Raw genomic sequence first — 230686 nt, forward strand, 5'->3', positions numbered from 1 at the left:
CCAAACTGCTCGGCCTGTTGGTGCCGGCCGGTGTGCTGGAACGACCGCTCGCGCAGCGTCTCGCCGCGCTCCTGCCCGTGGCGCTCCTGGCCGCTCTCACCGCCCAGCAGACGTTCGGCGACGGGCAGCACCTGGCGCTGGACGCCAGGGGCGCGGGGCTGGCAGCGGCGGCGCTCGCACTGGTCCTGCGCGCGCCCTTCCTCGTGGTCGTAGGGGCGGCCGTGGTCGTCACAGCAGGGGTACGAGCCCTGGGCTAGACACCGCTGAGCACGTCTGAGGCGCGAGTGAGGCAAGTCGGTAAGGGGCGCGGTCTTATAGGGCTGCGCCCCTTACACACTTAGCCTTGATCCACCGATCTGATGGCTGTGGATGACTCTTCGAGAAACAAGGAAGTGCCTTGTGACCTGCGATGATGGGAGTTCTTGAGGCTTTCAGCACGCACGATCGGCAAGGCACTTCCGAGATGCAAGTTTCCCATACTCCAGCGGCGGCCTCCGCTGCGTTCGATGACCCGAATCTGGTCGCGCATGCCGGGCTGGTTCCGGTGATGCGGCTGGCCGAACGGTGCGGGCTGTCGGGCCTGGTGACGCAGAAGGTGAAGCTGAGCGGGACGAGGAACGGCGCGGGTGCGTCGGCGGACGCCAAGGTCAGCAGCATCGTGGCCGGCATGGCGGCGGGCGCGGACAGTATCGACGACCTCCATATCCTGCGGCACGGCGCGATGCTGGCCCTGTTCCGGGGGGTCCGTGCGCCGTCCACGCTGGGCACCTTCCTCCGTTCGTTCACCCACGGTCACGCACTCCAACTCCACGCTGTCCACCGCAGGTTCCTCGGTCAACTGGCCGCGCACGCCCCGCTGCTGCCCGGCGCCGGCGACAAGGCGTTCATTGATGTCGACTCCACCCACAAGCGGGTCTACGGCCGGGCCAAGCAGGGCGCCGAGTACGGCCGGTTCAAGGGCATCCGCACCCTGCACCCCCTGCTCGCCACGATCTGCACCCTGCATTCCCGGCCGGTGATCGCCACAGTACGGATGCGCCGCGGCAAGGCAGCCGATTCCCGTGGGGCCCCGAAGTTCGTCAGTGAGGCGCTGGCCACCGCCGTCGAGGCGGGCTGCACCGGCACCCGGATCCTGCGAGCGGACTCGCAGTTCTACAACGCCGGGGTGATCTCCGCCTGCCGCCGGGCCGGAGCCCACTTCTCGATTACCTGCGGGATGAACCCCTCCATCAAACGGGCCGTCCTCGGCATTCCCGACCAGGCCTGGCAGCAGATCACATACCCGACCGCGGTGCCCGATCCCGCAACCGGTGAACTCATCTCGGACGCCGAAGTCGCCGAGATACCCGCCTACACCGCCTTCGCCAGCCGCACGAAAGCGGAGCGGGTCACCGCGCGGCTGATCGTGCGCCGGGTCCGTGACCTGGCCAAACCCGCCGTTGTGGGTGAGCAGGGCGAGTTGTTTCCCGTCTGGCGCTACCACCCGTTCTTCACCGACCAGCCCGCACAAACCCTCCAGGCCGAACGCGAACACCGCCACCACGCGGTCATCGAGCAGGTCATCGCCGACAGCAAAGCCTCCGCCCTGGCCCACCTGCCCTCCGCACACTTCCACGCCAACGCAGCATGGCTCACCCTGTGGGCGATGACCTACAACCTGCTGCGGGCCACCGGCGCACAAGCCTCCGCCTTCCACGCCAGGGCCACCACCGCCACGATCCGCACCCACCTGGTCCACGTTCCGGCCCGGATCGCCCACTCCGCCCGCCGCATCACACTGCACCTACCGCACAACTGGCCCTGGCAGCACGCCTGGACACACCTGTTCTCCACCGCCCACGGACCGGCCGGCTGATACGAACAGCCCCTGCCCGCCCCGCCCGCAAGGGCCCGACCGGAACCGAACCGTGGAAAAGCTGGGCAGACCAGCGGACACAACCTGCCCTCACCCGACCACCCGACCCCAAGCCGATCAAAAGACCACTCTCAAACCACGTCGGTGGATCAAGGCTTAGGCGCACGTTCTCAGCCCAGGCTGCGTCCATGGGCCCGCAGTGTCAGGAGTGCCTTGAGCGTCACGATGGGCCGCCCCTCCAGAGCCGTCCCCGGCGCCCACTGCCGCCAGTTCACCGGCCAACCGCCGTCCGACTGCTGCTCGGCCGCGAGATGGTCGAGCGAGCGGGCCAGCTCCTCGTCGGTGAACCAGCTGCGGGCGAGCGAATCGGGCGTGCGGGCGTAGTCGTAGGGGAAGTGCTGCTCGCCCGGTGCGTATCCGGCAGCCACCGGGTACTCCGCGCGCCGCTCCGGATCCAGTACGGCGAGCCGCTGCTCCCGCACCAGTCGCCCGAGCCGGCAGGCCGCCGCCTTCGCACGGGCCCGGTCGGGGGCGCCGTCCAGGAAGGCGAGCGCCGCCTCGATCTCGTACGGATGCGACCGGTCCAGGGCGTCGACCGCCGCCCAGCAGAAGTCGGTCGCCCGGAACAGCCAGGCATGCCACACCGCATTGCGGTGCAGGAGCCCGACGACGGGTCCGGTGGCCAACAGCTCCGCGGGCGGGCCGTCGACGATCGGGATGAACGGTGCGGCCGGATAGCCGCGCTGTGACGGCAGGAGAGCGGGCAGCGCCCCCTCCTTCGTGGACACCTCGGTCAGGAAGCGACAGATGCGCTCCACCCGCGGCCCGTCGCAGCGGCCGATGGAGTCGAGGACATTGAGCGCGTGGGCAGTGTGCAGTGGCTGACTGACGGGGCCACGCAGATCGGGTTCTAGAGCGTGCCCGTATCCGCCGTCCTCATTCAGATAGGCGGCGAGTGCGGTCTCCACGGCGTCCGCACTTCCTTTCAGGAAGTGATGCGCGAACCGCCGCTGTTCTAGGACACGGGCCGTGAGCCAGATGAACTGCTCGGCACGGTTGAGGGGACTTGCTCCGGTTCCAGCCATGGACCGACCGTAGGGCGGTAAGCGCTCTCGGCAGGACGTAGCGGCCCGGCTGCACTCTCAGGAGCGGGATACTGAGGTCATGCGGTTGACGATTTTCTGGGAACGGATGGCGGACCACTTCGGCGCTGGGTACGCCGATTCCTTTGCGCGCGATCATGTGATGGCCGAGCTCGGCGGGCAGACGGTGCACCAGGCGCTGGCCACCGGCTGGGACGCCAAGGACGTCTGGCGGGCAGTCTGCACGGCAGTCGACATCCCCGCCGACAAGCGCTGACCCACGGCTCGTCAGCGGCCGGACCTGTGCTGTTGTCCGGGGCGGGCGGCTGCTTGTCACAGTCGTAGGCGAGACTGGAGCGGTGTCACCGACAGACGAGACAGCCCAGACCAGGACACCGCTCACCCAGCCCACCCCGGCCGCCCCGCCGACCGCGCCGTCCGGCACCGGGCCTGCCCGCATGCCGGCGTGGCTGCCGCGCGCGATGGTGCTCGCCCTGGCGCTCTACGCCTGTTTCAGGCTCGGCAGCTGGGCGTTCGACCAGCTCATCGGGCTGCTCATCAATGTGCTGATCGCGTTCTTCCTGGCGCTTGCCATCGAGCCCGCGGTGAGCCGGATGTCGGCGCGCGGCATGCGCCGCGGCTTTGCCACCTTCCTGGTCTTCCTCGTGGTGCTGATAGCCACGGCCGGTTTCGTCGCGCTGCTCGGCTCGATGCTCGCGGGCCAGATCGTCGACATGGTCGAGGAGTTCCCGAAGTATCTGGACTCGGTGATCAACTGGGTCAACCAGAACTTCCACACCGAGCTCTCCCGGGTCGAGGTCCAGGACAGTTTGCTGCACTCGGACTGGCTGCAGAAGTACGTCCAGAACAGTGCGACCGGAGTGCTCGCCATCTCCACCACTGTCCTCGGCGGCCTGTTCCGTCTTCTGACGATCTTCCTGTTCTCGTTCTACTTCGCCGCCGACGGCCCCCGGCTGCGGCGGGCCCTGTGTTCCGTACTGCCGCCCACCAGGCAGGCCGAGGTGCTGCGGGCCTGGGAGATCGCGGTCGACAAGACCGGTGGCTACCTCTACTCGCGCACCCTGATGGCACTCATCTCCGGGATCGCGCACTACATCCTGCTGGTGATCCTCGGCGTGCCGTACGCGCCCGCGCTCGCGATCTGGGTCGGCCTGGTCTCCCAGTTCATCCCCACGATCGGTACGTATCTGGCGGGCGCCCTGCCGATGCTGATCGCGTTCACCGTCGACCCCTGGTACGCGCTGTGGGTGCTCGGCTTCGTCGTGATCTACCAGCAGTTCGAGAACTATGCGCTGCAGCCCAAGCTCACCTCCAAGACCGTCGACATCCATCCGGCGGTCGCCTTCGGATCGGTCATCGCAGGTACGGCGTTCATGGGGGCCGTGGGTGCGCTGATCGCGATCCCGGCCGTCGCCACGCTCCAGGCGTTCCTCGGCGCCTACGTCAAGCGGTACGACGTGACCGACGACCCGCGGGTGCACGGCCGCCACCAGCAGCGTGGTGAGACGGCGCTCACCCGGCTGCGCCGGTCCTGGCGGACCGCCGAGAGCAGCGAGGCACACGGTGGACAGGGCACGACTCCGGAGCCGGAGACTCCGGAGCGCGCCTGACCACTTCACCCCTGGGGCCGTCCCGGCGACAGCCCGTCACGCCGGCCGGCCGGGTCCTGGATCTGCGGACCCTGTTCCCCTCTCGGGTTCGCAAGGGCGTGCCGGTCTCAGGTGTCCCGTCTTAAATGATCTGGTTCGGAGCCGGGCCGCTGACGTGCGGCGACAGTTCAGTTGAGACATGAGGGTGCCGGGAATCCCGGGTGATGTGGTCCTGGCTGGATGGATGCCGGATGCTGTCTCAGCTGATCTGGTCCGGCTCTGCTGTTTCGAACTGGAACCACGCCTGGGTCGGCAGCCACGACTGGTAGTCCCGGAAGATCCTTCCGAGGCCGTCGGACTGTTCTCGCGCGTCGAAGAACCCGCTGAGGAGGCGGTGGAGCGTGGTCACGGCGGCGGTGTCGGCCTGCTGGGTGAGGGGGTGGGCCCACCCCCTCACCGCCCGACTGACAACGGTTCCGGAACCCAGCGGGGCCGAGACCAGATCTGCCGTCAGTTCGTGCCGCCGGAGCAGGTGATAGAGCACCGGCAGCACCGCCGACCGGTCTCCGACCCGCTCAGCCCCGGTCGGAAGCCGCCGTGGTTCACCGAACACCTCCCGCAGCCGGTCCGCCACCGGCGCCCGGCAGCAGCGCGGATGACGGTAGCGGGCCAGCCGGCGCAGATTCGCCCGGAAGGGCTGCCTCAGGTCTCCGACCAGCCAGAACTGCCACCCCACCGACTCACAGATCCGCGCGGTGAACGCGAAGACCGCCGCGGCTTCCTCGTCGACCAGGTTCTCGGGCCGGACATCGACGACCACAGCGGTCCCGCCGGCCGGCCGCGCGAAGTAGTCCGGAGTGTGCTCGCGATCCCGTCCGCCATTCGGCCAGACCAGGCGGAACGGCTGGGAGGCCAGAGCCACGATGGCGGGATCGAAGTCCAGAGCCATTGCCGCGTTCCGCTCCACCCACGATTCATAGCCCACCAAAGACCGCGAGGTCGCCGCCCAATAGTCGCCCGTGAAGTTCTTCTGCCCCTTGAGCGTGGTGAACTTCCGGACCGGTGAGGCCAACTCGAAGGGCCCAACCCGATAGCCGCCCTCGGGCCTGCACTTGGCCGTGGACCCACCGGGACCGAGAGGTCACAGCCCCACCGAAGAGGGCCGCGGAAGGAATGGTCCTCCAATGAGTGCACCGAGCATCGGCAGCGCCGCCGTTTTCAGCCCGGAGGTCCTGCCAGGGCCTTGAACGCAGGGCGCAGTACGGCGGCGATGCGGTCGGCTGGGGCGCCACGAAGAGCGGCCAGGCGGAGGAACTGGTGGCCGATGGTGACGCCCAGCAAGGCGGTGACGAACAGTGCGGCGCGCAGCTCGGGGTCCTCGGCTGCGGGCAGGGAAGCGCTGACGCTGTCGATCTGCCGATCGAGAGTGACGCGGACGTGATCGGCTGCTGCCGGGTCGGTGAGCATGGAGCGCATCATCGCCAGCGTGCCCTCGGGAAGGCCGCCGAGCTTGAGGTCGAGCGTGGCCAGCAGCTGATCGACGAGCGCGTCGGTGTCAGTGGTTGCTGGCAGTACGGGAATCGCCTGCACGGCTTGGGTGAAAAGCTCGCGCTTCGAGCCGAAGTACTGCATGACCAGCGCCGGGTCGACGCTCGCCGCAGTCGCCACGGCACGGATGGTGGTGCGATCGAATCCCTTCTCGGCGAACAGCTCCCGGGCGCTGTCGAGGATGCGCGCCTCGGTCGCTCGGCGGCGGTCGGCGCGGGACTGGCGAGGAGTGGACACCGATTCACTCTACAGCCGTTGACTGAACTTCCAGCCGATCCTACGGTAAGTGGGTCAACAAGTGTTGAGTGAATGGAGGCGTCAGTGCCGCATGTGGATACACCTGCTGTTCGCACCCCTCGCGAGGTGCTGAACCGCTACTACCAGGCCATGCTCGACAAGGCCCCGGACGATCTCGCCGATCTCTATGCCTTGGACGCGGTGCACGAGTTCCCGTTCACTTCTCCTGGTTTCCCTCCGCGTTACGAGGGACGCGAGGCAGTGCGCGCGGGATACCGGGCGGCCTGGGGCGCAAGCCCCGTCCAGGTGCAGGAGGTCAGGAAGATCGCGGCCTACGAGACCGCCGATCCGGAAGTGATCATCGCCGAGCACGTCGTGGTAGGAAAGCTGCCGACCAGGCGCACCAACTTCACCGTCCCCGGTCTTTTGATACTCCACATCCACAGCGGACTGATCACGCGGGCCCGCGACTACATGGACAGCTCGGGAGTCGCCAGCGCCAGAGGATGAAAGCCGGACTGATACCAGACTGATAGGGGCGGACCGGCTCACCTGAGACCCAAGGTGAATCGGACCAGATCCCTTGAGACGGGACCGGTCCCTTGGAGGCGGGACATCAGGGGGCGTGCCGGTGCGGCGGACTCATCAGGGCTGTTCTGTGCCGTCGAACCTTGAGCGTGTGCCATCGATGGCCTGGGCGACGTTCGCTGTCATCGTCGCGAGGTCGACCTGCAGCGGGGGGAGGTCTGTCGCGGCACCGCAGATCCAGCGCACTCGCTCACTGCCCGGTTTGGCCCGGGCGACACCGATGGACGCCAGGGCGGGGTCGATGCCGACGACCTCGATCCCGCGGTCAGCCAACAGAAGTGCGAACACCCCTGTGCCGCAGCCGATGTCCAGTACTCGGCGCGCCTCGAACTCTTCCGCGATCCAGAAGTATGCGTCGATATCGCTGCGGCCGGGGTCGAGCAGATCGTAGATCGCGGCGAGCCGTGGATGCGCGAGGCAGTCGCCAGCCATGCGGCCGGACGTTTGCAGAGCCGGGTCCGAACAACTACCGAGTTTCGCTGACAGTTTTGAGGCGCGCTGTGAGAGTGGCCGGCGGCATCCAGACGTCGTGGTGGCCGACGAGGTCGCGCCATGTCTTTGTCGCGCCATGCCTCTTTGGGAGTCATTTGGCCGCAGAACCCGCGCCAAGAACAAGCAAAGCTGTTCTGAAGGACCAGCTCAAAAGGCCCTACCCGGGCGCGCGAGGGACGACCCCGTCCATGTCGGAATGCCGCACGTCGTGCCCCGACGGGGGCATGGTGTGCAGTAGCTCCAGTCGGCGCTGGACGGCTTCGACCGCCCCGGGACGTCGGCCAGGTACGTGGCGGCGCAATGAGACCAGGAGCGGGCCGAGTTCCCGGGCTCGCTGCGGGTCGAAAAGCTCCTGCCACTGGTGGTGGGCGCGGTCCACGGCGTCTTCTACAGTGGGGTCGCCCGGGGGCTGTTGCCGGGCAAGGCGGGCGTTGGCGGCAGCCATCCACAGCTCGCAGCTGAGCGCCGGATCGTCGGCGAGACGGGCGAGGTCGGCTCGGACCTCCAGCCAGTGGGTGGCCTGTACGGAGTCCGCGCCGTGGGTACGCAGAGCCCATTCCTCCCACATGGCTGCGAGCGACGCGGCCTCGCCGTGCCGCCCGGCACGGGTGGCGGCAATGATCGCCGGTAGCGGATCCTCTTCGGCCACCTCGGTGCTTACCGAAACCGGAGCCGGCGCAATTGGAACAGGTGCAGGCTCCTTGTGTGGCCGGTTCGGTACCTGGACAGCCGACGCCGCAGGGGTGGGGACGGCTGTGTAGTCGACGGCCAGGAACAGCGCGTCGTCGGGTCCGGCCTGGGCGGCGGCCTGTTCGTGGAGCTGGGCGAGCGGCGGGTTGAGGCCGCTGCGCCAGGTGGTGGCGAGGGCCTTCAGGTAGGTCGGTTCCGCGATTCGGCGGCGGGGCGGCGGGGTGACGCGGCCGTATACGCGCATTCCGTAGCCGAGAGCGAGACCCTCGGTACGGAGCTGCTGCCAGGCGTCCGGGGCGGCGACCACGTCAATGACGACGGTGGTGGTGCCCGGTCGGCGCAGTTTGAGTTCGCCGGCCAGCCAGTGCCAGGGCAATCCGGTGTAGCGCAGGGTGGTCGGTGTGGTCCGGGCGAGTGCGAGGTGGAGCAGGCGCTGCTTGCGGTCGAGGTGGAGTTGTCCGGTGATGTAGAGGGAGAGCGGGCCGGGTGCAGCGGCTGCGGCGCGGATGCGGGTGAGGACGGTCTGCGGGTCGGTCGGGTCGGCGAGTTCAACGATGGTGGCCGCCGTCGTGCCGGTCAGGATGCTGGTCGGGACCGCCGCGAGCGTGGGCAGGACGCTGGTTGCGTCGATGAGACAGTGCTTGCCGGCCGGGGCTGCCGCGATCAACAGCGCGGTCCCGGATGCCGTGTCCTCCCCGTTGATCATCACAACAGCACCGTAGCGGCTGCCAGGCTTGTGAATGTAACCAGCGGCCGCCTGGCCTGTCCGCGGCCGTCACGGTCTGCGGGTGTTCTCAGCCATCGCATGCAGGGAGCCGGGCAGTCTTCTCGGCAAGTGGCGTGTCGTCGCGTGAGGAATCTGATGATCTGCGGCAGCAGCCCTGTCCAGGGCGCCCGCGCATCGTCCACTGGAGAGTAACCGTGCACGACACCATCACTCTTGATGACGATCCCGACCTCGCACGCCTGGTCGATCTCATCGACATCCTTCCGCGTCCGGATGTGCCGGGCTTCCGGGGCGACGGTGATCACAGCATCGGGGCCACGATCGGGGACTGGCTCAATCGGGGACAGGCTCAAGGGAATTCTCAGTGGCAGCGGCAGAGGGCGAGCGACAGATGTCCGACTACCTCGCCGTCTATGTCCCGAAGTGCCTCGGGCGCGGCAACGAATACATCTCTGTGGAACAGATCACGCGCTACCTGACCGGGGTCCGTGGCCTGCCTGCCGCCGGCCACGCATGGGTGGAGGACGCCACACGTACCGCATGGATCCTGGTCAACCGTTACAGCCTCCCGAGTCGGCGCGGCACTCGCTCCCCAGGGTCGACCCTGGATCGAAAGCTGAGTATCGCTGCCGCCGCGGGCCGCACGGCTCGGTTCCTCCGTGGGCTGTGAGCCGTAAGGCAGGTGGGATCCTTCAGGGCTGGTCGGCCCGGTGCGGTGCGCTTGACAGTAAAATCGAACATCCATTCTCATGGGAATCTGGCCGGGTTTTCCCGGGCCCGACCGTGGAGTTGTCCACAGGCCGGGAGGACGTCGAGGCCCATTGTCAGTGGCAGGGGTTAGCGTCTTTGACGTGAAGCGATCGACTCAAGCAAATCGGGTGGAACCCATGGCAGGAACCGACCGCGAGAAGGCGTTGGACGCCGCACTCGCACAGATTGAACGGCAATTCGGCAAGGGCGCGGTGATGCGCCTCGGTGAGCGGCCGAACGAGCCCATTGAGGTGATCCCCACCGGGTCGACTGCCCTCGACGTGGCTCTCGGCGTCGGCGGCCTGCCGCGCGGCCGTGTGGTGGAGGTCTACGGACCGGAGTCCTCCGGTAAGACGACGCTGACGCTGCACGCCGTGGCGAACGCGCAGAAGCTCGGCGGCTCGGTGGCCTTCATCGACGCGGAGCACGCCCTCGATCCCGAGTACGCGAAGAAGCTCGGCGTCGACATCGACAACCTCATCCTGTCCCAGCCGGACAACGGTGAGCAGGCGCTCGAAATCGTGGACATGCTGGTCCGCTCCGGCGCCCTCGACCTGATCGTCATCGACTCCGTCGCGGCGCTCGTGCCGCGCGCGGAGATCGAGGGCGAGATGGGCGACTCGCACGTGGGTCTGCAGGCCCGCCTGATGAGCCAGGCGCTCCGCAAGATCACCAGCGCGCTCAACCAGTCCAAGACCACCGCGATCTTCATCAACCAGCTCCGCGAGAAGATTGGTGTGATGTTCGGCTCGCCGGAGACCACGACCGGTGGCCGGGCGCTCAAGTTCTACGCCTCGGTGCGCCTCGACATCCGCCGGATCGAGACGCTGAAGGACGGCACCGACGCCGTCGGAAACCGGACCCGCGTCAAGGTTGTGAAGAACAAGGTCGCGCCGCCCTTCAAGCAGGCCGAGTTCGACATCCTCTACGGCCAGGGCATCAGCCGCGAGGGCGGCCTGATCGACATGGGCGTGGAGCACGGCTTCGTCCGAAAGGCGGGCGCCTGGTACACGTACGAGGGCGACCAGCTAGGCCAGGGCAAGGAGAACGCCCGCAACTTCCTCAAGGACAACCCCGATCTCGCCAATGAGATCGAGAAGAAGATCCTTGAGAAGCTGGGTGTCGGGGTAAGGCCGGATGCCGATGCCGCCGAGACGGGTGCGGATGCGGCGGGCGGCGCCACGGCTCCGGCCGACAGCGCGAAGTCGGTGCCCGCTCCGGCCGGCAAGAGCAAGCCGGCCAAGACCGCGGCGGCCAAGAGCTAGACCATGACGCGTCGTACGGAGTGGCCGGTCAGTGCCGATGACCATGGCGCCGGTCCCGGTCCCGAATTCGCCGCCGGACACACGGCCGGATCCGAGGGCGCGTACGAGCCGGAGGCCGGTCCCGGTCACGGCGGCTCGGGCGCCGGATTCGGCGACGGGGCGGGGCGTCGTGCCCGTTCCCGTTCCAGGAGCAGCGGCTCCCCTTCCTCGTCGAGGGCCGAGAAGGGGGAGCCGCGAGACCCGGTCGAGCAGGCGCGCAACATCTGCCTGCGGCTGCTCACCGGGACCCCGCGCACCCGAAAGCAGCTCGCGGACGCCCTGCGAAAGCGGGAGATCCCGGATGAGGCGGCCGAAGAAGTGCTGTCGCGCTTCGAGGACGTCGGGCTGATCGACGACGCCGCATTCGCGGACGCCTGGGTGGAGTCCCGGCATCACGGCCGAGGGCTGGCCCGCCGTGCTCTCGTCCGTGAGCTGCGCACCAAGGGAGTGGACTCCGCAGTGATCGACGAGGCCGTCGGGCAGCTCGACTCCGATCAGGAGGAGATGACCGCCCGTGAGCTGGTTGAGCGCAAGCTGCGGTCCACTCGCGGCATGGACCGCGACAAGAGGCTGCGCCGCCTCGCGGGCATGCTTGCCCGCAAGGGGTACGGGGACGGAATGGCCCTGCGCGTGGTGCGTCAGGCGTTGGAAGAGGAGGGCGAGGACACGGAAGGCCTGGACGAGCCCTTCTGACCGGCGGTTCCGGCGGACGTTCGTGCGGGGCGGCCGGTACGCGGGGCGGCGGGTGCGCGGGAGGCTTTGCGCGGCGTGGCGGGTATGTGGGACGACGTTCGTTCGGGGCGTCGGACACACCGGGCGGTCGGTACGGGGCGGCGTTCGCGCGGCGCGGAGGGCACACGCGCGGGACTCAGGAGCACGGTTGCGGGGTGCCCGGGTGGGAGGGCCTGGGGCAGCGGGTGGGTGGGACGGTGGCCGAAACCGGTGCCGTCGCCGAAGGAACGGGCGAGAACCGAATCCGTGGTTCCGGTGCCGCCCATGCCATCGCGCGCTTGGGTGAGCAGCGGTCGCCCGAGCGCCGGGACAACCGATTCGAGCCCCTGCCGTGCCATGGCCGGGCCTTCAGCCGGACGGGGAGCACTGGGTGGTGTCTGCAGCGATGGACGAGTGAGTCACAGAGCTCAGCGGTGCGTCGTGTTCCCCGTGAAGACATGTAGATTCTGGAGAGCAGAATCGAGGTTCGCCTTGGACAAGCCACTCAAGACGCCACCGCCGTACGCGATCACCAGCGTCGATCACGCACTCAGGGCGGCGGCCATGCTGCAGATGGAAGGCGGCCAGACGGTCACGCAGGTCGCCGAGCGGCTGGGGGTGGCCAGGTCCACCGCGCACCGGCTGCTGGCCATGCTCGTCTACCGGGACTTCGCCGTGCAGGACGAGCACCGGGTCTACCGGGCGGGCCCGGTACTCGAGCTGGCCGCGCACTCCCAGTCGCAGGTGTCCCTGCTGCGGGCTGCCGCACTGCCTCACCTGCACAGACTGGTTGATCTGCTGGACGAGACGGCGAACCTGACCATCCGCACGGGCGATACGGCCCGGTTCATCGCCAGCGTCGAGTGCACGCAGGCGCTGCGCGTCGGTTCCCGGGAGGGCATGGTCTTCCCTGCCCACCGCACGACCGCCGGACTGCTGCTCCTTGCCGGGCTCTCCGAGTCCCAGCTGGACGAGGTGTATGCCCCCGAGCGCTACCGCGACCGCCCCGGGGACCGCCCGGACCTCGCGGCGCTCCGCGATGAACTCGCGCGCGTGGGCCGCAGCGGGTTCGCCGTGAACCAGGAGCGCTCCGAACGTGGACTGATCGCCGTGGGAGTCCCGGTGCGCGGCGCGGACGGCACTCCGCAGGCGGGTCTGTCGATTTCCCTGCCCGGTGTGCGCTACGACCCGCACCGGCTCCGGTCACTGGTCGCGGTCCTCGACGCGGCGGCGCGTGCGCTGGAGGCCGACCTGGCGGTGGTGTGAGGGTCTCCCGGCACGTCGGTCACCCGGGCACGTCGGTCAGCCCCAGTTCCGTGCCACGTAGTCGGCATCGGCGGCACCTGCACCAACTGCGTAGTACTCGACGATCAGAGCGCCGCGCCTCTACAAGGCGCCGCCCCGTCCGAACCCGCCGTCGGCGTCACCTCGGCCCTGGCGCACGCGGAAGCCGACCTCGTCGTCGAGAGCAGCGGACTCTTCGACCGGATCCACTACTTCGGCCTCGGCGCCACCGTGGCAACCACCGTGCTCATCGAGTGCAAGGGCGTGAAGACCGAGATCATCACCACGTGAGGTTTCCACGACGCGGTCGTCGCCCAGCAGCCGTCCGTTCTGAAAGCCGTGTCGGGCCGGCCGTTGTGGCCGAGGCCAACGACTGCAACACCGGCATCCACCTGCCCGGCGGCGAGATCGCCGCCCTCGGCCCGCACATCGTGTTCCACACCGGCTCCATGGCACCGGTCGTCTCGCACATCCTCCTCGGCCCGGAAGGTCGTCGCCCGCCTTGAGCGGATCAACGGCGACGCCCCGGGCACCGGCGACGCCCCGGGCACCGGCGACGCCCCGGGCACCGTCATCGGCCGGTTTGCCCGTGGCCATGACGGACCGACCACGTTCGGCGCGCCGGGAGTTCCGCGCGACAGTGTGCGCGCCCTGGCCGAACGGGTCGCCCGCCAGGCCCGGTTCGAACCACCTCCGGAGGCCGGTGCGCTTGCCCGGCTCCTCGCCGGCGCCTGGCGAACGACGGCGCGGGCCGGAACCACGCATGGTGCTTCCGGCCCGCGCGAAGCGGTCGACCGGACAGGGGACGGACGAAGCCCGCACGGGCGGGCCGGGCACCGTCCGTCGGCTTTCAGTGCTGCGGGCCCGTCGAGGCGCGCCGGAGGCCGGCCGTCGCGATGACGGCGCCCAGCAGGCAGAGCACACCGGTGACGGTGACGGCCGTGTGCACACCGTTCATGAACGCCTGGCCGCTGCCTTCCACGACGGCCGCCCGGAGCCGGGCGGGCATGTCGGGCGAGACCGGAGCGACCCCCATCGCCACCGCGTCCTTGGCCGCCGCCATCCCGGCAGCCACACGCGCCGGGACGCCCGCCGCGGTCAGTTCCCCGGTGAGCGTCGAGCCGACCCGGCTGCTGATCAGCGAGACGAGAACGGACGTCCCCAGCGCGCCGCCGATCTGCAGGGCGGTGGCCTGGATGCCGCCTGCCACGCCGCCGTCCTCGACGGGGGCCTGACCGACGATGGCGGCGGAGGAGGCGGACATCACCATGCCGACACCGAGGCCGAGCGCGACGAACGGCGGCCACATCGTGGCGTAGGAGGAGCCGGTGTCCCAGGTCAGCATGGTGAAGGCGGCGGCGGCCTGGAGCAGCATGCCCAGCGGCATGGAGAGCCGGGGCCCGAAACGGGCGGTCAGCGCGGCCCCGAGGGGAGAGGCCACCAGGGAGGCGAGGCTGAGCGGCAGGGTGCGCACACCGGCCTCGACGGGGGTGAAGCCCCGCACGTTCTGCAGGTAGAGCATCACGAAGAAGATCAGGCCGAGCATCACGAAGAAGTTGAGCGCGGTGATGACCGTACCGGTGGTCAGCGCGCGGCTGCGGAACAGCCGCATCGGCAGCAACGGGTGCGCGACACGGGTCTCGAACCAGCCGAAGGCGACCAGGATCAGCACACCCGCGACGACCGACCCCAGGGTGCTCGCCGAGGACCAGCCCCACGTCTCGCCCTTGACGACGCCGTAGATCACGCAGAGCAGACCCAGTGCCAGCAGGACAACGCCGACGACGTCGAAGCGGTGCCGGCCGGTCGAGTTCTTGCTCTGCGGTAGCACCGCGGCGCTGACCAGCACCGCGATCACGCCGATCGGGGCGTTGATGTAGAACACGGACTCCCAGGTGACGTGCTCGATCAGCAGGCCCCCGACGATCGGCCCGAGCGCCGTCGAGACCGCCGAGACCATGGCCCAGATGCCCACGGCCATACCGAACTTGCGCGGCGGGAACACCGCACGCAGCAGGCCCAGCGTGTTGGGCATCAGCAGACCGCCGAAGAAGCCCTGTGCCGCCCGGAAGGCGATGACGCCCTCGATGGAGCCGGACAGACCGATGGCGACCGATGCCAGGGTGAACCCGACGACACCGACCACGTAGTACGTACGCCGTCCGAAGCGGTCGCCGAGCTTGCCGCCCAGAATCAGCGAGGCCGCGAGGGCGAGCAGATAGGCGTTGGTCACCCACTGCAGGTCCGCGGTGGACGCCTTGAGTGCGCGACCGATCTCCGGGTTGGCGATCGCCACGACGGACGCGTCCAGCTGGACCATGAAGAGGCCGAAGGCGACCGCGAGGAGGGTCAGCCAGGGGTTGGAGCGCCTGCCGCGGGGCTGCGATGCCTCCGGTGGGCAGGCTGCGGGCAGGGATGAGTGATCCACGGTGGTGGACGGCATGAAGGTGCCTTGTCTGTCGGGAGTGCGGTGGGAACCGGAGTGCTACGGGAGACGTGCTACGGGAAACACGGAAGGGTGGAACGCGTTGCGCCCGGCCCGCCGGGGCGGGCCTGTCTCCGGGCACGGGAGATCCCCACGGGCACGGAGACAGCCGTGCGCGCGGTCGGTCGCATCCCCCGGCAGGGGATCGCGGGGTTACTCGGCGGCGGGCACGGGGCGCAGGTGACGTGCGAGCGACGTCAGCGCGCCGAGGGCCGAACCGAGTGCGTCCATCTCACCGTCGGTGAGGGACTGGAGGGCCTGGGACATGTGGGCGCCCTCGAGGCGCCGGACCTCGGCCAGCTCCCGCCGTGCCCTCGAGGTCGGATACAGATGGGCGATCCGCTTGTCCCCGGCGTCCCGTCGACGCTCCAGCAGTCCCTGCTCGGTGAGCTGGGAGACGAGGGCGCTGACGTTGTTCGGCCGCATCAGCAGGGCGTCGGCGGCCTGGCGCACGGTGGCGCCCTCCTGCTGCGATACGAAGCGCAGCAGCGCGAGTTGCCCCTCGGGCGGCTTGGGCTGCGCGAAGTCCTGGGCGACCCGCCGGTCGAGAGCCCGGTTCAGCGCGGGCAGGCACGCCGTGAGCACAGTGGCCACACGGTCGAGGTCCTGGGTGGACGCGCGGAAATCGGACATGGCCCGAATAATAGATCTGAAAATATAGGTATGTCAAAGGATGTTTCTGCCCGCAGTGCTCGTGCGGCGGCGGGCGGGCTCCTGTGATCCTGGAGTCCCCCCGGCCGGTGTTGCGGGTGGTGCTCAGCGGCCGACACCGCCCCGGTGGACATCGCCCGGGTAGGTGTCGCCCCGGCAGGCGCTGCCCAGGCCGACGCCGCCCCGGTGGGCGTCGGCCCCGGGGCGGCGTCGGCTGCCGGACGGCCCCGCGGTCCGATCAGACTTCGGCCGCGGCCTGCTCGGGCGCGGCGGCCTTGCTCCTGCCGTCGGCGCCCGAGGCGGCACGGGTCGCCGGGATGACGCTCGCGATGACCGCGGCGACCAGCGCGATGCCGCAGCCGATCATCAGGCCCGTGCGGAAGCCGCTCTCGGAGGTGAAGCTGTGTCCGCCCATGGTGACCGTCATCTGGGAGAGGACCACACCCATCACGGCGGCGCCGACCGAGGTGCCCAGTGAACGCATGAGGGTGTTGAACCCGTTGGCGGCGGCGGTCTCGGAGAGCGGTACCGAGCTCATGATCAGCGCGGGCATCGACCCGTAGGCGAGGCCCACGCCGCTGTTGATGACCATGAGGGCCAGCATGAGGCCCCACGCGGAGCCCATGAGGACGAGCGACAGGCCGTACCCGGCAGCCAGCACCAGGACACCGCTGATCAGGGTGAACTTCGGGCCGCGGGCGTCGGTGAGCTTTCCGCCGAACGGCGAGACGATCATCATCATGATGCCGCCGGGTGCCATCCACAGGCCGGCGGCGAGCATCGACTGGCCCAGGCCGTAGCCGGTGGCCTGCGGGAACTGGAGCAACTGCGGCACGACCAGCATGCTCGCGTACATGCCGAAGCCGACGAAGATCGAGCCGACGTTGGTGAGCAGCACTCGGGGGCGGGCCGTGGTGCGCAGGTCGATCAGCGGCTCCCGCGTGCGCAGTTCCCAGGCGCCCCAGGCCAGCAGGATCACGACGGCGGCGGCGAACAGTCCGAGGGTCGTCGCCGAGGCCCAGCCCCAGTTGGCGCCCTTCGACACGGCGAGCAGCAGGCAGACCAGTCCGGCGCCGAGTCCCACCGCGCCGAGGGCGTCGAAGCGCTGACCCTTGGCGCCGGCCGGGACGTCGGGGATGACGAACCAGATCGCGACGGCGATCAGCACGGCCAGGACGGTGGAGCCCCAGAACAGCACCCGCCAGTTGGCGTACTGGGCGACTGCCGCGGCGATCGGCAGGCCGAGCCCGCCGCCGATGCCCATGGAGGCGCTCACCAGCGCGATGGAGGAGCTGAGCTTCTCCGCCGGGACCACGTCGCGCAGCAGGGCGATGCCCAGCGGCACCATGCCCATGCCCATGCCCTGCAGTCCACGCCCGATGATCATGGGGACGACGGAGGAGGCGAGGGCGCAGACCAGTGAGCCGGCCACGAGCGGCACGGAACACGCCAGGAGCATGCGGCGCTTGCCGATCAGGTCGCCGAGGCGGCCGGAGATCGGTACGCAGATCGCCCCCGCCAGCAGGGTGACGGTGATCACCCATGCCGCGTTCGACGGAGAGGTGTGCAGGATCTGGGGCAGCTCCGCGATGAGCGGCGTGACCAGTGTCTGCATGATCGCGGCAGTGATGCCGGCGAGGGCCAGCGTGGCGACCACACCACCGGTGCGCGCCGTGGGCTGGGGGGCGTCCATTCGGGACTCCATAAGTGAGGGGCTGCCGGGCATCATTCGCTCGCCCGGAGCCAAAAGTAAACATTTGCTTACCTAGACGCTAGGGCAGGCGGGGGAGTGAGGTCAACATCTGTTTACACGGCGGTGCGGGCGGTACCGTTCGAGCAGAGAGAGGACAGCCATGAAAGCCAGCAGTTCCCAGGCAGCTCCCGCACCCCTGGCGCCGACGGACAACAGCCCACCGCCCTCCCGGCGAGGTGCCGGCGCCAGGACCCGCGGGCTCCTGCTCGACTCGGCCCGCCGACGCTTCGCGTACGACGGATACGCGGCCACGACGGTGCGCGACATCGCCGACGACGCCGGTGTCAACGTCGCGCTCATCAACCGTTACTTCCAGTCCAAGGAAGGCCTCTTCGAGGCCTGTCTGAAGGCGGTCATCGACGAACTCGTCCACGCGACGGGCGCGGTGGCCGACCTGGACCAGATTCCGGAGATCATCGTCAGTCACACCGCTGGCGTGCTCGCCACGGACGGTCCCAGGGGCGCCCTCCTGCTGCTGCTGCGTTCCTCCGGCGACGAGCGCACCGAGCAGATGCGTACCGGCCTGCTGCGCACGTTCAGCGAGCGGCTCGCCTCGGCGGCCGGCTGGCGGCCCGAGGATCCCGACGGTGACGGACTCCTCCTGCGGGCCCAACTCGTTCTGTCCGTGGCCTTCGGCATCACAGTGCTGCGCGCTTCTCGCGGTCTGGAGCCGCTCGCGTCCGCCACGTCGCAGGACCTCACGGGGCCGCTGCGCGATCTGGTCGACGCGCTGCTCACCGGTCACTGAGGCGCGGCGCCGCGTCCCGGTCACGGGCCGGGCCGCCGCTCCCTCGCTCCCTCGTCGAATGCCGTGTCCGGGGCTCCGTGGGGACGCCTCACTGCCCGGCGCGGGCGGCGCGGGCGATGGTGGCGTCGATCAGCGCGAGCGCATCCGCCGCGGTACGGCCCGGGCAGCGGTTCCACGGTCCGATCAGACCGGTCCAGCCCCGGGACCGGAGTTCGGCGACGAGCCAGGCGCCCGCCCGGTCCACGGTGCCGAGGGAGCCGTAGCCCATGCGGTGGGCGGTGAGCAGGGCGCCGCAGACGCACCGGGCGCCGCGGGCGTTGCGGAGCCGGTAAGGGGTGTTCTGCCAGCCCCACTCGGTCAGGATCTGCCGTGCGTAGGCGAGATGCGTGGAGGGCCGCACCTCGGGCTGCCCGATGCGCCGCCAGGAGTGGAGCCGGTCGGGGAGGATCGCGCCGAGCCGCCCCGGGAGGGGCCGCTCACGCGGGGCGGTGGCCGGCAGGGCGCGCACGGACTCGGCGATGAGCTGATCGACCGGCACGGACAGCAGGTCGCGCCAGTCGGCCGACTGACGGCCCGTCGGCCGATCCGCGAGGCCGGGGGAGGAGGGGGGCACGGGTTCGGCGGCGGTGAGGTCCCAGCCGGTGACGATCTGCTGCCAGGCCTCGGTGTCGTGGAGGCGAGCGGCCTGGGCATCGAGCTGGTCGGGGGTCAAGGTGGGCGTCGGCATGGGTGCGAAGTCTCCGTCACGTCGGTCCTTGGCATTGAGCCGAATGTCCGTCGGGTACGGAGATTGCTCCACCGGAGCGTGGCGTTCGGGTGGGTCGGGGCGGAATTGGGGCACCGGCGAGCGGGCAGGGGATCCGGGCCCCGCACCCCGCACCCCGGAGCCCTGTGGTGGCGAGTCAAGGGAGGGCCGGGCCTGCACTACGACGGTGCGCCCACCCGCACCCGGAGCGGATGCTCCCGTACGACGCGTGCAATCCGGGCAACGCCCATAGCCGGAGGGGGCAGTTCTCGGCGCCGGAGCAGGCCGTTCTCAGCCGGATGCTCCGCCGCCGACCACGTCCGTCCCGCAGTCCGTCCCGCCGCCGGCCCCGTCCGTCAGGCCTCGACCGGAAGCCCCGCCGCACGCCACGCCTGGAATCCGCCGATCACATCGGTCGTCCGGTGCAGCCCCAGCTGACGCAGGGACGCGACGGCGAGGCTCGACGCGTAGCCCTCGTTGCAGACCACCACGACCTGGAGGTCGTGGCTCACCGCCTCCGGGGCCCGGTGGCTGCCCAGCGGGTCGAGGCGCCACTCCAGCTCATTGCGTTCGACGACCAGCGCCCCCGGAATCAATCCGTCCCGTTCCCGCAGCTCCGCATAGCGGATGTCCACGAGAAGCGCCCCGTCCGCGGTGGCGGCGAACGCCTCCCGCGGGCCCACCCGGACGAACCCGGCCCGGACCCGTTCCAGCAGTTCGTCGATCCCGACCGGTGCCGTACTACGCCGAGGGCTGTCGCTCACCGCCAGTCCTCCGGCCGTTCGACCTGTTCGAGACGGAGCACCGCACCGGTGCGGCTGTAGCGCCGGATCTGCGGCAGCGGCGGGTAGTACGCATGGACGGAGACGGCGTGTTCCGTGCCCGATTCGTTCAGCACCTCGTGGACGTGGTGCCGGCCGAACGCCCTGCCCTGGCCGGTGGCCAACTGCCGGGAACGGTCGATGCCTTCGGTGAGTTCGAGCGTCTTCCAGCCGTCGGTGGGCAGCCGGGCGGCGAGCGACAGCTCCTTGAGGGTGCCGGCCGCGGTCGTGAAGGCGCCGATCGAGTCGGCGTGGTCGTGCCAGCCGGTGCCGGTGCCCGGCGGCCAGCCGATCAGCCAGGCCTCGCTGCCGCCCGGCCCTTCGAGTTGGACCCAGGTGCGGCCTTCGGGATCGAGCGGGAGCGAGGCGATGATCGTGGCGTCGGCGGCGACACGGCGGACGAAATCGAGCAGCTCCGCAGCCGTCGGACCGGAAGCACCATCGGCGGCGGAGGACATGCGTACAGAGGGTGACGAAGGGGCAGACACAGAGACCGTCCTGATGAGGGTTCGCGTGGACGCACGGCCGTGCGGCAGAGCGGACGGCGTGGCAGGAAGAGGCGATTCAGCAGGACGGGCGACACACGCAGCCCGCGTAGCGGACGAGGTCCATATGGACCCTCCGCCACAGGCGCACATCGGTGTCGATCACGTTCCGGAGTACACCATGCACGTCCGCATCGGTCAATTGATGCCCGCAGTCCGGTCGGAGCGTACGGAGGTGCGCGCCGCCCCGCCCCGCACCGCGTCCGCCGCCGCGAAGAGCTCCCGCGGTCGTACCCCGCCGAACGACGCCACGAGATGACCGTCCGGCCTGATCAGCAGCACGGTGTGGGCCGACGCCCCCGGATAGCTCTCGGCCACCAGCAGCTCACCCTTCACCGGCAACGCGTCGACAGCGGCGACCAGCCGCGGCATGACGCCGGCGCTCATCCAGTGACGCCGGTCCCACACCCCCGTACCGGGGGCCACCAGGACCACCAGCAGGTGTCCCTGACCCAGCCGCTCGCGCAGCCGCACGGTGGTGCCGTCCGGAGCCGTCACCCGCACATCGGTGACCGGCGCACCGGGGGGCGTACTCACAGAGGTGTGCGCCTCGGCGCGTGGGGGCGCAAGGGGCGAGTGCGAGTACGACGGGGGCGCACCGAGGGGGCCACAGCCCAGATGTCCGTCGGTGAGCAGCGAGTCGTGCCCCCGTGCGCTCCCCGGGACCAGGGTCCGCAGACCTCCGCCGCCACGCAGTATCGGCAGCGACTGGTCCGCGGCGCGCAGCCGTGCGGCGACCGCGGCCCGGCGCTCGGCCTGGTAGCTGTCGAGCAGTACGTCGGAGGCGCCGTGGTGCCAGGCCTGGGCAAGCTTCCAGGCCAGGTTCTCGGCGTCCCGCAGCCCCTCGTCGAGTCCCTGGGTGCCGAGCGCGCCCAGCAGATGGGCGGCGTCCCCGGCCAGGAAGGCCCGGTCGGCCCGCCAGCGCAGGGCGAGCCGGTGGTGCAGCGTGTACACACCCGTGTCCAGCAGTTCGTACGGCGGTGTCTCGCCGCACCAGCCCGCCAGGGTGTCCCGGATCCGGGCGATCAGGGCGTCCGGCGTGACGAGCTCGCCGCGCGGCGGCAGCAGCCAGTCCAGTCGCCAGGCGCCGTCCGGCAGCGGCCGTGCGGTCACCTCGGCGCCGCCGGTCCGCCACGGGGGCAGCCGGTGCAGTACGGCCTGTCCCGGCCAGGGGAGCTCGGTGCGCAGCGCCGCGACGGCATGCCGCTCCACCGCCGTACGCCCGGGGAAACGGATGTCGAGGAGCTTGCGTACGGTGGACCTGGCGCCGTCGCAGCCCACCAGGTAACTCCCGCGCCACCAGGTCGGGTTCGGCTTCCTGGTGTGCACCGTGACCCCGGCCGGGTCCTGCTCCAGCGTGTCGATCCGGCTGTACGGGGCCACCTGCACCAGTTCCTGAGCGGCCACCGCGTCCCGCAGCCCGCGCGTGAGGACGTGCTGCGGCAGATGAATCGGGGCAGGCAGCGGATCGCCGTCGGGGGAGTCCACGCCGAGCGCCAGCTCACGCACCACCTGCTTGCGCCGCATGGACCGCCAGCCGGACCACCGGATGCCCTCGTGCCGCAGCGCCTTGCAGCCGAGCCGTTCCACCAGGGCCGCGGTGTCCTCGCGCAGCACCACCGTACGGGCCGGACGCGTCTCGTCCCTGGCCGGATCCTCGTCGAGAAGGACGGAGGGGACGCCCTGCGCCGCGAGAGCGAGCGACAGCGTCAGGCCGACGGGCCCGGCGCCGACGACGATCACCGGATCCACGACGAGGCTCCTCGAATGCGTGCAGGCAATGCAGGCGAAGGGAGCGAAACGGGCTTAGGGGGCGGAGGAGATGTGGCGGCGGGGGCTCGGTGCGCGATCACAGAACGTATGCAACCTACTGCCGGTGCTTGCGTCAAGCGACCCCGGAACGCGGCGAGGGGCGGTGGCGGATGTGCCACCGCCCCTCGGGGACGCAGATCGACGAGCCGTCAGACGGCGCGTCCGTCATCGACGACGAGCGCCGGAGCACCGATGGTCTCCAGACCGCCCCCGGGCCCGGCACCGACCACTGCACCCGTGCCCTTCTTCGTACGCCGGAGCCACCGCTCCAGCCAGCTCGCGAACGATGTGAGTGCGAAGTTCACGGCGACGTAGATCACGGCGACGATCGTGAAGCACGCAATGGTGTTCGCGCCGTAGTTCGCGCTCATCGGACGGACCGAGGACAGCAGCTCGGGGAAGGTCATCATGGCGCCACCGAGTGCGGTGTCCTTCACGATGACGACCAGTTGGCTGACGATCGCCGGCAGCATGGCCGTCACCGCCTGCGGCAGCAGCACGAACACCATGGTCTGGCCCTTGCGCATCCCGATCGCCTTGGCCGCGTCGGTCTGGCCCTGCGGCAGGGAGTGGATGCCGGCCCGCACGATCTCGGCGAGCACCGAGGCGTTGTAGAGGACCAGGCCCGTCACCACGGCGTACAGCGGCCGCGAGTCGCTGCTGATGTTCGTGTATTCGGAGTACACCGCATTCGCGGTGATCATCAGGATCAGTACCGGGATGGCGCGGAAGAACTCCACGACCACGCCGGCCGGAGCCCGCATCCACCGATGGTCCGAGAGCCTGCCGATCCCGAACAGGGCACCGAGCGGGAGGGCGATGAGCAGGGCGAAGAAGGCCGCCTTGAGCGTGTTCTGAAGGCCCGGCCAGATGTATGTCTCCCAGGGCTGGGAGCTGGTGAAGAAGGGCTTCCACTTGATCCAGTCCAGCTGGTGCTTGGCGGCGAGGCCGTCGTACACCCACCACACCACGGCTGCGGCACCCAGCACGAACAGCACCGTGTACAGGATGTTGCGCTGCTTGGCGCGCGGCCCCTGGGCGTCGTAGAGGACGGAAGTCATCGCTTCACCGCCACCTTCTTGCTCACCCAGCCGAGGATCAGGCCGGTCGGGAGGGTCAGAACGATGAAGCCGAACGCGAAGACCGCGGAGATGAGCATCAACTGGGCCTTGGTCTCGATCATTTCCTTCATCAGGTACGAGGCTTCGGCGACCCCGATCGCGGAAGCGACCGTGGTGTTCTTCGTCAGCGCGATCAGCACGTTGGACAGCGGGTTGACGACCGCGCGGAACGCCTGCGGGAGGACGATCAGCCGCAGCACCTGGGTAAAGCTCAGCCCGAGGGCACGCGCTGCCTCGGCCTGGCCCACGGGCACGGTGTTGATCCCGGAGCGCACGGCCTCGCACACGAAGGCGGCGGTGTAGGCGATCAGGGCGACTACCGCGAGCCGGAAGTTGATGGTCTTGAAATCGCTGGCACCGAGGCTGATGCTCAGGGTCTGGAAGAGACCCAGCGACGAGAAGACGATGATCACGGTCAGCGGAATGTTCCGGACCACATTCACGTACGCGGTAGCGAAGCCGCGCATCAGGGGGACCGGGCTGACCTTCATGCCGGCCAGCAGCGTTCCCCATATGAGGGAGCCGAGGGCCGAGTAGACGGTGAGCTGCACCGTCACCCAGAAGGCCCCCAACAGGTCATAACCTTCAAGAAAGTCGAACACGATCTCCCGCGCTTCCGCGTGTAGGAGGGCATGGCGCGCCGCCGTTCACGGACGGCGCGCCGGGTCAGCCCTGCTTCACTTGACGATGTTGCCGATCTTCGGGGCCTGCTCGTTCTTGTAGTTCGCCGGACCGAAGTTGTCCTTCACGGCCTTGTCCCAGGAACCGTCCGAGACCATCTTGGTGAGCGCGTCGTTGATCTTCTTCTTGAGGTCGGCGTCGCCTTTCTTCAGGCCGATGCCGTAGTTCTCGTTGCTCATCTTGAAGCCGGCCAGCTTGAACTTGCCCTGGAACTGCTGCTGCGACGCGAAGCCGGCGAGGATGGAGTCGTCAGTGGTCAGCGCGTCGACGACCTTGTTCTCCAGGCCGGTCAGGCACTCCGAATAGCCGCCGAGCTCCTGAAGATCGGCCTTCGGAGCCAGCTTGTCATGGACGTTCTGCGCCGAAGTCGAGCCGGTGACCGAACACAGCTTCTTCTTGTTCAGGTCCTCCGGCGACTTGATCGAGTCGTCGTCGGCGCGGACGAGGATGTCCTGGTGCGCCAGCAGGTACGGGCCCGCGAAGTCGACCTTCTGCAGCCGCTCGTCGTTGATCGAGTAGGAGGCGGCGATGAACTTCACGTCACCGCGCTCGATCGCCGTCTCGCGGTCGGCGCTCTTGGTCTCCTTGAAGACGATGTCCTTGGCGTCGTAGCCGAGTTCCTTGGCGACGTACGTGGCGACATCGACGTCGAAACCGGTGTACTTGCCGTCCGGCGTCTTGAGGCCGATACCGGGCTGGTCGATCTTGATGCCGATCGAGATCTTCTTGCCGCCGCCCGAACCGCTCGAGCCGCTGTCCTTGTTGTCGGAACCACAGGCGGTGGCGGTCAGGGCGAGGGCGAGCACGGCGGCCGAGGCGGCGGTGACCTTACGAAGCTGCATGGTGAAATTCCCTAGAATTGACGCGATGTGAGAGATCGGCCGGTCCGGAAACCGGCGGTGAAGGATCAGTCAGTGGTGAAGGATCTTCGACAGGAAGTCCTTGGCCCGGTCACTGCGCGGGTTACTGAAGAACTGGTCGGGCGTGGCCTCTTCGACGATCTTTCCGTCCGCCATGAAGACGACCCGGTTCGCCGCCGAGCGCGCGAAGCCCATCTCATGGGTGACGACGACCATCGTCATGCCGTCCCGGGCGAGCTGCTGCATGACCTCCAGGACCTCATTGATCATCTCCGGGTCGAGCGCGGAGGTCGGCTCGTCGAAGAGGATCACCTTGGGGTCCATCGCCAACGCGCGGGCGATGGCCACGCGTTGCTGCTGACCACCGGAGAGCTGGGCGGGGTACTTGTCGGCCTGCGTCGCCACACCCACCCGGTCCAGCAGCGAACGGGCCTTGTCCTCGGCAGCCTTCTTGTCCGTCTTGCGGACCTTGAGCTGGCCCAGCATCACGTTTTCGAGCACCGTCTTGTGCGCGAAGAGATTGAACGACTGGAAGACCATGCCGACATCGGCACGCAGCTTGGCCAGCTCCCGGCCCTCCTGGGGCAGCGGCTTGCCGTCGATCGATATGGCGCCCGAGTCGATCGTCTCCAAGCGGTTGATCGTGCGGCACAGCGTGGACTTCCCGGACCCGGAGGGCCCGATGACGACCACGACCTCGCCACGGGCGATCGTCAGGTCGATGTCCTGGAGCACATGCAGCGCGCCGAAGTGCTTGTTGACGTTGCTCAGTACGACAAGGTCGTTCGCCGCGGGTGCGGCGTCCTCGGCGCCCTTGGTCACTGAAACTCCGCTCATCGGCTTCATGCTCCGTCCTCCTCGGTTGGGAAGGACCCTAGTGACGCGGTGCGACCAGCGTCATTACATCTGAGCGGAAATTGAGGATAACGATCCGGCTGCAACCGGACACTCCGTGTGAAGGGGGCGGCAGGTGAGGTACCCGGGGCGTACCGGGTGGATAACAGATGGCTCCATGCAAGGGGCGGGCCCTTGACTGACGTACCCGTCATCGGAGTGGATGCCCTGGTACGCCATGACGTGAAACACCTCGGAACGGGGAAGTGACGAAGGGCGTACGAGAAACCGCACCGACGTCGCACCTTCGGAAAGGGGGGTCATGAGACTGTTGCTCGTCGAGGACGACAACCACGTCGCGGCCGCCCTGTCCGCGATCCTTGCCCGGCACGGCTTCCAGGTGGTGCACGCCCGCAGCGGCGAGGAAGCGCTGCGGGCCCTGCTGCCCACGGACACGGAGCCCTTCGGCGTCGTGCTCCTCGACCTGGGGCTGCCCGACCAGGACGGCTACGAGGTGTGCGGGAAGATCCGCAAGCGCACGGCGACCCCGGTGATCATGGTGACCGCGCGCGCCGATGTCCGGTCGCGGATCCACGGCCTCAACCTCGGGGCCGACGACTACGTGGTCAAGCCGTACGACACCGGCGAGCTCCTCGCCCGGATCCACGCCGTCAGCCGCCGCAAATCGGCCGGCGAGGACACCGTGCCCACGCCCGCCGCCGCTCTGCGCCTCGGGCACGTCCACCTCGAGCTGCCCACCCGCCGGGTCAGCATCGACGGCTGCGAAGTCCAGCTCACCCGTAAGGAGTTCGATCTGCTCGCGCTGCTCGCGCAGCGCCCCGGTGTGGTCTTCCGCCGGGAGCAGATCATCAGCGAGGTGTGGCGCACGAGCTGGGAGGGGACGGGGCGCACGCTCGAAGTGCATGTCGCGTCCCTGCGTTCCAAACTGCGGCTGCCCGCACTGATCGAGACGGTGCGCGGGGTCGGCTACCGCCTCGTCGCCCCGTCCGCGTAGAGGCGTACGTCCCAGGTGCGCACCCGGCTGCTTCCCCTGCTCATCATTCTCATGGCGAGCGTGCTGCTCGCCCTCGGCTTCCCGCTGGCCGTCAGCGTCGCCGCCGCCCGGCAGCAGAGCGTCGTCATCGACCGCATCGATGACACGGCACGCTTCGCCGCGCTCGCCCAGTTCATCGCCGAGCGGACCCCCGGTCACGAAGAGCGGCGCCGCACCCTGCGCAGCGAACTCGAGACGTACGCATCGGTGTACGGCATCCGCGCCGGTGTCTTCTACCGCGACAACAGCGCCATGGCGAAGGCCCCGGCCACCTGGCAGCTCCCGATCGAGGGGGAGGGGAGAGAGGCCTTCAAGGAGGCGCTCCTGGGGCGGCGCAGCCACGATCCGCCGCAGGTCTGGCCCTGGCAGCGCGGCAGGATCGTCGTCGCCTCACCCGTCGTACGGGACGGCGATGTCGTCGCCGTCGTGGTCATCGACTCGCCCACCGACGAAATGCGTGCGCGTACGCTGCGCGGCTGGTTGCTCATCGCGGCCGGCGAAGCGGGCGCGATGCTGGTGGCGGTCGGCGCGGCGATCCGGCTCACCGGCTGGGTGCTGCTGCCCGTACGGACCCTCGACGCGGCCACCCATGACATAGCCAGCGGCCGGATGAGGTCCCGAGTCGTGGCCTCCGGGGGGCCTCCGGAACTCAGGCGCCTGGCCCGTTCGTTCAACGAGATGGCCGACAACGTCGAGGATGTGCTGGAGCAGCAGCGCGCCTTCGTCGCCGACGCCTCGCATCAGCTGCGCAACCCCCTCGCCGCGCTGCTGCTGCGGATCGAGCTCCTCGCGCTCGAACTCCCCGAGGGCAACGAGGAGATCGCCTCCGTGCGCACGGAGGGCAAGCGCCTCGGCCAGGTTCTGGACGACCTGCTCGACCTGGCGCTGGCCGAACACGCCGCGGCCGACCTGCAGCTCACGGACATAGGCGCGCTCACCGCGGAACGCGTCGCGTCGTGGCGGCCGGTCGCCGAGGAGAAGGGAGTCCGGCTCAGGGCGGACGGCTCGTCCGCCCTGACGGCCTGGGCGGACCCCATCGCACTGTCGAGCGCCCTCGACGCCATCATCGACAACGCTCTGAAGTTCACCCCGGCCGACGAAGAGGTCCTCGTCACGGTCGCCGCCGGTCCTGATGACGTCACGGTCGTCGTCGCCGACCGGGGACCGGGCCTCACCGCACAGGAAATGGAGCGCGTCGGCGACCGTTTCTGGCGCAGCGCCCAGCATCAGAACGTGCAGGGTTCCGGCCTCGGGCTCTCCATCTCCCAGGCCCTCCTGGCCGCGTGCGGCGGCACCATCGGCTATGCGGCCCACGAGCCGCACGGGCTGCGAGTGACGGTGTCGGTGCCGCGCCGGGGCCCACAGGGCTGAGCGGGCGGGGAAGCGACCGACGGCGCTGGGATCAGGGCCTCGGCGCGGGGATCAGGGCTTGACCGAGCGGTAGTAGCGCTTGGCCCCCTCGTGCAGCGGCAGCGGGTCGGTGAAGATCGCCGTGCGCAGATCCACCAACTGGGCAGCGTGCACCTCGCGCCCGATCCGGTCCCGGCTGTCGATCACGGTCCGGGTGAACGCCTCGGTCATCGCCGGATCCGTACGGTCCGTGGTCACCAGCACATTGGCTACCGCCACCGTCGGCACCGCCTGTCCCTGCTGTGCCTCGTGGTACGCGTCGGCGGGCATCATGGCCGACCGGTAGTAGCGGGCGGACCCGCCCACGGCCTGTAGCTCCTTGACCAGCGCGGCCTCCAGCGGTACCAGCCGGATCGCGAACCGGTCCGACAACTCCTGCACTGCGGAAGTGGGCAGTCCGCCGGACCAGAAGAAGGCATCGATCCGGCCGTTCTCCAGCTCCTCGGGCATGGTGTCGATGCCGTTGGGAACCGGTGTCACATCGTTCGTGGGATCGAGACCGGCGGCCGTCATCAGCCGGTCGGCGACCAGCCGTACGCCGGAACCCGGCTGCCCCACCCCGACGCGCCGGCCGATCAGGTCCGAGACCTTCCGCACCTTCGAGTCCCGGGGCACGACCAGTTGTATGTAGTCGTCGTACAGCCGCACACAGCCCCGCAACCGGTCCGCGCCGGGCCCGCCGTCGCGCAGATACGTGGCGAGGGCATCGGCCGTGGCGATGGTGAAGTCCGCCTTCCCGGTCGCCACCCGCGCGATGTTCTGCTGCGAGCCCTCGCTGGTCTGCAGCCGTATCGACACCCGGGGCAGGTCCTTGGCCAGGTCCCCCTTCAGCCGCTCGCCGTAGCGCTGGTAGACCCCGCTGCGTACGCCGGTGCTGAAGGTCAGAGTCCCGCTCGGCGCGGGTTCCCCGAGCGGGAGCAGCCACCACAGCAGCAGCCCGAGCACGACGACGAGGGCGGCGCACGCCTGCAGAGCGCGCAGCCGGCCGATACGGGACAGTGCCTGGAGCATGGCGGCGATCCTGCCAGCCCGTCCCGGCGATGACCAGGGCAGGACCCCGGCGGTCCGGGGCCGCGGCCTCCGTACCGGGGCCAGGAGGCCGTGCCCCCGGCCGCCGAGGTGTTCATCATCGCGGCCCGGCCGGAGCCCTTACCCTGGACGGGTGAGCGGCAACGACGTGGCTGGTGGAGTAGTGGACGGTTTGAAAACGTACGAGGTGCGCACCTACGGGTGCCAGATGAACGTCCACGACTCGGAGCGGCTGTCCGGGCTACTGGAGGACGCGGGTTACGTACGTGCCGCGGAGGGCTCCGACGGCGACGCCGACGTCGTCGTCTTCAACACCTGCGCGGTCCGGGAGAACGCCGACAACAAGCTCTACGGCAACCTCGGCCGGCTCGCCCCGATGAAGACCAAGCGCCCCGGCATGCAGATCGCCGTCGGCGGCTGCCTGGCACAGAAGGACCGCGACACCATCGTCCAGCGGGCCCCCTGGGTGGATGTCGTCTTCGGTACGCACAACATCGGCAAGCTGCCCGTGCTGCTGGAGCGCGCCCGCATCCAGGAAGAGGCGCAGATCGAGATCGCCGAATCCCTGGAGGCCTTCCCCTCCACGCTCCCCACCCGTCGCGAGTCCGCCTACGCGGCGTGGGTCTCCATCTCCGTCGGCTGCAACAACACCTGCACCTTCTGCATCGTCCCGGCGCTCCGCGGCAAGGAGAAGGACCGCCGCACCGGCGACATCCTCGCCGAGATCGAGGCCCTGGTCGCCGAGGGCGTCTCGGAGATCACCCTGCTCGGCCAGAACGTGAACGCGTACGGTGCCGACATCGGCGACCGCGAGGCCTTCTCCAAGCTGCTGCGTGCCTGCGGGAGGATCGAGGGCCTGGAGCGGGTCCGCTTCACCTCGCCGCACCCCCGTGACTTCACGGACGACGTGATCGCGGCCATGGCCGAGACGCCCAACGTGATGCCTCAGCTGCACATGCCGCTGCAGTCGGGCTCGGACACCGTCCTCAAGGCGATGCGGCGTTCGTACCGGCAGGAGCGCTTCCTCGGCATCATCGAGAAAGTGCGCGCCGCGATGCCGGACGCCGCCATCTCCACCGACATCATCGTGGGCTTCCCCGGCGAGACCGAGGAGGACTTCGAGCAGACGATGCACACGGTCCGCGAGGCGCGCTTCGCCAACGCCTTCACCTTCCAGTACTCCAAGCGCCCCGGAACCCCGGCCGCCGAGATGGCGGGGCAGATCCCCAAGGAGGTCGTCCAGGAGCGGTACATGCGCCTGTCCGCCCTCCAGGAGGAGATCTCCTGGGAGGAGAACAAGAAGCAGGTCGGCCGGACGCTGGAGATCATGGTCGCGGAGGGCGAGGGCCGCAAGGACGGCGCCACCCACCGCCTCTCCGGCCGCGCCCCCGACAACCGCCTGGTCCACTTCACCAAGCCGGACGAGGACGTGCGTCCCGGCGATGTGGTCACCGTCGAGATCAGCTACGCCGCCCCGCACCACCTGCTCGCCGAGGGCGCCCCGCTGGGCGTACGGCGGACCCGGGCGGGCGACGCGTGGGAGAAGCGCACCGCCACCGAGGCCGCCAAGCCGGCCGGAGTGATGCTGGGCCTGCCCGGTATCGGCGCCCCGGCGCCCCTGCCTGCCGCGACGGCTCCCGGCTGCGGCTGCGACTGACACCGACGGGGGGACGGACGCGGCGGCGGGAAAGGACCGCAGAGGCGCGGGACGGGCGACGGCGGGAGACGGGCGCGTCGCCGTCGCGCCCAGCCAGTACGCTGCCCACCATGCTTGTCGCCGCCGCTGTCTGCCCCTGCCCGCCCCTGCTGGTACCCGACGTCGCCGCCGGTGCCGCCCCCGAGCTCGACGCGCTGCGGGACGCCTGCGCCGACGCCCTCGGCGTGCTCGCCGCGGCCCGGCCCGACCTGCTGCTCGTGATCGGGCCCGCGGACCTCGCGGGCCGAGGACCGCACCGCGAGGGAGCCACCGGCTCCTTCAAGGGCTTCGGAGTCGATCTCGACGTGCGGCTCGGGCGCGACCGCGGAACCGTGTCGGACCGGCCCCTTCCGCCGTCCCTGGCCGTCGGCGCCTGGCTGCTCGCCCGGGCACGGTGGGCCGAGGCGCCGGTCGAAGGGCTCGGCGTGGGGGAGCCGCTCGAAACCGACCGCTGTACGAGTACGGGGCAGGACCTGGCCGCCAGGGCGGAACGGGTGGCGCTGCTGGTGATGGGCGACGGCAGTGCCTGCCGCACGGTCAAGGCCCCCGGCTATCTGGACGACCGCGCCGAGGCGTTCGACGCGGCGGCCGCCCACGCGCTGGGCACCGCCGACCCCGGCGCGCTGATCGCGCTCGACGCATTGCTGGCGTACGAGCTGAAAGCGGCGGGCCGGGCACCCTGGCAGGTGCTCGCGGGCGCGGGTGAGGGGGCGGGCCTGCGCGGACAACTGCTGTACGAGGACGCCCCGTACGGCGTGGGCTACCTGGTCGCCACCTGGTCCTGACCGCCCGCCCGGACTCGCACCCGGGCGGATACGGACGACGGCCGTGCAGCGTCAGCGCTACACGGCCGTGCGTCGGATTTGATTCGGTTTGTGGTCACGAGGCGGGCGGCGTGCCGCCTTCGTCGTTCTTGGCGCCACTCTCGTCGTGCTTGTGGGTCAGGCGCTCGACTACGTCCTTGGCCTTCTTCGTGCCGGACTCGATCTTGTCGCTGTACTTGCCCTTGGTCTTTTGGTCGACCGTCCGTGCGGCCTTGTCGAGTCCCTGGTCGATCTTGTCCCCGTGCTGATGCGCGAGGTCGCCGACCTTTTCCTTGGCGGGGCTCAGCTTCGCCTTCAAATTGTCCAGGAAGCCCATCGGGCACCTTCCCTGCTGGGGGACTAGGGCGGGCGTCCTCCTGCGGCCTCGCTGCCGGCCGCCTCGTCGGGCAGCCCTGGGGGCGAACGGCAAACCGTGAAAAAACGCCCGTATTCACTTACGAATTCTACTGGTATCGCCAAAGATCCGCGCCGTTCGGAGCGGAGGCGGGGCGGAGGCGGAGCGGCGACGAGGCGGAGGTGGGGTGGCGACGGGGCGGAGGCGGGGCGGAGGCGGGGCGGGAAGGCCGAACGGCCCCCGTTCGCAGCCGGTCACGTCACTCATTCGGGAAGAGGCCCAGAGGTTTGCGAGACTGGGGCGGTGAGAAGTTCAGCTCCCGCACCGCGGGTCATCACCGTCGTCGGTCCCACTGCAGCCGGAAAGTCCGATCTGGGGGTATTTCTTGCTCAGCAACTCGACGGCGAAGTGGTCAATGCCGACTCCATGCAGCTCTACCGGGGGATGGATATCGGCACCGCGAAGCTGACGCTCTCCGAGCGCGGAAACGTTCCGCATCACCTGCTGGACATCTGGGACGTCACCGAGACCGCCAGTGTCGCCGAGTACCAGCGGCTGGCCCGGGCGGAGATCGACCGGCTGCTCGCCGCAGGCCGCACCCCCGTCCTGGTCGGCGGTTCCGGACTCTATGTGAAGGGCGCCATCGACGCCCTGGAGTTCCCCGGCACGGACCCCGGCGTCAGGGCCAGGCTGGAGGAGGAACTGGTCGAGCGCGGCTCCGGGACCCTGCACGCCCGGCTCGCCGCCGCCGACCCCGAAGCGGGCCGGGCCATCCTGCCGAGCAACGGCCGCCGCATCGTCAGGGCCCTCGAAGTCATCGAGATCACCGGCAAGCCCTTCACCGCCAACCTCCCCGGTAACGATGCGGTGTACGACACCGTCCAGATCGGCGTCGACGTGGCCCGCCCCGAACTCGACGAACGCATCGCCCTGAGAGTCGACCGGATGTGGGCGGCCGGACTCGTGGACGAGGTGCGCGCCCTGGAGGCGCACGGTCTGCGCGAGGGGCGCACCGCATCCAGGGCGCTCGGCTACCAGCAGGTGCTGGCCGCACTGGCCCAGGAGCGCACCGAGGACGAGGCGCGCGTTGAGACCATTCGCGCCACCAAGCGATTCGCGCGCCGTCAGGACTCATGGTTTCGCCGTGATCCGCGGGTCCACTGGCTCAATGGCGCCGAAGAGCATCGCGGGGAACTTCCGCACCAGGCGCTGGCGTTGGTCGAACGAGCGGTTACAGCCTGATCACGTGATGGCATCGGGAGGCCCTGCCCGTCATTTCGGCGACCGGGAGCGTGCCATCATCGAGCATCGATCGACCAGTGGAGTCCGAGTTGGGAGGGCGCGTGGCGATGGAGGCCGGCCCTCGCGACACAGAACAAGACGCACCGGACGCGCTGCATGATGCAGGAAGCTTGAGCCCCGACGGGCCCGATGAGCTCGAAACGACCCCCGAGGTCGAGGTCGAGCTCAGGCCCGCGCGGCGTCTGCGTATCTGGCAGCTCGCGCCGATCGTCATGCTCGCCGCCGTGGGATCGCTGATGTTCGCGTTCCCGTTGGCGTTCGAGTTCGGCGACGGCGGCGCGGTCGTCGCCATGCTGGGCCTGCTGATCAGCTGCTGCGCCGCGGGCTGGGGCATGATGGCCGCCCGCCGTGTGGGATACACCTGGCCCGGGCTGTCGCAGAAGGGCTCGGGCGAGAGATCCGACTGGCGCGTGATCGCCCTGTACGTCGCCGTGTGCGCCGCACTGGTCGCCCTGGCCATCTGGCGCGTGGCCCGGCTCCGCTGACGGACGCCGCGGTCCCGGCGACCGACGCTGCGGTCCCGGCGACCGATGCCACCGCATCGCCGGTGCGACGCCCGGCCGCTGTCCGGTGCCCCGTTGTCCGGCCTCTCCCTCATGCCCCGCCCCACAGCCCGGTCTCGTCGGCTGTCGGTGCTGCCTCGTACAGTTGCCCTGTGAGCACCTCGCAGATCGCCTTCCTCAAGGGGCACGGCACCGAGAACGACTTTGTGATCGTTCCCGACCCGGACAACGCCGTCGACCTGCCCGCGCCCGTCGTCGCCCGCCTGTGCGACCGCCGGGCGGGTATCGGCGGGGACGGGCTGCTGCATGTCGTACGGTCCGCCGCGCACCCGGAGGCACGGGCCATGGCGGACGAGGCCGAGTGGTTCATGGACTATCGCAATGCCGACGGCTCGATCGCCGAGATGTGCGGCAACGGCGTGCGGGTCTTCGCCCGCTATCTGCAGCGTGCCGGGCACGTCGAGGAGGGCGACCTCGCCGTCGCGACCCGCGGCGGTGTGAAGAAGGTGCACCTCGCCAAGGGCGGCGACATCACGGTCTCCATGGGGCGTGCGCTGCTTCCCGAGGACGGCGTCACGGTCAGCGTCGACGGCCGCGGCTGGGCCGCCCGCAATGTGAACATGGGCAATCCGCACGCCGTCGCCTTCGTCGACGACCTGGCGCACGCCGGTGATCTGCGCTCCGTACCGCCGTACAGCCCCGCGACCGTCTACCCCGACGGCGTGAACATCGAATTCGTCGTGGACCGCGGACCGGGCCACGTCGCCATGCGGGTCCATGAGCGCGGCTCGGGCGAGACCCGCTCCTGCGGGACGGGCGCCTGCGCCGTGGCCGTCGCCGCGGCCCGCAGGGACGGCGCCGACCCCGCGGAGACCGGCACTCCGGTCACGTACACGGTCGATCTGCTCGGCGGCACCCTCGTGATCACCGAGCGGCCCGACGGCGAGATCGAGATGACCGGCACCGCCGTGATCGTCGCCGAGGGCGTGATCGAGCCGGCCTGGCTCGAATCATTCAGCGGCTGAGGCATGCCGGGGCGTGCGAGCCCGGCATGATCCAAACGAGCGGCCCCGGAGCTTCGCTCGAATGGGTGATCCGTTTCACGCTGAGCGAGAGGCGGACTCCGCCACGTGGTGGGCTCGGTAGCATCAAGCACCGGCCCGGAGGCGCGACCGCACCTTCCCACCGCCGGTCGACGTCGCCGGAGGTGCCCCATGAGTGCAGAGGCCACCAACCCAGGTGCTCCCATCCGCAGACGGGGCCGTCCCCGGATCGATTTCCGCAGGCTCGGCCGCGTCGCGCTGCTCGGCCCGGTCTCCCGCGACCGGCTGCCCGACGCGATCGGCCATGTCGCCGAGGCCCACCGGGCCCACCACCCGGATGCCGACCTCTCCGTCCTGCACCGGGCCTACGTACTCGCGGAGTCCTCGCACCGCGGGCAGATGCGCAAGAGCGGCGAGCCGTACATCACGCACCCGCTCGCCGTCACGCTGATCCTCGCCGAGCTCGGCGCCGAGACCACGACACTCACCGCCTCGCTGCTCCACGACACCGTCGAGGACACCGAGGTGACTCTCGATCAGGTGAGGGACCAGTTCGGCAAAGAGGTCTGCTACCTCGTCGACGGCGTCACCAAACTCGAGAAGGTCGACTACGGAGCAGCGGCCGAACCCGAGACCTTCCGCAAGATGCTGGTCGCCACCGGGGACGACGTCCGGGTGATGTCGATCAAGCTTGCCGACCGGCTGCACAACATGCGCACCCTCGGCGTAATGCGCCCCGAAAAACAGGTCAGGATCGCCAAGGTCACCAGGGACGTGCTGATCCCGCTGGCCGAACGGCTCGGCGTGCAGGCACTCAAGACCGAGCTGGAGGACCTCGTCTTCGCGATCCTCCACCCCGAGGAGTACGAACACACCCGCGCGCTGATCGCCGCCGCGTCTGCGCACCCGGACGCCTCTGGTGCCGCGGGCGCCCAGGACCCGCTCGCAGCCATCACCGAGAACGTCGGGGCGGTGCTGCGGGAGGCCGGCATTCCGGCAGAGGTCCTCATCAGGCCGCGCCACTACGTCTCCGTGCACCGGGTCAGGATCAAACGCGGCGAACTGCGCGGCACCGACTTCGGCCGGCTGCTGGTCCTCGTCGGCGAGGACGCCGACTGCTACGCCGTACTCGGCGAACTGCACACCTGCTTCACCCCGGTGATCTCCGAGTTCAAGGACTTCATCGCCGCCCCCAAATTCAACCTGTACCAGTCACTGCACACCGCGGTCGTGGGCCCCGACGGGGCGGTCGCCGAAGTCCTCATCCGCACGCACCGGATGCACAAGGTCGCCGAGGCCGGCGTCATCGCCCTCGGCAATCCGTACGCCGCGGACAGCGGCTCCGGGCCCCAGACCGCCGAACCCGCGGACGGAGAGCGCGCCGACCCGACCCGCCCCGGCTGGCTCTCCAGACTCCTCTCGTGGCAGCAATCCGCCCCGGACTCCGACACCTTCTGGACCACGCTCCGCGCCGACCTCGCCCAGGACCGGGAGATCACGGTCTTCCACACCGACGGCGGCACGCTCGGTCTGCCCGCCGGAGCCAGCTGTGTCGACGCCGCCTACGCGCAGTACGGGGACGAGGCACACGGCTGCATCGGTGCCCGGGTCAACGGCCGGCTCGCCACCCTTGGCACCATCCTGAGCGACGGCGACACCGTGCAACTGCTGCTCACCGAGGACATCGGTTCCGGCCCCTCGCCCGACTGGCTCGACCACGCCCGCACCCCCGCCGCCCGCATCGCCATCACCGGCTGGTTCGACGCCCATCCCGAGGACGCCCCGAGTCCGCACGGCAACAGGCCCGCGGCGCCCAGGACACCCGGACCACAGCCCCAGACAACCGCCGGTCCCGGCGGCGACAGGCCCGGGGTCCGCGCCGCGAACGCCATGGTGGACCGGCTGGACGCCACCGTACGTCTCGCGGGCTGCTGCACCCCCGTACCCCCCGACGCCGTCACCGGTTTCGTCGTGCGCGGCGGCGCCGTCACCGTGCACCGGCTGGAATGCCCCTCCGTCTCCCGGATGCAGTCCGTCGGCCGGGTTCCGGTCCCGGTGACCTGGGGCGACGCGGCCGGATGCCGGGTCACCCTGGTCGCCGAGTCCTTCGGACGGCCCCGGCTGCTCGCCGACCTCACCGAGGCGATCGCGGCGGCGGACGCGGCGATCATCTCCGCCACCGTCGAACCACCCAGCGAACAGCGCGTGCGGCACACCTACACCTTGCAGCTCCCCGACGCCGCAGGGCTGCCGGCGCTGATGCGCGCGATGCGTGAGGTACCCGGGGTGTACGACGTGAGCCGCGCCAAGCACCCGACAGCCACCGTCTGACTCCCCGTCCGGCTCCGCCGTGCAGCGCCATCTGCCGCGGTGATCTCGTTCGAGTGGCGCGGCGCGCGCCGCACCTGCCCGGGTGGGAGTCGCTGGTAGCGGTAGTTCATGCCGTTCATCTCCCGCCGTCTGCGGGCCGCTCTGCTGGCCACCGCATCGGCCACCCTCGTTGCCGCCGCCCTCCCCTCACCCGTGCCGCTCGGCATCGGCGATCCGCTCTTCCCGCACCTCGGCAATCCCGGGTACGACGTCCTCTCGTACGACATCGGACTGACCTACCACGGCAGCAACAGCAAGCCGCTGGACGCCGTCACGACGATCGACGCGCGGACCACCGAACCGCTGGACCGGATCAACCTCGACTTCACCCGGGGCACGGTCCATACGGTCGAAATCAACGGTCTGCGCGCCGACTTCGCCGTGGCGGACGAGGACCTGGTCATCAAGCCGCCCGCCCGGCTCCCGGCCGGAGTGCCGCTGCACATCACCGTCCGGCACACCAGCGACCCGCGCGGCGACCGGGACACCGGCGGCTGGCTGCGCACCGCCGACGGACTGGCCATGGCCAATCAGGCCGACGCCGCGCACCGGGTCTTCCCGAGCAATGACCACCCCGCCGACAAGGCCTTCTTCACCTTCCGGATCACCGCGCCCAAGGACCTCACGGTGGTCGCCAACGGCCTGCCCGCGGGCACGGTCCGGCACGGTGCCGACACCACTTGGACCTACCGGACCGAACACCCCATGGCCACCGAACTGGCCCAGGTCACCATCGGCCGTTCCACCGTCCTGCGACGCACCGGGCCGAACGGACTGCCGGTGCGTGACGTGGTGCCGAGCGCCGACCGCAAGCAGCTGGAACCCTGGCTGGCCAAGACGCCCGCTCAGCTGGAATGGCTGGAACAGCAGGTCGGCCGCTACCCCTTCGAGACGTACGGACTGCTGGTCGCCGCCACCGACACGGGCTTCGAGCTGGAGACCCAGACGCTCTCGCTCTTCGAACGGTCCCTGTTCACCCAGACCGCCTACCCCGAGTGGTACGTCGAGTCGATCATGGTGCACGAGCTCGCCCACCAATGGTTCGGCGACAGCGTCTCCCCGCAAGCCTGGTCCGATCTGTGGCTCAACGAGGGACACGCCACCTGGTACGAGGCCCGCTACGCCGAGGAGCACGCCGGCAAGGCACTGGAAGGCCGCATGCGCGAGGCGTACACCAAGTCCGACGGCTGGCGCGCCGCGGGCGGACCGCCGGCCCGCCCCGACATTCCGGCGCCCGGACAGAAGCTCAGCCTGTTCCGGCCGGTGGTGTACGACGGCAGCGCACTGGTCCTTTACGCGCTGCGCCAGGAGATCGGCGAGAGCGCGTTCGACCGCCTGGAGCGGACGTGGGTGAAGAAGCACCGCGACTCGAACGCCGCCACCGTGGACTTCGTCCGGCTGGCGTCACAGACCGCGGGCCGCGACCTGACCACGTTCTTCGACGGCTGGCTGTACGGCGCGAAGACCCCGCCCATGCCGGGGCACCCGGACTGGCAAAGCGCCGAACCCGCCGGACAGCGGTAAACCCGAGTGACGGGCCCCGCGGACCATGCCACTATCGTCGGGTCGCCGCGGCGGCCCCACCGTGGATTTCCGACAGCGGGAATCATCGGGAAAGGTCACGCGTTGTGACTGATGTAACGGACTTCCATCGACGTAAGGATCCAATGACCTCCTCTTCTTCCCTTCCCCAGGACGCGCAGGAAGCGCAGAGCGCTACGGAGAATGTCACCGAGAGCCTCACCGAGAGCCTTCGGGCCGACGCCCTGATGGAAGAGGACGTCGCCTGGAGCCACGAGATCGACGGAGAGCGGGACGGCGAGCAGTTCGACCGTTCGGAGCGCGCCGCGCTGCGGCGTGTGGCGGGACTCTCCACCGAGCTCGAGGACGTCACCGAGGTCGAGTACCGGCAGCTGCGCCTGGAGCGTGTGGTGCTGGTCGGCGTCTGGACCTCGGGGACCGCGCAGGACGCGGAGAATTCCCTCGCGGAGCTGGCCGCACTCGCGGAGACGGCGGGCGCCCTGGTGCTCGACGCCGTGTTCCAGCGCCGCGACAAGCCCGACCCGGCCACCTACATCGGCTCGGGCAAGGCCTTGGAGCTGCGCGACATCGTCCTCGAATCAGGGGCCGACACCGTCGTGTGCGACGGCGAGCTCAGCCCCGGCCAGCTGATCCACCTGGAAGACGTGGTCAAGGTCAAGGTGGTCGACCGGACCGCCCTGATCCTCGACATCTTCGCTCAGCACGCCAAGTCCCGGGAGGGCAAGGCACAGGTCTCGCTGGCACAGATGCAGTACATGCTGCCGCGGCTGCGCGGCTGGGGTCAGTCGCTCTCCCGTCAGATGGGCGGCGGCGGTTCCAGCGGCGGTGGCGGAATGGCCACCCGTGGTCCCGGTGAGACCAAGATCGAAACGGACCGGCGTCGGATCCGCGAGAAGATGGCGAAGATGCGCCGGGAGATCGCGGAGATGAAGACCGGCCGCGACATCAAGCGCCAGGAACGCAAGCGCAACAGGGTGCCGTCGGTCGCCATCGCCGGCTACACCAACGCGGGCAAGTCCTCGCTGCTCAACCGGCTGACCGGTGCGGGCGTCCTCGTGGAGAACGCCCTGTTCGCCACCCTGGACCCGACCGTGCGCCGGGCCGAGACGCCGAGCGGCCGGATCTACACCCTGGCCGACACCGTCGGGTTCGTACGGCATCTGCCGCACCACCTCGTCGAGGCGTTCCGCTCCACCATGGAGGAGGTCGGCGAATCCGATCTGATCCTGCACGTGGTGGACGGCTCGCACCCGGTGCCGGAGGAGCAGCTCGCCGCGGTGCGCGAGGTGATCCGCGACGTGGGCGCGGTGGACGTGCCCGAGGTCGTGGTGATCAACAAGGCGGATGCGGCCGATCCGCTGGTGCTGCAGCGGCTGCTGCGCATCGAGAAGCACGCGATCGCCGTCTCGGCGCGTACCGGAGCCGGCATCGACGAGCTGCTCGCCCTCATCGATTCGGAGCTGCCCCGGCCCTCGGTCGAGATCGAGGCGCTCGTGCCGTACACCCAGGGTGGACTCGTCTCCCGGGTGCACGCCGAGGGCGAGGTGATCTCCGAGGAACACACGTCGGAGGGCACCCTGCTCAACGCCCGGGTCCATGAGGAACTGGCGGCTGAGCTCTCCTCGTTCGTCCCCGTGGCGCCCTGACGGCAAGCGCGGTACAGCTCAGTACGGACCGATGGCCCGCTCCCCTCGTCGGGAGCGGGCCATCGGTCGTTCGGCCTTCCGGCCCCCGGCGGGCAACTGTCGCGCAAGGGGCTCCGACGGACCGTCACCGTCACCCGGACCGGCCCGGGTGACGGTCCGTCGTCACTGTCCCGCGTACTTCTTGCTGACCGATTCGTAGACGCCCTTGGCTTCCTTGCCGAAGCGCGGCCCGGCCAGCCAGCCTGCCGTCACCGGGCCGATAGAGGTGTTCGACACCAGTGCGGGCTTGCCGTCCTGGCCCGCCGCGACCCAGCCACCACCGGAGGCACCGCCGGTCATGGTGCAGCCGATGCGGTACATCGTGGGGTCCTGCGCGGCCAGCGAGAGCCGGCCCGGCTTGTCGGCGCACTGGAACGCCTTCTGACCGTCGTACGGCGGAGCGGCCGGGAAGCCGGTGGCCGTCATGCCGGCGATCTCCGGCACGGCCGGGGCGTTGAAGTCGACGGGCAGCGCGGAGCCGACCGTCTCCTCCAGGGACTTGCCCGTCGAGCCCTTCTCCGGCGTGACGTGCAGCACCGCGAAGTCGTACGGGGCGCCCTGCCCGCCGACCGAGGAGCCCTGCGAGATCCACTGGTCGGACGCCTGCGCCCACTGACCCCACCACACGCCGTAGGGCGCGATCTCCTGCTTGCTCGCCTTCTCCAGCTCGGCGGTCGACAGACCGCTGTTGTTGTACGAAGGCACGAAGGCGATGTTGCGGTACCAGCCGCCCTTCTTGCCGGCGTGCACACAGTGTCCGGCGGTCCACACCAGGTTGGACTTCCCTGGGTGCGCCGGGTCCTTCACCACGGTCGCGGAGCAGACCATGGAACCCTCGGGGCTGTCGAACAGCAGCTTCCCGGACTCCGCGGCATTGGCGTGGTACGGCGTCCGTACGCCGGCGGCCTGGACCGGCGCGGGCGTCGGGTCCGTCACGCCCGCATCGCCCGAGATGTCATTGTCGACCGGCTTCTCCGGCGACTTGTCGGCCTCCCGCATCCGCTCCGGGTCCCAGAGGCCCTCGATGATCGGATTGACGAAGTCCTTGGCCTCGCGCAGCCACTTGTCCCTGTCCCAGTTCTTCCACTCGCCGTTCTTCCACTGGTCGAGGTCGATCCCGTGTTCCTTGAGCCGGTCCTTCAGATCGTCCGGAATGGTGATCTTGCCGTGCGAGGACGCGTCGGCCGGAGCGCTCGGCTTGTTGCCGGCATTGTCCTCGTCGGGCCCGCAGGCGGTGGCGGTGAGCGCGAGGACCGCGGCGACCGCGGCCACAGCGAGCGCCGAGGAACGCGTGCGGCCTGCGCTCCCCCGACGGATGGCGGGAACTGGTCGAATGAGTCGCATGTGGTGATCCCCCTGGGACTTCGTAACTCAAGGCTTCTTTACTGCACTTCGGCAACGCTCCGAGCCATCTGCTCCGAACGTCCGGCGGACATCCGAAACACTGTCCGAGCCTTCCGTGCGGCCCCCACTATGCCGGTGCCGATGGGGACGGTACGCAGCAGGGCCATGGTTCCGCCCCCGCAAGGATCTTCGGATTTACCCGTGATCCACCGCGACCGGCGTCGTTGGTACGTGCGAGGGACTCGAGGACAGCGTTCATCCCCGTAGTCCGTCCGTACGCCGACGAACTGACGTGCAACGCAACTGTTACAGCAGGAGGACCAACAGCCGTGGCCGTGACCGAACCAGCTCCGGTGGCAGTACCGGCGGTGCACGAGGGGATCCTGCGCCGCCAATCGCTGCGCGAATCCGCCGCCCGTACCTACGCGCGCTCACTGCCGATCGTGCCGGTACGGGCCCGTGGGATGACGATCGAGGGTGCGGACGGGCGGCGATACCTCGACTGTCTCTCCGGGGCAGGCACCCTGGCGCTCGGGCACAACCACCCGGTGGTCCTGGAGGCGATCAGGAAAGTGATCGACTCGGGTGCACCGCTGCACGTGCTCGACCTCGCGACCCCGGTCAAGGACGCCTTCACCACGGAGCTGTTTGCCACCCTGCCGCGGCAGTTCGCCGACAACGCCCGGATCCAGTTCTGCGGACCTGCCGGTACGGACGCCGTGGAAGCGGCGTTCAAGCTGGTCCGTGCCGCGACCGGACGCAGCGGACTTCTCGCCTTCACCGGCGCCTACCACGGGATGACGGCGGGAGCCCTGGCCGCTTCGGGCGGCGCCGAGGACGTACGGGTGACGAGGCTGCCTTTCCCGCAGAACTACCGCTGCCCCTTCGGTATCGGCGGCGATCGCGGCGCGGAGACGGCCGCCCGGTGGACCGAGAGCCTCCTGGACGATCCCAAGGGAGGCGCACCCGCGCCGGCCGGCATGATCCTCGAACCGGTGCAGGGGGAGGGCGGCGTGAACCCCGCCCCCGACGACTGGATGCGCCGAATGCGCGAGATCACCGAGACCCGGTCCATCCCCCTGATCGCCGACGAGGTCCAGACGGGCGTCGGCCGCACCGGTGCCTTCTGGGCGGTCGAACACAGCGGGATCGTGCCCGATGTGATGGTGCTCTCCAAGGCCATCGGCGGTTCCCTCCCGCTCGCGGTGATCGTCTACCGTTCCGAGCTCGACACCTGGCAACCGGGCGCCCACGCCGGCACCTTCCGGGGCAACCAACTCGCGATGGCGGCCGGTACGGCCACCCTTTCCTTCGTGCGGGAGAACCAGCTCGCCGAGCGCGCCGCGATGCTCGGCGCCCGGATGATCGCACGCCTTCAGGTACTGGCCACGGACCACCCGTCCATCGGAGACGTCCGCGGACGGGGCCTGATGATCGGAGTGGAACTCGTCGACCCCGAGGCCGCCCCGCAGGGCGGCAGCCCCGAGCCGCCGCCCGCCCCGGCCCTCGCCGCCGCCGTCCAACAGGAATGTCTGCGCCGCGGGCTCATCGTCGAACTCGGCGGACGCCACTCGACCGTCGTGCGGCTCCTGCCGCCCCTCACTCTCACCGACGAACAGGCAACAGCGGTCGTGGACCGCCTCGCCGACGCCCTGGCAGCCGCCGAGCGTCTGCCGCACCGCAGGAACACGACCGGGTCGATCCGCTGACCCCGGACACCATCACAAGGAAGACCGCCGTGAACCCCACCCCCGCGCCCCAGGCCGACGGCCCTCCCCCCACCCAGCAGCGAGGACAGGACGCATACACCGGCAACCTCGTCGTCGAGCACACCACCGTGCCGCGCCAGAAGGCGGCACCGCACGACGAGCGCTACGCCCCGAAGTGCCCGAACACCGGCGCGGCACCCGCCGATCTCCTCGACCATCCGGATCCGCTGCGCGCCGCCGACACGGCGGGTGCCGAGAACCTGCTCCGCTGCTGGGTCCGGGAGAGCGACCTTTCCCGGCCGGCCGGGGACACCCTCCGGATCCCCCTCCCCGCAAGCGGAACCGCACTGCTCGTCCCCGTCGTCTACTGGTCCGCGACGGGCTGGCACCGCTTCGGCACGCCTGTCCTGGAGGGGGCGCCCGAAGGAGCGCCGACGGCCGACGCCGTCACGGTCGCCGCTCTCCTGGGGCGCGAGGCCGACCACCACGAAGGCGCCGACTTGGTGGCCCGGGTCGCCGACTCGGTACGGCGGACCGCCGGCTTCATCGCCGAACGGCGCCGCACTCCGGACGCTCCGCCGGAAGCGGACTTCTTCCTCACCGCCGAGCAGTCACTTCTCCTGGGACACCCGCTCCACCCCACCCCCAAGAGCCGCGAGGGCCTTTCCGACTCCGAATCCCGCCGCTACTCACCCGAGTTGCACGGCTCCTTCCCGCTGCACTGGATGGCCGTCGACCGGTCCGTGCTGGCCACGGACTCCGCCTGGACCGACGGAGGGCGTCCCGTACCGGCCACGGAACTGGTCACCTCCCACGCCGGAGGAGTGCGGCTCCCCGACAACACCGCACCGATTCCGCTCCACCCCTGGCAGGCCCGCGAACTCGGCCACCGGCCCGAAGTGATCGCCCTGCTCGACGCCGGACTCCTTCACGACCTGGGACCGCACGGGAAGCACTGGCACCCCACCTCTTCCGTCCGTACCGTGCATCAGCCAGGTGCCGAGGTCATGCTCAAGCTCTCCCTCGGTGTCCGCATCACCAACTCCCGTCGTGAGAACCTCCGCAAGGAACTCCACCGCGGAGTAGAGGTCCACCGGCTGCTCCGCAGCGGACTCGCTGCGCAGTGGCACGCCGTCCACCCGGGCTTCGACATCGTCCGCGACCCCGCCTGGCTCGCCGTCGACGGCCCGGACGGAGAGCCCGTCGCGGGCCTCGACGTGATGCTGCGCCACAACCCGTTCGGCCTGTACGACGACGCCGTCTGCATCGCCGCGCTCACTGCCCCGCGCCCCTGGCCCGGCCGGGCCGGCATGTGTTCCCGCCTCGTCCAGATCGTTCTCTCCCTGGCCGCCGCTACCGGAAGAGCTGTGGGAGCCGTCGCCACCGAGTGGTTCCTGCGCTACCTCGACCGCGTCGTACGCCCCGTGCTCTGGCTCGACGCCCACGCGGGCGTGGCGCTCGAAGCCCACCAGCAGAACACCCTGGTGCTGCTCGACCCGCACGGCTGGCCCGTCGGCGGCCGGTACCGCGACAACCAGGGCTACTACTTCCGGGAGTCCCACCGCGCAGCACTGGAGCACCGGCTCCCCGGCATCGGATCGGTCAGCGACACCTTCGTCTCCGACGCGGTCACCGACGAACGGTTCGCCTACTACCTCGGCATCAACAATGTGTTCGGCCTGATCGGAGCCTTCGGCGCCCAGCGCCTCGCCGACGAGCACGTGCTCATCGCCGCGTTCCGTCGGTTCCTCGGCTCTGCCACGGCACTCGGCTCACCGCTGCCCGCACATCTGCTGGACAACCCCCAACTGCGGTGCAAGGCCAATCTGCTGACCCGGTTGCACGGCCTCGACGAGCTCGTCGGGCCTGTCGACACCCAGTCCGTGTACGTCACCATTGCCAACCCCTTGTATGTCTGAAGGACGATGACCACCGCCTGAACCGCCGAGAGGAGAGCAACACCGTGGCTCCCGCCGATGCGCACACCGACGCCGGTCCCGGACCTGCCCCACAGACCGACACGGGCACCGACGACACCCTGGACCTGCCGCTCTCCGAAGAACTCCTCGCCGTGTTCGGGGAGGACACACCGGCCACCGCCGTACAACCGCTGCCGCCGATCGGGCCCGCGTCATCCGCACCGGATGGCGCGGGCCCGGCCGCGGGCGCGCGGGCGACCGTGAGCAGAGCGGCCTCCTCCGCTCTGCTCGACCACCCCGCAGACTGGGGGCCGGTGGCCACCCCGGCCGGTGTGTTCCAACTCGTCCCCGTGCGGCTGGAGCGCGATCTCGCCGTGATCAGCCGCTGGATGAACGACGCGGCGGTCTCGGCGTTCTGGGAACTCGCCGGATCCGAAGCCGTCACAGTCGCTCATCTGCGTCCTCAGCTCGACGGTGATGGACGCAGCGTCCCGTGCCTCGGCGTGCTGGCCGGCGTCCCCATGAGCTATTGGGAGATCTACCGCGCGGATCTCGATCCGCTGGCGCGCCACTACCCCGCTCGCCCGCACGACACCGGAATCCACCTTCTCATCGGTGGCGTGAACGACCGTGGACGCGGTGTCGGTACGACCCTGCTCCGGGCCGTCGCCGACCTCGTACTCGACAACCGCCCCCTGTGCGCGCGGGTTGTCGCGGAGCCCGATCTGCGTAACACCCCGTCCGTCTCCGCCTTCCTGAGTGCCGGCTTCCGCTTCTTCGCGGAAGTCGAACTCCCCGACAAACGAGCCGCCCTGATGATCCGCGACCGAACCCACCGTGCCCAGCTGTGAAAGAACCGAACGCACTGAACGAACCGCTGCAACGCGTACACCGCTCGAACCCCATCGGTTCCACCCGGAGGAGTCCCCGTGCCGAAATATCCTGCGAGCCATGATTCAGCGGAGTCCGACGCGCTGCTCAGCACGCCAGAACTGAACCGGACGGTCTGGGACAGAGCCGCCGCCCGACTGCTCGCGAAGATGCTCGGTCAATTCGCCTACGAGGAAGTCATCGAGCCGGAAGCCATCGAACGGGAAGCCACCGAACCGCTCGGGCAGGCCGACGGCGGCGATACGTACACCCTCACGCTCGACGACGGTGGAACGCTGTCTTTCAGCGCCCGGAGGGGTGTGTACGGCGGTTGGCACATTGCCCCCGAGTCGATCCTGGAGACGTCCGGGGGCGTCCTGGAGGCACAAGCCGGAGCGGCAGGCACGAGCGACGGGGACGCACCGGCGGAACGGCCGCGTGACAGCGACCGGGGCGCGTCCGTAGAACGGCCGCGTGACAGCGGCCGCGGCGGGCCCGCCGATCCGCCGCTGGACCGGAACGGCGTGCCTGTCCCCTTCCGGGATCCGCTGCAGGACCGGAACGGTGGCGCCGTCCCCTTCCGGGATCCGCTGCAGTTCCTCGCCCGCGCTCGCCACCTCCTCCGGATCGACGGCGCCACCCTCGGCCACCTCATCCGCGAGATCACCACCACCCTCGCCGCCGACGCCCGGCTGGACCACACCGCGCTCTCCGCCGCCCGGCTGGCCGACCTCGACTACGCCGAGCTGGAAGGGCACCAGACGGGCCACCCCTGGCTCGTCGCCAACAAAGGGCGCCTCGGCTTCTCCGCCACCGACGCGGCCCGCTACACGCCCGAGGCCCGCAGGCCGGTCGGGCTGCCGTGGATCGCTGTCTCCACCCGGATCGCCGCCTACCGCGGAGTGCCCGGCCTGGCGGCTCCCGAGCAGTTGTACGCACAGGAACTCGACCCGTCGGTCCGCGACTCCTTCGCCGCCGTGCTCCGCGCCCGCAACCTCGACCCCGACGGCTACCTCTGTCTTCCCGTGCACCCCTGGCAATGGGATGAATGGATCGTTCCGGTCTTCGCCCCGGCCATCGCCGCAGGCGACATCGTTCCGCTCCATGCCGACGCGGACCTCCGGCTGCCGCAACAGTCCATCCGCACCTTCGCCAATGTGACCCGCCCCGACCGGCATACCGTCAAACTGCCCCTGTCGATCCTCAACACGCTGGTCTGGCGGGGCCTTCCGACCGAACGCACCCTCGCGGCCCCCGCAGTCACCACCTGGGTCCAGGGCCTGCGCGACGGGGACACCTTCCTCCGCGACACCTGCGGCGTCATCCTGCTCGGCGAGGTCGCCTCCGTGGCCGTCGAACATCCGCTCTACGACCGCCTCCCCGAGACGCCGTACCAGTTCAAGGAGATCCTCGGCGCGATCTGGCGAGAGCCCCTCCAGCCCAGGCTCGCGCCGGGCGAACGGGCCCGGACGCTCGCCTCGCTGCTCCACACCGACCCCCGGGGCCGCGCCTTCACGGCCGAGCTCGTCGCCCGTTCCGGACTGACTCCCACCGCCTGGCTGACCCGGCTCTTCGCGGCGCTGCTCCCACCGCTGCTGCACTTCCTCTACCGCTACGGCACCGTGTTCTCCCCGCACGGCGAGAACGCCATCGTCGTCTTCGACGAACAGGACGTACCGGTGCGCCTGGCGATCAAGGACTTCGTGGACGATGTGAACATCAGCTCCCAGCCGCTGCCGGAGCACGAGTCGATGCCGCAGGACGTACGCGACATCCTCCTCATGGAGGAGCCCTCCTTCCTCACCCAGTTCATTCACGCCGGACTGTTCATCGGTGTCTTCCGGTTCCTCTCCCCGCTGTGCGAGGAACAGCTCGGAGTCCCGGAGGCCGATTTCTGGTCACTCGTGCGGGCCGAGATCCTGCGGCATCACGCCCGTTTTCCCGAGCTCAAGGAGAGGTTCGAGTTGTTCGACATGCTGACGCCCCGCATCGAACGTCTCTGTCTGAACCGCAACCGTCTGCATGTGGACGGCTACCGGGACCGCTCCCGTCGCCCGCACGCGGCGATCCACGGGACTGTGCCGAACCCGCTCCACCCCTCCGTCTGAGTCCGGGAGTGATCGCCGTTGTCAGTGGTGCCCCGTAGGGTGGTCGGGCTATGACGAAGCCATCCCTCTCCGATCTCCTGCACGCCGCCGTGACCGCCGTCGGCGGTACGGAACGGCCTGGCCAGGCCGCCATGGCCACGGCTGTTGCCGAGGCTGTCGACGACAACGCCCATCTGCTCGTCCAGGCCGGTACCGGCACGGGCAAGTCCCTCGGCTACCTGGTGCCCGCGCTGGCGCACGGGGAGCGCGTCGTCGTGGCCACGGCGACCCTGGCGTTGCAACGCCAGCTCGTGGAGCGCGACCTTCCGCGTACGGTCGACGCCCTGCATCCGCTGCTGCGCAGACGTCCCCAGTTCGCCATGCTCAAGGGCCGGTCGAACTACCTCTGCCTTCACCGGCTCCATGAAGGTGCGCCGCAGGACGAGGAGGAGGGGCTCTTCGACCAGTTCGAGGCCGCGGCCCCGTCGAGCAAGCTCGGTCAGGATCTCCTACGCCTGCGGGACTGGTCGGACGAGACCGAGAGCGGCGACCGTGACGACCTCACCCCGGGCGTCTCCGACCGTGCCTGGGCGCAGATCTCGGTGTCCTCCCGCGAATGCCTGGGCGCAAGCAAGTGCGCGTACGGCGCGGAGTGCTTCGCGGAGCTGGCCCGCGAGCGTGCCAAGCTCGCCGACGTCGTCGTCACCAATCACGCCCTCCTCGCCATCGACGCCATCGAAGGCGCTCCGGTGCTCCCGCAGCACGAGGTTCTGATCGTCGACGAGGCGCACGAGCTGGTCTCCAGGGTCACCGGAGTCGCCACCGGCGAGCTCACCCCCGGCCAGGTCAACCGCGCCGTGCGCCGCGCGGCCAAGCTGGTCAACGAGAAGGCCGCCGACGCCCTGCAGACCGCGTCGGAGGGCTTCGAGCGGGTGATGGAGCTGGCGCTGCCCGGCCGTCTGGAGGAGGTCCCCGAGGACCTCGGCTACGCACTGCTGGCGCTTCGCGACGCAGCGCGTACGGTGATCTCATCCATCGGCGCCTCCCGCGACAAGTCCGTCCAGGACGAGGACGCCGTCCGCAAGCAGGCCCTGGCGGCGGTGGAGACGATTCATGGCGTCGCCGAACGCATCACCCAGGGCTCGGAGTACGACGTCGTCTGGTACGAGCGGCACGACCGTTTCGGCGCGTCCGTGCGGGTCGCCCCGCTCTCCGTCTCCGGATTGCTGCGCGAGAAGCTCTTCACCGAACGGTCCGTCGTCCTCACCTCGGCCACGCTCAAGCTCGGCGGGGATTTCAACGGAGTGGGGGCGTCGCTCGGACTCGCTCCCGAAGGCACCACGGGCGACGACGTTCCGCAGTGGAAGGGGCTCGACGTAGGGTCGCCCTTCGACTACCCGAAGCAGGGCATCCTGTACGTCGCCAGGCATCTGGCCACGCCGGGTCGCGAGGGTTCCCGCACCGACATGCTGGACGAGCTCGCCGAGCTGGTGGAAGCGGCGGGCGGGCGCACCCTGGGACTGTTCTCGTCCATGCGGGCGGCCCAGGCCGCCGCCGAGGAACTGCGCGGCCGGCTCGACAAGCCGATCCTGCTGCAGGGCGAGGAGACCCTCGGAGAGCTGATCAAGAACTTCGCGGCCGATCCCGAGACCTGCCTCTTCGGCACGCTGTCGCTCTGGCAGGGCGTCGATGTGCCCGGTGCCGGCTGCCAGCTGGTGGTCATGGACCGGATCCCGTTCCCACGCCCCGACGACCCGCTGATGAGCGCACGCCAGAAGGCGGTCGAGGAGGCCGGTGGCAATGGGTTCATGGCTGTCGCGGCGACGCACGCCGCGCTGCTGATGGCTCAGGGCGCCGGCCGACTGGTCCGGGCCACGGGCGACAAGGGAGTCGTCGCGGTGCTCGATCCGCGGCTGGCCAACGCCCGGTACGGCAGCTATCTGCGAGCCTCGCTGCCCGACTTCTGGTACACCACCGACCGCAACCAGGCGCGCCGCTCACTCGCCGCCATCGACGCGACGGCCAAGGCCAACGGCCAGTAGCCCGTCCGCCCCGGTGTCCGATGTCCGTGGACCCGGGGCGGACGATGGCACAGGCAGGGCCCCGGGATCGGCGCAGTGGATCCCGGGGCCCGGTCGGAGCCGGCGAGTCATCACACCCGCCGCAACACCGCCACCACCTTGCCGAGGATCGTCGCCTCGTCGCCAGGGATCGGCTGGTACGCGGAGTTGTGGGGGAGCAGCCACACATGGCCGTCCTCCCGCTTGAAGCGCTTGACCGTGGCCTCGCCGTCCAGCATGGCTGCCACGATGTCGCCGTTCTCCGCGACGGGCTGGCGGCGCACGGTGACCCAGTCGCCGTCGCAGATCGCCGCCTCGATCATCGAGTCACCGACGACCTTGAGGACGAACAGCTCACCGTCACCGACCAGCTGGCGGGGCAGCGGGAAGACGTCCTCGACCGATTCCTCGGCGAGGATCGGGCCACCCGCTGCGATCCGGCCGACGAGCGGCACGTACGACGCCGCGGGCTTCCCGGTCGTATCGGTGGGCTGCGAGCTGGGCTGGTCCGAGCCACGGACCTCGTACGCCCGGGGGCGATGGGGATCGCGACGAAGGAAGCCCTTGCGCTCCAGGGCCATCAGCTGATGGGCGACGGAGGACGTGCTGGACAGGCCCACTGCCTGACCGATCTCCCGCATCGAGGGCGGGTACCCGCGCCGCTGCACGGAATCCCGGATCACCTCGATCACGCGCCGCTGCCGGTCCGTGAGCCCCGAGCTGTCCGCCCGGATTCCTGGAGGTCGGCCGGGTAGCGAGCGCGCTGGGCGCACGGGTTCCGGCCCCTCCGTGTTCGTGACTGAGTCATTCATGGCATGCACCGGCTCGAGTCGGCTCTGGGAGCGGTCCTGGGCAGTGATGGTGGCACTGTCTGCGGTGGTGGTCACGTCGGCCCCTCTCGAATGGTCTCCCTAGCTGGACAACGGTAGTAGCTTTCGAAAGGTTGCGCCAAACACACGTTCGAGTGAAAAACTAATAAAAGTCTGTCGTGTGTTCACTGCTGGGTGTATGCGCGATGCGAAGGCGGCCGGGGCCCCCTTCGGGGCCGGCCGGTCGGACCGACCGGTTGGCTCGGGCGGTCGGCCCGGGTGGCGATCCGGCTCATTACGCTAGCGTCCGCCGGTGCGTCGTCGCCACGCGGGGTGTCCTTCCGGTCGACGCCCGGGGGGCGAGAAGGGTGCGGTCCGGTTCCGGTGGGGGGGGTGTCGGGGTTCGACAGGTGGGGCCCCGACAACCTGGCAGCCGCGCGGTTCCCGTAACCTCGTGGTCGGCCGTACGCTGCCTGCTGGCCGCCCGCGACGCGCGACACGCGCCGGGGCCGAATGTGCGACCAAACCCAAGATCTAGTGGTTGGATTGCTCCAGCCGCCCAGAAGTTGTGGTCCCCGGTCCGCCGGGAGTGCGGCCATCGCCTATGCTTGAGACTGCTTCGAGGGGCCCTGGCGGGCCCTGAAGAGGCCATTCAGTCGTGCTGTGAAGGAGGGTTGGGAGCTATGCACTGCCCCTTCTGCAGGCACCCCGACAGCCGGGTCGTCGACAGTCGCACCACCGATGACGGCACGTCGATCCGCCGTCGCCGTCAGTGCCCCGACTGCTCCCGCCGCTTCACGACGGTGGAGACCTGCTCGCTGATGGTGGTCAAGCGCAGCGGTGTGACCGAACCCTTCAGTCGTATCAAGGTCATCTCCGGCGTGCGCAAGGCATGCCAGGGGCGGCCGGTCACCGAGGACGCCCTCGCCAAGCTCGGCCAGCGGGTCGAGGAGGCGGTGCGCGCCACCGGCAGCGCCGAGCTGACCACCCATGACGTGGGTCTGGCCATCCTCGGCCCCCTGCAGGAACTCGACCTCGTCGCGTACCTGCGTTTCGCGTCCGTGTACCGGGCGTTCGACACACTTGAGGACTTCGAGGCCGCCATCGCGGAACTCCGCGAGCGGCGGTCTCCCGTGGAGGAACGCGGGACCGGCGAGACCCTTGAGGTCCCCGTGCCCGCCGTCGCCGCCGACTGAACGACACCGGCCGGTGGGCACGGGTCCGTGGATCGGCGGCAGGCGGCTGTATAGACCTGCTCCGGGTGCTGTGCGCGGCACACGGAGTATCAGAGACAGACTGTGCCCCGGGAAGTTCTGGGCACTTCAGGGCGTTTTTGCCCACATATGGGAGGCGGCATGACAGAGACGGCGAGCGGCCCGGCACGAGGTTCCCGAGCCAAGGGATCCAAGTCGAGCAAGGGTCTGCGTATCGAGCGCATCCACACCACCCCCGGCGTGCATCCGTACGACGAGGTGACGTGGGAGCGCCGTGACGTCGTCATGACCAACTGGCGCGACGGTTCGATCAACTTCGAACAGCGTGGCGTCGAGTTCCCCGACTTCTGGTCGGTGAACGCGGTCAACATCGTCACCAGCAAGTACTTCCGCGGGGCTGTCGGCACCCCGCAGCGCGAGACCGGTCTGCGACAGCTCATCGACCGGATCGTGAAGACGTACCGCAGGGCCGGCGAGGACCACGGCTACTTCGCCTCTCCCGCAGACGCCGAGATCTTCGAGCACGAGCTGGCGTACGCCCTCCTGCACCAGATCTTCAGCTTCAACTCGCCGGTCTGGTTCAACGTCGGTACGCCCCAGCCGCAGCAGGTCTCGGCCTGCTTCATCCTGGCCGTCGACGACTCCATGGAGTCGATCCTCGACTGGTACAAGGAAGAGGGCATGATCTTCAAGGGCGGCTCCGGCGCCGGCCTGAACCTCTCCCGTATCCGCTCCTCCAAGGAACTGCTGTCCTCCGGTGGCAACGCCTCCGGACCGGTCTCCTTCATGCGCGGCGCCGACGCCTCCGCCGGAACGATCAAGTCCGGTGGCGCCACCCGACGCGCGGCCAAGATGGTCATTCTCGATGTCGACCACCCCGACATCGAGAACTTCATCGAGACCAAGGTGAAGGAAGAGGAGAAGATCCGCGCCCTGCGCGACGCGGGCTTCGACATGGACCTGGGCGGCGACGACATCACGTCCGTCCAGTACCAGAACGCCAACAACTCGGTCCGCGTGAACGACGAGTTCATGAAGGCCGTCGAGTCCGGCGGCAAGTTCGGGCTGCGTGCCCGGATGACCGGTGACGTCATCGAAGAGGTCGAGGCGAAGTCCCTCTTCCGTAAGATGGCCGAGGCCGCCTGGGCCTGCGCCGACCCGGGCATCCAGTACGACGACACGATCAACCAGTGGCACACCTGCCCGGAGTCCGGCCGGATCAACGGCTCGAACCCGTGCAGCGAGTACATGCACCTGGACAACACCTCGTGCAACCTGGCCTCGCTGAACCTGATGAAGTTCCTCAAGGACGACGGCAAGGGCAAGCAGTCCTTCGAGTCCGAGCGCTTCGCCAAGGTCGTCGAGCTGGTCATCACCGCGATGGACATCTCCATCTGCTTCGCCGACTTCCCGACGCAGAAGATCGGCGAGAACACTCGCGCCTTCCGCCAGCTGGGCATCGGTTACGCCAACCTCGGCGCCCTGCTGATGGCGACCGGCCACGCGTACGACAGCGACGGCGGCCGCGCCCTCGCCGGTGCCATCACCTCGCTGATGACCGGCACCTCGTACAAGCGTTCCGCGGAGCTCGCGGCGGTCGTCGGCCCGTACGACGGCTACGCCCGCAACGCCGAGCCGCACCAGCGCGTCATGAAGCAGCACGCCGATGCGAACGCCGCGGCCGTCCACATGGACGACCTGGACAACTCGATCTGGGCCGCCGCGACGGAGGCCTGGCAGGACGTCATCCGCCTCGGCGCGAAGAACGGTTTCCGCAACGCGCAGGCCTCGGTCATCGCACCCACCGGCACCATCGGTCTCGCGATGTCCTGCGACACCACCGGCCTTGAGCCCGACCTCGCCCTGGTCAAGTTCAAGAAGCTGGTCGGCGGCGGCTCGATGCAGATCGTCAACGGCACCGTCCCGCAGGCCCTGCGCCGCCTGGGCTACCAGGAGGAGCAGATCGAGGCGATCGTCGCCCACATCGCCGAGCACGGCAATGTGATCGACGCCCCCGGTCTCAAGGCCGAGCACTACGAGGTCTTCGACTGCGCGATGGGCGAGCGTTCCATCTCCGCGATGGGCCATGTGCGCATGATGGCCGCTATCCAGCCGTGGATCTCCGGCGCGCTCTCCAAGACGGTCAACCTGCCGGAGACGGCCACCGTCGAGGACGTCGAAGAGGTCTACTTCGAGGCGTGGAAGATGGGCGTCAAGGCGCTCGCGATCTACCGCGACAACTGCAAGGTCGGGCAGCCGCTCTCCGCGAAGACCAAGGAGAAGGGAAAGCCCGCAACGGATGCAGTCACGGCCAAGGCCGAGGACACCATCCGCAGCGCGGTCGAGAAGGTCGTCGAGTACCGCCCGGTCCGCAAGCGCCTCCCCAAGGGCCGTCCCGGCATCACCACCTCCTTCACGGTGGGCGGCGCCGAGGGCTACATGACCGCCAATTCCTACCCGGACGACGGTCTCGGCGAGGTCTTCCTGAAGATGTCCAAGCAGGGCTCCACCCTCGCGGGCATGATGGACGCCTTCTCCATCGCCGTCTCGGTCGGTCTGCAGTACGGCGTCCCGCTGGAGACGTACGTCTCGAAGTTCACCAACATGCGCTTCGAGCCGGCCGGTATGACGGACGACCCGGACGTGCGGATGGCGCAGTCGATCGTCGACTACATCTTCCGCCGCCTCGCGCTGGACTTCCTGCCCTTCGAGACCCGCTCGGCACTCGGCATCCACTCAGCCGAAGAGCGTCAGCGTCACCTCGACACCGGTTCGTACGAGCCCTCCCTGGAGGACGACGAGCTGGACGTCGAAGCCCTGGCCCAGTCCGCCCCGGTGCGGACGGAGCCCCTGAAGGCGGTGGCCCCTGTACAGGAGGCCGAGAAGCCGGCGCCGATGACGGCGCACACCTCGGCGGAGCTCGTCGAGATGCAGCTGGGCATCAGTGCGGACGCACCGCTCTGCTTCTCCTGCGGTACGAAGATGCAGCGCGCCGGGTCCTGCTACATCTGCGAGGGCTGCGGCTCGACCAGCGGTTGCAGCTGACAATGAGCGCAACTGCGTCTGATGCAACAGTGAATATTTGCTGCTGAGGGCGCTGAGCTCCACTTGAGAGAGGGTGCCGACCACCGGTCGGCACCCTCTCGCGCGTCTTGGATCTGCGAAGACGAGAGACGTCGCACAAGCGATCCGTCGACGTCGCGTTCCATGCCTTGTGACGAGAGCCGCTGATCTCTCAGGTTCTGCGTCCTGGGTGCCGGCCTCCGGGGTCGTGCGTCTCGACGCGACTCCAGGCGTGTTCGAGGCGATGCCGGACGGCTGGGCGGCCGTGCGGCCGTAGCGGCCCATAGCGGTCTCGGCCGCCCGGGCTGGACTCCGGCACTACCCACTGGCTTCGCCTCCACGGTTTCCTGCGCCGTCCGACAGCCGGCACCTCGTCCCGAAACCCCACGTTCCGTGGCTCAGCAGCCAGGAGGACCTCGAGGGCGAAGAGGCCTTGAGGGGCCCCGGGAAGCGAACCCCGTGGGGCAATTCGAAGGCAGCCATGGTGCACGGCTGCATAGGCTCCCCACATGCCAAGCTCAGAACTTCAGCGGATCAACGCCTTCCTGTCCGCCTTCGCCCGCCGCCAGGCTGCGCACACCGTGGACCTCCCTGGCGGGTTCGCTGTATATGACGACGCCTTCGCCCATTCCCGCGCGAACAACCAGGTCGTCGTCGACACGGCCGTCGACCCCGAGGCGCTGCCGGCCATCGCGGAGGAGGCACTGGGGCATCTGCCACACCGAATGATCTCCGTCCTTGACGACGCAGCAGGAACGGCATGCGCAGAGCCGCTGATCCGGGCCGGATACACCCACTCCACCTATCTGGTCATGCTGCACGCAGGCCCGGTGCCGGCCGGCGGACCTGCGGAGGAGATGGACCTCGACGCGATACGTACCCCGCTCACCCGGCGATGGCGGGGCCTCCTTCCGGACGTCGACGACGAGGTCGTACGCCACCTCGTCGACCGACGCGAGGCTCGCAGGCGCGGAGCCGACATCGTTCACTTCATCGGTGCCCGCGCGGAGGAGGGCGAGGTCGCCTCATGGGCCGACCTCTATCTGGACCCGGCAACCGGCACGGCCCAGATCGAGGACCTGATCACCTCGGAGGCCCATCTCAGGCGCGGCTACGCCGACGCCGTCCTGACCACCGCCCTGCGCCTGGCCGCCGACGCGGACTGCGGTACCCGGTTCCTGACCGCCGATGCGGCCGACTGGCCGCGCCACTGGTACGAGCGCCGCGGCCTCTCCGTCATCGGCCACTCGCACTGTTTCGAACGCGGCTGATTGCGAGCCTGGTCCCCTCCGTCGTGCAGCAGCGGTCCTCTGCGTCGTGCAGCAGCGGCCGGGACCGGGGCCGTTCGGCCGGTTGCCGTGCGGACCGTGTCCCGCGAGGCGTCAGGCTCCGGACGTACGGCCTCCCATCGTTGCGGCGAACGAATCGGGGTCACCGTCGAAGCCCCGGACCGTGGCGTGGAACTCCCAGACACCGGAGGCGCTGCGGACGAACTCCGCGACGGTTGCCGCGGTGGCGGCGCCGACCGCGGAGAAGTCGTCCTCCGCCAGATTCGTGTAGCCCTCCCGGACCTGTACACCGGTATTCGCTATCTCGGCGAATGTCTTGTGGCCGTCGCGCTGCTGAATGGCGACTCCGACGACGACCCGGGTGTACGCGGTCGACAACCGGCCCAGTTCCAGCGTCATCACCTCGTCGAAACCGAAGCCCTGGCCGGTCCTGCTGTCGCGGTTGAGGGTGATGGTGCCGTCCGGCGAGCGGCTGTCGAAGTGCACGAGGTACGCCGGACTGCCGTACGGCACATTCGTGAGGTAGGTCGCCGCGATGATGTCGAGGTCATGGGCCGGGGCACCCGGAGGACTGGGATCCCATTTGAGCCTGACTTCGACCTTCTCGATGTCCTTGTTGGGCGTGCTCATCGGACTTCCCTCCTTGGTTCGCCGCTGGGTCGTCGGGCCGTTCATACCACCCGATCATGTCGGTAACGGACCGTGGATCCAACCGGCTTGGCAGCCAGGGGCGGAATCGGGCCACTGTGTCGATCGACGGTTCGGCGTTCGCCGGATTGCCGGTTCGCTGGTTCAGTGCGGAATGCGGCGGGGCGGTCGCTGCCGGACCTTTTCGCGGAAGGTCTCGATGGCGCTGCTGACCTGACGGATGAGATGGGTGTCCTCGATGCGGTCGAGATAGAGGCAGTTGCGGGCCACCGCGTCCGGTTCGAAGGCGAAGCAGAGCGTCATCAGAGGGTTGATGAAGAGTTCGCTACCACGCGTGCGCGAGGTGAACTGTACGTCCCCGAAGGCTCCTTGGGCGGCTGCGGCAATCGACCCGTTGACGATGCTGGGGTGGTCGGGGGTGTGATGGTGCGCGTGCGCCACCGCGTCGACGAAGAGGGTGCCTTCGCGAGTGGCTTTATCGAGCAGGCAGTAGTGGGGATCGACGAAGTCACGCGAGTGTTTCGGGATACGGAGAACAAGCCGAGGCGTGAACCGTCGCGTTCGAGAGCGGCGATGTTCTCCAGCGCGAGGCCGTGACTCACCCCTCGATACGCGTCGATGCCGAAGCCGATGGACACAACCAGGCGCTCCGGTACGTCGATTGTGGCGAGCGCTGCGGCGCTGGTCAGATCCTCCTCCGGAGTGCCGAGGCCGGATTCGTCACCGGGCATCAGGATGTCCGTACCGCCGTCGACCAGGACGACCGCATCGACGTCGTACTTCTCGATCAACGCCCGGTAGGCGGCTCGCAGCGGTTGCACGCCCACTAGGGAGAAGGCATGCACAGTGCTCGGGTAGCCGTGCAGGGCGAGCCGCCGAGCGAGAGTGCGTTCCGGGAAGTAGGCCTGGTGGAGGGCCGATTCGGGGGTGATGGCGGCGACGTCCGGCGCGAGCCAGGCGTCGAGGGGCAGTCCTTCGAGAGCGCTGAAAGACAGATTGGCGGGCTGGACCTGCTTGCCCTGGTGGAACAGGGAGAGCGCGATCGGGAGTCCGCATAGATGTCGAACCCGCCCCCGACCCCCGTGACGAGGACGCGGTGGGCGGGTTCGAGGCGGGAGAACAGGGGGTTGGTGTGCAGCGAGGCCCTGGAGATCATTCTGCGTTTCTCGGCGATCGGTTCGGGTGTACTCCATCAGAGCGTGACCCGCGCCAGGGTCCGCACCGTACGATGGCGCGGTGCTGGTCAAGTGGATTCGTTGCACCGTGGTGGACCGTCGAGGCTTTGAACGGGGACAGCGAAAGTGGGCGGGGCTGCTGGGTGAGCCGGGATTCAGGGGTCAGGGCGGCGGGTGGAGCCGAGGGCGTCCGGAAGTGGCGCATGTTTTCGCCTTCTGGGAGAACCGCGTCTTTTACGACTCGTTCATGGCGCGTGCCCACGACGGGTTGGCCGCAGCGCAGTCCGGCACGTACAGCAGCATCCAGGTCAAGCTGTTCGAGTACCGCTTCGATGTGAAGACCGGCTTTGAGCCGCGCTTCACCGATGCGGATGTCGTCAGGGTGGCGCACAGCAAGGTGCACGAGGACCGGGTCGAGCATTTCGCACTGATGCAGGAGAGGGTGTGGAACCCGGCGATGGCCGGCTCTCCGGGGATGCTGAGGGGGGTGTTCGGCGAGGCGCCGGGGCACGAGTTCCTTGTGTTGTCCATGTGGCAGTCGAGCGCCGAGCGTGGCAAGTACCGGGCGGGGAGCATCGAGCGGCTGACGCAACGGGCGCAGACCGAGGACGATGTGGCGGCTGTGGCAGGAGACGTGGTGCAGCTCGAACCGTCCTGGACGGTGTGATCTGACGGACGGACGGACGGACGGACGGTGCGGGCGGTTGGCCGGGCCGGGTTCGGTCGGATGACTGGCGCGGTCGAGGTTGTGCACGTGGGCGGTTGGGTCGCTGGTCAGGCGGGTGCGGCCGAGGCCGAGGTGGGCGGGGTGCTGAAGACGCCCGCTCGGGCAGCTGCCAGCGCCGCGTCCACGGACTGGTCGGCCAGCCTCTCGTCGATGGGTTCACGGGTGATGAACAGCCTGAAGAACAAGGGGGAGGCCACTGCCCTGACCAGCGCTCCTGCGTCCGTGCGCTGGTCCAGTTCGTCGCGCGCGACAGCGCGCGCGACGATGACCTCGCAGCGGGCGAACCGTTCGGCGTAGAAGCCGCGCAGCGCCTCGGCGGCGCGCCGGGACTGGAAGGCCGCGGCGACGAACGCAGTCGGCGCGGCCGCTGTGTCGGGGTCGGTGAAGGCGGCGGCCGTCGTGTGTGCGAGGGCGCGCAGATCTCCCTCCAGGGTTCCGGTGTCGGGCGGTGTCCAGCTGTCCTCCCCGGCCAGATCCAGGGCATCCACGACCAGTCCTTCGAGGTTTCCCCAGCGGCGGTAGAGGGTCGTCTTGTGGATGCCGGAATGCTCGGCGACGTATTCGACGGAGAGGCCCGGGTAGCCATGCTCGACGAGCCCGGTGAGGACGGCATCCCGGACCGCCGCGCGGGTGCGAGCGGTGCGACCTCCGGGGCGGCGGCTACCAGGGGCGAGCGGGGCTGCCGGAACAGCGGTCTCCGGGGGAACTCTTCGTTCGGTCAATTGCTACTCCTGTTGCGTTAGTGCGTTCCAGCGTGCCACACTCACGCTTAATGCGACAATGGTTGCGTTTGATGGGAGTCGGCGGGCGGCTTGGGGTCATTCCCGGCAGTTCCCCGCTGGTCGCTGCTGCTTCCGCTGCTGTGGCTGTCCGAGTTCGGAGGTGCCCGTGCCTACACAGATCTCGCTGCGCGATATCACCGTGACGCGCGGCGAAAAGGCTGCTGCTCGACGAAGTCTCACTGACAGTGCGCCTAGTAGGGCTTTGTTAGGTGCGGTGGTGTGGTTCGGGTGCCGGGGCGGGTTGGCCGCATATGGAGCAGGCGCCGGTCCAGGTGGCCAGGAGGGCTTGGAGTTCGCGGAGGACCGCGTAGAGGGTCAGGCCGGCGCAGGGGCTTTTGGGTCGAGTCTGAGCAGGGTGCAGAAGGCTTGGGCGAGGGAGGCGAGGGTGGTGTGGCGGTGCCAGCCGGGGAAGTTGCGGCCCTCGAAGTGGTCCAGGCCCAGGCCGTCCTTGAGTTCGCGGTAGTCGTGCTCGATGCGCCAGCGGATCTTGCAGATGCGGACCAGCTCGCGCAGTGGGGTGTCGGCGGGCAGGGTGGACAGCCAGTAGTCGGTGGGCTCGGCGGCGCCGGGCGGCCACTCGGCCAGCAGCCAGCACTCGGGCAGGGAACCGTCCACGGCGCGGCGGATCGTGCGGTTGGCCGGGCGGACGCGCAGTGCGAGGAATCGTGAGCGCATCTCGGCGCGGGGGTTGTTCCTGGTGGTCTTGCTGCCCTGGCGCCAGGTCACCGTCCGTAGCGTGGATCGTCCTTCGTCCAGGGCGAGTTGGCGCAAGGTGGTGTGGGGGTCGGGGTACGCCGGGCCGGGCGGGCGGCCCTGGCCGCTGTAGGGCGGGCGCCGGGGGACGGCGTCACCCGGGTAGGCGGTGGTGCTGCCCTTGACCGCGACCGCGTAGGCCAGCCCACGTTCGCTCAGGCCCTCGCGAAAGCCTGTCGCGTCCCCGTAGCCGGCGTCGGCGACCACCGGCAGGTCGGGCAGCTCCCAGTCCCCGCGAACCTCGTCCAGCATGTCCAGGGCCAGGCGCCACTTCTCCCGGTGCCGCTCGCTGTCGGGGATGCCGGCCTTCGTCCGGCGGCGGCGGATCGCCTCGGCCAGCAGCGCATCGTCCGCGTTCTTGGCGTCGTCCCAGCTCTCGGGCAGGAACAGACGCCAGTCGACCGCCGAGGAGGCACGGTCGGACACCAGGTTGACACTGACCCCGACCTGGCAGTTTCCGCGCTTGCCCAGCGCGCCGCAGTACATCCGCGCCACCCCCGGCGAGTCGTAGCCGTCCTTGGGGAAGCCCACGTCATCGATCGCGTACGCCTCGGGCGAGATGTGAGCCGCAGCCCAACGGGCCAGCCGCTCACGGACCTTGCCCCAGTTCCAGGTGGAAGAGGAGACGAACTGCTGGAGCTGCTGATGGTCCACACCCAGACGCTCGGCCATCGGCTGCATCGACTTGCGCTTACCGTCCAGCATCAGCCCGCGCAGGTACAACTCACCCTTGGCCCGCTGGTCCCGCCGCGCCAGTGAACCGAGCATCTCCGCCGCGAACGCCTCCAAGCGCGGGCGGACCGTCTCCATCTCCTCAGGTGTCACACCTGAAAGAAGATCACAACCCTACCCCTGGCCGAACATTCGGGGTACCTAACAAAGCCCTACTAGGTGAGCGGATCGGAATCGTGGGAGAGAACGGCGCGGGGAAGACAACCCTGCTCGGCCTGCTCGCCGGCCTGGAACGGCCGGATTCCGGTGAGGCGTTCACGGCGTCCGACGGCAGTACAGGGCTGCTGGCGCAGACGCCAAGGCTGCCGCCGGACAGCGCGGTCCAGGACGTGATCGACGATGCCCTTGCGGAACTGCGCACCATGGAGCAGAAGTTACGGGAGGCCGAAGCAGCACTCGGTACGGCCGGCCGCGCCGCCCTTGCCGCCTACGGAGACCTGCTCACGGCGTTCGAACTACGCGGGGGATGCGAAGCGGACGCGCGTGTCGACAAGGCGATGCACGGCCTCGGTCTGGCCCGCATCGGACCGGCCCGGCGGCTCGGCAGTCTCTCCGGCGGCGAGCAGGCACGGCTCGGCATCGCCTGCCTGATCGCGGCGTCCCCCGAGGTGATGCTGCTCGACGAACCCACCCATCACCTGGACGGAGCCGCTCTCGACTGGCTGGAGGGCGCACTGCTGTCCTACCGCGGCACGGTGATCGCCGTGTCCCATGACCGGATCTTCCTTGAGCGCGTGACCACAGCGGTGCTGGAGGTCGACTCCGACCGCCGGACCGTTGTGCGCTACGGCGGTGGATACGAGGGATTCCGGAGAAGGCACACCGGGAGGAGTACACATCGACCACAGCCCACGATGTCGCGGCCGACCGCGACATCAAGGACAACAACAAGATGGCGTACGACCGGGCCGCGGGCCGGGTCCAGGCCTCGGTGTCCGGGCGGATCCGCAATGCCCGCAAGCGTCTGGAGCGACTGAGGGAGGAGCCCGTCCTCAGGCCCCCGGACCCGCTGCGCTTCACAGCCCGGCCCGGGGCAGGTGCGACCGAAGGGGAGCTGGTGTCCCTGACGGGTATACGGGTGGGCGATCGGCTCGCAGTCGACCGGCTCTCCGTAGCGGCGGGCGAGAGACTGCTGATTCACGGCGGTAACGGAGCGGGGAAGTCGACTCTGCTCCGCGTCATGGCGGGCGTGCTCGAACCGGACGCGGGCCGCGTGGTCCGGCGGGGCGGAATCGGCTACCTCGCGCAGGAGATACCGACGTACCGACCTGCGGAGCGGGTGCTCGCGACATTCGGCCGGGGACTGCCACTCACCGACGACGAACAGGAGGAACTGCTGCTCTCGTACGGACTGTTCCGGTCCCGGGATCTCCAGTTGCCGGTCGGATCGCTGTCCGCGGGGCAGCACAGACGTCTCGCCCTCGCCCGTCTGCTGGCCAGGCCCGCGGACCTGCTGCTGCTCGACGAGCCCGCGAATCACCTGGCCCTCGGACTGGTGCAGGAGCTGGAAGAGGCGCTGGCGCACTGGCAGGGCGCGATGGTGGTGGTCTCCCACGGCAGGGCGCTGCGCCGCCGCTTCACGGCCGACATCCGTCGGATGGAGTCCGGACAACTGCTCGAATGAGCCGCAGTCGATCTAGGGTCGGTACATGGCACGACCGCAACGCATTGTCCTCGTCCGGCACGGGGAGTCCGAGGGCAACGCCGATGACACGGTGTACGAGCGTGAGCCCGACCATGCGCTGAAGCTCACCGCGACAGGTCTCCGGCAGGCCAGGGAGACGGGCGTGCGGCTGCGCGAGCTGTTCGACGGCGAACGGGTCAGCGTGTACGTCTCGCCCTACCGCCGCACGCACGAGACCTTCCGGTCCTTCGGGCTGGACCTGGAGCGCGTGCGGGTGAGGGAGGAGCCGCGGCTGCGGGAGCAGGACTGGGGGAACTGGCAGGACCGGGAGGATGTGAGGCTGCAGAAGGCGTACCGGGATGCCTACGGGCACTTTTTCTACCGCTTCGCACAAGGCGAGTCCGGGGCCGATGTGTACGACAGGGTCGGGGCCTTCCTGGAGAGTCTGTACCGGAGCTTCGAAGCCCCTGACCACCCGCCGAACGTTCTGCTGGTCACACACGGGCTGACCATGCGTTTGTTCTGCATGCGCTGGTTCCACTGGTCGGTGGCCGAGTTTGAATCGCTGTCCAATCCGGGCAACGGCGAGACCAGGGCACTGATACTCGGAGCGGACGGGCGCTACACCCTTGACCGGCCTTTCGAACGCTGGCGCACCCCTGAGCCGTACGGCATCACCGGATAGAGTGGAAGGGCGATGACAACCGCTGACTCTGCCTCCGAGCAACGTCTTGAGCGCGCCCTGGCCAGCCTGCGTGGACTGGCTGTGGGAGACGCGCTGGGTTCCCAATTTTTTGTGCCGGCCAACTATCCGCTGCTGAAGCAGCGCGGACTTCCACCCGGCCCCTGGCAGTGGACGGACGACACCGAGATGGCCTCTTCGGTGCTGGCCGTGCTGGTGAGGCACGAGCGAATCGATCAGGACGCGCTCGCTCATTCCTTCGCAGACCACCACGACTTCGACCGCGGATACGGCCCCGCCGTGAACCGGCTGCTCCGGCTCGTGCGGGAAGGCAGCGACTGGCGGGAGCTGGCGTCCGCGCTGTTCAACGGACAGGGCTCCTGGGGCAACGGTTCGTCGATGCGCATCGCGCCGCTCGGTGCCTGGTACGCGGACGACCCGGAGCAGGCCACGCACCAGGCCGAGATCTCCTCGTACACCACGCATCAGCATCGCGAGGCGGTCGTGGGCGCGATGGCTGTTGCGGCCGCTGCCTCGCTGGCGGCGGCGTCCGCGGGACCACCCACCCCGACAGAACTTCTCGACGGTGTGATCGGGCTCGTACCGCGCAGCGCGGTCGGCGCCGGGCTGCGCCGGGCACGCGACATGCTCGACTACGACGATGCCGGGACGGTCGCTGCGGTCCTCGGTAACGGCCGGCGCACCAGTGCACATGACACCGTTCCGTTCGCCCTCTGGTCGGCGGCGCGAAGTCTCGGCGACTTCGAGCAGGCCTTCTGGGTGACGGCCCAAGCGGGCGGCGATGTCGACACGACCTGTGCGATCGTCGGCGGGATCGTCGCGGCGGGCAAGTCGGGCGCACCGCCTGCCGACTGGTCGGCACAGACGGAGGAGCTGCCGGACTGGCTCCCGCGGTAGGGCGAAGCGCGACAACGGCGATGTCGATGACGATGGCGCGGTGCGTCGATCGGACCGCTCGACTGTCACGGTACTGCCACAGCCCTGCCTCGCACGGCCGGTAACCGTAAGGGGAAGTTACCCTTTCGGCCACGCCGCCCACGGTGATCATTCTGACGGGCGCGCACCGAAATGAGACGCCGGGGTGCCCCCGCGCTGCCCAGCGGCGGTGTGTGCAGACCCCGGTGGGGGAGGGGTCCCATGTCCGATCACACGTCAGAAACACCTCGCCCGGAAGATGCCCCCGAGGGGTCCCAGCGGTCTGAGGGGTCCGAGCTGTCGGAGATGTCGGAACGGGCCGGGAGGGCCGGGAGGGCCGCGATGTCGAAGGCCCCGATGCCGGAACCCCGCGGCGCAGCCGCCGAGCCGCCGAAGGTGCCGGTCTCCGCGCGACAGGATGGACCACAGCGCCCGCCCAACCCCTGGCAGCAGGGCAGACCCCAGGCCTCGGCGGTCTCACGACTTCGCCCGGCCAAACCCCCCGCCATCCGGACCGCGACACTCTGTTCCATCCTGGCCACCGCGATACTGAGCGCCCTCCTGTTGGGTGACGGCCTCGGCCCGAACCTTCTGATCGTCGCGGTTCCCGCAGCGCTCGCGGCATACTTCGCCGCACAGGCGGCCGGTCGCCGACTCCGCCCATGGACAGCTGTCTGGGCGGTCGGCGGCCTTGCGCTCCTCGCCGTCCCGGCACTTCGGGACGCCGGATGGCCCACCTTCCTGGCGGTCGTATCGGCTGTCGCACTGGGCTCACTCGCCCTGCACGGCAGTCGCAGCTGGCTCGGGGTGTTTCTCGGTTCGCTGGGCCTGTTCAGTTCCATCACCGATGGCCTGGCCTGGGGCGGGCGAGGTGTGCGTGAACGAATGGCAGGCTCCCGGGGCCGGCTCGGAGTCGTATTCCGCACCACTGGTGTGGCGGTCGTCCTGCTCATCGTGTTCGGGGCACTGTTCGCAAGCGCCGATGCCGCCTTCGCCGACGTGCTCGGCAACCTGATCCCGGATGTGTCGGTGGGCGACAGCCCCTGGCGGTTGTTCCTCTTCGTGATCGGCCTGGTCGGTGCGCTCGCCGCCGCGTACAGCGCAGCCGTACCGGTGCGGTGGGACGGCATCACCGTTCGACCGGGGAAGGCGAGCGGACGGCTGGAATGGGCCCTTCCGCTCATCGTGCTGAATCTGCTGTTCGCCGTCTTCATCGCCATCCAGCTCACCGTGCTGCTCGGCGGATACGACAAGGTGATGGCCGAAACCGATCTGAGCTACTCCCAATACGCCCGTCAGGGTTTCTGGCAGCTTCTCTGGGCCACGCTCCTCACGCTGCTGGTGATCGCGATCGCCCTGCGCCGGGCTCCTCGCGGACGGGGCAGCGACCTCACTCTCGTACGGAGCGTGCTCGGCACGTTGTGCCTGCTCACCCTCATAGTCGTGGCGTCCGCGCTGAGGCGTATGGACCTGTACGTCGATGCGTACGGTCTGACACGGCTGCGTATATCCGTGGCTGCGATGGAACTCTGGCTCGGCGTGGTTCTCGTCCTGATCATGGCGGCCGGCGTGTTCGGTGCCCGCCTGCTGCCGCGTGCCGTCGCCGCCAGCGCAGCCGCCGCCGTGCTCGCGTTCGGACTGGTCTCGCCCGATGGGCTGATCGCGGAGCAGAACGTCCAGCGGTACCGCAACGACCACTCGATAGACATCGACTACCTCCGGGGCCTCTCGGCCGACGCCGTACCGGCCCTGGACACGCTGCCCGAGCCACTGCGCTCCTGCGCCCTCAAGGACATCCAGCGGTCGCTGCGATCCTCGGACACCCCGTGGTACGCCACGAGCTGGGGCGAGGCGCGGGCCCGGGGCATTCTGAGAAAGCGGGGTCCGAATGACCTGGCACAGAGCTGCGACGCTTCCCGTACGAGCGGCGGTGGCAGTGACCGCGGCGGTGACGAAGACGATCAGTACGACCCCTACGACCCGTACTGATGTGGGTCGGGCCGGACGGGGCGGGCCCGACGGGTACGAGCAGCGCACCGTTCCGTGCCGCGTTCCATGCTTCACGAATGTGACGCAGGCGCCGGGCAGCACCTCCAGTCCGTGATCCTCAGTAGAGTTCTCCCGGCTTCGACACAACTGTTCGCGACCGCCGAGTGCGTACATACAGGCTCGACCGGCGCGTGTACCGCAGCAAACTGAAGAACGAGGACCACGACCGTGCCGCAAACCGTTCCGCGGCGCGGCGTGCGGCCGGGTCGGTCGACGCCCGCCCCGGGGTGTTGTCGGCGTACCCATCGGCGTACGCTGACAGGCGCCATGCCGTACGAACCACCCACGCACACTGTCGAGCGCTCGCTGCGCGCGACCACTGGTGCCAAGACCGTCGCCGGTGTCGATGAGGTTGGACGCGGAGCGTGGGCGGGACCGGTCACTGTGTGTGCGGCCGTCACCGGCCTTCGCAGACCTCCCGCCGGACTCACCGACTCCAAGCTGATCAGTCCCAAGCGCCGCGCTGAGCTGGCCCCGTTGCTGGAGCGCTGGGTCACCGCGTTCGCTCTGGGAGACGCTTCTCCGCAGGAGATCGACGACCTGGGCATGACAGCTGCACTCCGCCTCGCAGCCGTGCGCGCCCTCGAAGCCCTGCCAGTCCGACCCGACGCGGTGATACTCGACGGCAAACACGACTACCTGGGAGAGCCCTGGCAGGTCCGCACTGTGATCAAGGGCGACCAGTCCTGTATCGCGGTCGCGGCGGCTTCGGTGATCGCGAAGGTTCGACGGGACACGATGATGGCCGAAATGGGCGCGGCTTCCGGCGAGTACGCTGCCTTCGCCTTCGACGCCAACGCCGGCTACCCGTCGCCCGTGCACCGGGCCGCGCTGGAGGAGTGGGGGCCCACACCCCTGCACCGCCTTTCATGGTCCTACCTCGACGCGCTGCCCAGGTGGCAGCACCTCAAGAAGGTCCGCTTCTCCGCCGAGGCGGCTGCACTGGAAAACGGGGGCCAACTCGGCTTCGACTTCTGATCGCGCACATGTACCCACCCGCTGATGCCTTGCGCGTCGGCGTTTGATAGACAACCACCCATGCCTCTCACTCCCGAGGAGCCTCAGATTCACGAGAGCGCCCAGGGTCCCCGCGTCCCTTCGGCCACAGGCCGCACCGCGTCGACCCCCCGTCCTGTACCCGGTCCGCGTTCAGCGGCCATGCCGCGCCCGGGTCGCCCGGGCCCCGGCCCCGCGAGGCCCGCGCCCCCGGCGCAGCGCCCGCACTCCACCTCCGGCCAGCCGCAGGCGGCACGGTCGGAGAATCGTTTTGCACCGCAGATCCAGCTGATCCCCGCCTCGGTCGCCGGCGCGCTCGACGCCGCCGACGAAGCGGTGGATCTGCTGCTCGACTCCGGACGTGCACCGGGCGACATCCTGGTGCTCACCATCGGAGAACAGCACCCGTGGGCTGTGCACGAACTCACCTTCGGTGAGGCCGCCTATTGGGCGCAGCACGAAGCCGGCGACGATGTCTTCTTCGCCGGTGCCACAGCCATGGACCGGCTCAAGCCCCGGCCCGTAGTGGTCGTCGCTGTCAACGGTGACGGTGGTGACGCCGTTGCCCGTGTACTGTCCGGTGCTCGTGAACGAGCAGGTGCCCTGCTGATCGTGTGCGGAGACCCGCAACTGATCAACGCAGAACTCGGCGCCGGCGTCTGATCCGTAGGGGACGAAGGACTGTGGTGACCCGGCTGCCCGAGAGGGCGGCCGGGCCCGCGACGACGGATCAGCGTGCTGCGGTGCGCCGCAGTGCCTGAGCCGCACCCCCGCCGGTGCGCAGCGGAACCGGATCAGGGTCCAGCGACGTTTCGGCGAGCGCGGACGGGCGGGATGTGGAGTTGGGCCGACGCCCGCCCCGGCCCTCGCCCAACACCTGCCAGCCGGCGAGGGTCAGCGTGATGTACGCACCGCACCGCAGGCCGTGCAATGTGCACGCGTCCCGCAGGCCCCACATCCACGCCCCGTCCTCCTCCGTCCAACGCTCGTCGCCCTCACGGCAGTAGAGCAGTACGGCGGTACGGGCAGGCGTGCGGCGACGAAGGTCGTGCGGAATCACCCGGCGCATGTGCGCCAGTAGAGCGTTGCGGAACTCCCAGCCGTCCGCGGTTATGGAGTGGCGGGCAAACGAGGCGCTGGCCGTGAGGCGTTCCTCATGGTCGAGTACGGCGACAACAGCGGTTTCCGGTGCGGGCCTGTGCCGGGAGTGCAGGCCGCTGACCACCTCGCGGGGGTTGCGCAGCAACGGTATGCCCGCTTCTGCCCACTCGGCCGGTTCGAGCATCCTGGCAAGGCGGTTGGCGGAGTCGACGGATGCCGAAGACGCCGATATCGAAGTGGCTGCGGACGGAGCGAATCCGAAGGTCACGGTCCTCCCTTCGCATACGCGCCCACGGTGCGGGCGGGGTCGAGTGAGGGCGCACCGCGGCACAGCCCTTCCGGGCCGCGAAAGGGCCGTGCGGGGAGCGAGTCCAATTCTTCCTGGCGTATCGGCGGGCGGCAACGAGCAATTGGCGCAGCTGACGGGAATCAGCTGGAATGACTCTGATATCCCTGCCCATGCCGTGCCCGGATGACGCCTCCCGTCACGCCTGAACAGCGAGGACCAGCGGAAACACCCCCTGTGCCCCGGCCCGGCGCAGCAGTCGCGCCGCCACGGCCAGTGTCCAGCCGGTGTCCGAGAGATCGTCCACGAGTAGTACGGGACCGTCCGCCGTGGCCAAGGCGTCGGCCAGCTCGGGTTCCACGACCAGCGCTTCGTGCAGAGCCCGAACCCGCTGTGCGCTGTTGGTCTGCGAGACCCGCACACCATCGGCCTCCGGTGCATAGGTGACACTGCCCAGCAGGGGCATCCGGCCGGCCTCGGCGATGCCTCTGCCGAGCGACTGGATGAGCCGCGGCTTGCTGTGTGAGGCGATAGTGACCACTCCGACCGGTCGGGGTGCGGCGTCCTCACCCCGAGAGGCCCAGCCCCCGGGACCCTTGGCCCAGTCGGCCAGCACACTCACAACCGCGTTCGTCACGTCGTCCGGCACGGGGGCATCTACCGTCTGCGCCGCCAGCATCGGACGCAGCCGGTTGCCCCAGCCGATGTCGGAGAGCCGACCCAGCGCACGGCCGGGGAACGACAGCTCTCCCGCGGGAATACGGCCCTTGAGGTCGACACCCACAGCGGCGAGACCGGTCGGCCACATCTTGCGGGGTTCCACCTCCACGCCGGGCCTGGCGAGTTCGCCCCGGGCCCCGTCCAGTGCCGCACCCGACACGTGGTCGTCGAAGCGAGCACCCGCGCAGTTGTCACAACGTCCGCATGCGGTTGCATTCTCGTCGTCCAGCTGGCGGCGCAGGAACTCCATCCGGCAGTCGGTCGTCGTTGCGTATTCGCGCATCGCCTGCTGCTCGGAGGCCCGTTGGCGGGCAACCCAGGCATAGCGCTCGGAGTCGTACACCCAGGGCTCACCCGTGGCGATCCAGCCGCCCTTCACCCGCCTGACGGCGCCATCGACGTCGAGCACCTTGAGCATGGTCTCCAGCCGGGTGCGTCTCAGGTCGACCAAGGGCTCCAGGGCCGGCAGCGAAAGCGGACGGCCCGCCTGGGCGAGAGCATCGATCGTCCGCCGGACCTGCTCCTCCGGAGGGAAGGCAACCGATGCGAAGTACTGCCAGATCGCCTCGTCCTCCTTGCCCGGGAGCAGCAGCACCTCCGCATGTTCGACGCCGCGGCCCGCGCGCCCCACCTGTTGGTAGTAGGCGATGGGGGAGGCGGGGGAGCCGAGATGAACGACGAAACCCAGGTCGGGCTTGTCGAATCCCATGCCCAGCGCGGACGTTGCCACCAGGGCCTTGACGCGATTGGCAAGGAGGTCGTCCTCAGCCTGCTGGCGGTCGGCGTTTTCGGTGCGGCCGGTGTAGGACGCCACCGTGTGCCCGCACTGGCGCAGATACGTGGTGATCTCCTCGGCGGCCGCAACCGTCAGCGTGTAGATGATCCCTGAGCCGGGGAGTTCCTTGAGGTGATCGCCCAGCCAGGCCAGCCGGTGTGCGGCATTGGGTAGTTGAAGGACGCCGAGGCTGAGGCTCTCCCGGTCCAGCGGGCCACGCAGTACGAGAGCATCCGTACCCGCGCCGGTGCCCAGCTGCTCCGCGACATCCGCGGTCACTCGCGCGTTCGCGGTGGCCGTGGTTGCCAGCACGGGTACGCCGGCGGGCAGATCGGCCAGCATGGTCCGCAGACGTCGGTAGTCGGGCCGGAAGTCATGGCCCCAGTCGGAAATGCAGTGCGCCTCGTCGACCACGAGGAGCCCGGTCGCGGCGGCAAGCCGGGGCAGGACCTGGTCCCGGAAATCGGGATTGTTGAGCCGCTCGGGACTGACCAGCAGCACGTCCACCTCCCCGGCCGCAACCTCGGCCTGGACGGTGTCCCACTCTTCGGTGTTGGACGAATTGATCGTACGGGCGCTGATTCCTGCCCGGGCCGCCGCCGCGACCTGGTTGCGCATCAACGCCAGCAGCGGTGAGACGATCACGGTCGGCCCGCCGCCCCGCGCCCGGAGCAGCGATGTCGCGACGAAGTACACGGCGGACTTGCCCCAGCCGGTTCGCTGGACGACCAAGGCCCTGCGCTTGTCGGCGACGAGTGCCTCAATGGCCCGCCACTGGCCCTCCCGCAGCCGTGCAGCACCTGAGGTGTCCCCGACGAGTCGGGCAAGTACGGAATCGGCCGAAGCCCTGAGCACTGCGCGGTCTGCGTTGGTCATGCCCCCATGCAACCCGATGACTACGACAAACCGCGAACGACCCCGCACCCCTGTGGATAAAGTTATCCACAGGGGTCGCGGAATTTGGCCGCCCGCGGGACGGTCGTGCCATGAACCAGCACCACGAATCCAGCGGTCCGGTCGGCGAGCAGCAGATCACCCTGCGGGGGCCTGCCGAGCTTGCCGACGCCCTCCCGTATCTCATGGGGTTCCACCCGAACGACAGCGTGGTCATGGTCGCCCTGCACGGCGGCCGGGGCCGCTTCGGCGGGCGGCTCAGGCTCGGCATCCCTCAGTCACCCCAGGAATGGGCCTCCGTCGCCGAGCAGCTTGCCGAGTGTCTGATCAAGGGAAGCGAGCGGCGTGGCGAGCGCCCTGACGCGATCGTCATTTTCCTCTGCCAGGATCCGGCCCGGGGCGAGAGCGGCAGCCAGACGATGGAGCGGCTGCGGCCCCTTGCCCAGCGCCTGCGTACGGCCTGCGGTGCCCTCGACGTACCCGTACTCGAAGCACTCTGCATCTCTGGCGGCCGGTACTGGTCGTACTGCTGCCCGGACAGCCGCTGCTGCCCGACCGAAGGGAACCAGATGGCTCTGCCCGGTACCTCTGTGATGGCGGCCGCCGCTGCGTACGCGGGCATTCGAGTGCGCGGAACACTGCGGGAGATGGAGGCCAGGCTCGAACCGCTGAATACCGGGGCGGCGGCAGACCAGCAACGGGCACTCGACTCGGCCGGTGCCGAGCTGGTGCCGAAGATCCTCGACGAGGCGGGACGCAAGGACGTGGCCCGGGAGACCTTGGGACTTGCCCGAAGGCTCATGAAACGCATCAGGGAGGCGCCGGTGGCGGCGCCCTCCGCGTCGGACATCAATGACGACCGGTTGATCAGCCACGACGAGGCCGCCGCGGTGATCCTTGGACTGCAGGACCGGGAAACCCGCGACAAGGCCGCGGAATGGATGGAAGGGCCCGAAGCCGATTCCGCGTTGCGGCTCTGGCGGGCGCTGTCCCGTCGCTGTGTCGCCCCGTACGAGGAGCACGCCGCGGCGCCGCTGACTCTGGCCGGGTGGGTCTCCTGGTCGACAGGTGATGAACCGGGTGCACGGGTCGCACTGGGTCTTGCTCTGCGGGTGGACCCTGGGTACACCTTCGCTCAGCTCCTGCACGAGGCGTGCAACCAGGGTCTCGACCCGGAGACGCTGCGCCGCTGCCTCCGGGGTGAGCGCCATGCCCGGGCGGGCCGGCGCCCACGCCCGGACCGGACGCGGCCCCGCAGCGTACGCCCGGCCGCCACTCGGCGAAGGAAGACCTCTTCGGGCTCCGCTCGCCCGGAAGCGGCTGTTGCCCGACGCCGGTCCGGGCGGGTCTCCCCGAGCCGTCGAGGGTCCAGGAGCGGTCGATGACTGCCATCCCTCGTCGCTCTGTGACACCTCTCCTCGATGGTCCGGTACCGAGATCATCGCTCCCCACCGTGCGGGGAGCGCAGGCCCGGAGGGTGCCGGCCTGCGCAGCTTCGCGGGCTTGCTCCCATCGGTTCACCCCGCGCCGCTCCAGGACGGCCGCGGACCGTACTGGGGCCGACGGTGCCGTGGTCGGTGCCTGCGGCCCTCAGCCGGGGGCTGTGGCCGGTCGAAGCTTTGTACGACACCGTCTTGAAGCGGCGCACAACCCCCTGAGACGAGGCCGGTGGCGTCCCGAGGGCTGACCGTGGTTCGACGTTCGTGCCGCAAGGGAGGGTGTAAGAGGAATCGGGGGGACGGTGGTCGGCGCCTCGGAGGTTCCCGGGCGGCGAGTGGAGTGATCATGCCGGAGTAGTTGGGTCGCAGGAGTCGTCCCGAAGTGCGCGGCAAAAGTAGTCAGGCCTACGAGCACGGCGAAGGGAGTGTTTATCGTCAGGCAGACGACTATGATCACCGCATGTCGCCCTACGACCCGTCGACCTTCCCGCCCTTCGCTGTCACCGTCGACCTGGTTGTGCTCACGGTGCGCCGTCATGCGCTGTGTGCGCTGGTGGTGCGCCGGGGCGAGCCGCCATTCCAGGGGCGATGGGCGCTGCCCGGCGGGTTCGTCAAAGTCGATGAGGACCTCGGAGCCGCAGCAGCGCGCGAACTTGTCGAGGAGACCGGATTGTGCGCCCAGGATCCTGTCGCCCCGGCGGTCGGCAACGGCGCCCATCTTGAACAGCTCGCCACCTACGGCGACCCCGGGCGTGACCCCCGGATGAGGGTCGTCAGCGTCGCTCACCTCGCCCTGGCCCCCGATCTGCCGGCGCCGCGGGCCGGAGGCGATGCGAATAGTGCGCGTTGGGCACCGGTCGAGGATCTGCTGGGGCCGGAGGGCGGGCTCGGTCATGAGGGCGAGGACCTGACCCCGCTCGCCTTTGATCACGCGCAGATCCTTGCCGACGGGGTGGAACGGGCGCGCTCCAAGATCGAGTACTCCTCCCTGGCGACCGCTTTCTGCCCGTCGGCGTTCACGGTCGGTGAGCTTCGGAGGGTGTACGAGGCGGTGTGGGGAGTGGTTCTCGACCCGCGGAACTTTCACCGCAAGGTGACAGGCACGCCAGGCTTCCTGGTGCCTGCCGGCGGAACGACCACCCGGCAGGGCGGTCGCCCTGCCCAGCTATTCCGGGCCGGTGCGGCGACGGTACTCAACCCGCCGATGTTGAGGCCGGAAGTCTGACCCTGCGGAACGCCCGCAAGGTTGATGCTGCACCAAAAGTCGGATATGTCGCGTTATCTTGCTGCGGTACCGCCCTGCCGCCGAGCGGTCTCACCTTCCGCGAGAGAAGCGATGCTCCAGGCCATCGGACTCACCAGCGCCCCCCGCCGCGGCCTACCGGCCGCCGTGCACGACCTCACCTTCGAGGCCCGAGCGGGCCACGTCACCGCGCTTTTGGGTGCCCCCGGCTCGGGTAAGACCTCTGCCCTTCGTCTGATGCTCGAACTCGACCCGGGACGAGGGGTCACCCACTTCAGGGGCAGACCGCTGCACCGTATTCCGCGCCCGGCGCGGGAGGTCGGCGTGCTCCTCGGGGACGTACCGGGTCATCCCGCCCGCACCGTCCGCGCTCAGCTCCGTATGCTCTGCGCCGCCGCGGGTGTACCGGCATCCCGGGCCGACGAACTGCTTGAGGCCGTAGGTCTCGCCGGACTCCGGGATCAGCGCGTCGGCACACTCTCACTCGGTATGGACCGCCTGCTCGCCCTGGCTTCGGCACTGCTCGGCGACCCGCACACCCTCATCCTCGACGATCCCGCGGAAGGACTCTCTTCGCGTGAGGAGTGCTGGCTGCACGGCCTGCTCCAGGCGCACGCCACCCAGGGCGGCACCGTTCTCTACACCACGGCCGACCCCAAAGAAGCCGCGCGGGCCGCCGACCGCGTGGTCACCATCGACGGCGGACGTCTCGTCGCGGACCAGAGCGCCGGCGACTTCTCGCGGACCCGTCTCCGCCCCCGGGTCGCGATCCGGACCCCGCACGCAGCGCGCCTCGCCGCCGTCCTGGCCCGTGAGGCCCGAGTGGCCAGGCGCTCGGTCGAGGTGGTCACCGAAGCAAGCGGCCGCCTCTCCGTCTACGGTTCCACCTGCGCGGAAATCGGCGACGCGGCATTCCGGCACGGGCTCCCCGTGCACCAACTCGCCGACGAGGTCGCCGACGCCGGTCCCGCGTATCCCGCAGAGTCCACGGATCCAGCGGACCTCGGGGCAAGGGAGACCGAACCCCGACCGGCCGCGCAGGCATCCGGCCCGGAGCTGCTCCCGCCGATCCGCCGCCGCTCGGCCCGCGGTCCGCTTCACCCGCTGCGCTACGAACTGCGCCGCCTCTTCGGTGTCAGAACAACAACCTTGGTCATGGCCGCCGTTCTTGTCGCTTCGGCCGGGCTCTCCCTTCTCCTCGCCCGCTCCGGCCATGCTCAGCTGCCGAAGGTGCTGGCGGGCTGGCCGTCCCTGCTCCCGCTGCCACCCGCGGCAGTCGGGGCCGGACTGATCGGCGCCCTGTCCTTCGGCGACGAGTTCCGCTACCCCGCGCTCGCGGCGGGCCGAGGCACCGTACCCCGTCGTCTGGGGTTGCTTCTCGCCAAGCTGGCGGTGTCAGCAGGCGTCGCCCTGGTGCTCGCCGTGCTTGTCGTGTCGGCGTCCGCCGAAGCCATTCGCCTGGTATATGGCGACGATTTGATTAAGATGCCACCGAATTCGGCATTCCTGGGCGCGGGTTGGGCGGGGCTGACCGTCGGCTGCGCCTGGGCAGGCCTCTTGGCCGCCGGAGTGTTCAGGGTGACGACGGCCGGAGTCGCCGCTGTACTGGCCGTTCCTGTACTCGTCGTTCCGTTTGTTCAGCATGCGCTGGCGAGGTCGGCCTCCCGTCCGGTCGCCGGGCTTCCGGGCAGGCTTCGCGAGCTGGTGTGGCCACGCTGGCCGTACGAGACGGATCGATGGGTGGCGGCTTTCGTGCGCGTGCTGGCACATCCCGTGGGCACCGCGCTGTCATTGTCGTTGTCGGCCTTGATCTGTGCGTTTCTGTTCACCAGCCTTCGCAGCAGGGTTCGTTGGTGATCACAGAGTTGCGTCGGGCCACTTCGAGCCTGGCAACTTCCTTAAAGTTGCCCGATTTCTGCCAATAAGACGTCAATTGGGGGGCGGGTGCCGATCACCCTTTCGTGTGCTTTTCACCAAAGACCTCAAGGGTCGGGTGAGCCGCGCCGACAAAGGATGCGTGAGTACCCTTGCGCACACCATGATGACCGCCGCCCGCTCCGCCGACTCCGGCCTCGCCGGCCCGGGTGAACTCGACCGCTACCCGTATGCGGAGGCGCCGGCCGGCGAGCGCGCCCCTCTTCGCTCCTGGGACGGTCCCGATGCCGACCTGGGCCGGGCGGGCCGACGGGGCTCGGCCAGTCGGGGCCGCGGCCTCCACGGCCAACTCGTTCAGCAGCTGGGCCAGATGATTGTCTCCGGTGATCTGGGGGCCGACCGGCCCCTCGTGCCGGAAGAGATCGGTCAGCGTTTCGAGGTCTCCCGCACCGTCGTACGCGAATCGCTGCGCGTTCTTGAGGCCAAAGGCCTGGTCAGCGCCCGGCCCAATGTTGGTACCCGGGTCCGCCCTGTCAGTGACTGGAACCTACTGGACCCCGACATCATCGAATGGCGTGCCTTCGGCCCTCAGCGTGAGGACCAGCGTCGCGAGCTCGGCGAGCTCCGGTGGACGATCGAACCGCTCGCGGCCCGTCTCGCTGCAGGTCATGGTCGTGAGGACATCCAGCAGCGACTCGGCGACATGGTGGAGATCATGGGGCACGCGCTCGGGCAGGGGGACGGGATCACCTGTTCCCGGGCCGACGCGGAATTCCACTCCCTGCTCATCCAGGCAGCGGGCAATCGCATGCTCGAGCACCTCTCCGGCATCGTTTCCGCGGCGTTGCAGGTCTCGGGTGGTCCTGTCACGGGCTGTGACCGTCCCACCGAGGCGTCTCTAGGTCACCATGCACGCATCGTCGACGCCCTCGCATCCGGCGACTCGACCGGCGCCGAGGCGGCCATGCGTCAACTGCTCGTCGTCCACCCCGAGGTGGAACGGGTGGTACCCGCCCCCCGCGAGCACTGAGCGCAGCGCGGCCAGGGTTACGAACCACGTGTCGCCGGGCCCCCACGGTCCGGCGGCACAATTGTGGTGGGATGTCACCCATGGTCACGTTCGTCGCAAATGAGGTGTGACTCGGGCCACGCGGATTGGGCGTAACACTCCTCGAAACAGTGCGATGACTTAAGAGGTGACCGCCGCGGAAGGAATACAGCAGCCATTCAGTGCGCTGTGCAGTTCTGAGGCCAAACCCGCGCCGTCGGTACATTCCCAGCCCGGCGGTCGTCGGATCCAGCCCTCTCCAGGGCCGGACCGGAAGCCGTTTCCATCGTTCCGAGAGGTTGTTCGTGTCGGCCAGCACATCCCGTACGCTCCCGCCGGAGATCGCCGAGTCCGAGTCTGTGATGGCGCTCATCGAGCGGGGAAAGGCTGATGGGCAGATCGCCGGCGATGACGTGCGTCGGGCCTTCGAGGCTGACCAGATTCCGCCAACCCAGTGGAAGAATGTTCTGCGCAGCCTCAACCAGATCCTCGAGGAAGAGGGTGTGACGCTGATGGTCAGTGCCGCGGAGCCGTCCAAACGTGCCCGCAAGAGCGTCGCAGCAAAGAGCCCGGTCAAGCGCACCGCCACCAAGACTGTCGCGGCCAAGACGACCGTGACCAGGACGGTCGCGGCCACTGCCGCCCCGTCGGCAGAGACCGTGGACGTGGTGGCTGACGACGCTGCCGCGGCCGGCCCTGCGAAGAAGGCAGCAGCCAAGAAGACGGCTGCCAAGAAGACCGCCGTGAAGAAGACGGCGGCCAAGAAGGCAACAACGAAGAAGTCCGGAAAGCAGGACGACGAGCTCCTCGACGGCGACGAGACGGCCGAGGAAGTAAAGGCCGGCAAGGGCGAAGAAGAGGAGGGCGAGGGCGAGAACAAGGGCTTCGTCCTCTCCGACGACGACGAGGACGACGCACCTGCGCAGCAGGTCGCCGTCGCCGGCGCCACCGCCGACCCGGTCAAGGACTACCTGAAGCAGATCGGCAAGGTTCCCCTCCTCAACGCCGAACAGGAGGTCGAGCTCGCCAAGCGCATCGAGGCGGGTCTGTTCGCCGAGGACAAGCTGGCGAACTCCGACAAACTTGCGCCGAAGCTCAAGCGCGAGCTGGAAATCATCGCCGAGGACGGCCGCCGCGCCAAGAACCACCTGCTGGAGGCCAACCTCCGTCTCGTGGTTTCGCTGGCCAAGCGCTACACCGGCCGCGGCATGCTCTTCCTGGACCTGATCCAGGAAGGCAACCTCGGTCTGATCCGCGCGGTCGAGAAGTTCGACTACACCAAGGGCTACAAGTTCTCCACGTACGCCACCTGGTGGATCCGTCAGGCAATCACCCGTGCCATGGCCGACCAGGCCCGCACCATCCGTATCCCGGTGCACATGGTGGAGGTCATCAACAAGCTCGCCCGTGTGCAGCGCCAGATGCTCCAGGACCTGGGCCGCGAGCCCACGCCGGAGGAGCTGGCCAAGGAACTCGACATGACCCCCGAGAAGGTCATCGAGGTCCAGAAGTACGGACGCGAGCCGATCTCCCTCCACACCCCACTGGGTGAGGACGGGGATAGCGAGTTCGGTGACCTGATTGAGGACTCCGAGGCGGTCGTCCCGGCCGACGCGGTCAGCTTCACGCTTCTCCAGGAGCAGCTGCACTCGGTGCTCGATACGCTCTCCGAGCGTGAAGCCGGCGTGGTCTCGATGCGCTTCGGTCTCACCGATGGCCAGCCGAAGACGCTGGACGAGATCGGCAAGGTCTACGGCGTGACGCGCGAGCGCATCCGTCAGATCGAGTCGAAGACCATGTCGAAATTGCGCCACCCGTCGCGTTCGCAGGTGCTGCGCGACTACCTCGACTAGGTCGTAGGAGTACACGGACCAGGTCGCAGAAAAGAACACAGGCCGAGGGCCCGGATCCCGCAGGGGATCCGGGCCCTCGGCCTATCTGCGGGTGCGATCCATGGCAGGTCGGATGACTCTGGGTGGGAAATGGTTCCTCACAGAGTCAGGAGTGCGCATGTCCCGTAACGTCTTCCGCGCCATGACCGGGGTGCTCGCCCTGGTGGCCGCCACGGCCGCGGTACCGCCCGGATCCTCCGCTCCGGCTGTTGCGGACAGCATCGTCATCGGTGGTCAGCCCGCACACGTCAAGGACAGCCCCTGGGTCGTCGCGCTGTCCAGTCGGGACCGTTTCGGCGATACGCGCGCCGGTCAGTTCTGCGGCGGCGTCGTGGTCGCGCCGAAGAAGGTGCTGACCGCTGCGCACTGCCTGAGCAGGGAGGCACTCGGAGCCGACGTCGGCAATGTACGCGATCTACGGATCATCTCGGGCCGGGATACCCTGCCCGGGACCGACGGGAAGGAGGTACCGGTCCAGGCCGCATGGAGCAATCCGCGATTCGACCCGCTCACGAACGCGGGGGACCTTGCGGTGCTCAGTCTGGTCGACGCGCTGCCCGCGACGAGCGTGATCCCGATGGCCGAATCCGGTGACGCGGCATACACGCCGGGTACGGGTGCCGTCGTCTACGGGTGGGGGGACACGACCGGTAACAGCGACTACGCGTCGTCGCTCCGCGCCGCCAAAGTGAGCGTTCTACCGGACAGTTTGTGCGCGCAGGCTTACCCGGGCGGCAGGAATGGCACGTACGACGCCTCAGCGATGCTCTGCGCGGGCGAACTGCAGGGCGGCCACGACTCATGCCAAGGCGACAGCGGAGGGCCGCTGGTGGCCCGTGGGCGGCTCATTGGGTTGGTGTCCTGGGGGAACGGTTGTGGCAAGGCGGGGAGCCCCGGCGTGTACACCCGTATCTCTGCTGCCATCGACTGGATGCCGGCGGGTAATTGAACGACGACACCGCGTAAGCACGAGAACGGGCGGCTTCCTCTCGGGAAGCCGCCCATCGGCCGGTCCGGAACCTAGCCCTGGCTCGTCGTGGATGCGAGGTGTCAGTGTTGTTCCTCTTCGGCGGCTTGGGCCTGCACGGCCGTCAGCCGGTCCGTCTCATCCTGTATTTCCGCGGCGATCTTCTTGAGTTCCGGCTCGAACTTGCGACCGTGGTGGGCGCAGAAGAGCAGTTCACCGCCGCTGATCAGGACGACGCGCAGATATGCCTGGGCGCCGCAACGGTCACAGCGGTCTGCTGCGGTCAGCGGGCTCGCGGGGGTCAGAACAGTAGTCACGTCGCCTCTTCTCTAGCTCGACGAGCTGTCGTACCAGGGTCAACATCCAACCAGGCCGAAAACGTTCCCGCTCGTGGCATTTCTTCGAAACTTCTTCTCAAGATGGCTGTCTGTTGCCGGTTGGCGGCGAATGTGCCGTATTGCGTAGCGCTACGGTTTCGCGTTGCTTGTCTTGTGTGGATCCTCCCGGCCGGCTTGCCGGTTTGTTCATGAGGACGTGCCCGGAGCCTAAATGGTTCATGCCTGGAAGGGAACGTGATGTGCGCGTCACTCCTGCGAGGGATCGAACGTGTATGCGAGGCTGGACTAGTGTGAGGGTTCTCGGAGGGTGGCGTTACAACCGCTCTACCAGGCCTCGGTACCCTCTCAGCGGCGACCGAAGCCGAGCCCGTTACCCACTTGGGCCTCAAATGAAATTCAGCGAGGAGCGAACCGCGTGACCGCCGATACGTCCGTGCCGTCCACTGCGCTGCTGACCGGAGCAGACCGAGACGGTTCCAACTACACCGCGCGGCACCTGCTCGTACTTGAGGGGCTCGAAGCGGTTCGCAAGCGTCCCGGGATGTACATCGGGTCCACCGACAGCCGCGGCCTCATGCACTGCCTCTGGGAGATCATCGACAACTCCGTCGACGAGGCTCTGGGCGGCTACTGCGATCACATCGAGGTCATCCTCCACGACGACAATTCCGTGGAGGTCCGGGACAACGGGCGCGGTATCCCGGTCGATGTCGAGCCCAAGACGGGCCTGTCCGGCGTCGAGGTCGTGATGACCAAGCTGCACGCCGGGGGAAAGTTCGGTGGCGGCTCGTACGCCGCGTCCGGCGGTCTGCACGGCGTGGGCGCCTCCGTGGTCAACGCGCTCTCTGCCCGGCTCGACGTCGAGGTCGACCGCAACAGCGCGACCCACTCGATCAGCTTCCGCCGCGGAGTCCCCGGCATCTTTACCGAACAGGGGCCGGACAGCCCCTTCGACCCGGCCAACGGCCTGCTCAAGGGCAAGCGGGTACCGAAGGCGCGCACCGGAACCAGGGTGCGTTACTGGGCGGACCGGCAGATCTTCCTCAAGGACGCCAAGCTCAACCTGGAGACGCTCCACCAGCGGGCGCGGCAGACGGCCTTCCTCGTCCCCGGTCTCACGATCGTCGTTCGCGACGAGCGTGGTCTCGACGACCAGGGCAAGACCGAGGAGACCTTCCGCTTCGACGGTGGAATCAGTGAATTCTGCGAGTACCTTGCCCAGGACAAGGCGGTCTGTGACGTCCTGCGGCTGACCGGGCAGGGCACATTCAAGGAGACCGTCCCGGTCCTGGACGAGCGCGGTCACATGACGGCGACCGAGGTCACCCGTGAACTCGTCGTCGACATCGCCATGCGCTGGGGCACCGGCTACGACACCAATCTCAAGTCCTTCGTCAACATCATCGCCACCCCCAAGGGCGGCACCCATGTGACCGGATTCGAACGCTCCGTGACCAAGACGGTCAATGAGGCACTGCGGTCGGCCAAGCTTCTCCGTGTCGCCGAGGACGACGTCGTCAAGGACGACGCGCTGGAGGGCCTCACCGCGGTCGTCACCGTACGGCTGGCGGAGCCGCAGTTCGAAGGCCAGACCAAGGAGGTGCTCGGCACCTCGGCGGCCAACCGGATCGTTGCCGGCGTCGTTTCCAAGGAACTCAAGGCGTTCCTGACTTCGACGAAGCGTGATGCCAAGGCCCAGGCCAGGGCGATCCTGGACAAGGCCGTGGCGGCAGCGCGCACGCGCATCGCCGCCCGTCAGCACAAGGATGCACAGCGCCGCAAGACAGCGCTGGAGTCCTCCTCCCTGCCGGCGAAGCTCGCCGACTGCCGCAGCGATGACGTGGACCGCAGCGAGCTCTTCATCGTCGAGGGCGACTCCGCGCTCGGTACGGCCAAGCTTGCGCGGAACAGCGAGTTCCAGGCGCTGCTGCCGATCCGGGGCAAGATCCTCAATGTCCAGAAGTCGTCCGTCTCGGACATGCTGAAGAATGCCGAGTGCGGTGCGATCATCCAGGTCATAGGGGCCGGGTCGGGGCGAACCTTCGACATCGACGCCGCCCGCTACGGGAAGATCGTCCTGCTTGTGGACGCCGATGTCGACGGTGCGCACATCCGCTGTCTGCTCCTGACCCTGTTCCAGCGCTACATGCGGCCCATGGTGGAGGCCGGCCGGGTCTTCGCCGCCGTGCCCCCGCTGCACCGGATCGAGCTGGTCCAGCCCAAGAAGGGCCAGGACAAGTACATCTACACGTACTCCGACAATGAGCTGCGCCAACGGCTGTTGGAGCTGCAGCGGAAGAACGTCCGGTACAAGGACTCGATCCAGCGTTACAAGGGTCTGGGCGAAATGGACGCCGACCAGCTGGCGGAGACCACGATGGACCCTCGGCACCGCACCCTGCGGCGGATCAACATTGGTGATCTGGAATCGTCGGAGCACGTCTTCGATCTGTTGATGGGCAATGACGTGGCACCGCGCAAGGAGTTCATCGCCAGCTCGGCCGCCACTCTGGACCGCTCGCGCATCGACGTCTGAGCGTTGCCGTCTCCGCCCGTGGGTGGAGACGGCATCTCCACCCGTGATCAACCCCTGAGCCGATCTCCTGACCCGGACGATTCCGTAGCGTCGAAGGCGTTCAACCTTCCCGCGTCTCGGAGGCAGCCATGTCCGGGCTCGTCAATGTCCTGGTGATCGTCGCCGTCATCGCTGTTGTCGTGGTCCGCCAGCGCTCGGCACGGCGGATCTCCGATGGCAAGCGCTGCTGGATCCTGCCGGGCGTTCTCCTCGTCGTGTCACTGCGCGAGCACGGGCTCGTCGATCCGCGTCACGAGGCGCTGTCGGTGGCCGTCCTGGGCGCGGAGTTGGCGGTGGGCCTGGTCACCGGGGCCGGCTGGGGCTGGACTTCGCAGCTGTGGCGCGAGGCGGACGGTTCGCTGCGGACCAAGGGAACCAAAGCAACCGTCTCTGTCTGGGCAGGGGGACTGGCGCTGCGTGCGGCTCTTTTCGGGGCTGCCGCGCTGATGGGCATACATCAAGGCAGCGCGGCACCGAGGTCGGCTCTCGCGGTGATGTTGGCGGTGCGCAGCGGTGTGCTGATGTGGAGGGCCGGGCAGATGCGTCCGGCATACGGCGGCTTCGCCGACGGGATGGCGTCGCAGCCGGCGTGGAAGGACCTCGTGTGACTGGCGCGATCTGGACGAGCTGGCCGTCCCGGGAAGCTCTCTCCGCGGGGAATCGCACCCGCCCACGGGCGTTGATCGCCTGGTCCGTCAGGGTTGTTCTGCTCACCGTCATGCTCTGGGGCGCCTTCACCAGCGGACGGTTCGGGCCCTGGGAGGTGGCGCTCGGACTGGTGGGCGTCGCGGGCTGTGCCGTGGCCGCCTGGGCGTTCTTCCGGACCAGTCTGGAGCACCGGCCGTGGCCGTCGCTGGCACTTCTGGCGCTGCTGATGGTGGCGGCACTCGGGGCGCAACAGGCCGGGGCCCGAGTGCCGGCGGTGATTCTGTGGTGCGGTTGTGCCGTCTCCGCTCTGGAGAGGTTGCCGCTCGCGGCGGGCCTCCCGGCCACGGCCGTCGCGCTCGGCGCATATGCGGCGGTCGACACCGGCGGCTGGCTGAACACGGCCATAACGACAGGGGGCCTCTGTCTGGCGGGCTACGTTCTGCGACTGGACGCAGAGGCCCGGGGCAGTGCTCAGAGGCTCCTCGTGCAGGAGCGGGCGGCCCGCGCGGCGGAGGCCGAGACAGCCGCCCTGGACGAGCGGGCCAGGATCGCCCGTGAAATCCACGATGTGCTCGCCCACAGCCTCTCGGCGCAGCTGGTGCATCTGGAGGCGACGCGACTGCTGATCGAGCGGGAACCCGCGGGGGGGTTCCGGGACCGGGTACTGGAGCGGGTGGTGGTGGCACGTTCCATGGCACGTGAGGCGCTCACGGAGACCCGTCACGCGCTCTCGGCGCTCCGGGGGGAGGCGTCCCCGGTGGAGGATTTCCTACGGCAGTTGGCGGCCGCGGAGCCCGCCGAGGTCAGCGTGACGGGGGAACAGCGGACGCTGACCGCGGAGGCGTCGCAGACGGTCCGGAGGGTGGCGCAGGAGGCCGTGACCAATGTGCGCAAGCACGCGCCGGGGGCCAGAGTCCTCGTACGGCTGGAGTATCTGCCGGATGAGGTCGCCCTGGAGGTCACGGACTCGGGTGGACGCGGACCCGAGGAGGAGCTCGCTGTCAGCGGCTCCGGATACGGTCTGCTGGGGATGAGGGAGCGGGCCGAACTCCTGGGCGGGACGCTGGAGGCCGGCCCCGGCGAGGAGGGTTTCGTGGTGACTCTGCGGGTGCCCGCGTGAACGCGCGGGTCGTGGTCGTCGATGACCAGTCGGTTGTCCGCGAAGGAATCGTGATGCTGTTGGGGCTGCTGCCCGGTATCGAGGTGGTCGGATCGGCGAAGGACGGTGAGGAGGCCGTCGCGCTCGTGGCCGAACTGGCACCCGACGTGGTGCTGATGGATCTGCGGATGCCCCGCTGCGACGGGGCGGAAGCAACGCGGCGGATCCGCAAGGACTATCCGGGTACCCAAGTGGTGGTGCTCACGACCTTCGCGGATGACGACTCGCTCTTCCCCGCGCTGCAGGCAGGGGCTCGGGGCTATCTCACGAAGGACGCCGGGGGTGACGAGATCGTGCGGGCCATCCAGGCCGTGCTGTCGGGCGAGGCCGGGCTCTCGCCTTCCGTGCAGCGTCGTCTGCTGGAGCGCGTCACCACACAGCCTCCGCCGCTCGGCCCTGACCCCGGGCCGCAGTTGCCCGACGGTCTGACACCACGTGAGGTGGAGGTGTTGGTCCTGATCGCGGAGGGACTGTCCAATCTGGAGATTGCCCGCAGACTGCACATTTCGCAGGCCACCGTGAAAAGCCACATCAACAACCTCTTCGCCAAGGCCGGAGTACGCGACCGGGCACAGGCCGTTCGTTTTGCGTACGTTCGGGGCCTCGCACAGTCGCCCGGATCGACCTTCACCTGAAGAGGTGAAGATGGGCGAATGAAGTGCCCGGGATCTTCCCGATCTGCCCATTCTTGGGTACGCGGCCGAAGTGGTTCGTGGACAAGGGGAGTTGTTCGGTGGAGAAGGAAGCAGGGCGTGAGGCCGCAGCGGTGCGGCTCGACGACCCGTGGGACGACGCGCTGGCCTCCTGGGGCGAACTGGATGGTGCGGGGAGCTTCGCTCCCGCCGGGCATCCGGGGCCGGTGGACCTGCAGCGCGGCTACAGCGCGGCCGAGATCTATCTGGAGGTGCAGCGCAGCGAGGCCTTCCAGGAAGTGCGGCGTCGGTACCGGCGGTTCGTCGTCCCGGCCACACTTGTCTTCCTCGTCTGGTACCTCGCTTACGTCGTCGTCGCGATCACCGCACCCGGACTGATGGCCCGCCCGGTGGCCGGGGCGGTCAATGTCGCGATGGTCGCGGGACTCGGGCAGTTCCTCACAACGTTCCTTCTCACCGGGGCGTACGCCCGGCACGCGCGGCTGCGCAGGGACCGGGCCGCGCTCGATCTGCGCTGGGAGACACAGGAGATGACGCGGGGGATCGGGCGTTGAACGGGAACCACCAGACGCTGGCGCTCCTGCTGTTCAGCGCCTTCATCGCAGTGACGCTCGCCATCACCACCTGGGTGAGCCGCAACCGGCACGGCACGGCCGAGGAGTTCTACGCGGGGGGTCGACTGTTCTCGCCCATGGAGAACGGTTTCGCCATCGCCGGGGACTACATGTCGGCCGCGTCCTTCCTCGGCATCTCGGGGCTGATCGCCCTCTTCGGCTACGACGGCATGCTCTACTCGGTCGGGTTCCTCGTCGCGTGGCTGGTTGTGCTGCTGCTGGTCGCCGAACTGGTCCGCAACTGCGGTCGGTTCACGCTCGCCGACGTGATTGCGGCGCGGATGGCCCAGCGCCCGGTCCGGATCGCCGCCGGTGCCTCGTCCGTCACCGTCTCCGTGCTCTATCTGGTGGCACAGATGGTCGGCGCGGGCAGCCTGGTCGCGCTGCTCCTCGGCGGTACGAGCGGTGCCGCCCGTTCCTGGACCGTCATCGGTGTCGGGGCTCTCATGGTGATCTATGTGTCGCTCGGTGGGATGCGCGCCACGACCTGGATCCAGATCGTCAAGGCCGTTCTGCTGATGGTGGGGGCGGTTGTACTCACCGTGCTCGTCCTGGTCCGCTTCCACGGCGACTTCAACGCCCTGCTCAACTCCGCCGCCGAACGGAGCGGGCACGGAAGACGGTTCCTCTCGCCCGGGCTCCGGTACGGCGGAACCTGGACGGCACGCATCGACTTCATCAGCCTGGGCCTGGCCCTGGTACTCGGTACGGCGGGGCTGCCGCACATCCTGTCGCGGTTCTACACCGTGCCCACAGCCCGCGCGGCCCGCCGTTCGGTCGTCTGGTCCATCGGGCTCATCGGCAGCTTCTACCTGATGACGATCGCGCTCGGATTCGGGGCGGCGGCGCTGGTCGGTTCGGCCGAGGCGCGGGCGTCGAATTCTGCGGGAAACACCGCGGTTCCGCTGCTGGCCCTGGAGCTCGGTGGCGGTGAAGGGTCCACCGGGGGGACGATCCTGTTCGCCGTGGTTGCCGCTGTCGCCTTCGCGACCATCCTCGCCGTCGTCGCGGGGATCACCCTCGCCTCGTCCGCCTCCGTGGCCCATGACCTCTACGCCTCGTTCAGGCGCCCGGGCTCCAAGCAGTACAGCGAGGTCGCCGTGGCCCGCGTCGCCGCCGCCGGGATCGGGGTGGCCGCCATCGGACTCGGCCTGGTCGCCCAGGACCTCAACGTGGCGTTCCTGGTGGGGCTCGCCTTCGCCGTCGCCGCTTCGGCCAACCTCCCGGTGCTGCTGTACTCCCTGTTCTGGCGGAACTTCACCACCTGCGGAGCGGTCTGGTCCGTGTACGGCGGGCTGATCCCCGCCGTGCTGCTCGTACTGCTCTCCCCGGTGGTCTCCGGCAGCCCGAACTCGCTCTTCTCCGGCGCCGACTTCCAGCTCTTCCCCCTGGAGAACCCCGGCCTGGTCTCCATTCCGCTGGGCTTCCTGGCCGGCTGGGTCGGCACGGTCACCTCCACCGAACCGCCCGACGCCGCCAAGCACGCGGAGACCGAGGTCCGTGCGCTGACGGGGGCGGGAGCGGTGTAGCCACACTCCGGCGCGGTACCGGCCGCGCCCGCGCCGTACCGGCCGGGGCTTTCAGGCCTGACTGCCGGTAAACCAGGCGTAGCGGTGTTCGGGGCGACCCGTCTCGCCGTACCGCAGCGTCAGCCGCACTCTGCCGGTCCTTTCCAGCAGCTTCAGATAGCGCTGGACGGTCTACCGGCTCATCCCGGCGCTCTCCGCGATCTCCTGCGCGGAGAGCGGCCCTTCGGTGCTGCGGAGCGCTCGGCGGACCAGTTCTGCCGTGGTCGGTGAGTGTCCCTTGGGCAGATCGGGGTCGCCCACCGCCCAGAGGGCATCGAAGAGCCGGTCTGCTTCACACCCTGCTCGGCCTTTCCGCTGCGTTCGAGGGTGTGGCGCAGCGCTGCGTGCGCCTCCAGCTTGGTACGCAGCCCGGCGCAGGGCGAGGGCTTCACCAGGTACTGCAGCGCGCCGTGTCCCATGGCGTCCCGGACGGTGGCGACGTCGCGCGCCGCCGTCCACGTGATCACATCGGTGCGGTGACCAAGCCTGCGCAGTTCCCGCACCATCGACAGGCCGCTGCGTCTGGGCATGTAGTGGTCCAGCAGGACCAGGTCCACATGCTGTTCTTCGATCGTCGTGAGGGCTTCGGCGGCGGAGTGCGCCAGAGCGGTCACCCGGAACCCCGGCACCCTGAAGACATAGGCCGCGTTGACCTTCGCGACCCGGATGTCGTCGTCCACGACCAGGACCTCGATCAATGATTTTCTCCCGCGATGCCGGTGTTCGGTTCTGTAGCTTCCGGTTCGGTCGATGCCGGGTCCGTCATGTCCGGATCGGCGAGGGCCTCCGGCAGTACGACGGTGAACCCGGTGCCGCCGTCCGCCGCCCCGTCGACCGTCACGCTGCCGTTCCGCCAGCCGCCGCACCAGTGCGAGTCCCAGGCCGCGCCTGCCGTGGGCCGGGAGTTCCTTCGGCGACCAGCCCTCCGTGAAGATCAATGCGCGTTGCGCGGCCGGAACCCCCGGGCGGCTGTCATGGACCCGCGGCACCACCGTGCGGCCCTCGGTGTGGAGGCCCACCTCGGCCCGGGCGCCGTCCGTTCCGGCTGCCGCGTCCAGCACGTTGTCCACGAGATTGCCGACGATGGTGACCAGCCCGCAAGGGTCCAGGGCCGGTCCGGCAGCAGGGTCCCGGGCGCCACGCGCAGGGCGACGCCGCGCTCCGCCGTGACCGTGACCCGTTGCCGACCAGGAGCGCGGCCGGCAACGGGTCACAAACCTTCTCGGTGGCCTGCTCGGCCGTCGCCCGATGGACGCCGACGACCTCGGTGACGCACTCCATGGCGTCCTCGTCCATGTCCAACTCCAGCCGCCCCAGGCGGGTGTGCAGCGGGTTGGCCGGCCTCGGCGCGCCGTGCGGACCGTCTATCGCAGTGGTTCTCCCCTGACGGTCGGCAGCGGCTGAGGGGGTCGGGGGCCTCCGTAATGACCGGTGGGGCGCATGCGCAGCGGCCTTTCCCCGTACTCCTCCAACGCATGAGCGATCCAGCCGGCGGTACGGGACACCGCGAACACCGTCTCGCCCGCCTCCGCGGACATGCCGGAGGAGACCGAGAGCACGGCGAGCGCCAGGTCGACATTGGCATGCAGTGGCGCGTGGCGGGCGGTCGTGGTGACGACGTCGCGTGCCGCGGCGAGCGCCCCAGCCGCCTGCGGAATGTCGGCGAGGAGGTCGAACAGCGTCCGCGCCCGCGGGTCCTCGGCGACGTAGAGGCGATGGCCGAGCCCCGGCACCCTGCGTCCGGTACGGAGATGGTCCGCGACCACCGGGACCGCGCTGCCCCGCTCCAGAACCTCGGTCAGCATCCGGTGTGCCAGACCGCTCGCTGCCCCGTGCAGGGGGCCCTCCAGGACTCCGAGGCCCGCGGAGACCACCGCGTACGGATGGGCGTGGGCGGACGCGGCGACCCTGGCGGCCAGCGTCGACGCCGCGAGATCGTGGTCGATCAGGAGGACGAGGGCGGTGTCCAGCGCGGCGATTGACGGCTCGTCGGCGGGTCGGGCGGTCAGCTTCGGCCACAGTCGCCGGGCCAGCGCGGCCTCGTTTCCGGTGGCCACATCGCTCGTCGACGACCTGCCGCCGGCCAGGGGCAGCGCCTCGACAAGGGTCGGGATCAGGGTCCGCGTACTGGCGAGCACCGCCTCGCGCGACAAATCGAAGCGCAGCGGATCGGTGGTCGCCGCGGCGATCACGGCCACCCGCAGCCGGTCCGTGGAGCCGCTGTGCGCGGGCAGCGCGTCGACCGCCCGGCGCGCTGCGGCCAGCGCCTCATCAGGTGCGGTGAAGCGGATGCCGGGTCGCAGGTCGCCGGTCCAGAGCCATTCGGCAACCTCCTCGTAGCCGTACCGCCTGGCCAGTTCGGTCGCGTCGACGCCCCGGAAGTAGTACCGGTCGCTCTCGATCAGCGTGATGCCGGTACGGAAGACCGGATCGGCGGTGGGGGAGGGGTCCCGGCGCCCGGTGCGCCGGGCCAGCGCGTCGACCTCGGCCGCGTCGAATGTGCTGCCGCGCCCGCCGGGAGCGCGCCTGCTGCTCAGCTGGCCCCGGCTGACATAGGCGTACACCGTCTCGGGTTTCACCCCGAGCCGATCGGCCGTCTCCCTCGTGCTGAGCCGCTGCGCGGCCGTTGCGCCGGGGCTGTCACCGGGTGCTTCTTGATCCTTCATGTCGCCAACCGTATCCATATTGATTTAATCAACATTGACAGATTTAAGTCAATCATAGATTGTCGAATCAATATTGATGAGCGGCCATCGAGGCGTCTTCGACGCGCCTTCTAGGCGCTCTCGAGACGCTCATGGAGGAAAGAGATGCCGACCATGACCACCGGAACCCGAACCCCGCTCGATGTGCCCCGGGGGCTCGCGGGCGTCGTCGTCACCGACACGGCCCTCGGCGATGTCCGCGGGCGCGAGGGCTTCTACCACTACCGGCAGTACTCGGCGATCGACCTCGCAGGGACCCGCAGCTTCGAGGACGTCTGGTACCTGATGTCCGAGGGCACACTGCCCGATGCCGCGGCCCGTGCCGAATTCGCCGCCCGCACCGCAGCACTGCGCCGGCTGCCCGAGGAAGTCCGTGCGGCCCTGCCGGCCATAGCCCGCGCGGGATCAGTTTCCGGGCCCCTGGCCGGCCTGCGCACCGCCCTCTCGCTCCTCGGCGCCTCGGCCGGCTTCCGGCCGGTGTACGACATCGACGCCGACCGGCGCCGGAGCGACGCCCTGGCCGCCTGTGCCGCCGTCCCCACCGTGCTCACCGCGTTGCACCGCCTCGGCCAGGGCCTCGAACCGGTCGAGCCGCGCGAAGATCTGCCCCACGCGGCCAACTACCTGTACATGCTCACCGGCTCGGTACCGGACGCCGCACGGGTCAGGGCCGTGGAGCAGTACCTGATCTCCACCATCGACCACGGCTTCAACGCCTCGACCTTCACCGGCCGGGTCGTCGCCTCGACCGGCGCCGATGTCGCGGCCTGCCTGGTGGCCGCTGTCGGCGCGCTCTCCGGACCGCTGCACGGCGGAGCGCCCAGCCGTGCCCTCGACACCCTGGACGCCATAGGCGCCCCCGACCGCATCGACGGCTGGATCCGCGAACGGGTGCTCGCGGGCGAGCGGATCATGGGCTTCGGCCACCCCGTCTACCGCACCGAGGACCCCCGCTCACGCATGCTGCGGGGCATCGCCCAGGGCTTCGGCGGCCCGCTCGTCGACTTCGCCGTCGAGGTCGAAAGGCAGGTCGAGGCGATCCTCGCCGAGCTGAAGCCGGGCCGTGAGCTGCACACCAACGTCGAGTTCTACGCCGGAGTCGTCATGGAGCTGTGCGGGCTGCCGCGCGAGATGTTCACTCCGACATTCTGCGCGGCACGGGTGGTCGGCTGGAGCGCCAATATCCTGGAGCAGGCGGCGGACTCGAAGATCATCCGCCCGGCGGCCCGTTACGTCGGTCCGCCCCCGCCGCAGCCGGTCCCGGCGCCCTGACGTCCACCGAAGAAGGTCCCCGTTGAACCTGTCGTCCCCACCCCGCAAGCAGCAGGTCCCGGTCATCGTCCTCGCGGGGTTCCTGGGATCAGGCAAAACGACACTGCTCAACCACCTCCTCCGTAACCGTGCGGGCAACCGGATCGGCGTGATCGTCAACGACTTCGGCTCCATCGAGATCGATGCCATGACGGTCTCGGGGCAGGTTGGCTCGACGGTCTCGTTGGGCAACGGATGCCTGTGCTGCGTGGTCGACGCGAGCGAGCTCGACACCTTCCTGGAGACGCTGACCCGGCCCGCCGTCGGCCTCGATGTGATCGTCATCGAGGCCAGCGGACTGGCGGAGCCGCAGGAGCTGGTGCGCATGCTCCTGGCCAGCGCCAATCCGCACATCGTGTACGGGGGCCTGGTGGAGGTCGTCGACGCCGCCGAGTTCGACGCCACCCGAAGTCGCCATCCGGAGATCGACCGCCATCTCGCCGTCGCCGATCTGGTCGTGCTGAACAAGACCGACCGGGTCGGGAGCGAGGAACCGGCCCGAATCCGGGACGTCATCGCCGCGACCGGCGGCGCGGCGGCGGGCGGCAACGCGGCCGCCGTCATCTGCGCCGCATACGGACGCATCGATCCCGAGCTGCTCTTCGACCCGGCGCTGCGGCCGGATGCTGAGGAGAAGGCGCGCCAGCTCACCTTCGAGGATCTGCTCCGGGCGGAGTGGGCCGAGGAAGAGGCCGATGCCGGGCACGAGCACCATCTGCATGCCGCGTACGAGAGCGTCTCCTTCACCTCGGACGTACCGATGAATCCCCGCCGATTGATGGAGTTTCTCGACTCCGGGCCGCAGGGCCTCTACCGGATCAAAGGGTTCGTCGACTTCGGCGCGGGCGACCGCGGCAACAAATACGTCCTGCATGCGGTCGGCAGATTCCTGCGGTTCGGCCCGCGGCCGTGGGCACGCGACGAACCGCGCCTCACCCAGCTGGTGCTGATCGGCTCGGGCATCGATCCGGAGCAGCTGCACAAGGAGCTGGCCGACTGCCGCGAGACCGCCGCTCCGGCACTGCACACGACACAGGACGCCGCACATGAGCGAAGCATGTGGGGCGTCCTGCGGTACGTACAACAGCCCGACGACGACGCATAGCGGCGGGCCCCTTCGCCCGCCCGGCTTTCTGTACCGCTGCCCGGCCGGGCCGGCTAGACGGGGCCGGCGACCACCGCGACCGGCTTGGCCAGCGGTGTCCCCGAACCGTCGCGCCTCGGGTCCGCCTCCGGCAGCTCGGTCGGCATGCCGTTCTTCTGCGCGGCCCGGGCAGGCGTCGCGCCCGCCCAGCCGAAGACCAGAACGTCCTCGCCCTTGAGGAACCGCTGACAGCGCACCCCGCCGGTGGCCCGGCCCTTGCGCGGATACTGGTCGAACGGGGTGAGCTTGCAGGTCAGCACCGAGTCGTCCAGCGTGCCGTGCGAGCCCGCCACCGTGAACACCACCGCGTCCACCGCCGGATCCACCGCGGTGAACGAGATCACCTCGGCGTCCGCCGCGAGCTTGATGCCCGTCATGCCTCCCGCGGGTCTCCCCTGCGGCCGTACCTGCGCCGCCGGGTAGCGCAGCAACTGCGCGTCGGACGTGACGAAGACCAGGTCCTCCTCACCCGTACGCAGTTCGGCCGCGCCGACGATGCGGTCACCGTCCTTGAGGGTGATGACCTCCAGCTCGTCCTTGTTGGCCGGATAGTCCGGCACCACTCGCTTGACGACCCCCTGCAGGGTGCCGATCGCCAGGCCGGGCGAGGCCTCGTCGAGCGTGGTGAGGCAGATGACCTCCTCGTCGCTCTCCAGCGTGAGGAACTCCGAAACCATCGCCCCGCCCGACAGATTGGGCGCCGCGTGGGTGTCCGGCAACTGCGGCAGATCGATCACCGCGAGCCGCAGCAGCCGCCCCGTCGACGTCACCACCCCCACATCGCCGCGGGCCGTCGCCGGCACGGCCGACACGATCACATCGTGCTTGGCACGCTTGGCGTCCTCGGCGAAGGCGATCGGATCGTCATGGGCGGTACGGGCCAGCAGGCCGGTCGACGACAGCAGCACCCGGCACGGGTCGTCCGCGACCTCCAGCGGCACCGAGGTGACCTGTGAACCAGCCGATTCCAGCAGCACCGTACGCCGGTCGGTACCGAACTTCTTGGCGACCGCAGCCAGTTCGGAGGAGACGAGCTTGCGCAGCTCGGTGTCCGATTCGAGGATGGCGGTCAGCTCGTCGATCTCGGCGTTGAGCCGGTCCCGCTCGCTCTCCAGCTCGATCCGGTCGAACCGGGTCAGCCGGCGCAGCGGGGTCTCCAGGATGTACTGCGTCTGGGTCTCGCTCAGCGAGAAGTGCTCGATGAGCCGCTCCTTCGCCTGCGCCGAGTTGTCGCTGGACCGGATGAGCCGGATGACCTCGTCGATGTCGATCAGCGCGACGAGGAGTCCCTCGACCAGGTGCAGCCGGTTGCGGCGCTTGGTCCGGCGGAACTCGCTGCGCCGGCGCACGACCTCGAAGCGGTGGTCGAGATAGACCTCCAGCAGCTCCTTGAGGCCCAGGGTGAGCGGCTGACCGTCGACCAGCGCCACATTGTTGATGCCGAAGGACTCCTCCATAGGCGTCAGCTTGTAGAGCTGCTCCAGCACGGCCTCCGGAACGAAGCCGTTCTTCACCTCGATGACCAGGCGCAGTCCGTGCGAGCGGTCGGTGAGGTCCTTGACGTCCGCGATGCCCTGGAGTTTTTTCGCCGAGACCAGGTCCTTGATCTTGGCGATCACCTTCTCCGGGCCGACGCTGAAGGGCAGTTCGGTGACGACCAGGCCCTTGCGGCGTGCCGTGACGTTCTCCACGGTGACGGTGGCACGGATCTTGAACGTTCCGCGGCCGGCCGCGTAGGCGTCCTTGACGCCGCCGAGGCCCACGATTCGGCCACCGGTCGGCAGGTCGGGACCCGGGACGAATCGCATCAGGGTCTCCAGGTCCGCGCCCGGATGCTTGATGAGATGGCGGGCGGCGGCGATGACCTCGCCCAGGTTGTGCGGCGGCATATTGGTCGCCATGCCGACCGCGATCCCGGTCGTGCCATTGACCAGGAGGTTCGGATAGGCGGCGGGGAGGACGACCGGCTCCTGCTCCTGGCCGTCGTAATTCGACTGGAAAGCGACGGTGTCCTCGTCGATCGACTCCGTCATCAGTGACGTCGCGTCGGCCATCCGGCACTCGGTGTACCGCATCGCGGCCGGAGGGTCGTCGTTGCCGAGCGAGCCGAAGTTGCCGTGTCCGTCGACGAGGGGGAGCCTCATGGAGAACGGCTGTGCCATCCGCACCAGCGCGTCGTAGATCGACGCGTCACCGTGCGGGTGAAGCTTGCCCATGACCTCGCCGACCACGCGGGCGCACTTCACATAGCCGCGCTCCGGGCGCAGGCCCATCTCGTTCATCTGGTACACGATGCGGCGGTGCACCGGCTTCATGCCGTCGCGGGCGTCCGGCAGGGCCCGTGAGTAGATCACCGAGTACGCGTACTCGAGGTAGGAGCCCTGCATTTCGTCGACGACGTCGATGTCGAGGATCTTCTCCTCGAAATCGTCCGACGGCGGCGGGGTCTTCGTGCTGCGGCGGGCCATCGCTGCTGCGACTCCTTCACGGATTCTGACGGATTCTGTCCGGGCAACCTCATGTTCTGACGCCGACCATTGTGGACCGCCGCACTGACATCGCCGACCTCGACCCGTCCCAAGAGGCGTTCCCGGCCCCTGCCGAGGGGTTTCACGCCCCGTCCCGCGGGGATGCGCCCCTCTTTCACGCGAACTTCCGCGGTATGGGAACTTCGCCAGGTGTCTGCGCGCTTGCTTACAGTGGCAGGTCTCGCAGGAATTCCATTATCGCGATCGAAGGGACGTACATGCCCATGGGTCACACGGCCACAGCCCAGGCCGGCTCCGGCGGCTTGACAGCGACCGAGCACCGTCTGGCCAACGGCCTGCGCGTGGTGCTCTCCGAGGACCATTTGACCCCGGTCGCCGCGGTCTGCCTCTGGTACGACGTCGGTTCGCGCCACGAGGTCAAGGGACGCACCGGTCTGGCTCACCTCTTCGAGCACCTGATGTTCCAGGGCTCCGGCCAGGTGAAGGGGAACGGACACTTCGAGCTGGTGCAGGGGGCCGGCGGTTCGCTCAACGGGACCACCAGCTTCGAGCGCACCAACTACTTCGAGACGATGCCCACGCACCAGTTGGAGCTGGCCCTCTGGCTCGAGGCGGACCGGATGGGCTCGCTGCTCGCCGCGCTCGACGAGGAGTCCATGGAGAACCAGCGCGACGTCGTCAAGAACGAGCGCCGCCAGCGCTACGACAACGTCCCCTACGGCACGGCGTTCGAGAAGCTGACGGCCCTGGTCTACCCAGAGGGCCACCCGTACCACCACACGCCGATCGGCTCGATGGCGGACCTGGACGCCGCGACCCTGGAAGACGCGCGCACCTTCTTCCGTACGTATTACGCGCCCAACAACGCGGTGCTTTCGGTCGTCGGTGACATCGACCCCGAGCAGACGCTCGCCTGGATCGAGAAGTACTTCGGCTCCATCCCGTCCCACGACGGCAAGCAGCCGCCCCGGGACGGCACGCTCCCCGAGATCATCGGCGAGCAGCTGCGTGAAGAGGTGCACGAGGAGGTCCCGGCACGGGCGCTGATGGCCGCCTACCGGCTGCCGCCCGACGGCGCCCGCGAGTGCGACGCGGCGGACCTCGCGCTCACCGTGCTCGGCGGCGGCGAGTCGTCGCGGCTGCACAACCGTCTGGTCCGCCGTGACCGTACGGCCGTGGCGGCCGGGTTCGGGCTGCTCCGGCTGGCCGGTGCGCCCTCCCTCGGCTGGCTGGACGTCAAGACGTCCGGCGGCGTCGAGGTGCCGCAGATCGAGGCCGCTGTCGACGAGGAGCTCGCCCGGTTCGCCGCCGAAGGCCCCACGCCCGAGGAAATGGAGCGTGCGCAGGCCCAGTTGGAGCGCGAGTGGCTGGACCGGCTCGGTACGGTGGCGGGCCGCGCCGACGAACTCTGCCGGTTCGCCGTGCTGTTCGACGACCCGCAGCTCGCCCTGACCGCCGTACAGCGGGTGCTCGATGTCACCGCTGAAGAGGTCCAGGCGGTCGCCAAGGCCCAGCTGCGCCCCGACAACCGGGCGGTGCTGGTCTACGAACCGGCCGAATCGGCCGAGCCCGCGGAATCACCGGACACCGATGAGACCGAAGCCGACGATACCGACGCGCACGAAGGAGCGGACAAGTGACCGACGCTGCCGCGACTGGAGTTTCGATGCAGTTCCACCCGCAGCCGGCCCCCGGCGTCGCCCGCCCGTGGGCCTTCCCCGCACCGGAGCGCGGCGCCCTGCCCAATGGCCTCACGGTGCTGCGCTGCCAACGTCCCGGCCAGCAGGTCGTGGCGGTCGAGATCGTCCTGGACGCCCCGTTGGACGCCGAGCCCGAGGGCCTCGACGGCGTGGCCACGATCATGGCGCGGGCGCTCTCCGAGGGCACCGACAAGCACACGGCCGAGGAGTTCGCCGCCGAGCTGGAGCGCTGCGGCGCCACCCTCGACGCGCACGCCGACCACCCCGGCATCCGGGTCTCCCTGGAGGTCCCGGCCTCCCGACTGGCCAAGGCGCTCGCGCTGGTCGCCGAGGCGCTGCGGGCGCCCGCCTTCGCCGACAGCGAGGTCGAGCGGCTGGTACGCAACCGGCTCGACGAGATCCCGCACGAGCAGGCCAACCCGGCCCGCCGCGCCGCCAAGCAGCTCTCCAAGGAGCTCTTCCCGGCCACGGCGCGCATGTCGCGCCCACGCCAGGGCACCGAGGAGACGGTGGAGCGGATCGACTCGTCGGCCGTGCGTGCCTTCTTCGACGCCCACGTCAGGCCGTCCACGGCAACCGCCGTGGTCGTCGGTGACCTCACCGGCATCGACCTGGACGCCCTGCTCGCCGACACCCTCGGCGACTGGGCGGGCGACACCGCCGAGCCCCGCCCCGCCCCGCCGATCACCGCGGACGACAGCGGTCGGGTGGTGATCGTCGACCGTCCGGGCGCGGTGCAGACGCAGCTGCTGATCGGCCGGATCGGCCCCGACCGGCACGACAGCGTATGGCCGGCTCAGGTGCTCGGCACGTACTGCCTGGGCGGCACGCTCACGTCCCGGCTGGACCGGGTGCTGCGCGAGGAGAAGGGCTACACGTACGGCGTGCGGGCCTTCGCCCAGGTGCTGCGCTCGTCGGCCCCGGATTCCGCCTCGGGGGCGACGGGTGCCGCGATGCTCGCCATCAGCGGATCCGTCGACACGGAGTCCACCGGACCGGCCCTGAAGGACCTGTGGACGGTCCTGCGGGCCCTGGCCGCTGAGGGGCTGACCGACGAGGAGCGCGAGACGGCCGTGCAGAACCTCGTCGGTGTCGCACCGCTGAAGTTCGAGATGGCGGCCTCCGTCGCCGGCACCCTCGCAGACCAGGTCGAGCAGCACCTCCCGGACGACTACCAGGCACACCTGTACGCCCGGCTCGCGGAGACCGGCACGGTCGAGGCGACCGCGGCGGTGGTCAACGCCTTCCCGGGCGACCGGCTGGTCACGGTCCTCGTCGGTGACGCGGCGCAGATCGAGGAACCGGTCCGGGCGCTGGACATCGGAGAGGTGTCGGTGGTCACCGGCTGACGGGCGTACCTGTCGCGGGCGCGGGAGGCGGCCTGACGGGATGGCCGGCCCGTCAGGCCGCGACAGTTCGCTTGTGACGGGTCACCTGTGACGGCCCACCGGTCGCCCGGTCCACCAACCCGTCGCATGTCTGCATACCGGGACAAGAGGAATACCCCTGTGAGTGAGATCTCGCCGGGGTATTCCTTTTTGTCCGTTCTGGTGGAGAGGTTGCCTGTCTGCCCTGTGGGATGCGCTACAAAACAGCCTGTCCGTTTGGTGAATGAAAGTGACCCCGCTTAGCGTCGGCCGGGCTGTCCGTCACTCGTATGCCGCATCCGCGACGTACCGGACAGTCATCGCCGAGTCCCCGTCAGGCGCGAGCCTGGGGAGCCGGGGACCCACGAAGTCCCTGGGGTGAATCGGATGCCTGAGCCTCACCGAGGCCGAGTAGTCCGTAGGAGACCTTCCTGCTCCGAACCCGTCAGCTAACCCGGTAGGCGAGAAGGAAGGAAAGGACCAGCCACTTCATGGCGTTCACCCGTGCCACCGGGAAGCATCGTGCCCCGAGTCGACTGACGCGCAGGAGCGCGAAGATCGCCGGCGTCGCGGCCCTGGCCACCACCGGCGTCATCGGCGGCGCGGCCTCTCCGGCCCTCGCAGCGGACACCGGGGTCACCTCCGTCGGCGAGACCGGCCTGAACCAGGTCATCGGCATCGACAGCGCCCTCGCCGACCAGATAGAGGCCCAGGCCGCCGCACAGCAGCACCAGGCCGATGCCGCGGCGAAGGAGAAGGCGGAGGCCGAGGCCGAAGCGAAGCGCGCGGCCGAGGCGCGGGCGGAGAAGGCGCGTGCCGCCCGGTCCGCCGAGCGCACCCGCCTGGGCGCCTTCCGGCTCCCGGTCGCAGGTTCGTACGTCACCACCGGCTACAAGTCCAGTGGCTCGCTCTGGTCGTCCGGCAGCCACTCGGGCATCGACTTCCACGCCGCGTCCGGCAGTTCTGTCGTCGCCGTCGGTGCCGGTACGGTCGTCGAGGCCGGCTGGGGCGGCGCGTACGGCAACAACATCGTGCTCCGGATGACGGACGGCACGTACACGCAGTACGGCCACCTCTCCTCGATCGGCGTCTCCGTCGGCCAGAGCGTCGGCGCGGGCGAGCGGATCGGGCTCTCCGGCTCGACCGGCAACTCCACGGGCCCGCACCTCCACTTCGAGGCCCGGACGACGCCGTCGTACGGCTCCGACATGAACCCCGTCGCCTACCTGCGCGCCCACGGCGTCAACGTCTGACCGAAGCCGCCCGTCCCACCTGCAGCACCTCTTCGAAGGCCCCGGCACACACCGGGGCCTTCGCTGTGCCCGGCCTTCCCTGTGCCCGGCCTTCGCCGTGCCTGGCCTCTGTGTCTGCCCGTGGTGCCCGCCTGCAGTACATGCCCGCCGAGTCGCTCCGTGGCCAAAAGATATTCATGAATTTCCACCCGGCATCGGAAATTCGACCGCACTGCAATAGGGTCGCAGAACAGGCGTCGGCCGGCCGCGTTTCGCGGGGATTAAGGCGGAGGTTCGGACATGCGCATTCCCGCGCATGCGGTATGCACGGCAATCCGTGACGACATCGTCTCCGGTGTCTTCGAACGCGGCAGCCGGCTCACAGAGGAGTCGTTGGCGCGTCGATACGGGGTCTCCCGCGTCCCGGTACGGGAAGCGCTGCGCACCCTGGAGTCCGAGGGCTTCGTGGTCACCCGGCGGCACGCGGGCGCGTGCGTGGCCGAGCCGACCCGACAGGAGGCCGCCGACCTGCTGGAGGTCCGGATGCTGCTGGAGCCGCTGGCCGCCGCGCGCGCCGCGCAGCGCCGCACCGAGGCGCATCTGAAGGTGCTGCGCGGTCTGGTCCGGCTCGGCCAGGAGCGGGCCAGGCGGGGCGAGGGGGAGGATCTGCGCCCGCTGGGCGGCTGGTTCCACGAGACGTTGGTGCAGGCCTCCGGCAGTCCCGGCCTGATCGCGCTGCTCACCCAGCTCCGGCACAAGATCGCCTGGATGTACGCGGTCGAGCAGCCGGCCTGCCCGGCGGATTCCTGGGCCGAGCACGGAGCCGTCGTGGACGCGGTGGCGCGCGGTGACGCGGAACGGGCCAGGGCGCTGACCGCCCAGCACGCCGAACGGGCCGCGGCCGCGCACCGGCTGCGCCGCGTCGACCGGCCGGACCGCCGGCCCACGGTCCCACGCACCGGCCGGACCGCCGGCTCCCGGCCTCACGCACCGGCCGGGTGAGGGCTTCGCAACATCCCGTAAACACCACGGGCATCCGGCATTAATAATTACGCCGTATACAAAGAGTTGTCATTCCGTGCGGCTTCCTTCGGGCTGTCCGAATTATCTTCGCTCTTCATTTTTCACGAAGTTTCGCCCGAGAAAGCGAAAGAGCCGCGGACCCGGTCAAGGGGTCGCGGCTCTTTCGTAGAAAACGGGTCAGACGGTCTCCGGCAGCTCATCGAGCCCCTCGGCGACCAGCTTCGCCAGACGGTCCAGGGCGGCTTCCGAATCGTCGGCCTCGGATGCGAGCACGATCTCCTCGCCGCCGTGCGCGCCGAGACCGAGCACCGCGAGCATCGAGGCGGCGTTCACCGGGTTGCCATCCGCCTTGGCGATCGTCACGGGGACGCCGGAGGCCGTGGCGGCACGGACGAAGATGGAAGCGGGGCGGGCGTGCAGGCCCTCGGCCCATCCGACGTTGACGCGGCGCTCAGCCATGGTTCTGCCCTTCAGAATTCAACAGTTGTCTAGACCAGTCTCTCACGCAGTGCGCGATGCTCCAGGCCGACCCGCGGCAGGCCCGCAGCCCGTGCTTTACCGCCGTTCGGCCCCCTCAGACTGCCCCGGCCCCGGGACCTACGCGACCGCTGACGGAGCCGTAGTCTTTGCCCATGCAGCCCTCGTCGCAGCAGAGTCCGCAGCACGCGTATCCCGACCACTGGGAAGCGGACGTGGTCCTCCGCGACGGCGGAACCGCGCGGATCCGGCCCATCACCACGGACGACGCCGAACGGCTGGTCAGCTTTTACGAGCAGGTCTCCGACGAGTCGAAGTACTACCGCTTCTTCGCTCCGTACCCCCGTCTGTCCGACCGGGACGTGCACCGCTTCACCCATCACGACTACGTCGACCGGGTGGGGCTCGCGGTCACGGTCGGCGGCGAGTTCATCGCGACCGTCCGCTACGACCGGATCGACGAGCGGGGCAGGCCCGCCTCCGCGCCCGCCGACGAGGCCGAGGTCGCCTTCCTCGTCCAGGACGCGCACCAGGGCCGGGGGGTGGCCTCGACGCTCCTCGAACACATCGCCGCCGTCGCCCGCGAGCGCGGCATCCGCCGTTTCGCGGCCGAGGTGCTGCCCGCCAACACCAAGATGATCAAGGTGTTCCGGGATGCCGGATACACCCAGCAGCGCAGCTTCGAAGAGGGCTCCGTCCACCTCACCCTGGACCTCGAACCCACCGCCGAGTCCCTCGCCGTCCAGCGCGCCCGTGAGCAGCGGGCCGAGGCGCGTTCCGTGCAACGGCTGCTCGCGCCCGGTTCCGTCGCCGTCATCGGCGCCGGCCGCACTCCCGGAGGGGTCGGCCGCACCGTCCTGCGCAATCTTCTCGGGGCCGGATTCACCGGTCGTACGTACGCCGTGAACCGCTCCTTCGCCGCCGACCAGGGCACGATCGACGGGGTGCCCGCCCACCGTTCGATCGGCGAGATCGACGAACCGGTCGACCTCGCGGTCGTCGCCGTCCCCGCCGACCGCGTTCCCGAGGCCGTCGCCGACTGCGGCGAGCACGGTGTCCAGGGGCTGGTCGTCCTCTCCGCCGGATATGCCGAATGGGGCGCCGAGGGCAGGGAGCGACAGCGTGAACTGGTCCGCCAGGCGCGCTCGTACGGGATGCGGATCATCGGACCGAACGCCTTCGGCGTCATCAACAACGCCGAGGCCGTCCGGCTGAACGCCTCCCTCGCCCCCGAGCCGCCCGCTCCCGGACGCATCGGCCTCTTCACCCAGTCCGGAGCGATCGGTATCGCGCTGCTCTCCGGGCTCTACCGGCGCGGCGCCGGCCTCTCCACCTTCATCTCCGCGGGCAACCGCGCCGACATCTCGGGCAACGACTTCCTGCAGTACTGGTACGAGGACCCGGACACGGATGTCGCCCTGCTGTACCTCGAATCGCTCGGCAACCCCCGCAAGTTCACCCGCCTCGCCCGGCGCACCGCGGCCGTGAAGCCCGTGGTCGTCGTGAAGGGCGCCCGGCACAGCGGCTCCACGCCACCCGGCCATGCGGTGCCGGTCAGCCGGATCCCGGACGCGACGGTCTCGGCGCTCATGCGGCAGGCGGGCGTCATCCGCGTCGACACGGTGACGGAGATGGTCGATGCGGGCCTCCTCCTCGCCGACCAGCCGCTCCCCGCGGGCCCACGGGTCGCGATCCTCGGCAACTCCGAGTCGCTCGGTCTGCTCACGTACGACGCCTGCCTGGCCGAGGGGCTCCGCCCGCGCCGGCCCCTCGACCTCACCACCGCCGCGACCCCGCAGGACTTCCGGGACGCCCTGGCCGAGGCCCTCGCCGATGACGGCTGCGACTCCGTGATCGTGACGGCGATCCCGTGGGTGGGCGAGGACGGCGAGGCGGAACCGGGCGACGGAGAGGTACTGGCGACCGCCCTGCACGCGGCCGCGACCGCCGGTCCCGCCAAGCCGGTGGCCGTCGTGCACGTGGAGATCGGCGGCCTGGCCGAGGCTCTCGCCGCGGCCACCAGCACGGTCGCGCAGCCGCGCCCTTCGAAGCAGCCCTCCGCGGCCGCGACGTCCCCGCGCGCCGGAGCCGCCGCCACCGCGACCGGCTCCGCACCGGCGCACACCCCTTCAGTGCCCGGCCCCGCCCCGGCGCACACCGCTTCCACCCCCGGCAGCGGCGCGGTCACCGCAACCACGGGCACGGACAGCAAGGACCGCGCCGAACCCGCCCCCGGCTCCCGCCCCCGTACCGGCCGGATCCCCGCCTACCCCGCCGCCGAGCGGGCCGTGCGCGCCCTGGCCGAAGCGGTCCGGTACGCGCAGTGGCGACGACAGGCCGCCGCGCCCGGCAAGGTGCCCGAGTTCCTCGACGACACCATCGACGAACAGGGCGCCGCCGACCTGATCGACACCCTGCTCGGCCCGGACCCCGACCCGAGGGGCAGGCCGCTCGCGCACGACGAGGCGCGCGAACTCCTGGGCCGCTACGGCATCACCGTACGACCGACGCTTGCGGCCCCCGACCCCGAAGCCGCCGTCGCCGCGGCGGCACGGCTCGGCTACCCCGTGGCGCTCAAGACCACCGCACCCCATCTGCGCCACCGCGCCGACCTCGGCGGCGTGCGGCTGGACCTCGCCAACGAGAGCGCGCTGCGCCGGGCCTACGGCGAACTGACCGACCTGCTCGGCAAGCCCGCCGAACTCCGGCCGGTCGTCCAGGCCATGGCGCCGCGCGGCGTCGACACCGTCGTGCGGGCCACGATCGACCCGGCGGCGGGCGCCGTCCTCTCCTTCGGGCTCGCGGGCGCGCCCTCCGAACTCCTCGGCGACACCGCCCACCGCCTCGTTCCGGCCACCGATCGCGACGCCGCGGAGCTGATCCGGTCCATCCGGGCGGCTCCGGTGCTGTTCGGCTGGCGGGGCGCGGCGCCCGTGGACACCGCGGCGCTCGAAGAGCTGCTGCTGCGGGTGTCCCGGCTGGTCGACGACCACCCCGAGGTGGTCTCCATCGCCCTGGAACCGGTCGTGGTCGCCCCGCAGGGGCTGACCGTTCTCGGCGCGAGCGTCCGGCTCTCGCCGCCCCCGGCCCGCACCGACCTCGGCCCCCGCCGCCTCCCCAACTACTGACCGGCCACCGACCGGACGGCACCGATTCGTCCCCGGCCGTCGGACGAGCCCGAAAGCACAGGTCCCTCCGGCGCGCGAGCCCCGGTCGCCCTGCCGGACATCGTTCCCGGCAGTCATCCGCCCCCCGTAGGATGGTCCTCATGGCTAAGACCGGTACGACGACCCAGGGGCTGCGCGCGGCGATCGAGCGCAGTGGCTACTACCCGGCCCTCGTGGCCGAGGCGGTGGAGGCCGCCGTGGGCGGTGAGCCGGTCGCTTCGTACCTGGTGCACCAGGAGACCACCTTCGACTCCAACGAGGTGCGCCGCCACGTCACGGTCCTGGTCCTGACCGACACCCGCTTCATCGTCAGCCACACCGACGAGCAGAACGCGGACACCAGCTCCCCGACGCCGTACGCCACCACCTCCACGGAGTCGGTCAAGCTCGACCGGATCTCGTCGGTCGTGGTCAGCCGCGTCGTCGCCAACCCGGAGAAGTACGTACCGGGCACGCTGCCCCGCGAGGTCGTCCTCACCATCGGCTGGGGCGCGGTCTCCCGTATCGACCTGGAGCCGGCCGCCTGCGGCGACCCCAACTGCGAGGCCGACCACGGCTACACCGGCAGTTCCACCGCCGACGACCTGAGCCTGCGGGTCAGTGAGGCCGGTGACGGCCCGGACACCGTGCGCCAGACCCTCGCCTTCGCGCAGTCCCTCTCCGAGGCCACGGCCGTGACCGCGGCGTCCGGCCGCTGATGGTTCAGCCGGCCTGGCAGGACCCCGTCCTCCTCCCCGTCGACACCGCACCCGTTCCCGAGTACGGCAGCGGCTCGCTCGCCGATCTGCTGCCCACGCTCGCCGCCGGACAGGGCGTGCCCGGCTTCACCGCGACGATCCCCGAACTCACCCCCGCCGACCGGAACTGCGTGTTCCTGATCGACGGCCTCGGCTGGGAGCAGATCAAGGCCCACCCGGACGAGGCACCGTTTCTGCACTCCCTGCTCCCCACCTCGCGCGGCGGCACCGGCCGCCCGGTTACGGCGGGCTTCCCGGCCACCACCGCGACGTCACTCGCCTCGGTCGGTACCGGACTTCCGCCGGGGGAGCACGGCCTTCCCGGCTACACCGCGCGCAATCCGGAGACCGGCGAGCTGATGAACCAGCTGCGCTGGCAGCCCTGGACGCCGCCGAAGGCCTGGCAGCCGTACCCCACCGTCTTCACGCTCGCCGACGCCGCGGGGGTGCGCACCGCCCAGGTCTCCGCCCCCGCCTTCGAGCAGACCCCGCTCACCAAGGTCGCACTCAGCGGGGGCTCGTTCCTCGGGCGGCTCTCCGGCGAGGAGCGGATGGACGTCGCCGCCGAGCGGCTTGCCGCGGGTGACCGGTCGCTCGTCTACACGTACTACAGCGAGGTCGACGGGAAGGGTCACCGCTTCGGTGTCGACTCCGACGCCTGGCGCGGGCAGCTGATGTACGTGGACGGCCTGGCCCGGCGCCTGGCCGAGCAGCTCCCGCCCCGCTCGGCGCTGTACATCACCGCCGATCACGGCATGATCGACATCCCCTTCGACGAGCAGTCCCGGATCGACTTCGACGAGGACTGGGAGCTGCGCGCGGGCGTCGCCCTGCTCGGCGGCGAGGGCCGGGCCCGTCATGTGTACGCGGTCCCGGGCGCCGAGAGCGATGTGCTGACCGTCTGGCGGGAAGTGCTCGGCGAGCAGTTCTGGGTGGCGAGCCGGGACGAAGCGATCGCGGCCGGCTGGTTCGGCCCGAAGATCGATGAACGCGTACACGGCAGGATCGGCGATGTCGTCGCCGCCGCCCACGACGACGTAGTGATCACCGCCTCGGTCAATGAGCCGCACGAGTCCGCGATGGTGGGCATGCACGGCTCGATGACCCCCGTCGAGCAGCTCGTCCCCCTGCTCGAAGTACGCTCGTAGCCGCGTTTTCCCCGCCTCAGTCTCCCCTGGACTGCTTCGCCCCGCCCGAAAGGTGCTCAGCCCCTCATGCCCGAGCTTGTGTTCTTCTCCGGAACGATGGACTGCGGAAAGAGCACGCTGGCGCTGCAGATCGGCCACAACCGTTCGGCCCGTGGCCTGCAGGGCGTGATCTTCACCCGTGACGACCGGGCGGGGGAGGGCAAGCTCTCCTCGCGTCTGGGGCTGGTCACCGAGGCCGTCGAGGCCGACGAGGGCATGGATCTGTACGCGCACCTCGTCGACCACATAAGCCGGGGCGGCCGGGCGGACTACGTGATCGTGGACGAGGCGCAGTTCATGGCTCCCGTCCAGATCGACCAGCTCGCCCGGGTCGTCGACGACCTGGGCATGGACGTCTTCGCGTTCGGTATCACCACCGACTTCCGGACCAAGCTGTTCCCCGGATCCCAGCGGCTGATCGAACTGGCCGACCGGGTCGAGTCCCTCCAGGTCGAAGCCCTCTGCTGGTGCGGGGCACGGGCCACGCACAACGCCCGTACGGTCGGCGGCGAGATGGTCGTCGAAGGCGCCCAGGTGGTGGTCGGGGACGTCAACCAGCAGGCGGACGAGGTTGGTTACGAGGTGCTCTGCCGACGCCACCACCAGCGCAGGACGACCAGCGCGAGCGCCCGCGCGGGCTCCCTCTCGCCGGACGTGCTGCCCGTCACCTCCGCCTGAACCCGTCCCTCCGGGCGTCCGGCACGGATGCTTAGGATGACGCTGTGAACACGGTGAGCGGAACAGAGGCCGAGTCCGAACCGGGCTCACTGGGCAAGGTGCAGCCGCGGCAGCTGATCGTGACGGTCTACGGGCTGTACGCGCGCGACACCGGCGGCTGGATGTCCGTGGCCTCGCTGATCCAGCTGCTCGCCGACCTCGGCGTCGAGGCGCCGACCGTACGGTCCTCGGTCTCGCGGCTGAAGCGCGCCGGACTGCTCGAAGCCGAATCGGTGTCCGGAGCGGCCGGGTACCGGATCTCGCCCGAGACCGAGCGCATTCTGCGCGACGGCGATCCGCGCATCTTCGCGGCCCGAAGGGCCACCGTGGACGAGGGCTGGGTGCTGGTCGTCTTCTCCGTACCCGAGTCCGAACGCGCCAAGCGGCACACCCTGCGCACCCAGCTGACCCGGCTCGGTTTCGGTTCCGTGTCCGCCGGTGTGTGGATCGCGCCGGGACATGTGCACGGCGAGGCGGAGGACATGCTGGCCCGGCACGGGCTGCGCTCGTACGCCGACCTCTTCCGGGCCGACTATCTCTCCGTGGCCGGGGGCGGGGACGGGGGCCTGCCCGCGAAGGTGCGCTCCTGGTGGGACACCGTCCGACTGCAGCGGCTGTACGTCGCATTCCTTGCGGCACACCGTCCGGCGGCCGAGCGGATCGCCGGTGGCAGCCCGCTGACGGACCGCGAGGCGTTCACGACGTACATCAGGGTCCTCACCGACTGGCGCCGGCTCGTCTACCTCGACCCCGGTGTCCCGCGTGAACTGCTACCGGCCGAGTGGAGCGGAACCGAGGCGTCCGAGCTCTTCGACGAGCTGCACACCCGGCTGGCCGGCCCCGCCCACCGGCACGTGGAACGGCTCCGGACCGGCTGACCCGCCCCGCGGCCCGGTGGCTCAGCGAGCGGCCGACCGTACGATCGTGAACACCGCGCCCTCCGGGTCCGCCACGGTCGCCACCCGGCCGTTCGCCCCCTCCCGGGGCGGTTGCAGGATGTATCCGCCGAAATCCACCACACGATGCGTTGCCTCGTCGGTGTCGTCGACCTCGAAGTACGTCATCCAGTGCGGGCCGCGGTCGCGTGGCAGGGCGCGGCCGACACCGTGCAGCGAGGCCACCGGACGGCCGTGCAGACGAAGGGTCTGGTAGTCGAAGTCGGCCGAGACGATTGCCTCCGCCTCGTAGCCGAAAACCGTCTGGTAGAACTTGCAGACCATCGACGTCTCGCGGGTCACCAACTCGTTCCAGACCGGTGTGCCATGGGTGCCCGCGAACGCCGTACCGACGTGCGCGGCGGCCTGCCAGATTCCGAAGACCGCGCCGCTGGGGTCGGAAGCGATGGCGAGCCGGCCCGCCTCACCCGCATCACCCGAGTCGAGCGGCCCGACGGCGACCGTGCCACCGCAGGAACGGATCACTTCCGCCGTGGCGTCGGTGTCGTCGGTGGCCAGATAGGTCGTCCAGGCGACCGGCAGATGGCGATCGGGCGGCAACTGCCCGATGCCCGCGACCACTTTCCCGTCGATCAGCGCACGTACATACGGACCCAGCTGGTCCGGTCCGGGCACGAACTCCCAACCGAACAGCCGGGCGTAGAAGTCCTGGGTCGTGCTCAGGCCGTGCACGAGCAGACTCACCCAGCAAGGTGTTCCGGGCATGCGTCGGGCTGCAGCCTCCGTCATCGTCACTCTCTCCTCGGACCATCGTGGTGGCCGTACGGGGGGGGAACGGGGCCGGTGTGCCGCCATGCGGCACAGGATGTGAACGCCCCGTGGAGATGTTTGCACCACCCGGCGCACCAGGTGCCCCGGCCGCGCCGTACTTTCCGGGATCTCGACGGCGGTGGACCGATTTGGTGTGGAACGTCCGCCTGGGTGCTGTTACGAGTGGGCAGGCTCCTGCGCGAGGATGGCACCCATGAAGCCCATCATCACCGCATCCGAATGCGTGAGCGAGTCGGCGGGGCCACGTCCGCCGGTGCTCCTGGACGTACGTTGGCAGCTGGGCGGCCCGCACGGCCGCCCCGACTACGAGGCCGGGCACATCCCCGGTGCGGTCTTTGTCGACCTGGACGCGGAACTCGCCGGTCCGGCAGGCAGCGGCGGCCGTCACCCGCTGCCCGACCCGGAGGAATTCGGTGCGGTGATGCGCCGGGCCGGTGTCTTTCGGGACACTCCGGTGGTCGTGTACGACGGTGGCCAGGGCTGGGCGGCGGCCCGCGCGTGGTGGCTGTTGCGCTGGACGGGGCATGCGGACGTCCGGGTCCTCGACGGCGGTCTCGCGGCCTGGCAGGGGGACCTCGAAACGGACGTCCCGACGCCGGCCGAGGGCGACTTCCGGCCGGTCCCCGGTGCGCTGCCGTTGCTGGACGCGGACGGGGCGGCGGCGCTGGCCCGCTCCGGTCTGCTGCTCGACGCGCGGGCCGCGGAGCGCTACCGGGGCGATGTGGAGCCGATCGACCGGGTGGGCGGCCATATCCCGGGCGCCGTGTCGGCGCCGACCTCCGAGAACACGGGGGACGACGGCCGGTTCCTGCCCGCGCCGTCGTTGGCGGCCCGTTTCAAGGGCCTCGGCGCGGACCGGGCGCCGGAGGTCGGCGTCTACTGCGGCTCCGGTGTCTCCGGCGCCCACGAGGTGCTGGCCCTGGCCGTCGCGGGGATCCCCGCGGCGCTGTACGCGGGCTCCTGGTCCGAGTGGTCCGCCGACGAGTCCCGCCCGGTGGCCAAGGGCCCCGACCCGCAGTAACAGAGCCGGCACCGGCCACCGCGACCGGAACCGCCGTAACGGGATCCGGTCGCACGGGGCGCACGCGGCGCGAAGAGCGGCGCCCCCGGCGCACCGGGCGCAGACGGCACGAGGGCCCGTACGCAACGGCGTACGGGCCCTCGTCATGCTGCGGTCACCCCGCCTCAGTCCTGTTTCTTCCGGCGCGTACCGAAGACGATCTCGTCCCAGCTCGGTACGGCGGCCCGGCGGCCCGGCCGGACGCCGTCCGCCTCGGCCTGGCGGTCCGTCGTCCCGGTCAGCCGGTCGCGATGACCGGCCACCGCCCGCGGCATGAGCACGTCCGCATAGGCGGAACCGGCACCGGCGGAGGCCGCCGCGGCCGGCGGCTCGTCGGCCTCCGGTTCCTGCGCGGCGGGCTCGATGGCGGGCGGCTCGGGCTGCGTGGGACGCTCCGGCACCACCATGTCGCCGCGGAAGCTGGGCACCGCCTCCAACAGGCTGGTCAGCGAATCGCGCTCACTGGCCGAGATGCCGCCGATGTGCTCGTCCGGCTCGGGCACCGGGGCTGTGGGGCGCTCCATCTGGCGGTCCAGGGCGCGGTCCAGCGGCCGGTCGCGGGGCAGCCGGGCGATCCGGGGCACGAACGGGAAGCTCGGCTCGGGCGCGGCGACGTCGTCGGTCTCGCCGATCAGCGACCGGGCCTCGTCGTCCACGGCCTGGACCAGCCGGCGCGGCGCGTCGTACGTCCAGCTCGCCGAGTGAGGCTCGCCCGCGACCCGGTAGACGAGCAGGACCTCCCAGGTGCCGTCGTCACGGCGCCACGAATCCCACTGGACGGTCTCCTTGTCGGCGCCGCGCAGCAGCAGCCGCTCCTGCACCGCCTCGCCGAGCTGGGGGCCGGTGTTCTCGCCGGGACGGCGCACGGGAGTCTTCCGGGCCCGCTCGGCCATGAAGGCGCGCTCCGCGAGCACGGGGCCCTCGAAGCGGCGGACACGGTCGACCGGAATCCCGGCGAACTGGGCGACCTCCTCCGCGGAGGCGCCGGCTCGTATCCGGGCCTGGATGTCGCGGGGGCGGAGATGGCTCTCCACCTCGATCTCGATCTGGCCGAGCCGCGCGCGGTCGTTGCGCACGGCGGCTCGCAGCCGCTCGTCGATCGGAAGCGTGTACTCCGTGCTGTCCGCAGCCTTGAGCACCAGTCGTGTGCCGTCGTTGGAGACGGCCACGACACGCAGTTCGGGCATGGGGACCTCCCGGGTGGTGCCTGCCGACGTCACGTGCGTCGCTGCTTCCGCTAGTCGAGTGTGGCCTGCCCGGGTGCAGCCTGCCACAACATTGCCGTGTTGCCCGGCGTGTCGGGCGTGAGCCCTTGATCGCCGGTATGACACGGTGACCTATTGTGCAACACGAAGTGACCGATGGTCACCTCGTGTAGCCAGTCCCCGTGCAATGACGTGGCGCCGCCGGATCGAGTGCCTCCTTCGGCCCCCTCCCGAAGATTCCGGACACCCACGTGGGAGTCCGGCCCCAGGGCTCGCCACAGTACTCCATTCGGGCCATGTGGGTGGACCGCCGCGCCGCCGAACTTCTCGTGAGGCGTGGGAGCCGAGTCGCCCGGCAGGGCGTGCAGCGCCTGCGTGCGTGTCCTGCTTCACAGAATCTCCCGAAGCGGAACTATTCACTTCGCTCACATGTCCCTTCCTGTTGCATGGTGGGAGAGATGTCAATCAAGGGCTGGAAATGGTGCAGAAGCCGGAAAGTGACATAGAACCCAAGGAAAGGCGTATAGATCTGAGTCTGCCTCAGGTGGCGGGCAGCGCCGTGGCGGCGGTTGCGGCAGCGGTGGCGGCCTCTCAGCTGGGCGTGTACGGAACGATCCTCGGCGCCGGAGTCATGAGCGTCGTCGCCACCTGCGGCGGTTCGCTCTTCCAGCACTTTTTCCGCCGTACCGGGGAACAGATCCGCGAGGTGACGGTCCAGGCCAAGCAGCCGGGCCGTGAGGTGACCGTGCAGACGCGTGGGGCGAGCGACCCGCATGCGGTGTACGGGGTGCGACGACCGCCGGCCGGAATGCCCGACGGAGCCATGGACGCGACCACGATGATGCGCGCTGTGGACGCCGCGACCATGCGCGGTGGGACGGACGCCACGACCGTACTGCGCAAAGTGGCGGACGATCCGGACCGTACGCGGCTGCTGAGGCCGCTCGACGGGACGCGGTCGCTCGACCCGGTCCGTCCGGAGCCGGACGAGGAGTTCTCCGAAGCCACCACCCACGGCACCCGGATCCGCGGCTGGAAGCGGTCGGCGCTCGGGGCGGCCGTGGTCTTCGCCGTGACGATGGCCGGGATCACCACGTTCGAGCTGGTCTCCGGCAATGGTCTGAGCGGCGGTCAGGGAACCACCGTCGGCTCCGTCGTACGCGGGGAGCGGGGCGCCGGATCGCACGACCCGGCACCGGCGACCGGCACCGACCCCGGCCCCGGCCAGGAGCGGAGCCCGGACCAGGAGAGCGGCGCGACACCCGGTACGGACTCGCAGGGCGGGCAGAGTCGGAGCCCGGACTCCGGTCAGGGCGACCGTTCCCCCGCGGATCCGACGCCCAGCCCCACGCCGTCCGGCAACACCGGACAGACGAACCCGTCCCCGGCGGCCACGCCGTCCCCAGTTGTGCCCGGCGACGGCGGCACCGCCGCTCCGAACCCCACGGGCGCGGGCGACGCCCCGCTGCAGGGCGACCGCGCCACCACGGGCACGGGCACCGGACAGTGAACGGCCGCGCCGCTCAGTCGCCCAGCACCCGGCGCAGATAGTCGTTGCCGAAAAGCCGGTCCGGGTCGAGCCGGTCGCGTACGGCGGTGAACTCGCCGAACCGCGGGTACACCCCGGCGAGGTACTCGGCGTCGCGGGTGTTGACCTTGCCCCAGTGCGGGCGGCCCGCGTGGGCGGTCATGATCCGTTCGACGGCCGTGAAGTAAGCCTGGTACGGCGTGCCCTTGTACAGATGGACGGCGATGTACGCGCTCTCCCGGCCCGAGGCCGTGGAGAGCGCGATGTCGTCCGCGGGGGCGGTACGCACCTCCACCGGGAAGCTGATCCGCAGCGGTGAACGCTCCACCATCGCCTTGACCTCGCGCAGCGCCTCCACAGCGGCCTCGCGCGGCAGCGCGTACTCCATCTCCACGAAACGGACCCGGCGCGGGCTCGTGAAGACCTTGTACGGGATGTCGGTGTACGTACGGGCGGACAGGGCGCGACTGGAGAGCTTGGCGATCGACGGAATGGTGGCGGGGACCGCCCGGCCCAGCGAACACGCCACCTGGAAGATCCCGTTGGAGAGGAGCTCGTCCTCGATCCAGCCGCTGACCTTCCCGGGCGGAGCGGCGGGGCCCGCGCTGCGGTTGTTGCGCTTGGTGTTGCAGTTGCCGGTGTGCGGGAACCAGTAGAACTCGAAGTGCTCGTTGTCGGCGACCAACTCGTCGAAGCCGGCCGTGACCCGGTCGAAGCTCATCGGTTCCTCACGGGCCGTCAGCAGGAAGACCGGTTCCACGGCGAAGGTGATCGCCGTGACGACACCCAGGGCGCCGAGCCCGATCCTCGCGACGGCGAAGATGTCGGCGTTCTCCTTGTCCGAACAGGTCAGCACCGTGCCGTCGGCCGTGACCAGTTCGAGGGCGCGGATCTGCGCGGATATGGACGCCGAGTCACGGCCGGTGCCGTGGGTGCCGGTCGAGGTGGCTCCGGCGACCGTCTGCTCCATGATGTCGCCCATGTTGGTGAGCGACAGGCCCTCCCGTGCCAGGGCGGTGTTCAGCCGCTTCAGCGGAGTACCGGCCTCGACGGTCACGGTCATCGCCTCGCGGTCGATCTCCCGGATGCCGGTGAGGAGATCGGGGCGGACCAGCACGCCGTCGGTGGCCGCCGTCGCGGTGAAGGAGTGTCCGGTGCCGACCGGCTTCACCCGCAGGCCGTCCTCGGACGCCCGGCGCAGTACTTCGGCGAGCTCCGCCACGGAGGCGGGGGACACGGACCGTACCGGGCGGGAGCTGACATTCCCCGCCCAGTTACGCCACGCGTTCGTCGTCGTCCGTGCGTCGGTGTCGGTCATCTTCCGCGTGCCCTTCCGTAGGAACCGGCCCGCTGAGCCGGCGATACCCCAGGAACGCCACCGCGGCCGCGAGCGCTCCCGCCACGGCGGGCACTGCGTACCCCGCCTCGGCTCCCGAGGCGTCGACCACCCAGCCGGCGGCCGAGGAGCCGAGCGCCACACCGACGGCGAGCCCGGTGCTGGTCCAGGTCATGCCCTCGGTCAGTTTCGTGCGCGGTACGTGCTGCTCGACGAGGGCCATGGTGGTGACCATCGTCGGTGCGATGGCGAGGCCCGCGACAAAGAGCGCCACGGCCAGAAACGGGAGGCTCCCGGCCAGTTGGAGGGGGATCATACTCACGGCCATCGCGCACACGCCCACCAGCCACCGGGTGGACGCCTTCCCCTTGAGGCGCAGCAGGCCGAAGACGGCGCCGGCCAGGCAGGAGCCCAGCGCGTACACGGCCAGCACGAGGCTCGCCGCGGCCTTGTGGCCCTGTTCCTCGGCGAACGCCACCGTCACCACGTCGACCGCCCCGAAGATCGCACCGGTCGCCACGAACGTCACCACGAGCACCTGGAGGCCCCGGGCGCGCAGCGCGGTGCCGCCGGTGTGCTGCTCGCGCGGATGCGGCACCGGCTCGGTGGCGCGCTGCGCGGTCAGCCAGAAGACGCCGACCAGCAGGAACCCGGCCGCGATGAGCGGCCCCGCCTCGGGGAACCAGGCGGTGGACAGACCGATCGAAATGATCGGACCGAAGATGAAGCACACCTCGTCGACGATCGACTCCCACGAGTACGCGGTGTGCAGCTGCTGCGGCGAACCCCGGTAGATCTCGGCCCAGCGCGCCCGGATCATCGAACCCACGCTGGGGACGCAGCCCGCGCCCGCCGCGAAGACGAAGAGTGACCAGTCCGGCAGCCGCTGCTGCGCGCAGATCAGCAGACCGGCCACCGCCGCCAGCGCGACGAAGGTGGCGGGACGCAGGACGCGGCGCTGGCCGTGCCGGTCGACGAGCCGGGAGATCTGCGGCCCGATCACCGCCGCCGACATCGCCAGCGTCGCGGAGAGCGCGCCGGCGAGCCCGTAACGGCCGGTGAGCTGCGAAACCATGGTCACCACGCCGATGCCCATCATGGACAGCGGCATCCGGCCGAGGAATCCGGCCGCCGAGAACCCCTTGGTGCCGGGGGCGGCGAAAATCGCGCGGTAGGGACTGGGCAAGTAAGGCTCCGGAACAGCGCGATCGCACGCGCCTGTAATGCGTGAATGTGGCCGGTACAGCTTACGGTCGGGGTGGTCGGTCCGACACGGGGGTCGGCCGGGGGACCGACGTCGGTGGGAGCGCTGTCCGAGGCGAGTGGCAGGATCGCTGTCATGTCCGATCTGCGCGACCCCGCTCCCTACGACGCCCTGCTGCTACTTTCCTTCGGCGGCCCCGAAGGCCCGGACGACGTGGTCCCGTTCCTGGCGAACGTGACCCGTGGCCGCGGCATCCCCGAGGAGCGGCTGAAGGAGGTCGGCGAGCACTACTTCCTGTTCGGCGGCGTCAGCCCGATCAACGCCCAGAACAGAGCCCTGCTGGACGCCCTGCGCAAGGACTTCGCGGAGCACGGACTCGACCTGCCGGTGTACTGGGGCAACCGCAACTGGGCGCCGTACCTCACCGACACCCTGCGCGAGATGATCAAGGACGGGCGCCGCCGCGTCGCGGTCCTCGCCACCAGCGCCTACGCCTCGTACTCGGGCTGTCGGCAGTACCGCGAGAACCTCGCCGAGTCACTGGCCGCGCTGCAGGCCGAGGGCCTGCCCGTGCCCCGGGTCGACAAGCTCCGGCACTACTTCAACCATCCCGGTTTCGTACGGCCCATGGTGGACGGTGTCCTCGCCTCCCTGGCCGATCTCCCCGAGGACGTACGGGCCGCAGCGCACCTCGCGTTCACCACGCACTCCATCCCCACCTCCGCCGCCGACACCTCCGGCCCCGTCGCGGAGCACGGCGACGGCGGCGCCTATGTCGCCGAGCACCTGGACGTCGCCCGCCTGATCGTCGACGCGGTGCGCGAGGAGACCGGAGTCGAGCACCCCTGGCAGCTCGTCTACCAGTCGCGCAGCGGCGCCCCGCACATCCCGTGGCTGGAGCCCGACATCTGCGACCACCTGGAGACGCTGCACGGAGACGGCGTGCCCGCGGTGGTGATGGCCCCCATCGGTTTCGTCTCGGACCACATGGAAGTGCTGTACGACCTCGACACGGAGGCCACCGCGAAGGCCGCCGAGCTCGGGCTTCCGGTGCGCAGGTCCGCGACCGTGGGCGCCGATCCGCGGTTCGCCGCGGCCGTGCGCGACCTGGTCCTGGAGCGTGCCGCCACCGAACAGGGGCGTGGTGCCCAGCGGTGCGCGCTGGGGGCGCTCGGCCCGAGCCATGACCTCTGCCCGGTCGGCTGCTGCCCGGCCCGGGTCCTCAAGCCCGCGGCCGCGGGCGCCGACAGCCCGTACGCGTAGCCCCTGCCGTATGCCTGGAGACTCTGGAGCGCTGTGACCGACCCGAACCTGTCCGAACTGCTCGACCTCGCCCTGGAGGCCGCCCGCCGCGCCGGTGCGCTGCTGCGCGACGGCCGCCCCGCCGACCTGGGGGTGGCCGCGACCAAGTCCAGCCCCATCGACGTCGTCACCGAGATGGACATCGCCGCCGAGAAGCTGATCACCGGCTTCCTGACCGAGCGCCGTCCCCAGGACGGCTTCCTCGGCGAGGAGGGGGCCAGCGCGGAGGGCAGCAGCGGTGTCCGCTGGGTCATCGACCCGCTCGACGGCACCGTGAACTACCTGTACGGACTGCCCACGTGGGCCGTCTCCATCGCCGCCGAACGGGACGGCGAGCGGGTCGTGGGCGTCGTGGAGGCCCCGATGCGCCGTGAGACGTACCAGGCGGTGCTCGGCGGCGGTGCCCACGCGAGGGGCGGCGTGTACGGCGAGGGCACCGCGCTGCGCTGCCGGTCCGCGCCGCCGCTCGACCAGGCGCTCGTCTCGACCGGCTTCAACTACGTCGGTCACGTCCGTGCGCACCAGGCGGACGTCGCCCAGCAGCTCATTCCGCGGCTGCGGGACATCCGGCGCAGCGGTTCCGCCGCGGTGGACCTCTGCGATGTGGCCGCGGGGCGCCTCGACGGCTACTACGAGCGCGGGCTCCACCCGTGGGACCTGGCGGCCGGCGACCTCATCGCCCGCGAGGCGGGGGCGTACACCGGCGGTCGTCCCGGGCGGCCCGCCGACGGAGACCTGACGGTCGCCGCGACGCCGGGTGTCTTCGAGCCGCTGCAGGCCCTGCTGGAGGAGCTCGGCGCCTGGCACGACTAGAACCGGTCGTCCGGGTCCTCCCGGCGCGCGAGAGGGGCCCCTGACGCCGGATACGGCATCAGGGGCCCCTCTCGCGCGCTCAGGCGCTGGTGGCGCCGATTTCGACGCCGTGTTCGGCGGCGAGGCGGTGCAGGTCGTCCAGCTCGCCCTGCTCGACATCCGCGAGGAAGTCGTCGCCCGTCTCCCGAGCTTTCGTGAGGTCGGACTCGGTGGTCTTGATGCGTTGCAGCAGACCGGCGGTGAAAGCGTCCATAATGCGCCCCCTCATCGTGGGTCGGTGGCACGGGGGTGTGCCCGGGTTTCCCTCCGCACGGAGGCGGTAGGGCGGGTGATCACGCGCTCTCCGGGGACGGAGTGGCCTGTGGCACGCCACATTCGAGGCGTGATCGCGGGTGTGCATGCGTCCTCCCCGGCACCAAGCTCAGAGAAACCTCAACTGGCCCGGAAATCCTGTGGATTCCCCGGGGCCCCGGCGGACGAGCGCCGCCTTACCGCCGGTTTATACGCCTTGCGGGCAGGATGGAGCAGCACAGACCGATGCTGATGAGCGGCCCGCATCACGGACCGTGGGCACATCGAGACGTTCTGAAGTCACCTACGTACTGAAGTTTCTAAGGAAGGACAGCGCCGTGCGCGTACTCGTCGTGGAGGACGAGCAACTGCTCGCCGATGCGGTGGCCACCGGATTGCGCCGTGAGGCCATGGCCGTCGATGTCGTGTACGACGGTGCCGCAGCCCTGGAGCGCATCGAGGTCAACGACTACGACGTCGTGGTGCTGGACCGGGACCTCCCCCTGGTGCACGGCGACGACGTCTGCCGGCGGATCGTCGAGCTGGGCATGCCTACCCGGGTGCTCATGCTCACCGCGTCCGGGGACGTCAGCGACCGGGTGGAGGGGCTGGAGCTCGGCGCCGACGACTATCTGCCCAAGCCGTTCGCCTTCAGCGAGCTCACCGCGCGGGTACGGGCGCTGGGCCGGCGGACGACGGTGGCGTTGCCGCCCGTCCTGGAGCGTGCCGGGATCAAGCTCGACCCCAACCGCCGCGAGGTCTTCCGGGGCGAGAACGAGATCCAGCTCGCGCCGAAGGAGTTCGCCGTGCTGGAGGTCCTGATGCGTAGCGAGGGCGCCGTCGTCTCGGCCGAGCAGTTGCTGGAGAAGGCCTGGGACGAGAACACCGACCCCTTCACCAATGTCGTGCGCGTGACCGTCATGACGCTGCGCCGCAAACTCGGCGAGCCGCCTGTGATCGTCACCGTGCCCGGCTCCGGCTACCGGATCTGATAGCCGATGCCCTCCGTCCCCGCGCCGCCGACGGCGCCTCCGAAGCCCACCTGGGAGCCCAAACATCAGGAGCCGCCCTACTGGCTGCGCCCGACCATCCGCATACGGCTCACGCTGCTGTACGGGGGCATGTTCCTGATCGCCGGCATCCTGCTCCTCTCGATCATCTACATGCTGGCCGCCGAGGCCCTCCATGTCGGCAGCGAGCTGCCCTTCAAGATCGAGAGCGGCCAGGTCACCAGTGATGTGTGCAACTTCAGCGGCATCACCACAACCGAAGCCGCCAACGCGGCCATGAACACCTGCGTCAACCACCAGCGCCAGCAGGCGCTGGACACCCTCCTCAACCGGTCGCTGCTGGCCCTGGTCGGCCTCAGCGTCATCGCCTTCGCCTTCGGCTACGCCATGGCGGGCCGGGTGCTCTCCCCGCTGGGCCGGATCACCCGCACCGCCCGCCGGGTGGCCGGAACCGATCTGTCCCGCCGGATCGAGCTGGACGGCCCGGACGACGAGCTGAAGGAGCTCGCCGACACCTTCGACGAGATGCTCGACCGCCTGGAGCGGGCCTTCACGGCCCAGCAGAGATTCGTCGGGAACGCGTCGCACGAACTGCGCACCCCGCTTGCCATCAACCGCACGCTCCTGGAGGTCCATCTCTCCGATCCCCAGGCCCCGCCGGAGCTGAAGCAACTGGGCAAGACCCTGCTGGCCACCAACGAGCGCAGCGAGCAGCTGGTCGAGGGCCTGCTGCTGCTCGCCCGCAGTGACAACCAGATCGTCGAGCGCAAACCCGTCGACCTCGCCGAGGTGGCCTCGCGCGCGATCGACCAGACGCGCGGCGAAGCCGAGGAGCGCGGCGTGGAAATCCGCGGCGAGCGGGCCCCCGCCGTCGTCCAGGGCAACGGCGTCCTGCTGGAGCGGATCGCGCTGAACCTCGTACAGAACGCCGTGCGCTACAACGTCCCGGAGGAGGGATGGGTGGAGGTCACCACCGAGCTGCAGTCCGGCCAGGCCCTGCTGGTGGTCTCGAACACGGGACCCGTGGTGCCCGCCTACGAGATCGACAACCTCTTCGAGCCCTTCAGACGGCTCCGTACGGAGCGGACGGGCAGCGACAAGGGGGTGGGGCTCGGTCTGTCGATCGCGCGGTCCGTGGCGCGCGCTCACGGCGGCCGTATCCTCGCGGAACCCCGCGAAGGGGGTGGTCTTGTGATGCGTGTCTCACTTCCGGTCTGACGGGCCGGGCGGATCGATCCGCACACGAATTACTTTGTTCGCTTTGAGCGGAATTTTCGGGACCTGCGTCCGAAGTGGACGTGTGTGATCGATCACAGGAGCGAATTCAGACACGTCAACGCTCCGTGATCAGGGCCTTCACCGGAAAACCCGCAAAAGTCGGGGTTTTCGGGGCCCAATATCACGGGAAGTACACGGGGTGGCGCCCGTGAAGCGAGATACCGGGACCGTGTACGGTCCCCATCGCCACCTAAGTCGATCGCTCCCGAGCGGTCCTTTTGGGTGTCGATTGAGTAACAGACCTTGATGTGAGGCAAAATCTCCGCCTCGGGTCGGGCACAAGTCCGGCCTCTCACGCGTTACGAGCGCTGAGACACCGCAGACACCCAGAGGGGGAGAGCGACATGGCAACGGATTACGACACCCCACGCAAGACCGATGACGACGTCGACCAGGACAGCCTTGAAGAGCTCAAGGCACGCCGGAGCGACAAGACGGCGTCCGCCGTCGACGTCGACGAGTTCGACGCGGCCGAAGGACTGGAGCTGCCCGGCGCAGACCTGTCCAACGAAGAACTGGCCGTAAGGGTCCTGCCCAAGCAAGCCGACGAGTTCACGTGCATGAGCTGTTTCCTCGTGCACCACAGGAGCCAGTTGGCACGCGAGAAGAACGGCCAGCCGATCTGCCGCGACTGCGACTAGGTCGAGCCGACCGTGGCAGGCGACACACCGTTCCGGAAGCGACGCTTGCGGCGCAAAAGGTCGTCGGAGGCGAATCAGGGCGGCACAGGCCCGGCAGAAGGCGTAGCAGCGCCTGCTGAGCGGTCCGCCCTGCCACCCTCCCCGGGTGAGCGGGACGACGAGCGGGGCCGGTGGGCCTCGCTCGAAGCAGTCACGGCAGTCGAAGAAACAGCCGAAGCCGAAGAAACAGCAGAAGTCGACACGGCCTATGGGGCCGGACAGGTCGACAGGACGGAGCCCGTGACCGGGGCAGGCCGTCTGAGTTCAGTGAAACGGGGAGCACGCAAGGGCGGGGAGAGCGCCAGGGCCGCGATCGGTCATATCGCCGATCTGATCATCCAGAACGCTCCCCGCATCCCTGTGCGTGATCTCGCCACCCTGCGTAAGCAGTTCCCGGGCCTCGGGCCCGAAGACCTCGCCGACAAGCTCATCGCAGGGGCGAGCAAATCCACCGCAGCCGTCGGCGCCGGTATCGGCGCGGCGGCCATGATGCCCGTACCGCCCGCCATGCTCGCCGAGCTGGCGGCGGAGATCAGCGGAGTGGCCGCGATCGAGATGAAGCTCATCGCCGAGCTGCACGAGGTCTACGGGCTGCGCCCACCGGGCGGCATCACCCGGCGTTCCGGCGCCTACCTCACGTCCTGGACGGAGGAGCGCGGCATCGACGTCACCATTCCGTCGACGGTCGACGCGGCGCTGGGCGGCCGGATGAAACGTGAGCTGCGCCAGAAGATCGCGAGGCGCATGGTGCGCGATCTGCCGAATCTCGTCCCGTTCCTGGTCGGCGCCACCGTCGGCGCGATGATGAACCGGCGCGATACCAGAAAGCTTGCCGAACGGGTCAGGACGGACCTGCGCAAGCGCCAGATCCCCTGGGACCGGCTTCCGTCACAGCCGTTGCCGGAGCGGCCGCGCCTCCGGCGCAACGAGCCGCCGGGGCTCCGGCGCAAGGAACTGCCGGGCGAGCCGGAGCCCTAGGGTCCAGGGCTTGTCCGGCGGACCCTTAAGCCCGTACGGCACTGAGCGCCGCGACCAGGGCCTGCGGCTCGCGGGTCGACAGATAGACGTACGGCGTCGGGTCCTGCGGGTCGGTGACCTCCACGCGGACCGCCGTCGGGATGTAGCTGCGCAGCAGCATGAACGCGTGGGTGTCCGCCTTGTACGAGCGCCACGCGCGGGCCTCCTCCGCGTCCAGCACCTCGGCCTCGCCGAGCGCCGTCACCGGGATCCGCGCGTCACCGGCCACCAGGGCGCCCGCGACCACGCGGATCCTGGCCGAGCCGTACGAACTCACCGCGGCCGCCGACAGGGCCGTGCCGCCCGCCAGGCCGGCCAGCAGTGGCAGGGTGCCGAGCGGGAGCAGCATCAGGGCGCAGGCGATGCCGACCAGGAAGGCGATGAGCCACCACGAACGGGGCGCGGTCAGTCGTTCGTCGAAGGGCGGGGTGGAAGGCTGCATGAACCCAAGCTTGGCACGGCGCGACCCCCGGGTGGCCGCGCGGGTAAGGTCTGCGCCTGTGAGTGGAACATCTGCGGCTCTGAAGCCCCCGGTCGGCGCGGTGAAACCGGTCCGACACCCCGAAGCCCCGGCCCCCGGTGAACTCCTCGGCGCGCACTACGAACACTGTTTCGGCTGCGGCGATGGACAGCGTCACGGGCTGCACCTCCAGGCGCGGGCCGGCGAGGGGGTCGGTGTCACCGCCGAGTTCACTGTGCAGGCCGCCCACCAGGGCGCCCCGGGCCTGGCACACGGGGGCATTCTGGCCACCGCGCTGGACGAGACGCTCGGCTCGCTGAACTGGCTGCTGCGGGTGATCGCGGTGACCGGGCGGCTGGAGACCGACTTCGTGCTGCCGGTTCCGGTGGACACCGTGCTGCATCTCGACGCGGAGATCACCGCCGTGCACGGCCGGAAGATCTACTCCCGGGCGACCGGCCGGATCGGCGGGCCGGACGGACCCGTGGCGGTCCGTGCCGAGGCCCTCTTCATCGAGGTCAAGGTCGACCACTTCATCGAGAACGGCCGCCCGGCCGAGATCCGGGCGGCGATGGCCGACCCGGACCAGGTCAAGCGCGCTCGCGCGTTCGAGGTGAACCCCTGATGCGCCGTCCCGTGGACGTACTGATCCGCCGTGTCGACCCGGAGGTGCCGATTCCGGCCTACGGGCACCCCGGCGACGCCGGGGTCGATCTGGTGACCACCGAGGCCGCCGAACTCGCCCCGGGCGAGCGGGCCGTGTTTCCCACCGGGGTGTCGATCGCGCTGCCCGACGGGTACGCCGCGTTCGTGCACCCGCGGTCCGGCCTCGCCGCACGCTGCGGAGTCGCCCTCGTGAATGCCCCGGGGACGGTTGATGCCGGGTACCGTGGAGAGATCAAGGTGATCGTCATCAATCTCGACCCGCGCGAGCCCGTGCGGTTCGAGCGGTTCGACCGGATTGCCCAGCTGGTCGTTCAGCAGGTCGAGAAGGTGCGCTTCCACGAGGTGGCGGAGCTACCCGGCTCGGCTCGCGGCGAGGGAGGCTTCGGTTCCACCGGAGGCCACGCTTCCGGTGATGTTGATGGCGTCAGGGGCGGGAATACCCAGGGCGGGAACAGCTACGCTTCGGTCGTACCCGACCGGGAAGGACAGTGACGTGTTCGGACGTCGCAAGAAGAGTGGTTCCGCCGAGGACGTGGCGGACGAAGCGCGCGAGGCCGAGCAGGTCGTCGACGAGCTCGATGACGCCGATGGGGCCGACAGCGGCTCGCGTCGGGTGAATCTCCCGCCGGCGCCGCGGCCGGACGGACCGTGGGACATCACCGAGGTCTCCCAGCCCGGCGAGGGCCGGGTCGACCTGGGCGGCGTCTTCGTGCCCGGCGTCGAGGGCATGGAGCTGCGCGTCGAGGTGGCCGGTGACGCGATCGTCGCGGCGACCGTGGTGCTGCGCGACAGCGCCATCCAGCTGCAGGCCTTCGCCGCCCCCAAGAAGGAGGGCATCTGGGGCGAGGTCCGTGAGGAGATCGCCTCGGGCATCACCCAGCAGGGCGGGATCATCGACGAGGTCGAGGGCCCGCTGGGCTGGGAGCTGCGAGCCCAGGTCCCCGTACAGCTCCCGGACGGGACGAACGGCGTGCAGCTGGTGCGCTTCGTCGGCGTCGACGGACCGCGCTGGTTCCTGCGCGGAGTGATCTCCGGCCAGGGCGCCGTGCAGCCGGAGGCGGCGGGGCTGCTGGAGACGGTCTTCCGGGACACCGTGGTCGTCCGCGGCGAGGGCCCGATGGCGCCGCGCGACCCCATCGTCCTCAAGCTTCCCGACGACGCCCAGATGGTGCCCGAGGGCGTCCAGCAGGAGAACCAGGAGAACTCGAAGTTCTCCGGAGGCATGGGCCAGCTCCAGCGCGGACCCGAGATCACCGAGGTGCGCTGAGCCGAGCCGGACAGCCGTCCGGTACAGCTTCGGCCGGTGGGCCGTACCCCCTTTCGAGGGGGTACGGCCCACCGGCCTTTCCACGTCCCGGGCCGGCTCCGGAGGGCGCACAAAAGGGGCGCGTATGGGGCGCGTATGAGGCACGTATGCGGGCCGTCAAGGGCTCGGCGTTCCCCGTAAGGAAGCCATCAACGCAGGCCGCGACGCCTTTGCCGCCAGGTTTGCTCATGAGGTCCGAGAATCCGTACCTCATCTAGGAGCACACGATGGCCGACGTGGCCTTCGTCGTCACCACGATCGCGGTGTTCGCGTTGGTGGCTCTCATCGCCAAGGGGGTGGCCAAGCTGTGACCGTCGAAAACGTCGTCGGCCTCGTCGTGGCCGTGGCCCTGCTGGGCTATCTCGTCCTCGCCCTCCTGCACCCGGAGAGGTTCTGAGCCCGACATGAGCCCCGTCCTTGCCGGCATGCTCCAGGTCCTCGCGCTCATTGCGGCGCTGGGGCTGGCGTACCGACCGCTCGGCGACCACATGGCCGGCGTCTACTCCTCGAAGAAGCACCTCAGGGTCGAGAAGTGGATATACAAGGCCATCGGCGCCAACCCCGACACGGAGATGCGCTGGACCGCGTATCTGCGTGGTGTGCTCGCCTTCTCCGCGGTGAGTGTTCTCTTCCTCTACCTGCTCCAGCGGCTCCAGGGCACTCTGCCCGGTTCGCCGGGCTTCTCCTCGATCGACCCGGACCAGGCGTTCAACACGGCTGCGTCGTTCGTCGCGAACACCAACTGGCAGTCGTACGCGGGCGAGCAGGCCATGGGCCATGTCGTCCAGACCGGCGGCCTCGCGGTGCAGAACTTCGTCTCGGCCGCCGTCGGCATCGCCGTCGCGGTCGCGCTGGTACGGGGCTTCGCCCGGTCCCGTACCGGTGAACTCGGCAATTTCTGGGCCGACCTGGTGCGCGGCACCGTGCGCGTCCTGGTGCCGATCTCCGTGGTCGGCGCGCTGGTGCTGGTCGCCTGCGGTGCCATCCAGAACTTCGCCGGCATCCATGAGGTCGGCCAGTTCATGGGCGGCTCGCAGCAGTGGAACGGTGGCGCCGTGGCCTCCCAGGAGGTCATCAAGGAGCTGGGTACGAACGGCGGCGGCTACTTCAACGCCAACTCGGCCCACCCGTTCGAGAACCCCAACGGGCTGTCCAACCTGTTCGAGATCTTCCTCATCCTGGTCATTCCGTTCGCGCTGACGCGGACGTTCGGCCGGATGGTCGGCTCGCTCAAGCAGGGTTACGCGATCCTGGCGGCGATGGGCGGCATCTGGCTGGGCTTCACCGCCCTGATGATGTGGACCGAGTTTGCTCACCACGGACCCGCCTTCGACATCGCGGGCGGGGCGATGGAGGGCAAGGAGACCCGGTTCGGGATCGCCGGTTCGTCGATCTTCGCCGTGGCCACCACGCTCACCTCGACCGGTGCGGTGAACTCGTTCCACTCCTCGTACACGGGATTCGGCGGCGGGATCACGATGCTGGGCATGCAGCTCGGCGAGATCGCGCCCGGCGGTGTCGGCTCCGGCCTCTACGGCATGCTGATCATGGCGATCATCGCGGTGTTCATCGCGGGTCTGATGGTCGGCCGTACGCCCGAGTACCTCGGCAAGAAGATCGGCACCCGCGAGATCAAGCTCGCGGCCTGCTACATCCTGATCACCCCGGCGCTCGTGCTCTGCTTCACTGCCGCGGCGATGGCCCTGCCCACCCCGCCCCACTCGATGCTGAATTCCGGTGCGCACGGATTCTCCGAGGTGCTGTACGCGTACACCTCGGGCGCGAACAACAACGGTTCGGCGTTCGCCGGGCTGAACGCGGACACGCAGTGGTTCAACACGACGATCGGTCTCGCGATGCTGCTGGGCCGGTTCCTGCCGATGGTCTTCGTACTGGCTCTGGCCGGCTCGCTCGCCGAACAGAAGCCCGTACCGGCGACCGTGGGAACCCTGGGCACGCACAAGCCGCTCTTCAGCGGGCTGCTGGTCGGCACGATCCTGATCATCACCGGGCTGACCTACTTCCCGGCCCTGGCGCTGGGGCCGTTGGCCGAAGGGCTGGCGTCATGACCACCCGTACGAAGCAAGAGGACTCGATGTCCACTGTCACCCCCACCCGGGCACCGCACCAGGACACCCCCACGGGTCACCAGAGCGAAGGACGCGTCGGCGGGGGCCTGTTCGACCCCAGGCAACTGCTGAAATCCTTCCCCGACGCCGTACGCAAGCTCGACCCCCGGGTGATGGTCAAGTCCCCGGTGATGTTCGTGGTGCTGATCGGTTCGGTGTTCACCACCGTGCTGGCCTGCCTGGACCCGGGCGACTGGTTCGGCTGGGCGATCGCCGCCTGGCTGTGGCTGACCACGATCTTCGCCAACCTGGCGGAGGCGGTCGCCGAGGGCCGCGGCAAGGCGCAGGCCGACACCCTGCGCAAGGCCAGGACCGGCACCGTGGCCCGGCGGATCACCGGCAGGAACGAGGAGCGGGTGCCGGGCACCGAGCTGCGCGTCGGTGATCTGGTGGTCTGCGAGGCCGGCGACATCATTCCCGGCGACGGAGACGTCGTCGAGGGTGTCGCGAGTGTGGACGAGTCCGCGATCACGGGGGAGTCGGCGCCGGTCATCCGGGAGTCCGGCGGCGACCGCAGCGCCGTCACCGGCGGCACGAAGGTGCTCTCCGACCGGATCGTCATCAAGATCACCACCAAGCCCGGCGCGACCTTCATCGACCGGATGATCGCCCTCGTCGAGGGCGCCGCCCGGCAGAAGACGCCCAACGAGATCGCGCTGAACATCCTGCTCGCGTCCCTCACCATCGTCTTCCTGCTCGCCGTCGTCACCCTCCAGCCTTTCGCGATCCACGCCGGCCAGAGGCAGTCGGTGATCGTGCTGACCGCCCTGCTGGTCTGCCTGATCCCGACGACCATCGGCGCCCTGCTCTCCGCGATCGGCATCGCCGGCATGGACCGCCTCGTCCAGCGCAATGTGCTCGCGATGTCGGGGCGTGCCGTCGAGGCCGCCGGAGACGTCTCCACCCTGCTGCTCGACAAGACCGGCACCATCACGCTCGGCAACCGGCAGGCCGCCGAATTCGTCCCCGTCAAGGGCACGACCGAGGCCGAACTGGCGGACGCGGCCCAGCTGTCCTCCCTGGCCGACGAGACGCCCGAGGGCCGCTCGATCGTCGTGCTCGCCAAGGAAATGTACGGGCTGCGTGAACGCCATCAGGGTGAGCTGCGGAAGGCCGAGTGGGTCGCCTTCACCGCCCAGACGCGGATGTCGGGCGTGGACGTCGACGGGTGCAGGGTCCGCAAGGGCGCGACCGGGTCGGTCGTCGACTGGGTCAAGGGGCGGGGCGGCAGTGTCCCGCCGGACGCGCAGGCGCTCACCGACCGGATCTCCGAGGCAGGCGGCACGCCGCTGCTGGTGGCCGTGGAGGACGAGCAGGGCGCCCGCGTCCTGGGAGTCATCCACCTCAAGGACGTCGTCAAGGAAGGCATGCGGGAGCGGTTCGACGAGCTGCGCCGGATGGGCATCAGGACAGTCATGATCACGGGCGACAACCCACTGACCGCGAAGGCCATCGCCGAGGAGGCGGGGGTCGACGACTTCCTCGCCGAGGCCACGCCCGAGGACAAGATGGCCCTCATCAAGCGGGAGCAGGCGGGCGGCAAGCTGGTCGCGATGACGGGCGACGGTACGAACGACGCGCCCGCGCTGGCCCAGGCGGACGTCGGCGTGGCCATGAACACCGGCACCTCGGCCGCCAAGGAGGCCGGGAACATGGTGGATCTGGACTCCAACCCGACCAAGCTGATCGAGATCGTCGAGATCGGCAAGCAGCTGCTCATCACCCGTGGCGCGCTGACGACGTTCTCGATCGCCAACGACGTCGCGAAGTACTTCGCGATCATCCCGGCGATGTTCGCGGTGGTCTACCCAGGCCTGGACAAGCTCAACATCATGCAGTTGTCCTCGCCCCAGTCCGCGATCCTGTCCGCCGTCGTCTTCAACGCGCTGATCATCATCGCGCTGGTCCCGCTCGCCCTGAAGGGCGTGCGCTACCGGCCCAGCAGCGCCGACTCGATGCTCCGGCGCAACCTCGGGATCTACGGACTCGGCGGACTGGTCGCCCCGTTCATCGGCATCAAGATCATCGACCTGATCATCTCCCTCATTCCCGGGCTGAACTGAATTTAGGAATCGGCTGACCTGCCATGAACAACTCCGTAGCAAACACCGCCCGGTTGCTCTGGGCCGGGCTGCGTGCCCTGCTCGTCCTCACCGTCGTCTGCGGCGTGCTCTACCCGCTCGCCGTCACCGGTGTCGCGCAGGGCATCTTCCCCGACAAGGCCAACGGCTCCGAGATCACCGCGAACGGCAAGGCCGTCGGCTCCGAACTCATCGGCCAGCGCTACGACCTGCCACTGAAGAAGGGGCAGCAGACCGCGGCCCCGGACCTCAGATGGTTCCAGCCGCGCCCGTCCAACGGCCTCGGAACCAACAGCGTCAACACCCAGTACAAGCTGATCATCTCCGGCGCGACCAACCGCTCCGGTGACAACAAGGAGCTCAGCGACTGGGTCACCGCCGCCAAGGCAGCCGTCGTCAAGGACAACTCCGTCCCCGGCCACCCCGTCAGCCCCACCGATGTGCCGGCCGACGCCGTCACCTCCTCGGGCTCCGGCCTCGACCCCGCCATCTCCCCGGCGTACGCACAGCTCCAGGTGCGCCGTGTCGCCGAGCGCAACCACCTCGCCGTCGCCCAGGTGGAGAAGCTTGTCGAGCAGCACACGGACGGCCGGATTCTCGGCTTCGTGGGCGAGCCGCAGGTCAACGTCCTCCAGCTCAACATCGCGCTCAGGCAGTTGGTGAACGCGGCCTGACGGAGCAGGGGGCCGCGACGTCGCCCGAGGCCGTGGCGTCGCGACCCCCTCGTACGAGCTACCCGGCGATCCCCAGGCTGCCCGGGTAGTCCGGACGGACCGCGGACGGACGCCGACGCCGGACGCAAGCCAGCTACGCGGACGGAGAACGGGCGGAAGGCGGCCGGAGCCCGGTCCGGGGGCGTACCAAGTGACACACCGCCAGGGGAGCGGGGGCGGAAAACCGGCCCTGTTCCCCCGGCGACGGCATCAGAATCCTGTCAATTCGACCCCCGACCCCACCCCCCGTCCTATTTGCCGGGAATGCTCGGGGTAGCTTCGAGGTGGCTGTCGCGTCGGCGGCAGCCGGTTTCGAGAAGACAATGGGGCCATGGCACGCGGCAAGCTTCGGATCTACCTGGGTGCGGCACCCGGCGTCGGCAAGACGTACGCGATGCTCTCCGAGGCCCACCGGCGCGTGGAGCGGGGCACCGACTGCGTCGTCGGCTTCGTGGAACACCACGACCGCCCGCGCACCGAGGTGATGCTGCACGGCCTGGAGCAGATCCGGCGGCGCGAGATCGAATACCGCTCCGCCGTCTTCACCGAGATGGACGTCGACGCGGTACTGGAACGCGCCCCGGCCGTCGCCCTGGTGGACGAACTGGCACACACCAACGTGCCGGGCTCCCGCAACGCCAAGCGATGGCAGGATGTGGAAGAGCTCCTCCAGGCGGGCATCGACGTGATCTCCACCGTCAACATCCAGCACCTGGAGTCGCTCGGCGACGTCGTCGAGGCGATAACCGGCGTACGCCAGCGCGAGACCGTCCCCGACGAGGTCGTCCGCAGGGCCGACCAGCTCGAACTCGTCGACATGTCGCCCCAGGCGCTGCGCCGCCGGATGGCCCACGGCAACATCTACAAGCCGGACCGGATCGACGCGTCCTTGTCCAACTACTTCCGCCCGGGCAACCTGACCGCCCTGCGCGAGCTGGCCCTCCTCTGGGTCGCCGACCGGGTCGACGAATACCTTCAGCAGTACCGCGGCGAGCACAACATCCGCACCACCTGGCAGGCCCGCGAGCGCATCGTCGTCGGCCTCACCGGCGGCCCCGAGGGCCGTACGCTCATCCGCCGCGCGTCCCGGATGGCGGCCAAGGGCTCCGGCAGCGAGATCCTCGCCGTCTACATCGCCCGCAGTGACGGACTGACCTCCGCCTCGCCGAAGGAGCTCGCTGTCCAGCGCACCCTGGTGGAGGACCTCGGCGGCACGTTCCACCACGTCATCGGCGACGACATCCCGTCGGCGCTCCTCGAATTCGCCCGTGGGGTGAACGCCACGCAGATCGTCCTCGGCTCCAGCCGCCGCAAGGCCTGGCAGTACATCTACGGACCGGGCGTGGGCGCCACGGTCGCCCGCGAGTCCGGCCCCGACCTCGACGTCCACATCGTCACCCACGAAGAGGTCGCCAAGGGCCGCGGGCTGCCCATCGCCCGCGGCGCCCGGCTGGGCCGGGCCCGGATCATCTGGGGCTGGCTGGTCGGGGTGGGCGGCCCGGCCCTTCTCACGCTGCTCCTGATCGGCCTGGACAGCGGCCCCGGGCTCGCCAACGACGTCCTGCTGTTCCTCTTCATGACCGTGGCGGCGGCCCTGATCGGCGGGCTGCTGCCGGCCCTCGCCTCGGCCGCCGTGGGCTCGCTGCTGCTGAACTACTGGTTCACCCCGCCCACCCATACGCTGACCGTCCAGGACCCGGAGAACTTCGTCGCCATCGTGATCTTCTTCGCGGTGGCTGTCTCGGTCGCCTCGGTCGTCGATCTGGCCGCTCGCCGTACCCACCAGGCGGCCCGGCTGCGCGCCGAATCGGAGATCCTCTCCTTCCTGGCGGGCAGTGTGCTGCGCGGCGAGACCACCCTGGACGCGCTCCTGGACCGGGTCCGCGAGACCTTCGGCATGGAGTCCGTCGCCCTGCTGGAGAGGCTGAGCGACGTCGATCCGTGGACCTGCGCCGGGAGCGTCGGGCCGGCCCCGGTGGCCCGGCCGGACGACGCCGACGTGGACATGCCCGTCGGTGACCACATGGCGCTTGCGCTCTCCGGCCGGGTGCTGCCCGCCGAGGACCGCCGGGTGCTCGGCGCGTTCGCTGCCCAGGCCGCCGTCGTACTGGACCGCCAGCGCCTGGTCGGCCAGGCGGAGCAGGCCCGGCGGCTCGCCGAGGGGAACCGGATCAGGACCGCGCTCCTCGCCGCCGTCAGCCACGACCTGCGTACCCCGCTCGCCGCCATCAAGGCCGCCGTCAGCTCCCTGCGCTCCGACGACGTCGCCTGGTCCGATGAGGACGAGGCGGAACTCCTGGAGGGCATCGAGAACGGCGCCGACCGCCTCGACCACCTGGTGGGCAATCTGCTGGACATGTCCAGGCTGCAGACCGGCACCGTCACCCCGCTGATCCGCGAGATCGACCTCGACGAGGTGGTCCCGATGGCGCTCGGTGGTGTCCCCGAGGGCAGCGTGGACCTGGACATCCCCGAGAGCCTGCCGATGGTCGCCGTCGACCCCGGGCTGCTGGAGAGGGCCGTCGCCAACATCGTCGAGAACGCGGTCAAGTACAGCCCCTACGGCGAACGCGTCAACGTGGCCGCCAGCGCGCTCGGCACTCGCGTCGAGCTCCGGGTGGCCGACCGCGGCCCCGGCGTCCCCGACGACGCCAAGGAGCGCATCTTCGAGCCCTTCCAGCGCTACGGCGACGCCCCGCGCGGCGCGGGCGTCGGACTGGGCCTCGCCGTCGCCCGCGGCTTCGTGGAGTCCATGGGCGGCACGCTGGACGCCGAGGACACCCCAGGCGGCGGCCTCACCATGGTGCTGACGCTCAAGGCGGCATCGGGATACGTTCCGGTCAGCCCCGACCTGTCCGAGCAGGTCATCTCATGACCTCGCAGGCCACTTCATGATCTCCGCAACGTCCCGGGAGATCGCCGTACAACAGAAAGGCAGGGCCCCCATGACCCGGGTGCTTGTGGTCGACGACGAGCCGCAGATCGTACGTGCCCTCGTGATCAACCTGAAGGCACGCAAGTACGAGGTGGACGCCGCGCCCGACGGCGCGACCGCCCTTCAGCTCGCTGCCGCCCGCCACCCCGATGTCGTCGTCCTCGACCTCGGACTGCCCGACATGGACGGCGTCGAGGTGATCAAGGGGCTGCGCGGCTGGACCCGGGTGCCGATCCTGGTGCTCTCCGCCCGCCACACCTCCGACGAGAAGGTAGAGGCCCTGGACGCCGGCGCCGACGACTACGTCACCAAGCCGTTCGGCATGGACGAGCTGCTGGCCCGGCTGCGCGCCTCCGTCCGCCGCGCCGAACCGGTCGGCCAGAACGGCTCCGACGACACGGTGATCGTCGAGACCGAGGGGTTCACCGTCGACCTCGCGGCGAAGAAGGTCCACCGCGAGGGCCGCGACGTACGCCTCACCCCCACCGAGTGGCACCTGCTGGAGGTCCTGGTCCGCAACGGCGGCCGCCTCGTCAGCCAGAAGCAGCTGCTCCAGGAGGTATGGGGGCCCTCGTACGGCACCGAGACCAACTATCTCCGGGTCTACATGGCGCAGCTGAGGCGCAAGCTGGAGGCCAACCCCTCGCACCCACGGCACTTCGTCACCGAGCCGGGGATGGGCTACCGCTTCGAGCGCGGCTGAACGGGGAGGCCGGGAGGCCGGGAGACGTACGGTCGGCGCTCCGCGACGCCGGGAGACCGTACGGTCAGCGCTCCGCGACCCCGGTGACCGGCCCGCTCGGGAACCCCATGAGGAACCCGTTCGAGTGAGACCCGGGACACCCGCTCGGAGCGCAGGGGACCGGTACCCTTCGGGTATGAGTGCTGTTCCTCGATTCGAGAAGCCCGGCAAGGCGGCGAAGCCGTCCGGCCGCTTCCGGCGGATGCTCGACCGGCTGTCCAGCTCCCAGGAGGACCTGGAGTCCGAGGAGCTGCAGGAGGACTCGCAGGCCTCGGGGTGTACGCGGATCTCCGAATGCACCGACCGGCAGATCGTGAAGGTCACTGGTACGTTGCGGACCGTCACCCTGCGGCCGCGCGCCGGAGTGCCCGCCCTGGAGGCGGAGCTCTTCGACGGCACCGCGCCGCTGGACGTGGTCTGGCTGGGCCGGCGCTCCATCGCGGGCATAGAACCGGGCCGCAAGCTCATCGCCTCGGGCCGCATCGCCATGAGTCATGGACGCCGGGTGCTGTTCAACCCCAAATACGAACTCCGACCACTCGGCAAGGAGTAGCCGGTGACGTCTCTCGACAAGCCGACGTCCGACACGGACCGCACGACCCGCACCGACCAGCAGGAGGCCGACGCGAAGGCGGTCACCGAGGCAGCGCTCTTCGAGGCGTTCGGCGGTGTCCGGGGAATGGTGGAGACAGTCCTTCCGGGGCTGCTCTTCGTCACGATTTTTACGATCAAAAAGGATCTGCACATCTCGGCCATCGCGGCCCTGGTGGTGTCCCTGGTCCTCGTCGCCGTACGGCTGATCCGCAGGGACACCGTCAAGCACGCCTTCAGCGGTGTCTTCGGCGTGGCCTTCGGTGTGGTCTTCGCGATGATGACCGGCAATGCCAAGGACTTCTATCTGCCGGGCATGCTCTACACGCTCGGTCTGGCCCTCGCCTACCTGATCACCACCCTCGCCGGGGTGCCCCTGATCGGTCTGATCCTGGGGCCGGTGTTCAAGGAGAACCTCTCCTGGCGCACCAGGAACCCCGGCCGCAAGAAGGCGTACGCCAAGTCCAGCTACGCCTGGGGGCTGATCCTGCTCGCCAAGTGCGCGATCCTCTTCCCGCTGTACTGGTGGGCCGACACCACCCAGCTCGGCTGGATCCTCGTCGCGCTGAAGATCCCCCCGTTCCTGCTCGCGGTCTATTTGACCTGGGTCTTCCTCGCCAAGGCGCCGCCGCCCATCGATGTGTTCGCCGAGATGGAGGCGGAGGAGCAGGCCGAGAAGGCCCGCAAGGCGGAAGTGGAAGCGGCCGCCGCCGCGGCACGACACCAGGAGTACTGAACCGCCCAGAACCTCTGGACGGCAGGACGGTAGACAGACGTAAGGGGCCCGGAACCGTGCGAAACGGTTCCGGGCCCCTTACGTCTGTCTACCGTCCAGTGCGGTCAGCCGGTCACTCGTCCGAGTCGCCCCGGCGCACAGACAGCAGGTCTTCCAGCTGTTCCTCGCGCGCCTGCGCGGCCACGAACAGCAGCTCGTCACCGGCCTCCAGCGTCTCGTCGGTGCCCGGCGTCAGAACGCGCTGCCCGCGGATGATGGTGACCAGCGAGGTGTCCTCCGGCCAGGCCACTTCGCCGACCTGGGTGCCGGCCAGCGCCGACTCCGGGGGCAGCGTCAGCTCGACCAGGTTGGCGTCGCCGTGGCTGAAGCGCAGCAGCCGGACCAGGTCGCCGACGCTCACCGCCTCCTCGACCAGGGCCGACATCAGGCGCGGCGTGGAGACCGCCACATCGACGCCCCAGGCCTCGTTGAACAGCCACTCGTTCTTCGGGTTGTTGACCCGGGCGACGACCCTCGGTACGCCGTACTCGGTCTTCGCGAGCAGCGAGACGACCAGATTCACCTTGTCGTCGCCGGTCGCGGCGATCACGACGCTGCAGCGTTGCAGCGCCGCCTCGTCGAGCGAGGTGATCTCGCAGGCGTCCGCCAGCAGCCACTCGGCCATCGGTACCCGCTCCACCGAAATGGCCGTCGGCGCCTTGTCGACGAGCAGCACCTCGTGCCCGTTCTCCAGCAGCTCGCCCGCGATGGAGCGGCCCACCGCACCGGCCCCGGCAATCGCGACACGCATCAGTGACCGCCCTCCTCAGGGCCTTCGGCAAAGGCCGCCTCGACCTTCGCGATCTCGTCCGTACGCATCATCACGTGGACCAGGTCGCCCTCCTGCAGCACTGTCTGCGAGCTGGGCAGTATGGCTTCGCCCAACCGGGTGAGGAACGCCACGCGGACGCCCGTCTCCTCCTGCAGCGTGCTGATCTTGTGGCCGATCCAGGACGGGGTGGTGTGCACCTCCGCGAGCTGCACTCCGCCGCTCGGATCCCGCCACAGCGGCTCGGCGCCCGAGGGCAGCAGCCGCCGCAGCATCTGGTCCGCGGTCCAGCGCACGGTGGCGACGGTGGGGATACCGAGACGCTGGTAGACCTCGGCGCGCCGGGGGTCGTAGATCCGCGCCGCGACATTCTCGATGCCGAACATCTCGCGGGCGACCCGGGCGGCGATGATGTTCGAGTTGTCGCCGCTGCTCACGGCGGCGAACGCACCGGCCTCTTCGATCCCCGCCTCGCGAAGGGTGTCCTGGTCGAAGCCGACACCGGTGACGCGCCGCCCACCGAATCCGGATCCCAGGCGCCGGAACGCCGTCGGGTCCTGATCGACGACGGCGACCGTGTGCCCCTGCTGTTCCAGGGTCTGCGCGAGAGCGGCTCCGACTCGCCCGCAGCCCATGATGACGATGTGCACCTTGCGCCTACCTCGCAGTCCTGGTCGTCCGGCTGACCTGCGAAAACACCCTGCTCACACTTCTTTCTCAGCTTGCCGGGCAAACAACGGGGCAACGGTCTGTCCCGTTGCCCAGGATGAGCTTATGCGGCCGGGAGTGCGAGGCCTCATCCGCGTGCGCTTTCGCCGCGCCCGTGCTGCGGACGAGATACGGACGGAGGCGGACGGAGAGCGGCGGCAAGCCGTACGCCAGGCGGGCGCCCCGACCGCAGCGCGTGCCGGGCATCGACGCGTCCGCCGAACCCGCCCGTACCCGGGAGCGGATCGTCCGGACCGCGGCCGGCACCGCACGGCTCATCGGGGCGCGCCGTGAGCTCACCGAGGTCGTCACTGAGCTGGACGAGCGCTACCACGCGGGCACGTACGGCATCCCCGACGACACCACCCTCGACGCGATGCGGCTCGCCGCCCCTACGGTGGGCATGGTCGCCGACCCCGTGTAGGAGGGGAAGCCGATGGCCGGAACGGTCGACCTCGTGGCGCGCGGCGAGATCGCCCGCGATTGCACCGTTCTTTACGCCCCTATCGGTGGCCGACTCGCGCTCAACGGTTACAGCGCCCTGTTCGCGGACGCCTGAGTGCAAGGATTTCGTTAAGGATTTCGTGGCTTTCTCGGCCGAGCGCAGGAGATTGCGGGGCCACGCGGTTAGCGGGTCTGCGGCTTCCATACGGAACGCTTACGATCCTCTGCGTGTCCAAACTGACCGACCTGCCCAAACGGATCCTGATCGGACGGGCGCTACGCAGCGACAAGCTGGGAGAGACGCTCCTCCCCAAGCGCATCGCACTTCCCGTCTTCGCATCCGACCCGCTGTCATCGGTGGCGTACGCACCCGGGGAAGTTCTCCTGGTGCTCTCTGTCGCGGGCGTGTCGGCCTACCACTTCAGTCCCTGGATCGCGCTCGCCGTCGTGGTGCTGATGTTCACGGTCGTCGCCTCGTACCGGCAGAACGTGCACGCGTATCCGAGCGGTGGTGGTGACTACGAGGTCGCCACCACCAACCTCGGGCCCAAGGCCGGTCTCACCGTGGCCAGTGCGCTGCTGGTCGACTACGTGCTGACCGTCGCCGTGTCGATCGCCTCCGGGGTGGAGAACCTCGGGTCCGCGATCCCGTTCGTCGTCGAACACAAGACGGCGTGCGCGATCGCGGCCATTGTGCTGCTGACGCTGATGAATCTGCGTGGCGTCAAGGAATCCGGCAAGCTCTTCGCCATTCCCACGTACCTTTTCGTGGCCGGGGTCTTCATCATGATCATCTGGGGCGCGTTCCGGGGGCTGGTCCTCGGTGACACCATGCACGCCCCGACCTCGGGTTACGAGATCAAGGCCGAGCACCAGGGTCTGGCCGGTTTCGCACTGGTCTTCCTGCTGCTGCGGGCCTTCTCCTCCGGCTGTGCGGCCCTCACCGGCGTCGAGGCGATCAGCAACGGCGTGCCCGCCTTCCGCAAGCCGAAGAGCAAGAACGCCGCGACCACCCTCGCGATGATGGGTCTGCTGGCCGTCACCATGTTCTGCGGCATCATCGGCCTGGCCATGGCCACCGACGTGAAGATGGCGGAGAACCCGGCCAAGGACCTGCTCAACAACGGCGTCCCGGTCGGCTCAAGCTTCGTCCAGGACCCGGTGATCTCCCAGGTCGCGGCCGCCGTCTTCGGCGAACGCACCTTCTTCTTCATTGTCCTCGCCGGGGCCACCGCACTCGTTCTCTTCCTGGCCGCCAACACCGCGTACAACGGCTTCCCGCTGCTCGGCTCGATCCTCGCCCAGGACCGCTACCTGCCGCGCCAGCTCCACACCCGCGGTGACCGGCTCGCCTTCTCCAACGGCATCGTGCTGCTGGCGGGAGCCGCGATCCTGCTCGTCTGGATCTACGGAGCGGACTCGACCCGGCTCATCCAGCTCTACATCGTCGGTGTCTTCGTCTCCTTCACCCTCAGCCAGATCGGCATGGTCAGGCACTGGAACCGCCACCTGGCGACGGAGAAGGACCCGGCCAAGCGCCGCCACATGATGCGCTCGCGCGCCATCAACACCTTCGGCGCCTTCTTCACCGGCCTGGTGCTCGTCGTCGTGCTCGCCACCAAGTTCACCCACGGTGCCTGGGTCGCACTGCTCGGCATGGTGATCTTCTACGGGACGATGACCGCGATCCGCCGGCACTACGACCGGGTCTCCGAGGAGATCGCGGCGGAGGAGACCCCGCTCGACGAGACGATGCGGCCCTCCAGGGTCCACTCGATCGTCCTGGTCTCCAAGCTCCACCGGCCCACGCTGCGCGCCCTCGCCTACGCCAAGCTGATCCGCTCCGACCGTCTGGAGGCGCTCTCCATCAGCGTCGACGTGGCCGAGACCAAGGCGCTCAAGGAGGACTGGGAGCGGCGCGGCATCGACATCCCGCTGAAGATCCTCGACTCCCCGTACCGCGAGGTGACCCGTCCCGTCATCGACTACGTGAAGGGCCTGCGCCGGGAAAGCCCGCGCGACGTCGTGAGCGTGTACATCCCGGAGTACGTGGTCGGCCACTGGTACGAGCATCTCCTCCACAACCAGAGCGCACTGCGCCTGAAGGGGCGGCTGCTGTTCACCCCGGGCGTGATGGTGACCTCCGTCCCGTACCAGCTGGAGTCCTCCGAGGCGGCGAAGAAGCGCGCCAGGAAGCGCGCCGAGTGGAGCGCACCGGGCTCGGTGCGCCGCGGCCCCGTGGAACGCAGGCCCAAGGAACCCGCGAACAAGGGCTGACCGCGCCCGTCGCGGCCGGTGCCGGCCCGCCATATGGGCCGACCGGGCCCGCCTGCTCGTGGTAAACGGCCGGACGACACCCACGTAGACTCGTGGGTTGTTGTCCGGCCGTTTTTCCCTTGATCTCTGGAGCCACCCCCTCATGCAGAACGAACCCACGTCGTCGCTGGTCGGGGAGGAGTATGAGGTCGAGGTCGGGCCGGTCGCACACGGCGGCCACTGCATCGCCCGCACCTCGGAGGGCCGGGTCCTCTTCGTACGGCACACGCTCCCCGGCGAGAAGATCATCGCCAAGGTCACGGAGGGCGAGAGCGACTCCCGCTTCCTGCGGGCCGACGCGGTACGGATCATCGAGGCGTCCAAGGACCGTGTCGAGGCGCCCTGCCCGTACGCGGGTCCCGGCAAGTGCGGCGGCTGCGACTGGCAGCACGCCAAGCCCGGCGCCCAGCGCAGGCTCAAGGGCGAAGTGATCGCCGAACAGCTCCAGCGCCTCGCGGGCCTCACCCCCGAGGAGGCGGGCTGGGACGGCACCGTCATGCCGGCCGAGGGCGACAAGCTCCCCGCGGGCGAGGTCCCGGCCTGGCGCACGCGGGTCCAGTACGCCGTCGACGAGGACGGCCGCGTCGGTCTGCGCAAGCACCGTTCGCACGACGTGGAGCCCATCGAGCGCTGTCTGATCGCGGCCCCCGGCGTCACCGAGCTCGGCATCGAGAAGCGGGAATGGCCCGGCATGGCCTCGGTGGAAGCCATCGCCGCCACCGGCTCCCACGACCGCCAGGTCATCCTGACGCCGAAGCCCGGCGGCCGGCTGCCCCTCGTCGAACTCGACAAGCCCGTCTCGGTGATGCGCGTCGACGAGCGTGACGGCGGTGTCCACCGGGTGCACGGCCGCGCATTCGTCCGCGAGCGCGCCGACGACCGCACCTACCGCGTCGGCTCGGGCGGCTTCTGGCAGGTCCACCCGCAGGCCGCCAATACCCTCGTCCGCGCCGTCATGCAGGGCCTCCTGCCCCGCAAGGGCGACACCGCGCTCGACCTCTACTGCGGCGTCGGCCTGTTCGCGGGCGCCCTCGGCCAGCGCATCGGCGAGAAGGGCGCGGTCCTGGGCATCGAGTCCGGCAAGCGCGCCGTCGAGGACGCCCGGCACAACCTGAAGGACCTGGAGCGGGTCCGCATCGAGCACGGCAAGGTCGACCAGGTCCTGCCGCGCACCGGCATCACCGAGACCGACCTGATCGTCCTCGACCCCCCGCGCGCAGGCGCCGGCAAGCAGACGGTCAAGCACCTGACCGGCCTCGGCGCCCGCCGCATCGCCTACGTCGCCTGCGACCCGGCAGCCCTCGCCCGCGACCTGGCGTACTTCCGCGACGGCGGGTACAGGGTGCGGACGTTGCGGGCGTTCGATCTGTTTCCGATGACCCATCATGTCGAGTGCGTCGCGATCCTTGAGCCCGCCGCAAAGGGCGCCTGACCTGCTGTTTCGCCGAGTGTGCATTATGTGCGCTGTGGGCGTTACGGGCGATATCTTGACGCATGAGCGACGCACGTGACGCACGTTTGACGCACGTTTGACGCACGTTTGACGCACGTCCTGATGGGGTGTCAGGAGATCGTGGATATCCCTGATGGAACGTCAGGTACGGGTTAGTGGGAGCTCGGTCTTTGCCGTGTCTTTCGCGGCGGATTCGGTACAGCGGGTTGGCCTCAGGTGAGAGGGCTACGGTGGAGTCGGTCGCCACCGGCCGACGTCAGCGCGTCGTGTCATGGTCGAATTCCGTTTCAACGTGTAGCGGCTGACTTATCACCACGTCGCTGATCTGGCAAACATGCAGGTCAGTCAGGGTCCGGCTCTTTTGAGTCGGGCCCTTGATTTTTTCCGTGCTGGGATGGTGCTGGAATAGCTGCCCCCCCGTCACCGGTCATCACTCCTGCTCATCCCTACCGTGCTGGGATCGTGCTGGGATGGGATGGGAACGCCTGTACTGAGTTTCGGACAGTCCGCTGCCCGGTGCGACGGGTGAGCAGGAAGAGGCTTCATCCACACGTTTTCTTCACGTCCTCGTGGTCTCGTGCGGAAACAAATCTGCACCCGCCCGACGTTGTCGATCTCCTAGTCGAGGGGGAAGTCGGGCGTGAAGCTGTTCCACACAACGAAAGGCGGCGTGACTGAGGTCACGCCGCGTCTTGCCGACGTTGAGGCGGATGTACAGAGCCTCATAGAGGCGCACATGGAGACAATGCTGGGGGTGCGGTTCCTGACGAGCGAGTACGTAATCGGATGCGCCGATGGCGGACGTATCGACTCGCTGGGCCTCGATGAGAATGGCGCACCCGTGATCGTCGAGTACAAGCGCGGCACAGACGCCGGCGTAATCAACCAGGGCCTCTACTACATGGCCTGGCTGGTGAACCATAAGGACGTCTTCCGGAACCTGGTTCGCGACCGGCTCGGGGTTACGGTCGCGTCCCAGATCCTGTGGAGCGCACCTCGACTGATCTGTGTGGCCGGCGACTTCACCCGCTACGACGCGCACGCCGTGCGCGAGCACCGACGGTCGATCGATCTTGTCCGCTACCAGTACTTCGGCAGCAATCACTTCAGCCTTGAGACCGTGGCTTCCGTCACGGGGCGGTCGGCTCAGGGCAAACGGGTACGTCGCCGCGCAGTCGGGGAGCTGCCCCTTCGAAAGCAGGGCGGAGCAATGGCCGAGCTGGCACAGGCGGTCGACGAGGTCCTCATCGGACTGGGCGGAAACGTCACTCGTGTACAGCGTAAGCAGTACCGCGCCTATCAGCGGCTCCGGAACTTCGCGTGCCTCATCCCGCCGCAGCAGGCCAAAGTGGTGGTTTACCTGAAGGCGGCTCCAACAGCGGTGGACCTAGTGCCCGGATTCACTCGGGACGTGACGGGGCTTGGTCACCATGGCACGGGCGATCTGGAGGTTCAGCTTCGCACCGAGGGCGACGTGGAGCGAGCCCAGGAATTGTTCCGACTCAGTTACGCCGCTGCGTGAAGGGGCGATGTTCCGTACTGCCGGGCGAATTTCGCGGTTGGAGTAGTCGCTCGTCGTGTGCTGCCTCTCGTCGGCTGATCAGGAAGTGGCGGTGGATCTACAAGTATTCGGCGGTTCCCCGGTTTCGGTAACCGGGGAACGGCCGGTATATTGCCGCCGCTACTCAGTTAGTCGCCGTCGGAGTTTGCACGCTCAATGCCAGGATTCCGACGGCGGACACGGCAGTCCTCCAACAGTCACGGTGAGCTGCTGCCGAGAGGCAGGCGGTGGCCTCGGCGGGAAGCAGGGTGCGGCTCGGGGGCAGGTCGGTCCGGGCTTCCAGGGCGGCGGTGATCTGGCGCGTTTGCCGACTTCGTTACGCAGGCTGGGAAGACGGCGTGGGAGTTGATGGTCACGAGGTAGAGCATCCGCCTTTGCGGCGTCGCACCGAGCGATCAAGAAGTCGGATGGCGACGCCCCAGCGGGCCGGGCCGTAGGGGCAGTGGTGTGGCGGCCTTGACCGGCTGGAGGGGCGCGGCCTCCGCGTCTGTTGCGCGGTATGGCGGCTCCCACCCGTCTGATCAGCGCCAGGTGTACGTCTGGTCGGTGATCGGGGGGAGCAGCACGTCGCTGGGCGGGCCGGCGAGCTCGGTCAGCTCACTGAGCGCGTTGCCGACGGCGGGGTAGAGGTGGCGGCGGGCGGCCTGCGCGAGGGGAACCCAGACCACGCTGGTGACGTCTTCGGCGTCTTGCTCGGTTGCCGGAAGAGCGGCCCGTACGTGGCGGGGGATGGCCAGAAGATGGATGAGGTGGAGCCGGCGGAACGTGCCGCTTCTGCCGGGGCGTGTCGTGATCTGGTCCTGTGCCCAGCGCAACCGGGGACGGTCGGGGAGGGCGCTGACATCGAGATCGAGCTCTTCCTTGAGTTCGCGGGCGAGGGCGACAGGTACTTGCTCGTCCGGGTGGAGCAGACCGCCCGGCAGTGAGTACTGGTCTCCATCGGGGCGGGCCCGGCGGATCAGGCAGATCTCGTCGCTTTCGATGATGGCTGCGCAGGTGCGGATCGCGATGGCCGGAACGGCGCCCGTCGTGGTCATGAGTCCGTCCGCGACTGGAGGGCGACAGCGTTGTTGGCGGCCAGCCAGCCCGTCGGGTTGCCGCAGTCGAAGTACTGGCCGGTGACGGGGTGGATGAGCACGTTGTGGTCGCGGGCGAAGGCGCTGATGGCGTCGGTGGCCTGGTACTCGCCGTTCGCGGCCGGGGTGAGCTTCTCGAAGTAGGCGGTGGCCTCGGCGGGAAGCAGGGTGCGGCTGATGTTGATGTAGGCCGTCGGTGCGCCGTAGGCGGTCGGCTTTTCCAGCAGGTCATCCATTACCTGCTGGCCGTCCTTCGTGTTGCGGGGCTTCAGGATTCCGTACCGGTGGGCGTCGCCGCCGGGGACGGTGGCGGCGGCGACAGCACCCGCAGCGCCGGCGGCGCCGCGGGCGGCGGCCAGGTCGGCGAGGTCGGATCCGCCGTCGGTCCGCAGGAGCAGGTCGTCGCCGGCGATGAGGAAGAAGTCCTGGTCGCCGATGAAGCCGGCAGCCAGGATCGCGGGCAGGGCCGTTCCATACCGGTCGCCGTCGCGGGGCTGCTCGATGAAGTGGAAGTCCGCCTGGTCGTGAAGGTGTGCGATCGGTTCGTACTTCGTCTGCCAGCCGCGGGCGGCGAAGTAGTCCCGCATGCCGTCGTCTTCGGTGAAGTAGTGGCGGACCTGCCGCCCACCCTCGCCCTGCGAGGTGACGATCGCGATCTCGCGCACGCCCGCTGCCAGGCAGTCGGCGACCGCGTAGGCGAGGACGGGTTGGTCGAGTACCGGCAGCATGCACTTGTTGACCGATTTGGCGATGGGGAAGAAGCGGGTTCCCATGCCGGCTACGGCGATGACGGCGCGACTCACGCGGGCCCTTCGGGTGGGTGCGGGCTCTGCCTGAGGTCCTCCGGCAGGGCCCGGCGGGGCGGGATAGGCGCGACAGTCTACGCATACCGTGCACTATTTCTTTGAACCCGCAGTCCGCAGCGGCGGCGCTCAACTGGCCTAGCCACCATCGCTGTTGAGCGAGGCGGCTTGGCGGAATGCGTCTTCTGGATCAGCGGGTGGGGGGCGTGATCGAAACGGAGAGGGGTTTGGGGGCCGCGGCGGCGGTCAGCGAGCCGGCCTCGCGGATCCGGTCCCAGATCGGGGTGGCCCGGTCGCTGGGGTCGAGACCGTGGCGTACCGCCTGCTGGTGGACTGCGGCGAGCATGGCGTCGTAGTCGCGGGGCGTGCCGACCTGGCCGTCCACGTAGCGGTGCAGGGCGGCGATACCGACCTCGATGACGTGGTTGCCGGTGTGCTGGAGGGCGCCGAGCAGGTCGGTGTCGAAGGACAGCCGGTGATCGGTGACCTGGGGGCAGGGCGGCGGCGAGGGCGGCGCGGGTGAACGCCTTGAACCCGGCCTGGGGGTCGGTGACGTGCAGGCCGAGGAGTTCGTTGGCCGCCTGATGTAGAGCAGGGTGGCCGGCGTGGGGCCGGCAGGCGGGTAGTAGCCGTGCGAGTCGGGCCTACGTCGCGACCCGATTACCGCCCCAGCTCCGGAGTGGGTCAGCGCTTCGAGGTGCAGGCCCAGCTGGTCGAGGGGGTAGGTGAGGCCGAGGTCGGTGTAGGCGAGGGGGCGTGTGGCCGGCGGCGTGCAACTGGTTGAGGCCCCACAGCACCGCTCCGCCCTTGCTGCTGGTCACTGCCGCTCGGTGCGCGATGGTGATGCTGATCCGGGGGTGGGAGCCGGTCAGTGCCGCGGCAGCCTGTGCGGAGGCGCTGTCAGGGGCCTCGTCGTGGTGGGTGAACACGGATGCAGGGGATCGCCGGTTTGGTTAACCGGCGATCATCCGTTACGTTGCCGCTCCTTCGAAGGCATTCAGGTGCCGACCAGGTGATGGGCTTCCCGGTCCCCACACCCGGGTTCCATGACTGGGCACCCGTCCACCAACACATAGTCGCTGTTGCGCGCCGGTGCCTCCTTCGTGGCGCGCATGCTTCTGTGCGTGGGCAGGTGCGCTGGGGCCCGCCGTACTCACCACTGCTGTATGGATCTCCAGGGCCAGGGCCCGAGAGGGACGTCGGGCGGTAGGGCCGGGGGTTTCCGGGTGTGCCTCGCTTCAGTTGATGTACTCCTCCATTAGCTTGGCGAGGTGCAGGAGCAGCGGCATGCGGGTTGCGGTGTCCGTGTGCAGGTGGCACCTACGCAGGTTGTTCACGTACGCGGCCAAGTCGGGGGCGTAGTCATGGGGTTGCTTGAAGGAGACGTGGATTTCGAGGGACGTGGGGTTGGCTCCGTGGCGGGTGGCGTTCTGCTCGTCTGCCGAGTATTTGGAGACGGTCTTTGGCAGCTGATGCGTGTCTGGCCTTGGGTTGATCGCCAGGAAGGCGTGGTCGTTCCACGGGACGACGCCGGAGTATCTGCCCCACTCCTCATATGGCAGCTCAGCTGCACCGGATGCCGGCTCGGAGTACGCCTCTTCGCTGATCGCTACGTCGGGGGAGCCGTCGGCGGTGGCGGGAACCTCGGCCTCGTCGTTGAGGTTGGCGCCGAATGCCAGTGGGATCTCGTAGGACTCCTCGTTGACGCGAATAATGCGCAGCCCGGGCAGGTCCTCGGGGCGGCGGCCGTCGGCGCGGTTGGGGTGGGCGCAGTCTTCGCCAGGGAGCCTTAGTGAGTCCGGCGTGATGTGGGGATTCTGCAGCCAGGACCACACATCCTTGTTGCGCAGGGTCTGCGCCCGGGCCAGGAAGAGCCGCTCGGTGTGGGAGTCGATGGCGAGTGCCTGGGTGATGAAGTCGTTCAGCTGGGCCCTGTCGCGTCGCCGCATTCGCCCTCGCCCGGAGGCCAGGGCCCGGGGCAGGTGTTCGATGGGAATGGGCGTTTCGTGCGGATAGCCAGGAGCCGCCACGAGTTGGGCTGTCGTGTTGCCGTCGGTGTCCATGCGCAGGACGAATGGGACGATCCATGACCCGGCCTGGGCGACATGCACGGTAGCCAGTTCGAAGCGGCCCTTGACGCTGCGGGGTGCGGGCAGGCGGGGCAGGTGCCCGAGCGAGCGCAGGAGGTCCTTCACCGAGGAAGCGGCACGCTGCACGTCCTCGCAGCGGATGTCGCTGCCCTCGAAGGGCTTCAGCCCGGCCTTCTTGGCGTCGGGCTTGGGAGCCGCTGTGACCGGGTGCAGGCATTGCACGTGCCGGTTCAGCTTCGGCAGGGTGTCCTTCAGGAACCGCTTGGGGTCGTCCTCCCCGGCCATGGCGAAGTTGACTGGTTTGTCGATCTCCACCAGGCAGCCGATCATGTGGTCGGCTTCGGGGAATTCCTTGCGCAGTGCTTCGGCTCGCTGCGCCCGTTCCTGCTTTCGGTGAGCCTTGCGGGCCTCTGGCTCCGTGTGTGGCGGTGGCTTCGGCAGACCGGAGACGAGGGTCCCGGGGTTGCGTAGGACCAGTGTGATCTTGGTGGGTCCGGCGTAGTCGTGAACGTCGGGTTCTGTGCTGCGTTCACCGAGGTGTTGGTAGTTGAGCAGCTTGGTGAGGGCCAGATGGACTGCTTGGTAGGTCTTCGGTGCGCAGTGCCAGAGTTCGAAGTGGTAGTGGGCGTCCTCGCGTGCTGGGGTGAGTCGAGGGGCTCGGCGTTGGGGTGTCTTGTCCAGGGCGGGGAGCGGGTCGAAGTTCAGCTTGGCGAGCGGTTCCTTCAGGTTCTCGAAGAGGGTGAGGTGGTCGATGGGCTGCAGGCCGCTTTCCGCAGGGTGGCCGTGTGTGCTGAATTCCGGTTGGGCGTCAGTGAGATCAGTCCGGGTGAGGTAGGTGTAGCCGGTGGCGTGCAGCAGCAGCGCGGTGGGTTCCTTGTCCTCTTCGGCGCTGCGGTTGACGCCGGCGGCGCGGCGGGGGTCGGTTCGGATGTCCTCGGGGTTGGGGTAGCGGTTGCTGGCGGGGAGGGAGGGCAGGATGCGCGCGATGCCGGGCTGCCACTGCCACCGCATGTCCTGCTTCTTGCCGCTGACTGTGACCGGTGCGCGGAGCAGCATGGGGCGCTCGACGTCACGCAGTGCACCCTTGGCCAGGTAGAGCAGGACGGTGGCCGTGGCAGGGCTGTCGCCGCGGCGTGGAATATAGGCAGGCTGGGTACCGCCGAAGCGGGCGATGTGGGGAACGGCTCGGAGGATGAGGCGGCTGTCGTGGGGCATTGAGACCACACGCAGTGCTGTCCGGTGGGTCCAAAGGCCGTAAGCTCCGTCATCGTCGAGTTCTCGTGGTGGCCAGCTGTAGACGCTGCGCTCACCGCGGTCGGTCAGTTGGCCAAGAACCGAGAAACCTTCCGCGGTATGGCCCGGCAGGGATAGCTTTTCGTCCACCCAGCGTCCGGCAATGTAGGTGGCAAGCAGGGAGAACGTGCTGCTGGGCGGGGTTGCTGTTCCGTTTGCGGCGTTTCCGTGGGCCAGAAGGTCGACCTCTGCCTGTGCCCATTCCAGTGGCAGGGCGCGTTTCACGATGGTGGGCCAGTCGACGTCGTCCTGATGGGGCGCGACGTGCGTAGTGATCCAGAATTCGAGGGCCAGTTGCAGGGGAAGCTCGTTCTGAGGCGTGCGCATGGCGTGGAGCCAAGGGCCGTCCCCCAGTCGGCCTTCGACCGAGAGGACAGCGGGCTCCACCTGTTCGATCAACTCGCGCAGGGCATAGGTCGGCAGATACGGTGAGCGCGCTTTCGGGTTGCTGTTCCAAGCGCGTTCAAGCCGTGCCAGGAGCGACGGTGGGAATTTAGCCGTGTGTACGGTGACGGGCAGTGTGGCTCCGCGGCGTGCTACGAAGCCGGGCGTGATGATGTGGTCGTAGCGAGGCGGCGGCTTCCTCTTGTCGGAATCCGCTGCAGTGCTGTCGGCTTCGGTCATGTCTTTTATCCCCAGTCGATGGTGTCGAGGAGGTGCCCCAGCAGGCTCCACGTGGCCGTGTAGATCTGGTGGTTGAGGCGCACGTGGGCGTCGGCCGTCGGCCCTGGATCGGCGAGCATTCGGCGTGTGAGTTCTCGGCAGGCGACGAGCACGCTGGTGCGCTCGGTGTCGGGCGCGGTGTCGCGGGGGTCTGCCGCTCGCGGGGCGAATGCCGCGTCGAGGAGGTAGACCTGCACGGGCACATTGCCGCGCAGCCCTCGACCTGTTGTCTGGTAGAGGGAAGCCGACTGGTCTGAGATGAAGGCGTGACGTAGGTAGTCGTCCTTCATCGCCCGGAAGTTGAGGGGGCGGCCCATCATCGTGCCCCAGGTGGCACGGGCGCCGTACGCCAGTTTCCTCATCTCGCCCGCCGCGTCAGGGCCGTGGGTGTCGCACAGAACCGGCTTCAGAAGGCGCCGCATAGCCTGGGCGTTGAGAATCGCGAGAGGGAAGGAGAGATCGGTGGGCGGGGGGTGGAGGCGTGCCAGGTAGAAGATGGCCTGGATCGCGGCCACCCCGTTGTTGTTGAGCATGTTGTGGCCGCGGCCGGCAGAGCCTTCGGCTGCCGCCATGACCTGGGCATCGGTCCTTGGGAAGGCAGAGATGCGGCGATGGTTGAGCCCGTAGAGCCCGGGGGCCTGGCGGTCGGGCACGACGTGCACAGCACGCACGGCCGTCCGGGTGTTCACGTAGTGGGCGCTGGTTGCTGCGTCCTCAGTGCTGAGCACCACGAACAGAGCCCTTCGGCGCTCAGGTTCGCATCCTTGGAGAACCTGCTCCAGAAGAGACAGGGCCGCCCCGGGGTCGGGAGTGCAGACCGCGTCCGTCATCGCCCGCACGGCGGCTTGGCGGGCGCCGCGGCCACCGGCTCCGGAGACGTAGATGCCGCGTTCGTGCCCCGGGCGCCGCCGCGGCCGGGTGTAGAACCGGCTTTCCCGGATGGCAGCGGCACAGTCGGGAGGCTCGTGCAGAATCAGTGTGGGGAGAACGTCGATGTGGTAGCGGGCGGAGAGCGGGTTGTAACTGGTCGCCGAGGAAAGCAACACGTGCGGGCCCTCGACCCCCTCACAGGCGAGAAGGTCGTGGAGGTGATAGAGCAGCCACCGTCCGACCCCGCGAAGCCACAGCAGGTCCAGCGACCCTCTGCCCTCCTTTGGGCTGGGGGTCCACTGAAGGGCCATCATGTTGCCCATCGGCTGTTCGGGCACAACTGCGAGCAGCTCTGGCCTCGGCTGGTGGGCGAGCAGATTGTTCGTGTCTTCCACGGCCATGAGCGCGCGGAGTGATTCCTGCATGTGGGAAAGCTCGAACACGGTGGTCGTGACGCGGGCACTCCAGCAGGCCGCGACGAGGACTCGTCCAAACTCGGCCAAACGATCGCCAGGTTCAGACATGTCCTCCGGGAGGTGGTGCATGAGCCAGTCTTGGGCTACTTCCTCGGCGCTCTTCTCGGTGTCGTAGCCAGAGGTCATCGTGTCGACCAGCGATTTCAGGCTAGCGGGGGGTGAACCGAAGGGGGCTTCGACAAGACGAGCGAAGTGAGTATGGAAGTATTCCTCGGCTCGCTCCCACAGGTGAGACTGATGCTGTTCTTCGACGCGGCTGGTGATGCCGTGCAAGGCCCGCGCCAGCCGCATGAGCAGGGTGTGCCCGCTGAACGGCCCGTCAGCCGTGATCTCCTCCAGCAGTTCGCCGCCTGCCTGGGCCCCTTCGTGCCCCTCGGCCGATGGCCTCATGAGCAGCGGCAGCAACCCGGCCAGAGCCTCGGCGTGATAGGTCGCGTACTGCTGGTAACGCAGCCCCTGCCGGTCCGCCATCGGCCGGTACCAGGTGCGCGCCAGCCCCTCATGCCAGGCCAGCGCAATGCGACTGCTCCAGCCGTCGGGACTAGTCAGCGGTTCGTGGTGCATGAACGCCTTGTCGAACTGCGTCATCACCTGGTCGGCCTCGTCGGCTACGAGGAGATCGAGTTCGTGCTGGGCAGGAATCACCCACTGCGTCTTGTACGAGGCCGGCTCCGCCCTACTGGCGAGGAGAGCGGCTGGCGTCGCTACCCAGACCTGTGCCGTCGGGATCCGGCGTACAGCTGCCTGTGCCGGGCACACCGCGAGGAGCGGACAATCGACAATCGGTGCCCGCTTGCCCGAGGTGTCGACGCGGAGCTTGTCCCGGCAGGGACGCTCATCCATGGAGAGCGCCGTGGCAACAGGGCCGGAAGGCTCCAGAAGACTGTCCAGCAGACAGATATCGGTAGTGAAGGCAGCGACCTCGTCGTTGCCGTCCGGAAGGGGTGGCGCCTGGCCATTGTCCGGTACGTAGAGAAGGTCATCCCAGTAGCGTTCCATGTGCGCGGGACGGTTCCTGTGGCCGATCAAGGGAACGGCGTCGATGCCCAGGCTCCGGAAGAAGCGGACCTTCTCCAGTGCGTTCCCGACGGAGGAGACCAGGTACCCGACCCTGAGCCCGCGGTCGGTACAGATTTTGACCAGAACGTCGTTGAAGGTGGTTTTCCCCGAGTTCATCAGGCCCACGACGTGAGCCAGTCCGTCGATCGTGAAGATGCCGAGGCCCTCCGTCAGGCATCCAGCCTCGCTATCCGTGCGAGAAAAGACCATCCTCCCTACACGGCCTGTGAAGTTCTCCGTTCGGTATCGCTCACTTGTCCTGAGCCGCTGATCCATCTCCTTGGCGGCTTGGCGGAAGTCGTCCTCCGTAAGCTGCGGGAAGGGACGCCTGGTTCTGTGCGTCTTCGGTTCCAGACGACGCTCGGGTGCGGCTTCCTCCAGCCAGTCAGGAATCCGGAATCGGACGATGCTGCCGTCCGCTCGCTTGAGCCGCACCCGCACCCCCGGCGCCGCGGGATCATGACCCGCCTCCACCTTGTAGGACACGGGTACCGACATCGCGTCCCTATACGCCTGCTCCCGTTCCGGCAGCGCCGAACTCCCCCGGCGACGAAAAACGCTGTCGTGGACCACGCGAGGCCCGGCACCTTCGTCAAGCTCGAACAACCGCAGGTGAGCGGGCACCTTGCAGTAGTTGTTGAGACGCAACCTCCACTGCCCGCCCCGCGCCGTAGGCCCCATGCGGCGACGCACGTTCCGCACGACCGTCTCGTTGCCAGCCCCCGGCAGGGCGTACCCGTCGAGCACCTTGCGCATCAGCGTGGCCGGCTGGCCGGGCGCGTACTCGGACAGGAAGAACAGCCCGAGCTCGACCCGGAAGAACTCACGGACCGACAAGAGGGGCTTGATGGTCTCGGCCACGCCTGATGACGACGCCTTCTTGTCCAGCGCTTCGAACCAGCCTTCAATGTCCCTGCTCATCGACGTCGCCGCCCGTCGTGCGTCAGTGCGGCGGCGACGAACGCAGTCTCACTCATGACCTCAATTCCCTGTACGCGCCCTTGCAGTGAAGTGGTCAGGTCATCGACGTAGTCGGGCTGTTCAAAGCGGTGCTGAGCGATGACGAGGATCCGCCGCTTCGAGGCAGCGCGTGGGTTCCAGCGAAAGGAGCGCCCGAGAAGTGTGGCGCTCGCGTGATCCTTCACATCGGCGGCCCACCACTCACCGACTCCCATCTTCCCGGTACCTTCGAAGTCGATGGCTACGTCCACCGCATCCATGCCCCACCAAGGGCGCAGACGCTGTCCGAAGTGTGGCTCCAGGGCAGCAAACATCCGTTGCTCTGCCAGCCCGGGATCGTGGAGGAAGCGCCGGACAGCCCTGTTCTGCACGAAGTATTCGGACATGGTCTCCACAGTTCGGGCCACCCGTCCGCCCGTGCAGCCCGGCGTGCCGCAACCACGCTGACCGGAGAGCGGGTTGTCGCAGCCCTCGCAGAAGCTGAGTACGACGGCGCTGCTGGCCGGCTGAGCCCGGTAGCACTGACTGAACCAGTGCTTCACCCACGGCTGCCCGTTTGCGTCCTTGGCAGGGAAGGCCCGCAGTAGACCCAGAAGGTCGATGTCAGAGGCAACCGCGTGCTTCGTCAGAAAGCCCCGGAGCTGCACATAGTTGTCCTGGACCTCCTGTTCGGTTGCCCCGTTTCGGTCTGCCACAGCGATCATCAGCTCGTAGCACCGATTCTCGACCAGCTCCGCTTCGGGATCCTTGGACAGCAGGAGCCGCGCGGCTTGTTCGGCAAACGCCGACGGCTGTCCGTTCTCGATCAGAAGCAGATCGGAATCGCTCGGAGCGACCCACAGCGCAAGGGGCCATTGCCCGAGAGGTGCGTGGCACCAGCGAAAAACATCCGCATGTGAGGTCCCCTCGCGGCAGCCGTCCTCCAGCGCACGCCAAAGCAGGCGCGCTACACCGGCCTTCCACGCTGGTGGGAAACCCGTGGGGTCGCCGGAAGGCTGAGCGGAGCTCCACAGCGCCTTGTGCTGGTTGGCCTGGATGCCCGCCAGACCCGCGGCTAGAAGTTCGAGCGTCATGTAGTCGTCGGCCAGGTCAGGCGACACCTGCTTCAGACGTGACAGCCGCGCCGGATCCTCCGGCAGTGTTGTGTGGGCGGCCAAGAGAACTCTCCAATGATCACCAACTGCCACTGAAACACAGCAGAGAGTAGTCGATGATTGGTGTCGGGGCTGCCTGTACTGCGCATGGTCCCGGTCTCGGGGTCAGGCGCAGTGATCCGGTTCGCGTCTTCGCGCCGAGGATGTCTGGTAAGGCATTCAGCGAGCTCTTTCGTGCGCCCAGAGGAACAGGAGGTGACACCGAGACGTAGCAGTGTTCTTGCTGTTCGGGAGCTCGCCGTCACCTGACGGTGGAAGTCCGGCCCGGGTAACTGCCGGGAGGTCCGGTAGCAGGCTGGTGGCGCCGGAGGGAAACATCCGGCGTCGAAGTCCAGAGTCAATGGCCCTGCAAGGGGGAGCGACGACACGGTCCGTAGTTTCACGCGAAGCCTGCGGCTCTGCTACTCAGCCACTCTTTCGGGTGGAACGAGGGAGTGCCGAGCCGAAAACCCATCACTGCCTATTGCTGTCAGCCCCGCCCTCTAAGATTCATTCTGCGGGGTAGCGCGACGCTTCAGAGCGCGGGGGCAGGGTCGCAGCAGTCACGAATGGGTGCGAACAGACATAGGCGGGGAGTCGCATGCGGGAAGGCCGGTGGACGGTGGTCACCGAGTCCGAGCACGAGCACGAGCGCCGCGGCCTAGAAGCGATCCGCAGGCGCCTGCCAGACGAGGAGCCGTGGCGCGCCTGGTCGAACTTCACGTTCACCGCGAACAGCGGACACGTCCGCGAGATCGATCTTCTGGTGACCTCACCGGCCGGAGTGTTCCTCCTCGAGCTGAAGGACTGGCACGGCTCCGTACGCGGCGGCGGCAACGACTGGGTGCAAATCACGCCCGGTGGAACCCAGCGGCGACACGGCAACCCCCTGCATCTAGCGAACCGGAAGGCCAAGGAGCTGTCCGGCCTGATCAATGACGTCGCCGGCCGGCCCGGGGACCGGCCGAAGATCTGGGTGGGCGAGGCGGTCTGCTTCACCGATGACAAGCTCCACGTGAACCTTCCAGCCGCCGACCTGAACGGCGTCTTCACGGTCAAGCAGCTCGTAGAGATGTTGGCCGAGCCGCCGGGGGATGCCCGGCGCCGGATAACGGCCGAGACGTCTCGCCGCGTCGACGCCGCCCTGAAGAAGCTCGGCATCGCACCGATCCGCCGCCAGCACGAGGTGGGCTCCTATCTCCTAGACGCGAAGGCGTTCGACACTGGGCCTACCTGGGCCGACTATCTGGGCCGTCATTCCCAGCTGCACGACCTGGCGCGGGTACGGGTCTTTCTCAGCGAGCGTGGTGCTTCCGACGCCGAGCGGCGCTCGGTGGAGCAGGCCGCTGCTCGCGAGGCGCTGGTGCTCAGCCGATTTCGGCACCCGGGTGCGGTGCAGCTGAAGAGCTACCTACCCTCGGGCCATCCGGCCGGACCGACGATCCTGTTCGACTACCACCCGGAGACTTTGCGGCTGGACGACTTTCTGGTCCAGCACGGGAAGCAGCTGGACCTACGCAGCCGCCTCGCGCTCGTGCGGCAGCTTGCCGAGACGGTGCGCTCCGCGCACTCCCGCCGCGTCCATCACCGCACGCTCTCGGCTCACGCGGTGCACATCATTCCGCGTGACCGCGGCCCGCGCGGCCGGGAGCTCAGCGAAGAACAGCGCTGGCTGAGTCCTTGGCCGCAGATCGCGGACTGGCAGATCGCCACCGGCCAGAGCGCCAGCCGTGGCCGGCCTCTGACCCTGGCTCCGACGAACGTGTCCGGGTTCCATGTCTCGGAGCAGGCTGATCCGTACCTGGCGCCGGAGTTGAGGATTTCGAAGGCCGATCCGGTGCGCCTTGATGTGTACGGGCTCGGTGTCCTCACGTATCTTCTGATCACCGGGCAGGCACCAGGTGCGAGCCAGAGCGAGGTCATGGCCCGCCTGGAAGCCGGTGAGAGCATGCGCCCGAGCGCCCTGGTTGACGGACTTAACCCGGACATTGACGACCTGGTGGAGGCATCCACGGCGTACGAACCGGGCCGTCGCCTGTCCACGGTCGACGACTTCCTGGAGATGTTGGAGTACGTAGAGCAGGCATTCACCGAAAAGGACTCCGTCGGTACGGGCGACGGCGGGTCGGGATCGGAAACGGACGAGGATCGGGGCGAGCCGGAGCCGGAGAAGGACCCGCTTGAGGCCGTGGCCGGGGATGTATTGGCCGGGCGCTGGGAGGTTGTTCGCCGGCTCGGCACGGGCTCGACGTCTCGGGCGTTCCTGGTGAGAGATCTCGTGGGCGAGCCGCGGCGTAGCGGCGCTCTGCCGATGGCTGTGCTGAAGGTCGCGCTGAGCGAGGCCAAGCACGCGGTCCTGGAGCGGGAGGCCCAGGTCTTGGGCCGCATCCACCGGGATTCCAGCATCATCGCGCTGTACGAGCGGGAGCCGATCACTCTCGCGGGGCGTCGGGTGCTCGCTCTCGAATACGTCGGCGACAGCCGAGAGCTGAAGGACCAGGACCGTGGTGACGGGAAGGGGCTGAGGCGGCGTGAGGACACCGTCGCCCGTCAGCTGCGAGACAACGGCCGCCTGGGCATGGATCAGCTGGAGGCGTACGGAAAGTACCTGTTTGGCGCGGTGGAGCACTTGGAGGCGGAAGGAATCTGGCATCGGGACTTGAAGCCGGACAACATCGCCATTCGGATCCGTCCAAACGGCACTCGACAGCTCGTGCTCATCGACTTCTCCCTCGCCGGATACCCGGCGAAGGAGATCGACGCAGGCACCGAGGGCTATCTCGACCCGTTCTTGGGCATCATCACGCGCGGCTCGTACGACGGTCATGCCGAGCGGTACGCGCTCGCGGCGACTTTGCATGAGATGGCGTCGAACGAGCTCCCCCGATGGGGTGACGGTGCCGTCACAGCCCGGCAGACCGATCCGACGGAGTGGCCGTACCCGCAGCTCGCCGCCGACGCTTTCGAGCCGGCAGTTCGCGACGGCCTGGTCGCCTTCTTCCGCAAGGCTTTGGCGCGGGACGTGAAGGACCGGTTCTCGGACCTGAAGCCGATGGAGCGTGCCTGGCAGGCACTCTTCCTGGATGCGCAGCGGACAACTGCTCCGAGCTCCGGGCACGGTACGGCGGAAAGCGCAGGGACCACACAGGAAGCCGGGCCGCAGATCGGCCGCGAGGACGACGATGCTTCCGTCGAGCAGGTTCGTGACCAGCAGGCGGCCAGAGCTGACCGTACGACGCCTCTGTCCGTGGCAGGTCTGACGCTCTCCGCGCAGTCCCAGCTGTTCGCCATGGGTCTGAACACAGTTGGGGACGTGCTGGACTACTCGGCGAGGAAGTTCCTGACTGCACCGGGCATGGGCTCGCGCACCCGGGAGGAGATTCAGCGTCGGCAGAAGGAGTGGAACCTCCGACTCGGCAAAGCGGCCCCCGCACCACTCAGCGCGGAAGCCCGCAAGGCAGCCGGCCAGGAAATCACCGAACTGGAACAGGCGGTCGCCGAATCGGTCGCCGCCGGCGGCGGAAATGTCACTGACCCGCAGCTGCTGGGCGCGCTGAGCCTGGACGCGCTGGCCGCTCGCCTGGTCCCGAAGCCATCCAGCGGCAGTGCCCGCTCCAACGCCAAGGAGCGCGAAGCGGTCCGGCTGCTACTGCGGCTGCCCAACGAGGCCGGCAAGCTGCCCGAGGGCCTGGCATGGGTTCGGCAGCGGGACGTCGCAGACGCGGTGGGCCTGACCGCGGGCCGTATCCCGCAGATCGTGAGGAAGGCGCGCGAGCGCTGGTACGAGGACGCCGCTCTTGGACTGCTGCGCGAGGAGGTGGTGGAGCTTCTTGCCGAGCGCGGACGGGTGGCCCCGGTGATCGAGCTCGCCGACGCGCTGATCGCCCGGCGCGGCACCCAGCACGTGGAACGGCGCGACCGGCGCTCGCTCGCCCTGTCGCTCCTGCGCGCGGTGGTCGAGCGAGAGAGCTACAACAACGAGTCCCCGCCGCTCTTCCGCTACTTCCATGCCCGGATGCCCAAGGGCGCCGATCCGGTGCTCGGCCTGCTCGCCATCGATGTCCGGGAGGGCGTGGACGGCCCGGATACCCCGACGCTGCCCGCTCTGCAGGAATACGCGCTCAACCTGGGCGCGCGAGCCGACCGACTCGCGGACCTGGAATCCCTGCCGACTGCCAGCACCGTCCTTACCGAGCTGGACGCGGTGCGACGGCCGCCGGGAAACCTCGGCTGGGACGAGCGGCGCACCGCCGAGATCGCGGTGGCGGCCTCCAACCGAGCCGCTCTCACCCCCCGACTGGAGATCTACCCGCGCGACCTGGATCTGGTGCGCGCGCTGAGGATCACCCAGGCCGGTGTGGTCGCCGTGCAACCCGGCGTCGAGGAGGATCGACTGCCCGGCCTCACGGTTGACGCCCTGCACAAGCGAGTCACGACCCGCTTCCCTGACCTGGGCACAGACCCGCTGGTGCCACGCGAGTTGCCCAAGGGCAGCGCACTGGTCCGCCACCTGAAGCAGGCTGGCTTCGAGTTGAAGCTGGCGACGCGTTACGACAAGGTGCTCCGCCTTATCCCGGACCGTCCGGCTGGGGACGCCACCGCCGGCCTGACCTCGGCGAGCTGGGGAGCCTCGGCGGCCCGTCGATCCGCCCCCACCCAGTACGACGCGGACGCGGCCGTCGCCGCCGCAGTCAAGGCCGAACAGCGGCTCAGCCACTCGGCGCGACAGGATGGCTTCCGGGTCCTGACGGTGCCCCACCGGGGTGCTGAGGACGCGGTGCGGCACCTGGCGGACGAGCCGTACGGTGTGCGGCCGGTGTCATTGACCGGGCTCTTCGTGAACGAACTGCGCAGGGTGATCGGCGAGGCGGCCAGACCGACCTGGGAGACCGTCCTCAAGGCCGACGCTGCCGAACCCGGAAGCCGGGCTCACCAGCAGCTGCGCTTCCGTACAGACAAGGCGTGGGGGCGCATCGAGCCGCAGCTGCGAGAGCGACTGAGGCAGGGGCAGGGACCGCTGCTCCTTACCCACACTGCGGTGCTCGCCCGGTACGACGCGTTGGACCTGCTTGTAAGGCTCGCGGAGGAAGCGCGGCAAGGTGGCAGCCCGCTGTGGCTGCTCGTTGCCCAGTCCGACCCGGCGAATGCACCGCGGCTGGCAGGGCAGAGCGTGCCGTATCAGGCAGGGTTCGACGAGTGGATCGTCGTGCCCGATGCCTGGGTCGCGCGCAAACACCTCGCGCCGGACGCCTGACCCTCTTCTCCACCTGAACCGGCCTTCTTCCGCCCTCTCCGATTTCTCCACAGGAGCCGTTCCGTGATCGACCGCAAGAGCCTCCTCGCCGACCTGCAGAAGCAGGTCAAGGCGGCAGAGACCGACCTTGAGCAGCAGGTCAAAGCTGTCCCCGAGGTAGGGACGCGGCTGCGCGGTGAGTATGAGCAGGCCCGGAAGCTGGGCCGTACGGCAGCGACGTGGAACGCCTGGCTCGGGGAGCGGATCACCCAGGTTGCGGTGGCCTGGGTCCTCGGCACCGTCTTCGTCCGCTTCAGCGAGGACAACCGGCTGATCGCCGAGCCCTACATCACCGCCCCGGATGTGGCTGGGCGCGAGACCGCGCAGGCGCGGTACGAGGAGTACCTGGAGAAGGACGCCGACCCGACGTACCGAGGCTGGCTGGAGACGGCGTTCGCAGAGCTGGGCTCCGGGCAGGCTGGCCGGCTGCTCTTCGACCGCGACCACAACCCGCTCTACCAGATCCCGCTTTCGCACGACGGGGCCGGCGCGCTGCTCGCGTTCTGGAGGGAGCAGCGCGCCAGCGAGAATGAAGCCGACGGCCCGGTGCTTGTGCATGACTTCAGCGACCCGCTGAGAGAGGCTGGCACTGAGGGCTGGAACACCCGGTTCCTAGGCGATCTGTACCAGGACCTTAGCGAGGCGGCCCGCAAGACGTACGCGCTGCTGCAGACGCCGGAGTTCGTGGAGGAGTTCATCCTCGACCGGACGATGACCCCGGCGGTACGGGAGTTCGGGTTCGAGGAACTGAAGATGATCGACCCGACCTGCGGGTCCGGTCACTTCGTGCTCGAAGCGTTCCGACGGCTGGTACGGATGTGGGCGGAGCAGCGTCCAGAGGTGGGCTCGTACGAGCGGGTGCGAGCCGCCCTCGACTCGGTGCACGGAGTGGACCTCAACCCTTTCGCGATTGCGATCGCCCGCTTCCGGCTCCTGGTTGCGGCGATGGCCGCAAGCGGCATGCGGACTTTCGAGGAGGCCCAGCACTACGAGTGGCCGATCCAGCTCGCTGTGGGCGACTCCCTCATCAAGGATCGTCAGCTGGAGCTTCAACTGGGGCTTGGCTTTGAGGACGAGGGCGGCGCGGCCGGTGACCCGCTCGCTCAGTTCTCATACGCCACGGAGGACGTGGACGAGTACCCCGGGATCCTGGACCAGGGGCGCTACCACGTAGTAGTGGGTAATCCTCCGTACATCACGGTCAAGGACAAGCAGCTCAACCAGCTGTACCGAGAGCTATACAGCGCGTGCGCGGGGACGTACGCACTGTCCGTTCCCTTCGCCCAGCGGTTCTTCGAACTCGCCAAGCAGGGTGGGGCGGATGGGCACGGCTACGGCATGGTCGGTCAGATCACAGCGAACTCCTTCATGAAGCGTGAATTCGGTACCAAGCTCATCGAGGAGTACTTCGCGCACAAGGTCGAGCTGACGGAGGTCATCGACACCTCAGGGGCGGTCATCCCGGGGCATGGGACGCCGACGGTGATTCTCATCGGGCGACCTAGGGAGGGCGTAAAGCGGCAGGCGACGATCCGCACGGTGCGGAGCGTGCAGGGGGAGCCTTCGGCGCCGGAGGAGGGGAAGGAAGCCGAGGGGCTGGTGTGGCAGGCGATCGTCGAGCTGATCGACCGACCGGGGAGTGCGGGACAGTGGGTTTCAGTGGACGATCTGGAGCGGGATCGGTATTTCGGCAAGCAGCCGTGGATCCTGGCTGATGGCGGACTTGAGATGGTTGAGACGCTGAACTCGGGATCGCGTGCCCAGCTCCGATCAGTTGCTCAGGAAATTGGCGCTGGTGCAGTAACGCGCGAGGACGACGCGTTCATGGTTGGTGCTGGAGCCTTGCGCCGTTCAGGCGTCACGGACAACGAAGCACGCCAGCTTGTGGACGGTGGCTCCGTCCGCGATTTCACCATCAGCGGAGCGGCGACCTCAGCGTGGCCATATGACGAGAAGACTCTCAAGGCGACGGCATCGCCGGAATTGAGACGCTTCCTGTGGCCGTCCCGTCGTTATCTCATCGACCGCGTCGCCTTCGGCAAGTCGCAACTGGAGCGTGGGCTTGCCTGGTTTGAGTACTCCATGTTCTTCAAGAACAGGTATAGGCCGAAGTTCACGATCGCTTTCCCCTTCGTTGCTACACACAATCACTTTGCACTGAACCGCGCGCGGCGCGTATTCATCCGCACCGCTCCCGTCGTCGCGCTCAACAAGGGGGCGAGCGAGGAGGAGTATGTGCGGCTGCTCGGGTTGCTCAATAGCTCCACGGCTGGTTTCTGGCTCAAAATGGTTAGTCACGACAAGGGTAGCCAGGGTGTAAACGAGGGCTACAAGTCGCAGGTCTGGGAGCGCTTTTACGAGTTCACCGGCACCAAGCTCCAGGAATTTCCTCTTCCCGCCGAGTACCCCACCGCACTCGCCACCGCCCTCGACACCCTCGCTCAGCAGCTCTCCGCCGTCACCCCTGCCGCCCTCGCAGCCAAGACAACCCCCACTGCCTCCGCCCTCCGCGAAGCCGAAAGTCGTCACGCCTCCCTCCGCGCCCGCATGATCGCCCTCCAGGAGGAGCTGGACTGGCAGGTCTACTCCCTCTACAACCTGCACTCCGAAGACCTGCGTCTCTCTGACCCCGATGCGGTGCCCGACCTTGCCCTCGGTGAGCGCGCCTTCGAGATCGTGCTCGCGCGCCGTGTCGAAGCCGGCGAGGCCAGCGAGGAGTGGTTCAACCGGCACGGATCAGAGCAGATCCGAGAGATCCCCGACCACTGGCCCGCCGACTATCGCGCCCTCGTCCAGAAGCGCATCGACGCCATCGAGTCCAACCGAGCCATCGGCATGGTAGAGCGCCCCGAGTACAAGAGGCGTTGGGCGACCGAGGGTTGGGCCGCGATGCGGCAGAAGGCGTTGAGGACCTGGCTGCTCGACCGGATCGAGGATCGTGCGTATTGGTTTGACGCCAACGGCAACCCGACCGTCATCACTCTCGGCCGCCTCGCTGAAGCGCTCTCCGCGGACGAGGACTTCACGTCTGTTGCCGATCTCTACGCCCCCCAGCAGGATCTCGCCAAGACGGTCCGTGAGCTGCTGTCAGAGGAGCATGTGCCGTTCGTTGCCGCGCTCCGCTACAAGCCCGCCGCGCTGAAGAAGCGGGCGGACTGGGAGCATGTGTGGGACCTCCAGCGCGAGGAGGACGCCGCGCCGGACGAGCTTGCCAAGCGGAAGGTCCGTGAGCGGACGCCCGTGCCGCCGAAGTACACCGCGGCAGACTTCCTGAAGCCGAGCTACTGGCGTGCGCGCGGCAAGCTCGATGTACCCAAGGAGCGGTTCGTCTCGTACGGCACGGCCAACGCACAGTCGCCAGAGCTGTACGGGTGGGCCGGCTGGGACCACTTGGAGCAGGCTCTCGCGCTCGCCTCCCACATTCAGCAGGCCGGGCTCGGCGAGGACGACCTCGTGCCATACCTGGCCGGGCTGCTTGAGCTGCAGCCCTGGCTGGAGCAGTGGCATGGCGAGTACGACCCGGAGTTCGGGGCATCGCCAGCCGCCGAGATCGTGGCATTCCGGCAGCAGAAGCAGGACGAGCTCGGGCTGACCGACGACGCGCTGCGGGCCTGGCGCCCAGCTGCGGCCACCCGCGGAGGCGCGAAGAAGTCAGCCGCGCCCAAGAAGCGAACGGGCGCGAGGGCCGCCGTCCAGATGTCCGTCACGGACAACGTCACCGATGCCGTCACCGGCGCAGAGTCCGACTGATCAGGGCGAGGAGCTTAAATACCATGGCGTTCATGAGCAGGAACAACTCTCGCCCCGAGGACCGGCCGCTTCTGCGGGAGCTGATCGACATCCCGGAGTCGGTGTCCACCTCCGACTTCGTGCTGAAGCTGAACGAGGCGGTCACCGCCGAGGGGGCTGAGGCGGCCCTGAAGGACTACGTCGTCACCGACCGGCTGCTGGGTAACTTCGACGAAGCCCTGGACCTGATCAAGTCGGCGCTCGACAGTCACTCGTCGAAGGCGGCATATCTGCACGGTTCGTTCGGTTCCGGTAAGTCGCACTTCATGGCGGTGCTTTACGCGCTGCTGTCGGGGAACCAGGCTGCGCGGGAGCGCAGTGAGCTCGACCCGGTGCGGGCCCGGCACTCCTGGTTGGATGCGGACGACCGGAAGTTCCTGCTGGTGCCGTACCACATGCTGGGTTCCAAGTCCCTGGAGCAGCGGGTGCTCGGCAAGTACGTGGAGCACGTACGCAAGCTGCATCCGGACTGCCCGCTGCCGCAGGTCTACCGGACCGACGGGATCTTTGAGGACTTCGCTGAGCAGCGCCGCCGTAACGGCGACGACTGGGTGATCGCGCAGCTCGCCGATGCCGGTGGCCAGGAGGACGAATGGGGTGATTCTTTCACCTGGACCAGCAGCCTTCTCGACGAGGCCATGGACGCGGTGGAGGAGCACGAGAACACCAAGAGCCTCGATCTGGATAACCCCTCCACGCCGAGGGACCTGCGTGCCCGCCTCGTGCAGGACCTCACAAGAACGCTGTTCCCCGCCTTCGCGCGTAATGCTTCCGAGGACATCAGCGGCTTCATCTCCCTCGACAGGGGGCTCAGCGTCATCGCGGCGCACGCCAAGGCGCTGGGCTACGACGGGCTCATCCTGTTCATGGACGAGCTGATCCTGTGGCTTGCCACTCTCATCCACGACCAGAAGGTGCTGGGCAGGGAATCCAGCAAGGTGACGAACTTCGTGGAGGGCGGTGACGAGCGGCGTGCCATTCCGGTTGTGTCGTTCATCGCCCGTCAGCGCGATCTGCGCGAGCTGGTCGGTGAGGAGATGTCGGGTGCCGCCGAGGCGGCAGTGCAGGACACCTTGAAACTCAACGGCGGGCGTTACGACGAGATCGTCCTGGAGGACCGCAACCTTCCTCAGATCGCGCAGGCTCGCCTGCTCAAGCCCGTGCCGGGGGCCGAGGCGAAGGTGGACGCCGCGTTCGCCGAAGCCAAGAAGCTTGGCCCGGACGTGTGGGACACCCTGCTGGGCCACGACAAGTCCACCACCGGCGCGGACGAGGACGCTTTTAGGCGGACGTACCCGTTCCCGCCAGCGTTCATGGACACTCTGGTGCACATCTCCGCCGCGCTGCAGCGCTCCCGCACCGGCCTGAAGCTGATGAGTCAGCTGCTCGTCGACCACCGTGACGACTGGCGGCTCGGACAGCTCGTGCCGCTCGGCGATCTGTATCCGGCGATCGCGGGCGGCGGCGACAAGGCGTTCAGCGGGGAGACCAACGTCCACTTCGAGGCTGCCGACAAGCTGTACCGGGACAAGCTGCGCCCGTACCTGCTGAAGACCAACCAGGTTACCGACGACCAGGTCGAGGCGTACCGACGCTCTCCCGAGAGCCTGGGCGACCCACAGCTCGCGGCCCGTTGCCGCGACTTCACCGGCGACAGCCGACTCCTGCAGACCCTCTTGCTGTCGGCACTCGCGCCCAGCGTGCCCGCGCTCGCCGACCTCACTTTGGCGAGGCTGCACGCCCTCAACCACGGTTCCATCACCACCCGCATCGCGGGCACCGAGGTCGGCCGGCTCGAGCAGAAGGTGAAGGAGTGGGCGGCGACCTTCCCCGAGATCAAAGTCGCCGGTACCGGGCCGGGGGCGGTGGTCCGTCTGGAGCTCACCGGCGTCGACCTGGACGCCGTCCTCGCCAACGCCCAGGTCCACAACAACCTGGGCAACCGGCGTGCCAAGATGCGCAGCCTGCTCAAGGACGCGCTCGGGGTTGGCGACGGGCCCGGGGGCTTCGACGCATATGACGTGCTCGACCTTGTGTGGAAGGGCACCGAACGACAGATCGAGGTGGTCTTCGGCCACGTCGCCGACGTCGACTCGCTGTCCGAGGCGACCTTGCGGCCCAGCCAGGACGACGCCTGGCGGCTCGTCGTCGATTTCCCTTATGACGAGGGCGAGTTCGGTCCGATGGACGACCTGCAGCGGCTGCGTGCTCTGCGGGAGAAGCCGGGCGGCGACTCGCGCACCCTGGCCTGGCTGCCCACACACCTGACCGACGCCTCCCGCAGTGATTTCGAGCGTCTCGTCGTCATCGACAAGGCCCTCGCCGACGAGGCACGCTTTGACTCCGAATTCGCACGCAGCCTCAACGCTGACGACAAGGCGCGCGCCAAGAGCATGCTGCAGTCGCAGCGCAACATCCTCACCGAGCGCGTCACCCAGGCGCTGCGGCAGGCGTACGGGCTCGCGCAAAAGCAGGAAGGGGTCGTCGATCTCGGCTTCGACACCCACCTGGTCGCCCAGCAGGATGTGCCCGAGCTTCGGCTTCCGCTCGGTGCAGCGCTGGACGCTGCTGCCCGCGATCTGGCCGGCAGGTTGCTTGTCCACCAGTACCCCGCCCACCCCGACCTGGACCCCGATGGCGCCGGCAAGCCTGTGAAGCCTGCCGAGATCAGGGCCGTCTTCGAGTACGTGCGCAAGGCCGCCGAGGACCGCGACGGACAGGTCGAGGTCGATGGCAAAGACCGCAAGACCATGGCGCGGATCGCGGGCGGCCTCGGGCTCGGCACCATGCGGGAGGCGTACTACCGGCAGTCCACCACCTGGCCTGACCACTTCACCAGCCAGGCCCGCCGGGACGGAGCCGCCGAGCCGACTCTGGTCAAGCTCTCCGACTGGAGCGACCTTCCCGAGCCGCGCGGACTGTCCGAGCCGCTTCGCCGGCTGCTCGCCGCCGCCTACGCGGAGATGACCGACCGGGTGTGGGTACGCGGCGGTGTCCCCGTTGAACCGGCGCCCGCACCGCATGAGCTGAAGCGGGACTATGCCCTGCGCGAGCAGGCGCTGCCCAGTGAGGAAGACTGGGCCGAGGCGCGCAAGCGGCACGAGACCGTGCTCGGGGACCGGGCGCCGCAACTGCGTCGCGGGCGGATCGTCAACCAGTTCGCCGGACAGATCAAGCAGGCCGCCGCCGTGCTCGCCCAGGACGCAGGACGGCTCGTCGGAGAACTGGAGAAGCACCGTTCCTTCCTGCGCCTCGACGACGACTCGCCCCGCCTCGTCCTCGCCCGGCGGGCGCAGGAGCTGGTGAAGTCGGTGACCGAGGTCGGCATAGACGCCAAGACCGTCGTTGACCGGCTCGCACGCTTCGACTTCGGCGACTTCACCGCACACCGCTACGCCATGTCCCTCAAGAGCGCCGGGAAGGTTGCCACCGCGCTGCAGAACACCAGCTGGGATCAGCTGGGCCTGGCCGACACTCTCGATGCGGGAGGCGCGGCCGTCCTGGAACGCGTACGGGACGCTGCCGCCGGCGATCCGGGGGACTACCCCGACCTGCCTGGCGTACTCAATGCGGGTGGCCGGGAGGTGTTGTCTCTGCTGAGGTCCCGACAGACCACGGCCGAGCAGCCCCAAACCCCCGCCACTCCATCGCCGAGCTCGGACGGTGTGGACCTGATCGGCGGCTCCGCTCACCCGCAGGTGCTGCCGGAGCCTGTGGCGCAGCCGGGGCCTCGCACGCCGTCTCGGTCCCTTGTCCGCTCCGGCGGCGGGCGGACCACCGCCGCGAGGGCTGCCGCCGAGCTGCAGGCGGAGATCGCGGCGCTCGCGGCCGAGAACCCCAACGCCACGGTCGAGGTCGTCTGGAAGGTTGTCGACTGATGTCCGACGCCGTCACTACAGCGTCCGCGTCTATCGGTCTCGCCCGGCTGCCGGCGGGGACTGTCCGTCAGTACCTTGCCGCCCGCAGCCGGCTCGGCGACGGCACGGTCCGCGTCCTGCTGCTGCGGGCCGATCCGGCCTGGGATGGGCCCGCTGTGCAACAGGCAGCGGGCGGTCTGCGGGCGCGCGTGGCCGTCGGGCCCTCGGTATTGGCCGTACACGAGCAGATCCTGGGCCACCTCGACGCGACAACTCCCCCCGACCCCAAGGTCCTGGTCGTCCTCACCGACCGCGAGGACACCGACCTCGACCCCGGGCTGCTCGCCCGCGTCTACGGCGGCAGAATCCGGTCCGTTGACAACTGGGAGGTCGTGCAGGAGGCGTTCGACGCACGCGGCCTCGACGGGCGACTGCGCAGCGAGACCTGGGCAGCCGAAGCCCTCCTGGACGCGGCAGCCACCCGCGGCTGGCCCTCGTTGGGTAAGGGAGTGCTCTCCCGAGACGAGGCACTAACCCGGCTGGCCAGGCGCCGTCTCAGGACCGGCCGTCACGACACGGATGCGCTGGGCGGGCCGGCCGCACACGACGACGGAGACCGCATCGACCCCGTCGCACTGTTCCGATGGGCCCTCACCCCTGGCGGCCCCGACCTCCTGCGTGACCTGCGCGGACCGGAACGGGCCGGCCTGGCCCGCTTCCTTGCCGAACCCGAACAGGGCGGCTCCACCGGAAAGATCATCACCGCCCTGGTGAACGCCGAACATGGGGCAGACGCAGCCGCATACGCGGTCGTCTGCGCCGCCTTGTGGGGGCACGCGGAGGCCGACCACGACTTGTATCGGGCGCGTGGGCGCGCTGAGCGGTGGCTTGGCGAACAGCCTCCCGCGCAGGGCGACGACCTCGACAGACTCCTGGCCTCTTTCGGATCCAGCGGCGAGGCGTTCGTCCGCGGTCTTGTCGACCGAGGCGAGCACCGGCTCGCCGACCCGGTCCTGACTCGGGCCGCACAGCTCGTGGCACAGTTCGGGGCACAGGCTGCCGCGACTGTCAGCCCGCTGCTCTCGGCCGGACTCGACGCTCGCTTCACTGCGGCTGGTCGTGCCCTTGCCGACGGCGGCACCGACACGATCACCGCTGCCGTCACCGCGCTGGCTGACCACGCTCTGGCCGCCGACGGCGCCACCCGGGCGCGCATCGAGCGGGTGAGGATGGCGGCGCGCTTGCGGCAGTGGCTTGCCGGCTCGCCTGAGGCCGACATCGCCTCGGTCGCTGAGGGCACCGCACGCCAGATCTGTGAACTCGGCTGGGTGGACCGGGCCTTGGAACACCTCGAAGCGGGCGGCGACCCGGATGACATACTCGCCGACGCATACAGCCGGATCGGCGCGCAGGCGCGGGACAAGCGCCGCGAACTGGACCGGGCATTCTCCGAGCGGCTCGCGGTGTGGACCGCGGATGGCACCGCTCCCGGCACCATGCTCACCGTGGAGAGCTTGCTGGACCGCGTCGTCGCACCCGTCGTGGCCAGCCCCGGCCGACGGGTGCTGTTCCTCCTCGTGGACGGGATGAGCGCGGCGATAGCAGCGGAGCTAGGTGAAGAACTGCGTAGACAGTGGGCCGAGTTCGACCCGCTGCCCGCTGCGACCGGAGCGCCCGTCCGGCGCGCCGTGGCTGCCGCGCTGCCCACCCTCACGGCCGTATCCCGAACCTCGTTGTTCGCGGGCACCCTGATGAAGGGCGACCAGAGCGACGAGAAGCGGCTCTTCCCCCAGCACTCCTGCTGGAACGGGGCTCCGGCGGTCGTCTTCCACAAGGATGACCTGCGCGGCCCCGACACCGGCTCGCCCTTCTCTACCGCTCTCACCGAAGCCCTCGCCGACGAGCGCACCCATGTCGCGGTCGTACTCAACACGGTCGACGACCGCCTCGGCAAGGAGCAGAAACTCGGCGACGGCGCGTGGCAGGCCAAGGAGATCGGCGGTCTGGAACCATTGCTGCGGGCTGCCCGCGCGCATGGCATGACCGTGCTGCTCACCTCCGACCACGGCCATGTAGTCGAGCGGCGCGGCACCAAGCTCGACGCGGCTGACGGCACGATCGGCTCGGCCCGCCACCGCACTCCGGGTGGATCCGTTGCTCCGGCCGAGATCGAGCTGTCCGGACCTCGGGTGGTCTGGCCGGAGCCCGGATCGCGGATCATCGCGCTGCGGGACCACGACACCCGGTACACCGCGCTCAAGGCGGGTTACCACGGCGGGGCGACCCTCGCCGAGTTCACCATCCCGCTCCTCGCCCTGCTTCCCTTCGGCGCCGAGCCGCCGATCGGATGGCGGGAGCTGGGCGACCCGACACCCTCCTGGTGGACGGAGGACGCCGAGGGCGGTGGCGTCGTCGAGGCCGGCGCCAAGAACGAAGCGGACGCAGGTGCCGTGCCCGACGCAGCCGTGGCGAGCTCGCGCCGGAAGCAGACCAGGAAGGCCGCCCCGCCCGCCCCCGAGGGCGCCATCAGTTTGTTCAGCGAGGACGAGGTGGCACCCCCCGTAGCGGAGGAACCCGCCGAGTCGGCGGCCGCGCCCGAGGCCGCACCCTCCTCCAAGCAGTCCGAAGACCCTGCTGTTGCCCTGGTCGAGCGGCTCATGGCCACCGAGTTGTACCAGGCACAGCTGGACCTCCTCGCCCGTAAGCCACGCGACAAGACCGTCCTCCCAAAGGCGCTGGTCGCGCTTGTCGAGGCCGGCACCCTGCCGATGACCGCTCTTGCCGAGCGAGCGGGCCAGCCCGCCACCCGTGCACCCGGCTTCGCAGCGACCCTCGCCCAGCTCCTCAATTACGACGGGGCCCAGATCCTGGAGATCCTCCCTGACAACCGCACCCTTCGCCTGCACCGCGCCCAGCTGATCGAGCAGTTCGGGCTGTGAACCGGCGCAGTGCGCCTGCATCGGGCGGGCCGGTCTCCCGTCCCGCCCGGTCCGCGCGCTGGCGGCCTGGCGTCCGCATTGGTGTCCGGCCAGGTGGGCGGCAGGATGGGAGACTGTTCGGGTGAACGCGTTTGGATCTTCAGCATCCGGGGCCACCCCGGTCGGCGCCGTGAGGCGGCGCGCCGTGGTGGACGCGCTACGGCGCGGCGCCGTCCCTGAGAGCGGCCTCGACCTGCTCGCCACCGGCCTCGGCCGCTTCGAGCAGGCAGTCGACGAGGAACTGGAGACTGTTGCTGCCGGCGGCTCGGTGTTCAAGGCCGTGCGCGGTGAGTACGGATCCGGCAAGACTTTCTTTACCCGCTGGCTCGGCGAACGCGCCAAACGACGCACCTTTGCCGTAGCTGAGGTACAGGTGTCGGAGACCGAGACCCCGCTGCACAAGCTGGAGACCGTCTACCGGCGACTCACCGAGCGCCTGACCACCGCGAGCTTCCCGCCCAGCGCCCTGCGGCCGGTCGCCGACGCCTGGTTCTACGCACTGGAAGAGGATGCACTCGCCGACGGCGCGAGCGAGAACGAGCTGCCGCAGGCCGTGGAGAGGCTGCTCACCGCCCGCCTCACCGAGGTCTCCCGGCACGCACCCGCGTTCGCCACCGCCCTGCGTGGATACAAGCAGTCCCTGGACGCCGGAGACGAGGCCACCGCCGCCGCGGTCATGGCCTGGCTCGGGGGCCAGCCACACGTCGCCGCAGCCGCCAGGCGCAGCGCAGGCGTCCGCGGCGACCTTGACCACTTCGGCGCCTTCGGCTTCCTGCAGGGCCTGCTCACTGTGCTCCGGGACGCTGGGCACGCCGGACTCGTCCTCGTCCTGGACGAAGTGGAGACTCTGCAACGGGTTCGCTCCGATGCCCGCGACAAGGCACTCAACGCGCTCCGGCAGCTCATCGACGAGGTCCACTCCGGCCGCTTCTCGGGCCTGTACCTCGTCATCACCGGCACGCCCGCCTTTTACGACGGACAGCAGGGCGTACAGCGACTCGCGCCGCTCGCCCAGCGCCTTGCCACCGACTTCACGACCGATCCCCGCTTCGATAACCCTCGGGCTGTCCAGATCCGGCTGCCCGGATTCACCGAGGAATCACTGACCAGTCTAGGTGCCACCATCCGTGACCTGTACGCGGAAGGTTCCCAGTCTCCCGACCGGATCAAGCAGCTCGCGGACGACGCGTACCTCACGGACCTGGCGCGGGCAGTGGGTGGGGCTCTCGGCGGAAAGGTCGGAGTAGCACCACGGCTGTACCTGAAGAAGCTGGTCGGGGACGTGCTCGACCGGATCGACCAGTTCGCTGACTTCGACCCGCGCACGCACTACAAGCTGACAGTGGCGAGCGGCGATCTCACCGCCACCGAACGGAACTTCGCCGCGCCCGCGCCAGCCGCCTCTGCGGACGATCTCGACCTTGAGATCTGAAGTCCAATTCTCCGAAGACCCGACTCTGACGGATCAGTGCAGGAGTTACAGACGTGCAGGAGCAGACGCGCGGCACCGACCCAGTGGAACGCCTCGACCCGGTCGTCCTGCACCACATCGTCAACACGCTCGGGTGGCCCGATCTACGCCCCCTGCAAAAGGCGGCCGTGCACCCGCTGATGGACGGTGAGGACGCGATCCTGCTCGCGCCGACCGCAGGTGGGAAGACGGAGGCCGCCACCTTCCCCATGCTGTCCGCAATGCGGGAGAAACGCTGGACCGGCACCTCCGTCCTCTACCTGGCCCCGCTCAAGGCGCTCCTCAACAACCTGGTGCACCGGGTCGACACCTACGCCCAGTGGTTGGGATGCCGAGCTGCCCTCTGGCATGGCGACACCCCCGAGTCCGTACGCCGGCGCATCCGCACCGAGTCCCCCGACTTCCTGCTCACCACTCCCGAGTCCCTCGAAGCGATGCTCATCAGCGTCAAGACCGACCACTCGCACATGCTGGGTCGGGTGCGTGCCGTCGTCGTCGACGAGGTGCATGCCTTCGCCGGGGACGACCGCGGCTGGCACCTGCTCGCCGTACTCGAACGCCTGGAGCGACTGGCCGGCCACCGGATCCAGCGCATCGGCCTCTCCGCCACTGTCGGTAATCCCGAAACCCTGCTCACCTGGCTCCAGGGCGCAAGCCCCGCCGACCGCCCCGGTCGAGTCGTCGCCCCCGGCGTCACCCTGCCAGCGGCCAGCGCTGCTGCAACCGAAACCCAAGGTCTCCCGCGCCCCGCAGGAGAGGTGGAACTTGACTACGTTGGATCTCTCGCCAACGCTGCCAAGGTGATCTCTGCCCTGCACCAGGGCGAAAAGCGGCTCGTCTTCTGTGACTCCCGCAAGCAGGTCGAGGAGCTCGGCGCGGCACTACGAGCCCGCGACGTCACCGTGTTTCTCTCCCACGCCTCCCTCTCCACCGACGAACGCGCCCGCTCCGAGCAGGCATTCGCCGAAGCACGCGACTGCGTCATCGTCTCCACCTCAACCCTCGAACTCGGCATCGACGTCGGCGACCTCGACCGCGTAATCCAGATCGACTCGCCCAGCACCGTGGCCTCTTTCCTGCAGCGCATCGGCCGCACAGGCCGTCGCACCGGAACCTCCCGCAACTGCCTGTTCCTCGCCACCCGGCCCGATGCCCTCCTCCAAGCCGCCGGCCTACTGACCCTGTGGACCCGCGGCTGGGTCGAACCCGTCACCCCACCCCCTTCGCCTCGCCACCTCGTCGCACAGCAACTCCTCGCCGTTACTCTGCAGGAACACCGCCTTGGCGATCGCTTGTGGCCCGAACAATGGAACGGCCTCGCTCCGTTTGACCGCTCCGCTGCCCCTCTCCTGTCCCACCTCGTCGAAGGCGGCTTCCTCGACAGCGACGGCGGCATGCTGTTTATCGGCGCCGAAGCCGAGAAGCACTTCGGCCGACGGCACTTCATGGAGCTGACCGCCTCCTTCACTGCACCGCCCGAGTTCACCGTGCTCGCCGGACGCACCGAGATCGGCACCACCGACCCCGCCGTCCTCACCGAGGAACGCCCAGGCCCGCGCCGCCTGCTTTTGGCAGGCCGCAGCTGGCAGGTCACCTTCATCGACTGGGCCCGACGCCGCGCATTTGTCGAACCCGTCGAAGACGGCGGCATCGCCAAATGGCAGGGAAGCGAAGCCCGCGGCCTCTCCTACGACCTCACCCGGGCCATGCGCGATGTTCTCCTCGGTACCGACCCGGACGTCCGCCTCACCCGCCGCGCAAGCGCCGCCCTCGCCGAACTTCGTATGGACCGCGCACCCCACGAAGTACACCCGGCAGGCACCCTCCTGGTCCGCGACGCGGACGCCACACGCTGGTGGACCTGGGCCGGCTACCGCGCCAACGCCACTCTCGCAGCCTCCCTCGGCAACTTCGCAGACCCCATTCAGCGCCCGACGGACACCCACGTCCGGCTGCGCCAAGACCTTGCGCCCGACGACTGGAAGACCGCCCGCGCCGAACTCCCCGACTCCCTCACCCTGCCCACCGTCGACCCACGTGCCGTACGCGGCCTCAAGTTCTCAGCCGCCCTCCCGCCTCGACTCGCTACCACCACACTTGCCGAACGACTGGCCGACCTAGACGGCGCCCTAGCCGCTGCTCGGGAACCCGTGCGTCTGGAATGGGGCGGCTGAACAACCAAGATCAAGGCCCGCCGACCGCTGGCAGTGGTTCCCCACGACCAACCTGGCGAGCCTCCAGATTCGCGTACGTGCTTGCGGAATGACGTACAGGGGACCCGTCTACTTGATTTTCACGCAGATATGGGTGGGTTCTGCTATCGTCGGCGCGTGGAAATCACTCTGCAGCAGGCAGTGAGCGATCTCCGGCAGGCGGGTGCGCTGGAAATCATCCGGGATGTCGCGCGCGAGGTGTACGCGACCAACGCCGACCGTCATGACCCGTCGCATGGGGATGACAACGGCACCTTTGCCCAACTGGTATGGCGGAACGTCGCCAACCTCTCCTTCCAGAGGCTCAACCAAGCAGGTATTCCGGTCCGAAAGGTCGCCGGCGGAGCGATCGAGGTCATCTCTGGCCCGTGGGTCCTGAGGATCTATAAGTTTCCTCTGGCTGCACCTGGCAAGGTGCGGGACAAGCTGGAGCAGCTGAGCTGGGACGGTAGCGCTGCGCGTCTCAGGGGTGCGGTAGCGAACAGTGCGGTGAAGGGCCAGCTGACCTTCGATCAAGACCCGGACTGGGCTGAAAGCTTCGCTGAGGCCGTTCGGCAGGGCCACGTGCGGGTCATGCACATGGGCGACCCCGAGACGGGCAACTGTGTCATTGAGGTGGGGCTACCGCGAGATAACCGCGAGGGCGGGTCGCCTTGGCTTGATGGCACGGTCGAGATCCACAACGATCTCCAGGTTGGCCTTCCGGCTCCCCGTTCGGCCGAAGACGTCATGGTCGCTCAGGAAGGGTCGCCCCAAGAAGTCAGCACGGGCCTGGACCGGAAGCTGCCGGAGCCGAGCATCGACGAGAGCACTGCCGAGGAGGCTTCGAAGGCGCCTGCTTACAGCGACCTGGACGAGCACGAGCTGCCGCTGCGGCGGCGTACCGAAGAGCCGCGTGAAAAGCGCGAGAAGACAGACTGAGAGATCATGCCGACACCGCTGCGAGGCTCGAGAGGCGCTGAGCTCGCCTCCCGCTCCTTCGAACCTGAAGCCCTGACGACGGCCCGTCAGCTTCGAGGACTCCGCAAGAACGAGCTCGCCAAGAAGGTTGCGCTCACGCCAGCGGCGGTTAGTCAGTACGAGCTGGGCCAGAGCCGGCCGTCGACTGCGGTGGTTGCGCAGTTGGCTATGGCATTGGGGGTGCCAGCCACATTCTTCGCGGCTGGCCACCCGCACCCGACCGTGCCCAGCGCTGCCCATTTCCGAAGCCTTCGGGCAACGACTCAACTCCAACGTGACCAGGCTGTCGCATTCGGCAAGATTGCATGGAGGTTGGTCACCACTATTGAGCACTATGTGGAGCTGCCTCCTGTTGCGCTACCTCGCCTGGCTCTGCCATCTGAGCCCAGCCGGGCCGACATCGCAGCCGTGGCCCGGGATGCTCGCGATGCGCTAGGGGTTCCCGCCGGACCTATTCCCCACATGACGCGGCTTCTGGAGGCTCATGGCGCGGTAGTGCTGGAGCTCCCTGCAATGTCCGAACGAGTGGACGCCTTCTCTCACTGGTACGGAAGCAGGCCCATGGTCTTCCGTAATCCTGCCAAGAACGACAAGGCTCGCTCTCGGTTCGATGCCGCACATGAGGCTGGGCACTTGGTTATGCACCTTGACGCAGAGCCCGGTAGTCGGATCATCGAGAATCAGGCGCATGACTTTGCGGCGGAATTCTTGATGCCGAGTGGGGAGATCCTTGCGGAGCTACCGCAACGGCTCGATTGGGAGATGCTCTACGGACTGAAGCGGCGTTGGGGAACGTCGTTGAAGGCGATCGTCTATCGCGCTCACGCTCTCGGCGCCTTCCGTGATGCAACGTACAAGCGCGCGATGATGATGCTCTCCCAGAACGGGGATCCGGAACCATGCGACCTGGGTCCTCGGGAGGCCCCCCTTCTACTGGAGAGGGCGGTCCGCCTCTGCGATGAGACCGGTGTTTCGTTCGACGAGCTCGTTGCTCGGTCGGGTCTTCCCTTTGGGCTTGCGAACGAGGTTTATGCGACGGCCACGATGACTCGTCCCCGCCTCGCTCTTAGCGTTGATGAGGGCGATGTGGCGACGGACGGACCCGAGGTGCTTCAGCTCTTTCCAGGCTACTAGCGCTGGCCGGAAAGCCAGGAGTACAGAAGTGTGAATTCCCAGTCAATCGCGAACGTCACAAGAAACAGGGAAGCGTGTGCTGGATTGCGTCGATTGGCTCTCCGGCTTCGCCCCGGGCTATCGTCGACGAACGCTGTCGGGGAGTGATGGCCACAGGCTGTCTTCCAGGTCACGGCAGCGGCCTCCTTGTCGTAGTGCGCGAACACCAGGTCACGGCCGTGGTCGACCGTGACCTGGTGTTCGGCGTCCGGAGCGAGTCTGCCCGCCAGCCACCGGACCCGGTCAGGCATGTCGTGACGTGCGGGCGGGTGGTGTATGGGTCCTTCTTGCCGGAGACGGTAGGGACACCGATCAGGCGGGAGACGGGCGGGCCGGAGGCCCCGGCTTCCGTCCAAGCGGTCAGAGATGCGGATAGCGCTGCATCAAATCAGCCTGGCGAACTGGCCGAACTCGCATGGGTGAAGCACGGCGAGATCCCGCAGTACGTACCGTACGGCCTCTTCGGACCGGTCCAGCACCATCTGGATACGGCGCTCCAACGATGACCACCCCACCACCCCATGTGCGGTACACAGTAGCGACAGCTGACAGTGATGGGACTCGGTACGCGAGCACCGAAGGTCGATCGACCTGGTCCGCTACCGACTCTTCGGCAACGACTTCCTCGGCCTTGAGACCGTGGCATCCGTCAGTGGCAGGGCACCTGTACTCCGGCGGGCGTATCGACAGGTGACCACCCGGGCGCCCACCGAAGTTCAGGGCACGCCGATATCCGAGTTGGGGAAGGCGGTCGACGAGGCGTTGCTCAGCCTCGGGGACGGCGTGAACCGCGTGGAGCGCAAGCAGTACCGGGCGTATCAGCGGCTGCGGAACTTCGCCTGCGTCTGTCCGCCCCAGCGGAGCAGGCTCCTGGTCTACCTGAGGGCCGACCCGAAGCACGTCGACCTCGTTCCCGGGTTTACCCGGGACGTGTCCGGGCTTGGCCACCACGGGACGGGCGACTTGGAGGTGCAGCTTCGCACGCCCAGGTGGAGCGTGCGCAGGATCTGTTCCGCGCGAGCTATGCGGCTGCGTGATCGCTTGACGGCACATTGGTCATGAGTGTTTCGCGTTGGGTCTGCGGTCGTCGGATAGCGCCTGTCGACGTATGGGCAGGGCGTGGCGGTGGAAGTTCAATGATGGGCGGGATCGCCGGTTTGGCTAACCGGCGATCCCGCGCCGCTCTCTCTGCTGATGATCAACGGCGTGTACAGCTGGCGGCTGTTGGTCATCGAGGATGGCCGGCGGCTCTCGCTGTCGCCGTGAGTGGGGCGCCGCTACGCCGACCTCGGTGATGTCGCTGGAGGTCGGCGATACGGCCAGCGTCGAAGGGCCGCGGCGGTGGACTATCGACGGTCAGGGATTGCCGGCTTGGTCAACCGGAGATCCGCCTTTTCCAGGTGACTGAGAATAGCTGGTGTCACTTTCATCCGGCCCTGGAGGACACGGAAGTTGGCGGCCCCGTGTTCAGCAGCGAGCTGCGCGGCCTGTGCAGGGTCAGGCTCTTCTTCCTGTCCAGCGCAGACGATGACGCCGTGGTGGCTCGCTGATGGCACGGTGAAAAGGTGCGCCCAGGACGACTGGGATTCCTGGTGATGCGGTGCTCGCTAACCAGGACAGAGCCCGGTGTGTGGGGTCCACCCTTCAGCACGGAGGTGATGTCGGCGTTCACTCCGCGTCCGGTTTGCGAGCGGTAGCGTCGGCGGATGCATACACGTGTGACGGGCATCGTCATCGAGGACGGCAACATCCTCCTGCTGAACCAGGACACCGACGGCCCCCGGTCCTGGTCCTTGCCCGGAGGCAAGGTCGAGGACGGCGAGACCCTTGAAGAAGCGCTGGTCAGGGAAATGCGAGAGGAAGCCGGCGCCGAGGTGGAGATCGGCCGGCTTCTGTACCTGTGCGACAACACGGGTGCTCACGTCGTGCACATCACCTTCGAGGCCCGCCTCGTGGGCGGGCGGGTCGGGGATGCAGTGGAGGGTGCGGACACGCGGCCGATCCGGGGCGTCGAGTTCGTGGCGCTGGACGACCTGCCGAGCCGCGGATTCAGTGACGTGTTCGTGAAGCTGTGCCGGGACCGCTTCCCGGATGCCGGGTTGTACATGGGGCCGAAGTCCGCCATCGGGCTATGAACCCAGCGCGCTGAGCAGCAGACGTTCGAGCCCGCCCGGTGTGGACCGGGCGGAGCTCTCGGCGGCATCGACCCACTGATTGAGCCGCTGCGCCAGCTCCCAGGCGCCGAGCCGGGCGGCGTCATCGGTGTGGGGGTCGCGCACCCGGCGCACGCCCACGCTCCGTGAGGAGCCCAGGTTTTCCCCGTGGAGGTGGATGTTCGGGCCGTTGAGGTAGGTGCTGACGGCGACGGTGGTCCAGCCGTTGTGGGCGTGGGCGTGGATGATCAGGCGCCCGTGCCGGATGTCGTCGTAGATCTTCTGGGCGTCGTTGGAAACCTCGCGGATCTTCTCGCGCGAGCACCAGGGCATGGGGTAGTTGGCCCAGGTCCATTCGGTGTCGATCTCGTCGCGCAGCTCGGGGGTGATGTTCACGGTGATGTTCTCTGCTTGCAGGGCGCGTGCGGCTTGCTCGGCGTAGTGCGGTTCCTCGCGGTCGATGCGAGCCATGACCATGGTCTCTTCGTCCAGCGGCTCGAAGCCGTGGAGGGTGAGAAGGGCGTGGATCGTGCGGGTGGGGGTGCCCGTGATGGTGGCGGTGACGGCGCTGGAGCGCTCCTGGTACAGGTCGAGGCGGATGCGAGGGGCGGTTTCGGGGTGCGGCAATCTGGTCTCGTTTCGCGGCTCCGGCCGGAGCGGGCCGGAGCGGTGGTCATCGGAGTGCTCGTGCTGTGGTGGCGCGGGGCGGCGGACCGGCGCGGGAGACGGCCGGGCTGCGCGGGGCACGAGGAGTCGCCGGTGGTGTGGGGGCGGTACTGCGCTGCCAGCGGGTGCGTAGGGCGGTGAGGTCGGCCAGGGCACGGCGGCTGCCGGTGATCAGTTGGTGCGTCGTGTTGGCCGGGTCTTCGGCGTAGGCGGCGATCCGCGTGGCGACGTCGCACGCGCTTGTCAGCAGGGCGCGTTGAAGGATGCGTTCACCCCAGTACTCGGCTGACCCGACGGGTGTGGAGACCAGGGCCATCAGGTCACCGGCGCCGAGGTCACCGGCCACGAGGAGTCCGCGGTGCTGGGCTTCCCAGAGCACGGTGACCGGGTCCACGGGCTCTGCACGGTGGACCAGCGAGGTCAGGCACTGCCACAGGGTTGCGTGCAGGGACTGCGTGAAATCGTCGGGCTGGAGCCAGCGCATGTCCTTCAGAGCTGTCGGATGCGCGGTGGCGGTGGCGAGGAGGAGTCTTTCCTCGTCGAGGGCTTCCTCGCTGCTGCGTGCCGTGGGCTGTTCCGGCAGGACGGTGCGTGGCAGGGAGCCGGGGTGCGGGGCGAACTGTCCGGCGAGCGTGTCCAGGAACTGTGCGAGGGCGTCGGCCTGGGCCAGGGTGGCGGCGGCCCGGTGGGGCAGGGTGGCGTCGACCGCGGTCTGGGCGAGGCGCTGGGCGTGCATGAGCAGCGTGCGCCGGGCGTGATCGGACTGGATCATCCGGGCGTACGTCGGCGCGTGCTGGGGCCGCGGGCAGACCTGGACGAGGGTGTGGAGGTAGGAGGCCGTCAGCCCGGGGGCATGGGGGCGGGCCGCGTCGAGGACGGAGTTGAGCCAGGCGGGATCGCAGCGGTGGGCCTCCGGATCGGGCAGCGGCACCGTACGCATGGCCTGGAAGAGGGCGCCGTGGGCGTGATTGCTGAACTGCTCCGCTCCCAGGCCGCGGACGTCGGGAAGCCGGTGGGGATCCAGGAGGAGCGCCCCGAGCAGGGACTGCTCGGCGTAGTGGACGGGCCGCGGAGAGGGCAGGTCGTCCAGGTCGTCCTCGTAAGGGTCGGTGGAATGGGGCATCTACGCGGCCAGGGTGAAGTCGTCGGGGCGGAGGGTCTTGCCGAGGTACGGGGCCAGCAGATGGGCGGCGAGCCGGGGCGGCACCGCGTTACCGATCTGGCCGAAGACCTGGCCCTTGTTCCCGGCCCAGGGGTAGTCGGCGGGAAAGGTCTGCAGGCGGCCGGCTTCTTGGGCGGTGATCCGGATGGACTCCGGCGCTGGCTGCTCCTCGCCAGCGGTGCGGGGGGCGGCTTCGGCGATCCAGACGCATTCATTGGCGCGATGGCCGAAGAACAGGGTGCCGGCCGGCTCGTCGGACCGGCGTACGGTCGCGTTGGACTGGTTGTTGCTGCGCAGTGACCATGACCAGCGGTGTGCTTCGCCCGTGAACGTGGGGGCAGGCTCGTCGGCCGGCCGGTTCTCCCGGGTACGGTGCCGAGCCGTCCACCCCGCGCCTTCCCGGCGAGACTGCAGGATGAGGGTGCTCTGGGGCTTCCAGGTTCCGCGGTCGCGGGCGTCGCTGAGGGTCTTGCGTGATCCCGACGGGAAGGGCTCGGGGCCGCCTCCCGGGCCTCCGCCGGCGCACACGGTCGGCACCGGGCGGTCGGTGGCGCCCCAGCCGAGGGCTTCGGCCATGGACACCCACCGGGCGCGGCCCGGCCCGAACAACGACTCTGGCTCGGCGACCTTGGCGTGTGTGGGCAGCGGCGGCTCGGCCGTGCGGGTGCGGGAGGCGAGCAGAATCGCGCGCCGTCTCGTCTGCGGCACTCCGTAGTCTGCCGCGTTCAGGATTCCGGTCCAGACCGAGAAGCCCCAGCTGCGCAGGATCGCGGCATACTGCCGCCACAGAGGCAGAACGTCGGGCACTTCCTCCATGGCGATCCACTCGGGTTGGCCGTGCTGCTGGAGGGCGTGGAGGTAGCGCATGGGTTCGGCAGCCAGCAGGGAGCGCTCGTCCTGACAGGCGGTGAGGAGCCGTTCGCGGGTGTCGTGGCCGGTGGCGAGGTCCGCGACGGCCTGGTGAACCAAGGGCTGGTCGAGGAGTCCGAGGCGTTTGCCGGCCATCGACCATGCCTGGCAGGGCGGGCTGGCGATGAGTCCGGCCGTCTTTCCGAGGAAGGGCCCCACCGGGTACATCGCGACGTCGGTGCGGATGGTCAACTGTCCGGCCGCGCCACGGGTCTTGCAGGCCCACTCGTCCCATTCCAGGCCGATATCGCGTACGCCGAGGAAGGTCAGGGCGTGGCTCCAGCCGCCGGGCCCGGCGAACAGATCGAGCACGATCACGTGGCCAGCCCGAAATCGTCGCGGGTCAGGGCGTCTGCGTCTCCCCGGCAAGCCCAGGGCGAGCATCCGTCGGGGACGCCCTCTTCCAGCGCTGCGGCGTCTTCATCGTCGCCAAGTTCCTGCTGCAGGGCGGCCCACTCAGCAGCGGTGACGTGATCGATGGGGGCCTCGGCCAGCGGTACGCGGGAGCGGTGCAGGAAGGCTTGGCCGAGCAGACGGTTGCCGCTGGCGTTGGCGCGGGCGTTGCCCTGGCGGATGGCGGCATCGAATTCGACCACGTCCGCCCACTCCTCGGGCGAGGTGTCACGGATGTGGCGCCACTGCGCGTTGCCGTGGAACGGGCACCCCAAGCACGACGACTTCGGGGTGTCGGCGAGGTCGAGGGAGGACAGGTACCGGACGCAGTCGTTGCGCGACCAGCCCATGTCGATGAGCGGGTGCCGGTTGCGCATGTACTTCACGTCCGCGTCCTTGGCGCGGTGGAACTCGTCGGTGGAGATGCCGACCCACTGCTCGACGAACACCCCAACCGGGATCCGGGCTGGGTACGGGTAGCCGAGGAGGGCTCTGACCTGCTTCTTTATCGGTTTGATCTTGTATTCGCCGGTGCACTGCCGCCGGGTCATCCCGGCCTTGCCGTCCTGGTTGAGGATGTAGAGCGGCATGGAAGCGAACCGGTGGTGCGGGTCGAGTGCGTCGTCGCGGATGTTCCCGGTGGACACACGCAGGACGCGGATGCCGGCCGGGGCGGCTATCTCACGCTCCAGGCGGTCGAGATGGTCGTAGACGGCGCGGGGCTCCCACCCGGTGTCGGCGAAGATCGCGTAATCGACCTTGGGAAGGACACCTTCGGCGGACAGGGCGAGCAGGGTGCTGGACTGGACTCCGGCGCCCAGGGACAGGGCGCGGAACTGGGGCTGTTCGGTGATGGTGGGTCCTGGGGGCGTGGGGAGCGGAGGGGTTGCCTCAGCGCGTCGGCGCGGGCGCGGCAGGCGGCAGGGAATGGTCTCGGCGCAGCGCGTCGCAGAGGGTGAGGAGGCCGTCGAGCAGGTCGGCGGCGGAGGCGACGAACTGCTGCGGCGTGGGCCGCAGGAGCACTGGTGATGACGTGGCGGCGTCGGCTCGGCGCTGTTGGTTCTCGATGGCGCGCGTCAGGGCGGAGGTCAGTTCCGCGCTCGCGTCCTGGGCTGCCTTGGCGGTACGTGCCACACGGTCGAGGCGGAACAGGTGCGTGGACGGTTCGCGCGGTACCTCCCGCTCCAGGGCAAGAAAAAGGTGGAGCGCGGCAGTTGCGAGCGCCTGCGCCTCAACGACGCGAGCGGTCAGGACCCGGGCGCAGTCGACGGGGGCGTTGCGCAGGGACCGCCGCAAGTCACGTGCGTCGGCCGCGATCTGATCAAGAACCTCGTGGGAGCTGGGCGCATCAGGCATCGCGGGCCGCGCCGATCCGGGTGTGCAGGGCCTGGGCGAACGAGGCCGTCACCGCGGCGGCCGGGGCAGAGTCCGACAGCAGAGCCCGGACGATGGGCGTGCCGATGACGACGGCGTCGACCAGTGGCGCCACGCGGGCGGCGAGGCCAGGGCTGGAGATACCCACGCCCGAGACCACGGGCAGCGGACTCGCGGCGCGCAGCCGCTGGGTGAAGGCGCCGAGGGCCGTCAGGTCGAGCGGGCCCTGATAACCGGTGGGGCCGGTGCTTGCGGGTGCGTAGAGCCAGCCGGACGCACCGTCGGCCGCGACAGGGAGGTCGCTGTCCCGAGTAGCGCGCGGAACGAGGCGCGGCGCGGACAGTCCGGCGGCGTGGGCGGCCTGGTGCCAGCGGAGCGTCTCCTCGCGAGGCAGGTCGACCACCATCATTCCCGCAGCGCCCGCATCGGCGAGCAGGCGAGCCAGGTGTTCGGGACCGTGGCGGCGGACCGGTTCCCAGTAGGTCATGACCACCGTCGGCCGCAGCGACGCGGCATGTGCCACGGCACGGACGGTGCGGTCGATGACGTCCCCCTCGGACAGGGCGCGGTGGTAGGCGGACCGGATGAGTCGGCCGTCGAGGACCGGGTTGGCACAGGGCAGGCCGATCTCGAACAGGTCGGCCCCGGACTGGGCGAGGTGGTCGAGCTGGCGGCACTGGACGTCCGTCTGGTGCACGCCGGCCGGGATGAAAACCCCGAGCGCGCAATGGGGTTGGGTGAGGAGCGTGTGGAGGTGGTCGGCGGTTGCCAGGGTGTGTCCCTCTCAGTGAATGGGCCGTCGCAAGTCAGCGGCGACGACCGGCCGACGGGGTGGGCGTAGTTGCCGCGGTGCGTTGTGCGACGGGTTAAGCGGCCGGGCCGAAGTCGCTCTGCTTCGGCGTCGCCTTGGCGACGGCGCGTTCGGTGATGCCCTTGGACGCGCGGGCGGAGGCGGCGGAGAGTTCGCGGGCGCCGGGCTCGAGATACCAGGGGCGCAGGTCGAGCATGGCCGCTCGCAGGCCGGTGGCGAACGCGAGCGCGGTGCCCTTGGGCAGGGCGCGGATGGCGTCGGCGGCCAGGATTCGTTCCTGCCGCATCGACACGGAGGTGGACTTCCCCGAATCCGAGGTCGAGGTTGAGGTCGTCTCGACATCGTGGTCGCCGATCAGGCGGGACAGCTTGTCCGCGAAGTCCGGGTCGTCGATGCCGGAGCCGATGACCTTGATGGTGGAGGCGCTCCACATGGCGTCCATGCCGGCGTCGCCCCACACTTTCTGGCCCTGGCGGTAGGACTGCAGGATCGTCATCGGGATGATGCCCCGCGAGCCGAGGTGGGAGTACAGGTCAGGCAAGTCTGAGATCTTGCACACGTTCGCGGCCTCGTCGAGGATCGCGAGCATCGGCGGGTCGAGGCGTCCACCAGCACGTTCGGCCTGAGCGGTCGCGGCCCGCATCACGCTGTCCGCGCACGCGGCGATCAGTGCGCTGGCACCGCCTCCGCCGTCCTTCGACAGCAGGTAGAGCGTGTCCTTCGAGGTGACGAACGTGGACGGCGTGAACTCCGGAACGTTCTTCTGCGGGGTCACCCAGGCGGCGATCTCCGTGTTGAGGAGGGCTGCGGCGTACTGGCGGGCCGTCTCATAGATGCCGTCGCGTGTCTCGGGCGGCCCCTCCACCGTTCCCTTGAGCTGAGCGGCCACTGCGGCGAAGCCGTGGTCACGCAGGATGTCGAGCGGGGTTCGGTCGGCGGGGAAGGCGAGCCAGGCCATCACGTCGGTGATCGGCCTCTCGGCGAGCGCGGCTGCCAAGAACAGCTGGCTCAGGATGTTCGACCCGGCCTTGGACCAGAAGTCACCCTGCTGACTGGCGTCGACGCTGGCGGCGAGGAAGTGGCCGGCAAGGCGCCCGGCACCGTCGAGGGTCTTGGCGTCGGCCAGGGGATTCCACCACATTGCCCGTTCAGCGTGGGCGATCTGCTGCGGGTCCATCGACCAGGTCCGGCCGACGGCTGCCCGCGCGTCGATCGTCGCGGTGTAGGCATCCCCGGCGGCCTTGTTGGAGGTGAGCAGGACCGGGCCGGGCGCCGCCAGGATGGAGGGGATCGCCAGGCTGGTGGTCTTCCCGGAGCGGGGCGCCATGATCGCGACGGCCACGTCCTCGTATCCCATCCGCACCTCGTACTTGGTGCCCTGGAGGTTGCCGAGCAGGATGCCGGAATCGGCTGCCTCGATGTGCTTGGCGTCCTTCAAACTCGGGCGCAGCGAGCGGGCCTTGGCGGTGATGGCCTTGGACATCAGAGGTTCGATGTCCTTGTGCTTGGCCATGCCCACGACGCGCTTCTTGCGTCGGCTTCCGCCGTCCTTGTGCCGCTTGTAGAGCACGGCGGCGGTGACGGCGAGGGACAGCAGCAGGGCGCCGGGAACGATGCGTGTCCCGATCAGCAGGGACGTTTCACCGAGGTGGGGCCACAGCTGCTCGGGATGGAGCAGGGCGGCGACGGGCTGGTACGGGGCACCGGTGTCGGCGTCGGTGATCCGGGCGGTGATGGTGCCGCCCACCCAGGCCAGGTTGGCCAGGGGGACCGCGATGGCAAGGGCGACGCCCAGGACGCGGAAGGCTATGTCGTATCCGTCGGTGGACGTGGAGTTGGGCTGGGGCAAGGGACTGTTCCAGGGAGCGTGGAGGTGGGGCGCGGTGGTGCCGTTCAGCGGGCTCGACGCGCCGTGGGGGCGTGCGGCGGAGCGGGAGGCGCCGACGGCGGCGCTGCGGGGTTCCGCTGGGCGAGGGCGGTGGTGCGGTTCCTGAGCGCGAAGGCGACGGACTCTGCGCTGACCTGCCGTGTGCTGGTACTGCCGTGAGTGACGGCCAGAGGGGGAACGCGGTGTGGATGCCGGATGAGGGGCGTCGTGTCGGCCAGCGCGCCGAAGAACGCGGAGGCCACGTGGGAGGGGGTGTTGCCGTCTGCATACGCGCGCCAGATGGCGGGGAGGTGATGGACGGACGTTTCGACGATCCAGCCGGCGCTGCGTCCGCTCTCGTCGACGATCCGGTCGACCCGTGCCAGGCCGTCGGGGGAAGTCATCCCCTTGGGTGAGGTGCGACCGTCGTGGTGGTGGGGAGCATGCCAGCCCGCCGCGCGCAGCGGATCGTATGGGTCGACCGACGCCGTCGGCGATGGGGCGGGGGCGGTGAGCGTGTCGGTGACCGCGGCGATGATCTCGACCGGAGTCTGGGCGTCGAAGGTGATCTCCCAGGCGCGTTGACCGCCGTGATGCGCATGACGCAGGGTCCACCACGGCTCGGCCGGGTCCGGGTCCGGCACGATCCGCAGCTGGGCTAGCTGGTCGGGGCTGGTGAGGATGACCCGCGGCACCAGCGGATCTCCGGCGGTGCTCCAGCCGCAGGCGCGGCGGAGGGGAACAGTGACCCAGGCCGGGTCGCCGCTACCGGCCAGATAGCGGGGCGATATGAGCGTCTGCTCGATGGACTCGGTCACGGTGCCCACCGCCGTACAGGGGCAGCAGCGGCGGGTGCCGGAGGGGCGGCGCCCGCCGTGGGTGCGCCGGTCTTCGACTGCCGTTCGGCCAGCGCGTTGACGGCGAAGAGGGCCTGGCCGTGGATCGCCCACTGGTCCAGGTAGTGCCATGCTTCCGCGTAGCTCTCGGCGAGCGGTTCCTCGTACGCCGCCGTGCCGGGCCGGGCGCTCTCGGGCAGCGCGGCGCGTACGGTAAGCCAGTCGTCGTGGACGGCGTACAGGCATTCCGTGGCCTCATGCAGTTCCCGTACCTGCCAGGCGAAGCGCCGCGTACGGTCGGATACCGACAGCTGGGCGAGCTGCTGTTCGGCGACATGCACCAGTTCGTCGGCGTGGTAGTAGACGCGGCCGAAAGCGGCCAGGGTGTGGGCGTCGCGTTGCTGCTGGCGCAGGCCGTATGCGTCCTCGTCGTGGGGCTGGAACGTTTCGGGGTCGGAGTGCCGGGCGGAGTAGTGGTCCCAGGCAGTGAGGATCTGCCGGCTGTGCCGCAGGTAGAGCGCGAGCTGGCTCAGGTAGAGCCGGTGCTCCTGGCTCCCGGGTTTGAGTGAGATCGTCAAGAAGGGCCTTCGGGCGTGCGGTTGTGGTCGGGGCGGGTGCGGAGCGGTTGGGGCCGCTCCGCACCGTTCAGCGGCTTCGGGCCGCGGGCGCGGTCGCCTCGGCGCCGGGCGCCGAGGCCGGACGTGTGGTGGGTGCGGAAGTGCGGCGGGTCTTGCGGGCGGCGGTCCGGATGGCCTTCAGCCGCGCGTCGTGGGCGGCAGCGAGCTGATCACCCTGGGCTCCGCGTTCCACCTGCGTGACCAGGTGGGAGTGGGGGACGTCGTAGTGGCCACGGGAGACGGGGGCCGGATCGGTGAGGGCGGCGGCGAAGCCTGCGAGCAGGTGGCGAGGGTGCGGTCGTCGAAGTACGCGTGCCACAGCCGGTTGTGGCCGCCGAGCCCGGTGGGCAGTGCGACTTCGGCAGTCCAGGCGAAGTGGTCGCTGGTCAGCGTGGCCGACCGCTCCATGGTGGTGATGCCGTCCGGGTGACGTGCGTGTTCGTTGCCTCGTTCGTCGCGTTCGTAGGTCCAGCCGGCCGCCTGCAGCACGGGCCAGATGTCCGGCTCGGTGTCGGGCGGGGGGGCGCAGGAGCGCGTCGGTGAATCCGGCGATGATCTCGGCGGGCGTGTTGCCGCCGAAGGACGCGTACCATCCGCCCCACTGCGTCGAGGAAATGCGCCACCAGGAGCCGTACGTCTCCGGTGTGGGTTCCAGGACCAGTGTGTGCCGGTAGTCGGGGCTGGCGAGAACGACGTGGGGGAAGTCGGGGTCGCCGAAGTTCTTCCATCCGCCGGCTCGTAGCGCCTGAGTGACATAGCGCGGGTCGCCGGGTCCGGCGAGGTGGCGGGGTGTGGTGTCGAACCAGATTCGGGACCAGGGGTCGTCGGCCTTGCTGGCGATGTAGGGACGCGTCACGTGGCCGGCGGCGGTCCGGCTGCCTCGAACGTGCAGCCGCGCAGGCGCTGCACGTCCCAGTGCAGGACATGCCAGTCGGTGGCCTCCTGGGCGGCCTCCCGGAGCCCGGTGATGATCAGGCGGATCTCGTCGGTCTCGGCGCTGGTCTGCTGGGCGATGAGGCGCGCGGCGCTGCGCAGGACATCGCCGAGCAGGATGGGCACGCCGGTGTCCTCGTCGAGGAGCCCGGCGAGAAGCGGAAGTACGTCGGATACCGGCGGATGGGTACGCAGGTACTCCTTGGCCTGGGCCAGGGTGGCGGTCGCCTGCGCGACCTGGTCGGCGCTGGGCACAGAGGGGTTGGGCATCAACGTCCTTCGTGAAGGGGGAGAGGAGGGCGTACGGGCGCGCCTGGTCAGCGGTGCTTCTTGTGGCGGGGCTGCCTCTGGGGAGGGGGCGGGGCCGGTGCTGACGGTGATGGATCGGGCGGGCCGGTACGCGGAGCGGCTTCGAGGCGCCGCAGATGCTGGCGACGGTGCTGTTCCGGGGTGACGACGCTCCGGTGGGAGTCGAGGTATCCGAACGTGAGGGCCGGGGTCTGGCCCTCGTCGCGCAGCAGCGGGCCGGGCTCGGTGAGCGCGGTGACGAATCCGGCGAGCGCGGCGGCCGGAGCGGTTTCGTCGATGGAGGCGTTCCAGATCCACCGATGCCGCCCGTCGGAGAGGGGGACGGAGACCTGGACGGTCCAGCGCCAGCGGGGTGTTTCCGAGATGGCGGAGACCCGGGACAGGAGGGCGGTTTCGTCCGGGGACAGGGCGGCCTGCTCTCTGCCTGCCAGCCGGGACCAGCCCCGGCTGGCAGGGAGGTGCCACAGGTCCGTGTCCGTGGCCGGGTGCGGGGCTGGGCTGTCGAGGGCGTCGGTGAACCCCGCGATCATCTCGACGGGCGTGTAGCCGCCGAACTGGGCGGACCACATGCGGTTCTCGGCCGGGTGGATCCGCCACCAGGCGCTGTGTGCGTCGGGTTGGGGCTCCAGCGTGAGGTGCAGGCGGTGGTCGGGGCTCTCCAGCAGGACGTGCGGGAAGCCGGGCACCGAGTGGTTGCTCCAGCCGGACGAGAGTAGGTGCTCGGTCACATGCCGGGGATCGCCCCCGCCGGCCAGGTGCCGCGGCGAGACCTCGTCCAGCCAGCGGACGGTGTTGACGCGATGCAGGATGGGGCCGTTGGCGCGGGAGTAGAAGCGTTCGTGGCTCACCGCGTCCGTCCGGCCTTGGCGTACGGGCGTGCTCCGGGGCCTTGAGGGCGCGCCTTGTTGGTGGCGAAAGCGTTGCTGGCCCAGGTGGCGGCGCGGGCCGCGGTGATCCGGGCCTGTTGCCAGGCGCTGAGCTGCGAGGGCAGCACGGACACGGAGGTGGTGCGGATCTTCTGGGAGGGCGGCACGTGGCCTAGGGGCCGCATCACCGGCTGCGGATCGGCGAGTGCGGTGCTGAACGCCTGTACGAGATGCATCGGTGTGGTCGGCGTGAACACGGCCTCCCACACCCGGCCGTGTTCATTGCGGGCGCCCGCCCACCAGTGCGCCTGTCCGGGAGCGGACTGGTGAAAGCGGACGAACGCATCTCCGTCGGGGCTGCGCGCGGTGAAGTGCTGTCCTCGGTCGGCTTCCCAGCCCTGTTGCTGGAGGGGTTCCCACACGTTGGGGGCGTGCGCGGATCGGGGCCGGGTGAGCGCGTCGGTGACGCCGGCGACGATCTCGACGGGGACCTGGCGGCCGAGGGTGGCGTGCCATGCCTCCTGCGTCGCGGTCTGCTTCCCGCTGATGGTCCAGCCGCCGGGCTGGGTGAACGGGTCATATCCGATGCGCACGGACTTGTCGGGGCTGTCGAAGACGGCCGGTCCGCCGTTCTTGGACCTGTCCTTCCACCCGGAGGCGCGCAGGAACTCGGTGACGTAGCGCACGTCGCCGCCGCCGGCGAGGTGGCGGGGCTCGACGAGGTAGTGCTGCTGGGGCTGCTGACTGGTGGGGCCCCAGCCGGCCCACTGCTGGTTCTTCTTCACCGGCGCCGCCTGATGACCATCGCGGACGCGACCGGCGCAGCGGTCGGCCTGCTGGAGGGGGCGGTGGGCTTGGCCACCTGCTTGATCGTGCCGGTGTGTTCGGCGAGGTCGCCGCCCACGCTGTCGAGTTCGTTGGCGGCGCGGCCGAGGGCCAGCCAGACCTCGGGGGGCAGGACGCCGTGCTCGGAGTGGACCTTCGCGAAACGCGATCCGGTTGCGACGAGTTGGGTGACCTCGCCGAGGATGCCGGTGTCGTAGTCGAGGACGCCTGCCAGGATCTGGGCCGCCTCGTGCGGCGGCGCCAGGGCGAGGAGGCGACGGAGCTGGCCGAGCTGCCCGGCGATGGCTTCAGCCAGTTGTACGGAAGGGAGGTTCGAGTCGGTCATGGGCCTCCTGAACAGGGCGGTTCGGGGGTGTTAGTCGTGGTGTCGGAGGCGGTAGCTGTCGACGAGGAGGAGAGCGTCACGGCGGCGGGCTTCGTCGAGTGCCGCCTCGGGGCGTCCGCCGGCCAGCGGGATGGTGCGTTCACCGCTGCCGACGGTCACGGCGCGCAGGTATCGGCGGAACAGAGCGGTGGCCAAGCGGGGTTTGCGGCTGGTGCTGATGGGCGGTGGTGTGCGGTCGGGTTCGTCGGTGACGGGGGCTCCTGGTGAGGGCGGGTGCCGGCCCCGGAGGTACGGGGCCGGCGTGGTCGAGGGGCCAGCGGGTACGGCGCGCACGCGCAGAGCGCGGTGCGGAGGCCGGAGCATGCTCCTGGTGCTGGTCGTCTCACCGGCGGCGGGTGCCTGGCGGACGCTCGGTGGTCCGGGCTGCGGCCACGGCCGGCGGCGGTGCCGGGACGTTCTGGTTGCGCATCGCCGTGGCGGCGTCGGTGTAGGCGGCGAAGTCCCAGACGTCATCGGTGATGTGGACCATGTATCCGGCCTTGTGCAGCCAGGGCACCGCATGGGTGGCGAGCTGCTTCTTCGCGGCCTCGTCGAGGTGGCCGGGCGCTTCGTGCCAGATGTAGACCGGCCCGGCGATGGCCAGAGTCTGGCGTTCGAAACCGAGGCGGTCGAGCAGGGTCAGGAGCTGTTCGGGTGCTCCGGTTGGGGTGTCGGCGTGGACGGTGTCGGTCAGGGCCTTGCGGTAGATCGTGACGTCGGTGCCTTCGTCGTCGGCACGGTTTCCCACGTGAGGGTGGCTCCTACGGGTCGTGGCTATCGCCGTCGCGCAGACGGCGCGGCCGAGGGGGCTGGAGGGGGGACGGTCTTTCCGAGAGCGGCGGCCGACGGGGTGTGCCGGGCGGCCTGGTTGCAGATCTGCTTGATCCGCCGGGCGTGGTTCGACAGGTTGCTGGTGATCTCCATCAGCCGGTCCGCCGGTCCTTCATCGAGGCCGGCTTCGCGGCGCTCGCCCCACGTCGCCCATGTGGAGATCAGGAACTGCACCAGCTGCGGGAGCAGCCCCTCCTCCGGGGCGGCGATCTCTGCCAGGACGGCGGCGACGTCTTGGTCGGTCTCGGCGGCACGGGCGCGCTCGGCGAGTCGGTCGAGTTAGCGGCGGGCAGCCTGCCGGTCGCCGTCGGGAGCGGCCAGGGTGTTCAGGGAGGGGTCGAGACGGACGCTGTACCCGGCGAGAAGCAGGGCGTGGGCTGCGGCCGTGGCGCCATGGCGCTGGTGCTCGACCGGCATGTGGTGCGGGAGGCGGTGGTAGTCGCGGCCGGCCCTCGGGGCTGAGTGGAAACCGCCGGCGGTCTGCAGGAAGCCCGCCGCACGGGGGTCGCCGCCGATCGCGACGACCAGCTGGGTACGCGGGTCGCGGGTGATGGTGACGTAGTCCAGGGCGAAGAAGGTCGGTTCGTCGTCGCGGCGCGTCATCGGCTTCGGTGCGGTGTGGCGACCGTCGGGGTCGGCGGCACGACCGAGGCGGTATCCAGTGCCGGCCGGGCCTGCGGGTGCCGCAGGACGACGCCGATGCCCAGTTCGTCAAGGCGGGCCCCGGCGGCTCGTGCGGAGGCGGCCTGGTGGGCGGTGTCGTCACCGGACAGGACGAGGACGTCGCGGGCCGGGTCGAAAGTGAAGCCGTTGTCCGTCAGGGCCCGAGCGATGTCGGCGCGGTCGGGCTTGTCGACGACGAGCGAGCCGTCAGACCAGGTCATGACCACGCGCTGCGGGTCGGCCGGCGGCAGCGCCAGCCGGTCGGCGTTGCCGCACACCTGGGCGAGCGCCACGTAGTACCGGGGCAGCAGGTCGACGGTGACGTCCTCGGCGGCACTGAACGGATCGGCGTCGACCGCGAGACCGTCGGGCTCGCGTACGCCGCGGAATGCCTCCTCCGGTGCGTCGTCGGGGGCCATGGCGGCGATGAGGTATCCCTCGCCGCGGCCCGGCTGCTCGGCGACGAAGAGGCGGGTGCCGTCATGTCGGTGCAGCACGGCGCAGTGGTCCACATTGCGTTTGGCCAGGGCGTCGGCGACGTCATTCATGTCCCACACGCGGTCGGTGAGGACGTGGTGGATGTTGAGGCCGCCACGGTCCGGGTGGTACGTGCTGGTCCAGTCGCCGGGCAGTTCGCCGGCCAGGACGGCTGCGAACGAGCCGAGGCCGGTGTCGGGGGTGGGGTCGTGCATGGTCTCCTCAGACAAGGAAGGGAGCGGGGTCAGTGCCGGGGGCGTGCTGCGGGGGCGGGTGCGGCAGGCGGTGCGACAGGGCTGGTGGCCAGGCGCGGTGGAGGCGGCGGGCAGGCGCAGACGGCGGATGCTTCGCGTTCGTCCGGTCCGACCTCGGCGGCGCAGGCGCGGCGCTGGGGATGGTCCTGGTGCCGGTCGGCGAGGTCGTTGCGCATGTGGGTGAGGTCGGACCAGATGACGCCGAGCCGGTGCTCGACGAGGTACTGCAGCCGCTTGGCGGTGTGCGGATCCTGGGCCTGGCCGAGGTCGGAATAGAACGCGGCAGCCGCGGTGAGGACCTCGCCGAGGGCGATGAGCACGCCGTCGTGGGAGGCCGTCAGCTCGGTCAGTACGTCGGAGACCTCGCCGCTGGTGGTGGCTTCGTGGATCTGTTCGCGAGGTGCGCGACCTGTGATCCGGGCGGCAGGTAGTGCGGCTCGCGCGATTCGGTGTCGAAGGCTTCGTCGGCCTCGACGTGGTATCTGACGGCGCGGAGTCGGGCGACGGCGCGGATGGCGAGACGCTTCTCCTCCTCTGCGTCGAGGGCGACGGGCAGGCGGTGGTAGGTCTCGTGGAGGCGGACGACGGGGACGAAGCCGGTGCGTTGCAGAATGCTGTGGGCTTCGGGATCGCCGCCGCGGGCTAGGACCTCCCCGGAGTGCTCGTCGCGCCCCAGGGTCAGGGAGCGGTCGGCAAGGGCCAAGTACGGGGTCTTTCTGACGGGTCAGCGGGCAAGGCGGGCGCTGGGCGGGACGGGGGCTGCCGCTGCCCGGTACGGCGGGGGTGTCGGTCGCGCCGGGGCGGTGGGCAGGGCTGCGGCGGTGGCGTCGAGATCCTGCTGGATTCCGTGCAGGCGGTGGGCAATCAACTCCAGCTGATGCGCGCTGCCTTGGGACTGAGCCTGCGGGAGACGGCCGAGGCGATGAGCCGCGTGCTCGACGAGGCCGCGGACGATGGAGAGCGGTCCGGTGTTCTCGTCGGCGAGTTGCCCCAGCAGCTCGGCGAGTTGCGTGGTGGCGTCAGCCGCGTCGGCCTGCGGGGTGGCGCGCCGGGCGAACCGGGCGGCCGAATCCGGGTCAGGGCCTCCGGTCCGGGGCGAGATGAGGTCCAGCTCGGTCTCGATGCGTCGGCTCTCGGCGGCCAGGAGCGCGAGAAGCCGATGTGGCTGCGCTGTCCATGTGTCGTCCGGCCGGATGAGGTTGGCGAGCAGATCGAGGCGTCCGGGCTGTGCCTGAAGGGCGATCCAGCGGCAGCCCTGATCGTCGCCGGGGCGCTGGATGCCGGCGGTGCGGGCGATCCGGTGGGCGATCTCAGACCACTCGGGTCCGGTGAGGTCGCGGTCGGCGGGGGCCAGGCGCACGTCCGCGTGCCAGATGGCGCGCCGGTCGCCGTTCGGGCTGGCGGCGAAGGGGTGCTGCCAGGTGGGGTCGGCCAGGTGCTCGGCCCACTCGGCGGACGTCCAGATCTGCTGTTCGTCGAAGGGGGTGTAGTAGTCCAGCCCCGGCCAGTGGGCGACCACCGTGTGGTCGGTCAGGCCCTCCTGGCCGCTGACTTGGCGGCCGAGGGCTTCGGCGAGCGGCTCGTTGGGGCTGAGGTCGCGCGGGTTGACGCGGATGATCATGGGGTGGGGTCCGGACGGTTGTGGATGAGGCGGGTCAGGTCGTGTGCGGCGGTGATGAGGAGGCGTTCGCGTACCAGGTCGGCGTGGACGGCCAGCTCTCCGGGTGGAAGGAGTTCCAGCGCCCAGTTGATCGCCGTGTGCGCCTGGCGGTAGTTGCCGTGGGCGCGATACGCCGATGCCTTGCGGAACTGGGCGACCGGATCGTTGCTGCCGTGGTCCGGCAGCCGGTCCACGAGGGCGAGCAGCGAGGCTGCCCGGTCGGGCAGCATGCCGCCGAGCCATACCCCGTGCAGCAGGACGTGCAGCGTCTTGGGGTGATCCGAGGCGGTGGAGAGAACCCGCTCCATCACCTCCAGCCCGTCGGAACGGGACTGTCCCAGGCGGGCGAAGGCGTACAGCGCCCAGGTGTAGGGGTCCGCGTTCAGTACGCTCAACGGCACCTGGTTCGCCAGGGTCTCGATGGAGCGGCACCGGAAGTCATTGCGAAGACCGGTCAGGTAGAGGTGCCGATACGTCCGCTGGACGACCGGGTCGGGCCCCGCGTCGGTGACGTGTTCGGCAGTGAGCAGCACGAGCGGACTCTTCCCGGCGGCGCGGGCCTGCCACGCGACATCGGCGCAGATGTCGGCCGACTCCTGCCAGGTCGCCTCCAGTTCGCCGAGCGCCTCGGCCAGGCGCGTCGGCCACTGAGAGCCGGAGATCGTCTCGATGGCGATCGACACTGCGCGTGCCAGAGCGGTGAGGCGCTCCGGGCTTGGCAGCGACTGCGTCACTTCCCGCCCCGGGCGTCGGCGACGTGCACCACCTGGTTGAGGTGGGTGACCGAGTACCAGCCGCAGTCGATGTCCTCCTCGGCGCCGGCCAGGCGCGGCACCAGGTACGTGCGCAGGGCTTGCTGGTAGATGAGGCAGTCGGGGCACCTGCTGGAGAGGTGGACGAGGTAGCGCGGGTGCGCGGTGACGTAGGTGCGCTCGCCTCCGGACGGGTCGAACAGGCGCCAGCCGTCCTCGTCGGTCGGGGTGTGCCACGAGGGGGTGACGACCTTGTAGGCATCGCCCCACAGTTCGCTTCCGGCGACGCCCTTGAGGATCACGACCTGGTTGCCGGGCCGGAAGTGGGCGTGGGTGATGTCGCGTTCGGGGGTGACGATGTCACCTGGGGCATGCGGGTGGCGGGAAACGGGCACAGCAGGAGGTTCCTTCCACGAGGTGCGCGGGGAGGCGGTGGGAGGAACAAGGATCCGGACGATCCCCGGTTTCGGTAACCGGGGATCGTCGGGTATATGCCCCCACGTTCTACCGGAACGGATTCTCGGTACCGATGTCGTCGGACGTTGCGGCTTCAAGGAGTTCGGGCAGGTCAGAGCCCTCGGCGTCGCGCTGGTCTATCCACCAGCCCGCCCGAGTGACGGTGCGGATCTTGTCTTCCAGGACGGCCCAGTCGGCCTCGTCCCAGGTGCCCTCGCTCACCAGCGCGCCGTACGCGGCGGTGACGAGCTGATGGCGGGAGCGCTCGCCCCAGGCGAGGGCCTTCTCAGGTCCTTCGAGCGGCGGCATGTCGAACTGCTCGGCCCACTCGCGGGCAGCCTGCTGCTCCTCGGCGCGCTTGGCGGTGAGCCAGGCTTCCTTGGATTCCGTGTCGGAGTCCCGGGCGGCCTTCCAGCAGTCGGTGCAGTCGCGGCCTTCGAGCCAGCGGGCGAATCCGGCGCGCCGGTCGGCGCGACGGTCGGACAGGTTGTGCGTGACTTCGTGTCCACAGCTGTGGACAATTTTCCAGGTCGTTCGGACTGCCACGTGGTTGTTCCTGCTTTCTGTCTTCTGCGTCGTCTCAGCGTGTCCTGCGGATGGCGTCTGTGGCCGCCGTGGCGATGGCGACGGGAGCGCTGGAGGGCTGGGGCAGGTGCAGCAAGGTGGTCCCCGGCAAGTGGCGGGACTCCGCGGTGAGGGTGAGCTGGAGTACGGCGCAGCCAGCGGTCGTGAGCTGCTTGACGCGGGTGACGGCTTGAGCGGTTTCGGCGCTGCCGTACCGGGCGTCGGTGACAATCACGAGGAGGCGGCCGGCGCCGGGGCAGCTGAGTTCGAGGCCGTGGTCGAGTGCGTCGATGGCGTCGCCGAGGTTGTGGTGGCCGCCGTTGGCATCGAACGTCGTCACGCGCTCTGGTGCTCGGTGGGTGGGTCGGGTCAATGCGGTCAGGTGCCTGTCATAGGCGATGGTGGCGGTAAGGGAGTCGGGGTCGGTCAGGGCTGCTGCGCGTGCCACGATCCAGGCAGCGGACGCGACGGGCGCGCAGGCGGCACGCATGGAGCCGGAGACGTCGACGGCGATACCCACACGCAGCGGTGGGGTGGGGGAGTTCCGGCGGCGGGTGTGGGTGAACGGTTCCGCGGTGGGGACCGACCCGGCCGCGCGCTGAGCGTCGCGGGCGAGGGCCGCGCGCATGTTGAGGCGGCCGGGCGGGGTGGGGCTGGTGGTCCGCTCCTCGGTCCGCTCGCGGTAGGCGGCGGCACGCAGGGCGCGGCTCAGGCGCGCGGCGGCACTCTGCTCGGCGGCGGTGGGCCTGCGGGTGCCGGTGACCGGGTTGCCGTAGGGCGCCGGTGTGCCGTCGGGGGTGACGGTGGTGCCACGGGCGTTGAAGACCGACTTGGCGGTAGCGGCGGCTTTGCGTCGCTGGCCGGCCCGCTGGGCGCGGTCCTGAGCCTGCGCCTTGGACTGCGCGGCCATGGCGTTGGTCGCTGCGGCCTGTGCCGCGAGGTCGGCGGCGTCGGTGGCTGCCGTGCTGTCCATGACGACCCCCACGGCGCCGGACAGCAGATCGGTGAGGTTCTCCGGCACGGGCAGGGCGGGGGCCGCGGCGTCCAGAGCGTCGCACCATTTTTGAGCGTGCGCGAGCATGGTCGTGGCGTCGTGGTCGGCGCACTGATGGGCTGCGGTCCAGATGCGGGTGAGTGTGGCCAGCAGGTCTGCGCCCAGCACCTTTTCACACAGATCGGCGACGGCCCGGGTCTCGCCAGCGTCCAGGATGCCGACGTCACGGCGGCCGAGGACCAGGGCCGCCACGCCGGCGGCGTGCTCGATGCCCTGGAGGGTGGGGTGGGCGATATCGGGCATGACCAGGGTTCGGGCACTGGTGCGCAGGTACGTGCGGTCCGTGGGCCGCGTGATCAGGTGTGCGCCTTCGACACGGCTCTCCTCCAGCAGGAGCGCGGCCTCGACGACACGGGGGTCCGCTCCGGCAGGCTGCGTCCAGACGGAGTGGGCCGCGTGCGCGGCCTCGTGGACGAACACTCCCCAGGCGGCGGGATACCGCTCCTCGTCGCCCACAATCCGCGGATGGATCTCGTGCGGCTGGAGCGGGGCGAACAGGCCGGCGTCGAACTCGACCTCGCCCAGAGTGGGGAAGAACGCGGCCGGTGCGCCGCTGCGCGTGCCGGGGCGGCAGGTGACGAGGAGGTCGTTGCGGCCGGAGAGGGCGACCAGCCGGTCGCCGAGTTCGGCTCCCACGCGTAGCCACGCGGCCGGGGAGGAACGGGGTTGCGCGGGCGGGGCGCCGTCGTCGTCCCATCGCGCGAGGTCGGCATCGTCGTCCGGCGTGGTGGCGGGGGACTGGACGTGGTGGTGGGCGCTCATCGCGAGCGGCCCCGGTGTGCGGAGCCGGTGCTGCCCGGGGGCTGCCGGACGGCCGAGGCGGGGAGCTGCTTGCCGAGGGTGAGGGGCGCGATCTTCGTGACGCCGGCAGCCTTGATGACGGCGGCGGTGACGGCCTCGCGATCCTCCACTGGAGCGATGCCGACCAGGTTCGCGAGCGCGGCCTTGGTGCCGAGGACGGCCTCGGTCTTCTGGTAGCTGAGCAGCTCTCGCAGTTGGGGGGCCCAGCCCAGCTCGCCGAGTTCTACTTGGCGGGCGAGGTGTCGGGCGACCCGGACCACCCGGGCATCGATCCTCAGCGCCAGGGCGAGGTCATAGTCCGTGCCGATCTGGATCTGCACGCTGAACCGGCTCGCGAGCGCCTCCGTCAACACCGCCCCGTGGACGCCGGGATTGTGGCCCGCCACCACGTAGAAGCCCGGCTCGGCCTTGATGGTCTCGCCCTTGTGGGCCTTGACCTGGATCTGCCTGCGCCCGTCCATCGCGGGATACAGCGCCGCCAGGACCTTCGGTGAGATCAAGGTGGCATCGTCGATCAGCAGGGCGCGGCCCTCGGTCATCGCGGTGACCAGCGGACCGTACTGGAAGACGTAACCTCCGCTGTCGGCCTGTGTGTACTCGCCGATCAAGTCGCCGACCGTGGTGTCGCCGTCACCGGCGACGGTGAGCAGATCCGGGAACGCCGCCTCGACCAGACTCGTCTTGCCGGTGCCCGGAGGGCCGTAGAGCAGCACCGGCACGTCGGCGTCGCGCAAGCGATTCAACGCCTCGACGTCGGGCAGATCGGCCAGCTCCCGGGGGTGGTAGACCTGGCCCCCCGCGCGGCGGATCGGGCCGGTCTGCCTGGGCGTGGCTGCTGCGGGAATGGTCGTGCGGGCCGTGGCCGCCTGGGCGCGGGGAGAGTGGGTGCCCGGTGGGCTGATCACAGCGGTCTGCGCGGCTGCGGCGGTTCTCGCGTTCGCGCAAAACTCCGGTTGTCCGGTTCCGCCTTGGTCGGCCTCGCCGCGTCGCACCAGGGTGAGGGCGGCGTTGCGGACGGCGCCGTGGGAGTGGCCCAGCTGCCTGGCCATGTCCCCGATGGTGAGCGTGTCCGCCGGCCTGTCGGCTAGCAGTCGGGCCACCTTGGCCCGTAGTTCGCCGCCCTTGGTGCGCGCTGGACTGGTAGGCGTTCCGGGTGTGGTCAAAACGAGGATCCTTCAACAGGTGCGGGTACGGGCGGGGTTGGCGATGCGCTGGAGAGGCTGGCCGCTCTCGGAGCGCATCACGGACTGTGCCGACATCGGCGACCGGGCCAACCGGGGCGTACCGTCGGCGCTCACCGGCCGACCGAGGGCTCGGTCCAGGTGCACGGGATGGCCGGCGACGAGCAGCTCGCTGGCTGCCGAGCAGGCCCGTGCGTCCGCTCCGTACCGGGTTCCGTCGCTCGGCAGGCGCAGCCTGGCGTCTCTTCGAAGCCGGCCTGGAGCAGGATCCGCCGGGCGGCGGCGTTGTAGCCGGTGGTGGTGATCTCGCCGGTGATGGTGTGCCGGATCGTCATGAACGGCTCTGCTGGTGCTTCGGGCAAGGCGGATCTCCTATCGGTGGTGGCGGGAAAGCGGTGGGGTGTTGGGCGAAGGCGAGGCGGGCCCGGAGCCTCCAGCACATCAACGGTGCGTGGGGTCGGGTCTGGCCGGATCGCGTGGTAGTCCCGCGAGGGTCAGCGATGCGCGGCGTGGGCCGGGGCGCGGCGGTGCCGTCCACGGGGACGCGGTTTGCCCGGGGTGGCGAGGCGACGGCGGGCGCCGAGCAGTACTCCCAGGCAGGCGACGGCTCCGGCGGCCGGGAGCGCGGCGGCGGACGGGCCGGTGGACAGGACGCCCGCGAGGGCCGTGCCCGCGGCCTGCCCGGTGCCGACCGCGGCGATCAGCCAGGCGTACGCCTCGGTGTGGGTGCCGGCGGGGGCCAGCGCGTCCACGGTCAGGAACGCGCTGGTGATCAGCGCGGTGAGGAAGAGGCCCGGCAGCGCCGTGAACACGGTCGCGGCGAGCGGGCCGGGGTCCAAGGTGAGCGGCACCCAGGTTGCGGTGAACAGAAGTGCTGCGGTGGCGAGTTGACTGCTCAGACGGCCCGGCCAGCGGCATCGGCCGTACAGGATGCCGCCGACGAGGCTGCCGATGGACAGTGCTGCGGGGATCAGTCCGGACAGCAGCGCCATGCCGTGCCGGTCGGCCATCGCCACCGCCCACACGTTCATCGAACCCAAGGCGAAGCCGACACCGCCGACGGCGAGGAACAGCAGCCGCAGCCCGCCATGCTGCAAGGGCCCGAGGAATCCCCCGGCACGTGCGACGGCGGGACGCCACGCCCTGGACGGCGCGGCACTGAGCACCGTGGTTGCGCCGAGCAGTCCCAGCACCGCGGTGACCGTCATGGCCACGCCGGGACATTGCACGGCGGACAGCAGGGCGACCAGTGGCGGGCCGGCGACGTAGATCAGCCCTTGGGCTCCGGTGTCGAGCGCGAGGGCGGCACGCCGCCGCTCGGGATGCGGCAGCACGGCGCCCCACAGTGCGCGCAGGTTCGCCTCCAGCGGGGGCGTGCTCAGACCCGCGAGGACCACGAGGCCGGCCGCGAGCGCCGGCTGGAGGACGGCGTCGAAGTACGGCAGCAGCAGGAGACAGACCGTGGTGATCAGGACGGCGGCGGCCGTCACCGGGGTCTGTCCGCGACGGTCGACCATCCGTCCCAGGGCCGGCTGTCCGATGGCGCTGGCCAGCCCGTACAGCGCGCACAGCAGCCCGCCGGCCGCGAGGGATCCGCCCTGCTCGGCGATCAGGAGGAGGATTGCGACGGGGGCCATGCCGTTGGGCAGCCGCCCGACCAGGGTGCCCACCAGCAGCCGGGCGACGTGGCGCTCGGCGAGCAGCGGCCGGGAGGCGGAGCGGGCCGGCGGGCGGCTGGTACGGGAATTCAACGCGGGTGCTTTCCGTGATCGGTCTGGGCTGGGCGGCGGCAGTGGAAGGTCAGCGGGTCCGTCCGGGAGCAGCGACCGCTGTCGGAGGCTTGGGCGGCGTGGCGGTGGCGACGGCCGGGCGGGAGGGCTCCTCGGCCGGACCGACGGTGGTGGCCCGGACCACGTCGACCAGGTCTTCGCCGGACTCGAGCCACAGGGCCATCGCTTCGTCCATGCCGCCCGGCTCCCCGTTGTCTCGGGCGCCGACATCGGCCTGAACCCGGGCAAGGAGGATTTCGAAGCGGACGAGGACACCCGTCTCCGGTACGGCCAGGGGCTTGCCGTCGCCCCGGCGAGTTGCCTCGATCAGGTAGGGCGCGTGGGTGAGAAATCGGTCCAGCGCGGCGTCCAGGTCCACGGTGGGCACGGTCCCCGGCTCGGCATCTCGCACCCAGTGCAGGTCCTCCTGCACTTCGCGCAGCCGCGCCAGGAGCACCAGTTGCTCGAATTCCGGCAGGAGGCGTGAGCGCGCGTCGGCAGCGGCCCCGTGGGCGGTGGTGGCGATGATGGTGCGCGGCGCACCGGTCCCGACTACGTGGACGTGGTCAGGGGAGGGAAGCAGGGTGCCGACCAAGTAGCTGCCATCCCAGGGACGTTCGGTCAGGAGAAGTTCGGTGCCGCCGCCGTCGCGCCGGATCGCCGCACAGGAGGAGCGGTACTTCGACAGCGCGGACAGCACGGGGCTGGCCTCCCACACCCAGTCCAGCAGGTGCGCCGGGATGGATCCGTCCGGGTAGTGCTCGATCTCCACCTCCCACGGGCCGGGCAGGCCCTCGGCGACGACGTGCGCGACGTCGCCAAGATAGGGACGCTCACTGGTGATGACCTTGGCCTGGCAGTCGCGGGCCGTCTCGTGGAGCCGGGTGAGCGCCGCACGTGCTTGGACATGGTCGCCGAGGGGCAGCCGATGGGCCTCGTCCTGGTGCCGGGCGAACCCGGCCAGTTCCAGGGCGGTGGTGGCCCACCGGTGCCGCTCGCCGCTGGGGAGCGCGACGATGGTGTTGCCTGCGGCGAGGTGGAGGGTGATGGCGGCGGAGGAAGTCAGGACGGCGGGCTTTCGTGTCGGGGGCGTCGGATCAGCGGCGCTGCCGCCGCGAGGCGCCCGGGGGTGCGGACTGCACAGTCATGGCGGCCTTCGTGCGGCGCTGCGCCGACGGTGCGCTCGCCGAGGGCGGGGCGACGCGAAGGTCCTGGTCGAGGTCGACGTGGTAGCGGGCGGCGGTGAGCATCTCGGCCGCCCAGCTGGCGTGCTCGTTCTCCCAGGTACGGCCCAGGTCGAAGGGCAACCGGATCCACACGCCCCGCAGCGTGGGGTAGGTGTCGAATCCGGCGCGGGCCAGGACGCTCGCGGCGAAGGCGTCGACCGCACCTTCGACTTCGACTTCGACTTGGCCGCCCAGGCCGCGGATGATGCGGATCGGTTCGCCGTTCATCGGCCCAGCCCCTTCCCGGCCGTCTGGGCACGGCCGTTGACGGGGACGGAGGCGGGTTGCGGCGCAGCCCCGGGGATCGTGGTGGTCGGGGCGGTGAGCCGCTGCGGGGACCGGGTGGCTGCGGCCTGCGCGATGCGGTTGCGGCGCTCCATCAGCCCGTTGCGTACAGCGGGCTGCGGTGGGCTGGCGCTGCGGCCCGGCTCGAGGGAGTAGTCGGCCTGGACCTCGTAGCCGTGCCGACGAAGGTCGTGCACGGCCTGGCGGGTACGGCGGATACCGTCCTGCTCGGGGTGGGTGAGCCGGTACAGACCCGGGGTGTCGGGGACGGGCTCGAACTGTTCACGGACCAGGAACCAGTCGGCGAGGTGCGCGGGGATGTTCGCGGTCGCGGCGGCCACGAAGCCGTGGTCGGGATGGGCGCCGAAGCGGAAGTGGTCAGACAGGGGCGAATCCTTTCTGTGAGCGATCAGCGGTGCGCCGGCGCGGAGCGCGGGGCGGGCAGCGGCGCGGGGCGGGGGGTAAGGAGTCGCGGGGTGGGCGCGGACAGCGCGGCCGGCCCACCCGGTACGGCGGCGCGGGCCTGGCGCTCGAACGCTTCGCTGTCGGCGAGCCACGTCTCGATCGCGGGCAGGACGGCGAGGCCGAGTTGCCCGCGGACCTGACTCCATTCATGGGCCGGCAGCGTGCGGGGAATCGAGTACAACTCCTGACGCAGGTCGTTCCATTCGTCCCAGGCGTCCTGGCTGAAGGCGAGCGCCTCGCGCAGACGGGTCAGGGCCGCGGCGTCTTCGGGCCAGGGGGTGGCGGCTGGACGGCAGCGGGTGAGCAGGAGCGGCGCGTGTTCGAGCACGGCGCGGTAGGACAGCCAGGCGTGGTTGGCGAAGTCCCTTTCCATTCCCCCGATCAGGCGGGAGTCGCGGAGCGGGACGCCATCGCTGTACCGGCCGGATTCCTTGATCACCTGGAGGGTCTCGTGTTCTTCCCGGATGCGCTCCAGGGCACGCAGGACGTTGTTCAGGTCCTGGTGGTGCAGGGCGGGCAGGAACGTGTCCGCGACGGCGCGGGCGGCGAGACCGGGATCTGCGGGCAGCACGATGCTGTGCGGCGTGGTCGGGTCATCGTGCGGGTCCTCTTGCTCCCGGTCGGTGAGCGCGCCCAGGAGGTAGCCGCTGCGGTGGCCTGGACGCTCGATCAGCAGCAGCTCGGTGCCCGAGCCGTTCTTCAGGACGGACGCGAACGGGATGCGGTGGTCTTCGAGGGCCCGGTACATCTCGCCGGCCTCCCACAGCATGGGCCAGAGGTCTTCCTGCCACAGCGGGTGGGAGTAGATCTCCAGTTCGGCACTCCAGGTGCCGGGCAGTTGTGCGGCAATCTCGGTGCCGAAGTCGCCGAGGTAGGGCCGGGTGCTGGTGGTGATGGTGGCGCCATGTGCGTGGGCGTGATGCACCAGAGCGCTGGCGGTGCGTCGCGCGGCCTGCGGATCGGTCAGCGGGGCGATGGACGCACCGTTGGACAGGCGCGCGAATCCGGCTTCTTCCAGTGCCCGGTTGGCCTGCTGGTACTTCTCGCCGTGCGTGATGGCGACCAGGCCCAGGTGGCGGCTGGTGGTGAGGGTGATCTCGGCGGTGGCGTTGGGCATCAAGGTCCTGGTGGGTCGAGTCCGCAGGAGCGTGTTCGTCCAGAGGGACAGGGCTCAGCGGGTCTTCGGGGCGCGCTTGGGCTCGGTGCTGCGTGGCGGCCCGCCGTGGGGAGGCTGCGCCGTGGGACGCCGGGATGGCGATGAGAGGCGTTCGATGGTCACCAGCGGGGCGACGGCGGCGGGGAACGGGAAGGACGTGGAGCGCAGAGTGGGCCGGGGATCGAGCGTTTCGGCGGCGACCGCGTGCAGGAGCAAGGGCGGCGTCTTGTCCGTGAACGAGATGTCCCACAGGTGACCGAGGTCTTCTGGGGAGGCGGCCAGGTGCCAGGTGACGGATGTGTCTCCGTGGATGGGCGGCGCCGACGAGTCCACGGGGCGGCTGACCACGGCAGCGTGTCCGTCGTGCGAGATGAATCCGGAGAGTCCGAAGTCGTCGAAGTGGGTCCAGGAGTCGGCGTCGACGTAGAGCTCCAGCAGGCCGGGCTCGGCGCCGATGCCGTAGACGACGTGATCCGGATCGGTGGCCAGTTCGCCGGCCAGGGTGCCGAGGAGCCTGGCGACACATTCAATCGGCACGAAACCCCCGATATCCGCACGCCAGCGCTCAGCCGATTCTTCGTCGGTACGTGCCGTGATCACCATGTGAGGGCCTCGGCCCACGGCTGCTTGGTCGTGGCGGATCGTGATGCGCCGGCAGGGGCTGGTGACGGTCAACGACGACGCATCGGTGTGTGCGCTCCACGCGGTTTCCTCGGCAAAGATGTCGAGGAGCTGCTGGTGGTCGGTAGGGAGGCTGGCGGCCAGATAGCGGGGAGAGATGAGGATCTTCTCCCCGGGCCTGTCCTGGTCGGGGTCGTTGGGCATGGTTCTTCCGGTGGGATCGGGGAGCGGGTGGCGAAACGGGGGCCTCAACTACGCGAGGGAGGAGGCGGCATCGCGGCGAGGGTGCGCTGCGGCGTGCAGGCTGGCACCAAAACCGTGGGCGAAGACTCGCGCCCTTTCTTCCAGCTCGTCGTAGGAGTCCTGCGCCGTCATCTGCGCGGGGTGCTTGCGGTACCGGTAGACCGGAACGGGCAGCAGTATCCCCGGGGCGAGGCAGGTGACGGCGAGGGCGCAGTAGTCCTCGCCCTGCACGAGGCCGCCCATGGGTGCCGCGCGCACCAGGTCGGTTCGGGCCAGGAGGGTGGTCGGGCCGAGCGGGATGGTGTCGGCCGGGTCCTTCCAGTACCGCCATACGTCTCCGGCCTCATGCCGGCCGGGCGGTGTCGGACACCGCCACAGGGTCGTGGAACCGTCGTGCAGGTCCTCGCTGTATCCGGCACACCATCCCACCCCGGTCTCCTCCAAGGTGCGCAGCCGCAGCGCCATGGCCCAGTCGGTGAACTCGTCGTCGTCATCCGCCCAGTTCACGTACTTGGTCCGGACGTCGTTGAGAGCCAGGTTGCGGGCGCATGCGGCGCCGACCGGGCGGGGCAGGGCGAGGATGCGGACGCGCGGGTCGGCGGCGAGGGCGGCGGGCAGCCGGGTGGGGTCGGCCCCATCAAGGGCGACGACGGCCTCCCACGGGACGCTCTGGCGGCACAGACTGGCGTGCATGGCAGTGAGGAACGCCAGTCGTTCTGGGCGGAGTTGGGTCGCGATGACCACGGTGATCTTCGGGTGAGAGTGCGGGGACAGAGGGCTTCTCCGGACAGGCGTGGATCGGGACGGTGCGGTCTTCCGGGGGCTACCGGCGGGCGGACTTGCGGGACGCCGGGGCCGATGAGGGAGCGGTGGCGGACAGGCGCGGGGCGACGCGCGGCGGCACGACCGGAGCCTGGGAATCCGGGTTCCATGCGCCGGGGTCGGTGCGGATACGGCTGCGCGGGTCGGTGTCCCACCCGACGACGGGTCCGCGGTCGTACGCCAGCAGGCCGATCACTTCGATGCCGGTCTCGCGCAGGACGTAGGCCCACTCCAGGTCGCCGGTGTCGTCCTGGGTGATCAGTTCACGCTCGGCCGGGGTGCCGTCGGTGTTGTACACGTTGGTGAGCTGACGGCTGGGGAACTCATCGCCCCCGGTCAGCGAGCGGCGCAGCGCGTCGGGTGCGCCGTCGAGGAGATCCGTGCCCAGCTCCTCCCAGCCGATGTGGACCTCGTCGATCAGGTGCCGGGCCATCGCCTCCAGGTCACCGGCGAACCGGTATCGGAAGGCGGCCAGCAGCAACGGGAGTTTGCTGTCGGGGTAGCCGTCGAAGTGGACGTACATGCCGGCGTAGCCGGTGGAGGTGGGGCGGGCGATGACCGCACGGGTGGACAGATCGGTCTCCTGGGGTGGGGCTGGTCAGTGTGAGCGGGGGCGCGCCGTCGGGGCGGTCATCGGCTGGGCTGGGGTGCCGGGCGTACGGGCGGTGGCGCGAGGCGGCGTGGTGGCGGGGATCGGCCGGTCGGGCCGCCACAGGCAGGCGGTGTCGCGGAACCGCACGCGGGGGTCGGTGCCCCACGCGACGAGGGGGCCGCGTCCCGCGCCGGGCTCGCCGATCACCTCGATGCCGTGCGGGTGGAGGACATAACCCCAGTTCAGTCGCGATGCCGTCCGCTCGGTGTAGATCAGCGGCGGTTCGTTCGCGCGGGCCGGGTATCGCTTACCGGGTTCGTCGTGCCCGCCGACGAGGTGCTGGCGCAGGGCCTCGGGTGCTCCGTCGAGGAGTTCGGTGCCGAGGTAGGACCAGCCTTCTGGTGCGTCGTCGATGAGGTATGCGGCCAGGGCGTCGGTGTCGCCGGCGAACCGGTTCTGGTGTGCGGCGAGCAGCAGCGGCAGTTGATGACTGGGGTAGCCGTCCCAGTGGACGTACGTTCCGGCGTAGCCGGTAGTGCCGGTGGGGCGGGCGATGACAGAACGAGTGGACAGAGGATCTTCCTGTCGTGGGCGGGGTGGGTCAGCGGGAGGTGCGGCGCGTGGGCGCTGCCGGCGTGGCAGGTGCCGCCGCTACGGACGGCGCGGGTTGCGCGGGTGCTGATCGGTTCGGGCGCCGGTAGATGCTGGCCAGGTGGTCCTCGCTCAGGTAGGCGAGCTGATCACCGAGTGCGGACAGCTCCTCGGCGTGCTGGCGGTAGCGGGCGGCGAAGCCCGGTTCCTGGTTGCGCTCGCACCACTCGGCCGCGGTCTCCAAGAACAGGTGCAGCTCGCCGAGACCGCTGTGCCCGTCGCCGAGGACGGCCTGCGCGACGGTGTTCAACTCGGCGGCCGAGCGCGCACGGTAGACCTGCTGGGTCCAGTTACTGATGCTGTGACCGGCGTCCCCGGTGGGGAGCGATTCGCTGAACTCTCGCGCGTCGTAGGCGGCCCAACGGTGCAGGTCGTCGACGGTCGGCCGGCGACCTGCGGCGGAGCCTGCCGATGTGGGGGCTCGGGCTGCTCGGCGGCGTTGCGGCGTACCGCCTGGCGGGCCTGCTCATAGCGGGGCAGGACCCTGCGGGCGATGAGGGCTGCGGCGCGCGCGGGATCGTTGGGGACGACGATGCCGTTCGGCTCTTCGACCCCGTCGAAATGGTGCGGCTTGATGGCGGCGTCGTCGGGCTCGAGCGGGGCGACGACGAACTGGTGCGGATAGCGCGGCCGGTCGGCGAGATAGAGGTGCTGCTGATCCGGGCCGTGCAGTACAGCGTCGTGTCCGAGCACGAATCCGGTGGCGACGTAGCTGACGTGGCCGGTGTCCCAGATCTGGACGGCCACGGGGAACTGGTCGGGGTAGGTGAGGTGACGGTGGTATTCACTGGTCCAAGCGCCCGGCAGGCGGTCGGCCAGGCCGGCGGCGAAGATGTCCAGGTCGGTGCGTGCTGAGGGCATGGGCTCCTGACGGAGTGGTGAAGCGGGCCTATCTGCCGCGCGCCACGCGGGCAGGTGGCGTGATCGTGGGCGCCGAAGCGGGCACGGCGCTTGGGCGGTGCGCCCGGGAGGCGGCGTCCTCGGAGGCTGTCACCTGCCGGTAGGCATCGATGGTTTCCTTGAGCCGGTCGACTGCGTCGTCCCGACGTGCGGCGAGGATGTCGATCTGTGTGCCTCTGTTCTGCAGGACACCCAGGGAGTTGATCGACGTGTTCCCGGCAGCGGCGCGCGTAAGAACGGATGCCGCGTTCTGGGTGGTGGCGGTGAACTGCTCGTGTACGTGGTCCAGGTGGCGCGCGGCCGTGTGGACGAGATCGGCGATGACCAGCTCGGGGCCTTCGGTGTGCAGGCGACCAAGGAACCGAGGCGAGGCGCCGAGGGATTCGTGCACCATCTGGGAGCCGGGGCCGGCGGATGGTGGAAGGCTGGTTGGGTTGTCCATGAAGGTGGGGATCCGGGGATTGAGGGACGGCTGGCACGTCTCGACGGACGATCAATGCATTCGGGCATCCGTATCGGAAAGGGCCAATTCGTGCGGATGTAGCAGATGTTGAACGATGAAGGATCGTCCGGCGACCTTCCACAAGCCCCTGCCGCGGTTGAGATGCGAGATCGCGTCGGCTTCGACCGAGGTCAGCCCCAACAGCGCTGCGGCGGCGTGTAGTTGGTCGGTCTCCTGCCGGTAAATGATGCGGGTGGAGCAGTCGGCGAGCAGGCCCTCGGCCAAGGCACGTCCGCGGGATCCGGCGTCGCCGGCGGTGAGCAGGTCGGACAGCCGGTGGATCACCATCAAGTTGGCGATGCCCAGGCCGCGGCTCAGCTTCCACTGGGACTGCATCCTCGCGAGCAGGCCGGGGTGGCGCATCAACCGCCATGCCTCGTCGTAGACGATCCAGCGCCGGCCGCCGTTCGGGTCGGACAGCGCGGATTCCATCCACGCGGAGGCGCACGTCATGGCGAGGACGAGTGCGGTGTCGTCGCCGGAGCCGCCGAGACGGGACAGGTCGATCGTCAGCATGGGCGAGTTGGGGTCGAAGGCCACGGTGCTGGGGGCGTCGAACATTCCGGCGAGGTCGCCGTGGACGAGGCGGCGCATGGCGTGGGCGAGGTCGCGGGAGGCGTCGCCGAGGCGGCCGGACATGACGCCGCCGGCCGTGTCGAGTTCGTCGGGGTTGTTGAGGGTGGCGGCGATGTCGCCGAGCAGCGGGGTGCGTCCGCTCGCGGCGGCGCGGGTGACGACGGCGTCCAGGGCGACGTCGAGGCCGGTGTGCTCCATCGGCAGAAGGTCCCGCCCGAGCACGGTGCGGGCCAGGGAGCCGAGCAGCAGCAGACGCCTTTTGCGGATCTCGCCCGCCCAGTCGGCCTCGGAGACGCTGTTGGGCCGCGGCGCTGCGTCCAGCGGGTTCAGCTTGCCTGGCAGCCCCGGTCCGAGCGCGATGGAGGTGCCGCCCAGCGCCTGCGCCACGGGCGTCCACTCTCCCTTGGGATCACATGGGACGTAGACGCGGTAGCCGAAGGCGATGGAGCGCAGCGCGAAGCTCTTGGCGAGCGCGGACTTGCCCTGTCCGATGACCCCGGCCAACAGCACGTTGGGGTTGGTGAAGCCGTCGATCTTGCCGTACAGAGCAAACGGGTCGAAACAGAAGGAGGCTTCGGCGTGCACGTCACGGCCGATGTAGATGCCCTCGGCCCCCAGCCCGCCCTCGGCGAGGAAGGGGTACGCCCCGCTCGCGGTGGCCGTGGTCATGCGGTGGGCAGGCAACTTGATCTTGTTGTTGCGGGAGGACGCCGGGCCGGGGCGGCCTGCGGGCGGGAAGAGCGGCGACGGCATCTCCTGCTCCTCCGCCCCGGCTCCGGTGGTGTGGGCGGCTGCTTCGACGCGGGCCTTCGCGGCGGCTTCGGCGAGTTGCCGGCGGGCGGCTTTCCGGGCGGCGCGGTCGGTGCCATGCGGGGTGAACAGGGGGCTGGCGCTGGCGCGGCGGGCTCGGCGCGCGGGCCGGTGACTCATGGCAGGGCGGCTTTCACAGGGTGGCGGTCTGGAGCGGTGCGGGGGTCAGACGCGGGGGGAGGCGCTGAACAGGAGCGGCTTGCGGTAGCCCGTGCCGTCGCCCGACCAGTCCAGCTCGATGTAGCCGTCGGCGAGGTACTGGTACCGGCCGCTGGCCTTGGTCTTGAGGGTTCCGGTCTTGTAGCTCCCGTTGCCGTTGCCGCTGCTGTGTTCGAGCGCGTTCTCCAAGCCGGTGTAGTTGGCGTACTTCACGACCGGGTCCGTGCCGGCGGTGGACTTCTTGGTCTGCAAGTGGAAGCGCGCATTGTTGAAGGTGAGGCTGCTGTGCTGGTTGGCCGCGTAGGGGCCGTCCCAGTTGACCGTGGCGGTGGTGTAGATGTAGCCGCCGCTCCGCTTGGCGCAGAGCCGCACGTCGAAGTCCCAGTTGTCGGAGTCGGGGCCGGTGTACGACGGGTCGTCGACGGTGTAGCTGCTGGTCGTGCAGTGGTAGCTGGCGGCGGATGCAGGCGTGGCGGTGGCCAGCGCGGCCGTGCCGGCGAGGGTGGCGAGGAGGGCGGCGGTGGAGGTGGAGCGCTTGAGCTTGCGCATGCAGGGCCTTTCGGTGGAGCGGGTTACTGGGCGCAGGTGGTGGTGTGGCCGGGTGCCGGGGCGTTGAGGTCGGCCGGAGTGGTCTTGCGGCGGACGACGTGGCCGGCGGCGAGGTGGCGCTGGCAGATGGTCAGGACGGGCGGTCCCTCGGGGAGCCGCTCCGGGTGGCACTCGGTTTCCGTCGGGGCCGCGTCCGCCACGGGCAGGAGGTGGAAGGCGTCGTGCACGGCGGCGGTGGCCTGCCACAGCCGGGTGTGCGCGGTGGCCAGATGTCGGCCGGCGGCGGGATGCGGCGGCCGGGTGGTGTCGGCGAGCTGGTCGAGCAGCTGGTGCAGCGAGGTCAGATGGGCGTGCAGCACGTCGAGGTGCACGCGGTCCGCAGGTGAGGCGGGGCGTTCAGCGCGCGGGGCGCGGGCGCGTGTGTGGTGGCGGATGCCGGCGCTGGCGGCCCGCAGGTACGGGTACGCGTCGCCGACGGGGATGGCAGAGGTCAAAGGGGAAGAGTTCCTTCCTGCCGCGGTGGCAGGACGTCGGCGGGTGGCCGGGCGGGGGGCTACAGGGCCGTGCGGGCGAGCGGCAGGGCGCCGAGCGTGAAAGCATCGGGCTGCTGGAAGTTCAAGCGCCGCAGGTCGACCTGGGCGGTGACGGCAGCGGTCTCGATCTGCGCGCAGGCGGCGTCGAGCAGAGCGTCGGTCTCGGCGGAGACGGTGAGGAGCCCGGTCAGGGCCACATCGGCGTGTCCGGCGATCAGCTGGCGCTCGCGGGTCTTGACGTCCGCGTACTCCACGCTGTCGGCCTCGGAGTCGACCTGCCCGCGCCGCGACCTCTCGTTCGCGTCGGCGATGATGGCGGCCTTCTTGCGCTGGACGTCGCGCATCGCGGACTCGAGCCCTTGGGGCACGTATATAAGGGAGAGGGTGCGCCGGACTCCGGCGGTGAACATCAGGCCGTGCAGGAAGCCGGCGGATGTCTCGGTGCGGGGCCAGTCCTCGACCCAGTAGGTGGCGTGCCGGGCGGAGTCGGTGGCGAGCCGGTCGTACTCCTCGACCTGGACCACGGGCCCGGCGGCGGCCGGGTCGGCTTCTGCCCGTCCGGACTCCGACCACTGCTGCAGTGCGGACAGTGCCTTGGGGTCGTAGGCAGTGCGGATGACGGCGGCGATCTCGCGCGCCGAGAGCCAGCCGGTCACCATGAGTCCGGCGCTGCGCGCGGCCTGAGCGATGGAGCTGGTGGTCTGTTCAAGCACGGTGAAGGCGCCGGGTAGCCCGCCGCCGGCCTGGCTGATTAGTCGCTTGGCGGCCTTGAGGTCGAGGGAGATCGCCACGTATGCCTCGTGCGGGGCGGCGGCGGGCCCTGCGGAGGCGACCAGATCGCTGTAGACCTGCCCGGCGACCGGTGTCTCGGGGTGGCCCTGCTGGCTCCAGTGACGGGAGAGGGTGTCGCCGCTGTCGGGCACGGTGCGCTCCAGCACCTGCACGGTTGCGACGTGTCCGGTGCGGGCGATGCCAGCGAGCGCGCGTCCCCAGCTGCTCACGTTGTGGTTCTGGGTCGCGGGATCGAGAAGGGCGAAGGCCCTGCTGGAGACCCGGGCGACGGCGGTCAGGGTCTGCCGGTGCGGGTCATGCACGGCGGCGGCGCCATTGACGGAGTCGCCGGGGGTGACCACCCGCAGCGAGGCGGCGGTGCCGGGCAGATGCAGGACGCCGTCCTGGCGGGGCCGGGTGACGGGCCGGGCGAGCCACAGGGTCTGGCCGGTGCGGCGCCGCTGGGCGAAGCGCACGACGATCGGCGCCCAGTCGATCAGCGAGCGGCCGTGTCGACGGATGGCGACCAAGGCGGCGACCACGGCCCACAACGGTGTCAGGGCGATGGCGCCGAGCAGGCCGGTGGAGACCACGGTGGCCAGCAGAAGCGCCAACGCGCATGAGACCAGGACGAGTTGGGGCAGCGACAGGCCGAGCAGGATGCCGCGCTTCGACCGGTGGGGGAATTTGACGGTGAGCGGTGTGACGGTGAGATCAGACAAGGGCCGTTCCGGGGGTGCGCGGGCGGTGGCCGGGGCGGCACGCGGCGGCAAGTGCGCGGCGCGTGCCGCCCCGGAGTCGGGCAGGGGCTACAGGCCGGCGGGCGGGGGCGGCGGCGCGCCGGTCCCGCTGGAGGTACTGCCTGAGTCAGGTGCCGGTGGAGCGCCCTGGGGCGGGGGCGAGGACGCTCCGGCGCCGGGCTGCGACATGAAGCCACTGCCTCCGCCGGAGGGCGATCCGGAACCGCCGCCCCCTCCGGGGGCACCGCCTACCTGACCGCTGGTGTCGTCGCTGGGACTGGTCGGGGGCGGCTGGACGGCCTTCTCCAGGCCGTTCTTGAGCCCTTCGGCCCCGGAAGAACCCTGCGAACCCTGGCCTCCCTTGCCGCTGTCGCCCCCGGTGGGGTTGGCGGCGATGTCGCCCGGGAACCCGCCGCCTCCGGCGGCATCGGGGCCCTGCGGGGCGCCACCCGCTCCTGCTCCGGCTGCCGCGCCGCCCGTGCCGGCGGTGGCCGCAGCGGCGGCGGCCTTGCGGCCGGCCTTCTCGGCGTGCTGCCGGGCGAGCTGAGCGCCGGCGCCACCAGCGCGGTGAATCGATTCTCCGTCCGTGCCCTCGGCCGCCCAGTGCACGAATTTGAACGTGGCGTACGGGCAGAGCAGAACCAGAACCATGATCACGATGCCCGCCATGACGTCGGCGAGCGCTCCGAGGCCGTCCTTGGCCTCGGTCTTGCCCATGGCGGCGATGCCGAGCACGAAGATGATGGTCATCAGCAGCTTGCTGACCACGAGGGTGGCCGTGGCTTCGATCCAGCCCCGGCGCCACCGGCGGGCGACCTCCCAGCCGCCGCCCGCGCCGGCGAAGATCGCTAGCGTGACCATGACCAGAATCCCCACTTTTCTGACCATCATGACGCACCAGTAGAGGAAGGCTCCGCAGGCGGCGCCGAGTCCGGCGAACACCGCGACCAGCCAGCCCAGGCCGGACAGGGCCCCGATCTGGGACACCTTCACGATGCGGCGGACGGCAGTTTCGATGTTCAGGTGCGATGCGGCGAACAGGCCGTCGGACAAGGCATCGACGACTTCGATGGCGACCGTCGTCAGCGCGATGGCGCAAAAGGCGAACAAGACGCCCGACATGGTGCCGGTGAATGCCTGGGCAAGGGCCTGTCCGTCGCGTTTGACGGCGGCCCGGATGAGCTGCGCGCAGAACGTCCCAACCAGGATGACCAGGCCGATCGGCAGCAGCATCTCGTAGTTGTCGCGGAACCATCCGGCGTTCAAATCCACCTTGGTGGTGGCGTTGACAGCCTTGGCTGCCAGGTCGGCTGCCGCGGCGGCGAGTTCGCCGGCGCTCTTGGCCATCCAGTCGCCGATGGCTTTGCCGGGATCGCTCGCGAAATCGACGGCCTCACCGACAGTGCACAGCTTGTCCGCGAGAGGGAAGTCGCAGAAACCCAAGGGAAGTCGTCCTCCTTACTTATCGGCGGGGTGGGTCACTGCGTGACGCTGGGGGCGATGCCGGCCAGGCGGCAGTCGTGGCTGGGCCGGCACTGCACGGCGAGGGTCACGGCACGCTCCTCGGCTCCGCCGCCGCCCTTCTTCCACTCGATCTGCTGCCGCCCGTTGACCGTGACCACGTAGATGTACGCCTCGGTGATCGCGGAGGGGTCCTCGGCGAGCGCCTGCTTGAACGCGCCGGGGTAGTGGCCTTCGGTGACCGTGCCGGTGGCGTGCTGGTTCTGGTCGGCCATGCGTGACCACAGCAGCGGGTCGGGTACCTGGCCGGAGACGGACGCCCAGTCGGCGTACTTGGTCTCCTTGGTCATCCACGCGCCCATGCCTGCGAGCTGCTGGTCACGGTCGGTGTCGCGGGTGTCGTACGACCAGAGCATCGCCGCTGCCGCCTTGGCGAAGGCGACCGGTTCGCTGATCTGCGGTGGCTTGGGAACCGAACCCGACCCGGCCGCGGGCTTCGGGGCGGCCTCGGAGGGTGAGGAACTGCTCTCCTGGGACGGTGCGTTGGTGCTCTCGCTGTGCTCACCGCGGTCGGTGAACCACGCGGTGGTGGCGGCGATGATGAGCAGCGCGGTGATGACCAGGGCGACGATCGCGACGCGCTTGTTGGCCGACCAGGTCACGCCGTACCCGGACAGGGAGGGGAATCGTTTCTGCATTAGTGGACCTGCGACCCCAGGCCGGAGAAGAACGCCACGATCCCGTTGGCGGCGCCGAGGCCGAGCGCAGCGCCGGCCGCGACGACGGCGCCCTTCTTGCCGTTGGCCTCGGCCTGGTGACCGCCGGTGTGGTGGCCCCATGCCCACACGCCGAGTGAGACGGCAAGGGCGCCGACAACGGCGATGATCCCGAACATATTGATCGAGTTGACGACGTTCTTCAGGACGGCCAGGCCGGGCAGGCCGCCGCCCTTGGGTGAGATGCCTGGGTCGTACGCGAGGAAGACGACGGCGCGGTCTGCAAGAGGTATGGGCATGGGTGTGGCAGGGCTCCTTGCGTGCGCGGGCCGGGCAGAGGCCGGCGAAAGAGAGGTGAAGGGAGGGGGGAGTGGCGCGCGGGGCGCGAGAGGCGGGCCCGGCGGGGCCGCCCGGGTGGTGTCCGGGCGGCGTGCGTCGTCAGAGGACGCGGCGCGCGGCGAGGATGTCCCAGTCCTTGATCGGAGTGATCCGGACGGGCTTTGATGTGCGTGGTGCCTCGATGGCGAGGCCCTCGCCCATGTACATCCCGACATGCTCGGGCCGGGCGGCGGTGCCGCGGCTGAAGATCAGGTCTCCGGGCTTGAGGCTTTTCGCCGAGACGGCCTTGCCCTCGTTGACCTGGGTGTACGTGGTGCGGGTGAGCTTGACTTCGGCCTGCGCGTACGCCTGCTGCATCAGCGAACTGCAGTCGCAGCGCCCCATCGGGTCAGGGCCGTGGGAGTCGGTGCACGACCCGCCCCACTGGTAGAGCGTGCCGAGCTGGTGCATGGCCCACTCGATGGCCGCGCGTGCCTTGGGGTCGGCATCCTTGGGGATCTTGTATCCCTTCGGGACGCTGCCCTCGGGGATCCGTCCGAAGGACGTGCCGTCCTTGTCCGGTGTGCAGCTGCCGGCGCCGGACGCGGACTCCGTGTCCTTGTCCTTGGCGGGCTCGTCCTTGCCAGCGTTCGGGAACGTCTTGGCGATGGCCTTCTGCAGCGCGGTGGCGAGATCCTCCCACTGCGCGTACGCGTCCGGGTAGCCAGATGCCTGGACAGCCTGTGCGGCCTGGGTGACCTTCATCTGCTGCCAGCCGTCGACCTTGAGTAGGTGCTTGTAGAACTGCTCGGACGCGTACACCGGGTCACGGATCTGCTGCGCGGTGCCCCACCCCTGGCTGGGGCGCTGCTGGAAGAGGCCGAGGCTGTCCCGGTCTCCGGAGTTCAGGTTGCGCAGCCGCGACTCCTGCATCGCGGTGGCGATGGCGACGATCTGGCCCTTCTTGGGCACGTCGAGGCTCAGGCCGGTGGCCACGATGGTCTGTGCGTTGGGGATCTGCTCGGCCGGAAGGTCCAGGTCCTGGATGTGGATGTCCTTGCCGGAGGCGCCGTCGAGGATCTTGGTGACTTCCTTGGTCACCTCGGCGGTGTCGAGGCCGGTCAGGCATCCGCTGAACGAAGCGGTCGTCGCGGCTTCACTGGAGGACGCCATCATCATGGCGGTGCCGGCGAGCAGCAGGGGGGAAAGGACGACGACGCCGATGCCGGCGGCTATGCCCTTCAATCCGGCCTGCCTCCCGGCAGACGGTCATGGGCCGGCGGACGGGTAGTGGGCAGGGGAGGGTAGAGCGATGTCACAAGCGAGGTCCTTGGTGAAGTCCCGGCGGCGCGTGCGTCGTTGAGGAAAGGGCGCGACGGCCGGGGTGGTGGGTAGATCGGGGCCCGGGTGCGAGTTGCCGCTCGCACCGGCACGGGGCGTCGGGTCAGGTGTGCCAGGACATGGGAAATCTCCGTGAGGACAGGGACGGGGATGTGCCATCGACGGTGTTCGTCGGCAGTTCCAAAACAGTAAGGGCGGATCCCCGGTTGCCGAAATCGCCTCTGATCGAGGCTCTGTCTCGGGGATTTCGGCGTCGATAGCGCTCAACCGGGGATCGTGCCCTACAGTTTTGGCTCCTCCCCTCGCCTCCCCGCTGCGCGGACCGCGGAGCCTTCTTGCCCGCATTCGGACCAACGGGTCTCATCCAGGCGAGCCGGAGCGTCTATCCCACGCCACCCGAACCGAATTGGGGTATCTCTTTGCCTTTTTCCCTGCACCAGGGCGACGCACTCGGCGTCCTCGCCGAGCTGCCGGACAACTGCGTCGACTCCGTGATCACCGACCCGCCGTACAACAGCGGCGGGCGGACGGCGAAGGAGAGGACCTCCCGGTCCGCGAAGCAGAAGTACACCTCCGCCGATGCCGGGCATGAGCTGCCGGACTTCGCAGGCGAGAACATGGATCAGCGGTCGTACGGCTTCTGGTTGACCCAGATCATGACCGAGGCGCACCGGCTCACCAAGGTCGGCGGCACGGCGTTGCTGTTCACCGACTGGCGGCAGCTGCCCATCACCACGGATGCCATCCAGGCCGCCGGGTGGCTCTGGCGCGGCGTGCTCGCCTGGCACAAGCCACAGGCTAGGCCGCAGAAGGGACGCTTCACCCAGAACTGCGAATTCATCATCTGGGCCAGCAACGGGCCGATCGACGCAGCCCGCAACCCCGTCTACCTGCCCGGCCTCTACAGCGCCTCGCAGCCCAGCGGCAAGGCTCGGCAGCACATCACACAGAAGCCCGTCTCCGTCATGCGTGAGCTGGTGCAAATCGCTCCGCCGGGAGGCACGGTGCTCGACTTCACCTGCGGATCCGGCTCGACCGGAGTCGCGGCGCTGTTGGAGGGCCGCGATTTCATCGGTGTCGAGAAGAGCAAGACTTATGCCGAGATCGCTGCCGACCGGCTCACCGAGGCGCTGCAACAGAGCCTTACCCAGGATGACTTGACTCTCACGGTCTGAGGCATCTTCTGCTGGGACGGCGTGGCTCGGAGCGCGCTCTGTATGTGCCCGCTCGTGCCGCTCGAAGAGTTATAGCAGCCAAGTACCGGTTACCGAAACCGGGGATTCTCCGGATGGTAGGAGCCGTAATTCACGCCCTATGGCTGCGGCTCAAGGAGGCCCCTTTTCGTGCCTGAATCCATAAATCCCCCGGACGACGGGGAGACGGAACCGGTCCGGCTTCCGGACTCCGACCTGGAAAGCATCGAGGCGAGCGTCCGCAAACTGCTGGATCAGTCCGCGGAGCAGGCCCGCCAGCTCGACAGCCTCGCCTCCGCGCCACCGCCTGCGGACTCGCCATTCGGCGCCTTCGGGATGCCGGGCATGTCGGGGTTCGCGGGCCTGCCGTCTCCCGCCGCCCCGCCCGAGCCCCGCCCGATCCTTGAGCTGGAGGGCGAGGAGTACGAGGACGAACTGGACTCCTTGTCCGACTGGGTGGATGACTTCCTCGTCCGGGTCTACGGGGCGGAGGTCACGACCGCCGCCCCGTGGTGCGAGCAGTGGCAGGAACACGCGGATGTCGTCGCCTGGCTCCACGCCCTGTGGCTCGCCTACCAGCAGCACAAGGACCCGGAGGCGGGGCCGGCCGGTCTGTTCGTCTGGCACCGGGACTTCCTCACCCACGCCATGGCCACCGTGCGGGCGGCCGGCGGTCCGCTGTCCGCGTGCATGACCGACCCGGACCGGCCCGCGCACCGCCTGCTGCCCAGCCCGCCGCCTTCGAACCGGACCACCACCACGACCGAGGAGCCCGAGGAGACCGAGGAGAACAGCGAACTCGGCCAGGCCGACGGATGACGGGCCGCGAGGACCGGCCGGCCTTCGGCCTCTCCTTCGACCCCCGCGCCCTGACCGACCTGCTCCAAGCCCCCAGCGACATCCGGGACCTGGCCCTCGCCCAGCTCCAGGACGTGGTCGACGCCCGCCTCTTCGGCACCAAGCTCACCCGCGATCTCGTCGGATGCCGCAAGGTCTACGTCGATCACCGCAACGCCTGGCGCATCGTCTACGCCCAGCGGCCGGCGCCCGCGAACTCCACGCACACCACCGAGATCCACGTCGTGGCCGTACGTCCGCGCGAGGCACACGACGTGTACGACACCGCCCGTGCCCGCCTGGGCATCAGGCGGCGCCCGCTCGGAGAGCGCACCCACGCCGCTCGCACCCGCTCACCGCAGCTGACCACGCGCCAGCCCGTACCTAAGCCAGGTCCACCGCCCTATGCGATGCCCGGCCTTCCCCGACCCGCCTCCCCAACCCTGAAGGGCCCTGTTCGTTGACGCAGTTCCCCACCCTGATCGACCAGATCGCCGCCGCCGTACTGGCACCGGCCGAGGTCACCGAGAACCCGCACCACCGCGCCATCCTCGACTTGTTCGTCGAAACCCAGGAACTCGACCGGCAGCTCGCCGAGCTGGCCGCCGCCAACCTGCCCGGGATCAGCGCCGGCGAGCAGCTGGACACGCTGACCGACCTGCTCGTCGAGCGCATGGCAGCGGGGGCCGAGCTGAGCGCACTGCTGTCCACCTCCTGCTGCTGCGCCTCCGCGTTCGAGCCAGAACCGCCGGGTGAGTACGACCCGGCGGAGGACGGCGAGCCCGACTTCGACCCGGACTTCGAGGGCTTCGACGACTTCGAGGACCTGGAGGGCATGGACGAATTCGACGACCTCCACGAGGAAGCGGTCGAGGACTTCCTGTCCTGTCCCAGCCGCCCGCAGACCATCGTCCATGCCTGCCTCGATGTCTTCGACGCCCACGGCTCCCCGGAGTACGTCAGCTCCGCGGAGCTGGTCGAGCGCCTGCGTGAACTGCCCGGTCACGCCGATACGCGCTGGCGCTACGCCGACCTCAACGCGTTGCGGCTGTCCCTGATCCTGCGGCGCTCCTTCGGCGTTCAGTCCCACAGGCCGCGGGCGGCCGACGGCAGTCGCTACCGGGCATTCCGGCGCGCCGACCTGCTGGCCGCCCTCGCGGACTGACCCTGCTGACGCACCCCGCCCTTGCGCAGACGCGCCTGGTGACGGCCGCGGACGGGGACCTGGTCGCCGCCTTCCACACGCAATGCTCCGAGGCGAACCTGCTGCGCCGCTGGGGCCGAACTCGCCTCCTGCCTCGTGACCTGACACGACTGCTGGACCAGGCGAAATGCTGGATCGGACTCGGCGCCGACGGGCGGCCACTGGCCCTCGTCTGCGTCGGGCCCGTCAGCCGGGAGCCAGGCGTCGCCGACCTCGGACTGCAAGTCGCCGACGACCGGCACCGTCAGGGCATCGGCACGGCCCTGGCCTGGCAGGCATCGGCCGTCGCCCGCGCGAGCGGAGCGCACACCCTCGCCGCGTTCACACAGGCGTCCAACACAGCGATGCTCCGCCTCATGGACAGGCTGGGCCCGGCCCGGCACACCCGCGACGGCGCGTACGTCGAGGTCCGCGTCGCTCTGGACGCGTCTGCTCCGGATCCAGAAATCCCTCCGCCATGACCTCATCCCCTCCCGGCCGGCCCACCCGCACCGCCCTCGATCACCGGATCGAGATCGCGGTGGGCCGGAGCGTCGAGGAGCTGCGGCAGCACCGCGACGACGGTCTCCTCGACGCACCGCATGCCGCCTTGGCAGATGCTCACCGCGACCTCGTGGCGGCCGAGCGGGACGTCGGCTTCTACCGCGTCCGGCTCGCCCGCCTCGCCTCCAGCGATTTGCCCGTGGATCAGGCACTGTTCGCCCGGATCGACCGCACCCTCGACCAGCTGGCTCAAGCCGCCCGCGTACGAGAGGCGAAGCAGACCACGGCAGCCGCGGCGCTGGAGCCGATCGAGGCCGGCGCTCCCCGGCAGGTGCCCCGACAGATCCCGACCAAGGACGTCGCGGCCCTGCTGGCCATCGCCCAGGGCGCCAAGCTCCACGAACACCTCGTCACCCACCGGCTGGCCGTGGCGACGCCCACGCGCACCCGCATTTCCTACGCCCAGCTGCAGCGCCTGGAGGCGAACGGCCTCGTGGAGCGCGACATCTCGCACCCGATGCAGGCCGGACAGCCCGTCACCCTCACCGACGCCGGCCGCGCCGCCCTGACCGCTCCCCGCCGCGCCGGCCCACCCAGTACCGCTCCCGCATCTCCGCCCCCGGCCTTTCCAGCCGTTTCCCGTCCCCGCCGCTGAACGGCGCCGTGCGCGCCACGCGCACAGCGCCCAGGCGTCATCGAACGAAAGCCGCGATGCCCAGCTACGAACCCGACTTCCGTCTCGACGGATACGAAGCCGTCAACAGCCATGTCGCCGATCAGTTCTGGGGGAGCATCGGCATCGAGCAGGACGATATGACCGTGCTCGCCGAGCACCACAGCGCCGACGGAGAGCACAGCTTCTTCGTCATGCACAACCGGGCCGTCACCTGGGGTATCCCCGGGGAACCCCAGATCGCCGCCCTGCACCTCAAGCGCGACCCGGCGACCCACACCTTCCGTTTCGCCAGCGAGATGCTGCCACTGCCGTCCATGGCGCAGTCCTGGCTCGTCGCCCGCGGCTGCCCCGATGAGGAGATCCTCCTGCCCGACGGTATGGGCACCGCCCCCGCGAACGACGCCACCCGCGTGCTGGAGAAGCGTCTGCGCAGTGACGGCGACCACTTCGCGCTGCTCACCAGCTACACGTACGACAGCGAGCCGATCGAGACCACCGTGCTGCTGCGGGCCCTCGACGAGAAGGCGACGCTGCCCTTCCGCGTGCTGCTCGAAGAGGTCGACAGCGACGCATGGACACACACGCTGCGCGAAGGGGGCTTCCAGACGTTCGAGGCCGCCACCCAGTGGTGGGAAGCGCACTGGAGGGGCGACAAGCCGCCGCTGCCCGCGGCCTCACCTGCGGCCCGGCACACCACTGTTGGGGCGCCCGGCGTGCCGGCCCGCCCCGCACCGCCGCGCGGACCGAGCCGCTGAACTCCCCTCAGCGCACACGGCTTTCTCTCTTCGAAACCGACGGAATGCCGCGGAACGCGGGTGAGGCGGCGCGGAACATAGCACGCAATCCCCGGTTACCGAAACCGGGGATTCTGCGGACTCTTGTTATCAGCCCGTACGGCATCCGCCTGGGGCTATTTCCGCATTCCCTCTCCATCGCCAGTTAGGACAAACTCCGTGCGTATTACTCGCGTTGCCGCTGCCGCAGCGGTCTGTGCGGCACTCGCGCTGCCCGCCGTCACCGCTACGGCCGCCAACGCCGCAGCTCCGGGCGCCGTCGCTGCCTCCGCCTCGTGCCATAAGGCAGACCCGTACAAGGTGCACGGGACCAGCGCGGTCACCATCCGCTCGAAGGCGTCGTCGAAGTCGACCGCCGCCGGAGTCCTCTACCGGACCCACAAGTTCACCATCCACAAGAAGACCAAGACCGGCTCGTGGGTCTACGTCACGGACAAGAAGACCGGCGTAACGGGCTGGGTGTCCGGCACGTACGTCTACCGGGCCGTCTACATGTGCCTGGACTAACCAGCCGTGCCCCAATTTCCCATTCCTGCACCGGAATCCTCGAAATGAAGGGAGCCACGCTGTGCCCGACACCAGCGAAGACGTGATGAGCGTCCTCACCGAGCGCATCGAGGACCGATTCCAGATGCCGCTCGCCGACCTGCGCCGGGCGGTTGAGGCGGCACCGCAGGCCAACCCCGAGGCCACCACCCTCGTGCACTGGCACGGCCTGCTCACCGAAACGCAGCGGGCACTCGACACCGCGGAAGACGCGCTCGTCGAGGCGCTGGGCACCCAGCCGGCCGACGTACTCGACGATCCCGTCATGGAGTTGGCCCACCAGGTCAACTCCGCTGTCGCCTCCCGCGACGGCCGCGCCATGGTCGTGAACTACCTCCTCGACCCCAACGCACCCGGTAAGCGAGGCCCCGGCACGTGGCGCGGCGCGTCCCCCGCAGCCCGCCGTGCTCCGGCCCTGCCCACCTCCCCGCCCACGCTGCCCAGCGCGCGGAACACGACAGCGCGAGGGGCAGCACGGTGAGCGTCATCGACAAATCGACCAGCCGCGATGCGGCACTGCAGGAAGCGTTCGGCGCCGAAGTAGACGCGCTGTACGCGCAGTCAGCCTGCGGTGAGGCGAATGCCGCACTCCAGCGCGCACTGGAGCTGCGGAGCTTCCTCGCCGTCGCCGAGGAGCATCTGGAGCGGGTGCACAACATCGCCGAGTCCGACTGCCAGATGGGCGAGCTGTCTAGCGACGACTTGCACCGTCACGACCAGTGGATTGAGGCCGCTGAGGCTAATTGCGACCTCTACGGATTCGCCCTCGACGAGCTGCTCCTCACCATGCCGCCGCCGAGCCACCCGAACGTTCCGCGTGCCGGGCTGGGACCCAAGGTCACTGCCACAGCGCCGCCCGCCCAGGCCGGAGCCCGAGCCGGGGCGGTGCGGGCCCGACGCCCCTGAAAGCCACACCGATTGCCCCAGCCAGACGACCCCGCCCACGCCGTTTCCCAGATCATCGCCCAGCGCATCGAGTCGCTGTACGGACAGCCGCTCGCTGAACTCGAAGCACTCGCCGACGTCCCCGCGAGCACCCTGCTCGCCGCTCTGACCGGCAACCACAGCGCCCTGGCCTTCGCCGAACGCAACATCGCCTTCCAGCTGGAACGCCTGCGCGAACTCACCGCCCCCGACAGGGAGATCGGCCGGTTCGACGCCGGCCACATCCTCGACTGCGCCCGCCGCATCGCGGAGTCCGTCGCCACCCGCGACGCCTACGCCAAGAGCACCGGCGCGGTCCTGGGCGGCCTGCGCCGCGCCACGGCCCCGGACACCCAACCCCCGGCTCCGCCCGTGCCCGCGGTCCCGACGGCCGCCGCCTCCCGCACCCGCTGATCCACTCGTACCGCTTGAGGAGCCCCTTCCTTGGCCACCACCGCGCCGCCCCCCTCCGCATCGCACGACCTCTCCGGCGTCACCAAGACCCTGGATCTCCTCGCCCCGCGCTGGAGCGTGTGGGTGCTGATGACCCTCTCCTCGCAAACGCTGCGCTACGCCGAGATCAAGCCCCGGCTCCCGTGGCTCGCGGACGGCCAGCTCCATCCCCGGCTGCGCCACCTCACCAGCGCCGGCGTGGTCGAGCGCACGGAGTACGCCCCGCGCCACGTCACCTACGGCCTCGCCAGTCGCGGCGCTGCGCTGATGCCGGTCCTCGCCACGATCGCGTCCTGGGGCGACACGTATCTGGAGAAGGGCCTGGTCTCCAACAAGACCACCGGTGAGATGGAGCCCGAGCGGGTCCCGCCGGCCCAGAACATCGACGATGCGCTCGCCCTGATCGCGCCGCGGCACGCCACCCCGATCCTGTGGTCCCTGCAGGCCCGGGGCAGCGCGACCGCCAAGACTCTGGCCACCGAAGCCATGCCCGGCTACGGGCTGACCGCCGTCTACAAGCCGTTGGAGCGCCTGGCCGCCGACGGCCTCATCACGGCCAGCGGCTCCGGCGATTACCAGCTGTCCGCCAGCGGCCGGGAACTTTCCCCCGTCTTCCAGGCGATCTCCGCCTGGGCCGCCGGCCCGCCCGCCGAGACCGATGCCCGTCGGCCTCGGGGGCAGGGCCTGGCCCCGTCGCAGAACCGTTCCGGCCCCTGGGCGACCACCCCGTCGCGGCGTCCGACACCTGCAGCTACCGCAGTACGGTCCGTCAGCCCCGCCCTGACCACCACGGCCCCGGACAGCCCGGCGTGGAAGACGGGCGACCTCTTCTCCCACCAGATACCCGCCCGTCCGGTCTCCCCGACAGGAGGCCCGCGCCGATGACCCGCGCCCTGCCCGACAGCCTCCTGCACGAACGCCGCGCCATTCGGACCCTCACCCTGCCGGGCCTGATACGCCTGATCACCGAGATCGACGACAACGGTCCCATCAGCCACCGGCGCGGCAGCCTGCAAGGTGCCTTCGGCGACCTCACTCCCGGGCAACTGCGCCACGCCATCGACACCGCCCGCGCCCTCCACCTGGTCCACTCCGACGAAACGACCCCCGACCGCTACCGGCTCACCGAGAGCGGCGAGGCCCTCGCCGAGGTTTACGACACCGCGGCCCGCTGGGCCCGCGCCCGCCATTTCCCCGCCGTCACCGTCGACTTCGTCACCCGGGTTCAGCACACCCTCCAGCTGCCCAGCCGCGACCAGCACCCGAGCGGGCCGACGCCGGAGCCATCGGCACCTCGTAACGCCCTGACCGACTGGCTGCAGTCCAACCCCCGCGCCCTGCACCACGCCGACGCCCGCTCCTCTCAGGAGCCGGCGGAAGGCGGGCGCGCTGCGTGAGAACCCGTGTCGGACCGCGGCATGCCCGCCGCCCGGTCCCCACCCTGCTGCGCGGCATCTACCTGCCCCGCAGCATGGACGCCGGCGCGTTCGCCATGACCACGTACGGCATCCCCCTGCTGGTGCTCGCCACCACCAACTCCGCCGCACTGACCGGTCTTGCGTTCGCGCTGGAGTGGATCCCGCGCCTCGGCGCTTTCGCTCTCGCCGGGGCGATGACCGACCGCTACGGCACCACCCGCGTCTTCCGCCTCGCCTCCGGGACACGAGCAGCCGTCGTCCTGGCCGCCGCGCTGGCTCTGCCCGAACTGCAGGGCGGTCTCAGCACCACCATCACGGTCATGGCACTCGCCGCTCTGACCGGCGTGCTCACAGAGTTCTCCTACATCGCCGCCGAAACCGCGGGCGGCGTGGCCAGCCGGGCGGCCGGCGAGCGTGCCCACCGCGTGCAGTCCGTACTGCTCGGCATCGACCAGGTCGGCACCCTGGCCGGCCCCGCACTCGCCGGCCTGCTCCTGGAGCAGGCCGGGGCATCCGGGATGCTGACCACGATCGCCGCCTTCTCCCTCCTCGCCTGCGCGTTCGCCCCCCGTCAACCCGCCCAGCAGCGCACCACCGCTCCGGAGCCCATCCTCAAGGGGCTCCACACCGGCTGGACCACGCTCAAGTCGCTCCCCGCGCTGGCCTGGCTGATCACCGGGCTGACCCTGTCGAACTTGGCGGTCGGCCTCCTCCAGGCCGCGGCCCCGGTGATCGTGGTCAAACAGCTCGGACACTCCAGCGCGGACGTGGGTGTGATCTGGTCCGTTGCCGCCGCAGCAACACTGGTCACGGTCGCCGTCTGCCGACGCGCCATCGACCGGTGGGGCCTATGGCCGGTCGGTGCCCTCTCCGCCTCCATCGCGGCCAGTGCCTGCCTGGCCGTCTCACTGACCCACACCTACACCGCGTACCTCGTGCTGATCGCGGTGCTCATGGCCAGCGAGGGCGGCATGACCGTCGTACTGCGCACCCTGCGCTCCCACCTCATCCCGGCCGAGGTGTTCGGCAGCACCCTCTCGTTGACGATCCTCGTCCTCCTGCTGCCCTTTCCGGTGGCCGGCATCCTCATTGCCGCTGTGCCGCCCACCCTGCTCGGCCACGTGATCACCGGCTGCGCCGTTCTGCAGGCCCTGGGCCTGTTCATCGCCTTCGCGCGTCTGCGCACCCTTCCCGGCCTGCGCACCTCCCTCGCCTGACCTGCCGGCCGCCCCACCGTTCACCTTGGAGATTCATCCGATGCCCACGACCGACGCCACGGCGACCCAGACCGTACTGCCGGTGTTTCGTCCCTCGCTTCGCGCCGGCTCCCGGCCCACGCTCACCGACCAGTTCCTGGCCTTCGACTGCGAGCACCCCTACGTCTACCGGGCCCTGGAGCGGCTGACCGCCGAGCGGATAGCCGCCGGCGCCACCCGCATCGGGCTCAAGGGCCTCTTCGAAGAACTGCGGTGGCGGCTGCCCCAGGGCGTGCGCGGCCTCAACAACAACTACACCGCGTTCTACGCCCGCAAGTTGATCGAGGACCACCCCCACTGGGCTCCCGCCTTCGAGCTGCGCCGCCGCCGCACCCCCTGAACCCCAGCGCGCCCTCTCAACTACGCCTCAGACCAACCACCTTGGAGTGCCCTTGCCCTCTCGCACCATCCTCGTCACGACGACCTCCGGTCCGGAGGCGCAGGCATACCGCGGCTACTGTCTCGAAAGCGTCGCCGCCTCCTACGACATCGTGCTGATCACCCCCGGCGAGCCCACGTGGGAAAAGGAATTCATCAGCGACTTCGAGATCGCCGACCCCGACGACGCCCAGGCGCTCACCCAGGCCGGCCGGGCCCTGGCCGACCGCCACCAGCTGGCCGGCGTGGCGACGTGGACCGAGTGGTACCTCACCCAGACCGCCCGCCTCGCACGCCGGCTCGGCCTGCCCACGAACAGCCCGGAGGTGATGGAGGCGGCCCGCAACAAGGCCACCGCCCGCACCTTGTTCGCCCGTCACGGGGTCCCCTCGGCCTCCTCCATGACCGCACGCACACTGCTGGAGGCAGCGCTTGCCGCCGAGACCATCGGCTACCCCATCGTCCTCAAGCCCGCTGCCCGCGCCGCCAGCATCGGCGTCATCCGCGTGAACCGTGCGGAGGAACTGCCCGCCGGCTTCGAGTTCGCCTCGGCGGGAGCGCGCGAGGGAATCGAAAGCACCCACGTCCTGGTGGAGGAATTCCTCGACGGTCCGGAAGTGAGCGTCGAGTGTGTTACCTACCGCGGCCACACCACCGCGGTCGCCGTCACCCGCAAGACCCTTGGCGACCCGCCGTTCTTCGAAGAGGTCGCCCACTGCGTCGACGCGGCCGACCCACTGCTCGCCCAGGTCGCCCCCGTCGCCGCGGCAGCGGTCAAGGCGCTCGGCATCACCGACGGCGTCCAGCACGTCGAGATGCGCCTGGTGGACGGGCGCCCGCGCCTGGTCGAGGTCAACGCCCGCCTGGGCGGCGACATGATCGGCCACCTGGTGAGCCTGGCCACCGGCGTCGACCTGCCCCGCGCCGCCGCTGACGTGGCCTGCGGACTGGCTCCCGACCTCACTTCGACACGCAGTGGGGCGGCGGCGATCCGACTGGTCTACCCCGCCTACTCCGGCACCCTCACCGAGCGCCGCCTCGACGACGACTTCCCCTGGCTCGAGCGCATCAGCTTCCAGCGGGAAGTCGGCGACCGCCTCGTCCTGCCGCAGGACGGCGGCGACATGTTCACCGCCCGCATCGGCTACCTGATCACCACCGGCGCCAGCGCCGCAGACGCGCAAGCCCGCTCCACCGAGGCGTACCGGCACCTGGCCGTTCAGGTCACCCCCGCCTAGAGCCTCCCCGCGCCCGCCCCGAACCTCCCGGATGTCCAATTGACCGATCCCGACCTCGACATCGACGGCGATGTCTACGTCTTCCCCCGCTACCTGGCCGGCACCACCGGCATCGGCGACCCCGCCCTTGAGCCCTTGATGCAGCTCGGCTGGGAGCTGACCCACGACGACCTCGGCAACGCTTACCTCAACGCCCCTGACCACAAGGTCCGTCTCGGCTTCCTGCCCGAGGGCGACGACGACGGACTGTGGCGGATCAACGCCTATGTGGATCGCTTCGGGCCGCCCGCCTGGGGCGTCAGCTTCAACGACAGCTGCCCCACCGAGTTCGTCACCGCCTTCACCACGGCCCTGGCCCAGGCATACCAGGACGGGACCGAGCACTATCTCGCCCGGCCCGATCCCACGGATCCCGAACTCGCAGCCTTCGACGCGGTCGCCCCTCTGATCAACCGCGGCTGGCAGATCCAGCATCCACGGTGGGGTGTGATGGAACTGCAGACCCCGGACGGGATGGCCGGCCTGGAATACGCCACCGGCCGGCTCGACGCGGAGAGGGAACTCACCACGCTGGAGGCCCGCTGGTACATGTGGGGCGGCCCGAAGAACGGATACGCCCGCTGGTACGCCACCGCGTCCACCAACACCCCGACCCCGCTGGTGAAGGCCATCACCCAGAGCGTGTCCGACCCCGCGCCGCTGCCGCGCTGGAAGGATTTCCTGTCGCGCGGACTGCGTGATCACGCCCAGCTCGTGCCCGTCACACCGCCGCCGCCCCAGGTGCCCACACCTCTCGACGTCCACCGCACCGCGCCGAGACGGCGTCCCGCGCTGACCACGCGCAGCGTCCCGCGCTGGAGCACGACGACGACTCCTTCGGCGATTTTGCCCGCGCGTCCCTCCAGCCCGCGCCGCTGACCTGCCAGATCGCCCCTTTGCCTGTGAGGTCATGTGCCCCTTCACGCACAGCAGTTCTTCGATGACGTCCTCGAAATGTCCTTCTACCAGTACGCCATCGTGGGCGACGCCCTGTACGCAGCCCCGCAGCCGAACTCGGTGCTGCGGCTGCGGATCGACTTCGCCCCGGCCATCCGCCATGGCGAGTACGACGGACTGCGCCTACGCGTCTTTCACCCCGAGCAGAGTGTCCTCGACACCGCGATCCTTCGCTTCGCCGACCACGGCACCTTCGAACGCCGCGACACCGTCCGTGACCTCGTGGCCGGCCGCGACGGATACGCCGTCATCCGTGACTGGCACGCCAACAGCAGCCAGCCGCCGTGGCACGGCGCGGACGGCACGGGGCTGCGCACCGCGATCGAGCAGTACGCCCGCTTCTGGTTCCCGCAGCCTGCCGTGTCCCGACCGCCAGCCCGACCGGTCGCCCAGCCCACACCCACCACCGGGTTTTCGCCCCGCAGCCGCTGACCACCCACCTCGCCACGGAGTTCCCGATATCCCCGCCTCGATGGTTCCCCTCGCACCGACAGCCACTGCCGCCGGCCACCGCGGTCTCCGGCCCGCCTCCGCCGTCGGGCCCGAACGGATTCTGGATCACCGACCCTGAGTTCCGTGACCGGCTGCATAGCGCGACGCTGACCCTCTTCGACATCGTCGAGGACTGTCTGAATGATGACGACGTCTCGCTTACCGAAGTCCTCGGCGGTGCCCGCGACCACGTCGAGCACATGCTCGGTGTCCCCAGTACCTACGGCGTTCTGGTCGAAGCCGAGGCCGCAGCGCAGATCGTGCAGGCCGCTGGCCTCGACGCCGGCTCACCCTTCGGTCTGGCCATAGCCCAGGGTCTGTCCGGCATCGAGCAGCTGCCCGTGCAGCAGCAACAGCAGCTCGTCCGTGCCGCAGCCCGCAGATACGCGATCACTGTGCCTTCCCGTTCGCCGGCCTCCCCGGCAACAACACCTCCGCGTCCGGCGCCTGGCCGCTCCCGCTGAATCACCACCCTGCTCCATCAACCGCACGTGTTCCCTTGGAGAGTCCCTACTTGCGCATCCGCTCCGTTCGCACCCTTCCAGCCGCTGTCGCCGTCGCCGCCACGGTGACCGGCAGCCTGTGCTGGGCGCCGACCGCCTCGGCCCAGAGCCCCGATCCCACCCCGTCCACTTCCGCGTCCTCGACTCCGAAGAGCGCGGCCGAGACGGAGTCCGGCGGCGTGGCCATCCTGAAAAAGGACCCCGGCGGCGACGTCCTCGCCGGGGCGGCCTTCACTCTCTTCGACTCCGCAGGGAAGGAGGCTGCCAGCGGCAAGACCAACGCCCAGGGGAAGCTCGCTCTGAAGGACCTCGCTCCCGGCGTCTACCGCCTCAAGGAGACCTCCAGCGGCAGCCCGTTGCATGACACTGTCGACGACCAGGACGTGATCGTCACTCCCGGCGTCGATACGCCGCTGACGATCGTGGATCCGTTCAAGGACGCCTCGGTCCTGTTGAAGGCCAAGGACGACAAGACCGGCAAGCTGCTGGCCGGATCCACGGTCAACATCGGCAGCGGCGACAAGATCCTCCTGACGCTGACGACCGGCTCCGACGGCACGGCAAGCGGCAAGCTGCCCATCAATTCCCGTACCAGCAGCGACTTCTGGGTCAAGCAAGTCAAGGCGCCCGACGGCTACGAGATCTACAAGCCGTCGAAGGCGTTCAAGGCCAAGCCGGGCGATCCCGTGACGGTGACCGTCACCAACGCCAAGACCGCCACCACCCCGCCGCCCACGGAGAAGCCCACCGACAAGCCGAGCGACAAGCCCACCGACAAGCCGAGTGACCGGCCCACGCCGGACAAGCCCGGCAAGGACGAGGGCACCCCGGCTGCGTCGGCTTCGGCTTCGGATACCCCGACCACCGACGAGACCGCGTCGAGCACCGCGGCCCCCACCCCTGCGGGCTCGCTCGCGCACACCGGCGCGGACGCCACCCCGTGGATGATCGGCGGCGCCGGAGTGCTGATCGCCGCCGGCGGAGGTGCCCTCTACGCGGCCCGCCGACGTCGTACGGACGACTCCACCGACGAGAAGTAACCTTTCCCGCCACACGGCTGAAGGCCCCCGGAATCACGATGATTCCGGGGGCCTTTGCGTGGGCGCGGGGCACGGACAGCCCGATCGACTCGCATCAAGTGCTCCATCCGATCGTGCTGCCTCGGCTCCGGAGGACGTCTGGGGCTTACCGGACTCGGAAGAAGATCGCCAGGAGCCGTTCGGCGCGCGCTCTCACCTGGGGTTCGGGGTGGGTCAGGGCCACCGAGAACAGCACCGTCAGAAGCGCCCACAGCGGGCTGGAGAAGGCCAGGAACTGAGCATGAGTCGTCATGCACGGAAGGTATCCGAAATGGATCTACTTTGGCGTGTACCTGCTCAAGAGGTATGAACCAACTTAAAAGGGTCATGATGGAATTCCGCTGGCCAGTGGCGCCGAGGGTCTACGCGCCTCGGTGTCCGCTGCCGCTTTGGCTCTAGTTTGTCCGTGACCGACCTCACGTCGCTTGCTGGGGCTCAAGTTCGCGATGTCCGCGTGTCACCCATCGCCCTTGCCTGTCGAGCCGTCAGGGGTCCTGTACGGAAAGTCCACGTGTGCTGCGATCCAGTGGCGTCACCACGAGGATGTCGTCAACGGTCGTACATCGATCGCGTCCATACCGGCGGCGCGGGCCGCGGCGAGACCTTCATCAGCGTCCTCCACCACGAGGCACCGGTCGGGGGTGACACCCAAGCGGTCCGCAGCCGTGAGAAACAGGTCAGGGGCAGGCTTTCCGCGCACCGCGTCACGGCGGGTGACGATGGCGTCGAATAGTGGCTCTAGGCCGGTCGCGGCCAAGCCGGCGCGCACGACTTCGTCACCGCCTCCGGACGCCACCGCGCAGCGAAGGCCCATCTCCCGCCCCTGCTTGACCCACTGGACTACGGTGCTGAACTGCACTAACGAGTGGATGTCTCGGATGATCAGCTCTCCGCAGTGCTTGAGGATGTCATCGAAAGGGGCGCTGACACCCAGTTGTGTCAGCAGATCGTCGCCGGAGGCCCCGAGGCGCGCCCGGTACCAGAGCTGATCCAGGGCGACTCCGTGCGGCGCCAATGCGGCGGCCAGGGAACGGAAATTCAGGGGCTGCGAATCGACGAGCGTCCCGTCCCAGTCCATTATCAGGGCGTCGTAGCGTGCGAAGTCGGGTTCCATCTCGCAGTCCTTCCCTCCTCGCGGAGCCCGTATCCGTGAGGAGGGAAGGGCGGGGCATGGGCGCCAGGCGACGATTGTCCGTGCCTCGTACGTCCCTGTTGCGTGTGCGGCCCGGCGGAGTGGTGACCACTCAGAGTCGGCAGCACGATCGTTCTGTGCCGCCTGCGCAGTGCGTGTGCGCCGTAGGTGCCAGCGCTGCTCTGCATAGTGGTTGCGGTCTCGCATCCGCCGGGCCTACCGCAAAGATATGGGTTGGCTGAGGGCGGTGGCGTGGCACGAGGGTGCGTTCATCCTTTCGGGTACGGACCCTGTTCGCCTGCCGGTGAGCGGACGCGATGGCCCCGTCATCCCAAAGCGCTCTTGGCCTGTGTCCGTAGTCAGAACGACTGGTTTGGGTGACAACGGACAAGTTCGCCGGTGGCAGACAAGGAAGATCGCCCAAAGGACTGGTGGACGCTGCCACGGCATGTCAACCTAAACGACCTTCCCGGAAAACCCCAGGTCAGATAGGTGAGGCTGTGGCATTGAATGCGGCGCAACCTGGATTCGCCACGACGGTCGCGGCCCTGCGGCTCCGCTCCTGGAAGTTGGGTGCCGGCCAGCCGATGGAGGTGATCGACCAGTTCACGGACGCCGACTTCACCCACATCGTGGATGACCGGGCCGATGTGCACGTCAGCTCGCGCGACGGCCGGTTCTATCTCGGCTACTTCCCCGACGGCCGGCCCGGCGGCGCCGACGAGGACTGGGTGACGGGCGAGGGCTGGGTGATCGCCGTCACCGGTACCGCGGATGTGCCGGGGTACCGGATGGCCTTCGGTACGGACACGCCGGCGGAGATCGTCGCCGCTGTCGTGGCCCGGATCATGGCCACCTCCCGGCCCCTGTGACCTGCAGTCCCCTTCCCTCCGTACGTGACGCGTACGCTGCCTCTGCTCTCGCGGCCCTGTCCGCCACCGCTAGGAGAACGCCTTGGACCCGCACTCGCCCGAGATGACCGTCGGCGACATCCTCGACCTGCTGTCCGCCTGCGACCGTGACACGCCTGTCCGGCTCGCCATCAACCCGTTCTTCCCCATGGCCCACCGCCTGGGCGCTGTACACAACACGGTCGACGAGCGCGGTCGGCCGATGGTCTACATCGCCGAGTCCGAGGAGGCCGAGCAGTTCGGCCCCCTGCCGCCTGCGGTGGCTGTGGCTCTGACCTGGCAGGAGCCGGTCGAGGCACCCCGGCGCCGCCGACGCGGCGCGACCGGGCCGAACACCGGCCAGTGATTCATCCCCGAACTTACGGAGGCGCCCCTGCACCCGCACCACCCCATCGAGCCCTCCCGCCCCGATTCGCCGGACCCGCTGTACTGGGTCACCCCGCGCCACCTGGCCGGCGATGACGGAGCCCTTGCCGAGCGGATCGGCGACACCCTGACTGGCCTCGGCTGGCGCATGTGGCCGACCTCCCGCAACACCCTGCTCTACGTGAGTCCGGACGGACTGCGCGGCGCCGAGTGGATCCTCGCCGCCTACCCGTTCGAGCTGGGCGGCCTCCCGGTGGCCTGGCAGCTGTCGGCCCGTCCCCACGCCGCCTCGGCGATGAC

209 protein-coding genes, 9 pseudogenes and 1 riboswitch (2 of these 219 only partly in view) are annotated in these 230686 nt (G+C 69.4%); of the genes and pseudogenes, 118 read left to right on the plus strand and 100 right to left on the minus strand.

The window, feature by feature from the left end; translation table 11 throughout:
• Both OG306_RS28645 and OG306_RS28650 read left to right on the plus strand, forming a co-directional pair.
• Positions 1–257 carry the 3' portion of an AzlD domain-containing protein gene (locus OG306_RS28645; RefSeq protein ID WP_266749078.1) on the plus strand. 49 nt of this gene lie to the left of the window's left edge, so the window shows 257 of its 306 coding nt (coding positions 50–306); its start codon lies off the left edge, out of view; it ends in the stop codon at positions 255–257.
• Between the two features lie 206 nt (positions 258–463).
• Complete coding sequence (locus OG306_RS28650; RefSeq protein WP_266749079.1) at positions 464–1855, plus strand: IS1380 family transposase; 1392 nt, start codon at positions 464–466, stop codon at positions 1853–1855.
• A 170-nt stretch (positions 1856–2025) separates the two neighbouring features.
• Here OG306_RS28650 and OG306_RS28655 read toward each other — a convergent pair whose 3' ends face one another.
• A complete protein-coding gene (locus OG306_RS28655; RefSeq protein WP_266749081.1) occupies positions 2026–2940 on the minus strand; it encodes a hypothetical protein in 915 nt (304 codons plus the stop codon).
• A gap of 79 nt (positions 2941–3019) precedes the next feature.
• On the opposite strand from OG306_RS28655, the gene OG306_RS28660 reads away from it, so the two are divergent.
• Both OG306_RS28660 and OG306_RS28665 read left to right on the plus strand, forming a co-directional pair.
• Positions 3020–3214: a DUF3046 domain-containing protein gene (locus tag OG306_RS28660; RefSeq protein ID WP_266749082.1), complete on the plus strand. Its 195-nt coding sequence runs from the start codon at positions 3020–3022 to the stop codon at positions 3212–3214.
• Positions 3215–3395: 181 nt separating this feature from the next.
• Complete coding sequence (locus tag OG306_RS28665; protein WP_266752506.1) at positions 3396–4568, plus strand: AI-2E family transporter; 1173 nt, start codon at positions 3396–3398, stop codon at positions 4566–4568.
• Positions 4569–4806: 238 nt separating this feature from the next.
• Here OG306_RS28665 and OG306_RS28670 read toward each other — a convergent pair whose 3' ends face one another.
• Together OG306_RS28670 and OG306_RS28675 are read right to left on the minus strand one after the other, a co-directional pair.
• A complete protein-coding gene (locus tag OG306_RS28670; RefSeq protein ID WP_266749083.1) occupies positions 4807–5619 on the minus strand; it encodes a TnsA-like heteromeric transposase endonuclease subunit in 813 nt (270 codons plus the stop codon).
• Between the two features lie 146 nt (positions 5620–5765).
• Entirely contained in the window at positions 5766–6332 is a 567-nt protein-coding gene (locus OG306_RS28675) for a TetR/AcrR family transcriptional regulator (RefSeq protein WP_266749084.1), read from the minus strand.
• 84 nt (positions 6333–6416) lie between these two features.
• On the opposite strand from OG306_RS28675, the gene OG306_RS28680 reads away from it, so the two are divergent.
• Positions 6417–6842: a nuclear transport factor 2 family protein gene (locus OG306_RS28680; RefSeq protein ID WP_266749086.1), complete on the plus strand. Its 426-nt coding sequence runs from the start codon at positions 6417–6419 to the stop codon at positions 6840–6842.
• A 177-nt stretch (positions 6843–7019) separates the two neighbouring features.
• Here OG306_RS28680 and OG306_RS28685 read toward each other — a convergent pair.
• Together OG306_RS28685 and OG306_RS28690 are read right to left on the minus strand one after the other, a co-directional pair.
• Positions 7020–7352, minus strand: a pseudogene (locus OG306_RS28685) (class I SAM-dependent methyltransferase); the annotation flags it as partial.
• 217 nt (positions 7353–7569) lie between these two features.
• Positions 7570–8808 carry a hypothetical protein gene (locus OG306_RS28690; RefSeq protein ID WP_266907586.1) on the minus strand — a complete coding sequence of 413 codons (1239 nt, stop codon included), beginning with the start codon at positions 8806–8808 and terminating at the stop codon, positions 7570–7572.
• A gap of 412 nt (positions 8809–9220) precedes the next feature.
• Between OG306_RS28690 and OG306_RS28695 the strand changes: the two genes are divergently transcribed.
• The 5 genes from OG306_RS28695 to OG306_RS28715 all read left to right on the plus strand — a co-directional run bounded on the left by OG306_RS28695 (position 9221) and on the right by OG306_RS28715 (position 13169).
• On the plus strand, positions 9221–9499 hold the full coding sequence (locus OG306_RS28695) for a hypothetical protein (RefSeq protein WP_266749087.1): 279 nt from the start codon (positions 9221–9223) through the stop codon (positions 9497–9499).
• Positions 9500–9716: 217 nt separating this feature from the next.
• Positions 9717–10844 (plus strand): recombinase RecA, encoded by a 1128-nt coding sequence (gene recA, locus OG306_RS28700; protein WP_266749089.1) that lies wholly within the window; start codon positions 9717–9719, stop codon positions 10842–10844.
• A gap of 3 nt (positions 10845–10847) precedes the next feature.
• Complete coding sequence (gene recX, locus OG306_RS28705) at positions 10848–11576, plus strand: recombination regulator RecX (protein WP_266749090.1); 729 nt, start codon at positions 10848–10850, stop codon at positions 11574–11576.
• A gap of 510 nt (positions 11577–12086) precedes the next feature.
• Entirely contained in the window at positions 12087–12860 is a 774-nt protein-coding gene (locus tag OG306_RS28710) for an IclR family transcriptional regulator (protein WP_266749092.1), read from the plus strand.
• A gap of 66 nt (positions 12861–12926) precedes the next feature.
• Positions 12927–13169, plus strand: coding sequence for a hydantoinase/oxoprolinase N-terminal domain-containing protein (locus tag OG306_RS28715; RefSeq protein WP_353962462.1), 243 nt, complete (start codon positions 12927–12929; stop codon positions 13167–13169).
• Here the strand turns inward: OG306_RS28715 and OG306_RS28720 are convergent.
• The 4 genes from OG306_RS28720 to OG306_RS28735 all read right to left on the minus strand — a co-directional run bounded on the left by OG306_RS28720 (position 13088) and on the right by OG306_RS28735 (position 17707).
• On the minus strand, positions 13088–13318 hold the full coding sequence (locus tag OG306_RS28720) for a hypothetical protein (RefSeq protein ID WP_266749093.1): 231 nt from the start codon (positions 13316–13318) through the stop codon (positions 13088–13090). The genes OG306_RS28715 and OG306_RS28720 overlap by 82 nt on opposite strands.
• Positions 13319–13728: 410 nt before the next feature.
• Positions 13729–15321: an MFS transporter gene (locus OG306_RS28725; protein WP_266905215.1), complete on the minus strand. Its 1593-nt coding sequence runs from the start codon at positions 15319–15321 to the stop codon at positions 13729–13731.
• Positions 15322–15516: 195 nt separating this feature from the next.
• On the minus strand, positions 15517–15996 hold the full coding sequence (locus OG306_RS28730) for a MarR family winged helix-turn-helix transcriptional regulator (RefSeq protein ID WP_266749096.1): 480 nt from the start codon (positions 15994–15996) through the stop codon (positions 15517–15519).
• Between the two features lie 256 nt (positions 15997–16252).
• Positions 16253–17707: an MFS transporter gene (locus OG306_RS28735; protein WP_266749097.1), complete on the minus strand. Its 1455-nt coding sequence runs from the start codon at positions 17705–17707 to the stop codon at positions 16253–16255.
• Between the two features lie 160 nt (positions 17708–17867).
• Between OG306_RS28735 and OG306_RS28740 the strand changes: the two genes are divergently transcribed.
• Positions 17868–18515 carry a TetR/AcrR family transcriptional regulator gene (locus OG306_RS28740; protein ID WP_266749099.1) on the plus strand — a complete coding sequence of 216 codons (648 nt, stop codon included), beginning with the start codon at positions 17868–17870 and terminating at the stop codon, positions 18513–18515.
• 88 nt (positions 18516–18603) lie between these two features.
• Here the strand turns inward: OG306_RS28740 and OG306_RS28745 are convergent, their stop codons facing one another.
• From OG306_RS28745 to OG306_RS28785, 9 genes are all read right to left on the minus strand, one after another.
• Positions 18604–19242: a DUF6197 family protein gene (locus OG306_RS28745; RefSeq protein ID WP_266749100.1), complete on the minus strand. Its 639-nt coding sequence runs from the start codon at positions 19240–19242 to the stop codon at positions 18604–18606.
• Positions 19243–19616: 374 nt separating this feature from the next.
• Positions 19617–20024 carry a rhodanese-like domain-containing protein gene (locus OG306_RS28750; protein ID WP_266749101.1) on the minus strand — a complete coding sequence of 136 codons (408 nt, stop codon included), beginning with the start codon at positions 20022–20024 and terminating at the stop codon, positions 19617–19619.
• On the minus strand, positions 20021–20539 hold the full coding sequence (locus OG306_RS28755; protein ID WP_266749102.1) for a cysteine dioxygenase: 519 nt from the start codon (positions 20537–20539) through the stop codon (positions 20021–20023). The genes OG306_RS28750 and OG306_RS28755 overlap by 4 nt, the downstream gene beginning before the upstream one ends.
• A 106-nt stretch (positions 20540–20645) precedes the next feature.
• Positions 20646–20753 carry a putative leader peptide gene (locus OG306_RS28760; protein WP_353962448.1) on the minus strand — a complete coding sequence of 36 codons (108 nt, stop codon included), beginning with the start codon at positions 20751–20753 and terminating at the stop codon, positions 20646–20648.
• An 11-nt stretch (positions 20754–20764) separates the two neighbouring features.
• Positions 20765–22378, minus strand: a complete 1614-nt coding sequence (locus OG306_RS28765; RefSeq protein ID WP_266749104.1) for an FAD-dependent monooxygenase — start codon at positions 22376–22378, stop codon at positions 20765–20767.
• Positions 22379–22587: 209 nt separating this feature from the next.
• Positions 22588–23499 (minus strand): amino acid ABC transporter permease, encoded by a 912-nt coding sequence (locus OG306_RS28770; protein WP_266749106.1) that lies wholly within the window; start codon positions 23497–23499, stop codon positions 22588–22590.
• Positions 23496–24161, minus strand: a complete 666-nt coding sequence (locus OG306_RS28775; protein WP_266749107.1) for an amino acid ABC transporter permease — start codon at positions 24159–24161, stop codon at positions 23496–23498. Before OG306_RS28775 ends, OG306_RS28770 begins: the two co-directional genes overlap by 4 nt.
• Before the next feature lie 75 nt (positions 24162–24236).
• Positions 24237–25082 carry a glutamate ABC transporter substrate-binding protein gene (locus tag OG306_RS28780; RefSeq protein WP_266749108.1) on the minus strand — a complete coding sequence of 282 codons (846 nt, stop codon included), beginning with the start codon at positions 25080–25082 and terminating at the stop codon, positions 24237–24239.
• Between the two features lie 69 nt (positions 25083–25151).
• A complete protein-coding gene (locus tag OG306_RS28785; protein ID WP_266752509.1) occupies positions 25152–25937 on the minus strand; it encodes an amino acid ABC transporter ATP-binding protein in 786 nt (261 codons plus the stop codon).
• Positions 25938–26256: 319 nt separating this feature from the next.
• Between OG306_RS28785 and OG306_RS28790 the strand changes: the two genes are divergently transcribed.
• Both OG306_RS28790 and OG306_RS28795 read left to right on the plus strand, forming a co-directional pair.
• Positions 26257–26949: a response regulator transcription factor gene (locus OG306_RS28790; protein WP_266749109.1), complete on the plus strand. Its 693-nt coding sequence runs from the start codon at positions 26257–26259 to the stop codon at positions 26947–26949.
• A 15-nt stretch (positions 26950–26964) separates the two neighbouring features.
• Positions 26965–28359 carry a sensor histidine kinase gene (locus OG306_RS28795; RefSeq protein ID WP_266749111.1) on the plus strand — a complete coding sequence of 465 codons (1395 nt, stop codon included), beginning with the start codon at positions 26965–26967 and terminating at the stop codon, positions 28357–28359.
• A gap of 51 nt (positions 28360–28410) precedes the next feature.
• Here OG306_RS28795 and OG306_RS28800 read toward each other — a convergent pair whose 3' ends face one another.
• Positions 28411–29409, minus strand: coding sequence for a TAXI family TRAP transporter solute-binding subunit (locus OG306_RS28800; RefSeq protein ID WP_266749113.1), 999 nt, complete (start codon positions 29407–29409; stop codon positions 28411–28413).
• Between the two features lie 181 nt (positions 29410–29590).
• Here OG306_RS28800 and miaB point away from each other — a divergent pair, with 181 nt between their 5' ends.
• Positions 29591–31084, plus strand: a complete 1494-nt coding sequence (gene miaB, locus OG306_RS28805) for a tRNA (N6-isopentenyl adenosine(37)-C2)-methylthiotransferase MiaB (RefSeq protein ID WP_266752511.1) — start codon at positions 29591–29593, stop codon at positions 31082–31084.
• Positions 31085–31194: 110 nt separating this feature from the next.
• Complete coding sequence (locus OG306_RS28810) at positions 31195–31908, plus strand: class III extradiol dioxygenase subunit B-like domain-containing protein (RefSeq protein WP_266749114.1); 714 nt, start codon at positions 31195–31197, stop codon at positions 31906–31908.
• Positions 31909–32002: 94 nt separating this feature from the next.
• Here the strand turns inward: OG306_RS28810 and OG306_RS28815 are convergent, their stop codons facing one another.
• Positions 32003–32263 (minus strand): antitoxin, encoded by a 261-nt coding sequence (locus tag OG306_RS28815; RefSeq protein WP_266749116.1) that lies wholly within the window; start codon positions 32261–32263, stop codon positions 32003–32005.
• Positions 32264–32584: 321 nt separating this feature from the next.
• Here OG306_RS28815 and miaA point away from each other — a divergent pair, with 321 nt between their 5' ends.
• From miaA to hflX, 6 genes are all read left to right on the plus strand, one after another.
• On the plus strand, positions 32585–33523 hold the full coding sequence (gene miaA, locus OG306_RS28820) for a tRNA (adenosine(37)-N6)-dimethylallyltransferase MiaA (protein WP_266749117.1): 939 nt from the start codon (positions 32585–32587) through the stop codon (positions 33521–33523).
• Positions 33524–33630: 107 nt separating this feature from the next.
• Positions 33631–34068, plus strand: coding sequence for a hypothetical protein (locus OG306_RS28825; protein ID WP_266752512.1), 438 nt, complete (start codon positions 33631–33633; stop codon positions 34066–34068).
• A 170-nt stretch (positions 34069–34238) separates the two neighbouring features.
• Entirely contained in the window at positions 34239–35111 is an 873-nt protein-coding gene (gene dapF / locus OG306_RS28830; RefSeq protein WP_266749119.1) for a diaminopimelate epimerase, read from the plus strand.
• A gap of 189 nt (positions 35112–35300) precedes the next feature.
• On the plus strand, positions 35301–37460 hold the full coding sequence (locus tag OG306_RS28835; RefSeq protein ID WP_266749120.1) for a RelA/SpoT family protein: 2160 nt from the start codon (positions 35301–35303) through the stop codon (positions 37458–37460).
• Positions 37461–37568: 108 nt separating this feature from the next.
• Complete coding sequence (locus tag OG306_RS28840) at positions 37569–39023, plus strand: M1 family metallopeptidase (RefSeq protein ID WP_266749122.1); 1455 nt, start codon at positions 37569–37571, stop codon at positions 39021–39023.
• 143 nt (positions 39024–39166) lie between these two features.
• A complete protein-coding gene (gene hflX, locus OG306_RS28845; RefSeq protein ID WP_266749124.1) occupies positions 39167–40687 on the plus strand; it encodes a GTPase HflX in 1521 nt (506 codons plus the stop codon).
• Between the two features lie 162 nt (positions 40688–40849).
• Here hflX and OG306_RS28850 read toward each other — a convergent pair whose 3' ends face one another.
• The gene (locus OG306_RS28850; RefSeq protein WP_266749126.1) at positions 40850–42070 is read right to left on the minus strand and encodes a trypsin-like serine peptidase; all 1221 of its coding nucleotides are present in this window, start codon (positions 42068–42070) and stop codon (positions 40850–40852) included.
• A gap of 329 nt (positions 42071–42399) precedes the next feature.
• On the opposite strand from OG306_RS28850, the gene OG306_RS28855 reads away from it, so the two are divergent.
• The 5 genes from OG306_RS28855 to OG306_RS28875 all read left to right on the plus strand — a co-directional run bounded on the left by OG306_RS28855 (position 42400) and on the right by OG306_RS28875 (position 50697).
• Positions 42400–43779 carry a diaminobutyrate--2-oxoglutarate transaminase family protein gene (locus OG306_RS28855; RefSeq protein WP_266749127.1) on the plus strand — a complete coding sequence of 460 codons (1380 nt, stop codon included), beginning with the start codon at positions 42400–42402 and terminating at the stop codon, positions 43777–43779.
• Between the two features lie 29 nt (positions 43780–43808).
• Positions 43809–45698 (plus strand): IucA/IucC family protein, encoded by a 1890-nt coding sequence (locus tag OG306_RS28860; RefSeq protein ID WP_266749128.1) that lies wholly within the window; start codon positions 43809–43811, stop codon positions 45696–45698.
• A 44-nt stretch (positions 45699–45742) separates the two neighbouring features.
• On the plus strand, positions 45743–46549 hold the full coding sequence (locus OG306_RS28865; RefSeq protein WP_266749129.1) for a GNAT family N-acetyltransferase: 807 nt from the start codon (positions 45743–45745) through the stop codon (positions 46547–46549).
• Positions 46550–46627: 78 nt separating this feature from the next.
• Positions 46628–48676: an IucA/IucC family protein gene (locus tag OG306_RS28870; protein ID WP_266749130.1), complete on the plus strand. Its 2049-nt coding sequence runs from the start codon at positions 46628–46630 to the stop codon at positions 48674–48676.
• Between the two features lie 50 nt (positions 48677–48726).
• Positions 48727–50697 (plus strand): ATP-dependent DNA helicase, encoded by a 1971-nt coding sequence (locus tag OG306_RS28875; protein ID WP_266749132.1) that lies wholly within the window; start codon positions 48727–48729, stop codon positions 50695–50697.
• Positions 50698–50807: 110 nt separating this feature from the next.
• On the opposite strand, the gene lexA is transcribed toward OG306_RS28875, so the two are convergent.
• Positions 50808–51602: a transcriptional repressor LexA gene (lexA, locus tag OG306_RS28880; RefSeq protein WP_093898912.1), complete on the minus strand. Its 795-nt coding sequence runs from the start codon at positions 51600–51602 to the stop codon at positions 50808–50810.
• A 605-nt stretch (positions 51603–52207) separates the two neighbouring features.
• On the opposite strand from lexA, the gene nrdR reads away from it, so the two are divergent.
• The 3 genes from nrdR (at position 52208) to OG306_RS28895 (ending at position 57072) form a co-directional block, all read left to right on the plus strand.
• On the plus strand, positions 52208–52720 hold the full coding sequence (gene nrdR, locus OG306_RS28885) for a transcriptional regulator NrdR (protein WP_266749133.1): 513 nt from the start codon (positions 52208–52210) through the stop codon (positions 52718–52720).
• Positions 52721–52879: 159 nt separating this feature from the next.
• On the plus strand, positions 52880–55783 hold the full coding sequence (locus OG306_RS28890) for a vitamin B12-dependent ribonucleotide reductase (protein WP_266749135.1): 2904 nt from the start codon (positions 52880–52882) through the stop codon (positions 55781–55783).
• Between the two features lie 527 nt (positions 55784–56310).
• Complete coding sequence (locus tag OG306_RS28895) at positions 56311–57072, plus strand: GNAT family N-acetyltransferase (RefSeq protein ID WP_266749136.1); 762 nt, start codon at positions 56311–56313, stop codon at positions 57070–57072.
• 111 nt (positions 57073–57183) lie between these two features.
• Here the strand turns inward: OG306_RS28895 and OG306_RS28900 are convergent, their stop codons facing one another.
• Positions 57184–57720 (minus strand): TerD family protein, encoded by a 537-nt coding sequence (locus OG306_RS28900; protein ID WP_266749137.1) that lies wholly within the window; start codon positions 57718–57720, stop codon positions 57184–57186.
• A 162-nt stretch (positions 57721–57882) separates the two neighbouring features.
• Positions 57883–58894: pseudogene (locus tag OG306_RS28905) on the minus strand (DUF1152 domain-containing protein).
• Between the two features lie 80 nt (positions 58895–58974).
• Here OG306_RS28905 and OG306_RS28910 point away from each other — a divergent pair.
• A complete protein-coding gene (locus OG306_RS28910; RefSeq protein ID WP_327258682.1) occupies positions 58975–59580 on the plus strand; it encodes a YdbC family protein in 606 nt (201 codons plus the stop codon).
• Positions 59581–59687: 107 nt separating this feature from the next.
• Here OG306_RS28910 and OG306_RS28915 read toward each other — a convergent pair whose 3' ends face one another.
• Both OG306_RS28915 and OG306_RS28920 read right to left on the minus strand, forming a co-directional pair.
• On the minus strand, positions 59688–60362 hold the full coding sequence (locus OG306_RS28915) for a TetR/AcrR family transcriptional regulator (protein WP_266905210.1): 675 nt from the start codon (positions 60360–60362) through the stop codon (positions 59688–59690).
• Between the two features lie 375 nt (positions 60363–60737).
• Positions 60738–62000 (minus strand): IS701 family transposase, encoded by a 1263-nt coding sequence (locus OG306_RS28920; RefSeq protein WP_371665068.1) that lies wholly within the window; start codon positions 61998–62000, stop codon positions 60738–60740.
• A gap of 83 nt (positions 62001–62083) precedes the next feature.
• Here OG306_RS28920 and OG306_RS28925 point away from each other — a divergent pair, with 83 nt between their 5' ends.
• The 7 genes from OG306_RS28925 to OG306_RS28955 all read left to right on the plus strand — a co-directional run bounded on the left by OG306_RS28925 (position 62084) and on the right by OG306_RS28955 (position 68857).
• The gene (locus OG306_RS28925; RefSeq protein ID WP_353962449.1) at positions 62084–62884 is read left to right on the plus strand and encodes an ATP-binding cassette domain-containing protein; all 801 of its coding nucleotides are present in this window, start codon (positions 62084–62086) and stop codon (positions 62882–62884) included.
• An 80-nt stretch (positions 62885–62964) separates the two neighbouring features.
• Entirely contained in the window at positions 62965–63531 is a 567-nt protein-coding gene (locus OG306_RS28930) for an ATP-binding cassette domain-containing protein (RefSeq protein ID WP_353962450.1), read from the plus strand.
• A 25-nt stretch (positions 63532–63556) separates the two neighbouring features.
• A complete protein-coding gene (locus OG306_RS28935) occupies positions 63557–64216 on the plus strand; it encodes a histidine phosphatase family protein (protein WP_266749141.1) in 660 nt (219 codons plus the stop codon).
• A gap of 12 nt (positions 64217–64228) precedes the next feature.
• The gene (locus OG306_RS28940) at positions 64229–65131 is read left to right on the plus strand and encodes an ADP-ribosylglycohydrolase family protein (protein ID WP_266749143.1); all 903 of its coding nucleotides are present in this window, start codon (positions 64229–64231) and stop codon (positions 65129–65131) included.
• Positions 65132–65371: 240 nt separating this feature from the next.
• Entirely contained in the window at positions 65372–67138 is a 1767-nt protein-coding gene (locus tag OG306_RS28945) for a DUF4153 domain-containing protein (protein ID WP_266749144.1), read from the plus strand.
• 327 nt (positions 67139–67465) lie between these two features.
• On the plus strand, positions 67466–68176 hold the full coding sequence (locus OG306_RS28950; RefSeq protein ID WP_266749145.1) for a ribonuclease HII: 711 nt from the start codon (positions 67466–67468) through the stop codon (positions 68174–68176).
• Between the two features lie 60 nt (positions 68177–68236).
• The gene (locus OG306_RS28955; protein WP_266749146.1) at positions 68237–68857 is read left to right on the plus strand and encodes a hypothetical protein; all 621 of its coding nucleotides are present in this window, start codon (positions 68237–68239) and stop codon (positions 68855–68857) included.
• A gap of 67 nt (positions 68858–68924) precedes the next feature.
• Here the strand turns inward: OG306_RS28955 and OG306_RS28960 are convergent, their stop codons facing one another.
• Both OG306_RS28960 and OG306_RS28965 read right to left on the minus strand, forming a co-directional pair.
• A complete protein-coding gene (locus OG306_RS28960) occupies positions 68925–69563 on the minus strand; it encodes a hypothetical protein (RefSeq protein ID WP_266749147.1) in 639 nt (212 codons plus the stop codon).
• 217 nt (positions 69564–69780) lie between these two features.
• Positions 69781–71952 carry a RecQ family ATP-dependent DNA helicase gene (locus tag OG306_RS28965; RefSeq protein ID WP_266749148.1) on the minus strand — a complete coding sequence of 724 codons (2172 nt, stop codon included), beginning with the start codon at positions 71950–71952 and terminating at the stop codon, positions 69781–69783.
• Between the two features lie 110 nt (positions 71953–72062).
• Between OG306_RS28965 and OG306_RS28970 the strand changes: the two genes are divergently transcribed.
• From OG306_RS28970 to OG306_RS28995, 6 genes are all read left to right on the plus strand, one after another.
• Positions 72063–73355, plus strand: a complete 1293-nt coding sequence (locus OG306_RS28970) for a DUF4192 domain-containing protein (RefSeq protein ID WP_266749150.1) — start codon at positions 72063–72065, stop codon at positions 73353–73355.
• Positions 73356–73869: 514 nt separating this feature from the next.
• Positions 73870–74634 (plus strand): NUDIX hydrolase, encoded by a 765-nt coding sequence (locus tag OG306_RS28975; RefSeq protein ID WP_266907582.1) that lies wholly within the window; start codon positions 73870–73872, stop codon positions 74632–74634.
• 111 nt (positions 74635–74745) lie between these two features.
• Entirely contained in the window at positions 74746–76509 is a 1764-nt protein-coding gene (locus tag OG306_RS28980; RefSeq protein ID WP_266749152.1) for an ATP-binding cassette domain-containing protein, read from the plus strand.
• 160 nt (positions 76510–76669) lie between these two features.
• Positions 76670–77557, plus strand: a complete 888-nt coding sequence (locus OG306_RS28985; RefSeq protein WP_266749153.1) for a FadR/GntR family transcriptional regulator — start codon at positions 76670–76672, stop codon at positions 77555–77557.
• 323 nt (positions 77558–77880) lie between these two features.
• A complete protein-coding gene (locus OG306_RS28990; protein ID WP_266749155.1) occupies positions 77881–79428 on the plus strand; it encodes an RNA polymerase sigma factor in 1548 nt (515 codons plus the stop codon).
• 157 nt (positions 79429–79585) lie between these two features.
• On the plus strand, positions 79586–80416 hold the full coding sequence (locus OG306_RS28995) for a S1 family peptidase (protein ID WP_266749156.1): 831 nt from the start codon (positions 79586–79588) through the stop codon (positions 80414–80416).
• A 101-nt stretch (positions 80417–80517) separates the two neighbouring features.
• Here the strand turns inward: OG306_RS28995 and OG306_RS29000 are convergent, their stop codons facing one another.
• Positions 80518–80751 carry a DUF7455 domain-containing protein gene (locus OG306_RS29000; protein WP_024489001.1) on the minus strand — a complete coding sequence of 78 codons (234 nt, stop codon included), beginning with the start codon at positions 80749–80751 and terminating at the stop codon, positions 80518–80520.
• A 436-nt stretch (positions 80752–81187) separates the two neighbouring features.
• Here OG306_RS29000 and OG306_RS29005 point away from each other — a divergent pair, with 436 nt between their 5' ends.
• The 6 genes from OG306_RS29005 to OG306_RS29030 all read left to right on the plus strand — a co-directional run bounded on the left by OG306_RS29005 (position 81188) and on the right by OG306_RS29030 (position 87950).
• Complete coding sequence (locus OG306_RS29005) at positions 81188–83308, plus strand: DNA gyrase/topoisomerase IV subunit B (RefSeq protein ID WP_266749158.1); 2121 nt, start codon at positions 81188–81190, stop codon at positions 83306–83308.
• Positions 83309–83436: 128 nt separating this feature from the next.
• A complete protein-coding gene (locus OG306_RS29010) occupies positions 83437–83955 on the plus strand; it encodes a CcdC protein domain-containing protein (protein ID WP_266749160.1) in 519 nt (172 codons plus the stop codon).
• Positions 83952–85115, plus strand: coding sequence for a sensor histidine kinase (locus tag OG306_RS29015; RefSeq protein ID WP_266749161.1), 1164 nt, complete (start codon positions 83952–83954; stop codon positions 85113–85115). Before OG306_RS29010 ends, OG306_RS29015 begins: the two co-directional genes overlap by 4 nt.
• Complete coding sequence (locus OG306_RS29020; RefSeq protein WP_266749163.1) at positions 85112–85789, plus strand: response regulator; 678 nt, start codon at positions 85112–85114, stop codon at positions 85787–85789. The genes OG306_RS29015 and OG306_RS29020 overlap by 4 nt, the downstream gene beginning before the upstream one ends.
• Before the next feature lie 131 nt (positions 85790–85920).
• The gene (locus tag OG306_RS29025) at positions 85921–86361 is read left to right on the plus strand and encodes a DUF485 domain-containing protein (protein ID WP_266752515.1); all 441 of its coding nucleotides are present in this window, start codon (positions 85921–85923) and stop codon (positions 86359–86361) included.
• Positions 86358–87950, plus strand: a complete 1593-nt coding sequence (locus OG306_RS29030) for a solute symporter family protein (RefSeq protein WP_266905200.1) — start codon at positions 86358–86360, stop codon at positions 87948–87950. Before OG306_RS29025 ends, OG306_RS29030 begins: the two co-directional genes overlap by 4 nt.
• 51 nt (positions 87951–88001) lie before the next feature.
• On the opposite strand, the pseudogene OG306_RS29035 reads toward OG306_RS29030, so the two are convergent.
• From OG306_RS29035 to OG306_RS29045, 3 genes and pseudogenes are all read right to left on the minus strand, one after another.
• Positions 88002–88687 (minus strand): annotated as a pseudogene (locus OG306_RS29035) (response regulator).
• Positions 88684–89327, minus strand: a pseudogene (locus OG306_RS29040) (sensor histidine kinase); the annotation flags it as partial. The pseudogenes OG306_RS29035 and OG306_RS29040, both read right to left, overlap by 4 nt.
• 26 nt (positions 89328–89353) lie before the next feature.
• Positions 89354–90655 (minus strand): citrate synthase, encoded by a 1302-nt coding sequence (locus OG306_RS29045; protein ID WP_266749165.1) that lies wholly within the window; start codon positions 90653–90655, stop codon positions 89354–89356.
• Between the two features lie 144 nt (positions 90656–90799).
• On the opposite strand from OG306_RS29045, the gene OG306_RS29050 reads away from it, so the two are divergent.
• A complete protein-coding gene (locus OG306_RS29050) occupies positions 90800–91966 on the plus strand; it encodes a citrate synthase/methylcitrate synthase (protein ID WP_371665707.1) in 1167 nt (388 codons plus the stop codon).
• A 22-nt stretch (positions 91967–91988) separates the two neighbouring features.
• Positions 91989–93110 (plus strand): CobW family GTP-binding protein, encoded by a 1122-nt coding sequence (locus OG306_RS29055; RefSeq protein ID WP_371665708.1) that lies wholly within the window; start codon positions 91989–91991, stop codon positions 93108–93110.
• 53 nt (positions 93111–93163) lie between these two features.
• On the opposite strand, the gene OG306_RS29060 is transcribed toward OG306_RS29055, so the two are convergent.
• The gene (locus OG306_RS29060; protein WP_266749166.1) at positions 93164–95617 is read right to left on the minus strand and encodes a DNA gyrase/topoisomerase IV subunit A; all 2454 of its coding nucleotides are present in this window, start codon (positions 95615–95617) and stop codon (positions 93164–93166) included.
• A 278-nt stretch (positions 95618–95895) separates the two neighbouring features.
• Between OG306_RS29060 and OG306_RS29065 the strand changes: the two genes are divergently transcribed.
• From OG306_RS29065 to OG306_RS29080, 4 genes are all read left to right on the plus strand, one after another.
• On the plus strand, positions 95896–97278 hold the full coding sequence (locus tag OG306_RS29065; RefSeq protein ID WP_266749167.1) for a M16 family metallopeptidase: 1383 nt from the start codon (positions 95896–95898) through the stop codon (positions 97276–97278).
• A gap of 26 nt (positions 97279–97304) precedes the next feature.
• Positions 97305–98687: a M16 family metallopeptidase gene (locus OG306_RS29070; protein ID WP_266907580.1), complete on the plus strand. Its 1383-nt coding sequence runs from the start codon at positions 97305–97307 to the stop codon at positions 98685–98687.
• Positions 98688–99016: 329 nt separating this feature from the next.
• Positions 99017–99184: riboswitch (cyclic di-AMP (ydaO/yuaA leader) on the plus strand.
• 12 nt (positions 99185–99196) lie between these two features.
• On the plus strand, positions 99197–99958 hold the full coding sequence (locus OG306_RS29075) for a M23 family metallopeptidase (protein ID WP_266749169.1): 762 nt from the start codon (positions 99197–99199) through the stop codon (positions 99956–99958).
• A 279-nt stretch (positions 99959–100237) separates the two neighbouring features.
• Positions 100238–100939, plus strand: coding sequence for a GntR family transcriptional regulator (locus OG306_RS29080; protein ID WP_266749170.1), 702 nt, complete (start codon positions 100238–100240; stop codon positions 100937–100939).
• 198 nt (positions 100940–101137) lie between these two features.
• Here the strand turns inward: OG306_RS29080 and OG306_RS29085 are convergent, their stop codons facing one another.
• Positions 101138–101419 carry an HPr family phosphocarrier protein gene (locus tag OG306_RS29085; RefSeq protein ID WP_266749172.1) on the minus strand — a complete coding sequence of 94 codons (282 nt, stop codon included), beginning with the start codon at positions 101417–101419 and terminating at the stop codon, positions 101138–101140.
• 173 nt (positions 101420–101592) lie between these two features.
• Here OG306_RS29085 and OG306_RS29090 point away from each other — a divergent pair, with 173 nt between their 5' ends.
• The 5 genes from OG306_RS29090 to OG306_RS29110 all read left to right on the plus strand — a co-directional run bounded on the left by OG306_RS29090 (position 101593) and on the right by OG306_RS29110 (position 108123).
• The gene (locus tag OG306_RS29090; RefSeq protein ID WP_266905198.1) at positions 101593–104565 is read left to right on the plus strand and encodes a GNAT family N-acetyltransferase; all 2973 of its coding nucleotides are present in this window, start codon (positions 101593–101595) and stop codon (positions 104563–104565) included.
• A gap of 140 nt (positions 104566–104705) precedes the next feature.
• Complete coding sequence (locus tag OG306_RS29095) at positions 104706–105302, plus strand: DUF5998 family protein (RefSeq protein ID WP_266749175.1); 597 nt, start codon at positions 104706–104708, stop codon at positions 105300–105302.
• Entirely contained in the window at positions 105302–106489 is a 1188-nt protein-coding gene (locus OG306_RS29100; RefSeq protein ID WP_266749177.1) for an alkaline phosphatase family protein, read from the plus strand. The genes OG306_RS29095 and OG306_RS29100 overlap by 1 nt, the downstream gene beginning before the upstream one ends.
• Before the next feature lie 66 nt (positions 106490–106555).
• Positions 106556–107206 carry a thymidine kinase gene (locus OG306_RS29105; protein ID WP_266749178.1) on the plus strand — a complete coding sequence of 217 codons (651 nt, stop codon included), beginning with the start codon at positions 106556–106558 and terminating at the stop codon, positions 107204–107206.
• Positions 107207–107250: 44 nt separating this feature from the next.
• Positions 107251–108123 (plus strand): PaaX family transcriptional regulator, encoded by an 873-nt coding sequence (locus tag OG306_RS29110; RefSeq protein WP_266905196.1) that lies wholly within the window; start codon positions 107251–107253, stop codon positions 108121–108123.
• Positions 108124–108144: 21 nt separating this feature from the next.
• Here the strand turns inward: OG306_RS29110 and OG306_RS29115 are convergent, their stop codons facing one another.
• Positions 108145–108930, minus strand: a complete 786-nt coding sequence (locus OG306_RS29115; protein ID WP_266749181.1) for a VOC family protein — start codon at positions 108928–108930, stop codon at positions 108145–108147.
• A gap of 235 nt (positions 108931–109165) precedes the next feature.
• Between OG306_RS29115 and OG306_RS29120 the strand changes: the two genes are divergently transcribed.
• Positions 109166–109993, plus strand: coding sequence for a sulfurtransferase (locus OG306_RS29120; RefSeq protein WP_266749182.1), 828 nt, complete (start codon positions 109166–109168; stop codon positions 109991–109993).
• Between the two features lie 164 nt (positions 109994–110157).
• Here OG306_RS29120 and sepH read toward each other — a convergent pair whose 3' ends face one another.
• Positions 110158–111219, minus strand: a complete 1062-nt coding sequence (gene sepH, locus OG306_RS29125; protein WP_266749184.1) for a septation protein SepH — start codon at positions 111217–111219, stop codon at positions 110158–110160.
• A 496-nt stretch (positions 111220–111715) separates the two neighbouring features.
• Here sepH and OG306_RS29130 point away from each other — a divergent pair, with 496 nt between their 5' ends.
• Positions 111716–112747, plus strand: a complete 1032-nt coding sequence (locus tag OG306_RS29130; RefSeq protein ID WP_371665709.1) for a hypothetical protein — start codon at positions 111716–111718, stop codon at positions 112745–112747.
• A 13-nt stretch (positions 112748–112760) separates the two neighbouring features.
• Here OG306_RS29130 and OG306_RS29135 read toward each other — a convergent pair whose 3' ends face one another.
• Together OG306_RS29135 and OG306_RS29140 are read right to left on the minus strand one after the other, a co-directional pair.
• Complete coding sequence (locus OG306_RS29135) at positions 112761–114083, minus strand: D-arabinono-1,4-lactone oxidase (RefSeq protein ID WP_266749187.1); 1323 nt, start codon at positions 114081–114083, stop codon at positions 112761–112763.
• A complete protein-coding gene (locus OG306_RS29140; RefSeq protein ID WP_266749188.1) occupies positions 114040–115287 on the minus strand; it encodes an MFS transporter in 1248 nt (415 codons plus the stop codon). Before OG306_RS29140 ends, OG306_RS29135 begins: the two co-directional genes overlap by 44 nt.
• A gap of 153 nt (positions 115288–115440) precedes the next feature.
• On the opposite strand from OG306_RS29140, the gene OG306_RS29145 reads away from it, so the two are divergent.
• Entirely contained in the window at positions 115441–116568 is a 1128-nt protein-coding gene (locus tag OG306_RS29145; protein ID WP_327258676.1) for a ferrochelatase, read from the plus strand.
• Positions 116569–116601: 33 nt separating this feature from the next.
• Positions 116602–117420 carry an inositol monophosphatase family protein gene (locus OG306_RS29150; RefSeq protein ID WP_266749190.1) on the plus strand — a complete coding sequence of 273 codons (819 nt, stop codon included), beginning with the start codon at positions 116602–116604 and terminating at the stop codon, positions 117418–117420.
• A gap of 79 nt (positions 117421–117499) precedes the next feature.
• Here the strand turns inward: OG306_RS29150 and OG306_RS29155 are convergent, their stop codons facing one another.
• On the minus strand, positions 117500–117673 hold the full coding sequence (locus OG306_RS29155; RefSeq protein ID WP_266749192.1) for a hypothetical protein: 174 nt from the start codon (positions 117671–117673) through the stop codon (positions 117500–117502).
• Positions 117674–118049: 376 nt separating this feature from the next.
• Between OG306_RS29155 and OG306_RS29160 the strand changes: the two genes are divergently transcribed.
• From OG306_RS29160 to OG306_RS29175, 4 genes are all read left to right on the plus strand, one after another.
• Complete coding sequence (locus tag OG306_RS29160) at positions 118050–118703, plus strand: response regulator transcription factor (RefSeq protein WP_266749193.1); 654 nt, start codon at positions 118050–118052, stop codon at positions 118701–118703.
• Positions 118704–118709: 6 nt separating this feature from the next.
• Positions 118710–119939, plus strand: coding sequence for a sensor histidine kinase (locus tag OG306_RS29165; protein ID WP_266749195.1), 1230 nt, complete (start codon positions 118710–118712; stop codon positions 119937–119939).
• A 404-nt stretch (positions 119940–120343) separates the two neighbouring features.
• Entirely contained in the window at positions 120344–120640 is a 297-nt protein-coding gene (locus OG306_RS29170) for a DUF4193 domain-containing protein (RefSeq protein WP_003965732.1), read from the plus strand.
• Between the two features lie 12 nt (positions 120641–120652).
• Complete coding sequence (locus OG306_RS29175; RefSeq protein ID WP_266749196.1) at positions 120653–121657, plus strand: hypothetical protein; 1005 nt, start codon at positions 120653–120655, stop codon at positions 121655–121657.
• 25 nt (positions 121658–121682) lie between these two features.
• Here the strand turns inward: OG306_RS29175 and OG306_RS29180 are convergent, their stop codons facing one another.
• Positions 121683–122138, minus strand: coding sequence for a DUF3093 domain-containing protein (locus OG306_RS29180; protein ID WP_266749197.1), 456 nt, complete (start codon positions 122136–122138; stop codon positions 121683–121685).
• A 58-nt stretch (positions 122139–122196) separates the two neighbouring features.
• Between OG306_RS29180 and OG306_RS29185 the strand changes: the two genes are divergently transcribed.
• From OG306_RS29185 to OG306_RS29235, 11 genes are all read left to right on the plus strand, one after another.
• The gene (locus tag OG306_RS29185; protein ID WP_266749198.1) at positions 122197–122781 is read left to right on the plus strand and encodes a PaaI family thioesterase; all 585 of its coding nucleotides are present in this window, start codon (positions 122197–122199) and stop codon (positions 122779–122781) included.
• Entirely contained in the window at positions 122781–123314 is a 534-nt protein-coding gene (gene dut, locus OG306_RS29190; RefSeq protein ID WP_266749199.1) for a dUTP diphosphatase, read from the plus strand. The genes OG306_RS29185 and dut overlap by 1 nt, the downstream gene beginning before the upstream one ends.
• 1 nt (position 123315) lies before the next feature.
• Positions 123316–124089, plus strand: a complete 774-nt coding sequence (locus tag OG306_RS29195) for a DUF3710 domain-containing protein (RefSeq protein WP_266749200.1) — start codon at positions 123316–123318, stop codon at positions 124087–124089.
• 346 nt (positions 124090–124435) lie between these two features.
• Positions 124436–124525 carry a K(+)-transporting ATPase subunit F gene (kdpF, locus tag OG306_RS29200; RefSeq protein ID WP_266749202.1) on the plus strand — a complete coding sequence of 30 codons (90 nt, stop codon included), beginning with the start codon at positions 124436–124438 and terminating at the stop codon, positions 124523–124525.
• Positions 124526–124532: 7 nt separating this feature from the next.
• Complete coding sequence (gene kdpA, locus OG306_RS29205) at positions 124533–126197, plus strand: potassium-transporting ATPase subunit KdpA (protein WP_266749203.1); 1665 nt, start codon at positions 124533–124535, stop codon at positions 126195–126197.
• A complete protein-coding gene (gene kdpB / locus OG306_RS29210; protein WP_266749204.1) occupies positions 126194–128320 on the plus strand; it encodes a potassium-transporting ATPase subunit KdpB in 2127 nt (708 codons plus the stop codon). The genes kdpA and kdpB overlap by 4 nt, the downstream gene beginning before the upstream one ends.
• A gap of 23 nt (positions 128321–128343) precedes the next feature.
• On the plus strand, positions 128344–129012 hold the full coding sequence (locus OG306_RS29215; RefSeq protein WP_266749205.1) for a potassium-transporting ATPase subunit C: 669 nt from the start codon (positions 128344–128346) through the stop codon (positions 129010–129012).
• Between the two features lie 370 nt (positions 129013–129382).
• Positions 129383–131926: an ATP-binding protein gene (locus OG306_RS29220; RefSeq protein ID WP_371665710.1), complete on the plus strand. Its 2544-nt coding sequence runs from the start codon at positions 129383–129385 to the stop codon at positions 131924–131926.
• Between the two features lie 70 nt (positions 131927–131996).
• Positions 131997–132689, plus strand: coding sequence for a response regulator (locus OG306_RS29225; RefSeq protein WP_266749208.1), 693 nt, complete (start codon positions 131997–131999; stop codon positions 132687–132689).
• A gap of 175 nt (positions 132690–132864) precedes the next feature.
• On the plus strand, positions 132865–133281 hold the full coding sequence (locus OG306_RS29230) for an OB-fold nucleic acid binding domain-containing protein (RefSeq protein ID WP_266749209.1): 417 nt from the start codon (positions 132865–132867) through the stop codon (positions 133279–133281).
• A 3-nt stretch (positions 133282–133284) separates the two neighbouring features.
• On the plus strand, positions 133285–134055 hold the full coding sequence (locus tag OG306_RS29235) for a DUF3159 domain-containing protein (RefSeq protein WP_266749210.1): 771 nt from the start codon (positions 133285–133287) through the stop codon (positions 134053–134055).
• Between the two features lie 112 nt (positions 134056–134167).
• Here the strand turns inward: OG306_RS29235 and OG306_RS29240 are convergent, their stop codons facing one another.
• Both OG306_RS29240 and OG306_RS29245 read right to left on the minus strand, forming a co-directional pair.
• Positions 134168–134845 carry a potassium channel family protein gene (locus tag OG306_RS29240; RefSeq protein ID WP_266749212.1) on the minus strand — a complete coding sequence of 226 codons (678 nt, stop codon included), beginning with the start codon at positions 134843–134845 and terminating at the stop codon, positions 134168–134170.
• Positions 134845–135513, minus strand: coding sequence for a potassium channel family protein (locus OG306_RS29245; RefSeq protein ID WP_266749213.1), 669 nt, complete (start codon positions 135511–135513; stop codon positions 134845–134847). The genes OG306_RS29240 and OG306_RS29245 overlap by 1 nt, the downstream gene beginning before the upstream one ends.
• Before the next feature lie 206 nt (positions 135514–135719).
• Here OG306_RS29245 and OG306_RS29250 point away from each other — a divergent pair.
• The 4 genes and pseudogenes from OG306_RS29250 to OG306_RS29265 all read left to right on the plus strand — a co-directional run.
• Positions 135720–136130, plus strand: a pseudogene (locus tag OG306_RS29250) (1-aminocyclopropane-1-carboxylate deaminase); the annotation flags it as partial.
• Between the two features lie 113 nt (positions 136131–136243).
• Positions 136244–138292: an APC family permease gene (locus tag OG306_RS29255; RefSeq protein ID WP_266749215.1), complete on the plus strand. Its 2049-nt coding sequence runs from the start codon at positions 136244–136246 to the stop codon at positions 138290–138292.
• A gap of 142 nt (positions 138293–138434) precedes the next feature.
• On the plus strand, positions 138435–139763 hold the full coding sequence (locus OG306_RS29260) for a class I SAM-dependent RNA methyltransferase (RefSeq protein WP_371665711.1): 1329 nt from the start codon (positions 138435–138437) through the stop codon (positions 139761–139763).
• 757 nt (positions 139764–140520) lie between these two features.
• A complete protein-coding gene (locus tag OG306_RS29265) occupies positions 140521–141306 on the plus strand; it encodes a DUF5655 domain-containing protein (RefSeq protein ID WP_371666277.1) in 786 nt (261 codons plus the stop codon).
• A gap of 560 nt (positions 141307–141866) precedes the next feature.
• Here OG306_RS29265 and OG306_RS29270 read toward each other — a convergent pair.
• The 6 genes from OG306_RS29270 to OG306_RS29295 form a co-directional block, all read right to left on the minus strand.
• Positions 141867–142382: an NUDIX domain-containing protein gene (locus OG306_RS29270; protein ID WP_371665712.1), complete on the minus strand. Its 516-nt coding sequence runs from the start codon at positions 142380–142382 to the stop codon at positions 141867–141869.
• The gene (locus OG306_RS29275; RefSeq protein WP_371665713.1) at positions 142379–143224 is read right to left on the minus strand and encodes a sugar phosphate nucleotidyltransferase; all 846 of its coding nucleotides are present in this window, start codon (positions 143222–143224) and stop codon (positions 142379–142381) included. The genes OG306_RS29270 and OG306_RS29275 overlap by 4 nt, the downstream gene beginning before the upstream one ends.
• Positions 143225–143414: 190 nt before the next feature.
• Positions 143415–143609: a hypothetical protein gene (locus tag OG306_RS29280; RefSeq protein ID WP_371665714.1), complete on the minus strand. Its 195-nt coding sequence runs from the start codon at positions 143607–143609 to the stop codon at positions 143415–143417.
• An 853-nt stretch (positions 143610–144462) separates the two neighbouring features.
• A complete protein-coding gene (locus OG306_RS29285; RefSeq protein WP_371665715.1) occupies positions 144463–147231 on the minus strand; it encodes an RNaseH domain-containing protein in 2769 nt (922 codons plus the stop codon).
• A 5-nt stretch (positions 147232–147236) separates the two neighbouring features.
• Positions 147237–150596: a hypothetical protein gene (locus tag OG306_RS29290; RefSeq protein ID WP_371665716.1), complete on the minus strand. Its 3360-nt coding sequence runs from the start codon at positions 150594–150596 to the stop codon at positions 147237–147239.
• Positions 150593–151792 carry a hypothetical protein gene (locus tag OG306_RS29295; RefSeq protein ID WP_371665717.1) on the minus strand — a complete coding sequence of 400 codons (1200 nt, stop codon included), beginning with the start codon at positions 151790–151792 and terminating at the stop codon, positions 150593–150595. The genes OG306_RS29290 and OG306_RS29295 overlap by 4 nt, the downstream gene beginning before the upstream one ends.
• Before the next feature lie 577 nt (positions 151793–152369).
• Here OG306_RS29295 and pglW point away from each other — a divergent pair.
• From pglW to OG306_RS29355, 12 genes and pseudogenes are all read left to right on the plus strand, one after another.
• Positions 152370–157022 carry a BREX system serine/threonine kinase PglW gene (gene pglW, locus OG306_RS29300; RefSeq protein ID WP_371665718.1) on the plus strand — a complete coding sequence of 1551 codons (4653 nt, stop codon included), beginning with the start codon at positions 152370–152372 and terminating at the stop codon, positions 157020–157022.
• Between the two features lie 63 nt (positions 157023–157085).
• Positions 157086–160811: a BREX-2 system adenine-specific DNA-methyltransferase PglX gene (pglX, locus tag OG306_RS29305; RefSeq protein WP_371665719.1), complete on the plus strand. Its 3726-nt coding sequence runs from the start codon at positions 157086–157088 to the stop codon at positions 160809–160811.
• A gap of 23 nt (positions 160812–160834) precedes the next feature.
• Positions 160835–164728: a BREX-2 system ATPase PglY gene (gene pglY, locus OG306_RS29310; RefSeq protein WP_371665720.1), complete on the plus strand. Its 3894-nt coding sequence runs from the start codon at positions 160835–160837 to the stop codon at positions 164726–164728.
• Complete coding sequence (pglZ, locus tag OG306_RS29315; RefSeq protein WP_371665721.1) at positions 164728–167646, plus strand: BREX-2 system phosphatase PglZ; 2919 nt, start codon at positions 164728–164730, stop codon at positions 167644–167646. The genes pglY and pglZ overlap by 1 nt, the downstream gene beginning before the upstream one ends.
• Before the next feature lie 121 nt (positions 167647–167767).
• Positions 167768–169117: a BREX system ATP-binding protein BrxD gene (gene brxD, locus OG306_RS29320; RefSeq protein WP_371665722.1), complete on the plus strand. Its 1350-nt coding sequence runs from the start codon at positions 167768–167770 to the stop codon at positions 169115–169117.
• A 53-nt stretch (positions 169118–169170) separates the two neighbouring features.
• Positions 169171–171330, plus strand: coding sequence for a DEAD/DEAH box helicase (locus OG306_RS29325; protein WP_371665723.1), 2160 nt, complete (start codon positions 169171–169173; stop codon positions 171328–171330).
• A gap of 156 nt (positions 171331–171486) precedes the next feature.
• The gene (locus OG306_RS29330; RefSeq protein ID WP_371665724.1) at positions 171487–172290 is read left to right on the plus strand and encodes a hypothetical protein; all 804 of its coding nucleotides are present in this window, start codon (positions 171487–171489) and stop codon (positions 172288–172290) included.
• A 6-nt stretch (positions 172291–172296) separates the two neighbouring features.
• Positions 172297–172512: pseudogene (locus tag OG306_RS29335) on the plus strand (helix-turn-helix domain-containing protein); the annotation flags it as partial.
• A 279-nt stretch (positions 172513–172791) separates the two neighbouring features.
• On the plus strand, positions 172792–173463 hold the full coding sequence (locus OG306_RS29340; RefSeq protein WP_371666278.1) for an ImmA/IrrE family metallo-endopeptidase: 672 nt from the start codon (positions 172792–172794) through the stop codon (positions 173461–173463).
• A gap of 437 nt (positions 173464–173900) precedes the next feature.
• A pseudogene (locus tag OG306_RS29345) lies at positions 173901–174008 on the plus strand (NUDIX hydrolase); the annotation flags it as partial.
• Between the two features lie 55 nt (positions 174009–174063).
• Positions 174064–174539, plus strand: a pseudogene (locus OG306_RS29350) (DUF5655 domain-containing protein); the annotation flags it as partial.
• 669 nt (positions 174540–175208) lie between these two features.
• Positions 175209–175637: an NUDIX domain-containing protein gene (locus OG306_RS29355; protein WP_371665725.1), complete on the plus strand. Its 429-nt coding sequence runs from the start codon at positions 175209–175211 to the stop codon at positions 175635–175637.
• Here the strand turns inward: OG306_RS29355 and OG306_RS29360 are convergent.
• The 49 genes and pseudogenes from OG306_RS29360 to OG306_RS29600 all read right to left on the minus strand — a co-directional run bounded on the left by OG306_RS29360 (position 175632) and on the right by OG306_RS29600 (position 213411).
• Complete coding sequence (locus OG306_RS29360) at positions 175632–176282, minus strand: hypothetical protein (protein ID WP_371665726.1); 651 nt, start codon at positions 176280–176282, stop codon at positions 175632–175634. The genes OG306_RS29355 and OG306_RS29360 overlap by 6 nt on opposite strands.
• A 46-nt stretch (positions 176283–176328) precedes the next feature.
• Positions 176329–177444 (minus strand): DnaB-like helicase N-terminal domain-containing protein, encoded by a 1116-nt coding sequence (locus OG306_RS29365; protein ID WP_371665727.1) that lies wholly within the window; start codon positions 177442–177444, stop codon positions 176329–176331.
• Positions 177445–178707, minus strand: a complete 1263-nt coding sequence (locus tag OG306_RS29370) for a DNA cytosine methyltransferase (RefSeq protein ID WP_371666279.1) — start codon at positions 178705–178707, stop codon at positions 177445–177447. It abuts the gene before it with no gap.
• Positions 178707–179579 (minus strand): hypothetical protein, encoded by an 873-nt coding sequence (locus OG306_RS29375; protein ID WP_371666280.1) that lies wholly within the window; start codon positions 179577–179579, stop codon positions 178707–178709. The genes OG306_RS29370 and OG306_RS29375 overlap by 1 nt, the downstream gene beginning before the upstream one ends.
• A 97-nt stretch (positions 179580–179676) precedes the next feature.
• Positions 179677–180141 carry a hypothetical protein gene (locus OG306_RS29380; protein ID WP_371665728.1) on the minus strand — a complete coding sequence of 155 codons (465 nt, stop codon included), beginning with the start codon at positions 180139–180141 and terminating at the stop codon, positions 179677–179679.
• Positions 180134–180931 carry a tryptophan synthase subunit alpha gene (trpA, locus tag OG306_RS29385; protein WP_371666281.1) on the minus strand — a complete coding sequence of 266 codons (798 nt, stop codon included), beginning with the start codon at positions 180929–180931 and terminating at the stop codon, positions 180134–180136. The genes OG306_RS29380 and trpA overlap by 8 nt, the downstream gene beginning before the upstream one ends.
• A 94-nt stretch (positions 180932–181025) precedes the next feature.
• Positions 181026–182819, minus strand: coding sequence for a type IV secretory system conjugative DNA transfer family protein (locus OG306_RS29390; protein ID WP_371665729.1), 1794 nt, complete (start codon positions 182817–182819; stop codon positions 181026–181028).
• A gap of 44 nt (positions 182820–182863) precedes the next feature.
• Entirely contained in the window at positions 182864–183655 is a 792-nt protein-coding gene (locus OG306_RS29395; RefSeq protein ID WP_371665730.1) for a DUF317 domain-containing protein, read from the minus strand.
• The gene (locus OG306_RS29400; protein WP_371665731.1) at positions 183652–184251 is read right to left on the minus strand and encodes a hypothetical protein; all 600 of its coding nucleotides are present in this window, start codon (positions 184249–184251) and stop codon (positions 183652–183654) included. Before OG306_RS29400 ends, OG306_RS29395 begins: the two co-directional genes overlap by 4 nt.
• A gap of 177 nt (positions 184252–184428) precedes the next feature.
• Positions 184429–184779: a hypothetical protein gene (locus tag OG306_RS29405; RefSeq protein WP_371666314.1), complete on the minus strand. Its 351-nt coding sequence runs from the start codon at positions 184777–184779 to the stop codon at positions 184429–184431.
• A 43-nt stretch (positions 184780–184822) separates the two neighbouring features.
• A pseudogene (locus tag OG306_RS29410) lies at positions 184823–185146 on the minus strand (DUF317 domain-containing protein); the annotation flags it as partial.
• Positions 185143–185493 carry a hypothetical protein gene (locus tag OG306_RS29415; RefSeq protein ID WP_371665732.1) on the minus strand — a complete coding sequence of 117 codons (351 nt, stop codon included), beginning with the start codon at positions 185491–185493 and terminating at the stop codon, positions 185143–185145. The gene OG306_RS29415 and the pseudogene OG306_RS29410, both read right to left, overlap by 4 nt.
• A 47-nt stretch (positions 185494–185540) precedes the next feature.
• Positions 185541–186380 carry a DUF317 domain-containing protein gene (locus OG306_RS29420; RefSeq protein ID WP_371665733.1) on the minus strand — a complete coding sequence of 280 codons (840 nt, stop codon included), beginning with the start codon at positions 186378–186380 and terminating at the stop codon, positions 185541–185543.
• Positions 186377–187183, minus strand: coding sequence for a DUF317 domain-containing protein (locus OG306_RS29425; RefSeq protein WP_371665734.1), 807 nt, complete (start codon positions 187181–187183; stop codon positions 186377–186379). The genes OG306_RS29420 and OG306_RS29425 overlap by 4 nt, the downstream gene beginning before the upstream one ends.
• Entirely contained in the window at positions 187180–187569 is a 390-nt protein-coding gene (locus OG306_RS29430) for a hypothetical protein (RefSeq protein ID WP_371665735.1), read from the minus strand. Before OG306_RS29430 ends, OG306_RS29425 begins: the two co-directional genes overlap by 4 nt.
• 30 nt (positions 187570–187599) lie before the next feature.
• Positions 187600–187764: a hypothetical protein gene (locus OG306_RS29435; RefSeq protein WP_371665736.1), complete on the minus strand. Its 165-nt coding sequence runs from the start codon at positions 187762–187764 to the stop codon at positions 187600–187602.
• Positions 187765–187951: 187 nt separating this feature from the next.
• Positions 187952–188356: a hypothetical protein gene (locus OG306_RS29440; protein WP_371665737.1), complete on the minus strand. Its 405-nt coding sequence runs from the start codon at positions 188354–188356 to the stop codon at positions 187952–187954.
• 26 nt (positions 188357–188382) lie between these two features.
• Positions 188383–188613 (minus strand): hypothetical protein, encoded by a 231-nt coding sequence (locus tag OG306_RS29445; RefSeq protein WP_371665738.1) that lies wholly within the window; start codon positions 188611–188613, stop codon positions 188383–188385.
• Between the two features lie 105 nt (positions 188614–188718).
• Complete coding sequence (locus tag OG306_RS29450; RefSeq protein ID WP_371665739.1) at positions 188719–189042, minus strand: hypothetical protein; 324 nt, start codon at positions 189040–189042, stop codon at positions 188719–188721.
• Positions 189039–189794: a hypothetical protein gene (locus tag OG306_RS29455; RefSeq protein ID WP_371665740.1), complete on the minus strand. Its 756-nt coding sequence runs from the start codon at positions 189792–189794 to the stop codon at positions 189039–189041. The genes OG306_RS29450 and OG306_RS29455 overlap by 4 nt, the downstream gene beginning before the upstream one ends.
• A 29-nt stretch (positions 189795–189823) precedes the next feature.
• Positions 189824–190153, minus strand: a complete 330-nt coding sequence (locus tag OG306_RS29460) for a hypothetical protein (RefSeq protein WP_371665741.1) — start codon at positions 190151–190153, stop codon at positions 189824–189826.
• Positions 190154–190179: 26 nt separating this feature from the next.
• Complete coding sequence (locus OG306_RS29465) at positions 190180–190536, minus strand: hypothetical protein (protein WP_371665742.1); 357 nt, start codon at positions 190534–190536, stop codon at positions 190180–190182.
• A gap of 21 nt (positions 190537–190557) precedes the next feature.
• Complete coding sequence (locus OG306_RS29470; protein WP_371665743.1) at positions 190558–191454, minus strand: hypothetical protein; 897 nt, start codon at positions 191452–191454, stop codon at positions 190558–190560.
• Positions 191451–192227: a hypothetical protein gene (locus tag OG306_RS29475; RefSeq protein ID WP_371665744.1), complete on the minus strand. Its 777-nt coding sequence runs from the start codon at positions 192225–192227 to the stop codon at positions 191451–191453. The genes OG306_RS29470 and OG306_RS29475 overlap by 4 nt, the downstream gene beginning before the upstream one ends.
• Positions 192224–192640: a hypothetical protein gene (locus tag OG306_RS29480; protein ID WP_371665745.1), complete on the minus strand. Its 417-nt coding sequence runs from the start codon at positions 192638–192640 to the stop codon at positions 192224–192226. The genes OG306_RS29475 and OG306_RS29480 overlap by 4 nt, the downstream gene beginning before the upstream one ends.
• A 109-nt stretch (positions 192641–192749) precedes the next feature.
• Positions 192750–193247: a hypothetical protein gene (locus OG306_RS29485; protein WP_371665746.1), complete on the minus strand. Its 498-nt coding sequence runs from the start codon at positions 193245–193247 to the stop codon at positions 192750–192752.
• A gap of 34 nt (positions 193248–193281) precedes the next feature.
• On the minus strand, positions 193282–195081 hold the full coding sequence (locus OG306_RS29490) for a hypothetical protein (protein ID WP_371665747.1): 1800 nt from the start codon (positions 195079–195081) through the stop codon (positions 193282–193284).
• Positions 195078–196220, minus strand: coding sequence for an AAA family ATPase (locus OG306_RS29495; RefSeq protein ID WP_371666282.1), 1143 nt, complete (start codon positions 196218–196220; stop codon positions 195078–195080). Before OG306_RS29495 ends, OG306_RS29490 begins: the two co-directional genes overlap by 4 nt.
• Before the next feature lie 194 nt (positions 196221–196414).
• Positions 196415–196636: a hypothetical protein gene (locus OG306_RS29500; protein WP_016572176.1), complete on the minus strand. Its 222-nt coding sequence runs from the start codon at positions 196634–196636 to the stop codon at positions 196415–196417.
• A 159-nt stretch (positions 196637–196795) separates the two neighbouring features.
• Complete coding sequence (locus OG306_RS29505) at positions 196796–198052, minus strand: MFS transporter (protein WP_371665748.1); 1257 nt, start codon at positions 198050–198052, stop codon at positions 196796–196798.
• A 49-nt stretch (positions 198053–198101) separates the two neighbouring features.
• On the minus strand, positions 198102–198842 hold the full coding sequence (locus tag OG306_RS29510; protein ID WP_371665749.1) for a hypothetical protein: 741 nt from the start codon (positions 198840–198842) through the stop codon (positions 198102–198104).
• Positions 198843–199167: 325 nt separating this feature from the next.
• On the minus strand, positions 199168–199524 hold the full coding sequence (locus tag OG306_RS29515) for a hypothetical protein (protein ID WP_371665750.1): 357 nt from the start codon (positions 199522–199524) through the stop codon (positions 199168–199170).
• Entirely contained in the window at positions 199521–199922 is a 402-nt protein-coding gene (locus OG306_RS29520) for a hypothetical protein (protein ID WP_371665751.1), read from the minus strand. The genes OG306_RS29515 and OG306_RS29520 overlap by 4 nt, the downstream gene beginning before the upstream one ends.
• A gap of 68 nt (positions 199923–199990) precedes the next feature.
• Positions 199991–201163: a hypothetical protein gene (locus OG306_RS29525; RefSeq protein WP_371665752.1), complete on the minus strand. Its 1173-nt coding sequence runs from the start codon at positions 201161–201163 to the stop codon at positions 199991–199993.
• Between the two features lie 54 nt (positions 201164–201217).
• Positions 201218–202027: a DUF317 domain-containing protein gene (locus OG306_RS29530; RefSeq protein WP_371665753.1), complete on the minus strand. Its 810-nt coding sequence runs from the start codon at positions 202025–202027 to the stop codon at positions 201218–201220.
• 48 nt (positions 202028–202075) lie between these two features.
• Positions 202076–202810 (minus strand): glycosyltransferase family 2 protein, encoded by a 735-nt coding sequence (locus tag OG306_RS29535; protein WP_371665754.1) that lies wholly within the window; start codon positions 202808–202810, stop codon positions 202076–202078.
• A gap of 79 nt (positions 202811–202889) precedes the next feature.
• Entirely contained in the window at positions 202890–203411 is a 522-nt protein-coding gene (locus OG306_RS29540; protein ID WP_371665755.1) for a hypothetical protein, read from the minus strand.
• A 75-nt stretch (positions 203412–203486) separates the two neighbouring features.
• A complete protein-coding gene (locus OG306_RS29545; RefSeq protein WP_371665756.1) occupies positions 203487–203687 on the minus strand; it encodes a hypothetical protein in 201 nt (66 codons plus the stop codon).
• A gap of 394 nt (positions 203688–204081) precedes the next feature.
• Positions 204082–204381 (minus strand): hypothetical protein, encoded by a 300-nt coding sequence (locus OG306_RS29550; RefSeq protein ID WP_371665757.1) that lies wholly within the window; start codon positions 204379–204381, stop codon positions 204082–204084.
• A complete protein-coding gene (locus OG306_RS29555) occupies positions 204378–204992 on the minus strand; it encodes a hypothetical protein (RefSeq protein WP_371665758.1) in 615 nt (204 codons plus the stop codon). Before OG306_RS29555 ends, OG306_RS29550 begins: the two co-directional genes overlap by 4 nt.
• Before the next feature lie 28 nt (positions 204993–205020).
• On the minus strand, positions 205021–205473 hold the full coding sequence (locus OG306_RS29560; protein WP_371665759.1) for a hypothetical protein: 453 nt from the start codon (positions 205471–205473) through the stop codon (positions 205021–205023).
• Between the two features lie 51 nt (positions 205474–205524).
• Complete coding sequence (locus OG306_RS29565) at positions 205525–207039, minus strand: ATP-binding protein (RefSeq protein WP_371665760.1); 1515 nt, start codon at positions 207037–207039, stop codon at positions 205525–205527.
• A gap of 45 nt (positions 207040–207084) precedes the next feature.
• On the minus strand, positions 207085–207627 hold the full coding sequence (locus OG306_RS29570) for a hypothetical protein (protein ID WP_371665761.1): 543 nt from the start codon (positions 207625–207627) through the stop codon (positions 207085–207087).
• A 23-nt stretch (positions 207628–207650) separates the two neighbouring features.
• Positions 207651–208121, minus strand: coding sequence for a DUF6238 family protein (locus OG306_RS29575; RefSeq protein ID WP_097242955.1), 471 nt, complete (start codon positions 208119–208121; stop codon positions 207651–207653).
• Between the two features lie 59 nt (positions 208122–208180).
• Positions 208181–209653, minus strand: coding sequence for an SCO6880 family protein (locus tag OG306_RS29580; RefSeq protein ID WP_097922835.1), 1473 nt, complete (start codon positions 209651–209653; stop codon positions 208181–208183).
• Between the two features lie 87 nt (positions 209654–209740).
• Entirely contained in the window at positions 209741–211114 is a 1374-nt protein-coding gene (locus tag OG306_RS29585) for an SCO6881 family protein (protein WP_371665762.1), read from the minus strand.
• A 35-nt stretch (positions 211115–211149) separates the two neighbouring features.
• Positions 211150–211830 (minus strand): SipW-dependent-type signal peptide-containing protein, encoded by a 681-nt coding sequence (locus tag OG306_RS29590; protein ID WP_371665763.1) that lies wholly within the window; start codon positions 211828–211830, stop codon positions 211150–211152.
• A complete protein-coding gene (locus tag OG306_RS29595; RefSeq protein WP_054102483.1) occupies positions 211830–212147 on the minus strand; it encodes a DUF6112 family protein in 318 nt (105 codons plus the stop codon). The genes OG306_RS29590 and OG306_RS29595 overlap by 1 nt, the downstream gene beginning before the upstream one ends.
• A gap of 139 nt (positions 212148–212286) precedes the next feature.
• The gene (locus tag OG306_RS29600) at positions 212287–213411 is read right to left on the minus strand and encodes a C40 family peptidase (RefSeq protein WP_371665764.1); all 1125 of its coding nucleotides are present in this window, start codon (positions 213409–213411) and stop codon (positions 212287–212289) included.
• Positions 213412–213926: 515 nt separating this feature from the next.
• Between OG306_RS29600 and OG306_RS29605 the strand changes: the two genes are divergently transcribed.
• The 19 genes from OG306_RS29605 (at position 213927) to OG306_RS29695 (ending at position 226859) form a co-directional block, all read left to right on the plus strand.
• On the plus strand, positions 213927–214682 hold the full coding sequence (locus OG306_RS29605; RefSeq protein WP_371665765.1) for a DNA-methyltransferase: 756 nt from the start codon (positions 213927–213929) through the stop codon (positions 214680–214682).
• A gap of 168 nt (positions 214683–214850) precedes the next feature.
• A complete protein-coding gene (locus OG306_RS29610; protein WP_371665766.1) occupies positions 214851–215519 on the plus strand; it encodes a DUF4913 domain-containing protein in 669 nt (222 codons plus the stop codon).
• Positions 215516–216001 (plus strand): hypothetical protein, encoded by a 486-nt coding sequence (locus tag OG306_RS29615; protein WP_371665767.1) that lies wholly within the window; start codon positions 215516–215518, stop codon positions 215999–216001. Before OG306_RS29610 ends, OG306_RS29615 begins: the two co-directional genes overlap by 4 nt.
• The gene (locus OG306_RS29620) at positions 215998–216702 is read left to right on the plus strand and encodes a DUF3631 domain-containing protein (protein WP_371665768.1); all 705 of its coding nucleotides are present in this window, start codon (positions 215998–216000) and stop codon (positions 216700–216702) included. Before OG306_RS29615 ends, OG306_RS29620 begins: the two co-directional genes overlap by 4 nt.
• Positions 216703–216740: 38 nt before the next feature.
• Positions 216741–217202 carry a GNAT family N-acetyltransferase gene (locus OG306_RS29625; RefSeq protein ID WP_371665769.1) on the plus strand — a complete coding sequence of 154 codons (462 nt, stop codon included), beginning with the start codon at positions 216741–216743 and terminating at the stop codon, positions 217200–217202.
• Positions 217199–217879: a hypothetical protein gene (locus tag OG306_RS29630; protein WP_371665770.1), complete on the plus strand. Its 681-nt coding sequence runs from the start codon at positions 217199–217201 to the stop codon at positions 217877–217879. Before OG306_RS29625 ends, OG306_RS29630 begins: the two co-directional genes overlap by 4 nt.
• A gap of 56 nt (positions 217880–217935) precedes the next feature.
• Positions 217936–218655: a hypothetical protein gene (locus OG306_RS29635; protein WP_371665771.1), complete on the plus strand. Its 720-nt coding sequence runs from the start codon at positions 217936–217938 to the stop codon at positions 218653–218655.
• 198 nt (positions 218656–218853) lie between these two features.
• Positions 218854–219201 (plus strand): SH3 domain-containing protein, encoded by a 348-nt coding sequence (locus OG306_RS29640; RefSeq protein ID WP_371665772.1) that lies wholly within the window; start codon positions 218854–218856, stop codon positions 219199–219201.
• Positions 219202–219262: 61 nt separating this feature from the next.
• Complete coding sequence (locus OG306_RS29645) at positions 219263–219721, plus strand: hypothetical protein (protein WP_371665773.1); 459 nt, start codon at positions 219263–219265, stop codon at positions 219719–219721.
• A complete protein-coding gene (locus OG306_RS29650; protein WP_371665774.1) occupies positions 219718–220146 on the plus strand; it encodes a hypothetical protein in 429 nt (142 codons plus the stop codon). The genes OG306_RS29645 and OG306_RS29650 overlap by 4 nt, the downstream gene beginning before the upstream one ends.
• A gap of 12 nt (positions 220147–220158) precedes the next feature.
• The gene (locus tag OG306_RS29655) at positions 220159–220578 is read left to right on the plus strand and encodes a hypothetical protein (RefSeq protein WP_371665775.1); all 420 of its coding nucleotides are present in this window, start codon (positions 220159–220161) and stop codon (positions 220576–220578) included.
• A gap of 30 nt (positions 220579–220608) precedes the next feature.
• Positions 220609–221502: a winged helix-turn-helix transcriptional regulator gene (locus OG306_RS29660; protein WP_371665776.1), complete on the plus strand. Its 894-nt coding sequence runs from the start codon at positions 220609–220611 to the stop codon at positions 221500–221502.
• The gene (locus tag OG306_RS29665; RefSeq protein ID WP_371665777.1) at positions 221499–222014 is read left to right on the plus strand and encodes a hypothetical protein; all 516 of its coding nucleotides are present in this window, start codon (positions 221499–221501) and stop codon (positions 222012–222014) included. Before OG306_RS29660 ends, OG306_RS29665 begins: the two co-directional genes overlap by 4 nt.
• Complete coding sequence (locus OG306_RS29670; RefSeq protein ID WP_371665778.1) at positions 222011–223252, plus strand: MFS transporter; 1242 nt, start codon at positions 222011–222013, stop codon at positions 223250–223252. Before OG306_RS29665 ends, OG306_RS29670 begins: the two co-directional genes overlap by 4 nt.
• 40 nt (positions 223253–223292) lie before the next feature.
• Positions 223293–223631 carry a hypothetical protein gene (locus tag OG306_RS29675; protein ID WP_097242940.1) on the plus strand — a complete coding sequence of 113 codons (339 nt, stop codon included), beginning with the start codon at positions 223293–223295 and terminating at the stop codon, positions 223629–223631.
• Between the two features lie 52 nt (positions 223632–223683).
• Positions 223684–224907: an ATP-grasp domain-containing protein gene (locus OG306_RS29680; RefSeq protein WP_371665779.1), complete on the plus strand. Its 1224-nt coding sequence runs from the start codon at positions 223684–223686 to the stop codon at positions 224905–224907.
• 39 nt (positions 224908–224946) lie between these two features.
• Positions 224947–225825, plus strand: coding sequence for a DUF317 domain-containing protein (locus tag OG306_RS29685; RefSeq protein ID WP_371665780.1), 879 nt, complete (start codon positions 224947–224949; stop codon positions 225823–225825).
• Positions 225826–225858: 33 nt separating this feature from the next.
• Entirely contained in the window at positions 225859–226335 is a 477-nt protein-coding gene (locus OG306_RS29690; protein ID WP_371665781.1) for a hypothetical protein, read from the plus strand.
• Positions 226336–226595: 260 nt separating this feature from the next.
• On the plus strand, positions 226596–226859 hold the full coding sequence (locus tag OG306_RS29695; RefSeq protein ID WP_371665782.1) for a hypothetical protein: 264 nt from the start codon (positions 226596–226598) through the stop codon (positions 226857–226859).
• Positions 226860–226905: 46 nt separating this feature from the next.
• Here OG306_RS29695 and OG306_RS29700 read toward each other — a convergent pair whose 3' ends face one another.
• Positions 226906–227085: a hypothetical protein gene (locus OG306_RS29700; RefSeq protein WP_371665783.1), complete on the minus strand. Its 180-nt coding sequence runs from the start codon at positions 227083–227085 to the stop codon at positions 226906–226908.
• Between OG306_RS29700 and OG306_RS29705 the strand changes: the two genes are divergently transcribed.
• Positions 227078–227938, plus strand: coding sequence for a SpaA isopeptide-forming pilin-related protein (locus OG306_RS29705; protein ID WP_371665784.1), 861 nt, complete (start codon positions 227078–227080; stop codon positions 227936–227938). The two genes, OG306_RS29700 and OG306_RS29705, sit on opposite strands and share 8 nt — an antisense overlap.
• Positions 227939–228083: 145 nt before the next feature.
• Here the strand turns inward: OG306_RS29705 and OG306_RS29710 are convergent, their stop codons facing one another.
• Positions 228084–228230 carry a hypothetical protein gene (locus tag OG306_RS29710; protein ID WP_371665785.1) on the minus strand — a complete coding sequence of 49 codons (147 nt, stop codon included), beginning with the start codon at positions 228228–228230 and terminating at the stop codon, positions 228084–228086.
• A 279-nt stretch (positions 228231–228509) separates the two neighbouring features.
• Positions 228510–229091 carry an HAD family hydrolase gene (locus tag OG306_RS29715; protein WP_371665786.1) on the minus strand — a complete coding sequence of 194 codons (582 nt, stop codon included), beginning with the start codon at positions 229089–229091 and terminating at the stop codon, positions 228510–228512.
• A 518-nt stretch (positions 229092–229609) separates the two neighbouring features.
• Between OG306_RS29715 and OG306_RS29720 the strand changes: the two genes are divergently transcribed.
• The 3 genes from OG306_RS29720 to OG306_RS29730 all read left to right on the plus strand — a co-directional run.
• The gene (locus OG306_RS29720) at positions 229610–229981 is read left to right on the plus strand and encodes a DUF317 domain-containing protein (RefSeq protein WP_053928719.1); all 372 of its coding nucleotides are present in this window, start codon (positions 229610–229612) and stop codon (positions 229979–229981) included.
• 103 nt (positions 229982–230084) lie between these two features.
• Positions 230085–230366 carry a hypothetical protein gene (locus OG306_RS29725; RefSeq protein WP_097921556.1) on the plus strand — a complete coding sequence of 94 codons (282 nt, stop codon included), beginning with the start codon at positions 230085–230087 and terminating at the stop codon, positions 230364–230366.
• Between the two features lie 78 nt (positions 230367–230444).
• On the plus strand, positions 230445–230686 hold the start of the coding sequence (locus tag OG306_RS29730) for a DUF317 domain-containing protein (RefSeq protein ID WP_371666283.1). 445 nt of this gene lie beyond the right edge of the window; the window shows 242 of its 687 coding nt (coding positions 1–242); it begins with the start codon at positions 230445–230447; the stop codon falls past the right edge of the window.

It is taken from the genome of Streptomyces sp. NBC_01241, assembly GCF_041435435.1.
Classification (GTDB): Bacteria; Actinomycetota; Actinomycetes; order Streptomycetales; family Streptomycetaceae; genus Streptomyces.

Bases quoted from the DNA above. Each gene is read 5' to 3' on its own strand.
- OG306_RS29050 (WP_371665707.1), top strand. From the start codon at position 90,800: ATGCCGACCATGACCACCGGAACCCGAACCCCGCTCGATGTGCCCCGG.
- hflX (WP_266749124.1), top strand. From the start codon at position 39,167: ATGACCTCCTCTTCTTCCCTTCCCCAGGACGCGCAGGAAGCGCAGAGC.
- OG306_RS29115 (WP_266749181.1), bottom strand. From the start codon at position 108,930: ATGACGGAGGCTGCAGCCCGACGCATGCCCGGAACACCTTGCTGGGTG.
- OG306_RS28940 (WP_266749143.1), top strand. From the start codon at position 64,229: ATGACAACCGCTGACTCTGCCTCCGAGCAACGTCTTGAGCGCGCCCTG.
- OG306_RS28650 (WP_266749079.1), top strand. From the start codon at position 464: ATGCAAGTTTCCCATACTCCAGCGGCGGCCTCCGCTGCGTTCGATGAC.
- OG306_RS29265 (WP_371666277.1), top strand. From the start codon at position 140,521: ATGGAGACAATGCTGGGGGTGCGGTTCCTGACGAGCGAGTACGTAATC.
- OG306_RS28995 (WP_266749156.1), top strand. From the start codon at position 79,586: ATGTCCCGTAACGTCTTCCGCGCCATGACCGGGGTGCTCGCCCTGGTG.
- OG306_RS29525 (WP_371665752.1), bottom strand. From the start codon at position 201,163: ATGCCCAACGCCACCGCCGAGATCACCCTCACCACCAGCCGCCACCTG.
- OG306_RS28875 (WP_266749132.1), top strand. From the start codon at position 48,727: ATGACGAAGCCATCCCTCTCCGATCTCCTGCACGCCGCCGTGACCGCC.
- OG306_RS28825 (WP_266752512.1), top strand. From the start codon at position 33,631: ATGGAGGCCGGCCCTCGCGACACAGAACAAGACGCACCGGACGCGCTG.
- OG306_RS28935 (WP_266749141.1), top strand. From the start codon at position 63,557: ATGGCACGACCGCAACGCATTGTCCTCGTCCGGCACGGGGAGTCCGAG.
- OG306_RS29230 (WP_266749209.1), top strand. From the start codon at position 132,865: ATGAGTGCTGTTCCTCGATTCGAGAAGCCCGGCAAGGCGGCGAAGCCG.
- OG306_RS29725 (WP_097921556.1), top strand. From the start codon at position 230,085: ATGACCGTCGGCGACATCCTCGACCTGCTGTCCGCCTGCGACCGTGAC.
- OG306_RS29165 (WP_266749195.1), top strand. From the start codon at position 118,710: ATGCCCTCCGTCCCCGCGCCGCCGACGGCGCCTCCGAAGCCCACCTGG.
- OG306_RS29010 (WP_266749160.1), top strand. From the start codon at position 83,437: ATGTCCGGGCTCGTCAATGTCCTGGTGATCGTCGCCGTCATCGCTGTT.
- OG306_RS28955 (WP_266749146.1), top strand. From the start codon at position 68,237: ATGCCTCTCACTCCCGAGGAGCCTCAGATTCACGAGAGCGCCCAGGGT.
- dut (WP_266749199.1), top strand. From the start codon at position 122,781: ATGCGCCGTCCCGTGGACGTACTGATCCGCCGTGTCGACCCGGAGGTG.
- OG306_RS29060 (WP_266749166.1), bottom strand. From the start codon at position 95,617: ATGGCCCGCCGCAGCACGAAGACCCCGCCGCCGTCGGACGATTTCGAG.
- OG306_RS28835 (WP_266749120.1), top strand. From the start codon at position 35,301: ATGAGTGCAGAGGCCACCAACCCAGGTGCTCCCATCCGCAGACGGGGC.
- OG306_RS29595 (WP_054102483.1), bottom strand. From the start codon at position 212,147: ATGCCCATACCTCTTGCAGACCGCGCCGTCGTCTTCCTCGCGTACGAC.
- OG306_RS29590 (WP_371665763.1), bottom strand. From the start codon at position 211,830: ATGCAGAAACGATTCCCCTCCCTGTCCGGGTACGGCGTGACCTGGTCG.
- OG306_RS28735 (WP_266749097.1), bottom strand. From the start codon at position 17,707: ATGGACGCCCCCCAGCCCACGGCGCGCACCGGTGGTGTGGTCGCCACG.
- OG306_RS29170 (WP_003965732.1), top strand. From the start codon at position 120,344: ATGGCAACGGATTACGACACCCCACGCAAGACCGATGACGACGTCGAC.
- OG306_RS29500 (WP_016572176.1), bottom strand. From the start codon at position 196,636: ATGACGATCCGGCACACCATCACCGGCGAGATCACCACCACCGGCTAC.
- OG306_RS28900 (WP_266749137.1), bottom strand. From the start codon at position 57,720: ATGAGCACGCCCAACAAGGACATCGAGAAGGTCGAAGTCAGGCTCAAA.
- OG306_RS28730 (WP_266749096.1), bottom strand. From the start codon at position 15,996: ATGTCCGATTTCCGCGCGTCCACCCAGGACCTCGACCGTGTGGCCACT.
- kdpA (WP_266749203.1), top strand. From the start codon at position 124,533: ATGAGCCCCGTCCTTGCCGGCATGCTCCAGGTCCTCGCGCTCATTGCG.
- OG306_RS29615 (WP_371665767.1), top strand. From the start codon at position 215,516: ATGACGGGCCGCGAGGACCGGCCGGCCTTCGGCCTCTCCTTCGACCCC.
- OG306_RS28850 (WP_266749126.1), bottom strand. From the start codon at position 42,070: ATGCGACTCATTCGACCAGTTCCCGCCATCCGTCGGGGGAGCGCAGGC.
- OG306_RS29455 (WP_371665740.1), bottom strand. From the start codon at position 189,794: ATGCACGACCCCACCCCCGACACCGGCCTCGGCTCGTTCGCAGCCGTC.
- OG306_RS28745 (WP_266749100.1), bottom strand. From the start codon at position 19,242: ATGCCGACGCCCACCTTGACCCCCGACCAGCTCGATGCCCAGGCCGCT.
- OG306_RS28810 (WP_266749114.1), top strand. From the start codon at position 31,195: ATGCTTGTCGCCGCCGCTGTCTGCCCCTGCCCGCCCCTGCTGGTACCC.
- OG306_RS29710 (WP_371665785.1), bottom strand. From the start codon at position 228,230: ATGACGACTCATGCTCAGTTCCTGGCCTTCTCCAGCCCGCTGTGGGCG.
- pglZ (WP_371665721.1), top strand. From the start codon at position 164,728: ATGTCCGACGCCGTCACTACAGCGTCCGCGTCTATCGGTCTCGCCCGG.
- OG306_RS29270 (WP_371665712.1), bottom strand. From the start codon at position 142,382: ATGACCACGACGGGCGCCGTTCCGGCCATCGCGATCCGCACCTGCGCA.
- OG306_RS29560 (WP_371665759.1), bottom strand. From the start codon at position 205,473: ATGGACAACCCAACCAGCCTTCCACCATCCGCCGGCCCCGGCTCCCAG.
- OG306_RS29285 (WP_371665715.1), bottom strand. From the start codon at position 147,231: ATGACCGAAGCCGACAGCACTGCAGCGGATTCCGACAAGAGGAAGCCG.
- OG306_RS29355 (WP_371665725.1), top strand. From the start codon at position 175,209: ATGCATACACGTGTGACGGGCATCGTCATCGAGGACGGCAACATCCTC.
- OG306_RS28725 (WP_266905215.1), bottom strand. From the start codon at position 15,321: ATGCCGTCCACCACCGTGGATCACTCATCCCTGCCCGCAGCCTGCCCA.
- OG306_RS29075 (WP_266749169.1), top strand. From the start codon at position 99,197: ATGGCGTTCACCCGTGCCACCGGGAAGCATCGTGCCCCGAGTCGACTG.
- OG306_RS29380 (WP_371665728.1), bottom strand. From the start codon at position 180,141: ATGCCTGATGCGCCCAGCTCCCACGAGGTTCTTGATCAGATCGCGGCC.
- OG306_RS29065 (WP_266749167.1), top strand. From the start codon at position 95,896: ATGCCCATGGGTCACACGGCCACAGCCCAGGCCGGCTCCGGCGGCTTG.
- OG306_RS29080 (WP_266749170.1), top strand. From the start codon at position 100,238: ATGCGCATTCCCGCGCATGCGGTATGCACGGCAATCCGTGACGACATC.
- kdpB (WP_266749204.1), top strand. From the start codon at position 126,194: ATGACCACCCGTACGAAGCAAGAGGACTCGATGTCCACTGTCACCCCC.
- OG306_RS29155 (WP_266749192.1), bottom strand. From the start codon at position 117,673: ATGGACGCTTTCACCGCCGGTCTGCTGCAACGCATCAAGACCACCGAG.
- OG306_RS29145 (WP_327258676.1), top strand. From the start codon at position 115,441: ATGTCCGATCTGCGCGACCCCGCTCCCTACGACGCCCTGCTGCTACTT.
- OG306_RS29225 (WP_266749208.1), top strand. From the start codon at position 131,997: ATGACCCGGGTGCTTGTGGTCGACGACGAGCCGCAGATCGTACGTGCC.
- OG306_RS28945 (WP_266749144.1), top strand. From the start codon at position 65,372: ATGTCCGATCACACGTCAGAAACACCTCGCCCGGAAGATGCCCCCGAG.
- OG306_RS28800 (WP_266749113.1), bottom strand. From the start codon at position 29,409: ATGCTCCAGGCACTGTCCCGTATCGGCCGGCTGCGCGCTCTGCAGGCG.
- OG306_RS29540 (WP_371665755.1), bottom strand. From the start codon at position 203,411: ATGTACGTCCACTTCGACGGCTACCCCGACAGCAAACTCCCGTTGCTG.
- OG306_RS29565 (WP_371665760.1), bottom strand. From the start codon at position 207,039: ATGAGTCACCGGCCCGCGCGCCGAGCCCGCCGCGCCAGCGCCAGCCCC.
- OG306_RS29695 (WP_371665782.1), top strand. From the start codon at position 226,596: ATGCTCGGTGTCCCCAGTACCTACGGCGTTCTGGTCGAAGCCGAGGCC.
- OG306_RS28840 (WP_266749122.1), top strand. From the start codon at position 37,569: ATGCCGTTCATCTCCCGCCGTCTGCGGGCCGCTCTGCTGGCCACCGCA.
- OG306_RS28975 (WP_266907582.1), top strand. From the start codon at position 73,870: ATGTCGCCCTACGACCCGTCGACCTTCCCGCCCTTCGCTGTCACCGTC.
- OG306_RS29100 (WP_266749177.1), top strand. From the start codon at position 105,302: ATGGTTCAGCCGGCCTGGCAGGACCCCGTCCTCCTCCCCGTCGACACC.
- OG306_RS29340 (WP_371666278.1), top strand. From the start codon at position 172,792: ATGACGCGGCTTCTGGAGGCTCATGGCGCGGTAGTGCTGGAGCTCCCT.
- OG306_RS29215 (WP_266749205.1), top strand. From the start codon at position 128,344: ATGAACAACTCCGTAGCAAACACCGCCCGGTTGCTCTGGGCCGGGCTG.
- OG306_RS28785 (WP_266752509.1), bottom strand. From the start codon at position 25,937: ATGAGCGGAGTTTCAGTGACCAAGGGCGCCGAGGACGCCGCACCCGCG.
- OG306_RS28755 (WP_266749102.1), bottom strand. From the start codon at position 20,539: ATGTCCTCCGCCGCCGATGGTGCTTCCGGTCCGACGGCTGCGGAGCTG.
- recA (WP_266749089.1), top strand. From the start codon at position 9,717: ATGGCAGGAACCGACCGCGAGAAGGCGTTGGACGCCGCACTCGCACAG.
- OG306_RS29570 (WP_371665761.1), bottom strand. From the start codon at position 207,627: ATGCGCAAGCTCAAGCGCTCCACCTCCACCGCCGCCCTCCTCGCCACC.
- OG306_RS28655 (WP_266749081.1), bottom strand. From the start codon at position 2,940: ATGGCTGGAACCGGAGCAAGTCCCCTCAACCGTGCCGAGCAGTTCATC.
- OG306_RS28660 (WP_266749082.1), top strand. From the start codon at position 3,020: ATGCGGTTGACGATTTTCTGGGAACGGATGGCGGACCACTTCGGCGCT.
- OG306_RS29490 (WP_371665747.1), bottom strand. From the start codon at position 195,081: ATGAGCGCCCACCACCACGTCCAGTCCCCCGCCACCACGCCGGACGAC.
- OG306_RS28690 (WP_266907586.1), bottom strand. From the start codon at position 8,808: ATGATCAACGGGGAGGACACGGCATCCGGGACCGCGCTGTTGATCGCG.
- OG306_RS29450 (WP_371665739.1), bottom strand. From the start codon at position 189,042: ATGACGCGCCGCGACGACGAACCGACCTTCTTCGCCCTGGACTACGTC.
- OG306_RS29135 (WP_266749187.1), bottom strand. From the start codon at position 114,083: ATGACCGACACCGACGCACGGACGACGACGAACGCGTGGCGTAACTGG.
- OG306_RS28970 (WP_266749150.1), top strand. From the start codon at position 72,063: ATGAACCAGCACCACGAATCCAGCGGTCCGGTCGGCGAGCAGCAGATC.
- OG306_RS29120 (WP_266749182.1), top strand. From the start codon at position 109,166: ATGAAGCCCATCATCACCGCATCCGAATGCGTGAGCGAGTCGGCGGGG.
- OG306_RS29085 (WP_266749172.1), bottom strand. From the start codon at position 101,419: ATGGCTGAGCGCCGCGTCAACGTCGGATGGGCCGAGGGCCTGCACGCC.
- OG306_RS28890 (WP_266749135.1), top strand. From the start codon at position 52,880: ATGACAGAGACGGCGAGCGGCCCGGCACGAGGTTCCCGAGCCAAGGGA.
- OG306_RS29045 (WP_266749165.1), bottom strand. From the start codon at position 90,655: ATGAAGGATCAAGAAGCACCCGGTGACAGCCCCGGCGCAACGGCCGCG.
- OG306_RS29105 (WP_266749178.1), top strand. From the start codon at position 106,556: ATGCCCGAGCTTGTGTTCTTCTCCGGAACGATGGACTGCGGAAAGAGC.
- OG306_RS28950 (WP_266749145.1), top strand. From the start codon at position 67,466: ATGCCGTACGAACCACCCACGCACACTGTCGAGCGCTCGCTGCGCGCG.
- OG306_RS28965 (WP_266749148.1), bottom strand. From the start codon at position 71,952: ATGACCAACGCAGACCGCGCAGTGCTCAGGGCTTCGGCCGATTCCGTA.
- OG306_RS29260 (WP_371665711.1), top strand. From the start codon at position 138,435: ATGCAGAACGAACCCACGTCGTCGCTGGTCGGGGAGGAGTATGAGGTC.
- nrdR (WP_266749133.1), top strand. From the start codon at position 52,208: ATGCACTGCCCCTTCTGCAGGCACCCCGACAGCCGGGTCGTCGACAGT.
- OG306_RS29220 (WP_371665710.1), top strand. From the start codon at position 129,383: ATGGCACGCGGCAAGCTTCGGATCTACCTGGGTGCGGCACCCGGCGTC.
- OG306_RS29675 (WP_097242940.1), top strand. From the start codon at position 223,293: ATGCCCACGACCGACGCCACGGCGACCCAGACCGTACTGCCGGTGTTT.
- recX (WP_266749090.1), top strand. From the start codon at position 10,848: ATGACGCGTCGTACGGAGTGGCCGGTCAGTGCCGATGACCATGGCGCC.
- OG306_RS28895 (WP_266749136.1), top strand. From the start codon at position 56,311: ATGCCAAGCTCAGAACTTCAGCGGATCAACGCCTTCCTGTCCGCCTTC.
- OG306_RS29715 (WP_371665786.1), bottom strand. From the start codon at position 229,091: ATGGAACCCGACTTCGCACGCTACGACGCCCTGATAATGGACTGGGAC.
- OG306_RS29530 (WP_371665753.1), bottom strand. From the start codon at position 202,027: ATGCCCAACGACCCCGACCAGGACAGGCCCGGGGAGAAGATCCTCATC.
- OG306_RS29365 (WP_371665727.1), bottom strand. From the start codon at position 177,444: ATGCCCCATTCCACCGACCCTTACGAGGACGACCTGGACGACCTGCCC.
- sepH (WP_266749184.1), bottom strand. From the start codon at position 111,219: ATGCCCGAACTGCGTGTCGTGGCCGTCTCCAACGACGGCACACGACTG.
- OG306_RS28665 (WP_266752506.1), top strand. From the start codon at position 3,396: ATGCCGGCGTGGCTGCCGCGCGCGATGGTGCTCGCCCTGGCGCTCTAC.
- OG306_RS28770 (WP_266749106.1), bottom strand. From the start codon at position 23,499: ATGACTTCCGTCCTCTACGACGCCCAGGGGCCGCGCGCCAAGCAGCGC.
- OG306_RS29555 (WP_371665758.1), bottom strand. From the start codon at position 204,992: ATGCCCTCAGCACGCACCGACCTGGACATCTTCGCCGCCGGCCTGGCC.
- pglW (WP_371665718.1), top strand. From the start codon at position 152,370: ATGCGGGAAGGCCGGTGGACGGTGGTCACCGAGTCCGAGCACGAGCAC.
- OG306_RS28790 (WP_266749109.1), top strand. From the start codon at position 26,257: ATGAGACTGTTGCTCGTCGAGGACGACAACCACGTCGCGGCCGCCCTG.
- OG306_RS29290 (WP_371665716.1), bottom strand. From the start codon at position 150,596: ATGAGCAGGGACATTGAAGGCTGGTTCGAAGCGCTGGACAAGAAGGCG.
- OG306_RS28980 (WP_266749152.1), top strand. From the start codon at position 74,746: ATGCTCCAGGCCATCGGACTCACCAGCGCCCCCCGCCGCGGCCTACCG.
- OG306_RS29635 (WP_371665771.1), top strand. From the start codon at position 217,936: ATGCCCAGCTACGAACCCGACTTCCGTCTCGACGGATACGAAGCCGTC.
- OG306_RS29130 (WP_371665709.1), top strand. From the start codon at position 111,716: ATGGTGCAGAAGCCGGAAAGTGACATAGAACCCAAGGAAAGGCGTATA.
- OG306_RS29430 (WP_371665735.1), bottom strand. From the start codon at position 187,569: ATGACCGACTCGAACCTCCCTTCCGTACAACTGGCTGAAGCCATCGCC.
- OG306_RS29415 (WP_371665732.1), bottom strand. From the start codon at position 185,493: ATGCCCAACCCCTCTGTGCCCAGCGCCGACCAGGTCGCGCAGGCGACC.
- OG306_RS29240 (WP_266749212.1), bottom strand. From the start codon at position 134,845: ATGCGTGTCGCGATTGCCGGGGCCGGTGCGGTGGGCCGCTCCATCGCG.
- pglY (WP_371665720.1), top strand. From the start codon at position 160,835: ATGGCGTTCATGAGCAGGAACAACTCTCGCCCCGAGGACCGGCCGCTT.
- OG306_RS28695 (WP_266749087.1), top strand. From the start codon at position 9,221: ATGTCCGACTACCTCGCCGTCTATGTCCCGAAGTGCCTCGGGCGCGGC.
- OG306_RS29095 (WP_266749175.1), top strand. From the start codon at position 104,706: ATGGCTAAGACCGGTACGACGACCCAGGGGCTGCGCGCGGCGATCGAG.
- OG306_RS29665 (WP_371665777.1), top strand. From the start codon at position 221,499: ATGACCCGCGCCCTGCCCGACAGCCTCCTGCACGAACGCCGCGCCATT.
- OG306_RS29515 (WP_371665750.1), bottom strand. From the start codon at position 199,524: ATGAACGGCGAACCGATCCGCATCATCCGCGGCCTGGGCGGCCAAGTC.
- OG306_RS28740 (WP_266749099.1), top strand. From the start codon at position 17,868: ATGAAAGCCAGCAGTTCCCAGGCAGCTCCCGCACCCCTGGCGCCGACG.
- OG306_RS29470 (WP_371665743.1), bottom strand. From the start codon at position 191,454: ATGATCATCCGCGTCAACCCGCGCGACCTCAGCCCCAACGAGCCGCTC.
- OG306_RS29700 (WP_371665783.1), bottom strand. From the start codon at position 227,085: ATGGCCACGCCGCCGGACTCCGTCTCGGCCGCGCTCTTCGGAGTCGAG.
- OG306_RS29090 (WP_266905198.1), top strand. From the start codon at position 101,593: ATGCAGCCCTCGTCGCAGCAGAGTCCGCAGCACGCGTATCCCGACCAC.
- OG306_RS28815 (WP_266749116.1), bottom strand. From the start codon at position 32,263: ATGGGCTTCCTGGACAATTTGAAGGCGAAGCTGAGCCCCGCCAAGGAA.
- OG306_RS28780 (WP_266749108.1), bottom strand. From the start codon at position 25,082: ATGCAGCTTCGTAAGGTCACCGCCGCCTCGGCCGCCGTGCTCGCCCTC.
- OG306_RS29180 (WP_266749197.1), bottom strand. From the start codon at position 122,138: ATGCAGCCTTCCACCCCGCCCTTCGACGAACGACTGACCGCGCCCCGT.
- OG306_RS29070 (WP_266907580.1), top strand. From the start codon at position 97,305: ATGCAGTTCCACCCGCAGCCGGCCCCCGGCGTCGCCCGCCCGTGGGCC.
- OG306_RS29630 (WP_371665770.1), top strand. From the start codon at position 217,199: ATGACCTCATCCCCTCCCGGCCGGCCCACCCGCACCGCCCTCGATCAC.